The sequence below is a fragment of the Bradyrhizobium sp. USDA 3262 genome (genome assembly GCF_054060035.1).
This window is the reverse complement of the sequence record NZ_JBSSCT010000001.1, coordinates 6,346,334-6,574,597: the sequence shown is the minus strand read 5'-3', so window position 1 is coordinate 6,574,597 and position 228,264 is coordinate 6,346,334. Positions and strand designations below refer to the sequence as shown.

The following is a 228,264-nucleotide window of genomic DNA, read 5'->3' as shown; positions in this document are numbered from 1 at the left end:
ACATCATGAAGACATCGATCGCGCTCGCCACCGCCATGTCGCTTGCGCTCGCCTCGACCGCCTTTGCCGCGCCGCCGACCAAGACCGGAACCACCGCGAAGGGCTCCGTCCTCACCGACGCCAAGGGCATGACGCTCTACACCTTCGACAAGGATTCGGAAGGCAAGTCGGCCTGCAACGGCCCCTGCGCGACGAACTGGCCGATCTTGAAGGCTGACGCCAGCGACAAGGCTGAAGGCGGTTACACCATCATCTCGCGTGACGACGGCTCCAAGCAGTGGGCCTACAAGGGCAAGCCGCTCTATACCTTCGCCAAGGACCAGAAGGCCGGCGACATCACCGGCGACGGCTTCCTCAACGGCGCCTGGCACCTCGCGCAGCCCTGAGCGCTTGCAGGCGGATTGAGCGTAGGGCGGGTTAGCGCAAGCGCAATCCGCCGTCTCTCCGCACGCATACATGCGGCGGGTCACGCGGAGCCTGCCATCGGGCCGCCCTGCGGGCGGACCCGTTGGCTAACCCGCCCTGCGATCCCTGGCTGAAGCGACGATCGCGCCTCACGCCCTGCGCTTCAGCGCCATGCCCATGCTGATCCAGCTCACGCCGGCGCAGATCAGATCGACGCTGAGGAAAATGCCGAGCACGTAGAGGCTCGACACCGGCCAGCGCGCCAGGATCATGGCGCCGAGCACGAGCGTGATCAGGCCGGAGACCGCAACCATTCCCCACGGCGCTTCCGAGTTCATGCCGAAAGCGAGGAAGATGCGGACGATGCCGGAGACCACGAGGGCAACGCCGAGGAACAGCGTCAGCGTCGCCGCGGCGAGCAGCGGGTTCTCGAAGGTGATGAAGCCCGCCACGACATAGAGCGCGCCGAGCAGCAGCCAGAACAGGAATTTGCCCCAGGTCTTGAACTGGAACGCGTTGATGATCTCGGCGACGCCGGCGACGATCATCATGGCGCCGACGAACAGCACGCTGACGACGGTGGCGAAGAAGACGCTGCCGAAGGCGAGCACGCCGGCGATCAGGTAGATCACGCCGAGGGCGACGATCCAGCCCCACTTGGCGCGGAGGTTGGAAAGCCCGGATCCGAGGCTGTGAGGAGGTGTGGCGGGTGAGCTGGACGCAGTGGACATCGTATCGCTCCCGAATACTTGATGAAACCATGCTACCATAGGTCAAGGCACGGACAAGGGCGGGTGCGCAGCTGGCACGAAATGCATGCTGGCACCAAAGGCGCCGCGACACGTTGATTCAATTCGTCCGGCGTGTTGCCGCGCAGCATTCGTCGGTTTGACGACGGCCGGCCCGCATCGGACGATGGACTGTCCGGACCGCAGCGCAAGCGGTCCGGATCGCGCATCCACAGAGGAGGTCGACATGCCTGCCACCCACGATAAGGATCACGTCTACAAAATCCTGGAACTGGTCGGATCATCGGACAAGAGCATCGAGGCGGCGATCGAGAACGCCGTCAGCCGCGCGTCAAAGACGATCCGGGAAATGAAGTGGTTCGAGGTGGTGCAGACGCGGGGCCATATCGAGGACGGCAAGATCCGGCACTACCAGGTGGCGCTGCGGGTCGGCTTTACGCTGGAGTAGGGCGGCCTCGGTTCGTCATTCACGGGTGCGCAATTCGAACGCGAACCTGCGCCCCACTGTGCTGTCATCGCCCGGCTTGACCGGGCGATCCAGTACGCCGCGGCCTCTCGGTTCAAGCACAGCCGTCTCTGGAATACTGGATCACCCGCTTTCGCGGGTGACGACACCGCGCTGTTTGACGTCCTGAATTGCGACGCATCCTCATCGTCGTCCCGGCGAAGGCCGGGACCCATAACCACCGAAGGTGATTATTGCGCGACGCTGGGGCCGCAGCTTTCCTCACCAACTCAACCCTGTGGTTATGGGTCCCGGCCTTCGCCGGGACGACGCACGTGGAAAAAGCGGTGCCGCCAGGCCCCCATCACCGTCGCGACAGCGGCGCGGGGGGCGGCGGGGCGGTGGCGCCGGCGGCGAGCGAGCGCTGCACCATCACGGTGTCGGACCAGCGGCCATAGCGATAGGCGACACCGGGCAAATGCCCGACGCGGGCGAAGCCGAAGCGGTCGTGCAGCGCGAGCGAGGCGGCGTTGTCGCTGTCGATGTAGCCGATCATCTGGCGGAAGCCGGCGGCGGCGCAGGTGTCGATCAACTCCTGGAGCAGCCGGCCGCCCACACGCTGGCCGGTGAAGCGGTGATGCACATAGATCGAATGCTTCACCGTGTAGCGGTAGGCCGGACGCTTGCGGAACAGCACGACATAGGCGTAGCCGACCACCTCGCCGTCACTGATGGCGACGAGATGGGGCAGGCGGGTGTTGCGCAGATTCTTGCGCCGGTCGCGCAGATCGTCGGGCTCCGGCGTGCCGCTGTCGTCGACGCTTTCCTCGACGCCGCGGCGGATATGGTGGCGGTAGATCGACAGCATGGCGTCGACGTCGCTGTCGCGGGACGGGCGGACGGTGATCTTGTGATCATTCTCCATTGTGTTGCGTCCGTTCGCCTATTCGGACACGACATAGGTGTAGAAGCGGACGCGGCCGGAGTCGTCGATCTCCTTGTAGATGCCCTGGACTTCGACCTCGAAGCCAGGGAACGCATTGAAACTCGCCTCGAACATCTTCAGATAATCGATCATCGGCTTGCTGCGTTCCGACAGCCGCTCGCCGGGCACGATGGTGGCGATGCCGGGCGGGTAGACCACGAACGGCGTCGCGGCGACGCGGCCGAAGATCTGGTCGATCGGCAGATAGTCGACATCGTTGCGGATGAGATATTGTGCGGCCTGGCGCGGCGACATCGCGATCTCGGGCAGGTGCTCGGGCAGGAATTGCCTAGCCTGCAGCGTGCTGACGCTGCCGTCGCGGAAGAAGCGGTGCATGTCGCCGCAGAGGTCGCGCAGCCGCACCCCGCTATAGCGTTGCGGGCGGCGGCGGAAGAATTCGGGGATGACGTCCTCGATCAGCGCGTTGTCGTCGTGCAGCTTCTTGAAGGCGACGAGCCCCGACACCAGCGTGCCGGCCTTGCTGGCCTCGACGCCGGGCGTCAGCAGGAACAGCAGGGAGTTGAGGTCGTTTTTCTCGGCGACGATCTGGTTCTCGCGGAGATATTGCGCCACCACCGGCGCGGGGATGCCGTGATCGGCGTAGGCGCCGGTGGCGTGATCGAAGCCCGGCGTCAGCAATGTGAGCTTGTTCGGGTCGGTCATGGCGAAGCCCGCGGTCAGCTCGGGGAAGCCGTGCCAGGTTTCGCCCGGACTGAGCTGCCAGTAGGACGGAGTGGTCGCGAGCTGATCGGTCGAGATGGTCTCCCAGGCGACATTGTGCACGCCGTTCTCGCGCGCGACATCGGGGATCTTCACACGGTCCGGCACGAACGGCTCGAAGAACCAGCGCCGCTCGGCCCGCGTCTCTTTCTCCTCGAACTCGCGCTTCACGGCGCGGATCTTCTTACGCAATTCGATGCCGAGCCGGATCGTGTCGTCCCACAAGACTTCGCCGGAACGGCCCTTCATCATCTGCGCGCCGACATCGAGCGAGGCGAAGATCGGATAGAACGGCGAGGTCGAGGCGTGCTGCATGAAGCTTTCGTTGAAGCGGCGGTGCTCGACCCGGCGCTTCTGGCCCTTGATGTGGCGGTCGCGAATGTGGATCTGCGAGGCCTGCGAGAAGCTCGCGAGCTGCTTGTGGGTGGATTGGGTCGCGATGATGCCGGGGGCCTCGGGGCCGAGATCGGACAGTCCCATGGCGAAGCGGCCGGCATAGATCGGGTGAAATTTCATGAAGCCGGCCCAGGCCTCGTCGAACAGGATATAGTCGCAGAGATGGCCGATCCGCTTGAGGATCATCTCGGCCGAGTGGATGGTGCCGTCATAGGTGCACTGCTCGACCACGGCGACGCGGAACGGACGTTCCTTCTTCCAGGCGTTCTCGTCTTTGACCAGCGGATGCTTGCGGATGTGGTCGCGCAGCGTGCCCTCGTCGAGCAGGTCCCAGCGCATCGGGCCGATCAGGCCCCAGGCGTTGCGCACCGTCGGCACGTAGACCGGGATGCCGCCGCCGATCAAAAGCGCGCCGTGATGCGCGGCCTTGTGATTGTTGCGGTCGAACAGCACGAGGTCGCCGTCGGTAACCAGCGAGCCGAGCGCGACCTTGTTGGAGGTCGAGGTGCCGTTGAGAACGAAATAGGTCTTCTCGGCGCCGAAGATCCGGGCCGCCTCCTTCTGCGCCCGCAGCGCCGGCCCCTCATGGGTGAGGAGGTCGCCGAGGTCGAGCACGGAATTGTCGAGGTCGTCGCGGAACACCGCTTCGCCGAGATGTTCGACGAACACCCGTCCGATCGGGCTGCGGCTGTAGAACACGCCGCCATTATGGCCCGGGCAGGTCCAGAGCTGGTTGCCTTCCTCGGCATAATCGACCAGCGCCCCGAAGAACGGCGTCTTCAGGTTCTCGGCATATTGCTTCAGCCTGGAGATCAGGTTCTTGGCGATGAAGGGCGGGGTCTCCTCGGACAGGAACACGTAGCCGTCGATGAAATCGAGCACCTCGACCGGCAGGTCCTCGAACCGCTTGCGCCGGATCAACAGGATGATCGGGAAGTCGAGGCCGCGCCGACGCATCAGGTTGATCAGTGCCGCGGTCTTTCCTTCAAGGCCCTTCTTGCCCCAATCGACCACCATGCAGCCGATCGCAGCATCGGTCTGCACCGCGATCTCGGCATCTTCCAGCTTGCGGGCGCGAACCACCTCGAAGCCGGAGCGCTCGATCTCGGCGATGATCTGGTTGAAGCGGATGCCCTCGAGGTCGTCGGCCTCGAACACCGGCGCAGCGAACAGGAAGTTGAAGCGTTTGAAATAGTCCATGCGTGTCCCCGAACTGGTCCGGCGCTGACGTGTCGGCACAATTCATGACAGGCAGATGACAATGGGGTGGATCGAGGATCGAATACGTTGTTGGGGACGCAATCCCTCACTGCACGGCGTCAGCCCGTGGATATTCGAGCTGCATGGCGACGAAGTCCGCCGTACCGCGGCCATAGCGTGTCTCGATCCCGGCGAGCGCCCGGTCAAGTGCCAGCGCGGGCGGCGCGGTGCCGACCGCGGGCAGCAGACCATCTGCGGACCAGGCTGGCGCCACGACCTGCGGATAGACGCGCAGGCCGTTGCGGGTCGTCACGACGTCGCCGGTCGCGGCGAAAGTCACGGCATGCGAGCGATAGGTGCGCGACCAGCTGTCGGCGACCAGCGCAAGCGAGACCTCGTCGACGCCGGGAACAAGCGCGAGGCCGAGCTGTTCCCGGTTCCAGAACGCCAGGGTGTTCCGGATCGCGGTCAGCGCAAAGGGGCGGGTGAACTTGAAGGCGTTGCTGTCATGCCGCGCGTCCCAGCCGGGCAGGCCGATCTCGCGCGCGACGGCCTCGGCCCTGGCGCGGCCGGCGATCGCCTCGATCAGGGTCAGCGACATCGGCATCGACGCCGAAATCCCCGTCGTCGTCGCGACGCCGTGGTCGACCACGATGCGGCGGCCGGCGACATAGCGGATCTCGGGATGCTTGTTGCGCCAGTTCTTCAGGTAGAACCAGTGCGTGGTGGCGCGCCTGCCGTCGAGCAGGCCGGTCGAAGCGAGCACCTTGGCGCCGGCGCAGACGGCGACGATCACAGCGCCTTTCTCCGCCTGCAGCCGGATCCATTGCATGACTGTGGGATCGTCGTCGCGGCTCATCGCCGGCACGATGACGTAGTCGGCGCCGTCGGGATGCGCTGCATCGAATGCGGCGATGGTCGCATCAGGCTCGACCTTCAGCACCGGGAACAGCGCGACCGGACCGGGTCCCGTCGCCAGCGTGACGACATCGGCAACATCGGCGCGCTTGAGAATGCCGTAGGGCATCAGATAGTCGGTGGTCTCGGTCATGTCGTTGATGCCGAGGATCGCGATCAGCGGTCGCGCCCGCTTCGGCGGCTTCAGCGCCGCGAGCGTTGCATCCTGCTCGGCCTGGGCGATCGGAGGCGGAAGGCGGAACGCCGATGCGGCGGGCAGGGTGAAGAGCCAGATGCCGCCAATGATTGGAACCAGCGCGGCAACGGCGATGCCGCTCCACGCGAGAAGCCGCCAGGTCATGATGATCGATCTCAACGTATCCGCGTGCGTCGCCCGGCCCGCAAGCTACTCGCCGGTCACGTCGACCAAAACGGCGAAATTCCCGCAAAAACGGACACGCCAACAACGCGGCTCAAATGCGTAGCCCGGATGGGCGACAGCGACATCCGGGGCCGGTCCTTCCCCGCATGTCGCTCCGCTCACGCGGGCTACGCGACGCGCTCAGTAGACGAGGTTCGTACCCGGCGGCTTTTCCAGTGCCGCCGCCAGCGTCCGATACTCCTCGCAGTCGGTGCCACAGATCTCGGCGATCCGTTGCAGATGATACTGCGCCTGGTCGCGGTTTCCCTGTTCGATCTGCCACAGGCCGTAGTAGTTCCACGTCAGGACGTGGTTCGGATCAGCCTTGAGCGCACGTTCGTACCAGACTTGCGATTGCTTGTAGTCGCCGAGCTTGCGATAGGAATAGCCGATCAGGTTCGCGACGTTCGGATGATCGTCGCGGCCGAGTGCGTGCAACTGATCGATCGCGGCGGCGTAGTCGTTGCGTTCGTAGATTGTCGCATAGGCCGCGCGATAGCCGTCGCGGAATGCCGGGTCTTCGAAGCCGGACTGCTTGACGGGTTTCTTGACCTTGTGCGTGGTCTTTCTGTCCTTCTGCTGGGGATAGGACGGCGCGGGAGTGCCGTAGCTCGACCCGTATGGGTCGCCACCACCACCACCGCCGCCGCCTCCGCCAGCCGCGATGGCGGTCTGCGGCGGGAACAGAATGATCGGCGCTGTCAGAAATGCCGCAAGCATCATCGGTGACTTGATCATGGACACCTCCCGATTTGATAAGGACAGCCATCGGCCTGAAGCACTAACTCCCGATCGCGGGAGACATTCCGCGCGTTCTGAGAAATTGTTTGCCGAAGCGGCAATCGCACTGTCTCTTCGGGACGTCGCGCTTTCACGTGCACGCTGGCTGAGTGTTTTGTTGGCGCCGTCGGACATCGGGAGTCGAAACTAACATCGGTGTTAGAATCGCACTCAGATGCTCAATGTCCATCTGGACCCGCGGCAAGGAGAACGATCGACGATGACAACGGACCTCGCCGAGATCTACCGGAACTACATTGCCTGTTTGAATCGCCAGGACTGGCCGCAACTCGGTCGGTTCGTCGACGAGGATGTGTGCCACAACGGCCGGCGGCTCGGATTATCCGGCTATCGCCAGATGCTGGAAGGGGACTTTCGCGACATCCCGGACCTTCGCTTCAACATCATTCTGCTGGTGTCGGATGCGTCTCATGTCGCGAGTCGGCTGACGTTCGATTGTTCGCCGAAGGGGCGATTTCTGGGTCTCGCTATCGACGGCAAGCGCGTCTCCTTCGCCGAGAACGTGTTCTACGAATTCCGCGACGGGAGGATCGTGCAGGTCTGGTCGGTGATCGACAAGGCCGCGATCGAGGCCCAGCTGTAGCGGCGGAGCCTGGATGAGCGCGGCGCCGCTATTTCTGCTCCGGATGCCAGGCGCCGTCCCAATCCGCCGCCGGCGGGTTCTGCTGAAAGGCCGCGACCCGTGCCTTCATGGCGATCGACGGGCCGTCGCCGGGCGCCGCCGCCAACGCCGCGGTGAAGGCTTGCTCGGCGTCATCCCAGCGGCGGTCGCGATAGGCGGCGAGACCGTCCGCGTAACGCTGCCGCAACTCGGTCTGCGCCGGCGTCAGTTCGTCCTTCTTGCCGAGGATTTCGAACACCGCGACCGGCTGGGTCTGCCCCATCACGACGAGACGATCGATCTCGCGGAGCTCGATGGTTGCGGCACAGGCTGCGGCGGTTGCTTCCGAGATCAGGCTGCGGCTGCCGTAGAACTTGTTGGCGCCTTCCAGCCGCGAGGCGAGGTTCACGGTGTCGCCGAGCACGGTGTAGCTCATCATGAACTCGGAGCCGATGCTGCCGACCAGGGCCTCGCCGGTGGCAATCCCGATCCGGATGTCGCAATCGGCCGGGATCACGCGCACGCCGAGCAGTTCGGGCAGATCCTTGCGCAGCTGGTTGACCTGGCCGATCATGTCGATGGCGGCAAGCGCGGCCAGATGGGTCTGCTCGGCTTCCTCGACGAAGGGCGCGCCCCAATAGGCCATGATGGCGTCGCCGATATATTTGTCGATGATGCCGCGATGCGCATGGACCGGCGCCGACATCGTCGACAGATAGAGGTTCATGATCTTGACGAGGCCGCTCGGCGTCACGCCCTCGCTCAGGCTGGTAAAGCCCTTCATGTCGCAGAACATCACCGTCATGACGCGGCGCTGTCCTTCGGTCGCGGCGATCGCCGGCTGTTCGAGCAGGCCCTCGGCGATCCGCGGGTTGATGTAGCGGCCGAACGTCTCGCGGATGCGCTGGTTGTGGCGCAGCGTCTCGATCATGCGGTTGAAGGCGGCCGACAGCTGGCCGATCTCGTCCTGGGTCGTGATGGTGATGGCGCCGTCGAGGCGGCCGGCCTCGACCTCGCGGGTGCTTTCGAGCAGGCGCATCACCGGACGCGTGATGCCGCTGCCGACCAGCATCGCGAACACGAAGCCGAGGATCGCGGCAATGGCGGTCACGACGCCGGAGATGATGATCGCCCGCTGCTGGGCACTCATCACCTTCGCAGCGGCCGAAGCAACCTGCGCCAGCATGTCGGAACGGATGGCCTCGATCCTGGTGTTGAAGTCGTCGCGCAGGGCATCGGCGCGGAGCGTGGTCGCTTTCGCCGCCGCAAATTCCTTGGCGTCGATCTGCTCGAGCAGCGTCTTGTTCTCTGCGTTCAGACGCATCAGGAGGTCGTTGACGGCATTGTCGATGCGGTCGTCGAGGCGTCCGAGCGCGGCGTTGTCGGATGGCGTCGAGGGATCGGCGATGATCGCATCGATCAGCGTGCGCGCCGCGTCGGCCTCGCGCTTGATCAGGGGCTCGATCTCCTCGAAGGCCTTGCGCGCGCTTTCGTAGCCGGAATCTTCGCCCGGCGCCTGCATCTTCGCCATCATCATCCGGCGCATGGCGAGCGAGCGCTCCAGCGCGCGGATGTTGACGCGGGCGAGGTGGCCATAGGCGGGGATGTAGCGGTTGGTGAGCTCGTCGAGGAGATGGCCGACCTGGCCCGCCATCACCATCGACAGCAGCGAGGTGATCACCGCGAGGATGATGAGTCCCGCAGCAATACCGACGATCTTCTGCCTGATCGAGTTCCGAAACATGCCCAGCCCGGCCGCAACTGCAATGAGCGGGTCCGCCCCGCCGTGACGGCCAGACAGCTAATAGAGTTCCGCGGGGCGCGGTGCAAGCGACCGACGCCTGCCATCCCGTCCCAAGGCGGGCGCCGGCGGCTAGCGCAGGCCTTCGTAGACCATCAGGCCGCGCGCGATGGCGAGCTTGCGCAGGGTCCGCGGCACAAACCGCTCCTGGGGATGCAGGTAACGCCACGAGGTCAGCACCAGGTCGTGCAGCCGGATGACGTCGTCCTCGAACGGGGCGAGCAGGCCGGTGAGGCTCGCCGGCATATGGACGCGGGCGGTGAAGGGGAGCAGCAGCAATTCAAGATGCGCCTTGGCGCCGGCCTCGGTCGTGGCGGTGATGCCGGCGATGGCCGGCAGGGTCTCTTCGACGACGCAGGTGATGATGTCTTCGATCTCGCCGCGGCTCTCGTCGGTGAACAGGGCGGAAAAGCTCCGGTTCTTGAGATCGCAGCCGAGCAGGGCGGAGGTGCGGGTGCCGGCGACGCGGAACGGAAAGCGGGTCTCGCCGTCATAGGACAGCACGAAGATGTCGGACAGGAGGTCGCGGACCGCGGACGGCTCGAACTCACTCCTCTCAGGTGCACGTGCGTTGCCGCGCTTCGCATTCCAATACGCGAAGAACGCGCGGCTCGAGCTGTGTTTCATCTAAACCTTGCCCGGCGCCTGTCTCAGCGGGACACATCTGTCCCGGTTTTGCTCAGGCGCCTTCCCTTCTCTGTTGTGCAGGGAAGGCTGTGCAGCGTCCATGCCGTGGCCGCGCTTTGGGCGGCTTATCGGCAGCTTTGTGTTGTTAACGTAAATTTAACTATGTCCTTGGCGCCCGTGGAACCTGTGGGTAGGGTCCGCGCGTTCCCGTTCGTGCTGGCTGCCCCAAGCGCCGGCGCCGTTGGTACACAGGTGGCGTCAAACAGTTTGGTCACCGTGCGGGGAGGGGTGGGGACGTTCTCCCGATCCCTCCGGGGCACGAGAAGACCAGCCGATCAGGGAGGGCGTTCTCAGCGCCCTCCCTTTTCTTTTGTCCCGTCTTTTGTCCCGATTCCGCGCTGCGCGACACCCGGTGTCCGATTTCGGGATTGTGCACTTGCACAGGGGTGCGAAAGCCGCCTATCTCTGATCCACCGCCGCATCGAGGTCGCCGACCCCTTGGACTCCCATCCCGAATCCCCGCTCGCGCCGCCGCCGGAGGCGCCGCGCGAGCCGATCCTGACACTGCCGCCGGCGCTCACCGCCTACATCCTCCTGATCGCGGCGATCCATCTGCGGGTGCTGTTGCCGCCGGAGCTGGAGAACTGGACCATCGACGTCTTCGGCTTCATCCCGAAGCGCTACGATTCGACGCTGCTCGACATCACCTTTCCGGGCGGCGAAGGCGCCAAGGTCTGGACCTTTGTCACCTATTCGCTGCTGCACGCCAACCTCACCCATATCGGCTTCAACGTGCTGTGGCTGCTGCCGTTCGGCAGCGCGCTGGCGCGGCGCTTCGGCGCGCTGCGCTTCTTTGTCTTCATGGCGGTGACGGCGGCCGCCGGCGCGCTCGCGCATCTGTTGACCCATGAGCACGCGATTGCGCCGATGATCGGAGCGTCGGCTTCGGTGTCGGGGACGATGGCGGCGGCGATCCGCTTTGCCTTCGTGAAGGGCAGCTTCCTGTCGTTCAGCCGTGGCGATGCCGAGGCGGCGGCCAAGGTGCCTGCGCTGTCGCTGTGGCGGGCGCTGCGCAACGGACGCGTGCTCGCCTTCCTGGCGATCTGGTTCGGCGTCAACATCCTGTTCGGCGCCACCTCGCTGTCGCTCGGCGGCGAGGGCGCGAGCGTCGCCTGGCAGGCGCATATCGGCGGCTTCCTCGCCGGACTGCTGCTGTTCTCGTTGTTCGATCCCGTGCCGCGCACGCGGGACGATGCTGCAGATGCGTCGTCGGTGGATCAGTCGGGGCGCGTCTGATCGCCGCTTGCGGCCTGGATCGAATTCCTCCATCATCTTTGCGAAGCAGAAACAAAGCGGGCCGACAAATCGAGCCCTGCTACTCACCGCGCCCCGGAACCGAAATCGGCGCGGAACTGTTGATTGAAGACTCTGGCGAACAGGCTCGACCCCGCCCAAGGCGGGGCACGAGCGGATTCAGGGAGGCCGACAATGACGGTACGTTCCATTCTCGATGCAAAAGGCCATCAGGTCATGAGCGTTGCGCCCGGCGCGAAGCTCTCGGCCGCGGTCAAGCTGCTCGGCGAGCGCAAGATCGGCGCGGTGCTTGTGATGGAGCAGAGCCGCATGGAGGGCATCCTGTCGGAGCGCGACATCGTGCGCGTGCTCTCTGAGCGCGGCGCAGGCGCGCTGGACGAACCGGTCAGCGCTGTCATGACCAAGAAAGTCGTGAGCTGCCGCGAGTCCGATACGGTCAGCGGCATCATGGAGATGATGACCACGGGAAAATTCCGCCATCTTCCTGTCGTCGAGGACGGCAAGGTGGTCGGGCTGATCTCGATCGGCGACATCGTCAAGCGGCGCGTGGAGGAATATGAGCGCGAGCAGGAGGCGCTTCGCGACTACATCAAGACCGCCTGAGTGCTACTTCCCGGTGCTGCCCGCGCCGCTCGACGGCGGCACCAGGATGTCGATCGCTTCCTCGATTGCGCTGATGGAGCGTTCGGCGGCGCGTATGCCGTGCGCGATCAGGTCGTCGGCGCGGTGGAAGTCGAACCAGCCGATCTGACCGACCCGCGGCGAGATCAGCATGTCTGGCGGATCGCCGGCAAGGCGTGCGCGGGTGATGCGGTCCTGCATGATGTTGAAGGCGTCGACCATGACGCTCGAGATGCCGGGCCGGCTGGCGCTGCCGAAAAACTCCCGCTTCACCGTACGTTCGGCGGAGAAGAAGCGGCCAAACCGGCGCTTCGGCGGCTCCGGCTCGAGCTCGGCGTCGGCGGTCACCGCGACCGTCACCTCGGGCGCGGCCGACGGGCCGTGATTGTAGATCGTGGTCGAGTGCGCGAATACGTCGCTGGAGAGGTTCGCCGCAATGACGATCTCGGCGCCGAGCGCGCGCGCGGCCGAGACCGGCACCGGATTGACCAGCGCGCCGTCGACCAGCCAGCGGTCGCCGATCAGGACCGGCGCGAAGATGCCGGGCAAGGCGTAGGAGGCGCGCATGGCGTCGACCACGCGGCCCTGGGTCAGCCAGATCTCGTGCCCGGTGCGCACTTCGGTGGCGACGCTGGCGAACTTGACCGTGAGGTCCTCGATCATGACCTGGCCCAGCGCCGCCTCGATCTCGGCGGCCAATTTGGCGCCGCGGATCAGGCCGGAGCCGTTGAGGCGGATGTCGAGGTAGCCGAGCACGCTGCGCGGCTGCAGGCCGCGCGCCCACTGCTCCAGCGTCTCGATATGGCCGGCCGCGTAGGCGCCGCCGACGACGGAGCCGATCGAGGTGCCGACCACCACATTGGGGACGATGCCGTGGGCCAGCAGGGTCTTGATGATGCCGATATGGGCAAAACCGCGCGCGGCGCCGCCGCCGAGCGCAAGCCCGATGACTGGCCGGCGAACCGTACCCAGTCCTACCTTGTCGGGGCCGTCGGAGCTCTTGTGGCCTCGGCCCATCCAGCTGTCCAACACGACAAATCTCCTGCCAGCACGAGACTAGGCCGCGCAGCATGGCTGCGCCAGCGTCGTCCGTCTTCATGGTTATTCCCACAGGCATAATTCATGCCCGGGTGGTCCGCGGTAGGCAGGGAATGTGACTGGACCGCGACGATGGGGCTAACATCGGCTTGATCGCGCGGTTCCAAATGGCGGACGCTGCCCGCCCGGACTGTGACAAAGCCTTGGACGCCGCCTGGATCCCCTTGGACGAAGGCTTGAATTTGCCGCGTTTTCGTTGAAAAGCATGGTGATGACTTCGAGGGGTAACGGCATCGGCGGATGCGGGCGGGGCATGCGGCTCCTACCGCGGTTGACGCTTGCGGCATTTTTGCTGGCCCTGATCCCCGGTTCCGTATCAGCGCAGTTCTTCAGCGACCGGCCGCCGCCGATTCCGCCCGCCTCGGTCCCGGAGGTGCCGTCGGGTCCGGCGCTCAACCTGGCGCCGCCATCGGGCGGCGGTTCAGGGCCCGTTCTGCCCGGCCCGCTGAACCAGCCGACCATCGTCCAGCCCTCGATTGCGACCGTGCCGCCCGTCGTAGCGGCGCCGCCGGCCGGGTCGCCGGCCGCGGGGCAGGCGGTGCTGTCGCTGACGGCGCGGTACGGCAAGGACCTGCCGGTCATCAATGCCGGGCTGGTGTGGCGGGTGTTCGCCGACAAGCCTGACGACAACGGCACCTACAAGCTGGTCCGCGAGGAGCGCGGCGCGACGCCCAACGTAGTGCTGCCGCCCGGCAACTATGTCGTCCATGTCGCGCTCGGCCTCGTCAGCGCGGTGCGCGCCGTCAGCCTGAAGTCGGAGACCGACCGCGAGTCCTTCGTGCTGCCGGCCGGGGGCCTGCGGATCGAGGGCCGGGTCGGCAGCAGCAAGATCCCCGCCAACCAGATTTCGTTCGCGATCTACAAGGGCAGCCAGTTCGACGGTTCGGACCGTGGACCAATGGTGCCGAACGTAGCCGCCGGCGACGTCGCACTGCTGCCCGAGGGCACCTACTACATCGTCTCCAACTATGGCGACGCCAACTCGGTGGTGCGCTCCGACATTCGCGTCGGGGCGGGCAAGCTGACCGACGTCACCGTCACCCATCGCGCCGCTGTCATCACGCTCAAGCTGGTCAGCGAGCGGGGCGGCGAGGCGCTTGCCAACACCGCCTGGTCGGTGATTACGCCGGGCGGCGACGTGATCAAGGAATCGATCGGCGCGTTCCCGCGCGTCGTGCTCTCCGAGGGCGAGTATCGCGCGATCGCCAAGAATGAAGGCAAGGTGTTCGAGCGCCCCTTCAACGTCGTCAACGGCGTCGATGGCGAAGTCGAGGTCGTGGCGCGTTGACGTCCGACCGGCCTGCATTTCATGCAGCTGTCATAGTCCCTAAGGTGAACTAACCATCGCGCGAATTTGAGCCGTCATAATCGCTCGCGGCGATACCGGGCCTGCCTATTTTTACATGGCGTTAAGCCGCGGCATGACTTGGATGCCGTGGGGACTAGTGTTTGCGTGGGGCGTGCCGTGGTCATGGCCAACAAGAAATCAGCAAAGACATCGGCCAAATTCAATTCCGAGATGTTCGCCGACGTACCGGTTCTGCAGCGCAAGTGGCAGGCCGCGGTCCGTCCCGGCGAAAAACTGCCGCACTATGAAGACGTGATGCTCGGCAGTCTCGGCCGGCTCGCGGATCATATCGTGCTGCTGCGGAGCGTCGATGGCATCCTCAGCGTCTCGCACGCCGGCCGCTATGTCCAGACATGGCTGAACGACGAGCGCTGGGACATTCCGCTCAGCGCGCTGCCGCCGGACTGCGCCACCGCGCTGACCGAAGCGGCCGCAAACGCCCGCGAGAACTGCCGGCCCTATCTGGCGTCAGCGCATTGCGTCCGCGACGGGTTGGTGCGGACCTTCGACGTGCTGGCGCTGCCGACGCGGTCGCGCTGGGGCGGTATCCTGGTCGGCGTCTACGTCAACGAGCGCAATGCGCAGTACAATCTGCTCGATACGATTTTCTCGGCCGCCGACGAGGGCGTGCTGTCGCTCGCAGCGATCCGCGATGCGCGCGGCGAGCCGGCCGACTTCCAGATCGTGCATCTCAACCAGGGCGCCGCAAGGCTGCTGATGCAGCCTGCGACCGAATTGCTGTGGCGCCGGCTCAGCGCCGGCGGCAATCCGCTTGCGGCGCCGGCGGTGATGAACCGTCTGCGTGGATTCGTCGGCGGCGGCCCGGGCGGGCAGTTCGAGATCGACAGCGGCGATCGCTGCCTGCGGCTCGGCGTCACGGCGTTCGGCGACATGCTGTCGCTGACCGTCTCCGACGTTACCGCGCTGAAGCAGCGCGAGCTGTCGTTCCGCCTGCTGTTCGAGAACAACCCGATGCCGATGTGGGTGTTCGCCGCCGGCACGATGGAATTCCTCAGCGTCAACGACGCCGCCGTTCAGCACTATGGATACAGCCGGGAAAAGTTTCTCGGCATGACGCTGCGCCAGATCTGGCCGGTGGACGAGTGGAGCGTGCACAGCGCCGCCTTGCGCGAGATCGGCGACGTTTATCAATCGAGCCGCGACTGGCGGCACATCAGAGCCGACGGCAGCGAGATCCATGTGCTGACCTTCGGGCGCAAGGTGGCGTTCGAGGGCCGCGACGGCTATCTGGTCGCGGTGGTCGACATCACCGAGCGCCGCGCCGCCGAAGCGCGGATCGCGCATATGGCGCACCATGACGGGCTCACCAATCTGCCGAACCGCGATTTCTACCAGGAGCGCCTGCGCGAGGCGCTGGAGCGCGGCCGGAGCGGCAACAAGCGCGTCGCGGTGATGTGCATCGACCTCGACCTGTTCAAGAACGTCAACGACTCCTTCGGGCATCCGATGGGCGACCGGCTGCTGAAGCTGGTGGCGGAGCGGCTGCGCGAGGTGGTCCGCGACGACAACGTGGCGGCCCGCCTCGGCGGCGACGAGTTCGCGATCGTGCTTGCGGCCGACGTTTCGCCGAACGAGGCGAGCGCTTTCGCCGAACGGCTGATCGATGCGCTGAGCGCGCCCTACAACATCGACGGGCTCGAGGTCGTGGTCGGCGCCAGCGTCGGCATCGCGCTGTCACCGGGCGACGGCACGACGTCGGAAGAGTTGATGCGCAATGCCGACATGGCGCTGTACCGCGCCAAGTCGGAGGGCGGCGGCGTGCATCACTTCTTCGAACCGGAGATGGATCAGCAGGCGCAGAAGCGCCGCGACATGGAGCGCGATCTGCGCGCGGCGTTCAGCAACGGCGAGTTCGAGCTGTACTACCAGCCGCTGGTCGATATCGCGGCCGACCGCATCTCTGGCTTCGAGTCGCTGCTGCGCTGGCGGCACCCGCAAAAAGGCATGGTCTCGCCCGCGGAGTTCATCCCGGTCGCCGAAGACATCGGCCTGATCGTCGCGCTCGGCGAATGGGTGCTGCGCGAAGCCTGCTCCGAGGCGATCAAGTGGCCCGCCGACGTGAAGGTGGCCGTCAATCTGTCGCCGGTGCAGTTCCGCAGCCGCAATCTGGTCCAGGCCGTGATCTCGGCGCTGGCGCATTCCGGCCTGCCGGCGCGGCGGCTCGAGCTCGAGATCACCGAGTCGGTATTTCTGGCGGAGACCGAGGCCAACCTCGCGATCCTGCATCAGCTGCGCGAACTGGGCGTCAGCATCTCGATGGACGATTTCGGCACCGGCTATTCCTCGCTGAGCTATCTGCGCAGCTTCCCGTTCGACAAGATCAAGATCGACCGCTCCTTCGTGAAGGATCTGGCGCGGCGCTCCGATTGCCTCGCGATCGTGCGCGCGATCTCGGGGCTCGGCCGCAGCCTCAGGATCACCACGACGGCGGAAGGGGTCGAGACGACAGACCAGCTCGACTGGCTGCGCGCCGAAGGTTGCAATGAGGTGCAGGGATTTCTGTTCAGCGCGGCGCGGCCGGCCGGCGAGATCGCGGCGCTGCTGAGCGGTTTTGCGGAGCGTGCGTCGAAGGCGGCGTAGTCGTCATGCCCGGCAATGGCGAGGGCTTTTGTAGCCCGGGTGAGCGAAGCGACACCCGGGACGAGTGTCCCGCATATCGCTCCGCTCATGCGGGCTACAAGGCTATAACCCTAGAACCGCGTCACGATATCCGACAGGGCCGGGCGCGGGCGGTCCTCGCTCGGCCTGGTCGGGGTGCCGATGTGAATGAACCCGACGAGCTTCTCGTCCGGCTTGAGGCCGAGGCCGTCGAGCACGTCGCGGTCGAAGACGAACCAGCCGGTCAGCCAGCAGGCGCCGTAGCCGAGCGCGGTCGCCGCGGTGACGATGTTCATCGCGCTGGCGCCCGCCGACAATTCCTGCTCCCACGGCGGCACCTTCGGGTGCGGCTTGGTGAAGGAGACCACGCCGATCACCAGCGGCGCGTCGGTCAGGCGCTTCTTCTCGACCTCGATGTCGGAGGCCGGCGCCCCGGGATTCTTCCGGGCGAAGACCTTTGCGATCACGTCGCCGGCCCGCGCGCGGGCATCGCCCTCGAACACGATGAAGCGCCAGGGCGCGAGCTTGCCGTGGTCGGGCACGCGCGCGCCGATCGTCAAAATGGTCTCGAGCTCGGCCGCGGACGGGCCCGGGCCGGTCATCTCGCGCGGTTTCATCGAGCGGCGCGTCTTCAGGAGTTCAATGGCATCGGGCACGGAAATGTCCTTCAAGGGGAGTCGTGCCCTCAAGATGGGGGCACGACCAGGCCAACGAAAGCCAGTTTAGACCGATTGTGAAGATCAGGCGACGGTTCGCGCCCGCTTCACGTCGGGCGGCGTCGCCTCATCCACCAGCGCGGCGATCGCCTCATCGGTCGGCATCACGGTCTGCCGCTCGCTGCCGAGGCGGCGGACCGAGACCGAGTGGGTCTCGGCTTCCTTCTTGCCGACGACGAGCAGGGCCGGGATCTTGGCCAGCGAGTGCTCGCGGACCTTGTAGTTGATCTTCTCGTTGCGCAGGTCGATCTCGACCCGGAGCCCGGCGCGGCGCGCAGCGGCCGCCACCACCTTGGCGTACTCGTCGCCTTCGGAGGTGATGGTCGTGACCACGAGCTGGGTCGGCGCCAGCCAGAGCGGGAAGTTGCCGGCATAGTGCTCGATCAGGATGCCGATGAAGCGCTCCATCGAACCGCAGATCGCGCGGTGCACCATGACGGGTGCCTTCTTCGAGCCGTCATGATCGATGTAGAATGCGCCGAACCGCTCCGGCAGGTTGAAGTCGACCTGGGTCGTGCCGCACTGCCAGTCGCGGCCGATGGCGTCGCGCAGCACATACTCGAACTTCGGTCCGTAGAACGCGCCTTCGCCCGGATTGATCTCGGTCCGGATGCGGTTGCTGCCCTTGGCCTTGATCTCCGACAGCACCGTCGCCATCACGCGCTCGGCGTGATCCCACATCTCGTCGGTGCCGACCCGCTTCTCCGGCCGCGTCGAGAGCTTGACGGTGAGCTCGCCGTCGAAGCCGAAATCGGCGTAGGTCGACAGGATCAGGTCGTTGATCTTGAGGCATTCGTCGGCGAGCTGCTGCTCGGTGCAGAACACATGGGCGTCGTCCTGGGTGAAGCCGCGCACCCGCATCAAGCCGTGCATCGCGCCCGACGGCTCGTACCGATGCACGACGCCGAACTCGGCGAGCCGCAACGGCAGGTCGCGGTAGCTCTTCAGCCCGTGTTTGAAGATCTGCACATGGCCCGGGCAATTCATCGGCTTCAGCGCGAACCAGCGCTTGTCCTCGGCCTCGTCGCCGGCGGACTGCGCCGCGAACATGTTCTCGCGGTACCAGTCCCAATGGCCCGAGGTCTCCCACAGCGCCTTGTCGAGGATCTGCGGGGCGTTGACCTCGTTGTAGTCGCCGAGCAGCCGGCGCCGCATATAGGCGATCAGCTGCTGGAAGATGGTCCAGCCCTTGGGGTGCCAGAACACCACGCCGGGGCCTTCCTCCTGGAAGTGGAACAGGTCGAGCTCGCGGCCGAGCTTGCGGTGGTCGCGCTTCTCGGCTTCCTCGATCTGCTTGAGGTAGGCGTCGAGGTCTTCCTGCTTGGCGAATGCCGTGCCGTAGATGCGGGTCAGCATCGGATTGTTGGAATCGCCGCGCCAATACGCGCCCGCCACCTTCATCAGCTTGAAGGCGTTGCCGATCTTGCCGGTCGAGGTCATGTGCGGGCCGCGGCAGAGATCGAACCAGTCGCCCTGGAAGTAGATCTTGATCGGCTCGTTGCCGGGAATGGCGTCGACCAGCTCGACCTTGAAGGCCTCGCCCTTGTCGCGGAACACCTGCTTGGTCTTCTCGCGATCCCAGACTTCCTTGGTGAACGGCTTGTCGCGCGCGACGATCTCGCGCATCCGCTTCTCGATCGCAGCAAAATCTTCCGGGGTGAACGGCTCGTTGCGGAAGAAGTCGTAGTAGAAGCCGTTCTCGATCACCGGGCCGATCGTGACCTGGGTGCCCGGCCACAGCGACTGCACGGCCTCCGCCAGCACATGCGCGGCATCGTGCCGGATCAGTTCCAGCGCGCGCGGATCTTCGCGGCCGATCAGCTCGATCTTGGCGTCGGCCTCGATCGGATCATTGAGGTCGGCAAGCGTGCCGTCGAGCGCCATCGCGACGGTGCGCTTGGCGAGCGAGGGCGAAATGCCTTTGGCGATGTCGAGACCGGTGGTCCCTTTCGGGAAATCGCGCCTCGCTCCGTCAGGGAAGGTGAGGACGATCTTGTTCACGGGTTCTGCGGGTTTGAGGTTAGAGAGGCTGTACTGGAATCCGGATTCGGATTTGGGCGGCGTATCGGCCATGGTGTCTCCTGTAGCTCACTCCTGCGAACGAGCGCAGGTAAGCGGAAAGCAGCGGTATAGCAGGGGATTTGACGCCTGCAATCCGGCAATATCAAGAAAATGGGCCTCCGGCCGCACCGAATCGAGGGAGGCTTGCCTGCACCGGACGCGTTGCGACGCAGCCGATCATCGTCTAACGTCCGGCGTCATTTTTCAGCCATCGCGCGATCCGCAAGGTTCATGTTTTCCCGTCTCCTGTTTTTCCTGGCGTTGCTTCTGATCCCGGGCGTGTTGCGGGCGGAAGAAACACCGGTCCAGAAGGCCGGATTTGCGAAAAAGCTGACCATCTATCTCGCCCATGGGCCAGCGAATGCCTGCGGCGCCGGCTGCGATCGCTGGATTGCGATCGAAGGCGAGATCGATCGGGAAGCCGCGCAGCGGATTCGCACCTTCCTCTTTCCGATCAAGGATCGGCAGCTTCCGATCTACCTCCATTCGCCGGGCGGCAACGTCGAGCAGTCCTATGGGATCGCGCGGTTCCTGCGCGCGCACAAGGCAATCGCCCGGGTCGGCCGTACCATCGTGCCGGCCTGTTCCTCAGGCACGCAGGTCGACGCCGCCTGCCTGAAGATCAAGGCTGCGAAGGGGGAGGTCGAGGCCGAGCTCACCACGCGCAACGCGATGTGCGTCTCGGCCTGCGCCTATCTGTTCCTGGGCGCGACCAGCCGCGAAGTGGCGCCCGACTCGGTGCTCGCGGTGCATAATTCCAAGCTGATGTTCGTCGTCCACGGGCATCCGCCCGCGCAAGTCGTCGCCGACTTCAGGCGGCGCGAGATGGTGAACGCCGACCGCGACCGCAATGTATTCCTCGCGGCGATGGGCATCAGCCACGAGCTCAGCGACCTCATCAAGTCGGTGAAGTTCGAGGACCTGCACGTGCTGACGCGGCCGGAGCTCTATCGATTCGGCATCGATCCGCGGCCGCTGCCGGAAACCCTGTGGGCGGTCGAGAAGGAGACACGGCCCTATGTTCGCAAGATCGTGCAGCAGAAAAGAGCCGACGGCAGCTCGTTCCGCATGATGGAGTGGCGGCTGTTCTGCGAGAGCAAGGATCGCGGGCGGCTGATGTTCGTGCGCGAGTTCGAGGAGGGGGCAGCCGGCAAGAGCACGGTGGCGATGATGGCCGGCGCGACCAGGACCGTCGCATTCGGCCGGTCGGCGCGGTTCGGCAAATATGAGGTCTGGAGCGAGGCGGTGACCTCGGACACCGTCAAGGCGATGCTCGCAGCCCCGCATCTGCAGATCGGCGAAAGCGCGCCGGCAACCGACGGCAAGTCTGATACCAAGCCTGACGGCAAGTCCGGCTTGACGACATTCGATATCGACACCACCGGGCTGGAGCGGGGTTGGACGCAGCTTCTGGCATCATGCCCGGCGGCGACCGCCGGCCCGAAGCCTGCGAGCCCGTTGCCGGCCGCGGTGTCGCCGAGTGTCAGCGCCGTGCCGGCGGCATCGCCGTCGCCATGAGCCCAACAGGCGCGTTCGATCAGGTGTCATGCATTTAGATGCAGTTGCATTGATTTTGGAGTCTGCTAACAACGCGGCGTGAAACGCTTCGCTCCCACCGCATTGATGCTCGGCAATATCGTCACCGGCTGCTCGGTGCTGGCGCCGGCCGGCATGCTGTCGGAACTGTCCGACGGACTCGGCGTCACGATCCACACCGCGGGTCTCCTGATTACCTTCGGCGCGATCGTGCTGTGCGTGGGCTCGCCGGTGACGGCGTGGTTGACCAGCCGGATCGAGCGGCGGGCGCTGCTGACGGCGACGCTGCTGGTGCTGACGCTGACCAATGCAGCCTCCGCTTTCGCGCCGAACTACGACAGCCTCCTGATCATTCGGCTGGTGATGCTCGCGGTCGGCGTGCTCTACACGCCGCAGGCGGCGGGTACCGCGGCACTGATCGTGCCGGTGGAGAAGCGCGGCAGCACGATTGCCTACATCTTCCTCGGCTGGTCGCTTGCCGCCGCGATCGGGCTGCCGCTAATCACCTTCATCGCAAGCCGCTACGGCTTTCGCGTGACCTATGGCGCGATCGCGCTGACAGGGCTTGTGAGCTCCCTGCTGCTGTGGTGGCGGCTGCCCGGCGGATTGCACGGCGCGCCGGTTGACCTCAGAACCTGGGTCGATCTCGGCCGCAATCCGATGGTCATTCTGCTGCTGTCGATCACGACGCTGCAGATGTCCGGCCAATTCGTGGTGTTCACCTTCATGGGGCCGCTGCTCGCCAAACTGACCGGCGCCAATGCGGACGCCGTCGGGATCGTGTTCGCGCTCTACGGCATCTTCGGGTTCGTCGGCATCGTGATCGCAGCGCGCGTGGTGGATTCCTGGGGCGCCTGGAAGACCTCGGTCCTGTTCACCGTGCTGCTGCTCGCAGGTGTTGCCGGCTGGGCGCTGAGCGCCGGCGCCTACGCCTTGATGGCCGCCTCGGTCGCGGTTTGGGGCCTCGGCTTTGCATCGACCAATTCGATGCAGCAGGTACGCCTGGTCGGTGCGGCGCCGGCGCTCGCTTCGGCGTCGGTCTCGCTCAATACCTCGGTGCTGTATATCGGCCAGGCCATCGGCTCCGCGATCGGTGGCCTGCTGTTCGCCCGCGAATGGCTGCACAGCGCGGGCTACGTGGCCACGGCCTTCGTCGCGGCGGCCCTCGCGGTCGTGGTCATCACGCGGCCGCGACGGACAGCCGCCACCGCCGCAGCCGAGTGAACGGTTGGCTTTCACGCTTGTGTTCGCGAGAGCATCCCAAGCAACGATCCGCGTGCGGAACATCAGGGAGCTCGGCTGCGCGTCACCACCTCACGCTTTGGCTGGGCACGATGAACGCCGTCGTGCTCGGCTTGTTGGGATTGTGGGTGAAGTAGCCGTAAGCGGCGACGATCACGACGAGCAAGGCAAGCACCGCCAGCAAGTCGATCTGCCGGGGATCATGACCGTTGTGGCTGATTTTCCAGCGCATTGTTGTTTCCTCCCCAAAGGGGCAACGAAACAATGCGCCAACTATCGCCACAGTTCCGCCGGGCAGCAATGCGCGCCGCGCTTGGACCTGCCGCAGCAACCGATCAATTCTCGTTGACGCCGCGTCAACCGTCGTTGACGCCGCGCCAGCGGCCATAGCGCCAGGGCAAGTACCAGCGCGCCCCAAGCGGCTTCGTCAGCGGGACATTATCGATCCCGGATGTTCCCCAGGGCTGGCAGCGCAGCAGCCGCGCCAGCGTCATCCAGCCGCCGCCCCACAGGCCGAAGCGTTCGATCGCCTCGTCGCCATAGACCGAGCAGGTCGGCAGATGCCGGCAGTTGTAGCCGACCAGCGGCGACAGCGTGTGCCGGTAGATCCAGATCAGGGCGCGGCCGAGGTTGCGCGGCAAGCGGCGCATGGTGCTGGCACAGTCCATGCATCGTGGATGGTGTGTCGTTGAATGGTCTGTCGGCGGCATACGCAAGTATGTACGTAGTCTTGCGGGGGTTCCAAGCCAAGGAACTGTTTTGTTGCAGATATTTACGCCACAGTTCGTTATTATTGCACAGCACCGATGGCGCTGCAGCAAGGGCTCTATGGACGGTCCGGGTCAGCAACGCTACCGTTCCCATAACGCGCCGCTGACAGAATCGTGGCGCATTGCCATGGGGCCATTGCCACCGCTCGCATCACCAAGGGCTTGGGGGAAGGAACCAAATTGAGGCTCGTCAAGTCGCTCTCGTTGCGCAGTTGGGCGCTTACCGGCGCCGTTGCTCTTTGCTTCGCAGCTTCCGGCACCGCCGCCATGGCGGGCGGTTCCGCGCAGGCCAATTCGATCCTCGAAGAGCGCAAGCTGCCGATGAAGTTCAGCTGGATCGCCTGCCAGCCGAATTGCCGTGGCTGGGTGTCCGCGGTCGGCATCATCACGGCCGATAGTCCGAGGGAATTCGACGAGTTCGCGCGCGGCCGCCAGCTCAACGGCGCCACCATCGTGCTCGATTCCAGCGGCGGCTCAGTCAACGACGCGATCGCGCTCGGCCGCCGCTTCCGCGGTCTCGGCGTGCTGACCACGGTCGGCACCAGCGTCGTCAATCAGGTCGCGCAGGGCGGCCGCGCGAGCGTTCTGCCGGATGCCTATTGCGAGTCGATGTGCGTGTTCCTGCTGCTGTCGGGCAAAACGCGCTACGTTCCGCCGGCCGCCCATGTCCGCGTGCATCAGATCTGGATGGGCGATCGCGCCGACGACGCCAAGGCCGCGAGCTACACCGCGCAGGACCTGATGATCGTCGAGCGCGATATCGGCCGTCTTGCCAAATACACCTTCGACATGGGCGGTGCCGGTGATCTGCTTGCGCTCTCGCTCAGCGTGCCGCCGTGGGAAGACCTGCACGAATTGTCGGCGGCCGAATTGCGGCTGACCAATCTCATCACCACGGATGCGGTTGCCGACGTGCTGCCGCGGCAGGACAACAGCAAGGACAACGCAATTCCCGTCGCCGAGGCGAGGCCGAAGAACAACGATCGCTTCGTGAGCAACACGATGGAGGGTGAGGCGCCACAGGCGGCGAGGGCGACCAAGACCGCCGAGGCCGTGGTGCCGACCGGCGGCAGCGCAGCGCCGGCGCCGGCGCCGGTCCAGCCCGCGCAGTAAGCACGGACATTGTCGCGTCGTTCCGGGACGCGTAAGCGGACCCGGAACCTCGAGATTCCGGGTTCGATGCTCCGCATCGCCCCGGAATGACCTAACATGGAATCTTACGCCGGCTGCTTCGCCTTGGCCTCGATCTGGCCGATCGCATCGACCACGGCATCGAAGGTCAGCAGGGTCGAGGCATGGCGGGCCTTGTAGTCGCGCACCGGCTCGAGCAGCGCGATATCGGCCCATTTGCCGCCCTGCGGGGGCTGCCCGTTTTCCTTCAGCATCTTGCGGACCGTCTCGCGCAATTCGCGCAGCTCGTCCGCGGTCGAGCCCACCACCTGGCTCGCCATGATCGAGGAGGAGGCCTGGCCGAGCGCACAGGCCTTCACGTCATGGGCGAAGTCCGTCACCACGGGACCGTCCATCTTGAGGTCGACCTTGACGGTCGAACCGCACAATTTGGAGTGGGCGGTGGCGCTGGCGTCCGGGTCGGCCAGCCGTCCGAGGCGCGGAATATTGCCGGCCAACTCGATGATCCGCTTGTTGTAAATGTCGTTCAGCATGGGGACAGATGCCTTGTTCCGGCCGTGCCGGGCGCTCTTGGCGGCTGGGTTGCACCGTCCTATATATGGACGGCAACGCCGGAAACATAGCCCGGCCATGCAGCCACCGCGGCCCGCCTCCGCCGCGGCGGTGCTACAATAATGGGACTCAGGCGCCCGGCGGTCGAACCATCCGCCCCGTCTGCCCGGTGACACATCCGGACCAAGGTCAAATCCGAGGGCCGGTCGAACGGAGAAGACATGGACGCCTTGATCAAGTCGATTCGCCCCAGCAAGCCGGCCGACGCCAAGCCCGGCGAGCTCGACCCCTCAGAATTCATGACGGCGGCCGTTCGTGCCGATCAGCCGCGCCCGTCGCGGGCAGAGGCGGAGGACGCCGTCAAGACGCTGCTCGCCTATATCGGCGAGAACACCGGCCGCGAGGGTCTGCTCGACACGCCGCGCCGGGTCGTCGAGGCCTATGACGAGCTCTATCAGGGCTACCACCAGTGCCCGGCCGAGGTGCTGAACCGCACCTTCGGCGAGACCGCCGGCTACGACGATTTCGTCCTTGTCCGCGACATCGAGTTCACCTCGCAGTGCGAGCATCACATGATGCCGTTCTACGGCAAGGCGCATATCGCCTATACGCCGGTGGAGCGCGTCGTCGGCCTCTCTAAGCTGGCGCGGCTGACCGACATCTTCGCCCGCCGTCTGCAGACCCAGGAGCATCTCACCGCGCAGGTCGCGGCTGCGATCGACGAGGTGCTGAAGCCGCGCGGCGTTGCAGTGCTGATCGAGGCGGAGCATACCTGCATGTCGGTGCGCGGCGTCGCCAAGCATGGTGCATCGACCTTCACCAGCCGCTTCACCGGCATGTTCCGCGACAATCCGGCGGAGCAGCAGCGTTTCCTGTCCCTGGTGCGAGGACCGAACCGGTAACCTCGCATTTCCTGAGCGAGGTCTTCCGTGTCCGCAGCGACCCACGATCACGACCGCGAGGAGGGGCTGGCCTTCCAGCCCAAATTCGACGCGGCAGGTCTTGTGACCTGCGTCGCGACCGATGCCGCGACCGGCGATGTGCTGATGGTCGCGCACATGAACGATGAAGCCCTGCGCAAGACGATCGCGACCGGCGAAGGCTGGTACTTCAGCCGCTCGCGCAATGCGCTGTGGCGCAAGGGCGAGAGCTCGGGCCAGACCCAGCGCGTGGTCGAGATCCGGATGGATTGCGATCAGGACGCGGTGTGGATCAAGGTCGAGCAGATCGGCGCTGCCTGCCACACCGGACGGCGTTCCTGCTTCTATCGCGCGGTGAAGGACGAGGGCGGTGACATTCGTTTGTCATTCGTCGATGCCGATCGGATGTTCGATCCGGCGCAGGTCTATCGCAAATAGTGCGTTGATCTAAATCAAATGCGATGCGTCGAAGTGATGCACTTCGTTGCCTCCTGTTCGGCCGTGTGCAAGTAATTGCACATCGTCGTCGCGCTGGGGGTGAGTTGTGGCGCATCGTCTGATACCGCTTGTTGGGTTTCTTGCCTGGGTTGTGTTGCCGATCGGTGCAGCGCAATCGCAAACAACCGAGCGCGCACCCGACACGATGGCCGCGCGCGTCCTTGCCTGTGCGCCGTGTCACGGCGCCGAAGGCGAGGGCACCAGCGACGCCTATTTCCCGCGGCTGGCCGGCAAGCCGGCGGGCTATCTCTACAACCAGCTCATCGCATTCAGGGATGGACGGCGGAAATATCCGCCGATGAACTACCTGCTGGAGTTTCAGACCGACGATTACCTGAAGAAGATCGCCGAATATTTCGCCTCGCTCAGGCCGGCCTTTCCGCCGCCGGTCCCGCCGGTTGACAGCAAGGAGATCCTGGCGCGCGGCGAGCAGATCGTGAAGAACGGCGATGCGCAGCACGGCATTCCGCCCTGTTCGGCCTGTCATGGTCAGACGTTGGGCGGCATGGAGCCCGGCATTCCCGGCCTGCTTGGCCTGCGCGCCGCCTATATCAGCGGCCAGCTCGGCGGCTGGCGCTACGGCACGCGGACCGCGTTCGCTCCCGATTGCATGCAGATCGTCGCGAGCCTGCTGACGGAGGACGACGTGAAGGCGGTGGCGGCCTACCTGTCATCGCGTCCGGCGCCGGCGGATCCATCCTTCGCGCCGCGAGGCAGCCTTCCGATGCCGCTCGAATGCGGCAGCGAACCGCATTGAAGGGATCGTGCCGATGTCGCGAACCTTAGCAGGACTGCTTGTCGGACTGATGCTGGCACTGTCGCCCATGGCGGCATCGGCGCAGCAGAAGGCGGCCGATCCGGCCGTCCTCGCCAAGGGCGAGTATCTCGCACGCGCCGGCGATTGCATCGCCTGCCACACCGCGCGCGAGGGCAAGACCTTCGCCGGCGGCCTCCCGATGAAGACGCCATTCGGCACGCTCTACACGTCGAACATCACGCCCGACCCGCAGACCGGGATCGGCACGTGGACGTCGGATCAGTTCTACCAGATGATGCACAATGGCCGCTTCCCCGATGGCGGCCTGGTCTATCCGGCGATGCCGTTCGCCTCCTATACCAAGGTGACGCGCGAGGACAGCGACGCGATCTACGCCTATTTGCGCACGGTGCCGCCGGTCAGGCAGCTCAACAAGCCGCATGACCTGACATTTCCGTTCAACAATCGCTCGCTGATCCTCGGCTGGCGCACGCTGTTCTTCAGGGAAGGCGAGTTCAAGCCTGATCCAACGAAGTCGGCGGAGTGGAATAGGGGTAACTATCTGGTCGAGGGGCTGGGTCATTGCGGGATGTGTCACACCCCGATCAATGCGCTCGGCGGCAGCAAGCAGTCGCAGGCCTTCGAGGGCGGCCTGATCCCGATGCAGAACTGGTACGCGCCGTCGCTGACCTCCAACAAGGAGACGGGGCTCGGCGACTGGACGATCGAGGAGATCGTCGACTATCTGCGCAAGGGCGTGTCCGCCAAGGGCGCCGTGTACGGGCCGATGGCCGAGGTCGTCTACAACAGCCTGCAATATCTCAATGATGATGATGCGCGCGCGATGGCGGTCTACCTGAAGGGCCTTGCGCAGGGCGGTCCTCCGGAAAAGGCGTCGACGTCGCTGCCGTCGGCCGAGAGCAGTCTGCTGCTGTCCTTTGGCAAGTCGATCTATGACCGCGACTGCGCAAGCTGTCATGGCGCGACCGGGCAGGGCATGCCGCCGGATTATCCGCCGCTGGCCGGCAATCAGTCGATCCAGATGGTCTCCGCAGTGAACCCGATCCGGATGGTGCTCAATGGCGGGTATCCGCCGGGCACGTCGGGCAATCCGATGCCCCACGGCATGCCGCCGTTCGCGCAGAAGCTGTCGGATGACGAGGTCGCGGCTGTCGTGACCTACATTCGAACGGCCTGGGGCAATCGCGGCGAGCCGGTGTCGGCGCGGCAGGCCAACGAACTGCGGGCAGCAACGCTGAACTAAAGCATGATCCGGAAAAGTGCGAAGCGGTTTTCCGAAACGATCATGCTCAAACAAAGGAGCTAAAGCGCGATGACTAGTCAATCTCGTCTCGTCGCGCGCTAAGGGGAGCGCGATCATGATCAACTCGTCTTCGCCGCAACCGCCGGCATCGGGCTCGGAAGACGATGATGTCGAGACCATCGTACGGGCCGGTCCGGGTGGCGCGATCGCGGTCGCGGGCATTGCGACGGCCGTCGTGGTCGGATTGTGGTTTGCATTCTATCTGCTGGTCTTCCTGCCGCGGAGCGTTCCCTGATGGCGAGCGAGACTGACCACAGCCTCGGCGAGGCCGTTGCCGCACGGATCGAGCGGCGCTGGGCGACGCTGTCGATCGTCATTGTCGGCGTCCTGGTCGGCATGGCGACCTATATCGGCATCCATCAGGCGACGATGCCGCAGGGCCGGGTCGAAACCGCCGATCCCAAGACGCTGCATCTGTCGGGCGAATTCGTCGAGAGCAATCTCGGCAGCGAAATGCAGGCCGACGGATCGGTCACCGTTCGCGCGATTGGCCAGCAATATTCCTTCACGCCGCAATGCATCGTGGTGCCCGCGGAGACGCCGATCACCTTCCGCGCCACCAGCGCCGATGTCGTCCACGGTTTTCTGATCGAGGGCACCAACATCAACACGATGCTGGTGCCGGGCTACGTCACGGACCTGCCGGTGCGCTTCAAGGCGCCGGGCGATCACGTGATGCCGTGCCAGGAATTCTGCGGCATCGGCCACCAGGGCATGTGGGGCAAGGTCAAGGTGGTCGACAAGGCTGCGTTCCGTGACATGGCGGCAGCGAAGCGGAGGCTGACCTGTGTTGATTAACAAGCGGCTGATCGCGGCGCATTTCTGGCTTGCCTTCATCGTGTTCGGCGTCGCGCTGGTGCTCGGCGCCTGGCAGATGTTCGTGCGCAGCCCGTTGAACGCCTGGCATTTCAATCCCGAGTTCTATTATCGCTCGGTCACCGCCCATGGCTCGGCGATGGGATACGTCTTCCCGACGCTGATCGCGATGGGCTTCGGCTACGCGATCACCGAAGCCTCGCTCGAGAAGGAGCTGGTTGGACGGCGTTGGGCCTGGGTGGGCTTCTTCCTGGTCGCCGTCGGCGCCATTGTCGCGATGATCCCGGTGTCGCTCGGGCTCGCCTCGGTGCTCTACACCTTCTATCCGCCGATGGTCGGCAATCCCTTCTACTACATCGGCGTCGTCATGGTCGTGGTCGGCTCATGGATCTGGGTCGCGCTGATGGTGATCAATTTCGCGATCTGGAAGCGCGAGAACCCGGGCAAGCCGGTGCCGCTTGCGATGTACGCCAATGTCGCGGGCTCATTGCTCTGGGGCTGGACCGCGGTCGGCGCGGCGCTTGAGATCCTGTTCCAGATCCTGCCCGTGGCGCTTGGGCTGAAGTCGACGATCGATGCGGGGCTGGCCCGCGTCTTCTTCTCCTGGACGCTGCACGCCATCGTTTATTTCTGGCTGATCCCGACCTACATCGCCTACTACACGATCTTCCCGCGGGCGATCGGCGGCCGGCTCTTCAGCGATGCGATGGCGCGGATTTCGTTCATCCTGTTCGTCGTGGTGGCGATGCCGATCGGCGTGCATCATCTGTTTGCCGACCCGCAGGTCGGCGCCGGATTCAAGTTCATGCACTCCGTGTTCACCGGCCTCGTCGCGCTGCCGACGTTGCTCACGGTGTTCACGATCTGCGCGTCGGCGGAGATCGCCAGCCGCCTGCGCGGTGGCCGCGGTGCATTCGGCTGGATCGGCGCGCTGCCGTGGTCCAATCCGATCATGCTGGCGACGGCGCTGTCGCTGGTCATGCTCGGCTTCGGAGGCGCCGGCGGTCTGATCAACATGAGCTATCAGCTCGACGCCACCGTGCACAACACGCAGTGGATCACCGGCCATTTCCACCTGATCTTCGGTGGCGCCATCGTCATCATGTATTTTGCCATCGCCTATGATCTGTGGCCGCATCTGACCGATCGGGCGCTGGACAGTTTTGGCCTGATGCGCACGCAGCTCTGGCTATGGTTCATCGGCATGATCGTGACCACCTTCCCGTGGCACTATGTGGGTATTCTCGGCATGCCGCGCCGCATGGCCTATTATGACTATGCCAACCCGGCGATCTCGCCGCAGGCCTTGTCGGTCACGATGTCGGCAATCGGCGGATTCATCCTGTTGCTGTCGGGCCTGCTGTTCCTGCTGGTGCTGATCCGCGGGCAATTCGGCGCGCGAGGCGAGGCGGGTGCGTACCGCTTCGCGGTGCCGCTGCACATGCCGGCGCGGATTCCGGTCGCGCTCAACTCATTCGGCCTGTGGCTCGCATTGATGGTCGGTCTCACCGTGGTGAACTATGGTTTCCCGATTGCGCAGCTAATGGCGCTGAACGAGACCAGCGTGCCCGCGGTCTATGTCGGAGCAGGCCGATGAGCGACCAGCCGCTGTTCTCGCTGCGCAATCCGTGGTTCGGCGCCAGCGTCGGCATCACGGTCGCCATCGCCGTTTTGTCGGCCATCGCAGGCCTGATCTGGTTGCCGCTGGCGCAACCCAATTTGAAGCTTGCCGGCGTCTGGGATGCGATCTGCAGCGCGGCCGGCGTTCCGCGTGCCGCCGTGCAGGAGGCCGGCATCAAGCCGGATTTCAAGACGTCGAACGTCATCATGACGTCGGAGATGCTGACCAAGGTGAATCAGGTCTCGATCGGGCGGGGCGCAACGCTGGCGCAGCGCTGCGCGATCTGCCACGGACCGCAGGGCGTCAGCGACGCCCATTCACCGAACCTCGCCGGGCAATTTGCGGCGGTGACGTACAAGGAGCTGAACGACTTCAAGACCGGCGCGCGGGTCAGCGTGGTGATGAGCCCGTTCGCGGCGGCGATGAGCGATCAGGACATGAAGGACGTCGCGGCCTATTACGCCTATCTGCCGCGGGTGCCTTCGAACAATCTGGATACCGCGCGTCCCGCGCCGGCGGTCGTGGTGACGGGCGCCCCGATGCGCAACATCGCGCCTTGCGGCTCCTGCCACGGCGATGTCGACAACAAGGCGGGAAGCCCCTGGCTCGGCGGCCAGTCGGCGGTCTACATCAAGGCGCAGCTCGAGGCCTTTGCATCCGGGGCGCGCCGCAACGACATCAGTCAGCAGATGCGCAACATCGCGCGCCAGATGACGGCCGAGGAGATCGACCAGGTCGCGCACTACTACGAGGCCCAGCCCTGAGCCATTAACGCGCCATTAACCATAATTGCGGCAGGTTGACGGGACATGGGTGCCGATTGCCTGCACCCGGCAAGGCACCCGGACAGATGGCGGTCGACCTCTTCAATGCGACGGCTTCGGCAGGTGTCGATCCCTCGCGCCTGAAGGTCGCGAGCTCGATCAAGCAGGCGGCCGCGACCACCGGCACGAGCTTCGAATATCTGCTCACGACCGCGAAGATGGAATCCAATTTCAATCCGCGGGCCGGCGCCACGACCTCGTCGGCGCATGGACTTTATCAATTCATCGACCAGACCTGGCTCGGCACCGTCAAGGAGGCCGGAAGCCAGCTCGGCTATGGCCAGTATGCCGACGCCATCAGCAGGAATTCCGACGGCAGCTATTCGGTCGGCGATCCCTCCGCGCGCGCCGCGGTCATGAAGCTGCGCGACGATCCGGACGCGGCGTCCTCGATGGCGGCGGTGCTGACGCAGTCCAACAGCTTCAAGCTGACCGGCAAGCTTGGCCGCCGTCCGACCGATGCCGAACTTTACATGGCCCACTTCATGGGCGTCGGCGGCGCCGGCAAACTGATCTCGAGCGCCGAGGATAGCCCGAGCGCCAATGCGGCCGCGATGTTTCCGAAGGCGGCGGCCGCCAACCAGTCGATCTTCTACGACAAGTCGGGCAACGCGCGCAGCGTCAGCCAGGTCTATTCGGTGTTGACCACGCGCTACGCCGCGGCCGCGAACTCTAAGGACACGCGCACCGCCTTCGCCGCGGCGGGCGGCGACACCATGAGCCCTTACGCGATCGCAAGCGCCGCGCCCACACAAGCGCTGACCATGGATACCGCGTCCTATCTCTCGACGTTCCCGGACTCCCGGTCGGCGACGCCCGTCGCTGCGACCCCGGCCGTCGCATCGGCGCAGCCGGCGCCGACCTTCCGCTCGCTCTACCAGGCCGGCGACCGCTCGGAGCCGATCTCGCCGGCGGTGCAGGAGCTGTGGGGCAATTCCTCCTCGCTGACCGCGTCGGCGACGCCAAAGGTCCGCGCGCCCGGCCGGCTTGACCTGTTCAGCGATCCGAGCGGCACCTACAGCAACGGCTAGCGCGCCCTGCTGCGCGCGCGAAGCCGCACGCCGTTGCCGTCTTAACGAAACGTCAATAATCCCAAACGTTTATGGTGAACCCTTTATTAAGTGTCATGGTTTATTTTTCCTTGTAGTGGCGTCGTATGCCGATGCCGTTTCGTTGCGTAAGCCGGAAGGACCATGATCGTTCGGCAGTTTATTAGTTGGATTATGACCGCTCCAGCAGGTGAGCGAGCAGAGGCGACACGGGCGTTGGCCCGGGCCTGGCTCATCTCGGATCTCACCGAGGACGACAGCATCGCAGCCGAAGGCGCGCTGCTGATGCTGCTCGACGACCCGTCGCCGCTGGTGCGGCAGGCGATGGCCGAGGTGTTCGCGCGCAGCGCGGACGCGCCTGCCGCGATCGTGCAGGCGCTGTCGGCCGACCAGCCGGCGATCGCGCTGCCCGTGCTGGAGCATTCACCGCTCCTGATCGATGCCGACCTCGTCGACATCGTCGCCACCGGCTCCGACGAGATGCAGTGCGCGATCGCGCGCCGCATCAATCTGCCGGCCTCCGTCGCCGCCGCGATTGCCGAGGTCGGCTCGGCCGCGGCCGCGCTCGAGCTGATCGAAAATCCTTACGCCGGCCTCGCGCCGTTCTCCTGGGATCGCATCGTCGAACGCCACGGCCATCTCGCCGCCATCAGGGAATCGATGCTGCAGCTGGAAGACCTGCCGTCGGCGACGCGGCTGGCGCTGGTCGCAAAGCTCTCCGACACGCTGGCGCAGTTCGTCGTCGCGCGAAATTGGCTCGGTGCCGATCGCGCCGACCGCATCGCCGGCGAGGCCAGGGAGCGCTCCACCGTGAACATCGCCGCGCGCGCCTTCGGCGACGACATGCAGAACCTGATCACGCATCTGCGCGCCACCGGGCAATTGACCGCCGGGCTGATCCTGCGCGCGCTGCTGTCAGGCAATCTCGATTTGTTTGGGGCTGCGCTCGCTGAACTGTCCGGACTGCCCTATGGCCGCGTCTCCGCGCTGTTGAACGACCGCGGCGGCAACGGCCTGCAGGCGCTGCTGCGCCGCGCCGGCCTGCCGGAGACCACCTACGCCGCGTTCCGCGTCGCGCTCGAGGCCAGCCACGAGGTCGGCTATGTCGACAGCGGCGACGGCGCGGCGCGGCTGCATCGCCGCATGGTGGAGCGCGTGCTGACGCATTGCGAGACCGATCATTCTGCGGCCGAGCCGCTCCTGATCCTGCTGCGTCGCTTTGCGACCGAATCGGCCCGCGAGGACGCGCGGATGTTCTGCGAGGAGCTCGCCGCGGAAGACGCGATCGCGGTGCTGCCTTACGACGACGATCTCATCGCGGCCTGAGGGCCGCGTTTCCTGCCGATCGATGGATGCTTGAGTGGCTGCGGCAACGCGAGCCGCCGGCCGCGGCACTATTCGCCGGGCACGATGCTCGGCGCGAGGATCGCCTCGAGGTGCTCGGGACGGTCGCGGTTGGCGTGGGTCAGGAATTCATCGGCGATGCCGCGGAGCTGCTTGCTCAGCACGCCGGCGACGACCGCGGTGTCGAGCTTGGTGCGGTTGCGCACGATCGCCTGCACCGCGTTGATGTGATGGGCGATCAGCTGCGGCGGCACGGCGCCAAGATCCGGCGCGTGCTCGATGATGCGGCACAGGCTCTCCGCGGCCGCGGCCGCCGACGGATAGCCGAATGTCGCGGCATCGCCCTTGATGTCATGCGCGGCGCGGAACAACTCCTCGCGCGTCTTTTGGTTGAAGCCCTCGCGCAGCACGGTGGCGTGCGCGGCGGAGAGGCGGTCGGCCTCGATCGTCATCCACTCCTTGAACTCGCCCGACAGCCCGGCGAGCGCCTTTTCGGCGCGGCCGACCGGATCGTCGAGATCGCTCTCGGGGACGCGCAGCAGCATCTTGCGCAGCGGATTGGGCTGCGTGATCACGTGGTGCGTGCCGAAACTCTTGACCTCGATCGTCCCGGGTTTGTCTTTCGCCATGGCGGTATCCTAGATGGCCGAGCGCGCCTTTTCGAGCAGCGACGGCTGTTGCAGCACCTCGACCTCGCCGCTGCCGCGGCGTTCGGGGCCGATATAGGTGTTGGTGGTGTTGCGGCGGCGGTCGGGGCCGAAATAGGTCTTGGTCTTGATGAACGGGCGCGGATTGGCGACCACGTTCATGATGCGCTGGTAGAGGCCCTTGGCCGAGATCGGCTTAGCCAAAAATTCGGTGACGCCGGCATCGCGCGCCACCGTGACGCGGCGCTTCTCGGAATGCCCGGTCAGCATGATGATCGGCGCGTAGGGATTACCCTTGGATTCTGGCTGCCGGATCATCTGCGCAAGCTCGAGCCCGTCGAAGATCGGCATCGACCAGTCGGTGATGACGATGTCGGGCACGTAGTGCGTGTACATCTCGAGCGCGGTGGCGCCGTCCTCGGCCTCATACACCTCGCGCGCGCCGAACGAATGCAAAAGCGTCCGCAGGATGCGGCGCATATGCGGATTGTCGTCGCAAATCAAAAATCGCAGCTTGTTGAAATCGATGCGATACATGGTCCGGCCCTGGATAGGGCATACCGGGCCAATGCGGTATTACCCGACGTTAACCATATCCCGCCCGGGGTTAATGATTGGTTGCCGGGCAAGGGTAGACGCCGTCAGTAGCCGAACTGCTCGCGCAGGATGCGCTCCTCCAGCGAGTGGCCGGGGTCGAACAGCATCCGCATCGCGATCGTCTTGTCGGACAGCACCTCGACCCGGCGGACGTCGCGGACCTCGTCATGGTCGGCGACCGCGGCGACCGGGCGCTTCTCGCCCTCGATCACCTCGATCACCACGAAGGCGGAATTCGGCAGCAGCGCGCCGCGCCAGCGCCGCGGCCGGAACGCGCTGATCGGGGTCAGTGCCAACAGCGCCGCGTTGATCGGCAGGATCGGCCCCTGGGCGGAGAGGTTGTAGGCGGTCGATCCGGCCGGCGTCGCCACCAGGATGCCGTCGGCCATCAGCTCGGGCATCCGCTCGTGCTCGTCGATCAGGATGCGCAGCTTGGCGACCTGGTAGGTCTGCCGGAACAGCGCGACCTCGTTGATGGCATGATGCAGATGCACGGCGCCGTGGATGTCGGTCGCGCGCATCAGCAGCGGATTGATCAGCGACTCCCGGGCGGCGGCAAGCCGGGTGCGCAGATCATGCGTCGAGTATTCGTTCATCAGGAATCCGACGGTGCCGCGATGCATGCCGTAGATCGGCTTGCCGCTGCGCATGTTGGCGTGCAGCGTCTGCAGCATCAAACCGTCGCCGCCGAGCGCGACCACGACGTCGGCATCGGCGGGTGGATGGTTGCCGTACATTTCCGTCAGCTGCTCGAGCGCCGACTGCGCTTCCGCGCTGGCGCTGGCGACGAAGGCGATCTTGTCATACCGCTTGGAGCTGGCCATTCGCTCACGAACTCGTTTGGCACGGAACACGCCGCGCTCGTCTATACATCCCGGGCGGCCTTGTCGAGATGGTCCGGGAACGGACCGCATGCCACGCCGGCGCCGCCAAACTAGCGCAGTTTGCCGCTGGATTGCGTAAATCGGGGCGCAGGGAGTGAACGATATGGCTAACAGTCTTGCGACACGGCTCGCCGCGGCGTTGCTGGTGGCCTGTCTTGCGACCGCGGCGCGGGCCGACGACGAGATCCCGCAGCCATCGCCGTCGCCGAGCGCGCAGGCTCCAAGTGGCCAGAACCCGGCTGGCCAGAACCCGAGCGGCCAGAAGGGGCGGGCAGGACGCGGCGGCGAGGCCGGCTCCGGCGCCAACGCTGCGGCCAGCGGCTCGACCGCCGAGCAGCATCGCCTGCCGCCGGACTCCACGACCAAGCAATCGGTCGCGCTGCCGAACCGCACCCTTAACTTCAGCGCGACCGCGGGTTCGATCCGCGTGTTCGACGACAAGGGCGAGCCGCTCGCCGACATCGCCTATACGTCCTACCAGCTCGACGGCGCCGAGAAGGCGAACCGTCCTGTGACCTTCCTGTTCAACGGTGGTCCGGGCTCCGCGTCGGCCTGGCTGCAATTCGGCAATGTCGGGCCATGGCGGCTGCCGTTCGACGGCGCGGTGTCCTCGGCCGCGCCCGAGCTGCAGGCCAATGCCGACACCTGGCTCGATTTCACCGATCTCGTCTTCATCGATCCGGTCGGCACCGGCTACAGCCGCTTCGTCACCACCTCGGAGGAGGCGCGCAAGCGCTTCTTCACCGTCGACGGCGATGCCAATTCGGTCGCGCTGGTGATCCGCCGCTGGCTGGAGAAATACGACCGGCTGACCTCGCCGAAATATCTCGTCGGCGAAAGCTATGGCGGCATTCGCGGGCCCAAGGTGGTACGCAATCTGCAGATGCAGCAGGGCGTCGGCGTCCGCGGCCTGGTGCTGATCTCGCCGGTGCTCGATTTCCGCGAATATACCGGCTCCAGCCTCCTGCAATATGTCGCAAGCCTGCCGACCATGACCGCGGTCGCGCGACAGACGAAGGGCCCGGTGACGCGCGAGGATCTCGCCGACGTCGAGAGCTACGCGCGCGGCGATTTCCTGCTCGACCTCGTCAAGGGGCAAGCCGACACCGAGGCCACCGCGCGGCTCGCCGACAAGGTCGCGAGCCTGACCGGGATCGATCAGGCGGTGAGCCGCAGGCTCGCCGGCCGCTTCGATATCGGCGAATTCCGCCGCGAGTTCGATCGCAAGAGCGGCAAGGTGACCGGCCGCTACGACGCCTCGGTCGAAGGCTTCGATCCCTATCCGGATTCGAGCTACTTCCGTTTCAACGATCCGTCCGGCGATCCCCTGATGGCGCCGTTGACCAGCGCCGCCGTCGACCTCACCACGCGCAAGCTGAACTGGCGGCCGGACGGCTCCTATCATCTGCTCAGCGAAAGCGTGAACAAGGCCTGGGAGTTCGGTCACGGCATCAGTCCGGCGGAGTCGGTGACGCAGCTTCGCCAGGCGCTGGCGCTCGACCCCAATCTGAAACTCCTGATCGGGCACGGCCTGTTCGATCTCGCCACCCCGTACTTCGCCTCGAAGATCATCCTCGATCAGTTGCCGGCCTTCGCGGGTCCGAGCCGCACCAGGCTCGCGGTCTATCCCGGCGGCCACATGTTCTACTCCCGCGACGGCTCGCGCCAGGCGTTCCGCAAGGAGGTCGAGGCGCTGATGAGGTGAGGGGATGTGGCGGTGTGGATTGCGCCGTCGCTGCAAATACTGTCGTCGTCCTGGCGAAAGCCAGGACCCATAACCACCGGATTCGATTGTGAGCTGGATCGTGGCCCCAGCGTCGCGCAACAAATTCCGTTTGGGGTAATGGGTCCTGGCTTGCGCCAGGACGACATCGATTGTGTGGCACGGCCGACATCCACATTCGTCGTCCCGGCGAAAGTCCGCAGCGGAAGTTGAGAGCGGACCTCGTCGTTCCAACATCGCGCAATGGTTCGCGGCATGTCGGGGTTGGTAGCCGGCCAAGCCGCGGCGCGGCGCGACAATAAATTACGTCCGCTTGCCGCGTGCGCGATCAAGCTCGCGCCGGTTCTTGTTTTGACGCGTTTTCTTCACGCGAACCGGTAGCCACTTCGTTCGAAAACGCTTAGCGCTCGCGGCTCCACGGGAAGAGGGAGGCTGGGAAATCGGCCGCGTAGCGGTGACCGATCGGCGGACGGGGCTCTTCTTGCGGAGGATTCCGGTCAGGCTCGACCACCTTCCTGTAGAGATGCCAGGTCGCATGACCAAGCACCGGCAGAACGACGCAGAGACCGACGAAGAATGGCAGTGAGCCCACGGCCAGCAATACCGCAACGATCAATCCCCACGCGGCCATCTCAATTGGATTCATCATCACGGCCCGTATCGAGGTGCGGATCGCATCGATCGCTGTCGCATGACGGTCGAGCATCAGTGGAAAGGAGACGACGCTGACGCACAGGGCAACCAGGGCGAAAAGGAAGCCGACGCCGCATCCGACGATGATGAGCGACCAGCCTTCGGGCGTCGTCAACACGCGCTTTGCGAAATCAGGGATGCTCGCAGCCGGCGCATAGCCGAACGTCATGATGTAGATCGCGTCCGCGGTGGCGATCCAGACCCCGAACAGAACGAGCAGGAGAACGCCAAGCTCGAACATGGCGCCGAACGACGGCGCGCGCAGCACCTGCATTGCATCCCAGGCTCCTGGCTCCTCTCCGCGTTCGCGTCGTCGGCTCAGTTCGTAGAGGCCTAGTCCGGCGAAAGGACCGATCAGGGCGAAGCCGGCGGCGAGCGGAAACAGCAGGGGCAACACCGAATAGCCAAGCACAAGTCTGAACAGGACAAGTCCGAGCACCGGATACATCACGCACAGGACGATCGCGTGGGTCGGGATGGCCTTGAAGTCTTCCCAGCCGAGGCGCAGCGCGTCGCCCAGGTCGGAAAGGCTGATCTTGCGAACGACGAAGGCGGTAGAGACGCCAAACAATTGCAGCTTGGGTCGTGCGAACACCGTGGTCATGGTTCCGGTCTCCTTGCTTGTGGCCGCAGGGGAACGGAGCGCCATCAACACACGCACATCCGCCTCATGCGCGAAAATCGCGACTGAGTCCGGCAAATCAGATTCAACCAGAAGGAGCTTGCCGGACGACATCTGTCGCAACCGGTCCAGTAAAACTAGTCCGATGCGCGGCAGAAGCAAGGTGGCGAATGCGGCCGGGAGAATTGTGCAGGTGCACAAACGAGGTCTTGCGGTGCACCATGCGATAGGGGAGGGCCGATCAGTGTTCGCGGCATCCAACACGCGCCGGACAAAGGCGGGCATTACTCCTCTATTGACGTCTGGCTCGATGGGTACCATGTTGATGGTTGACGCCCCCAGCTCCGATGAGGTTGCGGCCGTGACGTTGAGTTTTTGTCATGTCCCAGCATCGCGACCGGCAGAATGGGCGAGGCAAAAGCCACGGTGATGGTGAACGTGAGACCATCCCTCTGACGTGAGCTCCGCCCTTTCGTTCGTCTCCGCAGCCTTCGATGGCAAGGAGGAATGAGGGATGGCTGTAGCGATCTTACTGCTCCTGGTTGCCGTCGCCTCGGTGCTGTTTCACCTCTACAGCCCCTGGTGGTGGACCCCGATTGCCTCGAACTGGAGCTATATCGACCACACGATCAACCTGACATTCTGGATCACCGGAGCGGTGTTCTGCGCGGTGATCGTGTTCATGGCTTATTGCGTCATGCGCTTTCACCACACCGAGGGACGGCGCGCCCACTACAATCCCGAGAACAAGAAGCTCGAATGGTGGCTCAGCATCGGCACCGCTATCGGCGTCGTCGCCATGCTGGCGCCCGGCCTCGTCGTCTGGCACCAGTTCGTCACCGTTCCTGACGACGCGACCGACGTCGAGGTCGTTGGACAACAGTGGATGTGGAGTTATCGGCTTCCGGGAAAGGACGGCCGGCTCGGCACGTCAGATGCGCGCCTGATCAGCTCCGACAATCCACTCGGGTTGAATCCCAATGATCCGAACGGGCAGGACGACATCGTCGTGCAAAACGAGGATCTGCATCTGCCGATCGGGAAGCCGGTGAAGGTGCTGCTCCGCTCGATCGACGTCCTGCATGATTTCTACGTGCCCGAGTTCCGGGCGAAGATGGATATGATCCCTGGCTCGGTGACCTACTACTGGCTCACGCCGACCCGGACCGGAATCTTCGACGTCCTCTGCGCGGAGCTTTGCGGTGCCGCGCACGCACAGATGCGCAGCAAGGTCGTCGTGGAAGAAGAGAAGGAATATCACGCGTGGCTGGACAAGCAGCACACGTTCGCCGCCTTGTCCGGCCAGCGCAACGTCGCGAAGGCCGCGTACAAGACTGGCAGCGAATGAACATGCCGACGAGGATTGGCCGGATGTTCGGCCGGATATGAAGTGAACTCGTCGCTGAGCGGAAGACCAAGGAGGGAATTCCGATGGTCGATATCCCGTTTGATCAGGTCGCAGGCATTCCGCCCGCCGAAGTCGCTGAGGTTGAGCTCTATCATCCGCACAGCTGGTGGACGAGGTACGTTTTTTCGCAAGACGCCAAGGTGATCGCCGTCCAGTACTCGATCACGGCGATGTCGATCGGAATGGTTGCGCTGGTGCTGTCGTGGATGATGCGGCTGCAGCTGGGATTTCCCGGCACATTCTCCTTTATCGATGCCAATCAGTACCTTCAGTTCATCACCATGCACGGCATGATCATGGTGATCTACCTGCTCACGGCGCTGTTCCTCGGCGGCTTCGGCAACTACCTCATCCCGCTGATGGTCGGCGCGCGGGACATGGTTTTCCCCTATGTGAACATGCTGAGCTATTGGGTCTACCTGCTCGCGGTGCTGGTGCTGGCCGCGACGTTCTTCGTGCCGGGCGGGCCGACCGGCGCCGGCTGGACGCTTTATCCACCCCAGGCGATTCTCTCCGGTACCCCCGGACAGGACTGGGGCATCGTTCTCATGCTGGCCTCGCTGATCCTGTTCATCATCGGCTTCACGATGGGCGGGCTCAATTACGTGGTAACAGTGTTGCAGGCCCGCACACGCGGCATGACCTTGATGCGCATGCCCCTGACCGTGTGGGGCATCTTCACCGCCACCGTGATGGCGCTGCTGGCGTTCCCGGCGCTGTTCGTGGCCTCGGTGATGCTGCTGCTGGACCGCCTCCTTGGAACCAGCTTCTTCATGCCGACACTGGTCGAGATGGGCCAGCTGACCAAGTATGGCGGCGGCAGCCCGATCCTGTTCCAGCATTTGTTCTGGTTCTTCGGCCACCCCGAGGTCTACATCGTCGCGCTGCCGGCGTTCGGCATCATCTCGGATCTGATCAGTACGCACGCGCGCAAGAACATCTTCGGCTATCGCATGATGGTCTGGGCGATCGTGGCGATCGGGGCGCTGAGCTTCGTCGTGTGGGCGCACCACATGTATGTCAGCGGCATGCACCCGTATTTCGGGTTCTTCTTCGCCACCACGACGCTCATCATCGCGGTCCCGACCGCGATCAAGGTCTACAACTGGGTGCTGACCCTTTGGCGCGGCGACATCCATCTCACGGTGCCGATGCTGTTTGCGCTCGGCTTCATCGTCACCTTCGTCAATGGCGGCCTGACCGGGCTGTTCCTCGGCAACGTTGTCGTCGACGTTCCGCTGTCCGATACGATGTTCGTTGTTGCCCACTTCCACATGGTGATGGGGATTGCGCCGATCATGGCCGTGTTCGGCGGGATCTATCACTGGTATCCGAAGGTCACCGGACGGATGCTCAATGGTGCGCTCGGACGCTTCCACTTCTGGGTGACGTTCGTCGGGGCCTATGCGGTGTTCTTCCCGATGCACTATCTCGGCCTGCTCGGGATGCCGCGCCGCTATCACGACATCGGCGAGACATCCTTCGTCCCGGCATCCGCCCATGACCTCAACGCGTTCATGAGCGTCGCGGCGTTGATTGTCGGCTTCGCCCAGCTCGTCTTCCTGTTCAATCTGGTCTGGAGCCTGTTCAAGGGAAAAGAGGCGGGCGGCAATCCCTGGGGTGCCACCTCGCTGGAATGGCAGACGCCGGAGACCCCGCCGGGGCACGGCAACTGGGGCAAGGAGCTCCCCGTCGTGTATCGCTGGGCCTATGATTACAGCGTGCCCGGTGCCGCCAGGGACTTCATCCCGCAGAATGAACCGCCGGCCAAGGTGCTGGCCCAGGGGGCCCATCCGTGAGTGCCATCGTCCTGTTCATTGCTACGATTGCAGCGATCGCGGGATGGTGGCTCTCGCAGCAACGGCTGGCCGCCAAGCCGTGGCTGGAGCAGGGCATTGCCGTCGATCTTCGCGGCGATCGCGGCTCTTCGGTGCCGGCGGCGAAAATCGGCCTCGGTGTTTTTCTCGCGGTGGTCGGCTCGCTGTTCGCGCTCCTGATCAGCGCCTACTCGATGCGCACCACCATGGTGGACTGGCGCGAGCTGCCGCTGCCGAGGCTGGTGTGGTTCAACACCGGCGTCCTCGTCATCAGCAGCGTGGCGCTGCAATGGGCGCTGATGGCCGCGCGCCACGACGACCATGAAGGCTTGATCGCGGGCCTGTTGGTCGGCGCTGCATCGGCCGTGATGTTCCTGATCGGGCAGCTCGTGGTGTGGCAGCAGCTCAACAGCGCCGGCTATGTCATGGCGTCGAATCCGGCCAATTCCTTCTTCTATCTGATCACCGCGCTCCACGGGCTGCACGTGACCGGCGGCCTGGTGGCGCTCGGCAGGGCGACCGTAAAACTGTGGCGCGGCGCGCCGATGACGCAGATGCGCCTGAGCGTCGAGCTTTGTACCATCTACTGGCATTTCCTGTTGCTGGTCTGGCTGGTGCTGCTCGGTCTGCTGACGGGCTGGACCGACAATTTCGTCGACATCTGTCGCCAGTTGCTCACCTAGCGAGGGCAGGAAGCGATGACAGAAACCACACTCGCAACCCCCAAGGCGCTGCCCGGGACGATACCCGGATTGCGCGGCATCGCCGCCGACTGGGCCTCGGACCAGCGCGCGTTCAAGAACGTGTCCTGGGGGAAGGCCATGATGTGGATCTTCCTTCTGAGCGACACCTTCATCTTCAGCTGCTTCCTGCTGTCGTACATGACGGCGCGAATGTCGACGACAGTGCCGTGGCCCAATCCCAGCGAAGTCTTCGCGCTCAATATCGGCGGCCAGCACATCCCGCTCATCCTGATTGCGATCATGACCTTCGTCCTGATCAGCAGCAGCGGGACGATGGCGATGGCCGTCAACTTCGGCTACCGCCGGGATCGCGTCAAAACGGCAGCCTTGATGCTGGTCACCGCGGCATTTGGCGCGACGTTCGTCGGAATGCAGGCTTTCGAATGGACCAAGCTGATCATGGAGGGCGTGCGCCCCTGGGGCAACCCGTGGGGCGCACCGCAATTTGGCGCTTCCTTCTTCATGATTACCGGCTTCCACGGCACCCACGTGACCATCGGTGTGATCTTCCTGATCGCCATCGCGCGAAAGGTTTGGCGGGGAGACTTCGACGTCGAGCGGCGCGGCTTTTTCACGAGCCGCAAGGGCTACTACGAGATCGTCGAAATCATGGGCCTGTACTGGCATTTCGTCGATCTGGTCTGGGTGTTCATCTTTGCCTTCTTTTATCTCTGGTGAGGTCGCGCATGACAGAAGCAGCGGTACATGTGGAAGGGCAGGCGGCACAGCATGCGCTACACACCTATGTGCATGGTGCGGTGACATCGGGCGCCGCGCATGCAGAGGGCCAGCAGCACCCGATCAAGCTCTATCTGGTGGTCTGGGGATGGCTGTTCGTGCTCAGCACCTGCTCCTATCTCGTCGACTATTTTGGTATCCATGGCCACCTGCGGTGGTCGCTGATCCTGCTGTTCATGGTGCTGAAGGCCGGCCTGATCGTCGCAGTGTTCATGCACATGGCCTGGGAGCGGTTGGCGTTGGCCTACGCCATCCTGCTGCCGCCAGTGCTGGTGCTGGTGTTTGTAGGGATCATGGTGTTCGAATCCGACTATACGCATCTGCTTCGGGTCATGTTCTTCGCGCCGGCAAGCTAGAAATGCGACGGCCATGACCACATGGGTCATGCTGGACGAGGCAGGGCATCCCGAAGGCGGAGGCCTCGCCACATCTTCCGGCACCCTGCGAAGAGGGCCTTCAACCGATGGCTTTTCGAACTGACGAGGAATTAATCTCGTGCAAATCAATCGTTCAATTCGTCGCCGGAGCTATGCCAACATCGGAGACTACGTCGCACTGACGAAACCGCGCGTGATGTCGCTGGTCGTCTTTACCGCACTGGTCGGTCTCATGGTCGCACCGGGCGGCATCGATCCCTTCACCGGGCTCGCTGCTCTTCTTTGCATCGCTGCGGGCGCCGGCGCCGCAGCTGCGCTCAATATGTGGTACGACGCCGACATCGATGCGATGATGGCACGTACCGCCATCCGTCCAATTCCCAGCGGCCGCGTATCGCGCCCGGAAGCATTGGTCTTCGGATTGATGCTCGGCTCGTGCGCGGTTCTCGCCCTCGGCACCTTGCTGAACATGGCCGCTGCTGCGCTGCTGGCTTTCACGATCTTCTTCTACGTCGTCGTCTACACGATGTGGCTTAAGCGCCGAACCCCGCAGAATATCGTCATTGGCGGTGCCGCCGGAGCGCTCCCTCCGGTGATCGGCTGGGTCGCGGTCACAGGATATGTCGGGCTCGAGCCGCTCATCCTGTTTCTGATCATCTTCCTTTGGACGCCACCCCACTTCTGGGCACTGTCGCTCAATCTTGCTGGAGAGTATGCCCGCGCCGGCGTGCCGATGTTGCCGGTCGTGGCCGGCAGGACCGAAACAAAGCGCCAGATTCTTCTCTACAGCGTGCTTCTGGTTTCGACCTCGCTGCTGCCTTGTGCACTGGGGTTTGCGGGAGCCGCCTACGGCGCGGCTGCAGCGACGCTGGGAGCGATCATGATTTTTCTCGCATGGCAGGTACGCCGGAGCCACGACAAGGAAAGGCGGCCCGCTCGTCGCCTGTTCGTGTTTTCGATGCTCTATCTGGTCCTGCTTTTCGGGGTGCTGCTGATGAATGCTGCACCCTATGCTCAGTCCCACTGACTGGGCGCATTCGAATCGACAGCCGCCTTGCCTCGTCGGGAAACTCAGCGATTGAATTTCGCGGGGCATCCGCCGGGGACGGCCCTAGCGCTCGTCTCGCATATATGGACTTCGCCGGGAGACGAGTCTCAGGTCTTGATCGGCCGACATCGTCTGGAGCCCGTGCATATGTGGCACGCTCGCCGGGTTGCCCAGCAGGATCCAGGCGATGGCGCCCGTGGCCAGCATGCCGCCGCAAATAACCAAAAGGTCCCGCCTCATCGCGCGTCCTCCGTATGCGGCCATTTCCAAGCATAAATCAGGCCAATCCATTCAGGCGCGGACAGGTGCGGCGCACAGGATAGCGTTGGACAAGTAGGACAGGCTCGCCCTAAGCTTCGCCCATTGCAGCAACCAGGCGCGGTTCAAGAATGGACTGGTCCTACTATCTGGGGGGCACTGCTATTGTCCTGCTTCTTCTTGCCTATCGGCTGCATGGCGGGCTGTTTAGGAAGAATTCACTGCGGGACGAGAGACTAAATCGACTGATTGATGAACGCATTGGACGCATGGACCTGAAGCGACGCAACGATTGAATCGCCCTGAAGCGGCACCTCGAAGGCCAACCAGCGCCACTTTCCGGAATCAATCCCTACGGCGACGGCAGAGCTGTCTCCGGAGCGTACCATCTCGGCAGATGATACTTTTTATGATTTGAAAAGAGCTATTTGAGCAATCGAATGAAAGTCTGGGTCTATACCGACACAAGCAAGCCCGTTGGCGAGCCGGAGCATCTGAAGGTCTTCGCGACCAATGACGCGGCGCAGTCGTGGTTCAAGCGGAACGTCCCGCAGGGCGTCGCATTTGCCTACGAGATTATTCTGGGGCCGCGTTACCTAGCCAAGACGCTCCTCGTGCTGTCTGTCCTGCTTCTTGGCATCGCCGATCTCTACACCACCAACACGATCCTGAATCTCGGCCTCGGCGAGTTGAACCCGTTCATGCATGTCGCTCAGACATGGCTCGGCCCCTGGTGGCTGATCCCGAAGCTCGGTTTGACCTATTTCATGATGTGGCTGCTGTGGCGCAGCAACAACCCTTACAATATCGCGATAGTGGTGGCGTTTTGCTCCACGCCCGTACTCAATAATCTTCTCATCATAGCAGGCACGAACTAACCTCAATTCACGTTTCGACCGTGAACCGGAGGATCGATCTGGCTCACCCATACGTCTCCACGATGAAGTCGATCAGCGCGCGGAGCTTCGGCGTCATCTTGCGGTGCTTCGGCCACAGGATCTGACGCGCGCGGGTCTGCGTCGTGTAGTTCGGCAGCAGGACCTGCAGCCGTCCCGCGGCGATATCGTCGGCCAGCAACTCGTCGCGCATCAGCACGATGCCGGCGCCGGCAAGCGCCGCATAGCGGATGCCGAACGCGCTGTTGATGAAGAGGCGGCTCGCGACATCGACATGCACTTCGCCCTCCGGCCCGGAGAAGGTCCATCGCTGTCCGTCCGACCAGCCGGGGTAGCGCAGGCACTCGTGGTGGGCGAGATCCGCCGGATGGGTCGGCGTGCCGCGTTCGGCGAGATAGCTCGGCGCGGCGCAAACCACGCCGGTATAGGGCGACAGCGAGCGCGACATCATGGTGGAGTCGGTCAGCGTGCCGACCCGGATCGCCGCGTCCAGCCCTTCCTCGAGCAGGTCGACCATCCTGTCGCTGAGGATGAGGTCGACCGAGACGTCCGGATATCTCTTCATGAAGCGGACCAGCGCGGGCGCCAGGCTGTACGACCCGAAGGCGACCGAGGTCGCCACGCGCAGCTTGCCGCGCGGTGCGCTCAGGGCCTCCTCGACCAGCGCATCGCCGGCCTCGGCCTGTTCCAGCAACTGCCTGCAGTGATCGAGATAGCTGCGGCCGAGCTCGGTGAGGCCCTGCCGCCGGGTCGACCGGTTGATCAATTGCGAGCCGAGCCGGTCCTCGAGAAAACGGATATGCTTGCCGATCATGGTCGGCGACATCCGCAGCTCCTTGGCCGCCGCGGTGAAGGAGCCGAGATCGGCGACGCGGGCGAACACGGACATGCTGGTCAGTCGATCCATGATTATAAACCAATAGTTATTTCACTGCAGATCAAAGCGCCGCTTATAGCGCGCTGGAATTGTATTTATTACCATAAGTGAGCAATCGGCGCGATGATGCGTGCGATTGCTTTGGAATGTGGCCGGTCGCGCCCGGAGGGGCGCGGACCGCGCGGGGCCTCGAACCAGGACAGGAGTGTCAGGATGCCTTTCCAGATCACGATCAATGGGACCAGTCATCAGGTCGATGCCGATGGCGACACGCCGCTGCTCTGGGTGCTGCGCGACGTGCTCGGCATGACTGGCACCAAGTTCGGCTGCGGCATGGCGCTGTGCGGCGCCTGCACGGTGCATCTCGATGACAGCGCGGTGCGCTCCTGCATCACGACGATCGACAGCATCGGCGACTCCAAGATCACGACCATCGAGGCGGTCGGCAAAACGCCGGCGGGCAAGAAGATCCAGGACGCCTGGCTCGCGCACGAGGTGCCGCAATGCGGCTACTGCCAGTCCGGGCAGATCATGTCGGCTTCCGCGCTGCTCGCGGGCAAGCCGAAGCCGACGGATGCCGATATCGACGACGCGATGTCGGGCAACATCTGCCGCTGCGGCACCTATGTCCGCATTCGCGAAGCGATCAAGCAAGCCGCACAGTCGGGAGGTTGAGCCATGACGCTGATCGACAATTTGTCCGAGCGCGCCGCCGATCTGTCGCGGCGCAACTTCCTCCGCGCCGGCGCGATCGCGGGCGGCGGTCTGCTGCTCAGCGTGAGCCTGCCGTTCGCGAGCCGCGAGAGCGAGGCGGCCGCCTCCGATGGCTTCGCGCCGAATGCCTTCGTCCGGATTGGTAGCGACGGCAAGGTCGTGCTGACCATGCCCTATGTCGAGATGGGGCAGGGCACCTATACCTCGATCCCGATGCTGATCGCCGAGGAGCTCGAGATCGGCCTGACGCAGGTCCGGCTCGAGCACGCGCCGCCGAGCGACAAGCTCTACGCCAACCCGCTGCTCGGCGTGCAGGCCACCGGCAATTCGAACGCGATGCGCGGCGCCTGGCAGCCGATGCGGAAAGCCGGCGCCACCGCGAAAGCGATGCTGGTCGCAGCCGCGGCGAAGCGCTGGAACGTCGAGCCGGGGACATGCCGCGCCGAGAACGGCGAGGTGCATCACGCGGCCTCCGGGCGCAAGCTGGGCTACGGCGAACTGGCGACTGACGCGGCGCAGATGCCGGTGCCGGAGAATGTCACGCTGAAGAGGCCGTCCGAGTTCAAGTTGATCGGCACGCCGGCCAAGCGGCTCGATACGCCCTCCAAGATCAACGGCACGGCGGTCTACGGCATCGACGCACGGCCGCCCGGGGTGAAGGTCGCGACCCTGGCGCAGTCGCCGGTGTTCGGCGGGCGGGTGAAGCGCGTCGATGATGCGGCTGCAAAAGCCGTCAAGGGCGTGCGACAGATCGTGACGCTCGACGACGCCGTCGCGGTGGTGGCCGACCACATGGGGGCGGCGAAGAAGGGTCTGGCGGCGCTCACGATCGAGTGGGACGAGGGGGCTCACGCCAAGCTCGCCACGTCAGATATCGCACGCGAGCTCGAAGCTGCCACCACCAAGCCGGGCACGGTCGCGCAAAATATCGGCGACGCCGACAAGGCCATGGCGGGCGCAGCGACGAAAGTCGAGGCGACCTATCAGCTGCCGTTCCTCGCCCATGCGACGATGGAGCCGATGAACTGCACCGTGCATGTGCGCCCTGATGGCTGCGAGATCTGGGTCGGCAGCCAGGCGCTCTCGCGCGCGCAGGCGGTGGCCGCGAAGGTGCTGAACATGCCGCCCGAGAAGGTGGTGGTGCACAATCATCTGCTCGGCGGCGGCTTCGGCCGCAGGCTCGAGGTCGATGGCGTCATTCGCGCGGTGCAGATCGCCAAGCAGGTCGATGCGCCGGTCAAGCTGGTGTGGACCCGCGAGGAGGACATCCAGCACGACATGTACCGGCCCTACTGGTGCGACCGGATTTCGGTCGGCCTCGATGCATCCGGCAAGCCGGTCGCCTGGAACAACCGCTTTGCCGGCTCGTCGGTGCTGGCGCGATGGGCGCCGCCGGCGTTCCGCAACGGGCTCGACCCCGACACGACCGAGGGCGCGATCGATCTCGTCTACGACATTCCGAACTTCCACGTCGAATATGTCCGGGTCGAGCCGCCGGGCATTCCGACCGCGTTCTGGCGCAGCGTCGGGCCCTCGCACAACGTGTTCGTCACCGAAAGCGTGATCGACGAGCTGGCGGCGGCGGCGAAGCAGGATCCGGTCGACTACCGCCGCGCGCTGCTCGGCAAGTCGCCGCGCGCCAAGGCGGCACTCGAGCTCGCGGCGGCCAAGGCCGGCTGGGGCGGCAAGCTGCCGGCCGGGCGCGGACGCGGCGTATCGCTGCAATTCGTGTTCGGCAGCTACCTCGCCCAGGTCGCCGAGGTCGAGGTCGCCAGGGATGGCTCGGTCCGCGTCCACCGCGTCGTCTGCGCGATGGATTGCGGCACCGTGGTCAATCCCGACACGGTGCAGGCGCAGCTGCAGAGCGGCATCAATTTCGGCGTCACGGCGGCGCTCTACGGCGAGATCACGCTGAAAAACGGCCGCGTCGAGCAGAGTAATTTCGACAGCTACCAGATGCTGCGCATCGATCAGGCCCCGGCGATCGAGGTCCACATCGTCCCGAGCACCGAGCCGCCCGGCGGCATGGGCGAGACCGGAACATCGGGCATCGTGCCGGCGATCAGCAACGCGATCTTCGCGGCGACCGGCAAGCGGCTGCGCAAAATGCCGGTCGATCCGGCGACCTTGAAGCAAACGTGACCGGTTGAACGCCCGCACCGCCATCCTCTTCGCTGGGGCGGTGTCTGCGGCTCGCACGGGCACCGCGTTCTCACGGCGCGGTGCATCCGAGCCTCGCTCAATTCTGCCGCCCCTAGCAGGGGCGGCTCCACGGCGGCATCGAAAATTGTTCGTAGCCTGACCGATCAGGGTGTAACCAAACTGGCCGCGTAAGCGAACCAGTAGGTACAGGCGCTGCATGACGACCGCGGAGAACGAGCTCAAGCCACTGATGCTTGCCAGCCAGGATGGCGATGCAGCGGCCCATCGGGCATTGCTGGAGCGCCTGAGTCGGCATTTGCGTGCCTATTACAAGAGCCAGCTTGCCAGAACCGGACGCGGCGCGGCGGAGGCGGAGGACCTGGTGCAGGAGGCTGTACTGGCGATTCACCTCCAGCGGCACACCTACGATCCGGCACAGCCATTGACACCCTGGGTGCACGCGGTCGCGCGCTACAAGCTGATCGATTTCCTGCGCCGAACACGGGCGTCGCGCGCCGACGTGCCGATCGACGAGGCCGACGACATCACGGCGCATGACGATCACGTCGGCGCCGAGAGCAGCTTTGACGTCAGGCGATTGCTCAAGCAGTTGCCGGCGAACATGCAGTGCGCGATCGCGGCCGTAAAGCTCGATGGATTGAGCGTCGTAGAGGCGGCGCAGCGGTGCGGCATGTCGGAATCCGGTGTGAAGGTCAGCATCCATCGCGGGCTCAAAGCTCTGGCCGCGTTGATCGCTCGGAGAACGGAACTATGAAGACGGATGAACTCATCACCGCGCTCAGTATGAATGTCGAGCCGGTCGATCGCCGGCTGGTCAGCCGCAGTGTCGCTATCGCGCTCGGGCTGGGGCTGGTTGCCGCGCTTGGCCTCGTGTTTGCTGGGCTTGGTGTCCGCGCCGACCTGACCACGCCTCGCGCCGTGACCTTTCTGTTCCTGAAGCTTGCATTCGCGCTCGGCACCATGGGTGCGGCGTCGGTCTATCTGACCCGGCTGGCGCGTCCGGGAGGTGAGCGAACAATTTCCCTTGGACTTGCTGCACTACCGTTCGCGGCGATCATGCTGCTCGCCGCGATCAGCCTTGGACAGGCGCCCAGCTCCCACTGGGACAGGATGGTCATGGGAGACCAATGGCTCGAATGCCTGATTTCCATTCCGGTGATCGCGATCGTGCCGTTTGCCGTGGTCATCTGGGCCGTCAGAAAGGCGGCGCCGACCAATCTGGTGCGGGCAGGGGCCTTCGGCGGCCTCGTCGCAGGTGGCGTGAGCGCGGTCGCCTACGCACTCCATTGTACCGATGATTCGCTGCCCTTTGTCGCGCTGTGGTACGGCGGCACGATCGTACTGTGCACACTCGCGGGTGCGGTATTGGGACCGCGGCTGCTGCGTTGGTGAAAGGGGAGATCGGACCTTTCACGTCGGCGTGAGCCTGTAACCGGGGGAATATCGGCTCCGAACTCATGATCAGAAGCGCAAATGAATGCACTTCAGAAAAATGATGGAGCCGGGTTATGTCGATCAACAAGATCATTCTTGCTTTCTCGTTCCTGGTGCCGGTTGTTGTGGCATCGGCGGCTGCGCAAGCGGGCGCGACGATCTCCGACACGCGGTATTTGCCCAATGAGGCCAGGGGAACAACGCCAGCGGTCGCCGCCCAACGCAACCCGATGTCTGCATTCGGTTATGATCAGGAAGCGGCGCGCTTGCAGCCTATGAACGTTCCGGACACGGCTGGAACGCGGTGGCGCTATCACGGCGGGCCGAAGTCTCAATAGGCGGCGCGATACACGGGGTGTCAGGCCGGGATGAACGGTTAACCACCTAACCTCTCCCTGGTGCACTTGTGAACAGGGTGACCTTTCCAGCACCCGTCCTTTGTGAGACTGTCACACCATGAATGTTCGCCAATTGTTCAGATTGCTGCTCGCCGTCCTCGTGACGGCAGGCCTGACAATTGCGCCGCTGGCTACGCCTGCGGCGGCCGGATCTTTGTTGACCGGTATGAGCCAGATGGCGGACACGTCGGACATGGCGGCCGATATGCCGTGCTGCCCCGACAAGCAGAAGAGCAATGACTGCCGGGATTGTCCGCTGGTTGCGATTTGCATGCTGAAGGTCCTGCACACGGGACCGTCGGCCCTCGGCCTCGCGATGAGGCCGGTGACGCAGCTGCAATTGCATCCGCATGACGATCTGGTTGCCGACGGCCTGGTCCGTCCGCCTCCCGACCATCCTCCTCGACATTTGGTCTGACTGGCGCTGCAAAGCGCCGGTTGCTGCCACGCGGCCTTTGGACGCGTGGACGTTTCATGCCGCGCAAGCGGCAGATCAGATCCAATCGAGGAATGAGATCATGAAGTTGTTCAACACATCGCGTGCCGTAGGGGCCGCGCTCATCGGCCTGTCGCTGACAGGCACCGCCAACGTCGCGCGCGCCGACATCAGGGACTACGAATTCCAACTCGTCGACCAGACCGTGCAGGCCGGTCCGGACAAGGTTGTCATGGTCCGGCTGATGAACAAGAAGACCGGCAAGGCGGTGCCTGACGCCGTGATCTTCGCGACGCGGCTCGACATGGCCCCGGACGGCATGCAGGAGATGGCCACCAAGGTCACGCCGATGCCGGGCACCGAGCCCGGCACCTACCGGTTCAAGGCGACCTTCGGCATGGCCGGGCGCTGGCAGCTGTCGCTCGGAGCGAAGGTGCAGGGCGAGACCGGTACGGTCGAGAGCAAGCTCGTCGTCACGGCGGGAAAATGAACCGGCTCGCTCTAGCCGGCGCTGCCGCTGCGATCCTTGCAGCGGCAGGCGTCGCAAGTATCGGTCGCGGCCTGCCGCCGTGGCCGGGCGCAAATCTCACTGCCCCCGCCGCGCAAGCGGCGGAAGCCGGCGCGCCGATCTATTTTCGCGATCCGGACGGCAAGCCGTTCTACTCACTGACGCCGAAGAAGACGGCTGACGGCCGCGACTACCGGCCCGTCGCCGCCGGTGCCGATATCAGCTTCGACGAGCCGGAATCGCCAGCGACGATGGCTGCGCCTGCCGCGAAGGGCGAGCGCAAGGTCAAATATTATCGCAATCCGATGGGACTTCCCGACACCTCGCCGGTGCCGAAGAAGGACTCCATGGGGATGGATTACATCGCCGTCTATGACGGCGATGACAGCGACGACGGTTCGATCACGCTGTCGCCCGGCAGGATCCAGCGCAGCGGCGTCAAGTCCGAGCCCGCGCAGATGCGCCGCATCCGCACGCTGGTCCGTGCGCCCGGCACGATCCAGCTCGACGAGCGTCGCGTCTCCGTCATCGCGATGCGGGCCGAGAGCTATGTGCAGAAAGTCGCCGACGTCACGACCGGCAGCCGCGTAACGAAGGGCCAGCCGTTGATGGAGATCTACAGCCCGGCAATATCGTCCGCTGCGGCCGAATATGTCGCGACCATCACGTCGAAGGCGACCGCGGGTATCGAGCCCTACGGGCGCGGCTCCAAGCAGCGGCTGACCAATCTCGACGTTCCCGAACCCGTCATCGCCGAGATGGAAAAGAGCCGGACGGTTCCGATCGCGATCCAGTGGCTGTCGCCGCGCGACGGCATCGTGCTGCAGCGCGCCGCCATCGAGGGCATGCGCGCCCAACCCGGCGACGTGCTGTTTCGGATTGCCGACGTCTCTGTCGTGTGGGCATTGGTCGACGTTGCCGAGCGCGATCTCGGCAATATCGTGGTCGGGCAGAACGTGACCGTGCGGGCGCGCAGCTATCCCGGCCGCAGTTTCGTCGGCCGGATCAGCGTGATCTATCCGCAGGTCAACAAGGAGACGCGCACCGCGCGGGTGCGGATCGAATTGCAGAATGCCGACCTCGCACTGCTGCCGGACATGTATGTCGACGCCGAGGTCGACACCGGCGGCGCGGCGCCGGTACTTACGGTAGCTGATAATTCCATCCTCGACACCGGCAGCCGCCAGAGCGTGCTGATCGACCGCGGCAACGGGCGGTTCGAGCCGCGCGAGGTCAAGCTCGGGCGGCGCGGCGAGGGTTATGTCGAAATCCGCGGCGGCATCGGCGAGGGCGACGCGGTCGTCACCTCCGCGACGTTTCTGATCGATGCCGAAAGCAACCTGAAGGCGGCGATCAAGGGCTTTGCCGAGGCCGGCGCTGCGCAGGCGAGCGAGGGCGACAAGACGGGGGACCGGCGATGATTGCCCGTGTCATCGCCTGGTCGGCGCGCAACCTGCTGCTGGTGCTGTTCGGCACCGGCTTTGCGGCGGCCGCGGGCCTCTACGCGCTGCTGCATCTGCCGCTCGATGCGATCCCCGATCTCTCCGACACCCAGGTCATCGTCTACACCGAATATCCCGGCCAGGCGCCGCAGGTGATCGAGGACCAGGTCACCTATCCCCTGACCACGGCGATGCTGACGGTGCCGAAGTCGAAGGTCGTGCGCGGCTTCTCGTTCTTCGGCGTGTCCTTCGTCTATGTCATCTTCGAGGACGGCACGGACATCTACTGGGCGCGCTCGCGCGTGCTCGAATTCCTCAACGGCGCGGCGTCGCGGTTGCCTGCCGGTGTGTCGCCGACCATCGGGCCCGACGCGACCGGGGTTGGCTGGGTCTACCAGTATGCCGTGATGTCGAAAGAGCTGAACCTTGCGGACACCCGCACGATCCAGGACTGGAACCTGAAATTCGCGCTTGCGCGGGCGGAAGGCGTGGCGGAGGTCGCGAGCGTCGGCGGCTTCGTCAAGCAGTACAACGTGATCCTCGATCCGCAGCGGATGCGCGACCGCGGCATCACCATGCAGCGGATGCGCGATGCGATCCGCGCCAGCAATGCCGACGTCGGCGGCCGCACGGTCGAGCTCTCCGAGTTCGAATATGTCATCCGCGGCAAGGGCTATCTCAGGGATATCAACGATCTCGGCAACATCGTGCTGAAGACCGACAGCGGCACGCCGGTGCTGCTGCGCGACGTCGCCCGCGTCGAGCTCGGCCCCGACGAGCGGCGCGGCATCGCTGAACTGAACGGCGAGGGCGAGGTCGCGAGCGGCATCGTGCTGCAACGCTTCGGCGTCAACGCGCTCGACGTGATCGAAAACGTCAAGAAACGTTTCAGGGAGATCGCGACCAGCCTGCCGAAATCGGTCGAGATCGTGCCGGTCTATGACCGCTCCAATTTGATCTATGCGGCAATCGACACGCTGAAGCGCACACTGTTCGAGGAGAGTGTCGTCGTTGCGCTGGTGTGCATCGTGTTCCTGCTGCATGTCCGCAGCGCGCTGGTCGCGATCCTGATGCTGCCGGTCGGCGTCTTGATGGCATTCGGCGCGATGAAGCTGCTCGGCATCGGCTCCAACATCATGAGCCTCGGCGGCATCGCGATCGCGATCGGCGCCATGATCGATGCGGCGATCGTGATGATCGAGAACGCGCACAAGCATCTGGAGCGCGCCGAGCCCGGCCGGTCGCGGGTCGCGATCCTGATCGAGGCCGCGGCGGAGGTGGGGCCGGCGCTGTTCTTCAGCCTGCTGATCATCACCGTGTCCTTCATGCCGATCTTCACGCTGGAATCGCAGGAGGGGCGGCTGTTCTCGCCGCTCGCGTTCACCAAGACGTTCGCGATGGCGGCGGCGGCGCTGTTGTCGGTGACGCTGGTGCCGGCGCTGATGGTGATCTTCGTCCGCGGCAGGATCGTCCCCGAGCACAGAAATCCGATCAATCGTTTCCTGATCTGGATCTACCGTCCGGTCATCAACGGCGTGTTGCGGGCGAAGACGCTGGTGATCCTGCTCGCGCTCGGTGCCGTCGCCGTCTCGATCTGGCCGGCCCGGCAGCTCGGCACCGAGTTCATGCCCGACCTCAACGAGGGCACGCTGCTCTATATGCCGACCACGCTGCCGGGGATTTCGGTGACCAAGGCGGCCGAGCTGCTGCAGATGCAGGACCGCATCATCCGCAGCTTTCCGGAAGTCGTTTCGGTCTACGGCAAGGCCGGCCGCGCCGCGACCGCGACCGATCCGGCGCCGTCGGAGATGTTCGAGACCATCATCAATCTGAAGCCGAAACCGCAATGGCGCGCCGGCCTCACGCTCGACCGCCTGATCGCCGAGATGGACAAGGCGCTGCAATTCCCCGGCGTCTCCAACGCCTGGACCATGCCGATCAAGGCGCGCATCGACATGCTCTCGACCGGGATCCGGACGCCGGTCGGCGTCAAGGTGATCGGTCCCGATCTTGCCGTGATCGACAAGCTCGCCCGCCAGGTCGAGCAGGTGGTGCGGGGCGTGCCCGGCACCTCGTCGGCCTATGCCGAGCGCAGCCTCGGCGGCTACTATCTCGAGATCACGCCGAAGCGTGAGGCCTTGTCGCGCTACGGGATCGCGGTGCAGGACGTGCAGGACACCATCGCGGCCGCGCTCGGCGGCCAGAGCGTGACCACGACGGTCGAGGGACGCCAGCGCTTCACCGTCAACATGCGCTATCCACGCGATTTGCGCGACAATCCGGGCGCGATCGCCAGCGACATCCTGGTGCCGATGCCGGCGGGCGGTGCGGTGCCGCTCGGCGAGGTCGCCGACATCGCGCCGGCGCGCGGGCCGACCACGATCCGGACCGAGAACGGGCAGCTCGCGACCTACATCTATGTCGATATCCGCGATCGCGATCTTGGCGGCTATGTCGCGGACGCGCAGCGCGCGGTGCAGGCCGGCGTGCAGTTTCCGCCCGGAACCTACGTGGTCTGGAGCGGGCAGTACGAATATCTCGAACGCGCCGTCGCGCGGCTCAGGATCGTGGTGCCGGTGACGCTGTCGATCATCTTCCTGCTGCTCTACCTCAATTTCCGCTCGGTGGCGGAGACGATGATCGTGATGCTGTCGCTGCCGTTCGCGCTGGTCGGCGGCTTCTGGCTGATGTGGGCGCTCGGCTTCAACCTGTCGGTTGCGGTCGCGGTCGGCTTCATCGCGCTCGCCGGCGTTGCCGCCGAGACCGGCGTCGTGATGCTGATGTATCTGAACCAGGCGCTGGGCGAGATCACCGCGCGCCGCGCTGCGGAGGGACGCACGATCGATCGTGACGATCTCCATCGCGCGATCATCGCGGGCGCGGTCGAGCGCGTCCGGCCGAAGATGATGACGGTGGTCGCCATCATGGCCGGGCTGCTGCCGATCATGTGGAGCACCGGCACCGGCTCGGAGATCATGCAGCGCATCGCGGTGCCCATGATCGGTGGCATGATCTCGTCGACGCTGCTGACGCTGATCGTGATTCCCGCGATCTTCGCCGTCGTGAAGGGCATCAAAATCAAGGCGAGAGTGTCGGCGCGCGAAGTTGCTTCCTGTGCCGCGCGCCAAGCGGCAAAGATGTGATGGAAACATGACGCCTGTTGGTGGTTTCAAATCGGATTGAATGATACCCCAAGGGGGTATATAGCTGATGGCGGTTCGCGGCTGGCTGATTTGCGGCATGCCTAGCGGGTAATCGGAGATGCGAGGCGGGTGTTGGTGCGACTGAACAGGCGAGGGCGAGTGCGGGCGGGATGTTCCATCATCCTGGCCTATCTGTTTTGCGTGCTCGCGCCGTCCTTCGCACTTGCATTCGGGGCACCGTTTCCGTGTCTGACCGATGAGGTGCAGCCGGCTGCCGCGGCGCATGCTCACGCGGCGTCGATGCAGATGGCGCATGCCGAAGGCGTCGCGCACGATCATGCCGCCCACGATCATGGCGGCATGCACATGCATCGCGCGGCCGGTGCCGCCGAACCGGATGCCAAGCACAGCCACGACGGCAAGAATGCGCCGGGGCCGTGCTGCGCGCTGATGTGCGTATCGGCGCTGCCGGCCGATCTTCCATTCGTCGCTGCTCCCTTGCACCCGATCGCCACGCGTCTTTCAGAGGCTCGTCAGAGCCTGCGGAGCGAGGCGCCTACGCGCCTCTATCGTCCCCCCATCGCCTGATCGTTCGCTGACATCGTGGCTGCGCCGCGCGCTCGCGTGCGCATGCCTGTGATTCATTGCTGATCGGGACAGATCCATGTATTCGCATCTCGGGGCGAGGCTCGCCGCCGTGGCCACCAGGCTTGGCCGGCGCGCGCCATCGATATTCCTGTCGCGGATGGCCGCCGCCATCCTCGCATCTGCGCCGCTCGCCGGCTGCATGGCCGACGGCCGGCCGGTTGCCGTCGCAAGCGATCCTTCGAACCCGGCGGCGGGGACGGCCGCTGTCGGCTACCGCTCGACGATCGCGCCCTATAGCAGCTTGCGTCCGTCGACGCCGCAGCCCTGGCGCGAGCGCAATGACGGCGTGACGCCGCCGGCCAGTTCGAAGTCGGATCGGTAGGAGGGCGCCATGCGATATCTGGCCATCGCGCCGATCCTGCTGCTGACATCCGCGCTCGCGGGATGCGCGTCATTCTCGCCCGACAGCGGCATGGGCGTCGTCTCCGAGGTGACCGAGCAGGCGATCGGCAAGGACGTCGCCTTCGTTCGCAGCGGAGACGGGGCCGCCACCGTCGACACCGCGGTGAAGCGGCTGCTCGCGCACAATTTGACCGCGGATGCCGCCGTGCAGGTTGCGCTCTTGAACAACAAGGGGCTGCAGGCCGCCTATAACGAACTGGCGCTGGCGGAGACCGATTACGTCGCCGACAGCCTGCCGCCGAACCCGACCTTCTCGGTCTCGCGGATCACCGGAAACGGCGCCAGCGAGGTCGAGCGGCAGGTGGTCGGCGACATCCTCGCGCTCGCGACCCTTCCGGCCCGCTCCGAGATCGCGCGCGAGCGCTTCCGCCAGGCGCAGCTCAAGGCCGCGCTCGCCACCTTGCGGCTCGCTGCCGAGGTGCGGCGCACCTATGTCGCAACGGTGGCGGCGAACGAGACGGTCGCGCTGCTGACGGATGCGAAGGCAACCGCGGAGTCGACCGCGCAACTCGCAAAAAAGCTCGGCGAGACCGGCGGTATGAACAAGCTCGACCAGGCCCGCGAGCAGGTGTTCTACGCCGAGATCACCGCCGACCTCGCCAGCGCGCGGCAGAATGCGGCGAGTTCGCGCGAGCGGCTGGCGCGGCTGCTCGGATTGTGGGACGGCGACCTCGGCTTCCGGATCCCGGGCGAGTTGCCATTGCTGCCGAAGCGGCCATTGGAACAGCCGTCGATCGAGATCGCCGCGGTCGGTCACCGCGTCGACCTGCAGATCGCGCGGATGGAAATCGTGGCGCTCGCCAAGGCGCTCGATCTCACCGAGGCGACGCGCTTCGTCACGCTGCTCGACGTCGCCGGCATCGACAAGCGGACGCACGATCCCGAAGCCCCGCCCTTCAGGGAGCGCGGCTTCGACGTCCAGTTCCAGATTCCGATCTTCGACGGCGGCGAGGTGCGCGTGCGCCAGGCGGCGGAGATCTACCGCCAGGCGATGAACCGCCTGACCGAGAAGGCGATCAACGTCCGCTCCGAGGCGCGCGACGCCTACCGCGTCTACCGCTCCACCTACGACATCGCGCGCCATTACCAGCGCGAGGTGCTGCCGCTGCGGCAGATCATCACCGAGGAGATGCAGCTGCGCTTCTCCAGCATGCAGGTCGACGTGTTCGCGCTGCTGACCGAAGCGCGGCAGCGGCTCGCCTCGCTGCGCGCGGCGATCGACACCAAGCGCGACTTCCTTCTGGCGCAATCCGAACTGCAGACCGCGATCAACGGCGGCGGCTCGGCCGGCGCAGCATCGACACCGTCTTCCATCGCCTCGGCCGCGCAGCCCGCGGCTGGCGGCGGTCATTGAATGGAGCAGCACATGTTTTCGCGACGAGGATTTCTGGGCAGCGCGGCGCTGGTCACGGCAAGCGCGGTCAGCGGCCGCGTCCAGGCCGCCGCCATTCCCGAAGCGCCGACCATGGACAAGGCGGTGATGCAGCCGCCGCTGCATCCCGCCAGCGGGCCGGACTACCGGCCGGTGGTCACGCTCAACGGCTGGTCGCTGCCGTGGCGGATGAACGGCGACTGGAAGGAATTCCATCTCGTCGCCGAGCCCGTGGTGCGCGAATTCGCCGACGGCATGAAGGCCAATCTCTGGGGCTATAACGGCCAGGCGCCGGGGCCGACCATCGAGGCGGTCGAGGGCGACAAGGTCCGCATCTTCGTCACCAACAGACTGCCGGAGCACACCACGGTGCACTGGCACGGCATGATCGTGCCGTCAGGCATGGACGGCGTCGGCGGGCTCAACCAGCCGCACATCAAGCCCGGCAAGACCTTCGTCTACGAGTTCGAGACGAAGCATAGCGGGACCTTCATGTACCACCCGCATTCCGACGAGATGGTGCAGATGGCGATGGGCATGATGGGCATGTTCATCGTGCACCCGCGCGATCCGGCGTTCCGTCCCGTCGACCGCGACTTCGTCTTCATCATGAGCAGCTACCTCATCGACCCCGGCACCTATCTGCCGAAGGTCAACGAGATGACCGACTTCAACATGTGGACCTGGAACGGCCGCGTCTATCCCGGCATCGATCCGATGCCGATCCGGCTCGGCGACAGGATCCGCGTGCGGATCGGAAACCTGACCATGACCAACCATCCGATCCATGTGCACGGGCACAATTTCGCGGTGACCTGTACCGACGGCGGCTGGGTGCCCGACAGCGCGCAGTATCCGGAGACCACGACCGACGTGCCGGTCGGCGCGGTCAGGGCGTTCGACATGCTCGCCGACAATCCGGGCGACTGGGCGTTCCACTGCCACAAGTCGCACCACACCATGAACGCGATGGGCCACGACGTCAGAAACTTCATCGGCGTGTCGCGCCAGGATCTGGCGAAGGCGGTCGGCAAGCTCGCGCCCGACGCCATGGTGATGGGATCGACCGGCATGGCGATGGGCAACATGGAGATGCCCGCGCCCGACAACACGCTGCCGATGATGACCGGCACCGGACAATTCGGGCCGATCGAGATGGGCGGCATGTTCACTGTCATGAAGATCCGCGAGGGGCTCGGCCGCGACGATTACGCCGACCCCGGACCGTACAAATATCCGCCGGGCACGGTTGCCTACGAGGTCGAGGCGCCCGCCGCCGAGCCCGCGCGCCAACCGCCGGCGGCGCCGGGGCGAAAAGCCAAGCCATCGATGAAGGGAATGAAGATGTAGCGGACCCAGCTCACTCACCAACGACAAGCATCAAACACAGAATGGAGAATCCAGTGAAGCAACTCACCAGCATCGGCGTCGCGCTGATCGCGCTGTCGGTAACCGCCGCGCCGTCGCGCGGCCACGAGAAGCACGGCCACGAATCCTATTCCGCCGGCGAGCCCGGCGATCCGAGCAAGCCCTCGCGCACGGTCGAGGTCGAGATGAAGGAGATGGAGTTCACGCCGTTCCGCATCGAGGTCAAGCGCGGCGAGCAGATTCGCTTCGTGATCCGCAATGCCGGCACCGAGGATCATGAATTCCTGCTCGCGACCACCGAAGAGAATTTGAAGCATGCCGAAGTGATGAAGAAGCATCCGCATATGGAGCATGACGATCCGAACGGCGTTCGCCTCGCACCGAAGAAGAGGGCGGAGATCGTCTGGAAGTTCACCAAGGCCGGAACGTTTGAATATTCCTGCCTGATTCCGGATCACCGCGACTACGGGATGACCGGCCGCGTCATCGTGAAATGAAGCTAGCTACAAGAAAAAGGACGACAACCATGAACAGGATCATCCGGATTGCGGGCGCGGCCTCGCTTGCGCTGGCGTTGACATTGAGTGCGCCTTGGGGCGCTGTTTTCGCGCAGGGCGCTGATATCGATGGCGAGGTCAAGAAGATCGACGAGGGTGCCGGGAAGATCACGCTCAAGCACGGCCCGGCCAAGAGCCTTGGCATGGACGAGCCGATGACGATGGTCTACCGGGTCAGGGATCCGGCGCTGCTGAAGCAAGTCAAGGTCGGCGACAAGGTCCGATTCGAGGCCAAGGAGGGCGACGGCGGCTACACCGTCACCGCGATCCAGAAGGCGAAGTGAGGCGACGGCCCGCATCAACAGGTTGGGCTGTCGGCTGAACCCAGCCGGCAGCCTTGAAACCGCGACGCATGATCGCCAGAGCTGTTCCAGACGGATCGGCTTGAATGGGTTGCGTGGCTGGCCTTATCCTGTCGTCTGGAAGGACGAGCAATGAACGATTGCTGCGAGCAGAAGACGACCGAATGCTGTGCACCACCGCCGCTGACGCTGCCGGTCAAGGCTCGCGTGCGGGCAGGGGACCGCGATCGCGCGGCCGATTCGTGCGGCTGCTCAGGCGGCGTTCCGGTCTTTGACGGTCTCGATCCGCGCTACAAGCGCGTGCTCTGGACGGTCATCGGCATCAATGGCGCGATGTTCCTGACCGAAATGATCGCGGGTCAGCTTGCCGGATCGCAGGCGCTCAAGGCCGATGCGCTCGACTTCCTTGCCGATACGGTCACCTATGGACTGAGCCTTGCGGTGATCGGCGCCAGCCTGCGTGTGCGCGCCTCCGCCGCGCTGCTGAAGGGCGCGTCGCTGAGCTTGATGGCGCTGTGGGTATTCGGCTCGACCGTTTACCAGACGTTCGTGCTCGGCGTACCGAAAGCCGAGGTGATGGGCGCCATCGGCACGTTGGCACTCGCGGCCAATCTAGGCTCGGTTCTGCTTCTGCTGCCGTACAAGGACGGCGACGCCAATGTCCGCTCGGTCTGGCTCTGCTCGCGCAACGACGCGATCGGAAACCTCATCGTGATGGCGGCCGCTCTCGGCGTGTGGGGATCGGTCTCCGCCTGGCCTGATCTTGCCGTCGCCGCCGTGATGGCGATGATATTCCTCACCTCGTCGGTGCAAATCCTGCGGCAGGCATGGGCCGAATATCGCGAGGCGGCGCTACGCAGCCCGTCAGCGGCACATGGCTGATGAAGCCGCGAGCGCGACAGGCTGCGGCAGGGCAGAAATTTGCCGCGCATTTACCTTAAATGATGGCTCCGGGGGAACGTCCGTGGCAGCGGCGCGTTGCTGTGCATCATTCGAGTGCAGAAGGCCCCCTCCATGACGATCAACGCGGCAATACTGATGGCGGCATTGGTGCTGTCGGGAACCGTGTTGGCGCAGAGCTCCGGCCCTTCGGCCGGCTCGGCGGGGGCCGGGCAGGCCGCCAACGTGACCACCACCGGTCAGGCGCTGAACAGCGCCAAGAAGACCGGCGACAGCGGGCCGCCGGTGGAGAAGGCTGCGCGTCCGGCAAAGCCGGATGCCGGCGCTGCGGGCAACACGGTGGGGGCGAGCCGCCCGCCAAAGCCCGATCGTCGCCTCGAGCATTATCCGTAATCACCCTCGTAATCCTGGGGACGTCACCGGGTCCGGGCCGGTTCGGGCGCCGTCAGTCATGATACCGTCATGCCGCATCGGCTAGCCAAGGCATTTGGCTGAAACGCGGTGGACAGGTTCATGGCGGGGAAGAACCGGGCCCAATTCCCGGGAATGGATCGGCAGACCGCCGGAGTGCTTCTTGTCCTTGCCGTGGCGCAAGTGTTCGGCTGGGGGACCCTCGGCCTGCCGGCGATCGCCGGTAACCGGATTGCGGCTGATCTCCACATCTCGCTCCCGATGGTGTTTGCCGGCACGTCGACCCTGTACGTGACGATGGGCCTGTGCGGGCCGCTGCTGGCGGAACCGTTCCGGCGCGTTGGCGCGCGGCGCGTCATGATGATCGGCAGCGTGATTGCCGCGCTCGGTTTCGTCGTGCTGGCCTGCGCACATCAGGCCGCGCTCTATTTCGTCGCGTGGGCAGTCCTCGGTATTGCCGGAAGCGCGGCGCTGAGCACGGCCGCCTACATCATGCTGAACGAGGTGGCCGGGCGGAACGCCAAGGGGGCGATCGGCGCGCTGATGCTGGTCACCGGACTTTCCAGCAGCATCTTCTGGCCAACAACCGCGTTCCTCACCGGCGCCATCGGCTGGCGCAGCACCTGCTTGCTCTATGCCGCGGCGATGGTCCTTGTTTGCCTGCCGCTCTACAGCTTCGGGCTGCCGCGCCGTCTGGCCAACGCGGCCGAACCAGCATTGCCACCGGACCGGTCGGCCGCGCCGCCGCCGGCCCGAAGCACGTTCTTTCTGGTGGTCGCAGCAATCGCGCTCAATGCCTTCGTCAGCTTCGGGTTCAGCGCGGTGCTGGTCGAACTGTTGAAGGCGCAGGGGTTGTCGGCACCCGAGGCGGTCGCGTTCGGTTCCATGCTCGGAATCGTGCAGGTGTCGGCACGTGCGATCGACTTCATGGGCGGCGGCCGCTGGGACGGCATCACCACGGGGCTCGTCGCCGGCACGCTGCTGCCGGTCGCGATGCTGATCCTGATCGTCGGCCACGGCAGCCATCTGGCGATTGCGGCTTTCATCCTGATCTATGGCCTCGGCAGCGGCGCGCTTGCGGTCGCACGCGCGACGATTCCGCTGGTGTTCTACGACAGGAGCGCGTTCGCCAAGGCGACGTCGCATATCGCCTTGCCGCTCAACCTGATCTCGGCGGTGGCGCCGCCGGTCCTGGCCGGTCTGCTGACGCGGTTCGGCAGCAACGCCGTGCTCGAGCTGGCGCTCACCTGCTCGATCGGTGCGCTGGTGATGCTCACCATGCTCGGTCGCCGAAGGCGCGTCGTCGGGATCGGCGCGACGTCGTGAAACGCAGCGCCTTTTCGGTCATGGCGCATGTGCCCGGCACACTTCTTGCCTTTGAATCTCTTGCCACCGAGCGCGATACAGCGATCGCAAGCGCGCGCTCAAAGCATGACGCGAGAGGTTGCCATGACCCAACGGCGTATCGGCTTCGTCGGCTTCGGCGAGGCCGCGCAATGCTTCGCGGCGCATCTCGCAGGCAGGCAGGAATCCGCACCGCTGGTGTTTTGCGAGGGCAAGACCCATCGTCCGCCATATTCGGAAGCGTTCCGGAGCATCGCGTCCGCCCGCGGCGTTGAGCTGGTGGACAGCCTGTCCGCGTTGATGGCGCGCGCCGACATCGTATTCTCCGCGGTCGTGGTCACAACGGCCGTGCCGGTCGGGCAGGCCATCGCCGGCCTGGTTCGGCCTGGGATGCTGGTGGTCGACGTCAACGCCTCCACGCCCAGGGCCAAGCGCTTGGTGGGCGATGCGGTGACAGCGAACGGTGGTGGCTTCGTCGATGCCAACCTGATGGGCGCGGTCAGCATCTACGGTGCGGCGGTGCCGCTGTACTGCTCCGGCGACGGCGCCGCGCGCTTCGCCGAGCTGTTTGCGCCGTTGGGCTTCACGATCGAGCTCGCCGGCCTAGAGGCCGGCACGGCGGCGGCGGTGAAGATGCTGCGCAGCGTGGTGACCAAGGGCATGGAGGCGCTGATCGTGGAGGCGCTGACCGCCGCCTCGCTCGCGGGGGTGCGCAGCGAAGCGCTGCGTGGCATTTGCGAACCGATGGACGCGACGCGCTACAGCAAATTCGTCGACATGTGCGTGCGCACCGATGTGCTGCACGCCGAGCGCCGCGCCGTCGAGATGGATGGTGTCGCCGAGGGGCTGCGCGAGATCGGCCTGCAACCGATCATGACGGAAGCGACCGCCGCACGGCTCAGGACATCGGCGCGGCTCGGCCTGCGCGATGATTTCGCGGCGCGCCAGGCCTACAGCGCCGACGACGTGCTCGATGCGTATGCTGCGAGAATGGCTGATCTCGCTCGCGATTTGTAAATTCGTGGGATGGGTAGAGCGAAGCGAAACCCATCGACTTCGTGCCACGGTGACAGACGATGGGTTTCGCAGCGCTCTACCCATCCTACGGGCTCACCCGTTCCAGACCAAACGTAGGGCGCCGGCGCTCTTTGTCAGCCTGGCTTTCGTCCAGCGGTTCGCCTTCGCCGCCTTGAGGGCAACGAGCTCAGTCATTGAATCTCCAAAGAAAAAGCAGCCCGAAGGCGGCCTGGGTTGGTCTATTATGGGTTGCAGTAGGTTGAGCCGGGGTGGTAGCACCACCCCCGCAGGGCTCAATGAACAAACACTCCTACCGTCCAGACATCGATGGACTTCGCGCGATCGCGATCGGCACCGTGGTGCTTTACCACGCGTTTCCAACCGCGCTTCCGGGCGGATTCATCGGCGTCGATGTCTTCTTCGTCATTTCCGGGTTCCTCATCTCCGGCATCGTGTTCTCCGAGATGGAGGCCTATCGGTTCTCGTTCCTGCGCTTCTACATCCGCAGGATCTGTCGAATTTTCCCCGCGCTCGCACTGGTCCTGATCGCGACCTGCGCCGTCGGCTGGCTGTGGCTACTGCCTGCGGAGTGGCTACGCCTTGGCCAGGAAGTGCGCGGCGGCGCATTCTTCTTCGCCAACTTCGTCTTTCTCGGTCAGGCCGGTTACTTCGACCAGGCTTCGATCCAAAAGCCCCTGCTGCATCTCTGGTCGCTTGCCATCGAAGAGCAGTTCTATCTGGCGTGGCCGATTACGGTCCTGCTGGTCTATCGAAGCCGCTTCGCGCTCGGCGCCTTGATCTGGGTCGCGCTGATCGCGTCTCTTGCTCTGAATCTTGCCAGCGTCGCCACTGAGCCGGTGAAGACGTTCTATATGCCGACCACGCGAGCATGGGAGCTCTTGGTCGGATGTCTTCTCGCCTATCGCGCCATGTCGTCGGAGACCGCCACCGCACGACTGTTCACCGCCGTTGAGGGGGTCTTTTCGCCGAATCTGCGCGCGCTCTGTGGCCTTGCCCTCATCGCCGTCGCCGCAACTCAATTTGACAGTCACCAGCTATTTCCCGGCTGGCGCGCCATCTTTCCGACAGTCGGCGCCGCGCTCCTGATTTCAGCCGGGCCATCCGCGTTCATCAACCGATCCCTGTTGGCAAATCCGGTCGCGGTGTTCGTCGGCTTGATCAGTTATCCCCTCTATCTCTGGCATTGGCCGATATTGTCGCTCGCGGCCATCTATCGAGGCGCCGCTCCCGGTACTGCCGAGACCTGGGCGCTGATTGTTGCCGCGGTCGTCTGCGCGACTGCAACCTACTATCTGATCGAGCGACCAATTCGATTTGGAACGTCCCACACCAAGCGCTCGGCAGCAGTTGGTCTGGCGACACTGTGCGTCGCTATAGGTGTCGCCGGACAACTGATCGCGTCAGACCACTTCACCTCAAATGCCCAGAGGTATGGCCTCGATCGCATCATCAACGCCGCAAGCGAATGGTCCTATCCAACCGACGACCTTGAAGCCTTGGGGTGGAAGGGGTTCGTACTGCGAAAATACAAACCCTCCAATGGCCCGCACTCGGTGCTGTTCTTCGGGGATAGCAATATGGAGATGTACTGGCCTCGGGTGCAGTTCCTTGCGTCGCAGGATCGCCTCAACGGGGACAGCGTTTACTTCTTCACTTACGGCGGCTGTCCGCCCATTCCTGACCTGACGGATGTCCAGCATCCCTATTGCGCCGGCTTCGTCGATGCAGCCAAAGCCGCGATTCGCGACAAGGACATCAAGACCGTCGTGCTCGGCGCGCATTGGTGGGGCTACCTCAACTCCGCTTCGCCGTATCGATACAAAGATCAGAACGCATCAAAACCCGATGGCCGCACCGGCGCTATCAACGCGTTGGCGGCGATGGCAAAAGAGTTCACCCAGGAAGGGCGAACCGTCTATGCCATCATGAACATCCCTCTCTCCGGGTTGATGAGCCCGCCGAGCATGATCCGACGCAAGCTGACCTCCTTCGAGATCGTCCCCAGCCCAATCGAACTCACAACCCAACGCGAGGGCCTGAGCCTGACAGAAACACTACGCGCCGCGCTCGAAGCTGCCGGCGTGAAGATCATCGACCCCATTCCTAGCCTTTGTGACAGGGAAAGCTGCCCGACCCTGACGCCGGCCGGCGATCCGATCTATCGAGACGCCATGCACCTTCGGCCGACATTTGTACGATCTAGCGCCTCCTACGTCGACCAGGCCCTGCAATAGAGCGAAGCGAAACTCATCGACTTCGCGCCACGGTGACAGACGATGGGTTTCGCTGCGCTCTACCCATCCTACAGCACAGCAAAAAGCCGGCGCAGTCGTCGCGACCACGCCGGCTCGATGCAGGAAGCGGTTGCCTCAGTAAACCAGGCCGGTGCCCGGGGGCTTCTCCAGCGCCGCGGCGAGCGAGCGATATTCGTCGCTGTTGGTGCCGGCGAGCTGCGCGATGCGGTTCAGGTGGTATTGCGCCTGATCGCGGTTGCCTTGTTCGACCTGCCAGAGGCCGTAATACTGCCAGGTGCGCACATGGGCAGGGTCGGCCTTCAGCGCGCGCTCGTACCAGATCTGCGAGACCTTGTAGTCGCCGAGCTTGCGATAGGAGTAGCCGATCAGGTTGGCGACGTCGGCGCGATCATCCTGGCCGAGCGCCTTCAGCTGCTCGATCGCGGCGGTGTAGTCGTGCTTGTCGTAGATCGTGGTGTAGGCGGCGCGATAGCTGGCCAGGAACTTCTGATCGTCGATCGCGGAGCTCTTGTCCTTCTTCGCCTTCTTGCCCTTGCTGCTGCCGCTGTCGGAAGCCGGCGGCGAGGGATTGTCGCTGCCCGCGGCATAGGCCGAGATGACTGGCCCGGAGGCGAGCGTCATCGAGAGCACTGCGAGGCCCAAAAACTTCGTCTTCCTGCTCATTCCTGGTTGCTCCTGATCGTTCCTGATCGTGCTCGGTAATCCTACACCGAAGCCTGATGACTTGAACACCCAGGGGTGCAGAACATTCCCGGCCGATCCCACGATTGCGTGATCCTGCTTTTCCGGCGGTGGAGGAGAACATGACAGAGATGTCATTCACATGAATGAAGTCCGTCAGGGTCCTTCAGAACCGGTTCAGCGCGCGGTCCCTAAGGTCACATGCATTGATCGGTGAGGCCGACCATCCGGCCGGAAACCTCTCGATCCCGACGAGGAGGACCATCATGCTGAAGACGATTTCCGCCGCGCTGCTCGCCATGTCCGTGATCGCAGCGCCCGCGCTCGCCGCCGAGACCGGCAAGGCCGCAACGCCCGCGCCGGCGACCACGACCGCCCCCGCGACCAAGGCCGCCCCCGTCATCAAGAGCGAGCAGCTGCCGTCGAAGGTGCGCAACGCCAACGCCAAGATGCACCACAAGCACTATCGCCATCATCGCCACCACAAGCACATGGGCATGCTGAAGGTGAAGTCGCCGAAGCATGCGACCACGCACGTCCGTGCGAAGGTCGCGACCAAGCACGTCGCGCCGGCCAAACGCGGCTGACCCAAGCGCGGTTGAATCTGATCCGAGGGGCGTAGTTTCGATCCACATTGCCCCGCTGCGCCTTTTGGATGCAGAACCGGCCCGTCCGTCCATTGCTTCCCCAATGGCGACGGGCCGGAGTGCGTCCGGCTCCGGTTGTGAACCCGGGCGAAGAATAACCGACTTGCGAATTCCCTTCGGCCGCCCGGCAGTTTATGAGACGCCTCCGGGGACTCAGGGAACAGCGTCGTTTGCGGATTTCATCACAACTGGCAGCCATCCTGCTGCTCTCGCTTCCGCTCGCCGGCTGCCTCACCAGCGACGACGGCGGCGGGCCGACCACCTTCACCGATGACCGGGGCGTCGCCAACCAGCCGTTCCCGGACCGCTACCGCGACCAGATCCTCGCCTTCATGCGGACCTACCTGAACAATCCGGTCGGGGTCCGCGAGGCTGCTATCGCCGAGCCGGCGCAGCGCACGATCGGCGGCCGGCTGCGCTACGTCGTGTGCCTGCGCTACAGCGCGAAGGATACCGACGGCAATTACCGGCCGGCCCGCGAGCGCGGTGTCCTGTTTGTCGACGGCCGGCTCGACCGCATCCTCGACAACCCCGCCGAGCCCTGCGCCGGCGCGTCCTACGCGGCATTTCCGGAACTGGAAAAGATGTCGCGCTAGGGCATGATCCGGAAAAGTGTGAAGCGGGTTTCCGAAAAGATCATGCCCGAACAAGAGGCAGAAGCGTGATCTGATCGCGCTTCTGCGCGGCGGCTTGTCGCAACCCTGATCGAAACGTTAGCGAACTCCGATCACTTTTCGGGGAGCGTTGAACTTCAACTTAGCCGTCTGCGACTTACATGGAGCCGAGATGCGGTTGCTTAACCGGTGAAAAATCTCGCTGTGCCAAGGAACAAACGGGCGTTGTTGCGACCCTGTCACAGCTCGGAAACATCACGGGTCCGGCATTGCCCCAAAGCAACCTAATTGAGGTCACGTTGTTTGGCTTAACAGCGCAGCGTTAGTAACGGGGACCAGAAATGAAGAAGTTTTTGTTCGGCACGGTCGCGCTGGCCGCTCTCGCGAGCCCGGCGTTTGGGGCTGACATGCCGGCCCGCACCTATACCAAGGCACCGCCGCCCTATACCGCCCCCGCAGTCGTCTACAACTGGACCGGTTTCTATATCGGCGGCCATGTCGGCGGCGCGTTCACCGACGGCAACAACCTGATGGGCAGCGACGCGCGCTTCATGGGTGGCGTGCAGGGCGGCTTCGACTATCAGTTCGCCCCGAACTGGGTGATGGGCGCCGAGGCGCAGTATTCCTGGCTGCCCAGCTCCTCGAACAATGGCGTGCTGCTCCCGGGCGGAACGCTGGTGACCGGCAACACCGACCAGCTCGGTTCGGTGACCGGCCGCCTCGGCTACACCTGGGGTCCGGCGCTGCTCTACGCCAAGGGCGGTTATGCCTGGCGCGACAACAACAACATCACCGCGTCGGTCGGCGGCGTGCCGGCGTCCTTCACCACCGATGGCGGCCACAAGGACGGCTATACGGTGGGCGCGGGCCTCGAATACATGTTCGCCCCGAACTGGTCGGCGAAGGCCGAATACCAGTACTACAATTTCGGCAAGACCAACTTCACCAGCGGCCCGGCCGACCTCGTCGGCACGAGCTTCCGGAACGACGAACATACCGTCAAGCTCGGGGTCAACTACCGCTTCGGCTGGGGTGGCCCGGTCGGCTCCCGCTACTGATCGCGGCTTCATCGCATCAATGAAAAGGCCGGCCTTCGGGGCGGCCTTTTTGTTTGTCTGACGCTGTCTCATTCAGCTGATGTTCACGCCTGATCGTGCAATGCAAAAAATAATTCCTGCATTGCACGGAACTTTCATCGTGCTGCGCTATTATGCGATCGCCGGGCTGGTGGACAAACGAACATGCGTAGTTTTGCGTTAGGGCTGATCCTCTCTGCGGTCTCCGTGCCGTGCCTTGCCCAGACTATCCTCAAATCCGAACCCTTGGCGCTCGCGCCTTATGAAGTCGTGTTCGTGCAGGACACGTCCTGCTCGGCTGGCAAGGTGCTCAAGGTGACCGGCGCGATCCGGGGTCTGCACCGGCGGAAGATTTGCGTTTCGCTCGCCGCCGAACAGGCCTCGCTGGCGACGGCAACCCCATAGGGGCGGGGCGACCGCACCCATTGCATCCCCGGTCCGCCGCTGCGCGCCGGCCAACCCAACGTCTGGTTAGTTCAACCGCGGCTCCAGTCGCGCCTCGCGATCGGCATCGGCCTTGTTCTTGGCCGGATCCTCGTTCGGGTCGAGCTGACACGGCCGGATCTCGTAGTCGTTATCCAGCACCGGGCGGGGCGCGGACTTCTCCTCCTCGGAGACGGCATCCACCACCAGGCCTGATTTCCTGGCCAGCGTCCAGACATCCGCCTCGGTCGGGTAGGCCTTGCTCAGCTTGGCGTCCTGATAAAACAGCGCGTACGGCATTCGTCGTTCCCCAAACAATCGACAACGCCAGCACCCGTTTTGGGTTTCAGGCAATATCGCTGTTCCGGTCACGGAACCGTGAGCGAGCATCCGCGGCAAGCATCTGAAAATATGAGTCATTTCGGCCCTTTCGCGCAGGGGCCCTGAGTCCTTAACGGGTGGTAAATCCTCGAAAAAAGATTCCCGGGACTCTCCGGATAGAATCGCCGGATGCTCCGGTCCATGAGAGCTATCCACCAGCCCCCTTACGAACGCGTGCAGCTCGCCCTTGCGGTTGCGCTGCTCGCGGCCTGCGCCGCGAACGTGGCGCTGGTCTGGTCCTGGCTCTAGATTTCCCGGCTCTCGCCAAAATCTGGATGTGGCGGCCACGCGAAAACGCCGGGGCCGCGCGGCGCCGCCGGCGATTGACGACACCTGCATTCCTCCCATCATTGCCGGCAGGAGAAGCGCCCGCTGCGCCCTGCGCGGACGGGCCGCGATCGGGGGAGCTGATATGATCGAAGCGCTGAAGGAACGGGTCAACGGCGACGCTGGCCTGGTGCGGCGCGGCCGCTACCTCACCACGACATTCCTGCTCGAGATCGGCGCGGCCGCCTGGCTGATCGCGATCCATGAGGGCCGGATCGTCGCGGTGACGAAGGGCCCGTTCGTGATGCCCTCGTCGTCGTTCGCGCTGCGCACCTCGGAGGCGGAGTGGGAGCGGTTCTGCGAGAAGCGGCCGCCGCCGGGCTCGAACGACCTGATGGCGCTGATCAAGCGCCGCGTGCTGAAGGCCGAGGGCGAACTGCAGATCTTCATGGCGAACCTGCGCTACTTCAAGGAGGCGCTCGGCAAGCTGCGCCGCGAGGGAGTGGCCGCATGAGCGCAAAATTCGAACCGATCGTCGGCCGCTACATGCATTTGGAGCTGTTCGGCCGGGCCCACCGCGTCTATGTCGAGGAGGCGGGCGAGGGCACGCCGCTGCTCTGCCTGCACACCGCGGGCGCGGACGGGCGGCAATATCGCGGCCTGATGAACGATGCGCGCGTCACGCGCAACCACCGCGTCATCGCCTTCGACATGCCCTGGCACGGCAAGTCGTCACCGCCGCGGGGCTGGCACGACGAGGAATACCAGCTCACCTCAGCGCAATACACGACCATGATCCTGGCGGTGATGGACGCGCTCGGCCTCGACAGGCCGATCGTGATCGGCTGCTCGATCGGCGGCCGGATCGCGCTGCATCTCGCGCTCGAGCATCCCGAACGTTTCCGCGCCATCATCGGCCTGCAGGCCGGCGCGCATGTCGATCCCTATTACGACCTGAATTTCCTGCACCGGCCGGACGTGCATGGCGGCGAGGTCGCCGCCGCTATCGTCTCGGGCCTCGTCGGCCCCGACGCGCCCGACAAGGAGCGGTGGGAGACGCTGTGGCACTACATGCAAGGCGGGCCCGGCGTGTTCAAGGGCGACCTCTATTTCTACAAGGTCGACGGCGACATCCGCGCCCGCGTCGCCGAGATCGACACGAGACGTTGCCCGCTGTTCCTGCTGTCGGGCGAGTACGACTATTCCTGCACCCCGGAAGAGACGCTGGCGGTTGCGAACAGCATTGCCGGAGCCGAGGCCACCATCATGAAAGGCCTCGGCCATTTCCCGATGAGCGAGAATCCGGGCGAGTTTCTCAAGCACCTGCTGCCGGTGCTGGAGAAGATCGGCGGCCGCTAGCGCACGCCCAGCGTTGCTTTGGTCCTCGACCTCGGGCGGCGCGGTATGACAGACTGCGCATCCGCACGATTGGGCGTGAACCGGTTGCGCAGGAGGTCCCCCATGCTTCCGAAGGCTGAAGCGACCTATTTCGCGATTGCCGATATCTCCGGCTATACGAATTTCCTCGCGGCGGTCGAGCTCGACCATGCGCAGGACATCATCGCCGATTTCATGGATACGGTGGTGAAAGCGCTGCGCCCGCCATTCCGCCTCGCCAAGTTCGAAGGCGACGCCGCGTTCGTCTACACCACCGCCGAAGCAATCGACGGCTCGCTGCTGCAGGACGCGATCGAGGGCGCCTATTTCAAATTCCGGCGGCGCCTGCGCAACGTGCGCCAGGCCTCGACTTGCGAGTGTCAGGCCTGCATCGCGATGGGCGATCTCGATTTCAAGTTCGTTATCCATCATGGCGAGATGGTGAAGCAGAAGATGGGCGGGAGAGAGGAGCTTGCCGGGCGCGACGTCATTCTGGTCCACCGGCTGCTCAAGAACACGATTGGCGAGAAGATCGGCGGGCGCGCATATGCGCTCTACAGCGACGCGGCCATCCGCGCGATGGGCATCGATCCGGTCGCGCAGGGTCTCATCGCGCATCACGAAACCATCGACGTCATCGGCGACGTGACGCTGTGGGTGCGCGATCTCGAGGCGGCGTGGCGGCAGGAAGACGCGCAAACCCGGATGCAGGTGACGCGTGACGATGCCTACGCCATGCTGGAATTCGACATCGCCGCGCCGCGGCAGACGGTGTGGGAGTTTTTCACCGTGCCCGGGCAATGGCAGAAATGGTGGGACGCCGACGCCATCGTCGAGGATTCCGGCAAGGGACGACGCGGTCCCGGCACGAAGAACCACTGTATGCACGGCAACCATACCGTCATTGAGGAGATGCTCGATTGGCGCCCGACCGATTATTTCACGGTGGGCATCACGCTTCCGATTCCCGGCGCGCCGCGGATCGTAATGACTCGCGCCGTTCTGGACGGTCCAAACGGAATGACGCATCTGGAGCTGCGGGTCGCCAAACCTAAGCCAAAGGATCGAGAGTTCGTCGACGGCGCCGCAGCCAAATACACCGAACGCATGACCAAGGCGATCGCCGGCTTGCGATCCATGCTGGAGGGGAAGCAGCCTGCCCTCGACGCAGTGGAAGAGCCGACGCTGGCGCGATCGGGCGGGCGCTTCCTGACCGAACCGGTGAAATCGGGGGAGCGCGGCTGAAGCCCAACGGACCCGGACCGATCCGGCGAAAAGGGGGCCCGTTTACTTGCCCGAGCGCGGCAGCTCGTTGATCGCGGCGCGGACCTTGGCCATGGTCGTGGTGCAGTATTCCTCGCGCTCCTTCAGGAAGCGCTGCTGCTGGGCGCGGAAATTGGCAACCCGCTCCCGCACCTCGGATCCGAAGTCGCCGGTGATGTCGAGCCTGGCAAATTGCGGCGGCTGCGCCGGTTGAGGCGGGACTTCGACGACCGTCACCGCCAAAGGCGACGGAGCGGGGGGCAGGCCCTCGAGCACGGTCGGCACCGGAAGCGGAGGCGGCACGACCGCAGCCCGCACCTCGGCCGCAGGCTTGACGCTGAACGTGGCGATCGCCTCGGCCAAGGCCTGTTCAGCGGCGGTTGGCAACGCGGCGACGGGTGCAGGTGTAGCAACAGGTGGTGGCGCGGCGGTCGGCTTTGCGGCAGGCGGCCCCGCCGTCTGCGGGGCAGGCGCCGGCGGCTCGGCGTCGGGCAGCTTGCCCTTCACCGACTGTACGAAGGCCATTGTCTGAGCGATCAGGAGATCGCGTTCCTTCATCCACTTCATGGCGCACCTTGAGCGCGCGGATTCCAGCAAAGCAACCGCGCGGAATCAAGCGCTCGCCATCATGATGGTTGACGAAGACGCCTGTTTGGTAGGCGCGGTGACATAATTGTGACAGGCCGCGCGGTCGTGGACGGTCAGCGCTGACGGGGATTGGTGTTCGGCACGAACGGGGTACCGACGATTCGGACCGGGGGCTGACCGCCCGCCGCCGCTTGATTCGCGGCCGGCCGAGGCGCGGGGTTCGCCGGCGCGGGTGCCGGATCGAGCAGGGCGACGAGGCCGGCCGCGGCCACGCTGAGCAGCGTGAACGTGCCCAGAAGCAGCAGATTGCGGTCGGATTCGCGGACCCTCATGCGAGGAAAATCGCGTGAGAGGGCATAACGTTCCGAACAAATCCTCAGGGCGTTGTCGAGCTGATTTGGCCTCACCTTAAGAGCGAGCATCAGGAGAGGACGAACCGGTGAGCCGGCCGGAACGGGATGGGGTTCAGTCTAGTGGGGCCGCTACCGCAGCGGGTACCTGTACCTGCTCGATGCTGCGCGCCTCGATCAGGTCGGCGTAGCGGCCATATTCCTCGGCCATTTCGAGCAGCTTCTCGCGCACCGCGGCGTCGGTCACCTGCCGGGCCAGCCGTCGCGCCTGATCGGATTGGAAGCGGTAATGTGCTGTGTCGGACATGGTGGCGGCTCCTCACATATCTGTAAGGGCCACCCGGCAAAGGTTCATCAAGGTGTCATTGCAGCGTCGGTGGGCGATCCGCCGGCGGAGCCGACGCGGCGGGCCCCGTCTTGTCCTCGCGGACCTCGACTTCGAACCAGCCCATCTCCTTCAGCTCGCGTGCCTTCTTCTCGGCCGCGTCTTCGCTGTCGCGCTTCAGCACGATTTGGCTGGTGCCATCTCGGGCAAGGATCAAATAGGTCATTGGCAGAGTCCCACCCCGCATTCTGCATACCCCGTTTGGGGCCGCAAGAACAGAAGCAAGGCGAGGGATGGGTGATCCTACGGGAAGGATCCCACGATTCCTGCCAGGGAGGTGTCGCGGCGGCTGTCCGGACCGGCCCTGCGGTGGCAGCGCCGGTTCGGAAAGGGCGAACTGCCTCAGCGCTTCACCACCACGTCGATGTGGCGGTTTCTGTCGTCCCACCGATGCGCCTTAGCGTTGGGTGCAGACGAAGCGAGTGCCGTTCTTCGTCGTGCCGGTGGCCCGGCTGCCCTTCTTCGCGACGGGATAGTTGTTGCCGTTCGGGAAGCCGGTGAGATGGATGTAGGCGCTATCGCCGCCATCATACGACCCCGAGATCAGACCCGGGGCGGAGCAGGTCCAGCCTGCGGCGCTTGCCGGGATGCAGCCGATGGCAAGGAAAGCGAGGGCGAGTGCGATTTTCATGTCCCCCTCAGGGCTCATCGATAGCCCGCGCTGAAGTTATGGTCGCGAATGCCGATCGCCTTGGCCTGTGCTGCGGACACCCGATCCCGACACTGGATGTACCTCAGGACCTGCGCGTCGGTGCCCGCGGAGTGAGCGCGCCACATATCGAGAGTAAAGCCGTTCTTGGCCATACAGGCCTGGGAGTGAGGGCTGTCATTGCGCTCCCTGGCGCTCGCCGGAGCGGCGGCCAACGTGGACAGGACAATCGCTGTGCAGAAAACAATCTTCATTTTGAAATTCCCAAAGATGAAAGTGCGGGAACAATAGCCAGCGGGAACAAAATCACAAGTAGTCGTCGCGTGGGTACTCAACGCTCGCTAGGGCTTCATGCAAGACATTGCGAAGCGCGGAGGTCGTTGCATTGGCTAGCGCTGAGCGCGATCGACGATGCGGCACTCCCGACAACCGGAATACTACGGCTCGCTCTGTACATTCTCGCTCTGTACATTGTGGGCAATCAGGCGAAGCGCTTTGATTGAATCGCGACGACGTGTTCGAATCGCAGTCGGGAACGACGCACGGCGCAAGCCGCGCATATCTGGATGGAGGACGCGATGCCCAGGCACTTCGGTTTGAAGGCAGCATCGGCCGCAGGACGGTCGGCGTTCACGGGATCATCGAGGGATTTGCAGCAGCGGACTGCTTCGGCGTCGGCATCGAAGAAGCATGCTCCGGACAGCTCCGCAGCGTCGAAGCGCGCTTCCCCATGCGCGGAACTGCCGTATTCGCCTGCGAGCTGGCGGGGCTGCCGTGGGCGGCGGTCGATCTCGGCGGACTGAAGCTGGGTCGCAGCGGCCAGGATGGCGAAAATCCAAGCCAATTGGTGCCGGCTGAGGGGATTGAACCCCCGACCTTCAGTTTACAAAACCGTTTAGTATCCAACTAAATCAATAACTTAGCCGTTTCGTGTTGCAGTGGCGTTGCAACTAGTCGTCCGTGAAGATCGGCTAAGCGATTGAGGCAGAATCGCATTTGCTGGTGTGGACTGTTTTTGGATTGCAAGGTTTTGATGTTTCGAGCCTCGGAACCTTGCAATTTCATTTTCAGGATTCAGTCGAATCGCCAGTCATGATTCCGTGGTCGCGTCGGAGGTGACGATGCGACCGAAGAAGCAAAGGACGACGGGATCTGGCGATCTGTTCCGGGCCAGGCTGGACCAGATCATCAACATGAAGCACGAGCTGGTTCAGCTCGCCGGCAAGGTCGATTGGGACTGGATCGACGGCGAGATCGCGCCGCTCTACAGCGAGAACGGTCGGCCGGGGATCGCGACCCGCTTCGTGATCGGGCTGCTGCTGCTCAAGCAGATTTACGGCCTGTCCGATGAGGGGGTGTGCGAGCGCTGGGTCCACGACCCGTATTTCCAGTACTTCACCGGCGAAGAGTTCTTTCAGCACGCGTTTCCGCACGAGCGCTCGGACCTGAGCCACTGGCGCAAGCGGCTCGGCGACAAGCTGGAGCTGTTGCTGGCCGAGAGCCTGCGGGTGGCGCACGAGGCCGGCGCGTTACGCAGCCAGGACCTCAAGCGGGTCACGGTCGATACCACCGTGCAGCCGAAGGCCATCGCCTTCCCGACCGATGCCAAGCTGCTGCACGCGGCGATCAGGGGGCTCAACCGCCTGGCGAGGAAGCACGGGGTCAGGCTGCGGCAGTCCTATCTTCGCATTGCCAAGACCGCGGCCATGATGGCGGGACGCTACGCCCATGCCAAGCAATTCAAGCGGCATCAGCGGCAGTTGCGTATCCTGCGCAGCCGGCTGGGCCGGATCATCCGCGATATCCGCCGCAAGATCGAAGGTCAGGCCGTGCTCGAGAACGCGTTCGCCCTCCCGCTCGGCCGGGCCTCGCAGATCCGCTCGCAGCAGCAGCGCCAGCGCGGCTGGAAGCTCTATTCCTTCCACGCCCCGGAGGTGGAGTGCATCGGCAAGGGCAAAGCAGCCGCGCCTTACGAGTTCGGTGTCAAAGCCTCCATCGTCACCAACAACCGCCGTGCTCCCGGTGGCCTGTTCGTGCTGCACGCCAGGGCGCTGCCCGATAACCCCTACGACGGTCATACCTTGCGCGACGTCATCGACCGCACCGAGACACTCACCGGCTGCGCGATCGAGCGGGCCTATGCCGACAAGGGATATCGCGGCCACGACGCACAGAACCCGCGCCGTGTCTTCATCTCCGGCCAGAAGCGCGGGGTCTTCGGTATCATCAGGCGCGAGCTGCGCCGCCGCTCCGCCATCGAACCCATCATCGGACACCTGAAGACCGATGGTCACCTCGGCCGCTGCTACCTCAAAGGCCGCGCCGGAGACGCCGCCAACGTCATCCTCTCAGCCGTCGGCCACAACTTCCGCCGCATCCTCGCCTGGCTGAGGGGTCTTTGGCGCCTCTTCCTGGCCACCCTCATCGCAGCCATCAGCGACCGTTCACCGCTGCAATCGGCTTCTTAACGGACGACCAACTAGCTCCCGAGCAATCGGGCCTGGATATCTTCTGCCGCACGCTGATCGGCATCGCTGTCCTTGAACATGTGGCCGTAGCGATCGAATGTCATCTGAATGGTCGAGTGTCCCATCAGTTTTTGGATTCGCTTGGGGTTCATTCCCTGCTCGATCCAAAGCGAGGCGCAGGCGTGGCGGAGCGCGTGCATGCCGTACTTGGCCACCGAAGCCACCTTGGGCCGGCCGTCCTCGCCAAGCGCTGGCTTATCGCCTTCCATGACGGGCTCAACCACGGTCACACCCGCCGCGACCTGTAGGGGCTCGAAACCCCTCGACATCAGGTTGCTATGGGATTCGACGCCGCCGGCCCCAGTGGGGAACACTAAGCCAAGATCGCCTTTGGGGCACACCAGTTTCCATTCGCGCAGTCCGTTGAGCACGATCGGCGGCATTGGCACCGACCGATAGGCGGCCTTGGACTTTAACCGGCCAATCTTGTGGAACACGTCGGCGCGCTGGTTCACGTTGATTTCGCGGGCCTCGAAATCAACGTCCTGCCATCGGAGGCCACGAAGCTCGGATGCGCGCAGTCCGCAGAATATGGCGACCAGGATGAGGGGGCGCAGGCGTCCCGATGCGGTCGAGATGATGGCCTGCAGCTCAGCCTTGGCCGGAATGACGGGACGGGGGTCGTCACGGTCGGGCAGGTCCAGATCCAGTCCAGCAGTCGGGTCGAAGGACGACAGTCCCCGGCGCTGAGCCTCACGGAATATGGAGCCAAGAGACCGCACAGCGCGCCGGATCATTTCCGACGATCGGCCTTCTTCGCGCAAGCGATCCGCGAATGCGCTGATTGCCGGGGCAGGCAGCTCGGCCAGCTTCTTTGCACCGATGAACGGCGCTATGTGCAGGTACAAGTGCTCTTCATAGCCCTTGATGGTGCCGGCCTCGAGGTTCTTTTCCCGGCACCGTTTCAGCCAGAGCGCGCCGGCATCGTTCACGGTGGGAGAGGCGCTGGTCGGGGTGTGTAGGCCGCGCACCAGGTCGTGGCGCGTTTCTGTGAGCCACGCCTCAGCGTCGCCCTTGCGCTCGAAAAGCTTTGCTCGACGCTTGCCGCCGCCGTCGACGTAGGACGCCTGCCAGCGGATCAGACCGGAGGGAAGTTTGCGCTTGCGGACTGTGGCCATGACCACCCCTTGGGAAAATCCATCAACCAATAAAAAATGTTTGACACGGCCGCGAACGCTTGTAAAGTGCAAAGTGCGCATTACGTACTTTTATGGTGATCATGGACCTCTACAGCTTGGCCGACCTTACCCGCATCACGGGCGCCAAACGTCGCTCCATACAGTTATGGGCCGACGCGGGGGTCATTTTCGCCGAAGAGCAGACCGACAGAGCAGGGACTGGCACGCACCGGAAGTTCTCCAGGGACGAGGCAATCATCGCGTGTCTCATTCATCCGTTCGCAGCTCGCCAAATTGCCATCGGCGAACTGATTGCGATTTCGAAGTCGGTTCGTCAGGGCTTTCTGAAAACGAGCGGTCTCAAAAAGATGATTGAGGACGCCATCCGCGGCGACGATGCTTGGTGTCTGATGTATGAAAGTTGGGACGGCGGCAACCGGACTACGCTCTTCAAGGGCGTTCCCGAATTTGGCGGACTTCGCAAACCAGGTGGTTTTTCAGTGCTCATCTGCCTTGCGAACTACCTGACTGAACTGGACAGCTAATTTTTTTGTCGTGATAAGTGCGTAAAACGTATTTGGTCAAAACAGGAGATCGAATGACCACAGATCTGGCAGACGACTTGCTCGAAGGAATGAAGGCCATCAGCCGGTTCACCGGGAGGCCCGAGCGGAGGCTCTACTATCTCGCCGAAAACAACCTGCTGCCCGGTGTCTTCAAAGAGGGCGCGCGATGGATCGGGCTAAAGAGCGTGATCCGAGAGCGATATCTCAGCGCCGCAAAGGGAGAGTCTTGATCGATGATCCCAATTCGAAACCCCATGGCGGCTAGACCGGAGCGGCTGATTGCCCGCGTGGCCAAATCAGGTCGCGAAGAATTCCGGATCTCACTGAAGGGCTACAGCGACGGCGAAACGAAGGCCGAGATCCGAATTTTCGAACGCCGCCGCGACCACGATTGGGAAGAAACTCCGCGACACATCGTCATCGGTCGCGATTATCTCCTCGGTGTGGTCGAAGGACTGCTGGAGGCTAGCGCGCTCCTGAAATCGGAGGCCGCATAGTTCTATGGCGAGCAAAGAAAAGGGCCGCCAAGAGGGCGACCCGATTCCGAATGATGGTGTCTGGCGAGACACTGCGGAATCTAAAGCACCTCTTCCCAAACTTCAAGCTTCATGCCTGATGCGTCGAGCTGCGGTGTCGGCAGCTATGGCTTCAATCCTTGTGCATCATCTACACGGCGAGGTGGTGCGATGAAGGGCGGAAGAGCATCCCGCGACAAGGGCAACCGCGCCGAACGCGCGATTGTCCGCTTTTTCCAAGAGCGCGGCTTTGCTGCCGAACGCGTCCCGCTGAGCGGCGCTGCTGGCGGCTCCTATCTTGGCGACCTGACGATTCCGGTTCTGAATGTCGATCGAGTTGCTGAGGTGAAGTGCCGCGCTAACGGTTTTCGCGAACTCTACAAGTGGCTCGAGGCCAGGGACCTCCTGATTGTCCGGGCTGACCGGAAAGAGCCTTTGGTAGTTCTGCCGCTGAAGCTGGCGGCTGAGATCGCCGGAAAGGCAGGTGGTCATGAATAGCCATCGCCTTATGGTCTCCGATCCGGCAATCCGGAAACAGCTCCAGCTCGCCGGTCTGCGCTTCATGTACAGCCGGGCGCGGTGGCTCGCCAGCGAGGCGCGCTTTATCGGCGTTCAGCTAAAGAGCGGCCGAATTACTTCAACGCAGGCCGACGCTAGGCTCGAGGAGCTGGGCGCATTGGATCTCGTCTACCCTGAGCTGATGGGTGCCGAATGAGGCATGCAAACCAGTTCGACTGCCCCATCCCGGAGGTAAGCAGGCACGATCCGATGCCGCACACCTATCCCAGCGGTGCCGCATCAGCTCCACGCGATGAGAAGACGGGACGCGGCTTTGAGTTTCAGCTCATCGAGAATTTCTCCGCGGGGCCGGCCGCAAAGCCATGGCTGATAAAAAACATCATTGCGAAGGGCGAAACCTCGGCATGGATTGCGCCACCGGGCGGAATGAAGTCAGCGCTACTTGCGGAGCTGTCCATCTGTGTTGCGCGCGGGGTTGATTGGCATGGCTACAGGGCTAAACGCGCGGGAAGCGTTCTTTATTTCGCGCTTGAGCGAGCCGATCTAGTTCGGCGCCGGCTTAGGGCTCATGTTGAGCGTCTGGGCTTGGAGGATGCACTGCTAAACATCGCAGTAGTCCCAAGCTTGGTTGATCTTATGAACCCGGCGATCGTCAAAAAGGTGAGTGAGACGCTTGAGCGCGCAGGCCACTGCTTTGGCGGCGGGGCGCCAGATTTAGTCGTCTTTGACACCTTCGCAAAGGCAATCGCGGCCGGGGGAGGCGATGAGGATAAGGCCCAGCATCAGGGCCGCGTATTCACCCACCTTGCAATGATCCGCGAGGAGGCGATGAAACTCGGCGCCGGTGGTCCGCACTTCGCCATCGTCGGTCATACCGGCAAGGACGAAAGCCGCGGCGCCAGAGGCTCCAATGCCTTCCGTGGCGACGTTGACATTGAGGTCGCTATTTCCGGCGAGACGATCAAAACGGCCACTGTTACCAAGGCCAACGACATGCCTGAAGGCCCGCTGTTTTCGTTTACATCAGAGATCCACGAATTCGGCAGGGACGAGGATGGTGACCCGATCACAGTCAACATCATCAGCACCGAGCACGTCGTGTCCGAGGCGCAATCTCGGCGCATCAAATGGGGCAAGGGTCTCCGGCTGGTCCGCGATGCCATCAACGCAGCCGTCCTCGAAGCCGGCAGAGATCATCATGTTGGTGGCACCGGACCCGTGGTGAAGGCAACGACCGTGCAGGCCGCCAGAGCCGCCCATGGCCAACGCTACGTCAGCACAGGCGACGGAGACCGCAGCGAAGCAGAGCGCAAGGCGTGGACGAGAAGCTTCAAGCAGGCCCGTGATCTCAACCTTGTTGGTGGCGAAGTCGCTAACGGCGACGAACTGATCTGGCTCCTATCATGACTGGGACAAACGGGACATCGGGACACCCCTATAGGGTGGTGTCCCTGTCCGTCCCGTTGTGGTGTCCGGGACAATGTCCATAAATGTCCCGTCCTGTCCCGAATGTCCGGATTGATTGATGCTAACCAACCAAAGCCAAAAGCAACCGCTGCCCGCGACGCATGTTTGCTGTCGTCGCTACGCTAGTTTCTCTGCCAGTCTAATCTGAGCAGCAGATATTGCATCTGTTGGTCCCGAATTCGCGCCGTCATCTCAATGGCTTGCAGAGCGTGTTGCGCCCGTGTTGCGTCGATTGTAGACGTTTGTAATCGCGGCTGTTGAAACGCTACAGAATATCGCGGTAGATTCACTGCATCGGCTCAGTCCGATGTGCCCATGGCCGCGCAAGCGGAGCGGGCTTTCCACGGATGTACTGGAAAGTCACGCTGCCCATGGGCGTCACACGCTCCCAACGTTGCCAGATCTGTCGTCACCCCGAGCGGTGGCGCATTGAACTATTGCGCGCTGGCGGCGCCTCCCTCGACAGTTTGGCCGACAAGTTCAGCGTCGATCGCGATGCGATCTGGCGCCATTGGTCCAAGCACGTCTCGGACGAAACGAAGGCGACCTACCTGGTTGGTCCGGCACAGTTAGCCGAGCTGGCGGAGAAGGCGGCCAGCGAGGGTGACAGTGTCCTCGACCACCTCCGCATGGTCCGCACGGTGCTGTCCGGCCAGTTGGCGGCGATGAACGAGGCGGGCGACGGCAGAGGCGTTGCTTACGTTGCCGGCCGGTTGACGGCGGTACTCGAGACGATCGCCCGCGTCACTGGCGAGCTGGGCTCGATGGCCCAAAGCATCAACATCACCAACAACGTCGCGGTTCTGGCCGAGCACCCGGCTTTCCTGCGCATGCAGGCGACCATGCTCAAGGCCCTTGCGCCGTTCCCTGATGCGCGTGCGTCGGTGGTGGCAGCACTTCGCGGCCTGGACGCAGAGGACTCACCAGCGGGCCTGCCAAGCCCGTCTGTGAGTCGGGTAATCGAGCATGCAGCCTAGCCTCGCGACACGACTGGCGGACGCGCTGGCCGATGGCGGCTGGCGTGCCAAGGCGCGTCCTAACCAGCTTCCTCCGGAGGGCGATTGGCTCGGCTGGCTGCTCATGGCCGGCCGTGGCTTCGGCAAGACGTTTACCGGCGCCGGGTGGGTCAGCGAATTGGTCGAAACGGGCGTCGCCGGCCGAATTGCCTTGGTGGCCCCCACGGCTGCCGACGCTCGCGACACCATGGTGGAGGGACAGAGCGGTTTGCTCCGGCTGGCGCCGTCCTGGAATAGGCCGATCTATGAGCCTTCCAAGCGTCGATTGACCTGGCCGAACGGCGCCACTGCAACAACGTTCTCAAGCGAGGAGGCCGACCGTCTCCGCGGTCCGGAGCACGATGCCGCGTGGGCGGATGAGTTGGCGGCCTGGACGGATGCTCAAGCATCGTGGGATATGCTGATGTTCGGGCTTCGGCTCGGCAAGCATCCTCGTTGGCTTGTGACGACCACACCGAAGCCGGGCAAGCCCCTCAAGGAATTGCTGGCCCGCGAAGGAAAAGACGTCGTAGTCACGCGAGGCTCGACGCTTGATAACGCCGCAAACCTTCCGCCGAGCTTTCTAAAGGCGATCCAGGATAGATACGGCGGCACCCGCCTGGGCCGCCAGGAAATCAACGCTGAGCTGCTCGAGGATGTGCAGGGCGCCTTGTGGACCCGCGACATGCTGGAGAAGGCGCGGTTCACGGGCAGCATCCCGGATCTCAAGCGCGTGGTCGTCGCGATCGACCCATCCGGTACCGGCGGACAGGATGATGGCGGGGACGCTGTCGGCATTGTCGTTGCCGGCGTCGGCCGGGACGGACTGGGCTATGTTTTGGCTGACCGCACCATTAAGGAGTCCCCTGCTGTGTGGGGGGCCCGCGCCGTAGCTGCCTACCATGAATTCAGGGCTGATCGCATCGTTGCTGAACGAAACTTCGGTGGCGCGATGGTTCAGCATGTGATCCGCACCGTCAATCCCAGCGTGCCTTACCGCGAGGTGACCGCGTCGCGCGGCAAGATCCAGCGCGCCGAGCCGATCGCTGCGCTCTATGAGCAGAACAAGGTGCGTCACGTTGGCAATTTCACCGAGCTTGAAGACCAACTCGCCGCGATGACATCCGAGGGATTTCTCGGTGACGGCTCGCCCGACCGCGCTGATGCTCTGGTGTGGGCTTTGACTGAGCTGATGACCAAGCCGCAGGCGGCCTGCGGCTCGCAGATGGTTTATCGCAGAGTCAGCTACGCGGATTCATCCGGCCGCGAGCAAACCAGCAAATTCGATGGACTAATCACCGAAGGCTCATTGGCCGGCGGCTTTGCAACACGACGATAAGGAGAGGAGGCGAAATGAGTTCGATTGGTGAGCAATTCGGCGTCAAAGGTCGGCGCAAGATCTTGCAGGCGGACGTTCCCGGACGGCCGAACCATGCCATCCATTTTTGGGAAATCAAATCGAAGCCGGGATCGACGGTCGAGCGGCTCGAGAAGGCGTACCTGAACACGTTGGCCGCCATTGATCTTGCCGAGAGCATTGGCAAGCAGATCGCGGCTGACGCTCGGTATACCGAAGCTGGCAGGCAGGATCAGCACCGCAATCATCTCCTGCATCGGGCTGTGCCGGTGTTTCACCAGGGCCGCCGCGCGATCTCCAAGGCCAAGCAGGAATTGGACGAGATGCGCGGGCGTCTCCAGCTTCCGAAGGTCGATCCGACCGACGCAGCCGGGGCGATTTCGCGGATGGAAATTAGGACATGGCTCCGCAGCCTGCCTCAAGGTGAGCGCGACAAGATCACGCGTGGGGAGAATATCGATCCCAATATCCGTACCGCGATCATTGATGCGCCGGCCGTTATGACCGGAGTCTCCGATTCTCATCTGAGCCTGCTGAAGGAGAAGGTGCTGCGGGAGGCGCACGGCTCTTTGATCGACGATATCGCCGAACTGGAGACCGCGATCAACGTCGCGAGTTCTGCGGTGGAGGCCGGTCGCGACAGCGCGCGTATCGACACTGGCCTGTCGCCGCAGGAGTTCAACGAAGCTGCTGCGCTGATCGAAGCAAGGGAGCAAGTGCCCTGGCTGAGAAAAGGCAAGGTGGTTGATCTCGAGCGCGGTGTGATGCGGGAGCCGACCGAAGACGAGCTCGCCAACGGCATCGAGGCGTCAAACCTCGAAGAATTCAACCGCCTCAAGGCGGCATGAGGACGGCTGATGAACGAAGATGTGAGCGCGACTGGACCCGGCACGAGGCTGGACTTCCCTGGTGGCGATAGCTTGATTGGCTATCGGTTGCTCGGCTTCAGAAGGAAGGGTGCGCGCACCGCGCCGACCGGCAACCAGGCATCAGAGCCCAACCTACTCAGCGCCGTGGCTGCCGGCGCGTTTAGCGATCTCTCCAGCCGCATTCTGCGCAAATCAACATAATCACGAAAGGACATGAAATGAAGACCGCACTTCCTCCCGGAACAGATCAGCGAGCAGCAACGGACGCGCTCGCCAACGCCACGGAAGCAACCGTGAAGGCCCTGGCCGCTCAACAGACCGCGCCGCGGCCGGCGGGCACGAAGGCGGACGTCACCGTCGAACTGCCGGCAAAGAATCTTCGATCGTCTGGCGCGGCCTAATCCCACCGCACCAACGAAAACCGGGCCCCAGTGGGATGCTGGGGCCCGGTGCCCGTATCAGGAAAGATTTAGCAAATGCCCACTCTCGATAACTGCATCAATTCAATCTACGAGCCCGGAAACATCGGCTCAAGCAGCGGCGAGCCGCCGACGACTATTCGAGTCGGAACGATCTACACGCCCGGTAACTATGACCCGAATGCGGTCACGTACTCCCACGACTTCTCGAAATTCTACAACAGCCTGGTTCATCACCACAGGGTTCGATAATGAGCGGCGCAGCAACCACGAAGCCATATAAAGACGGAAACGCTGGCTCCTTCAGCGGCCGAGAATGGGACGAGAGCGGGACTGGGACCGGGCCGTTCTCTGCAATGCCGGTGCTGAGCGACGGAGCTGGTGGGACACTTGCAAAGGCGGAGGACGCGCCAGCGGCGTCCGGCGACCCCGGTCTGGTTATCTTGGGCGTCCGGCGCGACACCGCAGCGTCGAGCTCGGGGACGGACGGTGATTATTCAACGTTCAATTTCGACTCGAGCGGGAAGCTTTGGGTTCATGCTGATGCGACCGTAACCGGCGGAATCGGCGGCGATACCGCCAATGATGCTGTTGATAGCGGCAACCCCGTTAAGGTTGGATCGAAGGCGATAGCCGGGCTGTCTACCGCAACACTCGTGTCGGCGGCTGATCGCGTTGAGAATTATGCTGGGCTTGATGGCGCCCAGATCACCCGCCCGCATTGTGGGCTAGAAGACATCGTCAGCGGAAACGCGGCTGATACTTCAGGCAATTCCACGTCATGCATATCGGCGCAGGGATCGGGCATCAAAACCTATCTGACGTCGGTCATCCTTTGCAACACGTCAGCCACGGCCATCACGGTCGATATCAAGGATGGCTCGACTGTGAAGGTCTCGCTCCCTGTCCCGGCCGGAGGAGGGTGCATTTTCAATCCTCCGGTGCCTATCCCAGGCACCGCCAACACGGCCTGGAATTTCGACGGTTCGGCTGCGGCAACGACCGTGACCTGTTCGATGGTTGGCTTTAAGTCAAAGGTCTGAGATGGCTCTTCAATCGCTTCCCGGCGCTAGGAATTTGCTTGGCCCTCTGCCGTATCTTGTGCCGTCGTCTGGTTTCAATGCCAACTTTATGACGGGCAATGGGAATGAAACTTACATCATCGGACGAATGCGGACGTCAGACGGCAATTCGCATACGATCGATACCACGGGTTCGTCAGCGATCGGCTGGCGCAATATCGGCGTGGTATTCTCTAGCGGCACGACGGTCCTCAATGTCGGTCTTGCCGCGGTAGATACGACGAACGGCTCTCCGGGTCGCCCGGTAAACAGTGCCGGCGCGACGACGTTCGACGTTAAATGTGCTCACACGACGGCGACCACTACGCCGGGTAATAACGCTTGGGTCACGAGCGTTCCGACGACAGGATCAAAGACGATCGCAGACGGCGATCTTGTCGCATTTGCGGTACAATACTCGGCGCTTGGTGGATCTGACTTCTGCCAGGTCGCGTATGGTCGCGCTGCGAGCAACAACAGCGTCCTATTCCCGTTTGTGGGCACGTACCAAGGATCGTTTTCCGGTGTTCAGGGCAGCGTCCCTGGGATCATCGTCGTGTTCAACGACGGTGCAATCGGCTATTTCGATGCCAGTGACGTCGTGTCGGTCTACAACAACCAGAACTGGAACAACACGTCCGGCACCAAAGAGTACGGGCAGCTGTATCAAATGCCGTTCCCGATGAAGGTGTGCGGCATGTACGCCTATATGTCAGGCAGCGGCGATCTCAATTTCAATTTATATAGCGACCCGTTCGGAACGCCTGTCGCCCAGGTCTCTCACGCCTACACGAACAAGATTTCGGTGACGACCGGCAACCCGGCGTGGATCTATGATTATTTCCCGACGCCGTACGCGGTCTCAGCGAACCAGCCGATCGGCGCCGTCATCCAACCGAGCGCGTCCACGAACGTGCAGCTATATTACAAGACGATCGCCAATGCCGCGCATCGCGCAGCCGACCCCTGGGGAACGAGCGGATACGGCATCAGCAGATCGTCCGGAGCATTCGCGAACACGAATTCAAGCCTCGACCACTACTATGTCGGATTGCTCGTCAGCGCATTTGACGACGCAACCGGAGGCGGCGGCGGCGGCGGATCAGGCGGCGGCTACGTGATCGGCTCCTAAAGACAACAGCAAGCGTCTCGACCACAGCGCGACGATCACCCACGTATTTCATTTCTCATCTTGGGTTGCTTGGGCAGTACGGAGACGATTCTCCATTCGTTATACTCGTAGAGCCCAGCCCAGTGGTGAACAAGCTTTCCGCATTGCCGGCATGCGAACGTCCCCGACGTATTGGTCTCGGTTGCGCTGCGTTCCTGGCTCGCTGAATAGACGATGCCGCAGCCGATACAGGTGAAATGAACGGTGACGAGAGGCGCCATAATGCCCTTGGCCTTCCTCTTGTTAACTTCATTGCGGAGTTCGCGCACACTCCAGCCATTTTGTTCGGCCAGACTGAGAAGAGCGCCCGGATCGGGCGTCCCAGCTGCTACTCTATGGTGTGTCCAGCTTAGATTTTCGGATCGATCCGAAAATTCAAATTTTTCTGAGACCCATTTGGCGTCCGCTAGAGACTGACGCAAGCGGGACGCGGCGCGTCAACGGCAAGGGCGAGCCTCTTTCGATTGCCGACCTCGTTGAGGAATGCCACAGCTTGCAACTGCATCGGCCCGCAACCCGGCGAAACCAAGTGCCCATGTGCACTGACGCGGGAGTTGGAGATGGGCCGGCGGATGATCGAGGAAGGCGTGAGAACTGGCCGCCAGTGGATTTATTGGGACAGGGGTTACAACCGCAGGGTCTTTGCAACGTTCTCTCAACAACCGAGCCCAGTCAGCGTTCCTAAGGACGTCCTGAATCGCCCTTTAGGCGCCCGGCTGTCCTACGAGTTGGTACGTAAAGGTATCTTACCTAGGGACAAGGCCCTAGCTTGACCGACTTCTTGGGTCGGAGCTGACATTGAAGCGCTACCTCTCGTGGGATTGCGGGCGGCTTCGCACTCGCGATCAACACCGAGGGCAGCGAGTGGGTGCTGGGCGAGCTGGCGTCTATTGAAAATGGCGTTCGCCGATTTGCTCGGAAAGAGATTAACTAGAGCGGCCATGAAAAAGGCCGCAGGCATTGCACCTGCGGCCTGTTTGTCCGGGAAAATTGTCTGTCAGTGCAATGACAATACTCCAGCCCCGGTAAGCTCAGGATCCCAGAACTCGTTGGTTGGTTGGAGTCCTTATCTCTGTTCCAGGCAACGGAACATTGCGGGCGTTGCACGGCCGCTACACAGCCTTTGGCCCGCCTGCCGGGTAGGTGGAACCCGCGCCCCTCCGGCAACTCGATTGGTCCTCAAACTGCCGGTGCCAATTCGGCATAATCACTCGCTAGTGAAGACGCTCGACGGGAAGCAGAGAGGGGTCACCTCGGTTCGGGGGTCATTCAGTGTCGCAGGATCATTCCGGTATTTTTCGACGGCGCGCCTCAGTCTGCGCTTCCTTTCAGTCCGACTGCACGAGGAGATACCGGGAAATGTGCTTCGGACAGTATCCAGATCGGTACCGGGCGCTAGCTTCTCTTCATTCAAAGCGTACCACCATATTTGGAAGACTTGAACGGGAAGCGGAAGCCTCCCCGTCACCGCATAATAATCCCACCATCCGACAAACAGCGCAGCATCATTCTTTGTGTCGTCGAAAGCAGCCAAGGTGTCGGCGTCGTCGCGCGGCTCTCCGCCTCTATCTTCCATGTGCTTGAACGCATTCCAATATTGGCGCTGTAAACGACGCAATTTTCCGATATCCAAATCCGGCACTGTTTCCAGCATGTGAGTGGAAAGTGTCGGAATGGCCGCGAAAGACGCTATTTTGTCGATTAACTCTCCGCCTCCGCACGCTAAGCATTGCACAGCGATGGGATCGCGGTCCCTGATGAAAAGATCGAGAGCGGTGCCGAGTTGATGTCGCGCAACGTCTAATTTCGTAAGCCTAGCCATCGAGCCCCCTCAATCGTTGTTCGCTATCTCTCATCCCTTAGTGAATGGCACTGCGCGCGCCCGACCCTGTCATGCCAGTTCGGCACGATGTGCACAGCGCCAGCCGCGCCACAGCCACACGCATGCTGACCTTCCCAGGGGTGTGGAAAGCGTCGCGGGCGGCGAGCGTCTTTCCTTTAGTCGAATAGTTCGGTGTGAGTACCGGTTCGCGCTAGCTGAAGTTCATCTCCATCATTGCGATAGATAAGAACCCAGTCGCCCTGAACGTGGCAGCCGCGGTAATTTTGCCACGGCCCCTTAAGAGGATGATCGTCATCGATGGGGGAGAGCGTCTGCCCATTGCGAAGTTTGTCGATCATGTTTTCAAGTTTATGCATGCGAAATCCGCGCTTTTTGCAAGCGCGGAGATCCTTCTTGAATTGGCCGGTGATTCGGAGTGGCTTCATGCACTCCGATACTTGAACGAACTAATCTAGTTCGTCAAAAAGTTGACTGGTGGGGCCGTGTACAACCTCACCGCCGCCGCGTTCTAGCTCTTCAAGGGCGGCAACCGTCGTGGCGTTGGGAACGCAAACGTCGAAGGGAAGCCCCTTCCGAAACGCCACCTGTCGGTAAAACAGGCCGATGGCATCAGACGCACTTATCCCGATGGCAGCAAAAATGCTTTCTGCCTTCGCCTTAACGACGGGTTCGATACGAGCGTTGATTGTTGCTGTCTTGGCCATAAGTCACCTCTCCAGGTGCGGCGGTACGATCACGGTGTTTGTGTCGCACGATCTCTTTTGTGGTGTGTTCAATGTAATCACGAACGCAGTACACGTGCAACACGTTCCGATGAAAGGACGAAGATTTAATTAACGGGCGATTCAAGCATATAAATCAATTGCTTATCGTTGACGGCTCTGTACGTACGGGGCCACATCGGCCCCATTCTGGCGACTGCGAGGCGACCGGTGTGTGAGGATTGCCACACAAGGGCACCGGGAAGCTAGCGCCTGGGATTCATCCGGGTGACGGCGCTGGATGGCATCTCCTGCGGCCTCGTCGATCTCCATGGCGCGGTAGAGCGTGATGTGGCGCTCGTCATCATCCTCGTTGCCCCAGCGTGAGAGCTGTGACGTGTCGACGCCGGTCAGGCCCGACACCGCGTGCTGTCCGCCGGCCTTCTGGACGGCAAGCTTCACAAGCCGCTTGGCTTCCTTCTTAAAATGCTCAACTGACATGGCAATTTCCGTCCCTGCAATTGACGTGACGGGGATTCGCTGAAGTAGTTCTTTGCTGGTCATTGAAAGGGGTAACTTCGATGACCCGCAAAACATGAGGTGAAGTCATGTCATTACGATCCGACAATCATTCTACCACAAAACTGTCTTCGCTGCTCCGCGACCCCTTCGTCGCCGCCGCCTTCAAGGCCGCTGAGGATGAAGGCACGGTCGAGGTATACGTCGGCCGCGACAAAGACGGCGCGCTCGTCTCGGCATTCCGTCCGCGCACCCTCGACGGCGGCGCCAGTCGCGTCGCGCCTCATGGACGCGGCACAGCGCAGGCGCATTCACCTACTGAGCTGGAAGCCGTCCGCCAAACTCCTCACATAGCGCCCGGCCGCTATATTCCGACAGGCTTCCAGAATCTGGCCATCATACCTGTTCATGTGGGACGATCGTATTCCGTCGCTGTAAATGAACCCCTGTCTTCCGCTGTAGCCACCGTACCCGTTCTTTGCGTTTACAAAACCGCAGACAACGGTGTCCATGCCATTCTGAAGAGCGACGAGGTCAGAGAACTGAGCCGAGTCCGGATCTTTAAGAATATCGCGCGTCGCGGATTGCGCGCGTGTGAGCACGTCATTGTCCGGCTTCGATTGCACGATAACGGGCGGTTGAGTTGCTGGTTGTGCCTGTACGACGGCAGGCGGCTGTCGAGGTTCTGGTTGTGATTGTGCTGCGACAGACTTCGGCGCAGCGGCCTGCGCCGCCATGACTTCTGGTCTTGGCGCATCGGCCACAAGGGTGCGCTGCGAAGTCCACGTGCGGACAATGAAACCAAGTAACGACACACAAATGAGGCCCAGCACCACAACAATGATTTGCTCGAACCGGCTCATTTTAGGCCCCAGCCCTTGGCCACTCGGATAACTGAGCGACGGCCGCAAAAGGCAATAAGCACAGAATGGCTGTTTTGATCCGCTCGCATCATCTCCCCCAACGCTGGTAGATTTCCGCAACCAAAGGTGGAGGGCAAGGCGGGGTTTCTACGGGGTCACTTCTTCAGAAACCCTTGCTTCCGAAGGTGTTCGGCCAGCAGCTTCTCAACATAAGAGGCGACTGATCGGCTGTCAGCCTCCGCGGCCTTCTCGACAGCGATCTTTACCTCGTCAGTGACACGCACTGATATTGCTGATGTTTTTGGCATAAAGAGTGCAGTTGTGTGCAATTGACATTCATTGCGATGGGTGTAGTATGCACTCAGTTGCACACAAATGCAACGGCCCGCCGAAGTGCTGTAACACCACGACGGGCCTCACTCGAGCCGATGAGGTTGATTCATGGCCCAAGCTACCCAACAGTCTACCACAAAACCGCTTTCTTCGCTCTTCCGCGACCCTGTGCTGCGCGCCGCCTTCGAGGCCGCCGAGCGTGACGGAATGACCCCTTCGCTGGTCGAGTCCGACCACCCGCGCCTGCTGAACGGCGGCGCGGCGGAGGTGATCCCGGAGACCGGCCGGCGTGTTCTGACAATGGCGGAGGTCTGAGATGGCAACTCCGTCATTCACAAGCACGAAGCGTGACCCCTTGGGCGAACTGATCATGGAAGCCTTCAACAACGTGATCCAGCGCGAGCTGGCGGAGGAGGATGCGGTTCGCGACGAGATCAAGCAGCGCGGCACCTATTGGGCCGCATCTGAAATTTGGAAGCTGCGCCGTCAGGTCGCGTCGCTTCGTCGTGCGGCAAAGGAAAGGGATGAGCAATGAAGACACCCAGCAAAAACGCCCCAGAGCTTCACAGGCGCGCCGTTCTGGCCGGCCTTGCCGCAGCGGCCCCGGCCGCCGCACTCGCATCGGTGCCCGCCTTGTCCGCATCGGCGGCGCCGCTGGGCCCGTCTGATGCAAGCCCCGAGTTGCGCGATACCGCCTGCGCCTTAGACGAGGCCCACGAACGCCTGAAAGCAGCAAAGGCCCGCTTCGCTGCCGATGACCTCAAGATGTCAGACTGGCGGGAGAAAAATCCAGAGCCGCTAAGCAAGCGGGGCCGCAAGAGGTGGGCGCGCAAGTGGCGCGAACATCAGGAGGCTATAGCGGGCGAAAGCTGGCGAGCCCAACTGGACGCGGAAAGGGATTTTCGGGCCGCTCAGACGGCGGTTGCGGGGGTCCGGCCACGGGATATGCGCGAACTGGCGCTGAAGGCCTGCCTCTCGGGCGTATATGACCCAGTGCCACTGGCCGGCTATCTTGGTGGTGCCGGGGTAATCGGATTCTCCGTAGCCTTCGACCTGGTCGGTCTTATGAACCCGGTGGTGGCGTCATGATCGCCAACAACAACACCATTGACGACTGCGATGCCATCATTGACCACGCCACACTGCTGTGTGTGCTTACGACCGCCCCAGACGCAGAGACCTGCTTAAACCAGATGAATCGCCTGATGTGGGTCATCATCGAGCACGCGGCGGCGATCAAGGAGCGCGAAGTTGAGAACCACGTACCAAGTCTGCCGCCTAGGCCGAAATTGTCGGTAGTGCACCGGCCAGAACCGCGCGATCGGACCTGAGCGAGGTCCCAAGAAAAGACGCCGCCGGTCTCAGAAATATGTGCCCGGCGGCGTTCATTCCAAAACCTGGGCCCTGAAAATTCCCAAGCGCGAGCAAACGTCAATGCCTGCGCCCGGGTTGCTATTTCAGCGGGCTTCCCGGTTCAAGGCCGGACGCGAGACGGTAGGAACCTTTCGTGTTTTTCCGCCTAAAGCGATTCGGGGGCGGCTTTTCGTTTGTGGAGGTGAAAGATGATAAGGCCTGTCCGTCGCTGGTCCGCTGAAGAAATCGAAAAGCTAAAAGCTATGGCGGGCAAACTACCTGCCGGCAAAATTGCCGAGCAATTGGGCCGCGGCCCTATGTCGGTTGCACTGAAGGCGCACCAGCTCAAAGTCTCTTTGCGAACGCGCGGCGACAGTTCTTCGACCAAACCCCGGTAGCGGTGGCCTCCGCGGGAACAAGTGGCGATGTCGGGGAGTCGTCATATGCTCCCGGACAGGTGGCGCCCTCGACCGGGAGTTAGTGGTGGCCCCGGCGCGCCCGCGCTGGGGTCGCTTTTGATTGGGGCCCAATTTCAGAACAAACGCTAAACTGCCGTGTTGCGCCCGTGTTGCACGGAGTGATTTGTAGGCGTCGGTAATGCGTTGATTTTGCTGGTATCGGTTGGCGACGACCTGCAACACGAAAACGGCTAGTAGAACGAAATTGAAACGGTCTAAGCTTTTGATTTTTTGTGGTAAATCGTGGTGCCGGCTGAGGGGATTGAACCCCCGACCTTCAGTTTACAAAACTGCTGCTCTACCGCTGAGCTAAGCCGGCGAATTGGGAATGATTTGCGCGCTCGCATAGCAGACTTGGCGCGCCAGAGCCAGAACCAAGGCCAGCACCGCCAAGGCCAGAGCCCGAAGGCCGGAACGTGCGCGCCCCGGATTCCATCATTCGGCGCGCATCGGCCCGGCAGCAAAAGGCGGCCCGCAGGCCGCCCTTTGCGCCGTCGGCCTGTCAGCTGAGCTACTGGCAGGGATGCTGGCGGCCGTCGCTGCCGCGGAACCAGGTGCCGGGGGTGCAGACAAAGCCGTTCTGCCGGGCATATTCGGCGCCGCCGATCGGGGCGCGGGCATAGTCGGGGCCGCCGAACGGGGCGGTGGCGACCGCAGCCGCTGTGCCGACCGCGCCGCCGACGACGCCACCGGCCACGCGGGCCGCGGCGTCGACGGGCGCGAACGGGCCGGGGTCATAGCGGTTGTAGCTGCCCTGCCAGTCGCGGTCCCGCCGATCGATGCGCTGGTGATAGGCGGTGCGGGTGCCTGGTGCCATCGCCTGGCATCGGGCGTCCGGCCAGGCATTCGAGCAGCGCGCGGCGGTGCCGATCGTCTGTTGCGCCATCGCCGGGCTCGCCAGTGCCGAGGCGAGCAGGGCTGCTGCGCCGAGGATTCTGAAGTGTGTCATGCAAGGCCTCCTCTCGTCGTGGTGAACGGCTAATTTCGCTGTGCAGCGCTCGTTCCGTCGTGGCCTTGCCCTGCGTTCAAACCAGTGTGAAGTTCCGCAGGCCCGTGCGCATGATGCGTTCCGGAGCATGCTGCCTTGGACGAGAATTGCGTGTACAGCGGTGAGCGAACTGGTGTCGGTGCCGACGCGGGGGATTGATGTTCGGAATCTTGAGTCTTGGCTTTCTGCTCGGCATGCAGCATGCGCTGGAGCCGGATCATATCGCGGCGGTATCGAGCATCGCGGCCCGCCGGACCCATGTCGGTGACATCGTCAAGCACGGGCTGACCTGGGGGCTTGGCCACACGCTCACTTTGTTCATCTTTGCCGGCGCCGCGATATTGCTCGGGCGCGCGATCCCGGAAACGGTCGCACAGCCGATCGAGACCGCGGTCGGCATCATGCTGGTCGGCCTCGGCGCGCATGTGTGGTGGCGGCTGTGGCGCGACCGCGTGCACTTCCACACCCATTCGCATGGCGACGGCACCACGCACTTCCACGCCCACAGCCATGCGGGTGAAGCCGCGGCGCGTGCGTCCACCGTGGCGCATGCGTCCACCGTGGCGCGTGCGTCCACCGTGCCGCACGTCCGCGCCGCGCACTGCCATGCGCACGGCTTCCGCTGGCGCACGCTCCTGGTCGGCCTGATGCACGGCATGGCCGGCTCGGCGGCGCTGTTGGTGCTGACGGTGTCGCAGGCCCCAAGTCCAGTGATCGGGCTCGGCTATGTCGCGCTGTTCGGCATCGGCTCGATGATCGGCATGGGCGTGCTGTCCAGCGTGATCGCGGTGCCGCTCGCAGCCTCGGCGCGCTGGCTGACCTGGGCCAATCGCGGCCTGCAAATGGCGGTCGGCGCGGTCACGATCGCGATCGGCGTCCACTCGATCGTCGAGAACGCCTTCACCTGACGGGCAGGCGGCTCCTTGTTTGAGCGTGAAAACCGCTTCGCACTTTTCCGGATCATGCTCCCGGGGCGCCCGTTAACGATTTCTGATTCCGCACGGCCGCATTGACCGGATGCCGATGCTTACGCGTTAGGCTTACCGGCAGTTTGGCCGGCGTCCTTAACCCTTCCGCCAAGCCGTTGGATTAGGTTGCGGGTGAAACAATTCGGGACGCTGGGTGAACATGCGCGCAAGTCTTGCGCTGGCGATATTGGCTGCGATGAGCTCGACGGCGCTGGCCGGCGGCGGCTTCGACATTGTCGTGCCGGTGCGGCCCGGCGTGCCGATCATCATTAACGGCGTCGACGCCTCCTACGCCGTGGTCGAAAGCGCGATGGGGCTCGCCCGCAACGAGTCGATGGTGCCGACCGTCTATGGCGGCCGCCCGATCGATCCCCAGCCGAATGTCGGCCACTATTATCCGAGCCTCGGCCGCATGCCGGGTTACGGCCGCCTCGAGATCGAGCCGCCGGCCAACCGCCGCCTGCCCAAGCCGGCCGAGAGCTATCATCAATCGTGGGGCGCGGAATCGGCTCCGCTGCCGGCACAGTCCAACGTGCCGGTCGATCCGCCGCCGGTGATCTACGCGCCGGAGTTCAACGGGCCGCGGCCGCTGCCGCGCCCGTTCCCGCGGCCACCGCGACCCCGAGGATTCTGAAATCGACTGCCCGAAATCAAGAGCCCCGCGAAACGGGGGTCCTGAATAGCCATCAAGAGCTACGCGACGAACAGAGAGACCTACAGGAGAGAGTAATGCGTCAAATGATCAAAGGACTGATTGCGGCGGTGGCCGTCATGCTGAGCGCGCCCGCAATGGCGTGCGGTTTCAACCCTTGCGGCTATTCCGCGCCCGTCGTGAATTACGGCTGCGGTGGTTGCGGTGGCTACGGCTACGGCTACGGCTACGGTTACGGCGCCGTCGAACGTCTGCCCGACCCGGATGCCGCTTATCCCAGCGCGGCGCAGCAGTACTATTACGTCAACCAGGGACCGACCTACACCGGTCCGGGCAACTGGGCACCGCGCCCGTACTACCGCGAAGGCTACGGCCGCCCGTATTACGGCTATCGCCGCTATGGCTACCGTCACTACGGCTACCGCCATCACTACGGCTACCGTTCGCACTACGGCTATCGCTACGGCCGCTACGGCCATCCGGTCCTGCGCCGGTACTACTGATCCGGCGATCGATCGAAGACATCAACGCCCGTTCGCGTCACGCGAGCGGGCGTTTGTCGTTCACATCAGCCCAAGCCGGGTGGCGCCGATATAGAGCGCGAGCACACAGGCGTTCGACACGTTGAGGCTCTTGATCTCGCCGGGCATGTCGAGGCGGGCGACGAGGCGGCAGGTCTCGCGCGTCAATTGCCGCAAGCCCTTGCCTTCGGCGCCGAGCACCAGCGCGAGCGGCGCTTGCAGCGCGGCCTTGCCGAGATCCTCGGTGCCCTCGCTGTCGAGGCCAACGGTCTGGAAGCCGCGCTCGTTCAACTCGTTCAGCGCGCGCGCCAGGTTCTGCACGGTGACAACAGGCACGAGCTCGAGCGCGCCGGAGGCGGACTTCGCCAGCACGCCGGTCGCCTCCGGGCTGTGACGGGCGGTGGTGACGATCGCCTTCACAGCGAACGCCGCGGCCGAGCGCAAGATGGCGCCGACATTGTGCGGATCGGTGATCTGGTCGAGCACCAGCACGATGCCCTCCAGCGCCAGCGTGTCGATGCCGGGCGAGGGCAGGGGATCGGCCTCCGCCAGGAGGCCCTGATGCACCGCATCGGGGGTGAGGCGCCGGTCGATGTCGCCGGGCCGGACGATCTCGGGCGCGACGCGGGTCGCGATGTTTTCGTCGGCGAGGCGCTTGGCCGCGTTCTCGGTGAGGTAGAGCTTGCGGATATGGCGGTCGGGGTTGGCAAGCGCGGCCGACACCGTGTGCCAGCCATAGAGAATCACCGGCCCGTCGGAACCGGATTCGCGATCCCGCCAGGCCGGCGGGCGGCCGAATTTCGGCGCTTTTTGGAAGGGTTTACCGCCCTTGCCTCGGAAATTGGGTTTGCGGTCGCGATCGCTCATGTGAGGCTTGTGTCACGGCTTCTGAATATTGGCAATTTTACACAGCGTTTTCGAGCGAAGTGGGGTCCGGTTCGCGGGAAGAAAACGCGACAAAACAAGAATCTAGCCGCAAGACTCACGACTTTGGAACAGAGATCGCCCGAGCCTGCAAAAGTATCCCAAATAGGCCGCTGGCTTGGTTGACTTTGGGGACCGCCTTCCCCCATAAACGCGCCCGACCGCGCACCCGCTTCGGGGCGGCCGGTTATCAGCGTCATTTCGATGACCCGGTCCGCCGCCACTCGCGCGGCCGGTCTGATGCTGTTGGACGGGGGAGTGTCCCGAGTGGCAAAGGGAGCTGACTGTAAATCAGCCGCCTCATGGCTTCGCAGGTTCGAGTCCTGCCTCCCCCACCAATCAAATCAAACACTTACATGGCTTGCCTTCCACGTCATCCCGATCGCCTCGAATGGTGGAAGGATGGTGGAAGGATTGGGAGCCTGTAGTAGCGGGAACCCGGTAGCCGGGGACTAGCGGCGTTCGTGCCCAAGGGTCTGGCCGGAACGTTTCCCGCTGTTCACGGCTTAAGGGACTAGCCAGCGCGGCGCGCGGTCCCTGATGGTTCATCCGCCAGCCCCGGAGATCAGGGACCGCGCACTTCGCCGCGCGGCCACCTTCCGCCCGCAATTCTCCCGGCTTGAATATCGCGGACAACCAAGATCGAGCCACCATCCGGCCCGAGCGAGGCCATGAAGGCGAACAACGGTCGTGATGCCAGCAGCGGCGAGGCAGCGCGGTCCCGGCCATGAACCCTCAGCCAGTCCCGGACGGGACCGCGCCCTCGTATCGCCCAAATCAGTCATCGTACCACGCACTGGCCCGCGTGTTTCTTTGCGTCGTTCAAGAGGCTGAAACGGCGGTGGCGGCATGAGTATGTTTCTTGTTTTCGGACATGCCTTCAGCGCGTCCATTGAGCCGAAGATCGCGCATCTTCTGCACGATCGCGAGGCCTTTAAGAAGGCATTCGCGGCTGGGTTTGAGGAGGCGGCTGCTGCCGGATTCGATGCCGTGGATAAATTGCCGGTCGTGCTTGATGACGCGCTAATCAGAACAACCTTCCAAGTGCTGGTAGATAAGTTCAATCGATCAAACGACACAGCGGAGCGGCGTAAAATCGTCGCCGAAATACTGAAGTTGGCGGAGTCGGCAAAATGATCACAACCGCCGACATCGAATTGCGCGCCCTCGTGATGCCCGAATCTGAATCGCTGATGGAGTAGCCGGAAACTCACACTTTCGGCATGGCTTGACGGCCCGGCCGACCCCAGACTACCCCAAGGTCGGGCCGCCTTTTTTCTAATTTTCAGCAGGAATATTACAATATTACAGCGCATTGGAGCGCACGAATTCGCCCGTAGGGTTTCCACCGATCACATCCCATCTCAGAGCTAACGTTTTGCTGTGGAGCGACCGCCCAACAATGCTGACGCGGATCGGCGTCATGCGAGCATTGAACAAGCACGAGCCGGTGCCAACAGTCGCATCGAAAGCGGGCTGGGACGAGAAGGCCCGTAGTATCACGGCCCACTTCCACACGCGCCGCGAGTTGCGCTAGCATCACAACCCACGCGAGCCGACGAGGAGGGGCGCGAGTGTCGAGTGAGATGAAGGAGATCGTACAGCTTACCCTAAGAGGCGGTGAGAGTCGCAGAGCAAGGCTGGTACGTCGCCTCCGCCGTGTAGAAGGGTGGCGCAGAGCGCGTTTTCAACGCCTCTTGGATGGACATGATCGAGAACGAGCCATCAGGGCCGCGCGGCTCTATCTTGAAGTCGGCACCCGTCGCATGGCCGTTGAGCGCGAACTGATCTCGTGAAGCATGATGAGTGATATTCCGGAGATTTTTAACCCAACTACTTGGGATTGGTTGTCGATATGGAAGGCTGCCATTGGAGCCGGGCTTGGGACGGCGACAGTTCAAGGAGGCGTTGCTCTTTATCGGGACCGAACGCAGAAGAATGAGAAGGCCGCTTACCTTGCCTTGCGCCTAGCGGTTCTATTTGAGGGCTATGCTTCCAAATGCTGCGATTTTTACTTCGACAATTTGAACGCAGTAGAGCCTCCGGATGAACCTTACCCAGCTTGGCGGACCGATTTGCCCGAAATGCCCGACCTTCCAGACGATACCGAGGCTTGGCGTGCGATGGACAAGAAGCTGCTGGCCAGATGTTTGGAGTTTCCCAATCGAGTTCGCGCAAGCCAGAACGCTATCGAGTCGTGCGCTGAGTACACAATGGACTATCTCGGAGTGACTCTTTATGAACAAGCGTCGGCCCGTGGCGTCGAAGCCTACGAGATCGCGGTGTCGCTGCGATCGATCTACAAGCTTGGTCAGGCTGAACCCGTGTTCGACTACTACAGCGTACTTCAAAAGGTTCTGATTGCGTCTAGGCAAGAGCGCGAAGAATGCGAGAGGTCTCAAGCGGAATGGCTACAAGAGCTTTCAGCGAGAGAGAGAAGCTTCCCAGATTGAAGGATGATTTCCACACCCCGACCACAGGTATCTCATAGGGCTGCCCAGCCCCAACTGATTGATAGTTTGCCGAGTGCACGCCGCCGCGCTTTGATAGTCAGCATGGGTAGCAGATCACGAGAGACCATCTACGGCGCGTCGGTCAGGGCGGCAGCGGAGCGGGCGACCGAGTCGCGAAAGGTAGCCGACCGGCTCGCCTGCGAAGCTTGGAACGCTCGCATGCGCGCCTTTCAGGGACCTGCCCAGCCGTCGCCAGCGCTGGGCGACGCCATCAACGCAGGCTACATCTACCTTGAGGTGAAGTGCTTGGGCTGTGAGACTCACCAGACCGTAGCGCTCGATATTGTGCGCCGACCCAAGACGACGCCGGTCCACGAGTTGGAGCGATACATGCGCTGCAAAGATTGCTCAGATGTCCGGGGCTACCCGTACAAGCGCAGCCATCTTGTCGCGCTGCGTCCGACCAAGATTTCAGCCAGCAATCCGGCCTCCACGTGTTGGCCGGGAGAACGATAATGTGCCAAGGCCAATTTGGGGGTAGACCATGGCCAAGATTAAATCTGCAAACGACATCAGATCGGACATCGAGCGCCTGCGAAGACGCAAGACCGAGATTGAGTCCCTCGATCCATCATCTTTGACCAAGTACGATTCCAGAGTCGATGCGCTGCAGGCGTCGCTCGATGAGGCGTACTACAAGACATTTGGCGGGGTGAATGATCGATACAATAGATATCGACGCACCATATATTGGGCGCAGGATATTCCCTCGTTCGGCGGGGGAACCAGTGAGGCCGAATATCGAACAGACGTTGTAAGGGGAAAGAACGAAACCCTCACAATGCTGGACGCTGCCCTAGCGATGCTGAACGAAGAGTTGCTGGACACAAGCCCCGATGGTTCGCCTGCACCACAAGGCGAGACTGCCAGTGGAATCGTGTTCATCGGTCATGGTCGCTCGCCACTGTGGCGTGAACTAAAAGACTTCTTGGAAACACGACTGACACTGAAGGTCGTGGAATTCAACAGTGTGCCAACAGCTGGCGTCGCGACAGCCGAACGCCTAACCGAAATGTTGCAAAGCGCATCGTTTGCCTTCCTTTTGATGACCGCAGAGGATGCGCAGCCCGATGGAAAAACTCGCGCCCGCGAGAATGTCGTTCATGAAGTGGGACTGTTCCAAGGGAGGCTCGGCTTCAAGAGAGCGATAATATTGCTCGAAGACGGATGCGAGGAGTTCTCAAACATCCATGGCCTTGGTCAAATTCGATTCCCCAAAAATGCTATCAGTTCCAAATTTGAAGAAATCCGTCTTGTGTTGGAACGTGAAAAGATCACCTCAAGCTAGACGAGCCTCAACGATTGGGATCGCAACGCTATCCTGAGGCAGACATGTGCAATCTCTATTCGATCACGACGAACCAAGCCGCGATCCTCAACCTGTTCCGCGTGGTCAATCGCTACGTCGGCAATCTAGCTCCGATGCCGGGAGTGTTTCCCGACTACCCCGCGCCCGTGATCCGAAATGCCGCCGATGAGCGCGAGATGATCATGATGCGCTGGGGTATGCCGCCACCGCCGCGCACAGGCGGACCACCGGTCACCAACATCCGCAACACCTCATCACCGCACTGGCGCGGCTGGCTCAAGCCCGAGAGCCGATGCCTAGTGCCATTCAACAGCTTCGCTGAATACGCGCCGGAGCCCAACCCGGAGACCAAGAAGAAGGACGTGGTGTGGTTTGCGCTCAGCGACGACCGACCGCTCACGGCCTTCGCGGGCATCTGGACCGAATACAAGGGCGACCGGGGTACCAAGTCCAAGCCAATCCCCGGACCGCATCTAGTCTACGGCTTCCTGACAACCGCGCCTAATGCGGTGGTCGAGCCGATCCATCCCAAGGCTATGCCGGTGATCTTGACGACCGAAGAAGAGCGCGACGTGTGGATGCGTGCGCGTTGGGACGAGGCAAAGGCATTACAGCGACCATTGCCCGACGAAGTGTTAGAGATCGTTGCTCGCGGAGCAGACAAAGAGGATCTGGCGGTGGTGTGAATCAACGCGAACAACGATTCGTCTATGCCGCATCCACATCAGTTCTCGAAGTACGCAATGCTTTCCCTATAGCGCGGCGAATGTTCTGCATCGCATCGCCAAAATTGTCCGCTGCCATACTAAGACTTTCGGGAGACGAGGCAGTTTCGAGAGCCTTTTGGTCCCATTCCTTGTTTAGCTGCTTCGCTAGGGCATAAACCACGGTGCGACCCACCCTCAAAATCATCGAGTCTTGGGCATGTTGCTGGACGAGCGTCCGCATCGTATCGAGATCGCTAGTCCCCGCATATTCAGCTTCCAGCTGCGCTCGCATTTCGCCGATGGCGGGATATTGCATGTTGACGAAAAGCTGTCCGGCTTCCATCACATAACGCGCTGCCCGACCCTTGAGTCCTTTTTCGTCGATCTCTTCATCCGTGTTCAGCGGGATGATCTCAGGCGCACGTTCGAGATTCTTGAACATTTCGGCGCGCTTCGCCCCGGTCGGGATGACTGAGAGATCGGTTGGCCTTGCCTTCTGTCCCGGCCCCCCGTTTCCGCTGTTCACGCCGGGCACAGCATCAATCGCTGGGCCGACGCCTTGAGAAACGTTTGTTCCTCCCTGTGGCGTAACTTTCGGGGAGACTCGCCGAACACGCAGCTGATTAAGAAGCCGTTGCAGTTCATCTCGTATCTGATCGCTGGTTCGACTGTCTGGAGCGAATGAATGGATCACTTCAATGAGCCACGGCGGTCGATTGTCGCGCACGAGGTCGGCGAAGTCACTCGCCTGAAGGCGCGATTGATCACCGGCAGCATACTGCAAAAACTGACGGTAAGCCTCTGAGACTACCGAAAAGGATTCAGGTAGTTCGATGTGAACTGAGATGTGCTTTGCGCCGAACGGTATGCCGAATATTGGTGCGTCGAACGTCCACTGCCGTCCCTTTTTCAAGTCATACATCTCGTCGCGATATACGACCGCACAAGTGCTAACGGCAGATGCAATCGCGCCGCTAATAGACTTATTGTGTCCTGTTCCGTTGTACTGGGCGTCATACAAATAGTGGATTTTGATTCCACCCGCGACCGACACTGTCTCGTAACGCTCAAAGTACCGCAACCGGGCGGGGATAGTTTCAAACTGGCGGTTGCCATCCAGCTTGTTAGTGCCTTTCAAAAGAGTGACCTTGACCCCATCTGGCAATCGATAAAAGCGATGATAGAGGTAGGTGGCCAGCCATTGAGCATCCTGTTCTGGATCGCCATTGTAGGGATTTTTCACCGTGTCCTGCTCGATCTCGTTGCCTAACAAGACGACTTCAGTCCAGTCCTCATCCAGGGATCGCCCATCCTGCAGAGCAATTTCTGTAACGTCTAACACTTCGATGAACGTGTCGGTCTCAGGATCGTAGCGGCGCAAGCGGCCATACACGTCATCTCGCTTACAAAGGATCACTTCGTGTACGCGGCCATTCTTGCAGGATCGATAACGCATCCCCCTTTGATTGGATGGTAAAGACGCAACCTTTGCGCCCATACCAAAATTCCCCGTAAGACTTTTCTGCTTACCGAGGGAGGACGCGATGTTGCAAATCTTGAGCAACTCATGATCGTCCATTCCGGGTCCTGTGTTCCAAATCGCTAATTTGTCCACGCCGTCCATCGGAAGCGCGCTGATTTCTACGAAGCGCCTTGTTTCTGGAGCGTGCCGCGCGGCTTCTAGCGCGTTCATCATCAGTTCACGGACCATCATCAACTTGGGACAACGCTCTATAAGGGTTGCCACCAAAAAATCTTCGTCCGCGACTTGCAGCGCGGTAACGGCGCTCGTGCTCATGTAATGATTGCCCCTTAAAGTTTAAATCCACCGCCAGACTTGCCGCGAGGTGATTCAAATCGCGCTTCCACGCCGGCAATGGCATCCTTCAAGGCGCGGATGATCTTGCGGACTTCGGCATCTTCAAAATCGTAGATTTGCCGGTTCGATAAATTTCCGATGCGCAAAATTGTCTCGATGGCCTTGTTCGTCCGCGCCTCGGCCAAACTTCGAAACTTTTCCCGCTTTCCGGTTGTCGGATCACGTCGCCGTTTTCTTACGATTGCATCCACGGCATATTCTCCAAATATTTGCTTGTACAGTACGTACCGCCTGTCAGAATATTCGTCAACTATTCGCCGAATATTTGATGCTTTTCTGCAGGATATTGATGCAAAATGCGACTTGCCCAGCGACGCAAAGCATTGATTTAACGGGCTTTTAATCGGCGGCTGTCCCCCGTGGATATGTGGAAAGGCGGCTTCAGCCGGTCATGTCTGGCTCCCTAATTGAGGCCGCCGCGCCGCTGTAGGGTCCGGCAGGTCGATTATTTTGGCCTGATCAGCGCGTAGGGCGTGCCGTAATTCACGAATGGCAATTTCGCATTCTGCCAGTTTGACGCCGATGTGATGGTCGTCAGCTGACCGTCGATCATTCGCCGCCCGCAATGTCCGTCTTTCAAACCCACCTGATCTCGATCCGCGTTCGTGCCCGCGCGCAAGCAGGCCATGTGGGACCGCGTGGCGAGAAGCTGCCTTCTCAACAGCCGTCGTCGCTATGCGCTGTCCCTGCGGCGCGGCGTTTGATAGCCACCGTCCGGCCGAAAGCCAGATTCACACCCCTCACATCTATGCTGCGCAAAGGCGCGATGGAATTCGACGATGAAGATGAGGGAAGACCGCCGTGGGCGGCCACGGAGAAGGCCGCGCCAGGATGATCCCAAGTGCCGCAGCTAAAGGGCGGTTCGGCCGATCCGAGGAACGCTGACTGAACTTGATTGTTAGGAGGCATTATGACGCCTCCCGTCACCGTTCATTTCACCTGTATTGGCTGCGGCATCGTCTATGCAGCGATCCAGGAACGCAGCGCAACCGAGACCAATACGTCCGGGACGTTCGAATGCCGGCAATGCGGAAAGCTTGTTCATCACTGGGCCGGGCTCTACGACTATAACGAATGGAGAATCGCCTCCGTACTGCCCAAGCAACCCAAGATGAGAAATGAAATACGTGGGTGATCGCCCCTACTCCGACCCCGAGAAAGCCGCACGCAGGATCATGGAGCACGCCCGAGCGTTCGAGCCGGTGCAGGACGGCAGGATCTACATCGAGAAGATCAACTACCCAATGATCTATCAGGACAAGGCGACGCCAGCTGAATACTGGGCCGGCTTGCAGTACGCCAAGGATCAGGGCTGGCTCGAGTACCACGAGAGCGGGACGTTCGTGAGGATGCTGCAGCCGGGCAAAGAACTGCTTCCCTGATGCCAGCGTCTACCGGACGAGGATCAGTCGGCCGCTTAGGCATGCACGGCAACCCTATTGGACCTTTAGTTGCTTGCCGCGATGACCAACTAACATCATGATGGGCGCGGGCGGCGCCTCTCTCGCAGCGTCGCACAAGGCCCCAGCACCGGCCTCTAGGCCCCCAGGGTGCTGGGGCCGCTTTTTGCGATCGTCCGAGCGCCAAGGACACCGGAACTTTTCTCCTTTTCGGGATTTTTGCTGTTTTTGGGGCAGAAATCGTTAGCGTTGGAGAGAGGAGCCATGAAGCGACGACGCCGGGTCAAACAGGTTTTCCCACTTGAAGAGCGCCTTTCCAGAGAAGCCCAAGAGCTTCGCCGACGGGCGAAGAAACTTCCCCCCGGTCGAGAGCGTGAGATATTGTTGAGGAAGGCGCGGGAGGAAGAGATTACCGCGCATTTGACGGAATGGCTGATGTCAGCCGGCCCACGGGTCCCCATCTAGGAGGGGTCACCATGCAGGCGAACTACCATCACCTCGACGGCATTGAGATCGCCTTTGTCTCCGGGGCGGCGGCGTCATTTGTGGCGCTCGTCGCCCTTTTGGTTTGGCCGCTGATGTGAGCAGGCAATGATGTCAGCGACCGAAAACGGCCCCAGCGCGGTCAAGCGCGCCGAGGCCGAGTTGCCATGATTACCTTCACGCCAAAACTTGCACTCGGCCGGTTAGTTCCTATTTTTTGGCGTCCTGCTGGCGCAAACGGCCGAGCTTCGACGAAGCAATCGATCGCACTGTTCGCCTGACAAGAAGCGGCCCCAGCGACCGTGGAAGCTGGGGCCAGTGTGTCTGGGCGTTTCAGTGCCGGTAGCGGTACGGCACCGAACCGGGCGATCAATGCCAGCGTAACCGCTTCGTTCCTACGCAGTCCGCTGAAAAAATACCGCCGTCCTGAGCAGTGGAAAGGCCGATATCCGTTGTATATTTTTTTTCTTGGATGTTCTTGACACCGCCAAATCGCGTTCTAATTCCATTTGCGCGCGGGTCATCCGTTAAGGAGGGCCGGCGCCCTGGACGCCCAATCGGGTCCAGGCAAACGGGCACCGGTCGTGTCCGGTGCTTCTCATACCCATCTTGCTCTTTGGAGGATTTGGCTATGCGCACATACGACTTCTCTCCCCTGTTCCGGTCGACAATTGGATTCGATCGCCTCTTCGACCTGGCCGAAACGGCCCAGCGAGCCACCGAAGACAACTACCCGCCCTACAATATCGAACGACTTTCGGATGACCGCTACCAGATCGCGCTCGCGGTCGCCGGCTTCGCGCCGGACGAGATCTCCGTTACCGCCGAGCAGAACGTCCTGACGATCGAAGGCAACAAGGTCGAAAAAGCTGACCGGGATTACCTCTATCAAGGCATCTCGACTCGCCGATTCAGACGGCAATTTAGCCTGGCCGACCATGTTCTGGTGAAGGATGCCGCGTTTGACAACGGTCTACTCAAGATCGAGCTGGCGCGCGAAATTCCGGAAGCCATGAAGCCGCGGCGGATCGCGATCAACTCGCAGCCGAGCCGGCCGCGACAGCTTGAGTCCGCTGCAGCCTGACAGCCGCGAAGCCGCGTCCGGATCTGCCGCACGCGGCTTCAATCATTCATTCTCGTCTTTGAACGGAGGCAAACATGCGGCCGACGACCGCGAACGTGATTTCCGTGTATGTTTCTGACCGCAAAGAGGCGCGGTTTAGTCATCCCCGAGATGTCCTGGCTGATCTGTCCCTGACCACGGAAGAAAAACGCGCTCTCTTGGCGTCATGGGCGTCTGACGCTGCCGCGGTTCCGTGCCGTCCCGGCTTACGGGCACCACGGGATCTACGATCACCGGTCAGGCTCGAGGCTATTCTCGACGCCCTATGCCGTCTCGACAGCGATCCTCATCATCCGCCGGGAGGTAGACCCCGTCGTCTTCGCTCAACCGCGCGTCCGCTCGCCGCTTAGGAGGGTGACATGAACGACATCAACCTTCCGAAACACATTGTGGACAGGATCGAAGCCCGCTGGGGCGCCCGGCAGGTCTCGACAAAAGAAAAGCGCGAGGTCATCGACCGCCAGCTCGAACAGCTTCGGGCGCATCGCAACAACATCCAGCGGTATCGATGGCTACTCAGCACACAGCTGAGCGACCTTGAGCGCAACTTCATCGAACGACGTCTGTCCGAGGAATCGTCGGCGATGGAAAATCTGGCCGCTGACATTCCCCCTCTCGTCCATGAACGGCCACCACCTGGCACTGCCGGTCGATCGGAAGGTGCCCTACCATGAGCACGACGCAATTTCTGATACGTGGAAGCCAGAAGGTAATCAGTCACTATCTGTCTTTGTTGGACACAGCCGAATCGGAACAGGAGCGGGAGACGTTCGCGAAAAGGATCGAAGAAGAGAAGCGCAACCTGGAACGGCTGCAGGCTGATCTCGCTCGGTCAGCCCAAGCGGCCTGATCAGTTACCGTTCAAGGCAACGTGGGCGGCAAGGCTTAGACGGCATGAGAACGCCAATATCGGTGAAGGACCTGGAGTTGATCGCGCTGCGCGAAATTCGCTGTTTTCCCGGCGGTGAATATGTGTGCCATGTGGAAGTTATTCCATCGAACGCTGACTGGAGACTTCATGCGACGGTCAGGGACGGCGCCGATCTCAACCGAATCCAGCACGCCGCGGGAGCCACGACGTTTAGATTGAAGCATCGGTATCAACTAAGAACCGATTGGTGACGACTTCAACTGCGAGGGGCAGCAAAGGCCCCCTCACTCCACTCTGAAGAAAGCGGCCCCAGCATCCGGATCATGCTGGGGCCAAGCCAAATCGCCGAGCCGCTGTCCACCGAGAAGCAGCGGTCGTTGTTCTAGGGCTGAAACAACACGAAATGAAAATCGCGCGCCCTGTTACCAGATCATCCCAACAACGTCCGGTCCCGGAAATAACTCGTGTGAATCTCGGAGAGACAAATTGCCGCTTTTTCCTGTCCAAAGCGACTGTCCCAATGAAAATGAACGCGACTGTGCCCCGGGTCTTCGGGGGCAAGAGCCGGGGCACGTTCCACTCGTCCATGCCGCTCTGCCGTGGGCGGCACACTGCTAACGACGCTGCGAAGGTGTCGTTCCTAATGACTTTTTCATCGCCGACCCGAGCCGCCGCTCAACCCGCTTCCGGCTGGTGCCGACCTTCTTGACGGCCTTCTGCACCGATGCGGCCGACTTGCCGGTCTTCTTCGCTTCATAGCTCACCTCGTAGTCCTGACCGCCGGCGACGCGCGCCCGGTCCTGCTTGCGACCGCGCGCGGTCTGCTTCTTCACCTTCTTTGCCATCGCGGCCTCCCTGTTGATGTTGGCCAACTCTGGTTATGATCGACCGTTCCATTTGCGGAGCTGTCGCGGAACGATTGCGATTGCGCCAGTTTGAATCAGCTCTTTGTTTGTGGAGTGGCGTTGTGGCGTTTCAGCGTAGGAAGCCCGAGGCGATCGGGACCAAGGCGATCTTTCCCGGCTTCATCACGCCGGCCCTGGCATCGCCGATCGATAAAGTGCCGCGCGGCCCACGCTGGATTCATGAGATCAAGTTCGACGGCTACCGGGTGCAGACACACCTCGCGCATGAAGAGGTGAAGATCTACACCCGGCGCGGCAACGACTGGACCAGGCGCTTCAAGAAGGTGGCCCAAGACGCCCGGCATATTTCCGCGTCATCAGCCATCATCGATGGCGAGATCGTCGTTCCCTCGGCAGACGGCACGACTGACTTCTCCGTCTTGCAGAACGAGCTGCGGGGCAAGTCGACCATGATCGTGATGGTGGCCTTCGACCTGTTGTACCTCAATGGTCGTGATCTCCGGAAGCTGCCGCTGGTCGAGCGCAAGGCAGTGCTCAAAAAGTTGATCGCCGGCACCGCCATCCAGTTCAGCGAGAGCTTCGAGGTGGACGGCCCCAAGATGTTCACCCATGCCTGCAAGCTCGGCTATGAGGGCGTCGTATCGAAGGTCGCCGACAGCGTATATCCGACTGGCACTCGCAGCCGGGACTGGGTCAAGAAAACCTGCGCCCAGCGCGAGACGTTGACCATCGCCGGCTTTGCATTGGACGACAACGAATGGGACGGAATTTACGTCGGCCGGCGCAAGGGCAACGAGCTGATCTACGCCGGCAAGGTCGACCACGGCTTCGACAAGGCCTCGGCTGCCGATCTCCGCAAACGCCTGACGCCGCTGATCCGCAAGACGCAGCCCTACACCAAACGCATTGCACACAAGGCGATCTGGGTTGAGCCGAAGGTGATGGCCGAAATAGAGTATCGCGCCAAATCCGCCGAGGGCAAGGTGAGGCACCCGTTCTTTCGCGGTGTCAGGGAGGACCTATGACCCCGCCGCGCTGCAGCTGCTGCGATGATACCCGCTGGGTCTGCGAGGCGCATCCGGACCAGCCATACGAGGGACCCCATGCCTGCATGTGTGGCTGCACGGCCGGGATGCCGTGCCCGGTCTGTTGCAAGCCCGACGGTCGCGGCGTTCTGCCGCCCGTGCCAGATGGCTTTGAGCCGGACCACGGATAAAGGCAAAGCGCGCCGTGCCCGCCCAAGCAGAAAGGTGTGGACGCGGGTTGCCGATCTCCTCGGAGTTTAACCCGGCGAATAGAAGATGGGCGTATCAACCCGCGTCCTTCCTGGCGCAAGCATCGCCGGAAACCTTTATATGTTGCGCTCTATCAACGCGACTACATCGTTGCCTGTCATCACGCTGCGAGCGAGTAGAGCTTTGACGAGGGCTCGGAATGATCGATTGTGCTGGCGAATGATCGACTCCGCCTCAATCTCCGCTGCTCGAATGAGCAACGAGATCGCGTTGCTATTCGATGCGAGGTGCTCGGCGTAGCGCAACGCTTTCCACTTGTCGGATCCGCGCAATCCCCGGCCTTCACCGAGGTAGAGCTGCTCACCGATGCTACCCGCGACGAGCACGATGATGCGAGAGAAGTCGCTGCGCTCGCTATCATCGGTAACGCCACCGATGACACTACCATTTATCATCCGGTCACCTTCGAGGCGACCGACGATGGTGACGTGATCGATCTGCAGACCGCAAGCAAAGCGGGTGACTGCGTGCGCAGCTTCGTGGCAGGCGACGCGCTGTTGCTCGCGCCAGAGGTCGGTTCGAGAGTGCAGCATCACCGGCCACGCATGCGGTCGATCATGCGAGCGCGAACCAACATTCTAGTCCGCGCTGCCATACGTGCGAGTGCTGCGCGCTTGGCAGCGGCAAGCGAGTAGTCGCCGCAACTACGGAATACTGCTTCCGAGTCTGCGGGTACGGCGACGAGCGATACCTCATAGAGCATCCACCGGACGGCCTCGAATGTCAGATTTGCGTCGAGCGGGACGCGATCGGTCTCTGGATCGAGCACCGATCCATCCTCGTCGGTGATCAACCATTTGCTCACGGTGTAGCCCACACTCACTGAGCTGATTTCGCCTCGACCGACCATCCCGAATGCGGCGTCACCTGATGGTGTTCTATTGAAGCGGATGCGGCCAAGCAGCGTCTTGCCCTCGAACCACACTCGCGTCAGTCGGCCAAGGCTTGCAGTAATCGAGCCATGGCTATGGCTATCCAAGACCGAGATACCGCCGCTGTCGAGACGACTCAAATCAATTGCAGCGGGTGAGATGCGCAGCCTTTCTACGCCGTATGCGCGCTGTACTGCAGAGCCCATTGAGAGCACGGCATCAATTGTGCGCTCGGATTTGTTGAGGCTGCGCGGTTCGCCCGGTACCGTGCTCGATCGTCGCTTCTCAGTAGAGAAGCGACGAAGGTCCGTTGGCGCAATAAATTTGCTCATCAGATGCCACCGTGTACGACGTAGCTCTTGCCGTGGCTGTCGTGAACACCAGCATCAGCGGCGACGCGATCACTGCCGAAGATCGGCGTAGCGTTTTGCAAAGACGGATCATCAAGGCGGACGTTCACCTTCGCACCGGGTACCGTAGCTGTGGCGCTATGCATGCGCACCAGCGCGCGGCACTGCGGGTCGGCGAAGTCCAGACCGTAGCCAAGCTCGATCGCGCGGGCGGCGATGGCGACCGGGAGTGCGCCTTGCGAATACCTGCCGCAGACACAAGCCCTGTCATCCTCGCGCCATTCGATCGGAGCGAGCGCGAGCACGGTACGACGCTCGATGACCGGCGCGACTGTAGTCGGAGCGACGGGCTCATGCTCGACGGGCATACTGGGCGCGATCCGGCCAGCACGGAGGCCGTCGATCAGGTAGGCAAGCTCAGCCGCAGTGTGCTCTACGCTGAGCGCGAGATCGCGGGAGATCGATTGCGCGAAGCCGGAAATCTCCGCAGCGGCGAAAGAGACGTCCGCGATCTTCTCAGCGGGACCGATCAGCGAGCGCATTGCATCAACCGCAGCGAGCGCGGCGGACTGGTAGTCGCTCAGGTCCTTCTCGTGCATCGCCGCAGTCTTCTCGGCGAGTTCGGCACGAACAATCGCGTCATGTTCTGCACGCTTTTCGGCGAGTGCCGCTTCGTACCTTTTGATGACGGCGACGAGCGTCTTTGTCGTCAGCTCGGCTTGCGTCAGACGATGATGCGCGGCCTCGATCTTGTCGGCGCTTGCTCGCTCGAAAACGGCGCGTTCAGCCTCTTCGGAGGCGGCGAGGGCAGCGCCCTTGGCGTCGTTGAGTTCGCCGCGCAGTGCGTCAAGACGATCTTCGATGTTCGCGAGTTCTTTGATCAGAGCCTTCAAGGTCTGACCGCTTTTCTTCGGGAAGAATGAAAGTCCCATAGGAGTCCTCGTTTCAGCAGGTGAAGCCCCGTTGCACGTTGGCAACGAGGCGTAGGTTTTTGGGGTTCTGGATGATTGGGGAAATGTTTGGGGCCGGGAGCGCGGTTCGCTCCGGGCGACGGGAAGGACTATTAGCACGGTTTCGGAGGCGGGTGCCGTAGCTCGTCCAGCTCGTCCGGTTCAGAGCGGTTCAGCGACTAGTTGCCCGTCGCGTTCGATCAGCCGCAAGCCCTTCCTTGCCGCCGCCTTGCGGACTGCAGTCCAGAAACTCGCTGGCTCAACGTAGAGCCGGTCGCCCTCCGACTGACACGATGTGATCTCGCCTTCCTGCGCTAATTCGTACGCTCTGGATTTGCTGATCACGCCGGGCGGGACTTGTGCCAGAAGCATAGGAACTGGCATCATGCCGTCCATGGGGCGGCTGGCATTGCCGAGATCGTTGACGGTCTGAGCAAGTCGTGCTGACGCAAGCTCGGCTTCAAGGCGGACGATCTTGGCGCGCATTGGTTCAAGAAGGGCTTCGGCGATCCTCGCGCGGTCGCGCCAGCCGTCTCGCTCTTCCTCCGACTTCCACCATCGCGCCTCAGCTTCCTGCAAGGCAAGTTCCAGTTGACGGTTCTGCAAACGCAGATTGTTGAGCGCGGTAAGGATGTCGCTCACGTCGTCAACCTCGCTTGGCGAGATTGCGTGGGAGCTTCCGGATATTGCGCTTGAGCGCCTTCACAGCCCTGACGACGCGATTTCCTGCGTAGCAGGGCGGGAGCTGGGAGACTACAGGATCGAGCGCTTCGCTCAGCGCGGTTGAGAATGGCCATCTCAGGCTGGGAGAAGTTCCGTCATCATGCGCGGTCGTCGAGGTCTTAAACATTTTCCGTTATCCGTCTTTGCATTGAAGTGTGATTGGCGAATTGAGAGGCATGGAACTGTTGGCCCTATCGATTTCCCACACGTTGGGATATGCCGAGCTGGCGCGTGACCCGTTCCGGCACCCTCCCTATGGAAGAACCTTTTGCGTATTACAGCGCACCATCTGAGCCTTCATTAGCTGGCGAGGATCAGCAGCGCGGGCTGGTGGTACGTTAGATCGGGGGGAAGGGCAGAGCCACGCGCTTACGTGCTCCTCATGTGGGAGCGCTTCTCTATGGGAATTGGTGCTTTGGCTTAGTGCTGATGGTGCTGCGGGTCTTGCCGACCAACGCTGTCAGATGCCGGTTTCCTGACTCAGCGCGAGTTCTGGTGCGTTTGTTCTGACGGTGGCTGCCAGTGCTGCCGACTAGCTGCGGGCTCACCAACAGCCTTGCTGCGCGATCCATTTGCGAATGGGATGGTGCTCGCCTGCAGCTCGCAACCACCGTGCGCTCAGCGTGACGCGCCAGCGAAACCTGCCATCCGGACCACGCGATGCCGCCTTGTATGCGGCGACATATCCGGCATCCCTCAGCCAGCGCAGTCCCCATGCTGGGGGATTGCATACGGCTTGCAGTGCGGTGACCGGAACGACTACCTCGTTGGTCCCCAACTCGGCGTGCTCAGCAATCGCGCTGGCAACGTCCAGCATTACGCGGTTCATCATCGGATCGAGTAAGGTGACCTTCAACAGCGCCTGCCGGTATAGGCGGCGACTGATCTCGGCGGCCATGGCATGGGTCAAGTCAGCGGTCTCAATGGCGACCGCCTGACGAACCGGGCGGGTTATGCGATCACGCAGATGCGGCGTCATTTGGCTTTCTCGTTGTCACAACATCCGTCCATCCATGTTTCAGCGCCATCGTCGCCAGTGCTGCGCGATATAGCGCCTGCTCCTTGGCGTGACATAGGGCTGCGATCTCCACGGAGATCGACGGATATGGGCCGGTCTGAGCCTTGGTCTTGGCTTCGGCAAAGCTGATGATCTTGGTCACGCTACTTCCTCGTTTTGATTGTTGGTCAGTTGCTCGAATGCTTCCCGCTCTTCGCGACGGCCTTTAGTCGCGATGGTATCCCAGTCGATCGGCGGCCTATCTATATATGGATCGATGACAGGTTCGTCATCGGTAGAGGACGACACAGGTTGGGATGACACGTATGGTTGTGACGACACGATCTTGATGGAAGCGCCGACAGGCGCGCTTCCGCTGATCTCTGGTTCTGTTGATACAGGACTATCCTCAGACTCAGTGTTTGAGAGAGAGCTAACGCTCTCAACACAAGGACTGGTCTTATGGTTATGTACTTCCTCTAAACTATGTACCGTTTCTAAAGACGTTTCTTTATTGGTGTCAGCAGCGACACCAAGCTCGGTGTCAACGTTGACACTAAGGGTGTCTTTCTCGTCTGAGCCTGCATCTCTTAGTGTCACCGTTGACAACAAGCTCATGATCTAACTCGGTGTCACTGTTGACACCAAGCGGGAACGTGTAACGACTCTTTTTGCCTCCGGTGCCGTGCTCCGCGACTACAAAACCTGCGTCATAAAGCTCGGGAAGATGACGCAGGACCGTGCTCTTCGAGACGTTGGCTGCCTTGGCGATCTCGTCGATCGCCTTGCAGAGGTCGCCATCGGTGACCGGCCACATCATCATCAGCATGGCGATGCCGATGTAGCGCGCGGTGATGTCGATCGATGACGACTCGATAGCGCGGATTGCGCGGTCGCGCGACTTGAAGTCGTTGACGATAGAAAGCTCTTGCGCTTCGCGGCGCGTTGGATTACGTGCATTCATGGTTGAATACGTTGTGTTGTTGATGATTGAGAAAGCCGCCCTCTGAACCGGGGCGGCTTTTTCTTTGGGTACCAAAACATCGGCTCCGTGGAGGAAGCCGGTGGTTTGGTGATGTGTGTGATTGATCCGGTTGGGTAGTCTGCGGGGTCTAAGCCCCATGCTGGCGTCGATCTCTCGACCTTCCTCAGCTCCTTGCCGAGTTCGCGCCGTCTACGACCTTGATCGTTAGGGCACCGCACAAGTGTCGTCGCCACCGGATCGGGCTGACTTGTGTTTCGCGGATTAAGCTTCGTTAGAAGGCCGTCGCGAGCGGGCCACTGTTTTTCCCAGCGGCGAGCGATCGACTAGCACGCGGACCCCATGTCAAGCGATCCTTCTTTCTGGTTTCCTAATCAAACATCGAAGATGCAGGAACACCGTCCAGCGTAGTGTTTCGCGCGATCCGTCGATCGTAGTCGTTTATGAGTCAAGTAGTCCTTGACGGGTACAGCATGCGAGCGCGCGTGCGGGCGGAGGTCTGGGGCATGGGGAAAAACCCGCAGTGAGTCCTCGCGGCGATGTTTCGACTCGCGCAGCGATCCCGGAAGCGCCAAGTCGTAGGGCAGCGAGGGCGCGGGAGCCTTCGCGTTAGAGATGAAAGAGGAAATGAGAAATGACGACAGATACAGTGGTGCGGCTGTTCACCGGCAAGAGTCCGGAACAGCTCGCGAAGATGAAGACTGAACCCAATGATGCGATGACCAAGGCAGCACAGAAGAAAGCCAAGGCTCTGGCATCTGCTAACGATCTCGATGCGCTTGCCGAGATGGCCGATCAGGACACCGTGAGCGAGCAGGCTCGCGAAGAGCGGAGGGCAGCCACGGCCAAGCTGGCTACCATTCACAGCAGGGCCAAGAGGACCGCTGCAGGAAAGTGTGCTGATGATGTTCGGTTCCATATTGGCCGGTTGATCGACGATATCGAGGAACTGTTCAAGGTCGGCTTCTACGACGAATGCGGATGCGACGGCGGCTGCAATTGTGAGCCGAAGGATTTGACCGATCAACAGATCGCAGAGTTCGCGGCTACGTTCTGGAAAACGATACGGTCAGATGTTTATCGCAGGAAAACTGCAACCCGGCGAGATCGTTATTATGAAGCAACTCGTCAAGGCTCTGTATGATGCAATACCGGATTGGGCGACTGGCGAGAAGTAACAAGGGATAGCGGCGCGGGCATCTTTAACGGCCTGTGCGGGTCGGAATAAGGTGCCACCGGTCCTGCGTCGCTTGTCATTCCTAGCCGGTAGTACCATCGCACACTTAGGCTGACCGGGTGAGGAAGCCCGGTCAGCGCATCTACCCTGACTGCGCGATAAAGGGAATTCGTACAGAGCGCGCAAACAAAAAGCCCGGCAGAGTCACCGATCGCATGGGCGAGTCTGGCTAGGCTGCCGCTGCGCAGGCATCCTGAGCGGTCACGGCGGCCATGAGGTAGGTTTCCCATTTCGTGATGGCGTCGAGCTTCTGCTGAACGTACTGAGCGTTATTGTAGACTCTATCCATATCCTTCTTACCGTGGTTGAGGATCGCCTCAGATACCTCGTGGCGAACGTCGATGTGCTCGGCCATCGCGGTCTTGCCGGTGCGGCGAAGGTCGTGGAAAATCCAATGCTCGTCGAACTGGACTACTTCGTCAATCTTCTCTTTCAGGTGTGTCCAGTTCCCAAATCCGGCATCCTTCTTGCCGAATACGTAGTCGCGGCCTTCGAGCTTGCGACTACTGATGATCTCCTTTGCCAGCGGTGCCAGCGGGATGACGTGCTTTGCGAGCGACTTGTTTTTGGCGCGGGCGCGCGTCCATGTGACGCGATCGTTAGCGATCTCGGCGACCCGCAGGTTGCCGATCTGGTCGGCACGCTGCATCGTCAGCATAAGCAGCCGAACCACGTCGCGCTCGTCCTGCGAGAATTGGTCGCCGTCGAGCGAAAGCCAGAGCTTGCGAAGCTCGGCGGGGCTCAGCTCACGGTCGCGACTAGTCTCGGGTGCCTTGTTGGTCTTTTCGGCCGGATTGTTCTCGCACATGCCCTCGCCAATTGCCCAATTGAAGAAAGCGGAGAGGGCGGAGCGGGAGCGGTTGCGCGTGGTGCTTCCGCGCTCTTGCTCGATCGTCGCCAGTTCCTCGGACACGTCCGAGCGGGTGATCTCGGTGAGCGCCTTACCGTGAAGCCGCTTGAAATGGACCTTCAAGGCCCGCTCGTTGTCCTCATAGTATTTCGCGGCCCATCCTGCCTTCTTGGCTTTGAGGTATGCCTCGATCAGAGGCAGGATGGACTGGGATATGCGGCGCTCTTCCTCAAGCCGGGCGGCTTTGGGGTTTTTGCCGGTTTGGGCGAGGCCAAGGATATGTCGGGCTTTCTCGCGGGCGGCTTCGAGATCGAGGACGGCGATACGGCCGATCGTCTCCCGGCCTTGCCGGGAACCAATCTGCCACTGCGCAATGTATGAGCTGGCACCGCTTGCCCGGAGGCGGACGCCGAAGCCGGGCATGAGATCGTCCCAGAGCAAGACCTCGGTCTTACCCTCGGGGGCCTTGAGCTTCCGCATGGCCGTCGTGCTGGTGAACTTCACAGGTGCTGTTTCCAATTGGTGGAAGGACGGTGGAAGGTGGAAGGCTTCCAATCAGTCACATTCACTTTCAAACAAACAGCCAACATATTGGGAATTCACCAGTGATTTTACAAGGTTACGCTCCCTCAGTTGCAACCAGTTACAACCACTTTCCATGCGAAACTTTGACTGTAAATCAGCCGCCTCATGGCTTCGCAGGTTCGAGTCCTGCCTCCCCCACCAATCAAATCAATCACTTATATCGCTTGCCTTCCACGTCCTCCTTATCGCCTCGAATGGTGGAGGGATTGGGGGTCTGTAGGGGGGGCCCGTCAGGGAGCCGCTGAGCGGCCATCGCTCCTCGGCGTGATCCGGACGATCGCACAGGGAAGCCCGGTAGCCGGGGACGAGGCGGCGTTCGTGATGCTCCGGGTCTGGCCGGAACGTTTCCCGCTGTTCACGGCTTATGGAATAGTCAGCGCGGCGCGCGGTCCCTGATGGTTCATCCGCCAGCCCCGGAGATCAGGGACCGCGTTACTGCGCTGAGGCGAGAGCACATGACGGGTTTGTCCAATGACCGAAGCGACATTGTTCATGTTGGGCGTGGCGGGTTTGGCTCTGTGGTCCGCTATCGTTGCCGTGTTTGAGATCAAAGCGGCATGGGGGCGAAGCCAGCTACGACGGCGAGCCCGTGATCAAGGCCGCACCGAGATAACCCTCTAAAGCTTGCGGGGAGACGGCGACGTTGCCATCGGCTGAATATCATCTGCGACAAGCCGAGATTGCATCTCGGATGGCCCTTGTCGAACCGGATTTTCACAGGGCAGTGCATCTGCACCTTCTCGCCTTGGAGCACTACGACAAGGCTGAAGAGACTAGAGCCAAAGAACCAGTTCTCAAACCGGCGACCTCCCAGTAGCGACAGTACGAGCTTGTCAGAATTGGTGTGCAGCCATCCATGCTGCGCCGACTACGCCGGGTTGAGGCGTGGCGCAGAGCGCGCTTTCAACGCCTCCTGGATGGGCCGGATCGAGAGCTAAAAGCACCGGGATAATACGGGAAGCCGCGATATTTCTTTTCGAGTAGCGGTAGTGCGCCGAATAGCAGCCGATCGCGATCACATCTCAAGCCGGGCGGCCTTTGGGTTCTTGCCGGGTTGGGGATATGCCGGGCTTTCTCGCCGGCGGCTTCGAGATCGAGGACAGCGATCCGGCCGATGGTTTCCCGGCCCTGCCGGGTGCCGATCTGCCACTGTGCAACATGGGAGCTGGCACCGTTTGCCCGCAGGCGGACGCCGAAGCCCGGCATCAGATCGTCCCAGATGAAAACCTCGGTCTTACCCTCGGGCGCCTGCGTCTTCACCCTATCCGCGCAAACATCTCCGGCCGCCGCCGGCGTTCCATTGCTCGGCTCGAGAGTGCAATGGTAGATTGCGCCATTTCATGATTGAGCCGTTTCAGACGACATGAAGAAAATTTTGCACTGGGACGTTTCTGCAGGAGATGACCCGGCGCTGATGGTTGCCTGCGTCATCTTGCTTGGCGTCTCGATCCTGGTTTCGATACCGGCATTTTTCGGTGGTGGCGGCCAGGCCGGAATCGATTTTTCATGTTTCTGGGGCGCGGGCGCGATGGCGCTCGAAGGCCATGCGGCGGCGGCCTACGATTGGGAGCAGCTGCATCAGCAACTTGTTCTCCGGGTGCAATCCCTCAATCACGCTCCGTATCCTTACGATCAGGTGCCGGTTCCGTTCTTTTATCCGCCGGTGTTTTTCCTGGTTCTGGCGCCGCTGGCGCTGCTGCCGTTTCCGGTTGCGTTCTGGGTCTGGAGCGCGGCAAAGCTGTCTTGCTGGCTGCTTGTCGCTCATGCCATCCGGCCACGCTTCGGCGCGCTGCTGCTGGCACTCGTTGCTCCGCCTGTATTCTATGACTTCATTTCCGGCCAAAGCGCACTGCTCGCCGCATCGTTGCTCGGCGGCATCCTGCTGACATTGGACAGGCGTCCGCTTCTCAGTGGAATCCTGATCGCGCTGCTGATCTTCAAACCTCAATATGGCGTTCTGCTTCCCTTCGTGTTGATCGCCACCGGGCGTTGGCGCGTCGTCATCACCGCCGCCCTGGTGATTCCGGTGCTGCTGCTGCTCGCCGGACTGATCTTCGGTTGGGATACCTTCGATGGATTCCGCGCGGCCGCCACCTTCGCCACGACGCAATTTCACCTCAGTGGCGCGCTGCCGTGGTACAAGCTGCAGAGTATCTATGGGCTCTTGCGAGACGCCGGCCTTGGCTACGGTTTGGCGATGGCGTTCCACGTCGCCATCGCATCGGTGGTTGCGATCGGGGTGCTGATCCTGTGGCGCGGCCATGTCAGCTTCGCCGTAAAGGCCGCAAGCCTGCTGGCGGCAACGCCGCTGATTTCTCCTTACTTCGCGATCTACGATATGCCGATCCTGGTGGTCGCGCTGCTCTTTCTCATGAACGCCACCGCGGGCCGCCTCGCGTCGCGTTCGGGTCGAAGCGCCTTCCGGATCGCGGTCAGCGTCGTCTTCGTATTGGGATACGCTTTCCCGTTCGTGCGCACGCCTCTCGGCCCCATGATGTGCGCAACCGTGATCGCGCTGATCTGGACGAGATACCGGCAAGAGGCCGGCGAGACAGCTCCAGGCGAGGAGTTGCGAAAATCTGCGACCGTCGGAGGCTAAAGCATGATCCGGAAAAGTGCGAAGCGGTTTTCCCCCGTGACAAACGCGGGACGCGGTTGCGCGGAGATCATGCACAAACAAAGAGCTAAGGCGCGATGAGGATTCAACCCGATCTCATCGCGCTTGAGTGTCCTGATCGCGAACAGTCTGCGAAGATCGTCAGGATCAACTGTCCTGGTGCGCCGGCGGTGTTGCCGTGCCGGGTACAGGCTCCGCGCCAACCGGGTGCCTGGTGCCCGACGGATCGTCGCGCTTGAGCATCGAGGCCCAGGCGACGAACGGATAGGCCAAAAGCGTCAGGTAGCTCGTGGGCATCGGATGATCGACGCCGAATGCCGTCGGCTTCCGTCCTTCCGGAAGATAGAGGCTGCCGAACAGCACATCGTAGAACGAGAACAGCCCGGCGTAGTTCTTGTCCCTGGCTTCCCGCTCGCTGCTGTGGTGCCAGTGATGAAACTCCGGCGACACCAGGACATGGCGTAGCGGGCCGTAGCCCAGGCGTACGTTGGCGTGCGCGAGCCAGGACTGCCAGTAGTAGATCGCAAGATAGGTTCCGATCGCCTCAACGGAGAAACCGAGCGCGAACAGCGGAAACAGCGAACCCACCTTCATGAAGGTCACGTCTAGCGGGTGCTGGTGGATCGCGGCGAGCCAGTCCAGATCCTCGACGGCGTGATGAACGGCATGGATGCGCCACATGGCGGGCACGACGTGCAGGATACGGTGGGTCCAGTAGATGCCGAGGTCCCCGATCACGATCGCGATCGGCGCCTGAGCCCAATACGGGAGATCGCTGACCGCCTGCCTGACTGCCGAGGGCAGGATCGATTGATTGACCAGCGTCGCCACCGCGATGATCGCGGTCACGCCGACGAACACCAGCCAGCCGTTGAGAAACAGGAAGGCCATATCGGTCGACAGACCACGCCTGAAGATCTTCTGCTGCCTCGCCGCAAAGAGTTGCTCGAACGGCACGAAGATCAAGGGCGCCAGCAAAAGCTGGTATTGTTCCAATAACGCGCGCATTCAAATGGCCACGTGAAATGGCGACAGCCTACCACCTCGGTCCCCGATGGCGTCAATCGGAAACGAAACCCGAGTTGTGGGAGCGTTAATCAGCATCCCCGTGCCGCTACGGGGATCACGGGTGTCCGGGCGCCGGAGCGGGCCAAATCCAGCCCGTCACTCCATCCTTGCGAACATCTCCACCAGTGTCTCGCGCAGCCAGCGTTGCGCGGGAACGGTGTCGTTGCGCTGGTGCCAGAACAGGCTGACGATGCGCGGCGGCGCCGGCAGCGGCACCGGCATGGCGTGCAGATGGGGCGCGTGGCGGGACTGCGCGCTGAGATCGCGCGGCAGCACGGCGATCAGGTCGGACTGGCGGACGATCTCGTAGGCGGCGTTGTAGTGGTTGACGGTCGCGACCAGATTGCGCGACAGCCCGCGCGAGGCGAGAAACTGGTCGTAGGTCGGCAGCGTCTTGCCGGCGAGGCTGACATCGACATGCTTGGCGGCAAGGAAGCTCCGGGTGTTGAGCCGCTTCTGCCTGGCCAGCGGATGGTCGCGCCGCATCATGCAGGCATATTCGACGGTCCACAGCGAGCGTGAGCGGATCACCGCCGGCGGCTGCTGCGCCTCGTTGACATAGACGCTGAGCACGCAATCGACCCGGTTGTCCTCGAGCCGGTCGCCGATCTCCAGGATGGTGTTGGGCACGGTGTGGATGCGCGCGGACGGCGCCACTTCGCTGAAGCGGTTGAGCAGCCGCGGCATCACCAGCGAGGCAACGTAGTCGGACATCGACAGGATGAATTCGGCCTGGGTCTGTCGCGGATCGAAGGCGTCCTCGTCGAGCGCGTGGCGGACATGTTCCAGGGCATCGCCGATCGGCTGCCACAGCGCCACGGCGCGCTGCGTCGGGCGGATCCCGCTCGCGGTGCGCACGAACAGGGGATCGCCGAGCGCGTCGCGCAGCCGCGCGAGCGCGTTGCTGACCGCGGGCTGCGTCATGGTCAGCGCGCTGGCGGCGCGCGTGACGCTGCCCTCGGTCATCAGCGCCTCGAAGACTTTCAGCAGGTTGAGGTCGAGCGTGCGAAAGGACACGGGCAATATTCACAATGGTGATGTGCTAGATAACAATTATAAATTATTCGGATAATATTGGTTTGTCTATCATTCCCCGGCTGACCCCGTGGCGCGTGCCGACCGCGGGGCGAGGGGGGACTTTCATGTCGATGATCTCGGCGCGCATCGAGCGCCTGCCGTTCGCGCGGTTCCATGTGCACCTGCTGCTGATGGGCGGCCTCGGCTATCTGTTCGACGCGATGGATGCCGCGGTGCTGGCGTTCATCCTGCCGGTGCTGCGCACCGCCTGGGGGCTAACCAATGTCGAGACCGGCGTGCTCGGCAGCAGCACTTTCGTCGGCTATCTGTTCGGCGCGCTGCTCGCGGGGATGCTGGGCGACCTGATCGGCCGCCGCGCGGTGATGATGTCGGCGCTCGCGCTCTACAGCGCGGCCTCGCTGGTCAGCGCGGCGGTGGATAGCTGGCCGGCGTTCTTTGCCGCCCGCGTCGTCGCCGGCATGGGCACCGGCGCGGAGAGCGCGATCATCGCGCCGTACCTCGCGGAGTTCGTGGCGCGGCGTTACCGCGGCGCCTTCACCGGCGCGCTGGCGGGCTTCTTCTCGTTCGGCTTCGTCGCCGCCGCCTTGCTCGGCTATTTCATCGTGCCCGCCTACGAGAACGGCTGGCGCATCGTGCTCGTCATCACCGCCATACCGGTCGTGATGCTGCTGTGGTGGCGCCGGTCGCTGCCGGAATCGCCGCGCTGGCTGGAAAGCCGCGGCAGGGCGAAGGAGGCCGAAGCGGTGCTCGACAGGATCGAGGCCGGCTTCGCGCGCGAGGGCCGCGTGCTGCCGTCGCCCGTCGCCGAGCCGGCCGCACCCGCCGCATCGTCGGGAACGCTGTTGAGCAATTTTGCCGCGCTGCTCGCCGGCCGGCAGGCGCGCATCACCACCATGACCTGGATCATGTGGCTGTCGATCACCTTCAGCTACTATTCCTTCTTCGTCTGGATTCCCGGCCTCTTGGTGCAGAACGGCATGAGCATCACCAAGAGTTTTGGCTATTCGCTCGCGATGTATTGCGCGCAGGTGCCGGGCTATTTCACCGCCGCCTTCTTCAATGAGCGGATCGGACGGCAGGCGACGATTGCGACCTATATGCTGCTCGGCGGCGTCAGCGCGCTCGGGCTCGCCTTTGCCGCAAGCGACGGGCAGATCATGGCGGCCGGCCTGCTGCTGTCGTTCTTCATGAACGGCACCTATGCCGGCGTCTATGCCTACACGGCCGAAGTGTTTCCGACGGCGATCAGGACCACGGGGGCAGGCCTTGCGTCCGCCATCGGCCGCATCGGCGCGATCATTGCACCGATCCTGGTCGGCTACCTCTATCCGAATTTCGGCTTTGCCGGCGTGTTCGGCGTTACGACGTCGGTGCTCCTGATCGGCGCGCTGACCGTCGTGCTGATGGGCGTGCCGACGCGCGGCCGGTCGCTGGAAGACATTGCAAGCAAGGCTGCGTGATCACGCAGGCCAGGAGACGATCATGTCCACTATCCTCTTCAAGAATGCCGCGCTGCTCGATCCGCTGCGGCCCGATCTGCTCGAAGGCCACCACGTGCTGGTCGAGGATCGCCTGATCAAGGAGGTGTCCGACCGGCCGATCGAGACCTCAGCCGATCGCGTCATCGACCTCAAGGGCAAGACCCTGATGCCCGGCCTGATCGACCTGCATGTGCATGCGGTTGCCGTCGAACTCGACCTGTCGCAGCAGGCGCGGATGGCCAACGTGCTGGTGACGCTGCGGTCGACCATGCTGCTGCGTGGCATGCTGAAGCGTGGCTTCACCACCGTTCGCGATGCCGGCGGCGCCGGCTACGCGCTGAAGCAGGCGATCGACACCGGTCTCACCGACGGTCCCAGGCTATTCGTCTCCGGCCGCGCGCTCAGCCAGACCGGCGGTCACGGCGACGGGCGCGCCCGCTCGGACTATCTGGCCGATCCGACCTGTTCCTGCTGCGTGCGGGTCGGCGCGATCGCACGCGTCGTCGACGGCGTCGATGCGGTGCGCAAGGCGGTGCGCGAGGAGCTGCAGATGGGCGCCGACCAAATTAAGATCATGGCGTCCGGCGGCGTCGCCTCGCCGACCGATCCGATCGGCGCTTACGGCTATTCCGAGGACGAGATCCGCGCCATCGTCGCCGAGGCGAAGGCGCGTCACACCTATGTGCTGGCGCACGCCTACACGGCGGAGGCGATCGAGCGGGCAATACGCTGCGGCGTGCGCACCATCGAGCACGGCAATCTGATCGACCTTCCGACCGCGCGGCTGATGGCCGAGCAGGGCGCCTATGTGGTGCCGACGCTGGTCACCTACGAAGCATTGGCAAACGAGGGCGCGAAATACGGCCTGCCTGCGGCGAGCGTTGCCAAGATCGCCGACGTGCGCGACGCTGGGCTGCGCTCGCTCGCGATCTACCGCGAGGCCGGCGTGAAAATGGGGTTCGGCACCGACCTGCTCGGGCCGTCGCAGCGGCTGCAGAGCGACGAGTTCCGGATCCGGGCCGAGCTGCTCGGCCCGCAGGCAGTAATCGCCAGCGCGACCATCATCGGCGCCGAGGTGCTCGGCATGGAAGGCAAGCTCGGCCGCATCGCGCCGGGGGCCTTCGCCGATCTCTTGGTGGTCGAGGACAACCCGCTGCGCGACGTGGGTTGCCTGCTCGGCCAGGGCGAGCAGATCCCGCTGGTGATGAAGGCCGGCAAGGCCGAGGTGGACAGGCTGGGCGGGTAGGCTGAAGCGATACGATTTCTGAATAATGGAAGCGTACTGCTGATTTGCCCGACGAGTCAAGTTGCCGTGTCCGCCGGCTACTTTGCATGGGGTTGTTTTCGATATTTTGGCAGTGCGTCTGTCCTCACCACACTACGCGGAGGCCCGCAGTACCCTTGTAGCTGTGATTGTCGCCGGCATCCTGCAGGCTGGCGCGATAGGTCGCTTCGCCGAACACTGTGTAGCGGCCGCCCGCCCAGCTGTAGCTGCCGCCGCCGCCGATCGAGCCCCAGAGCCGGTCGTTGGCGCTGGCGAAGCCGCTGCCCGCGACGTCGACGTTGGTGCCGTCGAGGAATTCGTAGTGCAGATTGCCGATCGCGTAGAGGTCGGAGCGGGCGCCGTCGCTCCAGCTCTTCCGGTGATTGAGCGACAGCCCGACGCGGCCGAGCAGGCTGTCGGCATTGCCGAGCGAGACCAGCGCGCCGAAGCGGTCGGTGAAGCCGTCGAAATCGACCTTCGAATAGGCGAGCTGCGCCTGCGGCGTCAGCGAGAAGCCGTTGCCGACATTGACGCGCTTGCCGCCCTCGACGCTGAAGGCATAACCGAGGCCTTGATTGCCGTGGGTCATGCTGCCGACGAGGTCGGAGGTGAGATCGCCGCGGTAGAACATGGTCTGCATCTGGCCGTCGATGTAGACGCCGTTGTCGCCGTACCAGGTGGCGGTGGCGCCGACGCCGGTGCCCTCGGCGCGGATGCGGCCGTTGCCGAAGAACGAGTTCACGTAAGCCGTGGTCAGGCCGTATTGCAGCGTCAGACCGACGATCAGGCGGCCGTAATTGTTCTCGAGCGCGAGGCCGTCGAGCCCGGCCTGCGCCTTGAAGTCATCGCTGTTCAGGGTCGAGCCGGTGGTGTTCGACGGCCGCAGGCTGGTTTGACCGCCCTCGATGCGGCCCCAGAACGCCGACTGCGTCCATGAACTGTCGGCCTGCGCCGCCGGCGTGACGCCCATCCGCGCCATCGCCTCGCTCGGGCCGCCGTTGCCGCCCCAGTAGCGGTTGCCGACGCGCTCCTGCAGCGAGGGCAGCGCGTTCATGCCGAGCAGCACCTGGGCGTAGTTCTCGTAGAGCGGCACGCCGGGCTGGTACAGCGGGCCCGCGGGCTTGGCCGGTGCGGCCGGATCACCAGGCGGATTGACCAGGCTGGAGCGCAGATACCAGTCGCCATCAGATGGCGTCGCGATGCCGTTCTTCTGCAGCGTATAGGCATAGGCGCCGGCGACGATCGCCTGCTGGCCTTGCAGCGAGTAATTGCCCGCCAGCGTGAATGTGCCGTTGGAGGCGCCGGTGATGTCGATCAGCTTGATGCCGTCGCCGGTCTGCGCGCCGCCGCCGCCGGCATTGTTGATCCTCACGGTCGAGCTGCCCGACGTGCTCGCCGCGACAAGGCGGTCGGTCGCCGAGCCGTCGCCGCCGAGCACGGTGTTGAACAGCAGTGAGCCGCCATTGCCGGCATAATTGCCGGCGACCGTCAGCGTCGTGCCGGGCGTGGTGCCGAATTGCAGCGTGCCGGCATTGCTGAAGCCGCCGATGGTCTGGTTGAAGCCGTTGAGGTCGATCGTGGTGCCGGCGCCGGCGGTGACGGCAGACGCCGCGCTGAAGGCATTGACCGCGCCGGCGCGCAGCGTGCCGCCGTTCACCGTGGTCGCGCCGCTGTAGCTGTTGGTGCCGGACAGTGTCTCGGTGCCGCCGGCAAGCGTCAGCCCGCCGGTGCCGCCGATCGCGCCCGCGAAAGTGTCGCTGCCATTGGTGATGGTCAGCGTCTTGGCGCCGAGCGCGACATTGCCGCTACCGGCGAGACTCTGGATGCTGGTGCCGGCGCTCGCGAGGCCGGAGATGTCGAACGCGGCGTTCGCCACCACGCGGGAATTGCTGATCGATCCGGCGCCCGTCAGCGCCAGCGTGCCCGCGGAGATCGTAGTCACACCGCTATAGCTATTGGCGCCGGACAGCGTTTCGATGCCGCCCGCGAGCGTCAGTCCGCCGCTGCCGCCGATCACGCCTGCGAAGGTGTCGTTCGCGGCCGTGATGGTCAGCGTCTTGGCGCCGAGATCGACGCCGCCGGTGCCCGACAGCCGCTGGATGCTGGTGCCCGCGCCGGAGAGGCCGGCGATGCTGAACGTGCCGTCCGCAATCACCTGGCTGGAGGCGGCGATGTCGCCGGCGCCGGTCAGCGCCAGCGTGCCGCCCGCGATCGTGGTCGCGCCGGTGTAGGCCTGGACGCCGGACAGCGCCTGTGTGCCGCCGGTGAGCTGCAATCCGCCGGTGCCGCTGATCGTTCCGGCAAAGCTGTCGTGCGCATTGGTGAGGATCAGGTCCTTGGAGCTCAGCGTGACGGCGCCGGCGCTGCTGCCGGCAAGACTCTGGATGTGCGCGTTGGCGTCCGACATGAGCGACAGATCGAGGATTGCGTCATCGACAACGCGGTTTGAGGTGGCGAGGGCATTGCCGGAGCCGGCGGTACCAGACAGCCGAAACGTGCCTTGTTGGATCACCGTGTCGCCGGTGTAGCTGTTGCCCACGCCAGTGAAGCTGAAGATCCCGACGCCGGTCTTGGTCAATCCGCCGACGCCTCTGAAGCCATTCGCCTGGAGGACGGTGAACCCATTGCTGTCGATGGTCAGTCCGCCCGCGGCGATGTTGTTCTGGGCGGCCGTTCCGCTGGAGACGGTGGGGGTATTGATGGCCGCACGGAAAGTGGCGTTGTCAAAATTGACCCGGGCGCCCGCGTTGCCAACGGTAATGCCGAAGCCGTGATTCTCCAGCGTGGCGTTGCTGATGTTGAGGGTGGCCGTGCCGGTGCCGGCCGGGCTGCCGACGATGACCCTGCTTGTGACGGAGACGGTCGCGCCGTCCAAGATGTTGAGCACGCTTGTGGCGCCAGCGAACAGGGAGATCGTGCTGCCGTTCCACCGGGAGCCGGCCCCCGTCACGGTGACGGTGGCGGTACCACCTACGACATCACCGATAAAAACGCTGCTGCCTGTCAGCGTGGCGCCGTTTTGAATGGTGAGGTTGGTCGTTCCTCCCGCCAGGTCGCGAACATTGACCGTGAAGGCCGTACCGGTCGCCCCAGGGCTCACGCCGAGGACGACGTTTGAACCGGGCACGATGTTCACCGCGCCGCCCGCAACCGGCGCCGCGCCGCCGCTCCAGTTCGAGCCCACCGTCCAGTCGTTATTGGTGGCGCCGGTCCAGGTCTGCGCCGCGGCCGAGCCGGGCATCAGCGCCGAGAGCGCGGCCACCGAGGCGCTCATCAGCAGCAGGCGGTGGAAGTGCGCACGCGTGCGGGATTGCGATGCGGTTAGGCGTGGATTGGGTGGATTGTCACCAACGTGTCGTGCAATTGTCGCAGCCCCGATGCATTCGCGCATGGTGCTCAGCCCCTTGTTCTTGCCGCTGCCCGGCAGGTTGCATTCCGGCAAACCTTCGCCGGCAGCGGATGGGCGGCACGGTATGTGACTCACTGTGAGCAAACAAATGAAGCTTGGTGTTCCCCAAGCGAAACAGGAAGCAGTGTGCCCGCGATGCAACGTCCGCGCGATCCGATTAATCGATGGGTAACCAGTTGAGTGCGTGCCGGGCGCTATAGCGTGCGGAAGCGGATGTGAAGGTTGCCGGGCAGGCCGGCATGGCACGCCCTGGCCGCACCGCGCGCCCGATCACGTTATCGCTGGCGGCGTTGACGTTGCCGGGCAGAAGCACGACATATCGCGTGCCGATCCCACCCGCCGCTCCGGAGCAAGCCATGAACGCCCCCAACATCGAGTCCGTCACGCCGCAATCGGGCGGCGACGTGGTGGCCTGGCTGACTAACGAGACCCGCGACGAGCGCTTCATCGACAATATCTTCGCCGAGCTGTGCATCAGGCTCCAGCAAACGGGTATTCCCCTCAAGCGGGCGACGATGAATCTCCTGATCCAGCATCCGCAATGGCTCGGTGCCCGGATCATCTGGGGCGACGGCAAGCGCGAGGCCGAGATCACGCGGGTCGACTACGAGGTCAGGGAGCGCTCGGAATATATCGGCAGCCCGGTCTACGAAATCCACCAGGGCGCCGGCGAAGTGCGCGAGCGGCTCGAACGGGCGCCTGGCCGCACGCACGCGCTCTATGACGAGATGCGCGCGCAAGGCCTGACCGACTATGTGGCGTGGCCGCTGCTGCATACGCTCAGCAAGCGGCATGTCGTGACGTTCGCGACCGACCGGTCCGGCGGTTTCGATGACGCTGACATCGCCGAGCTGCGCAAGGTGCTGCCGGTGCTGGCGCTGGTCAGCGAAATCCGGATGAAGAACCGTCTGGCGCGGACGCTGCTCGAGACCTATGTCGGCACCCATGCCGGCGAGATGATCCTGGCGGGTGCGACGCGGCGGGGCAGCGGAACCACGGTCCGCGCCGCGATCATGATCTGCGATCTCAGGGATTTCACCCGGATCTCCGACTCCTGGCCGCGCGATGACGTCATCGATCTCCTCAACGACTATTTCGACGCGATGTCGGAGCCGATCGCGCGGCACGGCGGGGAAATCCTGAAATTCATCGGCGACGGCCTGCTTGCGATTTTCCCGCTCAGCGATCCCAGGGCCTGCGCCAACCTGCTGCACGCCGTGTCCGAGGCGCGGCAGGCGATGGCGGCGCTGAGCGAAAAGAACAGCATGATGGGCCGGGCGCCGATGAATTACGGCATCGGCGTCCATGTCGGCGACGTCATGTACGGCAATATCGGATCGCGCAGCCGGCTCGACTTCACGGTGATCGGCCCCGCGGTGAACATGGCCTCGCGGCTCGAGGCTCTGACCAAGCAATTGGGACGAAACGTGCTGCTGTCGCGCGCCTTCGCCGATCTGGTCGAGCACGATTTCGCGCTCGAGCATGTCGGCGAGCATTCTGTGCGCGGTTTCAGCGAGCCGATCGAGCTGTTTGCGTATCGCGGCTGAGGCTCGATGGCCGAAAGCGGCGTGACGCGCGGCGCACGCACCGGCCGAGACGGCCCAATGCCCAAAAGGCTCCTGCCGTTATGGAGATTGGCCGGACAGTTTCAGCGCCGGCGCGCGCAACAATTGCTGCTCGGCATAGTTTGCCAGACGATCGTACTCTTCGGCGATCTTCAGAAGGTTCGCGCGTGAGTCTTGGTATCTGAACGAATCCGCCTTGGCACGTGTCTTGGCGGCTCGATCCCGCCAATAGGCGGGGTTGTTCATGACGTGCTCGGCCATAGCGCTTCCGGGCGAAGTTTATTTAAGCTGGATTCACACGCGTTATTTTCCGGAACGCCGGATCGCGCGCATCATTGCGGCGCTGGGCAGGCTTTTTCATTAAGGAAAATTTTTTGAAGGCCCAGAGGGTCCGCCTGATTATCGGAGCCGGCGGTTCGGCGCGAGCATGGGAATAGGGACGGCCCCGGCAACGCGAGAGGCTGGGGCCGTTTTCCCTTGGTGCCGGGAATTCAGATCGAGGTGATCTTCTGCGCCGGCGCCGCCTGCTCGACGAAGCCCTTGGCGAGGGCGTGATAGACGCCTTCCTTGCAGATCAGGCGCGAGCTCGCATGCGCAATCAGCGCCGCGGCCATCAAGGGCACGACCATCGCGTGATTGTCGGTCATCTCGGTGACGATCACGAAGGCGGTGATCGGTGCCTGAACCACGCCGGCGAAATAGGAGACCATGCCGAGCAGCATGATGGCCGGCAGCGGCGCGCCGTGAAACAGCGGCGCGATGTTGGAGCCGAGCCCGGCACCGACCGCGAGCGAGGGCGCGAAGATGCCGCCCGGCATGCCGCTGATTGACGCGAACGTGGTCGCCAGGAATTTCCAGACGCTGAAGCTCGCCGGCAATAGTGCTCCGGCTTCGAGCGCGGATTTGACCTGCTGATATCCCGTGCCATAGATCGCGCCGTCGGACGCAATCCCACAAATCGCAGCCGCAAATCCGCACATTGCGGCAAAGCCGACTGGATAACGCTTGATCGCGCGTCCGACCGGATTGGCAAATCCGCGTGCCATTGCGATCAGGATGCGACTGAACAGGCCGCCCGCAAGACCTCCGGCAACGCCGCAGAGCGGGACCGCGAGCCAGTCGGTGCCGTTGCGCAGGGCCGTCGCGCTGGTGCCGAAATACGTATAGTTGCCCATCAGCGCGAGCGAGGTCAGGCCGGCAGCGATCACCGCGCCGATGATCAGGCTGCTGGTTCTCGTCTCGAAGGCACGGCTCATTTCCTCGATGCCGAACACGATCCCGGCCAGCGGGGTGTTGAAGGCGGCCGCGACACCTGCGGCCGCGCCGGCAAGGATCAGGCCGGGTTGGCGCCGCGGCGAGAAGCGGCCGAGCGCAAACATGATCGAGGCGCCGATCTGCACCGTCGGTCCCTCGCGCCCGACCGACGCGCCACACAACAGGCCGAACAGGGTCAGCAGAATCTTGCCGGCCGCAACGCGCAGCGAAACCAGGCTTTCGCGTGCGGTCTGGTCGGTCAGATGGCGTGCAGCGATCGCCTGCGGAATCCCGCTGCCTTGCGCGTTCTGAAAGAAGCGGTTGGTCAGAAACACCGACAGCGCAAACCCGGCCGGCGTCAGCACCAGCGAGGCATAACGGAAATGGGATACCACTGCGCCAAAGGCGATCTGCGCCAGATCCGCGAGTTGTGCGAGCGCGACGGCCGCCGCACCGACCGCAATGCCGCCCAGCAAGAACAGGGCCCGGCGCTGCCAGCGCGCGGAGACCAGTCTGAACAGCCGCCTCTGGCGGTTGGAGGGGAAGGTCATCCTGACGAATTCTTAGCTCATGTCGTGGTCCGATACGAAGCGGATCGCGTCATTCCTAGCACGCGTCGGTGGTGTACGAAGCTCAAGAAATCAGCACCGTGTGCGGGCGCAGTCGCCAAACTCCAAGGCCGAAATGCGCGATACCGGCTGTGGGCCAGCTCTTAGGTGATCTTCAGGAGGTTCGCGCGTCAGTTTTGGTGTCTGAACGACTCCGCTTTGGCGCGTCCTTTCCCGCGGTGACGTATGATCGAGGGACGCGGAAAACTGGCACAAACTGCACTTTGCGCGGCTTTCGCCGCGGCGTATTTTGGCCGTCCCATTGAAGGGCGCGTGTCATGTCCGAAGTGATTGTTCGAGCGGGCATCGTCGTATTGGGACTTTGCCCAATCGCAATGGTTGCCGTTGCTCTGTTCATTTGATGGATGCTCACCTGGCCCGACCGCGCTACCCGGGCCGGTAGATGGCCCCAGCGCCTGCCCTCCCAGGCCCCCATAGGTTGCTGGGGCCGCTCAACAAGGAGGCCGCCGGTTGGCGGCCTCATTCTGCCTGATACTGAGTTGGGGTGGACAAATTCACCGGGATTGAAGCCGCCCGCTTGATACGGGCACTGAATCGAAAAGGGCCGTCGCATCGGCGGCCCTTTTCTGCCGGTCATAATAGGTCTGTAAAAACTCAGTCGTGAAAAAATGCTCTGCAAAGAACGGTAACGCCGGCAGGGTTGGTATTACGTCCGTCCTATCTTTCCAGAAATCCGGATCAGTACGGTGTTCCTGCGGTGGAACTGGTGGCCTGCGCGAGAGCCGAAAAAAAGCCCTGCGTGCACTGCGATGCGGGCGCGGACGATCGTGCGTCTATCTCCGGCGCCGCTGCTTTCTCGGAAACAGCCGGTCGCGGATGTAGCGGGAGGTCGGCGTCAGGCGAAGGCCCCGCGGCTTCTGCCACGCGGCGCGGTCGATCTCCTTCTTGTCGCCGATCGCCAGTCGGCCCTTGGCGTTCTTGGCGATGAAGATCGCGTCGCTCATCCTGCGGCCGGAACGCTTGTTCCTGGCCGTCACTTCCTTCCACAGGCTGAGCCTGCCGAGCTTGAGCTTCGGCAGCTCCTCCTTGATTTCGCGCTTGATGCAATCCTTCCCCGTCTCGCGCGCGCGCCTGCGCCCGCCGGGGAACATCCACAGCCCGTCAGATCGGCGTCTAACCAGAAGAACCTTGCCGCGCTTCGCGGCTACCAGCTTGGAGGACTTGGGCATTGGAGTACTTGGGCATTTGCTGCGCAATGATCGAAATAGAATCGACCCATTTTAACTTGTCTATTTGTGTAGACAAGTTCGATGCCACATTGTTCCACAGTCGTGTGTCGGCTGTTTGTCTCTGACGGCTGCGATCCTCGCTGTATGCGGTCGCCCATGGCTTCCTTGATCTCGCTTGATATCCGGTACCTCACGTTGAATTCGTGAAAGCTGTTACGGCCGGTGACCGGAACTCACCCGGTTACGTCGTGATAACGATACCCATGACGGACGACTTCACCGCTTGACTCGATGTTCTTGTTTTGTTCTAATTGCCTCCACCGGGAATTGGAGGACGCCATGGACAACCGCATCAGCGAAATTCGCAGGCAGATCAGGGCGCTGCGCGTCAGCATGCTCGAGGCCGAAGCCATCATGCGCCAGCAGATCAACCGCGATGAGGACTGCGCCTTCGTCGCCGGGGACCTCTTGAAGATGCGGCTGGTCATGAGCCGCCTGGTCGAGGAGCGGGAGGTGCTGGGCGACCGCGATCCGATCATCGTGCATGCGAGCGTTGCACCGCGCCGTCGTGCCGCGACGCCAGCCTTCATTCGCCCGGCGAAGCGAGAGCTGGCCGCCGGCGAAGCGCGTGCATGACGGCGCGCTCGGGATGCGGCGGCTGCGCGCCGAGCTGCAAGACGTGATGTGCCGGAGGAAAGATGAGAGAGCCGCTTCGGTATTTCCACGACAGCGATGATCACGCGCCCTGGATCAAGGCGCTGGCCGAGGTCCGGCACATGGCGACGCGGGAAGGCTGGTGCTTTCACCACGTGCAGGCGATCATCGTGGCGATCGACCAGTATGCCGAGGCCGCGCTCGGCAATCGCGAGTTCTTCCTCAACCGGCCGCAGACCGTCGGCCCGGTGAGAAGAGGCGACGTGCCCTAACACGCTGATCGGCAGGCATACGCGTTCGACGTCGCGGCAGCTCAACGCGCTGTCCGCGGCGGCGAAAGGCCTTGCTCAGGAAATGCCGGCTATTTGGTGTAGCCTTGACTGCTGCAGTACCACCAGGATTCGGCCGGCGATGCGCCATGCTCGATCACGTATTTCCGGCAGGCTTCGTAACTGACCGCATAGCGCTTTCCGCACGGTACCGCAGAGATGCCGAAATTGCTCGAGGAGCATGTGGATGCGGCGTGGCCCGTCGATATCGACAGGAAGCCGATCACGGGCAGGACCGCTAGAAGTGACAGGGTCTTCATCATAGCCATCGCCTCCCAAGTTGGAGGACAGCGGGGCCGCCGTCCCCGCGGAGAGCCTACTACATCGAGCGCTGTTCACCACCGGATTTCGCTGATCTCACGCGCGATCTGCATCGTCGCGCATCGTCACGCACGCCGTGTTCGTCGTCATATCCGGCGCATGACGCCTTTCGGGCGCAGGGGCCAAATGTCCCGGCCTGCCTGAGGCGGCCGGGATGGCCAATCCGCTGCCGGCGACATATCGTGACGGTCCGCGGCCGAATCTGAGGCGGATCGTTCATCGCCGGGTCATGTCAATCCGGCCATCGTCAGCGCCGCGCCCGCGAGGGGCGGCGGCACATTTGCGAAGGAGTTTCGGATGATCAGGGGCTGGCAGGTTGCGACGTCGGCGCTCGCCATCGTCGTGATGGTTGCAACGCTCGGGGCTGAGGCGAACGCGGCGCAGTGCGGCAACGGGCCCGGCGGGTTCGAAGCCTGGAAGCAGCAGTTCTCGGGCGAGGCGAGCGCCAAGGGCATCGGCGCCACCGCCGTCGCCGCGCTGATGCAGACCCATTATGCCAGTGCGACGATTGCCGCGGATCGCGGCCAGCGCAGCTTCGGCCTGTCGCTCGAGCAGTTCATGGCTAAGCGCGGATCTGCGACCATCGTGGCGCGCGGCCGATCGCTGAAGCAGTCGCAGGCGGCGCTGTTCGCCTCGATCCAGCAGCGCTATGGCGTGCCGCCGGGACCGTTGATCGCGATCTGGGGCATGGAGAGCGGCTTTGGCAGCCAGCGCGGCAACCAGAACATGCTGTCCTCGATCGCAACGCTTGCCTATGACTGCCGCCGTCCGGAGTTCTTCACCGACCAGCTCTATGCGGCGCTGAAGCTCGTCGACCGCGGCACGTTGTCCGGGAGCACGCGCGGCTCGATGCATGGCGAGATCGGCCAGACCCAGTTCATGCCGAAGAACGTCCTCGCCTACGGCACCGGCAATCTCGACGTCGCGGCCAACGCGCTGAGCTCGACGGCGAACTTCCTGCGCGCCCATGGCTGGCGCGCCGGCGCCGGCTATCAGCCCGGGGAACCCAACTTCGCTGCGATCGAGGCGTGGAACGCGGCAGGCGTCTACCAGAAGGCGATCGCCATCATGGGGCGGCAGATCGACGGCCAATGAGCGCAGGCGCGAGTTCCTTCATCGCCTGTTAACGCAACGATGCCCAGATCGTGCGCTGTGAAACGGGAGCAGATGGAAACCGGCTCCATGCTCAAGAACGGCACCTACGCGGCGTGGTTTCGAACGTCGCTTGCGGACGGCACCGGCATCGTGCACGTCGCCGATGGCAGGCTGTGGGGCAGCGACGCGGTCATGCTCTACAGCGGCACCTATGAGGTCGACGGCGAGCGCTTCTCCGCCGTGCTCACCACGCAGCGGCATTCCAGGGACGGCACGACCGTGTTCGGCACCGACGACCTCGTGGTGCGGCTCGAGGGCATCTGGACCGGCGCGATCGCGACCTGTACGGGCAGGGCGGACGCCGTGCCCGATCTTGCCTTCGAGGTGACGCTGATTCCGAGCCAGGAGGTGGCGCCCAAGCCGTCGCCGGATCTGCCGCTGCCGAAGTTCGACCCGAGCAAGCTTCCGAAGCTGCCGAAACGCTCCAGCCGCTAAGGCATGATCCGGAAAAGCGCGAAGCGGCTTTCCCGCGCGACAAAAGACGTTTGCGCGGGGACCATGCGCTACGCGTCGCGCGGGCCCGCGGTCTCCGGAAACGGCGCGCCCGGGATGTAGAGCTTCAGCGCGCGGATCTCGTAGACCGCCGACGGGTTGACGCTGCGCAGGTCGCGCGCCGCGGCGATCGCCTCCGCTTCATCGGCGCAATCGATCACGTAGAAGCCGAGCAATTGCTCCTTGGTCTCGGAGAACGGCCCGTCGATCACCATGCCGTGGCCGGGCCCACGCAGCGTGCTGGCGTTGCGGGTATCGCCGAGCCGCGCAGCCGGGCCGAGCTTGCCCTTCAGCCGTTGATGGACCTCGCGCAGACCCGTCATCACGGCAGCGTCCTCCTCGGCGTTCCACGACTTGACCTCGGCTTCGACGTGATAGGCCAGGATGGCATAAAGCATCTGATGTGCTCCTTTTTCTGATGCGACAGGCCCAAGGACGTCTCGCGGCGATCCGAGCCGACATTTCATCTGTAGCGGATCGGACGGTTTCTGTGCTGCGACAAGGTATCCCGGCGGCCGGCATGGCGGCGGCGAATCGCGCAAGCCAAAACAGCAAAAAGGCGCGGCGGATGAGCTTCCGCCGCGCCCCCGATTTTGATGTCTCGCTGGTCCAGGGCTGAGAGCGCCCCGATGCCAGGCTGATTACTCAGGTCCTAGCGGGCGATCCCAGCGAGGTGACAGCGCTTGAGACAAGACACTAGATCACCTCCTTTCTTTGTTGATGGGACTTCGAATATAGGTGCCGAATCCGCCGCTGTTAAGGCCGCCTCCGGCCCGTCCGCGCCGGGAAACCGGCCGGATTGCGCCGAAATGGTTTCTTTTACGGAGAATCAGAACGCACGCCGGGGCAGTTGAGGCCGCCGCCCGGCCGTGTTAGGTGAACGCGAGATGCGGGTGTAGCTCAATGGTAGAGCAGCAGCCTTCCAAGCTGAATACGAGGGTTCGATTCCCTTCACCCGCTCCAATGATTCCCCCTGATGCTGCAAGGTCCTCTAAAAGCGTCTGGGCGGCCGTAGCTTCATCCGGATGCATCGGTTGCGGGTCGAACTCTGCCGCGAAGCGTTTGATGTCTGCTGCGGATCTGAACCGCAGCCCCGCGCGCAAGCTTGCAGCGATGTCTTGATCTCCCCCGGTCAGCGCTGCATCTGCAAATTCATCATCGCATCGTGCGCCATCATATTCTCGTTCAAGTTGGCGATGCGCTGGTCGTCAAACAACTCCCGCGGTCGCCCTTGCAAGACGCCATTCGAATGAACTGGATCGCCTCAGGCCCAGCGAACAAGCGTTGCTTTTTCGAACGTCAGGTCAATTCAGCATGTAATCCCGTCAGAAAGGACGACCGTAGTTTCCCGGGATACGGAACTATTCTCGCGACCAGGTAACCCATTGGCGCGGTGCCATTAATGGTTAAGAACGCGCATCCTCCCCGGCTCTAGACGGATGCGCAAATTTTCGGCATGTTTGAACCAATTTTTAGCTCGGGAGCTTCTGCCGGACCTAGGGGTAGTGCAGGCAGAGACTTCGACAAAGCCAACGACTTTAAGAACAAGAGAATTTTTCAACGCGTGCGGAATGCAGGGCCGCACCGGAAGTGGACAGGTTAGTGCGTTCGGAGTCTTTCACAGCAAGGCAGACCGGCACATCGCGGAAGTTGCAATTTCTTGCCGGTCAAAATGCTCGCCTCATTTCCTTGAACGAGCGTTCATAGCACGGTGAATTGATTTTCGACTGCAATCACACCTGCTCTGTGTCCGCAGAGTTTGAGGAGTGTGTATTGGGTCGCGTCAGCTTCATTCGGAAGGCCGAGTTTGAATCGCGCCCTCTGGGATTCCTGAATTCTTGTTTCTTTAGCGGCGAGCCGGAGGGCTGCCGATCGCTTCTGATCGGCCGGCCAGTTTCGAGCCCGTCTTGGACAAATGTTGCGCCGAGGGCGAAGGCGCTGCCGGTGATTGCGCGGCACGCTTTGTTTGATGTGCCCTGCGACGGCGCCAGCTCATTGTCACCCTGTCAATCGACGCCTGCAAAGTTCGAAACCGTTACGGCATCTGGTTCATAAAATACCTGAATTCATACTCACGCGCGAATTTTGGACCACGACATTTTGGAGCATCATCAATGGCAAGCGCCAGTGGCACCACCATCCTCACGGGCACTTCCGGCAGCGACAATCTAGTCGGCGGCTCCGGCGATGACGCGCTGTCCGGCGGCGCCGGCAATGATCGTCTCAATGGTGGCTCCGGAGATGACATCCTTAACGGCGGCAGCGGCTTTGACACCGTTCTTGGCGGATCGGGGACGGATACCCTGATCTACAAGGGTTTTGAGAATCAGTACGTCTTGGGTGGGACCTACTCCGTCACGAGTGCCGGCTTTTCATTGAGCGGCGGGACTGTCTGGTCGGGAACGGATCAGACGGTCCTCGGTACGGTTTCCAATCAGACCGTGGTCGCAGGCAATGCATTCCAAGGCTATGACTCCTATGACGGGGGTAATGGCGCGGTGCAGCTCGGCAAAGCCGGGTCTACGCCGGATATCGACACTCTGCAGATTTGGCTGAGTCCGACCCAGTTGAACGACGCCGCCATCTCGGCAGAGATTGCGTATGTCAGGAACGTTTGGCTTCCGCAGCACATCAGCGCGCAAACTGGACAGGCCGACAGCTCGACCTATACCTTCAAGACGCTCGATCTCAAGATTACAGGCATCGAACAGATTGTCGTGCTTAATGCCGAAGGCACGACAAGGGTCGATCTGAGTGCGTCCACCCAGCTTGAAGGGCCGACGGCGAGCTATGTGTTCACAGCGACCCTGGATCATGCGTCCCAGGGAGTGACCACGATCACCACCGACAAGGGCGTGATCACGATTGCCGACGGCCAGACCACGGGCACGCTGACGATCGCCGCGGGGAATGGCGAGGACGTCTACAAGGATGCTTCGTCGCTGACGGCGACAATCACCGGGACGTCGGGCGGCAGTTTAGAGAACCTGGTGGTCGGCGCGACGACAGCGACGGCCCATGTCAACGACACCATCACGGATACCACGGTCAATCTGAGCGCGTCGACGCAGCTGGAAGGTGCTGCTGCCAACTACGTGTTCACGGCGACGCTGTCGAATGCCTCCCAGGGAACGACCACGATCACGACCGACAAGGGCGTGATCACGATTGCCGACGGACAGACCACGGGCACGCTGACCATTGCCGCGGGCAATGGCGAGGATGTCTACAAAGACGCCAGCAGCCTGACGGCTGCGATCACGGGAACGTCGGGCGGCAACTTCGAGCATTTGGTGGTCGGCACCGGGCTGGCGACGGCGCAGGTCAACGACACCATCACTGATGCCTCCGTCAATCTGAGCGCGTCGACGGTGCTGGAGGGCGCGGCAGCAAACTACGTGTTCACGGCAACGCTGTCGAATGCATCGCAGGGCGTGACCACGATCACAACCGACAAGGGCGTGATCACGATTGCCGACGGCCAGACCACGGGCACGCTGACGGTTGCCGCGGGCAACGGCGAGGACGTCTACAAGGATGCATCGTCGCTGACCGCCAACATCACGGGAACCTCGGGCGGCAATTTCGAACACCTTGTGGTCGGCACCGGCACGGCGACGGCACAGGTCAACGACACGACTACGGATGCCACGGTCAATCTGACTGCGTCGACGCAGCTTGAGGGGCCGGCGTCGAGTTACGTGTTCACGGCAACGCTGTCGAATGCATCGCAGGGCGTGACCACGATCACGACCGATCAGGGTGTGATCACGATTGCCGACGGGCAGACTACGGGCACGCTGACGGTTGCCTCGGGCAATGGCGAGGATGTCTACAAAGACGCCAGCAGCCTGACGGCTACGATCACGGGATCGTCGGGCGGCAACTTCGAGCATTTGGTGGTCGGCACCGGGACGGCGACGGCGCAGGTCAACGACACGACTACGGATGCCACGGTTAATCTGACTGCGTCGACGCAGCTTGAGGGGCCGGCGTCGAGCTACGTGTTCACGGCGACGCTGTCGAATGCCTCGCAAGGCGTGACCACGATCACAACCGACGAGGGCGTGATCACGATTGCCGACGGCCAGACCACGGGCACGCTGACGATTGCCTCGGGCAACGGCGAGGATGTCTACAAAGACGCCAGCAGCCTGACGGCTACCATCACGGGAACGTCGGGCGGCAATTTCGAGCATTTGGTGGTCGGCACCGGGGCGGCGACGGCGCAGGTCAACGACACCATCACTGATGCCACGGTCAATCTGAGCGCGTCGACGCAGCTTGAGGGGCCGGCGTCGAGCTACGTGTTCACGGCGACGCTGTCGAACGCCTCGCAGGGCGTGACCACGATCACGACCGACCAGGGCGTGATCACGATTGCCGACGGCCAGACCACGGGCACGCTGACGATTGCCGCGGGCAATGGCGAGGACGTTTACAACGACGCCAAGAGTCTGACCGCAACGATCACGGGAACCTCGGGCGGTAATTTTGAGCACCTGGTGGTCGGCACCGGCGCGGCGACGGCACAGGTCAACGATACGACTACCGATGCCACCGTCAATCTGACTGCGTCGACGCAGCTTGAGGGGCCGGCATCGAGCTACGTGTTCACGGCGACGCTGTCGAATGCCTCGCAGGGCGTGACCACGATCACGACCGACCAGGGCGTGATCACGATTGCCGACGGCCAGACCACGGGCACGCTGACGATTGCCTCGGGCAATGGCGAGGACGTTTACAACGACGCCACGAGTCTGACCGCAACGATCACGGGAACCTCGGGCGGTAATTTCGAGCACCTGGTGGTCGGCGCCGGCACGGCGACGGCACAGGTCAACGATACGACTACCGATGCTACCGTCAATCTGACTGCGTCGACGCAGCTTGAGGGGCCGGCGTCGAGCTACGTGTTCACGGCAACGCTGTCGAATGCATCGCAGGGCGTGACCACGATCACGACCGACAACGGCGTGATCACGATTGCCGACGGCCAGACCACGGGCACGCTGACGATTGCTGCGGGCAACGGCGAGGACGTCTACAAGGATGCCAGCCAGCTGACTGCGACGATTACCGGAACCTCGGGCGGCAATTTTGAGCACCTGGTGGTCGGCACCGGGACGGCGACCGCCCATGTCGACGACACCGTCACCGATGCCACGGTCAACCTGACCGCCTCGACGGTGCTGGAGGGCGCGGTCGCGAACTACACCTTCACCGCGACGCTGTCGAACGCCTCGGAAGGCGTCACCACGGTGCACACCGACCAGGGCGACATTACGATCGCGAACGGCCAGACCACCGGAACGCTGGTGATCGCCTCGGGCAATGGCGAGGACGTCTACAACGACGCCAGCAGCCTGACGGCCAACATCACCGGGACCGAGGGCGGTAACTTCGAGAATTTGGTGGTCGGGACCGGTTCGGCGACGGCGCAAGTCGACGACACCGTCACCGATGCCACGGTGAACCTGAGCGCTTCGACGGTGCTGGAGGGGGCGGTCGCGAACTACACCTTCACGGCGACGCTGTCGAACGCATCGGAGGGCGTCACCACGGTGCATACCGACCAGGGCGATATCACCATCGCCAACGGCCAGACCACCGGGACGCTGGTGATCGCCTCGGGCAATGGCGACGACGTCTACAACGACGCCACGAGTCTGACCGCGACCATCACGGGAACCGAGGGCGGCAACTTCGAGAACCTGGTGGTCGGGACCGCGACGGCGACGGCGCATGTCGACGACACCGTCACCGATGCCACGGTGAACCTCAGCGCCTCCACCGTGCTGGAGGGCGCCGTTGCGAACTACACCTTCACCGCGACGCTGTCGAACGCCTCGGAAGGCGTTACCACGGTGCACACCGACCAGGGCGACATTACGATCGCGAACGGCCAGACCACCGGAACGCTGGTGATCGCCTCGGGCAATGGCGAGGACGTCTACAACGACGCCAGCCAGCTGACCGCCAACATCACGGGAACCGAGGGCGGCAACTTCGAGCATCTGGTGGTCGGGACGGCGACGGCGACGGCGCATGTCGACGACACCGTCACCGATGCGACGGTCAACCTCAGCGCCTCGACGGTGCTGGAGGGTGCGGTCGCGAACTACACCTTCACGGCGACGCTGTCGAACGCCTCGGAGGGCATCACCACGGTGCACACCGACCAGGGCGACATTACGATCGCGAACGGCCAGACCACCGGAACGCTGGTGATCGCCTCGGGCAATGGCGAGGACGTCTACAACGACGCCAGCCAGCTGATCGCCAACATCACCGGGACCGAGGGCGGCAATTTTGAGCACTTGGTAGTCGGCACTGGGGCAGCGACGGCTCAGGTCAACGACACCATCACGGACGCGACGGTCAACCTGAGTGCCTCGACGGTGCTGGAAGGAGCAGTCGCCAACTACACCTTCACGGCGACGCTGTCGAACGCCTCGGAAGGCGTTACCACGGTGCACACCGACCAGGGCGACATTACGATCGCGAACGGCCAGACCACCGGAACGCTGGTGATCGCCTCGGGCAATGGCGAGGACGTCTACAACGATGCCAGCCAGCTGATCGCCAACATCACCGGGACCGAGGGCGGCAACTTCGAGAACCTCGTCGTCGGCACCGGATCTGCGACGGCGCATGTCGACGACACCATTACGGACGCGACGGTCAACCTGACTGCCTCGACGGTGTTCGAGGGCGCGGTCGCCAACTACACGTTCACGGCAACGCTGTCGAACGCCTCGGAGGGCATCACCACGGTGCATACCGACCAGGGCGACATCAGTATTGCCAACGGTCAGACCACCGGAACGCTGGTGATCGCTTCGGGCAATGGCGAGGACGTCTACAACGACGCCAGCCAGCTGATCGCCAACATCACCGGCACCGAGGGCGGCAACTTCGAGCATCTGGTGGTCGGGACTGCGACGGCGACGGCGCATGTCGACGACACCGTCACCGATGCGACGGTCAACCTCAGCGCCTCGACGCAGAACGAGGGGGCGTCGGCGCAGTACGTGTTCACGGCGACGCTGTCGAACGCTTCGGAAGGTATTACCACGATCCACACCGATCGTGGCGACATCACGATTGCGGACGGCCAGACGGTCGGCGCGCTGGCTCTCGACGCCAACAACGGCGAGGATGTCTACAAGGACGCCAGCACCCTGATCGCCAACATCACCGGGACCGAGGGCGGCAACTTCGAGAACCTCGTCGTCGGCACCGGATCTGCGACGGCGCAGGTCAATGACACCATCACCGACGCGACGGTCAACCTGACCGCCTCGACGGTGTTCGAGGGCGCCGTCGCCAACTACACCTTCACGGCGACGCTGTCGAACGCCTCGGAAGGCGTTACCACGGTGCACACCGACCAGGGCGACATTACGATCGCGAACGGCCAGACCACCGGAACGCTGGTGATCGCCTCGGGCAATGGCGAGGACGTCTACAACGACGCCAGCCAGCTGACCGCCAACATCACGGGAACCGAGGGCGGCAACTTCGAGCATCTGGTGGTCGGGACGGCGACGGCGACGGCGCATGTCGACGACACCGTCACCGATGCGACGGTCAACCTCAGCGCCTCGACGGTGCTGGAGGGTGCGGTCGCGAACTACACGTTCACGGCGACGCTGTCGAACGCCTCGGAAGGCGTTACCACGGTGCATACCGACCAGGGCGACATTACGATCGCGAACGGTCAGACCACCGGAACGCTGGTGATCGCCTCGGGCAATGGCGAGGACGTCTACAACGACGCCAGCCAGCTGATCGCCAACATCACCGGGACCGAGGGCGGCAATTTTGAGCACTTGGTAGTCGGCACTGGGGCAGCGACGGCTCAGGTCAACGACACCATCACGGACGCGACGGTCAACCTGAGTGCCTCGACGGTGCTGGAAGGAGCAGTCGCGAACTACACCTTCACGGCGACGCTGTCGAACGCCTCGGAGGGCATCACCACGGTGCACACCGACCAGGGCGACATTACGATCGCGAACGGCCAGACCACCGGAACGCTGGTGATCGCCTCGGGCAATGGCGAGGACGTCTATCAGGATGCATCGTCACGGACAGCCAACATCACCGGCACCGAGGGCGGCAACTTCGAGAACCTGGTGGTGGGGACCGGGGCGGCGACGGCCCATGTCAATGACACCGTCACGGATGCGGCAGTCAACCTCTCCACGTCGAACGTGACCGACCATGATCCAACCATCACGTTCACGGCGACGCTGTCGAACGCCTCGCAAGGCGTCACCACGGTGCATACCGATCAGGGCGACATCACCATCGCCAACGGCCAGACCACGGGCACACTGGTCGTTAGCACCCCCAACTCGTCGAGTTTGACCGCGACGATCACGGGGACCGAAGGCGGAAACTTCGAGCATCTGGTGGTCGGAGCCGGGACAGCCACTGCGCAAATTATCGACACGACACCGCCGACCGTTGCGGTCGACATCGTCGCCACGTCGCTGAGCGACGGCACGCCGAGCTCGAACGTGACCTTCACCTTCAGCGAGGCGCCGGGCGCCAGCTTCACGGCCGCCGACATTGCGACGACCAACGGCACGATCAGCGGCCTGACTCAGGACGATACCACGCATTACCATGCCACCTTCACGGCAACCGATGGCGTCTCTGCCGCCGGATCGGTGTCGGTGACGGCGGGCAGCTACACCGACGCCGCCGGCAATCTCGGTGGTGCCGGGTCTGACACGGTCGCCATCGATCGGCTCAACCCGACCGTTGCAGTCGACATCGTCGCCACGTCGCTGAGCGACGGCACGCCGAGCTCGAACGTGACCTTCACCTTCAGCGAGGCGCCGGGCGCCAGCTTCACGGCCGCCGACATTGCGACGACCAACGGCACGATCAGCGGCCTGACTCAGGACGATACCACGCATTACCATGCCACCTTCACGGCAACCGATGGCGTCTCTGCCGCCGGATCGGTGTCGGTGACGGCGGGCAGCTACACCGACGCCGCCGGCAATCTCGGTGGTGCCGGGTCTGACACGGTCGCCATCGATCGGCTCAACCCGACCGTTGCAGTCGACATCGTCGCCACGTCCTTGAGCGATGGCACGCCGAGCTCGAACGTGACTTTCACCTTCAGCGAGGCGCCGGGGGCCAGCTTCACGGCCGCCGACATTGCGACGACCAATGGCACGATCAGCGGCCTGACCCAGGACGATACCACGCATTACCATGCGACCTTCACCGCAACCGACGGCGTCTCTGCTCCGGGATCGGTGTCGGTGACGGCGGGCAGCTACACCGACGCGGCCGGCAATCTCGGCGGCGCCGGGTCTGACACTGTGTCCATCGATCGGCTCAACCCGACCGTTACGGTCGACATCGTCGCCACGTCGTTGAGCGATGGCACGCCGAGCTCGAACGTGACCTTCACCTTCAGCGAGGCGCCGGGTGCGAGCTTCACGGCCGCCGACATTACGACGACCAATGGCACGATCAGCGGCCTGATCCAGGACGATACCACGCACTACCATGCCACCTTCACGGCAACCGATGGCGTTGCCGCAACTGGATCGGTGTCGGTGACTGCGGGCAGCTACACCGACGCCGCCGGCAATCTCGGCGGCGCGGGATCTGACACCGTCTCCATCGACCGCCAGGAACCGACTTTCACGAGTTGGTCCTACGTAACGTCGGGCGGTTCGAACAAGCGCATCGTCGTAACCGGGATCGACGATCCAAATGCCACTTTCAGGATTTTCGACAACACGCAAAATCGAGACTTGACGTGGCAGTCGATCACCAAGAATGGCACGACTTGGACCTTCAACAGTATCGACAATGGAGCGACCATTCAAAACGACTCCATAACGGTGACGATAACCGATGCTGTGGGAAATTCGTCCTCCCAGACTCATAAGGCACCGGCGGGCGTCGCGGGAGAACCCATCAACCTAGGTTTGGCCGATCCCACCGGAAACCACGGCGAGGTGTCCCTCACCATAGCGGGGGCTCCATCCGATTGGACCATCAGCGGAGGAACACACAATTCAGACGGTTCGTGGACGGTGGTGACCAATGACGTCGGTTCGCTGACCGTAACAACGCCGTCGTCCTACGCCGGCGCGCTGGTGCTCAATGTCACGGAGACCTGGATAAATGCCGACGGCAGCACCGGAAGAGCAACCGTTCTCGACAACGTCGAAGCTTACGCACCGGGCAATCCGATTTTTGCCATCTCCGGCGATGATAATCTCACCGCCTCGGGCGGCCACGATCTGCTCGTGTTCTCGCAGCCGATCGGACACGATGTCGTCTACAGCTTCGATCTGATGTACGACAAGATTGACTTGATCGGCTACGCCGAGTTCACGGCGTTCGCCGATATCCAGGCGCATACAGCAAATAACGCGGCGGGAAATGCCGTGATCACGCTGGGTGATGGTCAAACAATCACATTGGACGGTATCGACGCCGGCTCGCTCTCGGCCGACGACTTCGTATTCGATCAGACACCCGTGGTCGAGAACTCTGTCACGATGACCATCAGCGATGGCGCAATCCTGCCGTTGTCCGGCATCATCCACAATACAGGAACAATTTCGCTGAGTTCGACCGGCAGTGAGACCGACCTGCGGCTCATCGAGCACGGCATATCGCTTGAAGGCGGCGGTCAAATGCTGTTGTCCGACAACATCGGAAATGTCGTCAGCGGTGCGGTTTCCGATGTGACGCTGACGAACGTCGACAATACGATTTCCGGCGCCGGTCAGCTCGGCGCGGGCACGATGACGCTGATCAACCAAAGTACGATCGTCGCGACCGGGGCCAATGCGCTGGAGATCGATACCGGAGAGAACGCGGTCATCAATTCCGGTACCCTGGAGGCGACCGGCCCCGGCGGTTTGGTGATCGACAGCGCGGTCACCAACTCCGGTCTGCTCTGGGCTAACGGCGGCAATATCATTGCCAATCACGATGTCAGCGGGGGCGCGGCGCAGATTAGTGGCACCGCAACGCTCGAACTGCGCAACATGGCATCAACCGACGTAAAGTTTGACTTTGATGCCATCGGAACGCTGAAGCTCGATCATTCCGTCAATTTCACGGGGTCCATCGTCGGTCTAAACGCGGACGATCAACTCGACCTGGCCGATATTCTGTCAGGTGCAGGAACGACGGCCAGTTATGCCGCAAATGCGGCGGGCGACGGGGGAATGCTCAGCATAAGCGATGGTGCCCACACAGCTCATATCGCTCTCCTGGGACAGTACTCAACGGGCGCTTTCGAAGTCGGAGCAGATGGTGCCGGCGGAACTCTGATCAGGTATCTCGATCCACACGCGTTGCTGTAAGACATTGCCGGCGAGGCTGCTTGCGCTCTCAATCTCTTGTTGAACGTTCAGTAAAGTAGCGTACTAAACATACCGGCTGTGGCTAACCTTCCGGCTTTCCTGTTGTCGGGACGGGCCGAATTGCGTCGGCCGGACCAGATCGGCAAGCGTGGTCCGCCACATCCGCTGCAAATCCCGGACATTTTGTTGCATTGCAAACGTCGGCGCTTGCCCGTGCGAGCGTCGCGAATATTTTCGCCGGGGTCGCGAGAACCGGCTTGACGGCTCAAAAATTTTAGTACTACGTTTAGTAATACAAAAAACTAAACATCGCGCATCGAGCGCCGATGTGCAGGAGGAGCCCAAGCCAATGCCGGAGCCGTCTCCGGCAACGGTCCGTCTCGTCCTTCACTCGTCGCTCCTCAAACTCGGTTTCAGGGTCTTGGCGTCGCTCCGGCAGAGCGCGCCGAGCGGGTTGGATGCTTCAACGAGAGAGGAAACGGATATGCGAACATTCAATTGGCTGAGAAGCTCGGCGGCCACCACGGTTCTCGGGGCGGCGCTGCTGGGGATATTTGGCGGAGGCGAAGCTGCGGCCCAGGGTAAGCAGCTCACGCTGTGCTGGGCGGCATGGGATCCGGCCAACGCGCTGGTCGAACTCGGCAAGGATTTCACCAAGCAATCCGGCATCGAGATGAAGTACGAGTTTGTCCCCTGGACGAGCTACGCGGATCGCTTCCTCAACGAGCTCAACTCCCACGGCAAGCTCTGCGACCTGATCATCGGCGACAGCCAGTGGATCGGCGGCGCCGCCGAGAACAAGTGGTACGTCAAGCTCAACGACTTCTTCGCCAAGGAGAAGATCTCGATGGACGACTTCGTCCCGGCGACCGTCGTCGGCTACTCGCAGTGGCCGAAGAACACGCCGAACTACTGGGCGCTGCCGGCGATGGCCGACGCCGTGGGTTGGACCTACCGCAAGGACTGGTTCTCGCGGCCCGACATTCAGTCGGCTTTCAAGGCCAAGTACGGTCGTGATCTGGCACCGCCGAAAACCTATGACGAGTTGAAGCAGATCGCGGAGTTCTTCCAGGGCCGCGAGATCGACGGCAAGAAGGTCTATGGCGCCTACATCTTCACCGAGCGCGGCTCCGAAGGCATCACGATGGGCGTGACCAACGTGCTCTACAATTACGGCTTCAGCTACGACAATCCGAAGAAGCCGTACCAGATGCAGGGCATCGTCAATTCCGCCGAGGCGGCCAAGGGGCTCGAGTTCTACAAGGAGCTCTACAAGTGCTGCACCGCGCCGGGCATGACCAACGCCTACATGCAGGAAGGGCTCGATGCCTTCAAGTCGGGCCAGGTGGCGATGCAGATGAACTGGTTCGCCTTCTTCCCCGGCCTCTACAAGGATCCGAATGTCGGCGGCGACAAGATCGGCTTCTTCGTCAATCCGGCCGGCCCGAACGGGCACTTCACCCAACTCGGCGGACAGGGCATCTCGGTGGTTGCGACCTCCGACCGCAAGGACGACGCGCTCGCCTATATCAAGTGGTTCGCGCAGCCCGCCGTGCAGCAGAAATGGTGGCAGATCGGCGGCTACTCGGCGCTCAAGGCGGTGGTTGACGCGCCGGACTTCCCGAAGAGCGCGGCGTTCGCGCCGCAATTCCTGGAGTCGATGGGCATCGTCAAGGACTTCTGGGCCGAGCCGTCCTACGCCCAGCTGCTGCTTGATATGCAGAAGCGGGTGCATGACTACGTCGTCGCCGACAAGGGCACGGCGCAGCAGGCGCTCGATCTCCTGGTCAAGGACTGGACCAAGGTGTTCAAGGAACAGGGCAAGGAAGTCGCCTCCTCACAATAGGCCGAACTCCGCGTCCCAAACTGAACTGGCTTCCCCGAGGTCAGCCTCGGGGAAGCCGAACCAGCCCAGCCGATGGACAAGATGACGACGATCCTGCAACCCGACCATGCTACGATCCCCGGCGTGAGCGAACCCGCCAAATCGCGCGCCGCGCGCCGCGTCCATGGTCTGTCCGACCGGACCATCGCGTGGCTGTTCGTCGCGCCGACGATTGCGCTGCTGCTCGCGATCAACATCTTTCCGCTGGTCTGGATGATCCGGCTGTCCTTCACCAGCCTCAACCTCAGCATGTCCTATCTGCCGCTGCGGTTTGTCGGGCTCGACAATTTCAGCGACATACTGAACGACGAGGACGTCTGGTTCCGGCTCCAGACCACGGCGCAATTCGTGATCTGCTCGGTCGCCCTGCAGGTCGTGGTCGGCTTTGGACTCGCGCTTCTGATCAACCGTCAATTCCGCGGCCACAGTTTCTGGACCACGATCATCCTGCTGCCGATGATGCTGTCGCCGGCGGTTGTCGGCAATTTCTGGACGCTGCTGCTGCAGCCGCAGATCGGCCCGTTCAACTATCTGATCAGCTTGTTCACCGGTGTGCCGCCGAGCTCTTTCAGCATGACAGGGCAGGTCGCGCTCGCGCCATGGACCATCGTGCTCGTCGACACCTGGATGTGGGCGCCATACGTGATGCTGATCTGTCTCGCCGGGCTGCGCTCGATCCCGGATTATATCTACGAGGCGGCTGAAGTCGATCGTGCCTCGGCCTGGCGGCAGTTCTGGTCGATCACGCTGCCGATGACGGTGCCGTTCCTGATGCTGGCGGTACTGTTTCGCGCGATCGAGAACTTCAAGATGTTCGACATGGTCAACCTGCTGACCTCGGGAGGGCCGGGGTCGACCACCGAGCTCGTGTCGATCACACTCAAGCGCGCGGCATTCGAGAAGTGGCGGACCGGCTATTCCTCCGCGCTCGCCATCATTCTGTTCGTGACCGTGTTCGGTGCCGCCAACATCTACGTCAAAGCGCTCAACAAGGTGAAGCAACGATGACCGCTGCCGTCGCCAAATCCGTCCTGGCCAGATCCAGCGCGCACTCGATCGTCGAGGCCTCGCCGCGCACCAAGGCATTCGCTGGTGCTCTCGTCATCCTCTATGCGTTGATCACGATCCTGCCGCTAGCCTGGATCGTTGCCACCGCCTTCAAGTCGCAAAGCGATGCCATCGCCTATCCGCCCAAGGTGATCTTCGAGCCGACGCTCGAAGGTTATGTCAACCTGTTCACGGTGCGCACCCGCCAGACACCTGATTTCATCGCCAAGTTGCCGCCGCCGGAGACCTGGTATGACAAGCTCGTCCGCAAGCATGACATGGTCATTGCCGGACCGTCCAAAGTCGTCCCGCGCTTCGTCAACTCGCTGATCATCGGGTTCGGTTCGACCTTCCTCGCCGTCTTCCTCGGTACGCTCGCGGCCTACGCCTTCTCGCGCTTCCGCATTCCGCTGGCCGACGATCTCCTGTTCTTCATTCTCTCGACGCGGATGATGCCGCCGGTCGCGGTCGCGATCCCGATCTATCTGATGTACCGGCAGCTCAACCTGACCGACACCAGGCTCGGAATGATCCTGCTCTATACCGCCGTGAACGTCTCGCTCGCGGTCTGGCTGCTCAAGGGGTTCATCGACGAGATCCCGCGCGAGTACGAGGAGGCGGCCCTCGTCGACGGCTACACGCGACTGCAGGCGCTGCGCAAGGTGGTGCTGCCGCAGGCCGTCACCGGGATTGCGGCGACCGCGATCTTCTGCCTGATCTTCTCCTGGAACGAATACGCCTTCGCGGTTCTGCTGACCAGCGGCGAGGCGCAGACCATGCCGCCCTTCATCCCTTTCATCATCGGTGAGGGCGGGCAGGACTGGCCCGCGGTTGCCGCCGCGACCACACTGTTCGTCGTCCCGATCGTCATGTTCACCGTGCTGCTCCGCAAGCATCTGCTGCGCGGCATCACCTTCGGAGCGGTGCGCAAATGAGCGGTTCTGTTGTTGCCAAGGGGACCAAGAGGACAGTGCATCGCTTGTTCAGCCGCGGGCGTTGGGAGGCCGTTGCGATGATCCTGATCGGAGGCGGCATCTTCATGCTGGTGCAGCCTTTCTCGATCGATCTGTACAGCTATTCATTCGTGACGATTCTCGCCGGCACGGTCGGCTTCGTCGTCGTCAGCCACTTTCCGGAATAGGGCCATGGCTCAGATCCGCATCGAAGATCTTCGCAAGTCGTTCGATCAGTTCACCGCGGTGGAAGGGTCGAGCTTCACCATCGACGACGGCACCTTCTTCGCGTTGCTCGGTCCCTCCGGCTGCGGCAAGACCACCACTCTGCGCATGATTGCCGGCCTCGAGCTGCCGACCGAGGGCAAGATCCTGCTCGACGGGGAGGACGTCACGTTCCACCGTGCCGCCGCCCGTGACATCGCGTTCGTGTTCCAGCTGTTCGCGCTCTATCCGCATATGAATGTCGGGCAGAACATCGGCTTCCCGCTGAAGTGCCAGGGCATGGCGCGGCCCGAGATTCGTGAGCGGGTGCAGGAGACCGCGCGGATGCTGCGGATCGAGCATCTGCTGTCGAGCAAGACATCAAAGCTCTCCGGCGGCGACCGCCAGCGCGTCGCGCTCGGGCGTGCCATGGTGCGGCGCCCGAAAGCCTTCCTGATGGACGAGCCGCTGGGCGCGCTCGACGCCGAGTTTCGTCATCTGATGTGCGGCGAGCTGCGCGACCTGCACGATCGCATCAAGGCGACCACGGTCTATGTCACCCACGACCAGCTCGAGGCGATGTCGATGGCCGACCAGATCGCGATCATGAACAAGGGGGGGGTGGAACAGATCGGTACGCCGCAGGAGGTTTACGACCGGCCCGCCAGCATGTTCGTCGCGGACTTCATCGGCTCGCCGCCGATGAACTTCCTGCGCTTCGAGAGCGGCCTGCGATCTGGTGACCGGGCGATCAATTTCCACGACGCCAGGCTCGCGGTGCCCGAGATCCGCGAGGACCGCGCCAGCGCTGCGCTGGCGCTCGGGGTTCGCCCGGAGCATATTCGATTCACCGACGCCGGATCCGTTCGTGGCGAGGTGTTCGGCGCGGAATATCTCGGCACGACGCAGATCGTCACCATCGACACGGCGTATGGGCGGCTCGCGGCGCGGCTGCCGTCGAGCGCCTCGGTGCGAATCGGAGAGACGGTCGGCCTCGAATTCAACTCCGTTCGGCTCTCACTGTTCGATGCTGGCAGCGGCCTTGCAATCAGGACTGCCGGCGAGGAGGGCGTGCGCCATGGTTGACGTCAGCTTGCGCAATATCAGCAAGCGCTTCGGCGCAGTGGAGGCGGTACGCGACCTTTCGCTGACGGTGAACGACGGCGAATTCCTCGTCCTGCTCGGGCCGAGCGGTGCCGGCAAGACCACGACGCTGCGACTGATTACCGGGCTCGAGAGCCCCGACGCCGGTTCGGTCATGATCGGGGGGCGCGACGTGACGTTTGAGCCGCCGGGTGCACGGGACATCGCATTCGTGTTCCAGCAATATTCGCTGTATCCGCATTTGTCGGTCTATGACAACCTCGCGTTCCCGCTGCGCTCTCCGGCGCGGCGCGTGCCGGAGCCGCTGATCCGCAGGCGTGTCGAGCAGACCGCGGAGCTCCTGCATATCGCCAGCAAGCTGAATAATCGCGCCACCCGCCTGTCGGGAGGTGAGATGCAGCGGGTCGCGATCGGCCGCGCGCTGGTGCGCGATCCCTCGATCTATCTGATGGACGAGCCGCTGTCGTCGCTGGATGCAAAGCTTCGCGCCGAGCTTCGCCTCGAGCTGAAGCGGATCCAGCTCGAGCTCGGCGCGACCATCTTGTATGTGACCCACGATCAGGTCGAAGCCATGACGATGGCATCGAGGATCGGCGTGATCAAGGACGGCCGGCTGCTTCAGCTCGGCACGCCGAGGGAGATCTACGAAAATCCATCCAGCAGCTATGTCGCGTCGCGGCTCGGGACGCCCCAGATCAATTTCCTGCCCGCACGGCTGCTGTCCGATGTGGCGATACCGCCGGAAACCGAGACGGTCGGCATCCGCACCGAGCACCTCCAGATCGCCGCGCGCAACGGCGGGCGGATGGTCGGCCGGGTGCATCGCGTCGAGCATCTCGGCGAGCAGAATCACGTCCACCTCGACTATAAGGGCGAAACACTGGTGACGCTGGCGGATCCGCATCAGCCGCTGCGGGCCGGCCAGGAGGTTGAATTGCAACTGGTGCGGCCGCTGTGTTTCGACCGTGCGGGGCAACGTATCGGCGCGATGGTTCAATAGAGGAGCGAGAGGTTCAGATAGATGTCTGTGCAACCCGAGACATTCAAGTCGCTGCTCAAGGCGGCCGCCGAGCAGGTCATCGCCAGCGCGCCGGAGCTCACGAGTCTGGATCAGGCGATCGGCGACGGCGACCACGGGACCAACATGAAACGCGGCTTCGAGGCCGTGCTCGGCAAGCTCGATGCCATCTCGGCGCAGCCGCTCAACGAGGCATTCAAGACGATCGGCAAGACCCTGGTCATGACGGTTGGCGGCGCCTCCGGCCCGCTCTATGGCAGCTTCTTTCTCGCCGCGGGCGAGGCGCTGTCGCAAGACAAGCATTTGCCTGATGATCTCGCCGACGTGTTCGGCAGCGGAGTGGACGCGGTGAGCGCGCGCGGCCGCTCGCAGGCCGGCGAGAAGACGATGCTCGACGTGCTCGTGCCGGTGCTGGAGACACTGAAGGCCGGCGCCGGCCAACCCGATCTGATTGCGCGGGTGCGCACCACCGCGGCTGAAGCGGTCGAGCGCACGGTGCCGATGCAAGCCACCAAGGGCCGGGCGTCGTTCCTCGGCGCGCGCAGCGTCGGTCATGTCGATCCCGGGGCACGATCGAGTTGCGTTCTGCTGCAGGCTGTATGCACTGGCCTGGAGGCGCGGCAATGACCGACACCGTAGGGATCGTGATCGTCTCGCATTCCCGGGATATCGCCAAGGGAACCGCAGACATGGTCCGGCAAATGGTCGGCAGCGAGGTCAAGGTCGCCTTCTGCGGCGGCAATCCCGACGGTGGTCTCGGCACCAGCGTGCCGTTGATCATCGACGCCATCAACGACGCCTGGTCGTCAAAAGGCGTTGCTGTGCTTGTCGACCTCGGCGGCGCCGAGACGAACAGCGAAATGGCGGTCGAGATGTTGGAGCCGGCGCGGCGTGACCTCGTTGTCGTCTGCAACGCGCCGATCGTCGAGGGCGCCGTCATGGCGGCGACCGAAGCTGCGGGCGGCAGCTCGTTGGCCGAGGTCAGGGCCGTGGCCGAGGAACTCTCTGCCGACTGAGGCGGCGGCGAAGCGATGATGGATGACGAGCATGCTTGATAAAGCGGACGAACAGATCTTCACCGGCAATGTGCGGTTGGTGCACGCGGTTGGCATGCACGCGCGCCCCGCGGTCAAGCTGACCAAGCTCGCCAAGAAATTCCAGGCTCAGATCTCGGTGCGGGTCGCGGGCGCGCCTGAATGGATCAATGCCAAGAGCGTGGCCAAGATCATGGCAATGCGCGCGGCACACGGCAGCACGATCGAGATCAAGGCCTCCGGCAGCGATGCCGAGGCTGCGGTCGCGGCGTTGGTCGATCTGATCGCAAGCGATTTCCCGGACGGAGCACCATAGCATGCAGGGCGGCGCTGCAGGGCTGGCCTACCGCGGCAGGACCGCCTCGATCGGCTTTGCCCATGGTCCGTTCGTCCGTGTCGACGCGGGCGCGGCCGGCGAGCGTGTGGCCGGCACACTGGTCGAGGAAGCGCTGGCCTTGCGCAATGCGATCGACGTCGCGAGTGGCCAGATCGCGGATCTTGCCGCCAGCGCCGGCGGCGAAGCCGCGCAGATTCTCGAATTCCAGGTTGCGCTGCTGGAGGATGAGGATTTGATCGAGGCGATCTTCGCGTCGATCGGCGAGGGACGTCCAGCCGATATCGCATGGCGTTCGACGCTCGACGCGCACATCGCCGACTACAATTCCGCACCGGACGACTATCTGAAAGCGCGTTCCTCCGATCTTGCGGATTTGCGCGACCGCGTGGTCCACATTCTGCGTGGCGACCAGGGGCAGCCGCTGAAGATCCCGAGTGGGGGCGTGGTCTGCGCCGACGATTTGCCGCCATCGCGATTCCTCGAGATTGACTGGTCCGGCGGCGGTGGCCTGGCGCTGTTGCGCGGAAGCCCGACCAGCCATGTCGCGATGCTGGCGCGGGCGCGCGGCATCCCGATGGTGGTGCAGCTCGGTTCCATTCCGGACATCGGCACCACGGCGCTGCTCGACGGCGAAGGCGCGACGCTGGAGCTCGATCCCAACGCCGAACAGGTCCGCACTTTCGAGAAGCGGCGCGACAGCCATCTCAAGAGCAGAGCATCCGCGCGCGCGATCCTGCGGCGGCCGACAGCCTCCTGGCGCGGCGAGCGGATCAAGCTCTTCATCAACATCCAGCGCGTCGAGGATCTCGAGCATGCCGACGCGCAATATGCCGACGGCATCGGCCTGATGCGGACTGAATTCCTGCTCGCCGGCCGGAGCGTGCCGGACGAGGAGACCCAATTCCAGGCCTATGACGCGGTGTTGCGCTGGGCCGGCCAGCGGCCCGTCACCATCCGCACGTTTGACGCGGGAGGTGACAAGCCGGTGCCGGGCTTCACGATGGACGGCGAAACCAATCCGTTCCTCGGGGTGCGCGGTCTGCGCCTGTGCCTCGCCCGGCCTGAGATTTTTGCCGTCCAGCTCCGCGCGCTGGCACGCGCGGCGGTGCGTGGCAATCTCAAGGTCATGTTCCCGATGGTCACCTCGGCGGATGAGCTCGAGGCGGGACGGAAGCTGTTCGCCGATATCGTGCAGCGCTTGCAGGCGGACGGCATTGCCGCAATGCTTCCCGAGCTGGGAATCATGGTCGAAGTCCCGGCGGCGGCCCTCGCGGTATCTAGCTTCAAGGCCGCCTTCTTCTCGATCGGCTCGAACGATCTCGCGCAATATGTCCTGGCCTGCGATCGTTCCAACGGAGCTCTCGCCCCCTTGATGGACCCTCTGCATCCCGCAGTGCTCGAACTGATCGCGCGGACCGCGGAGCACGGCCGCCGCGCCGGCATCAGTGTCAGCCTGTGCGGCGACATGGCCGGTGATCCGCGCTGCCTGCCCGCATTGCTGAATTGCGGACTGCGCGAATTGTCCGTGAACCCCTCGGCGCTGGCGCAGATCAAGCACACCATCGACCGGCTGAGCAGCGGAGGCAGCGTTGGCTGACACGGCGGCCGATGAAGCGCCCGAAGCCGGCGCGGTTGCGGTCTACAAGCGCATCTTCAAGGAGGTGCTCGAGAGCCGCCCGTCCGGCATGCGGCTGCGGCTCGCCCATGCCATGGGAAAGAACCGCAGCTTCGTCAGCCAGATCAGCAACCCGGCCTATCCGGTGCCGATCCCGGTGCAACATCTCAACACGATCTTCGATGTCTGCCACTTCCCGCCACAGGCGAAGAGCGCCTTCCTTCGCGCCTATGCGCGCGCACATCCGCGCCGCGTCGGCCGGCTGAGCGAAGGCTCGCATGAGCGGACGCTGACGCTCCATCTGCCGGATCTCGGCAGCGCCAAGCGCAATGCCGAGCTCGACACGCTGCTGCAGGAGTTCACACGGCGCCTGATTGGCATCATGCGGGAAAAAATAGGCGAAAACGCCGAACGAACGAGGCGGGAGGACACCATGAAGAAGTTCATCAATGCGGTCGACAACGTGCTCGGCGAAAGCCTCGACGGTTTCGCGGCCGCGCACGCCGATCTGGTCGTGCTGGGCGCCGAGCGCAAATTCGTTCGCCGCCGCGAGCTGAACGGCAAGAAGGTCGCGCTGGTCTCGGGCGGCGGCAGCGGGCACGAGCCGCTGCATGCGGGCTTCGTCGGCTACGGCATGCTGGATGCCGCATGTCCCGGTCAGGTGTTCACTTCGCCGACGCCGGACCAGATCGTCGAAGCCGCACAGGCGGTCGCGGGCGATGCCGGCGTCCTGTTCATCGTCAAGAATTACGCCGGCGACCGCATGAATTTCGAGATGGCGGCCGAGATCGCCGAGGGCCGCACCGCCACCATCGTGACCGATGACGATGTCGCGGTCGAGAAGTCGACCTACAGCATCGGACGGCGCGGCGTGGCCGGCACGTTGATTGTCGAGAAGATCGTCGGCGCCGCCGCTGAGAGAGGCGCCGATCTCGCCTCCTGCGTGGCGCTCGGCGAGCGCATCAACGCACAGACGCGCTCGATGGGCGTTGCGCTGACCAGCTGCACCGTCCCGGCTGCGGGCACGCCGACATTTGCACTTGGTGAAGACGAGATGGAGATGGGGGTCGGCATTCATGGCGAGCCGGGCCGCCGCCGCGTCAAGCTCGCGCAGGCCGATGCCATCGCCGCCGAGATGATCACCGCGATCGCCGATGATCTTGGCGCGCGCGCCGGTACCGAGGCGCTGCTTCTCGTCAACGGCTTCGGCGGCACGCCGACGATCGAGCTCTATCTGATGTACAACGCGGCGCGCCGGATGCTCGAGGAGCGGGGCCTGCGCATCGCCCGTTCGCTGGTCGGCAACTACGTCACGTCGCTGGACATGGCGGGCTGCTCGCTCACCGTGAGCCTGCTCGACAGCGAGTCCACAGCGCTCTGGGATCATCCCGTGCGCACGGCCGCATTGAAATGGTGACCACCGCGTTGAGCGGCCGCTGATTTTCAGATTGCGCCCTGACCGACGATGGGGCCGGGGTCTCAGGCATGCACCGGAAGTCGGCCGGTTCATCCTCCCTGAAACTTGCCGTGTCCTTCGGGCACGGCATCTTTTTGTGTGGAGCAGCAGGATCTCCGACGATCGATGGTCGTGAGTGCCAAGTGATTCCTCAACGCGTGGTGAGGGCGCCCGTTCACCACTCACGCCTTGGCAGCAACGTAGCCGTAATAATTCATAAGGAAGTCCCCAATTGAGAGAGGCTTCTGGGCGCCACCCTTGCCCGGATGCGGGATCGCGTAGTCTCCCTTGCCCCATGTGAAGATCGTTGTCGTCACGTTTCCGTTCGACACTTGTATCCTGTCACGCAAGACGACCCAGTGCCGCGTCAACACGGAGCCTTCGTTCGACTGGTCGTCGTATTCGATCATGTTGGCGCTTATGAACAGGCATACGCGATATCCACCGGCAAGCAGGGCGTTGGCTTCGTTGACGCTGTCGAGGCCTTTGCTGAATTTCAGATTGGTCTCCTCGCGCACGTCCTGGTATCCGGCCTTGCGGAACCATTGCTCCATTTCGCTCGGCAAGGTGATCCCCGCGGCATCGCTTATTCTGCCGGTGTCGTCAAAATCGAGGAACCAGTTTTCGGAATCGCGAATGGAGGCGCAAGTCAGCCAATCGACGTGGTCCAGCGAGTAGGGCGGCGTGTAGTTCTTCACGTCCTTTCCCGGCTTGATCAGCAGGCGGCCGAGGTTCGCCTGCCCCTTCTGGTACAGGTCGATGGCGAACCGCGCATATTGTCCCGGCTTGTCGGATGCGTAGCTGAACATCAGCGCGGAAGGGCCGCACATGCTCGCCTGATCCTGATCGATGAGGCTCGGCTTCGCAATTCGCCTGAGAATGCCTATCCCGACGCGGTGCGGGTCGAGCTTCGGAAAGAATGTGGTCCTCGTGTTCTTGAGGAAATCGCAGACCATCTCGGCGGCGAGCTTCTTTTGATCCGAGCTGAGGTCGTACGGACCAACCCCGAGCCACTTCTTCTTTTCGTCGCCGACGAAGAGCGTGATGAGCTTCTTCGAGGTCGGAGAAAGCGTTCTGGAGGTGTTTGCAATGGTGGTCAGGTCGTCCAGCTCGAATGCGGTGACCATGCCGTCCGCGACGGTCGCCCTGATGATATCGACCACTTCCGCGTAATCCAGCCTGGAATCGCCGAGCAAACCCTTGCGAAGTGCGGCATCGACGGATGGCGTCGTGATCCCATCCCATTGACCCTTGGGAGGAGGAGGCTTGGCGGCTGCCTTGGTCGCGAGGTCGACGAGCCGAGTGAATGTTGGTCCGCCGGGCCGTATATAGCCGTCCGGCGTGCCCGGGAAGTTCTTTTGCTGGAAATACAGAATCGAGTTGTAGAGGCTGTCGCTGGCGTGACCCGTCACGACCATTTGCGGTTTGAGCGTGGTCTCGGCACCGCCGTCGGAAATGGCGATCTTGTTGAGCAGCGAGATGACCAGCTCCTGGTCCTGCTTCCAGTTCTGGCAGCTGCGACCCGTCGCGGCAAACCGACCGACTTTGTCTTTCAATTGCGGCATGATTAATCACCAGCAATATGGTCGTTTTCAGTGGCGTATTGCGGGTTCAACTATCGCGTTGGTGGTCGGCTGAAGCGTCCAGGCAAGCTTGTCGATGAATTCGTACTCAAACAGCGCCTGCGGGTCGGTTCCGAAATAATATCCATACTGATGCAGAATCTTGGAGCCCTTGGCGACCATCTCGCGCTTCCATTTCAGGTCTTTGGCAGAGCTGAACTGAAATCCGATCACCACCGCATAGTTTTCGTACGCTTCGGCAACTTGCAGAATGGTCGCGCGCGTCAGGATGCCGGCTGGATCTTCCAGGCCTTGAACTCTGAACGCGGTGATGCGGTTCATCAGATTTGATGCAACCTCCTCCTCGGACCAACCCATGACGCCCGCTGCAACGCCCTTTGCAAATCCCTCCTTGATGAACTTGACTTGAATGTTCTTGAGTGCCTCTCTGGCCGCGACCTTGTCAGCCACCATAAGGACCAGATCGGGGATCATCGCAGCGATGTTCTCGGCCTTAAGAGCCTCCTTTAACCCGGCCTTGAAGCCGGCCTTGGCCGCGCTCCACAATCCTTCGCCCGCAACAGAGCCTGCCGGCGGCGGCGGGACCTCTGGCGGTGTCGGCGATGCGCTTCGCCACGCTTGCAAGGCACATGGGCAGAACGGCCGGCTGACCTCACCACAGTGAGATCCATCGAAGGGCATGAGGTTGCCACTACCTGGTCCCAGAAATGCGATCGTCAGCGCGCGCCTTTCGGCTTGGAGCCAAGCAGATCGTGCGTCCCACTGACGCTTAACGTTCCCGAGCACTCGAATCCCCCGAAAATGCCGCAGGAGCCGGTGACGGTGACGCGCAAGTCCTTGCGTTGATACAGGTCGACCGAAACGCCAAATCGCGAAAAATCATTGGCGCTGTTCGGCAGGATCAGGTCGATGTGATCGATCGCCCAGCGCGGCAGATGGGGATTGCTCTTCCAGAACAGTTCATTGACGGCGTGGTGCCCGAAATTCGGTCCGACCGTGAGGGCGCCGTCCGCGCCCTCGAACACGAAGCCCGTCTCGTCGATATGAACATTGACCCGGTCGGGCGCTACCGCGAAATGCAGCGACGTGATGTCTTGCGGCTGCGGGTCCTTGCCGAACTGCGCACTATAGTCGTCGCTCCATTGCCCTCGACCGCGCCCCAGCCCGAAGCCGTGCCGGCCCGGAAGGTCTCGCGTAGAGAGCGGCCGGTCGGATAGCTTTGGGCGCCAGATCTCCCGGAATCCCTTGCCGATTGTGGCTGCCATCGACAGGTCGAGGGCCCAATGCGACGGCTTCTCCGGGCTTTTGCCTTCGGCGAACGCGTCGAATCCGTCCGACGTCTTGGCAACGCGCAGCGTCTTGATCAGGTCTTCCCAGTCCTTGGGCAGGAACGTGACGCCGTCGAGCGTGCTCGTCGCGGCCGCGACGCCATACTTCTCCAATTGGCGTCGGATATAGGCCTTCTCGTCATAGAGGCGGACATTGGGATTCGGCCCCGCGAAATATTTCGACAGATCGATCTGTGGCCGGAGCATGGTCAGCCGCGCCGCGATCTTCCGGTAAGTGTCGGTCGTGGTCGGGTTGGTGGTCGTCACGGGTCCGCCCTCCGAGTCAAAGCCAGTCTCCGATTTGTCTGGTCCGGGCGGGGCCGGGTTCAACTGAACCTCCCAACCGGAAACGCCGACCACCATTCGTGGAGCAGTGTCAACAGCAAGGACGATCCGATGTCACTTCGGAGCAGGGTGCTAGACGTACTCAATGGCCCGGCGGTCGCGCGTATTCGCTTCCGGTTTCCGATCCGTGGCAGCCACGTGACTATTGCACCGCAAACGTTCCATCACGTCGCTCGCGCGATCCGGTTGGGACAGGTCAGCGTCAGAGTTCCGACCGACCTCGCGGCAAATGTTGCGGCACAATATAACGACGTCGCGCGAACCCGAGCGGACGGTACGGTCGTCGCGGCGAATACGTTGGAGGTCGTGTCGGCGACGGGGCGAATGGACGAGGCCTATATCGTCCACGAGGCCTTGCATGCGGCTTACGATCTGCTGCGGACCGGCCTTGACGGTAATGCGGAGGAGGCGTCCGCTTATGTCTGCACGGCGCTCTACTGCCGCATGACAGGCCTACCGCGGCCCCGCTGGGCGAACGGCCCGATCTACGCCAATGCCGCGGAGGTCGCCCGAACGCTGCTGTCGCAATATCAGAAGGGTGATCCCGGCATTCCCTGGGTCGGCGAGCATGAATGGCGGATGCTGCGCGCCGGTGTCGGCCTAAGTGCGGTCTATGCCAGCGGACCTGGCGGCATTCTCACCGGATGGCTGCTCGGCCAACAATACACCCACGACGGCTGATGGGACGCGGGGCGTCCGCTCCCACAAACTGGCTGCCGGCCCGGCTCCCTGCCGCCACTTCCTTACCGAGGTCGACGCCGTCGAAAGCCTCAGGCAACCAGCAAACCCAGTTTGCCGACCGTCGCCAGCGAACGGTCAACGCTCTGTCGGGTTGACAGCAGCAACGGCTCGGCCGGCTGCCCGGCATCGTCCATTTGCTTGACCTGGACGGTTGGTCCGAAGGTTTCAGTCATTTCGGCCGTGATTTGCTCGATCGTCCGGGAGCCGTCGAGCAACTGCAGGAAATGGCGCGTCCTGTCGTCCTCCAACTGCACGGTCTGGTGAAGCAGATTGGTGACCAGCGGGCCGCTCTGCGCTTGTCTGCGGGCGAGCAGGCTGGCCTGCGGGCAGTCCGTGATTTCCTTCACGAGAAAGGGCCGTGATTTCAGAAAGGAGACCTCGCCGCTGCAGGCCAGGATATAGAGCGCTTCCGTCAATATCCGCTGGTCATCGCCGGTTTGCCGGCCCTCCAGCAGCGTCCGCGCGCCATCGAGCAGTTCGGTGAATGAAAGCGCGCGCGGCCAGGCCCGGCCGAGACAAAGATGTGCGGCCTTCAGGAGCGGATTGGTCACCGTGATCCGGCTGCCGTCCTGATTTTCAAACTCCATCTCGGAATCGTCAGTCAGGCAGGCGTCGGGGCGACGTGGGCTGGTGGTGCTCAGCAGATAGAAGGCGGTGATGAAGTCGAGATCGACCTGGCGGTCAAGGGAGATACCCTCGTGGCAGAGCAACGTACGCCGAAACCCGTTGCCGTCGATGAAGTCCTGGTACTGATCGCGCGCCATGAACTCGCTTTCGGGAAAGCGCTGCAGCGTGGCGCGGACCTCTTCGGTGTAGCCGGCAAGATAGCGCCGTGAGAAATCGGCGTCGCTCAGATATTGCAGGCCATGTCGGCCGGCATCTTCGACGACTTCGTGCAAAAGGAAGGCCGTCGCGCCCTGATCGAGGTCGTCGTGAAAGAGCAACTCGTCCGGAGCGTTGAGCACGCGGGTGCACTGATCGCGCATGACTGTACCGTGCACCGAGTTGGACTTCGATCCTTCGCTGAGAAATTTAACGATGGCGCGAGCTTGTCCGACTTTTTCCTTCATCCCGGTGATACGCCGGGTGTGGTACCGCATCATGTCGCGGACCATGTCGCGAAGATGCGAGAACGGATGCGCGTTATAACTGACGTAGCACAGCCCCTGTGGCGCCAAATTCCGCTTGAAGATAGACATCATCTTCTCGCGCACGACCGGTGGTACCCATGAATACACGCCATGGGCGATGATGTAGTCGAACTGTCCGAAGGCAGCGTCGACATCCATGATGTCGCAATGCAGAAGCCTGATGTTGCTCAAGCCCAATGCGGCGATGTTTCGCTGTCCGCGTTCGATCGTCACGCCGCTCAGGTCGATACCGATGAACTCGCTGTCTGGATATTGAAAAGCCATCGGCAACAGATTGCCGCCAACGCCGCAGCCAAGCTCCAGGACCCGGCAGCGCTCGACCGGAGCCGGCTGCATGCCATAGACCGAAGCGATCGTCGCCAGATGGTTCGGGTGCGTGAGCCCGTAGACATGCCCGGGATAATACACCTCGTCGTATGCTGTGGTACCGGCGGTCGGCTGGCGGTGCTCGGTCTGGATGTTCATCGCAGTCAGTTCCACGAATATGCAAACTTGTCGTTCACGATCGAGACGCGCGTCTGCTTGACCTCCTCCTTGGCGAGAGACTTGCTCAAGAATTCGCGCGACAGTTCGGGCAGCAGCGTGTTGGTGATGATGTTATCGATCATCCGCCCGCCGGAGTCCGGATCGTTGCAACGGGATACGATGTGCTCGACGACTGCATCGTCGTAGCCGAAGGCAGCCTTGTGGTTATCGCGGAGGCGCTGTCCGATCCGGTCGAGCTGCAATCTGACGATGCCGGCAAGCATCTCGTCAGAAAGCGGAAAGTAGGGGATCGAGACAATGCGCCCAAGCAACGCGGCGGGGAACACCTTCAGCAACTCCGGCCGCAGCAGCCTGGCGAGTTCTTCCGGCTCGTTGCGATACTTGGGATCGCGCGCCAGGCTCATGATGAGATCGGTGCCGACGTTTGTGGTCAGAATGATCAGTGTGTTCTTGAAATCGATTCGCCGACCGTTGCCGTCTTCCATGACTCCCTTGTCGAACACCTGAAAGAAGATCTCATGGACGTCGGGATGGGCCTTCTCCACCTCGTCGAGCAGGATGACGCTGTAAGGCTTGCGCCGGACCGCTTCGGTGAGCCGACCGCCCTCACCATAGCCGACGTATCCCGGAGGTGCGCCCTTCAAGGTCGAGACCGTATGGGCCTCCTGGAACTCCGACATGTTGATCGTGATCATGTTCTGCTCGCCGCCATAAAGGGTTTCGGCAAGCGCGAGGGCAGTTTCCGTCTTGCCCACGCCGGACGGTCCGGCCAGCATGAAAACGCCAATCGGCTTGGACGGGTTGTCCAACTTGGCGCGGCTGGTCTCGATTCTCTTGGCAATCATCGTCAGCCCGTGGGACTGGCCAACCACGCGGCGATTGAGAATCTCGGGCAGCTTCAGAACGGTTTCGATTTCGTCACGCATCATTCTGCCGGTCGGGATGCCGGTCCAGTCGGACACGACAGAGGCGACCGACTGCTGGTCGACATGGGCATAGATCATCCGCTTCTCCGGATTGATGCCCTCCAATGTCTCGAACTTGCCGCGCAACTCGACGCGTTTGGTGGCTCGATCTTCGTCTGCGTTCTCGGAGAGGATTTCGCGAATGCTGCGGATGTCCTTGACGAGCTCCTGTTCCTTGGCCCAGTCGGCCTCGAGGCCGGTCAGCTTGTTCTTCAACGCCGCTATGTCGCCGTCGATCGCGGTGATGCGCTCGCTGTTCTCGTCCCCGAGATCGCCGTCGCTGACCAGCGCCGATCGCTCGGCCTCGCGTGCCGCTATGGCGACGCGAGCGTCCTCGATCAGGGCCGGCGTCGCGCTTTGACTGATGGCGACCCGCGCCGAGGCCGTGTCCAGCAGGCTGACCGCCTTGTCCGGCAGCTGCCGAGACGGAATGTAGCGATGCGAGAGGTTGACCGCGGTCACGATCGCGGCGTCCGAAATGCGAACCCCGTGGTGCTTCTCCATCGGACCGAGGAGACCGCGCAGCATGATGCAGCAGGTCTCGACATCCGGCTCATCGACCTGGATCGGCTGGAAGCGTCGTGTGAGGGCCGGATCCTTTTCGATGTATTGGCGATATTCTGCCCAGGTGGTGGCGGCGATGGTACGCAGCGTGCCGCGGGCGAGGGGAGGCTTGAGGAGATTGGCTGCGTCACCGGTGCCGGCTGCGCCACCTGCTCCGATCAGCGTGTGAGCCTCGTCGATGAACAGGATAATCGGGGTAGGCGAGTTCTGTACCTCGTCGATCACCGAGCGCAGGCGCTGCTCGAATTCGCCCTTCATCGAGGCGCCGGCCTGCATCAGGCCGATATCGAGCGCGCAGAGCCTGACGTTGCGCAGCGGCGGCGGCACCTCGCCGGCGGCAATACGCTGGGCAAATCCCTCGACAACGGCGGTCTTGCCGACGCCGGCTTCGCCGGTGAGGATCGGATTGTTTTGCCGCCGGCGCATCAGCACGTCGATCAGTTGGCGGATCTCGTCGTCCCGACCAAGGATCGGGTCCATCTGGCCCGACCGGGCCTTTGCCGTGAGATCCTGGGAAAACCGGTCGAGCGGTGTCGTCCCCTTGGGATTCGCGCGGTCCGCACCATCGGTGCCGGCACCGGCCAATCCGGAGCCGTCCATCGGACGCATGGTCTCTTCCTCGGAGCCTGCCCAGATGGCGCGGTGCTCCGCGGCCAATGCGTCGACGTTTATCTTGGCGAATTCCTGCGAGATATTGTTGAGCGCACGACGGATCTCGTTCGATTTCAATCCGGCGACCAGGAGATGTCCGGTGCGGATCTGAGTCTCGCCGAAGAACAGCGTGGCATAGTGCCAGCCACGGTCGAGAATATCGATCACCGAATTGGCGACGCCCGGCATGTCGGTTTCGTTCTTGCGAAAACCGTTGATGACGCCTGCGAGGTCCGACAGCAGCCGCGCGCGGTCGAGCTTGTAGTGATCCACCGACAGGCTGAGGTCGGTCCGCTCCTGTTGCAGGATGTGAAACAGCCAGTGCGCAAGCTCCACGTTACGGTTGCTGGCGCTCTTGGCGTGGCGTAGGGCCTGTATGAAGGCATCGTATCCGGCCCGGTTCAGTTTGCCAGTTACGGCCTCAAGGCTGATGTCGGTCACGATGGCGCCTCCTGCTCAATCCCTGGACGATGCCGGGGTCGTCGCGGAAATCGGCTCGAATTCCCATGATGTTAGGACAATCCGAGCGATGCTTAGGTTCAAACCGGCGGCGTACCTGTCGCAGCGCTGCGCCGGGCTCTCAGACGCTCGGCAAGGTGAAAGCGTGCATCGCGCCGGTACTCCTCGGTCGAGGCCCAGTTCGGCGAAACCCAGCTGGTCCATCCAAGGCGTCCGCTCTGCCCCAGCTTCATCGGGACAACCGCTCCCGCCGGAATGGCAAGTTCCACCTCCCACTCGAGTTCGTCGCCGATGTAGAAGTAGACGGCGTCAGCCAGGGGCTCGGACAGGTTCGGCGCTTCGGTGGGCAGGAACTGCTCGTATTGAGCAAAATCCTTCACGAACACGCGAACCCTGATCTTGTCTTCGACACTGAACACACGCGAGCCTAGGAGTGCGTCGTGACCGAGCCTGGCGTGCGTCCCGCCGAGCCGGCTGCAATGGCTTGGGTCGAACGGGAGCCAGGTGCCAACGAACTCGTCGATCTCGACCCTGACATCGAACAGCCCTTGCAGCAGCCGCGCCAGTCGTGATGCGGATTTCGCTCTCGGTGAAACCAGCCCGGCGAAGCTCAGCTTCGCCATGTCAGGCACGGTATCCCGATTGGCAAAAATATCGGAGCCGAGGCCGGCGAAGGAGCCGACATAGGCAATGAAGCGGTCGTCGGATGGGCGATCATGCTGGGCGATCGGCCGTGCGTCTGCCCAGGCTCGAAAGAACAATTGCAGAAAGCGTCCATTCAGCAGATCGAGAAAACGGGGGAAAGCGTCGTCCCGCATCAACTGCCAGCCGACGCTCTCATCGGTGGTGGCCAGCGGCAGCGCGCCCTGCGGTCCGAGCAGCCCGAGGAATTTGACCAGAATTCTGAGCCTGCCATCACGATCGTCGACCGAGCTCAGATTGGAGGCGGGAAATTCCAGATAGGGGGTTTGACCGAGGTCGACAAACTCCTCGCGACGCGCTGCACTGTCGCCGATCCGCGGCCGATCCGGATTGCATCGCTCGAGCTGGCGGAGCGTCTGAAAGAAATCGAACCGCCAGGGCTCGGCCTTCATCTGGTCGATCAGCGTCACAGCGGCCTCCGGGTGCCCATGCGGGCCGGCCAACGCATGATCTCGCCGCGCTCCGGAGTCGAGATGACGGTCTGGGTGAAGGTGTTGAAGCCTGAATAGTCGGCGAAGAAGCGTTCCAGCACAGCCCCGAGCAGGAACACGCCGCTGCCCTCGAAAGCCTTCTCGTCGAGCGTGACCGTGATCTCCAGGCCGCGCGCCGCGCCACTGCCGGTACGCTCACGCACCCGCCGCACCACGGGCCTGCTCTCGACGCTGCGCACGCCACGAATCTTTCGCTCCGTCGCATCGTCGAACTGGTCGGCGAACAATGACAGCATCTCCCGCAGTGCTCCGGCGTTCTTGCCGCCGCTGCGTTCCACGAGGCCGAGATAGTTCAAACTCAGCATGTTGATCAGGCGCCAGCTGACGACGCCGCTATTGGCGATTTCGCTGCGGCTGCGCAACTGCGCCACCACCGGCTCGCGTGGTCGGGTGGGGCCGGCGATGCACATCAGCTCGAGCGAGGTGTCGTCGAGCAGGCGAAAGTCGGCTCCGCCCTGGCCGACCGGAAGATGTTCCGTGAGATGCCGGTTCGAGCACAGCGCCCGGACGCTCAGCTCGGCGGCGGATCCGTCGCCGCTCGGGTCGCCGGGCTCGAGCAGCGAGAGGAACATGTCCGTCCCGGTATAGTCCGAGGCCGCGCCATAGGTCTTCTCTTCGACGGTGCGCCGCCGCGGCAGCCGACGAACCGTATAATAAAGTCCCTCGACCGATCCGGCCGTCCGGTCGACGGCGGCGGAGTACAACGGACGTACGCGGCGCTTGTCCTTTTCCGCCGGAAAGTGCGCGTAGACCTCCAGTACCTGGTGCGGTTCGTATTCGAGATAGCGGCTTCGGTCGGGCACCACGTGGTATTCGTAGGTATTCGACTTGATCGGGATGCGATCGCTGGTCTTCTCGAACAGGTTGATCGCCGGGGCGGTGTAGAGACTGAACGTATCCGCCCGGACCGAGGCGGCGAGACGCGAGTTGTGCTCATCGAACGCGAAGACGATATCGATGGATTTGCTGCGTAACCGCGGCATCACAGCGCGAAGCTGCGTCAGATTGACGCCAAGGAACTTGCGCGGAAACACGAAATATTCCCGCAACAACTCCGAGCCGCGAAAGACCCGGTTGTCGTTCGGAAACAGGGATTCGTTCTCGCTGAAGCCGACCTGCTGCACACAGTCGTTCGGAGCCCGGATGACGACCGGATCGCCGAAATCGTCGAGATAGCGAAAATAGAGCCCGACGCAGTTCGATGTCAGTTGTTCGTAAAGTGCGATGGCATCCGACTCGGCGCCGGTTAGATAAATGGGCAGTTCGCTGGTGCGGCAGCCGGCGAACCAGGTCTCCGGTTTGTTGCGGGTCTCCGCGTCCGCCGGCTCCTCGTCGAGCCGCGCGGCGGTACGGTGCGTCAAGGAGAGCCTGAGTCCGGCGATGACCTCTCCGCCGACTGGAATCCCGAGGGCCTGCAACGCGCCCGCGGTCGCAAAATACTCGGCGCCGGTGACGTCAAAGGGCCAAAGCACGATATCGCGGCAAAGCCGGAACCGGCAGGCGAGGCTCCGTTCCCTTTCGCGATAGCTCGCGTCGAAATAGGCGCCCCGCGCAATCTTCTTGCCGTCGCGCAGCGCCGGATCGGCGTAGGTTGGTTGAACCTTGACCAGCATGGCAGACGGAGTCGGCGCGAGATAGTTCGGAACCAACTGCTCAAGCAGGTTCGCCGTGAATTCCGGAAACTCGTGCTTGAGCTTGAGCTGAACACGAGCGGCGAGAAATGCAGCGCCCTCCAGCAGGCCTGAGATCATCGGATCCGAGCGGTCGCGGACCAGACCGCCGAGGCGCTCGGCGATGCCAGGATACTCCTCGGCAAAACCCTCCGCGTGCTCGTACAGCAGCGACAGTTCACGATTGTAAAAGTCGAGGAACTCGCGGTTCATGCTATAATCGGTTGATCTGTATATCGCCGCTGTCGAGGTCGACGTCTGCGACGAATTCCACGGGCACGTTGAGCGGTTCGCATTTCAGGTCGGAATGCACGACGAAGCGCAGCTTGAGCTGCTCGGCGCCCACGGAGGTGTCGCGCCGCACCCGGATGGACTTGCGATCGAGTCTCGGCTCGTAGGTCGTCAGCGACATGCGCAGGGCATCGCTGAGCTCCTCGTCGGTGACTTCGTCGATCGAACGGTTTGCGATATCGGGGAATCCATAGTTCAGGATCGAGGTGCGGACGCAGCCGCGACCCGTCAGGTCAAGCGTCGATTCGAGGGCAATGGTGTTGAGGAGAGTTTCGACGTCCTGCGAAACCTCGCGCCTTAGCAGCGTCTCCGAGATCGGGAACCGACCAGCGCTGCGCCGTCCCGCTATCACTCGCTCACCGAACTGATCGCGCAGTTCGAGTGGTTTGCGCGCATCGCGCGCGTCATAAGCCGCACGAAAGGCCAGCATCAATGGCGGAGAGAGCCGGTCCTTCCTTGGCGTAACAGTCATTGACAGTCCCCGTACAGCCGGCGCCGATTGCCGCTATGGGCAACTGGCGCCGGGCAGGAAGCCTGCGATCAGGCCCATTCCTTGTTGGCCGCAACGTCCCATCCGAACACCGGAGACGCGCCGGCGCCGCCTTTTTCGGTCTGGGTCTTGTAGGTCATTTTGACCTTCTGGAAGTTCAGGCTGACGTTTTCGGTGAGGCGATCCTCGCCGTGCGATCCGCCCGTCGAGACGCTGGAAACCAGAACGTGCTTCATCTCGATCTTGAGATATTCGAGCGGATGTTCACCGGCCTTGCGTACCGTGAGGATGGCGCTGTCGATGTGCTTTCCATTGGCGCAGACCTTGAAAAGCTCGGGTGTCGCCTTGTCCACGAAGTGGGTGAAGTGGAGGTCTTGAACGGCGACCTTGCCGGCGCCGCCGCCTGATCCGCTGTGGAACGTGCCGCTTTGGCTTTCGCCAAACGACCAGCTTAAAATGTCGATTTCCTCCTTGTGTTTGTCGTCGAGCGACTCGCCCTTGATCGGATCGAGTTTCAAAAAGATGTCGACAGCCATAGCATAGCCCTTTCAAAATGCTCTGATGATAGACGGTTGCGATAGCGCGGCGTCAGGAGCTCGGGCCTGGCAGGCGCGAAACGAGACTGAGACCGACGTCCATCGCTTCCAATTGAAAGTGTGGACGGAGAAAGAAGCGCGCGTTGTAATATCCCGGGTTCTCCTCGTTTGCTATGACCTCAACCTTCGCAGCGGCCAGCGGCTTGCGCGCTTTCTGAGCTTCTGACGACAAGGCCGGATTGGCATCAACGTATTCGTTGATCCAGGTCTGCAGCCAGACCGTCAGCTCATCCTTTTCCTTCATGGATCCGATCTTGTCGCGAACCATGCACTTCAGATAATGCGCAAAGCGGGATACTGCGAACATGTAGGGCAGACGTGACGACAGGTTGTCGGACGCGGTTGCATCCACGCCCTTGTCGCCGAAATACTTCTTCGGCTTATAGAGCGACTGGGCGCCGATGAAGGCGGCCTTGTCGGTGTTCTTGCGATGGATCAGCGGGATGAGTCCCGCCTTTGCAAGCTCGTGCTCGCGACGATCGCTGATGGCGATCTCGGTGGGGCATTTCAGGTCGACGCCACCGTCGTCGGTCGGGAACGTATGCGTCGGCAGGTTGATGACCTCGCCGCCGGACTGGACGCCGCGGATGCGCGTGCACCAGCCGAACTCCTTGAAGGCGCGGTTGATGTTGACTGCCATCGCATAGGCTGCGTTGATCCAGCCGTATTTGTCACCAGTGTGCCCGTCCGTCTCCTCCTCGAAGGCGAACTCTTCCACCGGCTCCGATTTGGCGCCGTAGGGGAGGCGTCCCAGCGCGCGCGGCATGCACAGGCCGAGATAGCGCGAGTCGTCCTGATCGCGCAGTCCCTTCCATGCGGCGTATTCCGGCGTGTCGAACACCTTGCCAATGTCGCGAGGGTTGGACAGTTCGGTCCACGAGTCCATTCCCATCAGCGTAGGCTCGGCGCCGCTGAAGAAGGGGGCGTGGGCGGCGCCGGCGATCTTGCTGAGATCGCGGAGCAACTGCACGTCGGTGGGAAGGTGGCTGAAATAATAGTCGCCGATCAGGCAGCCGAACGGCTCGCCGCCGAGCTGGCCGAATTCGTACTCGTAGATCTGCTTGAAGAGCGGGCTCTGGTCCCAGCGCGCATCGGGATAAAGCCGCAGGTTCCGATACAGCTCGTTCTTGGAGACGTTCATCACCCGGATCTTGAGGTTGGCGTCGGTCTCGGAGTTGAAGACGAGGTAGTGGAGGCCGCGCCAGGCACTTTCGATCGCCTGGAATTCGGGCGCGTGCAGGATCTCGTTCATCTGCGCGGTCAGCTTCTGATCGATCCGCGCGATCATCTCCTCGATGGTGTCGAGTACGTCCGACTTGATGACGCTCGTGTCCTTGAGCGCCTCCTGAACGAGCGTGGACACCGCATTCTCGACTTCGGTTGCCGCGCGTTCGGTGCGCGGCTTGAAGCTTTGCTTCAGCAGGGCGGCAAACTCGTCGGCCTCGACGGTCCCGACCTTGGTGGTGGTCTCTTTATGGATTGCTTCTTTTGCCATGGTCCCCATTCCTTCCTTAGCTGTTGGTGTCGGCTTCGGTGGACTGGCTGGTCGCGCGCTCGCGCAGCGCGGCCATCAGTTGAGGATCGGCGAGGAGCTTCTTCAGCTGGTCCTCGGCGCCCACCTTGCCATCCATGTAGCGCAGCAGGTTGGCGAGCTGTTCGCGCGCTTCGAGCAGCTTGGCCGTCGCCGGCACCTGGCGGGCCACCGCCACCGGCGTGAAGTCGGAGATCTTGTTGAAGCGCAGGTTGACGGAGATCTTTTCGTCAGACCCGTCGCTGAGACGATTGGCGACGCGCGCCGTCACGCCGGGCTGGATCGCCGCCATGCGGTTGTCGAAATTGTCCATGTCGAACTCAAGGAACTTGCGCTCCTCGACCTTCGTCTTTTCGACGCCGGGGTTGTTGCCGGAAAGATCGGATAGGACACCCATGACGAACGGCAGCTCGATCAGCCGCTCGGCGTCGTAGGGATCTTCGTAAGTGATGTGCACGCGCGGTGCGCGGTTTCGGCGAATGAATTTTTGACCGCTGTCGGTTGCCATTGGGTTGCCCTCTTCACAAAAAAATCTCTGCGGAAGCCGACTTGCGCGACGCAGGCAGGGGAAGTGCCTCGGTCTTTCGTCGGCGGAGCTTCCTTCCGTTCAGTTAGTCCCGTCGAACGGAAGGCGGGTTCAATTCGATTTATCGATCGCCTTCAGAGCGCCCTCGGGCAGCACTTCGTTCAGCAGGCTGAGGAAGTCTCGCTGTGCGAGTTCGCGTGCGCGATCGACCAGGAACGGGATCGGGCTGGACGGCTCTGCTGCCCGGAAGAAAGACGCGACCTTGCTCAGCAAGTCCAACGCCTGCGCTCTGTTTTCTGCCGCAAAAACAGCATCTTGAGCCTCGTTTTCGGCCGCGGATGGGAGCGAGGTGGCGAATTCCGCCATGCGTTCGATCGGCAGGTCGAAGACCTTGTCGCGACCGATATTGATGGCGGCGGTCTCCACGTGGGCCGGCATCAGCATCCGCATCACTTCGATAAACGATTTGCCAACCATGTCCTGCGCCTGCCGCACCAGCAACAGCGCCGGGCTCGACGGTTCCTTCCGAGCGAAATAGTCGGCGGCCGCCGCCAGCGCCGCGGATGCCTGTCCGGGTGAGGTCACCGCGCCGGCGATTTCGATCGGAAGCTGCGGGCCGTCTTGAGTAGACGCATCCGGGGATGGGGCAGTTGCAGCCGGATCGCGTGCGGTGACCAGAGTCGCGAGCCAGCCGGCCATGCCATTCGCGACACCCGCCAGCCTGTCGAGACTGATGGGTTGCCCCGAGTTCAACTTTTCGTGCCAAACCGATTTGATGCCGGCGATCTCGGCAGCGACCGCCGAACAGCGGGCGCTCACCGCCTTGAGGGTGTCGAGATCGGTCTCGCCGACGATGCGCTCGATGGTTCCGAGATCCGGCATGTCGACATCGGCATCGGCGGCGGGAATTTCGCCCTTGGCAATCTGATAGGCACGGTAGTTGAGGCTGCCGTGCCTTCGATTTTCGATCAGGGGGAGGAATTGGAGCGGGTTGATCACCGTCGGAAACACGTCGATCGCCTCGATGGTGACGGCCCGAAAAGCATAGTCGCCGTCTTCGCCCCTTGGGTGAACCGCTTCCCATTGTTCGCGGAGCAGCAGGGTGGTTGCCCTCAGGCAGTCGAGGAAGCCATCGAGATCGCGGTTCAGGATGGAAAACTTGGCGAGCAGCATGGTCAGCCGCAGATCGCGGGTGCGAGCCAACAGGGGCTGCGCAGCGGCGAACTGGCCGGCAATATCGATGGCCTTCGGGTCGAACCGTCCGCGCTCTCCGTTCGCATTTACGACCTCGAAATACGACATCGGCAGCAACGATTCCGCAGCTGCGAAGAAATTCAGGTACTGGACGTCGCCGGCCGCATCGAGGTCAGGCCCGCAGGGATTGTCCGGGTCGATGGGCTGGGTCAGGGATACGACGTCGAGCATGCAAAGAGGATCCGTCTGCGGGGCCCTGGTCCCTCCACCAGGTCCGTGACATCTGGCGGATCACGCGGGGGATCATGATCCGATTGACTGTTAGGTCAGATCAACGCCGGCCTCGGTTCATTCCCGGCATGATGGCGGTTTCCCGTGAACCAGCAAGCGCTTGGAACCGACTACATGAGTGCCGCAGCGGTTTCCTCGGGCGGGTGCTTTGCCGCGTCAGGTGAGGGCGACGCCGGGCGGACTTGTCGGCCATCGCACCGATGGCCGGCTCGGATTTCGGTTGTTCGTGCTTGACCGCCCGATGCGCCGGTTGCGCAGCTGGTGCGGTCAACGAGGGAGTTTAACGCCCACATGGGCCAGCTTACCCAGGATACCCGCCTCTGCGAGCTCAAGACCCCCCTTGGCAAGGACGTTCTGGTTTTTGCCCGGTTCGAGGCCGCCGAAGGTCTGAGTGAACTGTTCGAATATCGCATCGAGTGTCTCAGCGAGGAGGCCGATCTCGACTTTGATCGGGCCATTGGCAAGCAGTGCACTCTCACCATCAAATTGCACGAGAAGGAACGCGAGTTCAGCGGCATTCTCACGGAAGCCCAGTGGCTGGGGGTGAAGAACGACTATTTCAGTTACCGGATCGTGCTGAAGCCCTGGTTGTGGCTGCTGTCGCGGACCACCGATTGCCGGATCTTTCAGGACAAGAAGGCGCCCGATATCATCAAGGAGGTCTTCAACGAGCGCGGCTTCACGGACTATGAGTCCAAGCTTACCGAAGAGGGCTCATGTCCGAAGCTCGAATACTGCGTTCAATATCGCGAGACCGATCTGGATTTCGTGTGTCGGTTGATGGAGCAGCACGGGATCTACTACTTCTTCAAGCATGAAGGCGGCAAGCATACGCTGGTGCTGGCTGACTCCAAGTCCTCGCATAACCCCATCAACGGTCTCGCGAAGATCCCCTACATCCCGCTCACCGGCTCCGACCGTCGCGGCGAGCAGCATATTTATGAATGGGCCTCCGAGCGCCGGTTTCGCACCGGGAAGATCGAGCTCAACGATTACAATTACCAGAAGCCCAACTCGCAGATGATCAGCGACGCCAAGGGCTCCGAGCACTACACACGATCCGAGATGGAGTTCTACGACTATCCCGGCAAGTTCAAGGAGAAGTCCGACGGCGAGCGATACGCGAAAATCCAGCTCCAGGCCGAGCAGGCGATGGATCGGCGCCGCCGGGGCAACGGCGACGCCGTTAATCTGTTTCCCGGCGGACTAACCAAGCTCGAGAAGCACTCGAAAGACTCGCAGAACGTCGAATATCTCGTGGTACGAGCCGCTCATTCGTTTTCCATCGAATCCTATCGCACTGGCGGCCCCGGCGACGCCGGACAGCACGTCTACTTCGGCAGCTACGAATTTCTGCCAAGCGATCGGCCGTTTCGATCTCCCATGACGACGCCGAAGCCGAGGATCAACGGCATTCAGACAGCCAAGGTGGTGACCAAGGACGACAATTCGAGCGAGGAAATCGACGTCGAGTCGCTGGGCGAAATCTATGTTCGCTTTTTCTGGGATCGGAAGAAGAAGCGCTCGTGCCGGTTGCGCGTGGCGCAAGTCTGGTCCGGCAAGCGCTGGGGCGGTCAGATCATCCCGCGCGTCGGGCAGGAGGTGGTCGTGGAATTCCTGGAAGGGGATCCCGACCGGCCCTTGGTGATAGGGACCGTCTACAACGATGAATACAAGCTGCCTTACGACCTGCCGTCCAAGAAGACGATTGCGGGTCTGAAGTCCGACTCGACCAAGGGAGGCGGCGGTTACAACGAATGGAACTTCGAGGACAAGAAGGGGTCCGAGAAGATCACCGTGCACGCCGAGAAGGACTACGATGTCACGGTCCGCGACACCGAGACCAGGACCATTGGCGAGGCCGCGTTCGGCGGCGATACCCGCAAGACCACGCTCAAGAACGGCAACGACAAGCTTGATATCCAATTGGGCGGTCAGCACATCAAGCTGGCGCTGGATCAGTCCGTCGATGCGGGCCTGAGCATCACCCTCTCGGCCAACGTCAATATCACCCTGCAGGTTGGTCCAAGCCAGATCATCCTGTCTCCAGCCGGCATCGTCATCAACGCGCCGACCATCACCATGACCGCGCAGGCCGCCATGGCGCTCGCGGCCGGCGGCCCGTTGGTTGCCCACGGCACGCCAACCATTGTCGGCTGACAGCCATGAATCAGGTTCGGTTCAGCACAGTCCACGATCTGTTTGAAGCCTATCCGCTGGCCCGCTACGACGTCGGCAAAGCCGCTCCGGACAAGTTGTCGTTGGATTTCCTGCAGGAGGCGGCCGATGCTGGCAACTGGCACCAGGCTGTATCCTTCTGCGCGTATCTGCTCCCCAGGCGCGTGGCCGTCGCCTGGGGCTGTCGCTCGTTGCGGCAGATGTTCGACCATTTCGACGGCAATGAAGGCAGGTCGCTCAATTTTGCCGAGACCTGGGTCCGGCAACCGGACGAGCAATCGCGCAACAAGGCTTTGGCGGTCGGCAATGCCAACGATCCCGAGCAGCCGGCGACCTGGCTGGCGCTGGCGGCGGGTTGGTCTGGCGGAAGCGTGGTTCCCGCGGAATTTGCACCGGTCGAAGCCAAGCCGGATCAGACGGCGCGAGCGGTTCGCGCAGCCCTTTTGATCGGCCTCTGTCGGCTTACCCGTGAGTCCAGGGACCGGATAATGACGGCCTGCCTGGAGGATGGTATTCAATTGGCACGCGGCGAACCGCGCCCTCCACGCTGACGAGACGATGTGATGGTGCTTCGCTTTAACATCGAGAACGAGCCGAACCTTCCAGACGGCGGCCCTGTGTCATTTACCGTCACAGGAAGGCGCTCGGTCGACATTGGCCGGGACCGCCATCTCGACTGGACATTGCCCGATCCGGCACGGATGATTTCGGGGAAGCATTGCGAGATCCATTATCGCGACGGCGGCTACTGGTTGCACGACGTCTCGACCAACGGCACCTTTCTCAATGGTGCCGACCAGCGCATACGGGGAGCGCATCGGCTGCGTAACGGCGATCGGCTCGTCATCGGCCACTATGTGATTGGCGTTTCGCTGGACCTGGATGAGCCTGCCGAGGGCACGCCGAGCCATGGCGCGCAGCAGCAAGCTCCGCTCGCTCAGCAGCACGCCGATTACCAGGAACTGTGGGCTCCCGGTCGCGACGTGCCGCCGCCAATCGACCCGCAGCAGCTGCGAAAGCCGCGCGAGGCCGCGCGGCCCGTCAATCCGGAATTCCTGGACTGGGCAGCGAGCGTTCCGCCGGCGGGCGTCGATCCTGTCCGGCATTCGCCACAGATGCCTCAGCGCGAGCCGCCGCTGCACGACGACATGAGCTGGGCAGCGGGTCCGGTTGCCACGCCAAAACCGCCGGTCGATGTGCTGCAAGCGATGCCGACGCCGCGCCGACCGTCGGTATGGGCCGACGACGAAGCGGCTGTCCCGCCACCGCCGGCTCCCTCACCGGCAGGGCATGTGGGAGCGCCGCGGCCGCAACTGGCCGAGCCGGCACCGGCCACGGCCGCGTCGATCGGCAATCCCGAGTTTGCGCGCCTGGTCGCACGTGCTGCCGGACTGCCGGACGGTTTCTTTGCCGACAAGACCGAAGCCGAACTCGCGGAACAGCTTGGCGTCATGCTGCGCATGACCGTGGAAAACCTGATGGCCCTGCTGCAGGCGCGGACCCAGGCCAAGCAGCTGACGCGCAGCACCAGCCAAACCACCATCCAGGCCATCGAGAACAATCCGCTGAAATTCTCGCCGACCGCGGAAGACGCGATGCGTATCCTGTTCGGGCCGCCGACGCGCAGTTACCTCGATGCGCCGCATGCCTTCGCCCAGGGCTTCAAGGACCTCAAATCCCATCAATTGAAGACCTATGCGGCAATGCAGCATGCCGTCCGGGGATTGATCGCCAGTATCGATCCGACGCTGATGGCGCGCGAGCTCGAGCTTCAGCGCGGCGCAAGGTCCTTGTTTGGCTCGAACAAGAGCAAGCTCTGGGATGAATTTTTGACGCGCTGGAACGCGCATCTCGGTCGCGACGAGAGCGCGCCGATCGATACCTTCATGCTGCATTTCTCCGAATATTACGACCGCGCAGACAAGCCGGGGTCAAAGTGAACTGTCGGTGACGATGCAGTCGCCGATCATTGCCGAGTGGATGTAGGAATGTCCTGGTACAGCAAAGTTTTCTGGTCGGAAGGTCTGTTCCTGCGGCCGCATCACCTGCAGCAGAACGATCGCTATCTCGAGCATCTGCTGGAAAAGCGCGTTCGCTACACGACACCGTACCCCTGGGGCTTTGCCCAGCTCGAGATCGATAACGATCTTACCCAGCAGAGCAAGTTCGCCGTGCGCAGTGCGACCGGCGTCATGCCGGACGGCACGCCGTTCGATATTCCTGCCGACAGTCCGATCCCGGAAGCCATCGAAGTGCCGGATTCGGCCGCAGGCCAGATCGTCTGGCTGATGATGCCGGTCGCGGCGCCCAATACGCGGGAGGTGGATGAGGATCGCACCGACAGCGCAAGTCGCTACGTTCGGACTGCCGAAACGTTTATCGATTCAACCTCGGCGCTGCGCATCGAAGAAGAGATCGACATCGTCTATCCGCGGCTCTCGTTCGAGCTGCGCAAGACGAGCAAGCCGGGATACATGGGTCTCGGCATCGCTCGTATCCTCGAAGTGCGCGACAAGAATATCCTGTTCGACGACAAGTTTGTGCCGCCGATGCTGGTCTGCGCTGCGCATCCGGTTGTCGATGGCTGGCTCAATCGAATCATTGGCTGGGTTGAGACCAAGCTCGACGAGTTGGCGCGCTACGCGGTCGATCCTTCGTCCGGCGGCGGCTTGCAGAGCGTCGATTATCTCGTGCTGCAGGTGCTCAACCGGACCATTCCCGTGCTGACTCATTTCAAGCGGTCCGGCAGCGTACATCCCGAGCGGCTGTACGAGGAACTGCTGCGGTTTGCCGGCGAGCTTGCGACCTTCGCGACCACCGAACGGCGCGCACGGGACTACCCGGCATATGATCACGACAACCTCGAATACGTCTTCACGCCCCTGGTGCGCGACATCCAGGATTTCCTGAGCGCGCGGCTGGGCAGGCGGGCGATCCGTCTGGAGATCATCGAACGCGCCCAGAACGCATTTGTATCGCCGATCCGCGATCGCGCGCTGTTCCGGAATGCGACCTTGGTGCTGGAGGTCGCCGCGCGGCGGCCCCTCGTGGAGATTCAGAATGAATTCCCGCACCTGTTCAAGGTCGGGCCCAACACAAAAATGACCGAGATCGTGCACGCAAACCTGCCGGGTTTGACCCTGGTGCATCTGCCCACGCCGCCACCGCACATTCGAGCCATCACAGACCACGTCTATTTTTATCTCGATCGCAAGTCGCCGCTATGGCCCGAGTTCAGCACGGCGGCCTCGATCGGGATGCATTTTTCCGGCGACTGGCCGGAGCTTGAGTTGTACCTTTGGGCCATCCTGGAAGAGCGGCCATGACCGACAGGGACAAGCCGGTTAATCCTTTCGGTCGGGGTGAGCGGACCATCATCCGTCCGAACCCCGGCGGGAAGATGCCGCCGGCTCCGGCTCCTCAACCTCCGGCAGGCGAGGGACCTGCCAGCCGTCCAGGGTACTCGCCATCGCCCATGGCTACGCCGGGTGGCCCTTCGCCACCGCCTTCATTCTCTCCCACACCGCAGGGCGCAAGCTACGCGGCCCCGCCGACCAGTCAGCCGTCAGAGGAATGGATTTCGACACCGGCGCCGGCTCAGGCGCCGCAACCGATCCTGCCGCCCGGACCGCCCTTGCGTGTCGACGATCTGGTTGCGCCAAACGCCAATCCGGTGATGCGCGCCGGCGGCCCTTTGCTGCAGTTGCTTGGCCGGCTGCGCGTCGCGCTGATGCGGGCGTCATTCGCGAGCCTGATGGAGCAGGTCGCCGACGCCATCAAGTTCTTCGAGAAGGATATCCGCTCGGCGGGTATTTCCGAGCACCAGGCCAATACCGCGAAGTATATCCTGTGCGCGACCGCCGACGATATTGTGCAACACATACCGACAGACGATCGACACGTCTGGGCCCAATACTCGATGCTCAGCCGGTTCTTCGGCGAGCGCGTGGGCGGCGTACGCTTCTTCGAGATTCTCGACCATTTGAAGACTGATCCGCTGGTCAACTATCCGGTGCTCGAGCTTCAGCACGCCTGCCTTGCGCTCGGATTCCAGGGTATCCACCGGACGTCGCCGGGCGGGCTTGCGAACCTCCAGGTGATCCAGCGCAACCTCTATGAAACGCTACGCCGGGTTCGACCCAAGCCGACCAATGATTTGTCGCCGCACTGGCGGGGCCGGGCCTTGGCCGGTCGGCGGAAGCACTTGCGTATTCCGGTTTGGCTGGTGGCGGCCGTGGTCGCCGCGCTGCTGACGGGATCCTATTTCGTTCTGCGAACGTTGCTGGCTGGCCGTGCAGAGAATGCTGCGCAAGTCGCGCTGACACTGCATCCCGGCGATCCAATCGAGCTCAAGCGCCGCGTCGTTGCGCCGCCGCCACCACCGCCTCCGCCGCCACCGCCGGACCGCATCACCCAGCTGCAGCGCATTCGCAACGCGCTTGCGCAGGAGAAGACGGCGTGCGCCATGACGGCGGATCAGACGGCGAGCTTCATCGTGATCAGGGTGTGCGATCTCGCATTGTTTGCCTCTGGCCAGGCAACCATCCTGGATGGTTTCAAGCCGATCGCGGCCCGCGTCGCGGCGACGCTCGACAAGGAGCCCGGCCGAATCCGGGTGGTTGGCCATACCGACAGCTCGCCGATCCGCACCGTGCGTTTCCCCTCGAATTTCGAATTGTCGGTCGAGCGCGCCAAGGCGGTTGCCGCCGCGCTGAAGCCCGGCCTGGCCGATGGTTCGCGCGTCGATGTCGACGGCAAGGGATCGGATTCACCGATTGCCAGCAATTCGACTCCGGAGGGCCGCGCCAAGAACCGTCGGGTCGAAATCTTCATCGAACGTAGCGAATAGGCGGACGCCAGAGGCTCACGCGATAAGCGACAGGTACCGGTAAATATGCTCGCTAAGGACATACTACGCATCGTTCTCTATGGAGTCGGGCTCAGCTCGCTTGGGGCCGTGATCTACCTTGCCGGTCCCTTCGTTGCTTTCGGCGACTGGCATCCGCTGGAAAATCACATCGTCCGCCAGATCGCGATCCTGCTGCTCGGCGCCGCGGCAGCAGGCGTCACCGGTCTTCATTTCTTCAAGCGACGCAAGAATGCCAAAGAGATCGCCGACGGCGTCAGCGGCGCGGACCAGGCTGTCAGCGACGAGCCGGTGCTCAAGGAGCGCATGAAGGATGCGCTCGCAACGCTCAAGACCGCGAGCGGCAACAAGTCCGGTTATCTCTACGATCTACCCTGGTACGTCATCATCGGTCCGCCCGGTGCGGGAAAGACCACCGCGCTGGTCAATTCGGGGCTCAAGTTTCCGCTCGCGCGCGGGGCGACGCCGGCGGCGATCGCCGGGGTCGGCGGGACTCGCTACTGTGATTGGTGGTTTACCGAGGAAGCGGTGCTGATCGATACCGCCGGTCGCTACACAACCCAGGATTCAAACAGCAAGGCCGACAAGGAAAGCTGGCTGTCCTTTCTGGACATCCTGAAAAAAAATCGGTCGCGCCAGCCGATCAACGGCGTTCTCGTCGCGATCAGTCTGGAGGACGTGCTGACACTGCCGAAGCAGGAACTCGCGCTTCATGCCGATGCCATCCGGATGCGGCTCCTCGAGCTGCATCAAAGGCTGAAGGTGAGCTTCCCGGTCTACGCGCTGTTCACCAAGGCCGATCTCGTCGCCGGTTTCACTGAATATTTCGCCTATCTCGGCGAGGCCGGCCGGCGCCAGGTCTGGGGGGCCACTTTCCAGACCGCCGACAAGACCCAGAATCTGGTGGGGCAGGTCCCGGTCGAGTTCGATCGCCTGCTGGAACGTCTGAGCGAGGAAACGCTCGATCGTCTGCAGGACGAGCCGACGCCGCAGCACCGGGTGCAGTTGTTCGGCTTCCCGGCGCAGATGGCGCGGCTCAAGCCGCAGATCCACGATTTCCTCAACCAGATTTTTGAGCCGACGCGGTATCACGTGAACGCCAATCTGCGTGGGTTCTATTTCACGTCGGGTACCCAGCAGGGTACGCCGATCGATCAATTGATCGGATCGTTGGCGCGGACGTTCGGCGCGGAGGAAGTCGGGGCCGGATCATACTCCGGAACCGGCAAGAGCTATTTTCTCGCCGATTTGATTTCGAAGGTCATCATCGGCGAGGCCGACTGGGTCTCGACCGACCGTGCTGCGGTGCGTCGCGCCCTGATCCTCAAGACTGCCGCGCTGTCGGTGATAGGTTTGGTGGCGATCGGGCTGATCGGCGCGTGGCTGACCAGCTACAAGCGCAACTCCGAGCTGATCGAGCAGAGCTTGCAGGCGGACAACGAGTATGCAACCGCAGGTGCGCCGCTCATCAAGCAAACGCTGATCGCCGATCATGATCTCGACAAGGTGCTGCCGCTGCTCTATCGGCTGCGGAACGCTCCGGCCGGCTATGCCTCACGGAATGAGCCGGTAGCACTTTCGGCGCGCTACGGACTCAGTCAGCACGCGCGCCTGTTGTCGCCTGCGAAGGCGGCCTATCACACCGCGCTTGAACGCATGTTCAGGCCTCGCTTGCTGTACCGCCTGGAAGAGCAGCTCAATGCGCGCATCAACGAGCCTGCCTTCGTCTATGAGGCGCTCAAGGTCTACCTGATGCTCGGCGGCCTGCAATCCCCCGACCGCGAGCTCATCCGTTCCTGGATGCAGCGCGACTGGGCGGACAACCTCTATCCTGGCGCGACCAACGCGGAGGGGCGGCGTCTGCTGGATGAAAATCTCGTTGCCATGTTCGACCTCGAAACCGAGCAGCCGCCGCTGGTCGAGCTCGACGGACGGCTGATCAAGCAGGCCCAGAATTCGTTGGCGCGCCTCAGCGTCTCGCAACGTGCCTACGAGTTCCTGAAGTCGGAGGCTCGTGGATCGACCGCCGGCGACTGGATCGCCAGCCGCCGGGGCGGTCCGGACGTGGCAGTCGTCTTCGAAACCACGACTGGGCAGCCCTTGGACAACGTGCGGGTGCCCGAGTTCTTCACCTACAACGGCTTCAATCAGAAGTTCATCGCTCGACTGCCCGGATTGTCGGAGCGCATGAAGCGCGAGCGCTGGGTCTTGGGTGACGCCGGCCAGCAATCGGCAATCGACCAGCAGTATGACAATCTGGCCGGCGATCTGCTCAGCATCTACTCCAATGAGTTCGTGACGACGTGGCGGACTGCGCTCGGCAGTCTGCGTCTGAAGAAATTGCTCGCGGACAAGCCGAAATACGAGGTGCTGAGGGCGCTTTCGGCGCCGACCTCGCCGATGCGGCAAATCCTGGAGTCGGTGCGCGACGAGACGATGCTGACCAAGGAACGCCCGAAGCCGGCGAGCGGCGGCACGCCGGCCGCGCCGCCGGCGGCGACCACGCCAGCGCTGTTCAACAATGCCCAGGACGGTACGCCTGGTGCGGCGATCGAGTCGCAGTTCAAACCCTACCATGCAGTCCTTGAAGGGGAGAGCACCCGCCGGCCGATCGACTCGACGATCGCAAACCTGAACGACATCGCGCAGAATCTGACGCTGATGGTCGAGAATCCACAACTGACGGCGCAAGCAACGGCGGGGCTTCAGACCCAGGTTGCAGCGCTGCGCAACAATGCCTCGCGTATGCCGCCACCATTTTCCGATATGCTGCGGGCCGCGGCCGCGGAGTTCGAAGGCAGCATCGCCGCCTCCACCGCCGGTCAGATTCTGCAGTCGTTGCGCGATCAGGTCACGCCGGTCTGTCAGCAGACGGTGACCAACCGCTACCCGTTCGTACGGAGCAGTGGTCAGGAAGTCCCACTCGCGGATTTCGCCAAGCTGTTCAGCCCGAACGGCATCATGGACAAGTTCTTCACTCAATTCCTGGCGCCTTATGCGGATACTTCGCGATCCGAATGGGTCTGGCGGAAGGAGAGTCCCGTCGGCCGATCGTTCTCGCCCGACACATTGAAGCAGTTCCAGAACGCCGCCTATATCCGCGATGCCTTTTTCCAGACTGGCGGCGGTGTGCCGGCGGTGTCCTTTGCGATCCGGCCACCGGCTGCGGCCGGACCGGGCATCACAGTCAAGACCGAGATCGGCGGCACGACGATCACGAGCCCAACCACACCAGGACCAGCCGCAGCTCCCTCCATGTTTGGCGCGCCGCAACCCGCTCCTCCGCCGCCGCCGCCGCAGAGCAATTCACCGACCACGGTGCTCTGGCCCGGCCCATCGCCGCGGACGGCAATTTCGGTCAGCAACGAGACCGGCTCGCCGTCCGTACTCGAGCGCATCGGTCCCTGGTCATTGTTCCGAATGCTGGAGGCCGGCTCGCTGGTCGCCAAGGCGGAATCCGCCAGCGCAACTTTCATTGTTGCCGGACGTGAGCTCAATTATCAGATTTCGACCGGATCGTTGCGCAATCCGCTAAACCTGTCAGTGCTCCGCGAGTTTCGTTGCCCGACCGGAATATGACCATGCGATGCGGCTTATTCGGCAAGATCGGCGCGAAGCGTGATTTCATCGCGATCGCGACGCCGCGCAGCTTCCTGGAAGTCTGGGAGCCGTGGGTGCAAGCTGCCATCTCCGCGAGCCGCCATCAACTCGGCGCCGCCTGGCAGGAAGCATTCTTGACCGCGCCGATTTGGCGATTCTGGCTTGGCGCCGCGATCTGCGGCACCACCGTCGCAGGAGCGATCATGCCGTCGCTTGACGGCGTGGGGCGATACTATCCGTTGACGCTGCATGCGATGCCGGATGGTGACGACGCGCTGCCGCCGCCGCACATCGATCCGCAAAACGGGTGGTATGGGCAAGTGGAGACGTTCCTGCTCTCGACCCTGGACCGGGCTGCGACGTTCGAGCAGATCTCCGATGCACTGGATCGTCTCGCGCTTCCACGTCTGCGGACGCCGGGGACTGATGGACCACCGATCGTGTCGCTGAGCGACGCGACGCTGGGAATGGTTTCGACGGTCGATGGGTTTGCCGAGTCGTTCGAAGCGCTCTGCGACGCGAGCTCCCAAGTCTATGCCGCGGCTAGTTTCTGGTGGACCGCCGGGGGCGAGGGGTTCTCGCCGATCGCACTCTGTTGCCGCGGATTGCCGGATCCGTTTCACTATTCCACGTTGCTGACCGGCGACGTTGGCCGCGAAGTATCCGGGACGGGATGACGCGCGATGGTACATGTCCCATCCTTGTTCGATGTCGGTAGCGTCACTCACGCCGGACGGGTGCGGGCGCGGAACGAGGATTCATACCTGGTAAGAACCGACGTCGGCCTGTGGGCCGTCGCCGACGGTATGGGCGGTCACGAGGCAGGCGATCTTGCCAGCCGTATCGTGGTGGAGTCGCTTGATTCCATCGGCGCGCCGGACTCCGCGGCGGACCTGTTGGCGCAATGCGAGACGCGTCTGTTCAGCGCCAACCAGCAAATCCTGGCACTCAGCCATGCAAGGCAGGGTGCCATTGTCGGGACCACCACGGCAGTCCTGCTCGTACGTGACGGCCATTATGCCTGCATCTGGGCGGGTGACAGTCGGGTGTACCTGATCAACCGTCACGGCATCACACAGGTGTCGCACGATCATAGCGAGTTGGAGGAACTGATCGCTGATGGCGCGCTATCACGCGAAGAGGTCCAGGACTGGCCGAGCAATGCCATCACCCGGGCCGTTGGTGTCGTCGCCGACCCCGAGCTCGAGGTGGTGACCGGTCCGGCCGAACCGGAAGACATCTTCGTGATTTGCAGTGACGGCCTGACCCGACACGTGCGGGACGACGAGATCGAACAGCACGCGGCCACTCGCCTTGCCCAGACAGCCTGCGACGACATGCTCGCGCTCGCGCTTGAGCGCGGCGGGCTCGACAACGTCACGATCGTGATCGTGCGATTGCTCGCGCCACGATCCTCAGAGCCCACGAGGGCGCCGCTCGATCAGGAGCCGCGACCATGAGCGCGAACGATCCGTTTCGGCCATCCTACCGCGGTGTGCCGGCCGGCACCCGGCTCAACGGCATTTACGAGATCGAAACGATGATCGGGGCGGGCGGCATGGGGGAGGTCTACCGATGCCGCGAGATCCAGACCGGATCGCCGGTTGCGGTCAAGATGTTGCTCCCCGACATGGTCGACAACGAGGCGGCGCTTGCGCTGTTCCGGCGGGAGGCAGCGGCACTCCACAATCTTCCGCATGAAGCAATCGTTCGCTACTTCCTGTTCACGGTCGAACCCGCACTGCAGCGCCCGTATCTGGCGATGGAGTTTGTGAACGGACGCTCGCTGTCGAACATGCTCGACGATGGGCCGCTGACCTTCGAAGCGCTGATCAAGTTGATGCAGCGGGTCGCATCGGGCCTGCAGGCCGCTCACGAGCATGGCATTATCCATCGCGATGTCTCCCCCGACAACATCATCGTGCCGCTCGACGATGTAAGGCGGGCGAAGATCATCGACTTTGGGATCGCCCGGTCAACGCAGATGGGCGACAAGACCATCATCGGTTCCGGCTTCGCCGGCAAGGACAACTACGCGTCGCCCGAACAGGTCGGCTTGTACGGCAACGATGTCACCGCGAAGTCCGATGTCTACAGCTTTGGTCTCGTCCTGTTCCATGCCTTGACCGGACAAAAGCTCGATATGGGCGGGAGCCAGTTTCAACTGGTCGAGAAGCGTCGGCGTGTGCCCGATCTCGGCGCAGTGGACATGCGCATCAGGCCGCTTCTGGAGAGGATGCTGCAGCCGGACCCGGCCTTGCGACCGACCATGGCGGAGGTCGCCAACTGGACGCCGGCGGGTTCGGCGCAGCCGTCCGCAGCACCGCTCTACGGCTTCGATCCGTTGGCGAAGTCGCAGGCTGGTATGTCTGCGCCGCAGGAGCGGGCGCCATCAACCACGCGGAACTCCCGCCGCATCTGGCTCGGCGCCTGCGTCGCGGCGCTGCTGCTTCTGCTGGGCGGCGGTGGGTACACATTCTATAAATTTGTCTGGAGGACATCGGGCTTGGCGGCTTTGCCGCCACCTCCGAAACTTGCCGGGAGGTCCACGCCGCCTAGCGAGCCTGTTCCGCCACCGCCAGCACGTCAGGAGCCGGTGAAGCTGCCGTCTCAGCCGACGTTGACGCCGTCTCCGTCCCCCGACGGGCCGGGTCGAGCCGAGCGCATCCGCAAATATGTCGCCCAATATGCGGGCGGCGACTGCTTCTTCATCCTGCCTGTTGCGGTGAGCTCAAGCGCAGCCGTCATTGAAGGCTTCGGCGCTTCGACCGCCCCGTTCGATACCTTCGACAAAGCGTTTCGAAAGGAGCAGGGATTTGAGGCTTCGGTCGGCGTCAGGCAGGTGAATCAGGCACAATGTCCGGCCGTCAAATTCCTCAGTCAGGTCGGAAGCGATCAAGCGCGTGCGCCGCGCATCAACCTGTCGGCGACAGAGCTGAAGGCCGGCGAGACCCTCAATGGGACCGTCGAGAATTTTGCCAACCGGGTGGTGGAACTGCTCATGGTCTCGGATCGCGGCGAGGTGCGCAGCCTGTCCTACCTCCTGAAGCCGGGCGTCGACTCGCTTTCCTTTGCCCTGCCGATGGAGCGTACGACCGGTCCGCAACTCCTGTTGGCCGTCGCAGCCCCGCGGGTTCTGGATTCATTGCGCCAGCCGCGACCGATGGCTGCCGACACATTCTTCCTCCAGGCGACGAGCGAAGCTCAACGCGGCAACGTCACCATCACCGCGGCTGGACGCTATGTGATGCTCACCAATTGAGCCGCTGTTCAGAACTTGCCGATCATCAAGATCTTCAGGTCGGCATCCGGCTTGAAGTCGCTCGCCGTGAATTGACGTGCATTGTCGGCGGATGAGGGCTTGAGCCGACCAGGACAAAAGCTGACCAGGCGGTCGTCGCCGCCGGGATCGACCGTCAACGTGAAGGACCGGATTGGACCCGCCCAGTTCGCACCCGTCTTGAGCACGTAGGAAATGCGCCGCTCCTGAAGCTTTGCGGTATTGGCCTGGCTGTCACCTGTGCGCTTGTCCAATTCGGCAAGGAACGCATCCGAAACGCAATAGTCTTTCCTGTACCGCTCGACTTCCGGACCTAGCGCTGCACTGCGACGCAGACCTGAGCGCAGGACCGTGTCAGGGCTGGAGCCGACGCTCGGGCGATATTGATGTTCGACGATGACGGTACGCGCTGGCGGAAAAACTTGCTCGCGAACAGCCGAAGTCTTGGTTACCCAGCCGGGCGTGTATTGCTGGCGACCGTTGTCGCTCATGCCCGCAGGCATCAGAAGGCCATCATCGATCAGCTTCGTGCGGGTTGTCGCCGGCAGGTCGGCCACCCGGATCTCCCGATCACCAAGCGGCAGCAGGGACAGCTTGAACTGACGGAGAAGGGCGGTGACATCCTTGCTGCCGACCATGGCGCGCTGATCGATGGCCAGCGGCACCGCGTTGCCGTCGATCCTGGTCTCGAACGCGACGAAGTTGACTGGATCGCTCGATGGAAGGGCAATGTTCTCGGCTTCGGACAAATCGATGTCGGGCAGCGGAAAGGCGACGGTGAGCGCAACCGGCTTGCTCGTCTGGTTGACGAATTGGTAGCGAACGGTGACCCTGTCCAGCCCGATATGAAGCTCCTCGCTCGCCATGGCCACGTCCTTGGTGCGGACGAATTGCAGCCCGCCGATGGACAATTCGGCCGCGGAATCATTTGCCCGCGCAGGCCAGCCGGTTGCGGCCAACAGGGCGATCATCAAGGCTCGCAACCTCAACGACAGCCCGCTTAACGCTCCATTTGCCATGCCGGCCTCCATGCGGCGCCGCAGCGTCTGTCCGTGTGGGTCAATCGATCGCCTGGTAGAGGTCGCCCCATTCCGGCTTCCAGACGCCATCGGGGTCGCAAACCACGACCGCGAGCTTCATGTCATTGGCGAGACGGATTGCGCCGCGAAAGGCATCCTGGGCCGGCATATGGGCGCTGACCTGGTCGCTGTTCAGGCGTCCCCCGCTTGCGGCGGCCGGCAACACGATTGACCCGGAGGCGCCGGCATTGTCGCGCTTCAAAACCAGAGTAATCGCGTCTGGCTGGATTTCGCTGACTTGCTCAAATCTGTTTCTGGCCATGATTTTGCACTGCAAGCTGAAGGAGTTCGGACTATCACCGTCCAGTGAAAGAGTTGAACGGGATCGGGGTTGCTCGCCACTAATTGACGCTGCACTCGCGCAGTCTTGGATTAGGCAGTCTTGGATTAGTCGGACTGACGCCGCATTCGGTTCGGTTACATTGAGGCGGATATGCTTCGTCGATCTAGCTGGATCTGGCTCTCTATCGTCGGCGCGGTCATGGCTGCCACTGGGGCCAGGGCCGACGATGCGGTCGTGCGAAGCTTTGCCGGCGGTTCGGCTGCATCCATGGTCGGGATCGTCCCGGCCGGCCAGGACGTTGAACTCGGGGGCCCGCAAGCGCTCAGCGCCGACGGACAGGGAAACTTGTTTGTGCTCGATCAAATCAATGGCCGCATTCTGCAGTTCGACCCCAAACAATCGAATACGGCTCCCGACATCCTGAAGATGCCTGGCGATGTGCAGCCCACCGACCTCGTCGTCCATAACGACGACATCATGGTTTGGGACGGCGGCGTGCGGATGCTGAAGGCGGCACCAGGACAGTCCACACGCGGGTTGGGCGGAGACGAGATCCAGCTGGAGGAAGTCTCATCCCGCGGAACCGACGACCAAGTCGCCATTTCGGCCTTCGCACAGATGGGCTCGCAGGCGCTGAGCAGCCCGACCGACTTGCTGGATCAGAATACGCGCGCGGCCATCGTCAGGACGACGCGACAGCCCGACCGGCAGTATATCGCCTCGCGCAGCAAGGGATCGGTGATCGCCGATATCATTCCCGACAAGGGCAATGCCGGCGTTCGGGTCGAAATCCAGACCATGGTATCCAACGAGACCATCGGTCAGCTCGGCCTGCGCGTCCGCAACCAGCTCGGCACCGTTGAGTTTCTCGAGATCGACAACAGCGACCGCTTCTACGTGCTGGCCGAGGACATTCCTCCGTCCGGCAAAAATGCCTCCACCTTCGTCGCACGCTATGCCGCGAACGGACGCCTTGAGGGCATCTACGAGCTGCCGCTGGAGAACACGCCCGTGACCCGGCGGTTCGTCACCGTTTCGGGCGATGGCGACGTCTATTTTCTGCGCACCAAGCCGGATGGTGTCGAGGTGGTCGGTGTCGGCTTCCGCCCCCTGGGGAAGGTATCCGTTATTGACGTCAGGCCGTCGCGCACGGCGGCCGCGCCGGCGGCGCGGCCGGATATCAAGTTCAATGCGACCGCCGCCGTGCGGCCGTCCAATCGTCAGCAGGCGATCGAGACCGCCTTCGCCTTTGAGGGCATTCAGTGGAAGCTGACACCGGCGAACTACGGTAGCGATCCCGACAGCCAATGCTCCGGTTTCAGCCGTATTCGCCGGCCGTGGTACCTGCAGGGCAAGGTAAACCAGGAAGTGCGGGGCGTGCCCTATTGCTGGGGGTGCCACGGTTCGCTCGCGAACTTCCGGCAGCGGATCGACAGCGGGACGCTGGCGGGCAATGTCTGCACCCGCAACGAGCCACGGCCGGATGTGGCCGGCGTCGACTGCTCGGCATTCGTCAGCGCCACGTGGGGACTTTCCGTCCACTACACGACCGCCGCCATCCCCGCGATCGCCGCACCCGTGACCAACCCCTGGGACCTCAAGCCTGGCGACGCCCTGAACAAGCCGGGTTCCCACGTGATGTTGTTCCTGCGGTTCACGCCCGATCGCAAGGCTGAGGTCATGGAATCCTCGACGGGTGGCTGCAACGGTCGGGTCTGCCGCAACGTCTATCCGCTCGCAAGCCTGCTCGCGCGCGGTTACGTTCCGGTCCGCTTTCGGGCGTTCGCAGACGATCAGACGACCGTTTCCGCGAACGCCTATCAGGAGACCGAGGCGCCGACAGGCCGCAAGACGGCGAATAAACGGCGCTGAACCTGAGGTCTTGCCAAGGCTACAGATGAACATGGATCACCGCCGGCGCGCTGGTTTCCAGAGGTCCAGACGGCATTTCTGCTGCTCTGCCTTACCGGTGCGGCTCCAGGGCGGACCTGCTTGATATCGAGGTGGATCGCGATGCGAAAGCTCAAGGGCTTTGATCGAAGGACCGGTTGGCTGTGTGCCGCCATCCTGCTCGCTGCGTTGATTGGCCTGCCACTCCAGCGCGCGCATGCGGCCGGTGAGCTGTCTATAAGCAATCCCGACGGTGCGGCTCTCCGGGCGCTCGTCATCGGGATCGACGACTACCAGCATGTACGCAAATTGAAGGGCGCGGTCGCCGACGCCAATGACATCGTGTCCAGCCTGAGGACCATGGGCGTCAGCGATGTGGTCGAGCTGACCAATGCACAGGCCGACAGGGCAAGCGTGCTGCGCGAGATCAGCTCACTGGTGGAGCGGACCAAGAGCAACGATCTCGTCTTCCTGTCGATCGCAGGTCACGGCACGCAGGAGCCGGAGCGGATCAAGGGCTCGGAACCGGACGGAATGGAGAACGTGTTCCTGCTGCCCGAATTCGCGACCACGCCGGCAGGATCTGTCGAGCGCATTCTGGGAAGCGAATTCAATCATTTCATCCGGCAGTTCGAATTGCGCGGCGCAAGGGTGATCTTCGTCGCGGATACCTGCCATGGCGGCGGAATGGTACGCGATATCGATCCGCGTGCGGCCGAGATGAGCTTTCGACAGGTGCCGCGCTACACGCTGCTGGTCGATGAATTGAAGCCGGTGTCGAGCAGCGACGACCCGAAGTCCGAACTCGATCTCGACCACACCGCGTTCATCGCCGCGGTCGATCGTCACACTAAGGCTCCGGAAGTGCGGATTCCCGGGATCGATGGCCTGCGTGGCGCTCTGAGTTATGCCGTTGCGCGGGCCATGGAGGGCAACGCGGACATCAATCATGATGGCAAGGTGACCTTGAAGGAGCTTTTCAGCAATGTTCGGCAGGTGGTCTATCAACTGTCCGACCAACGCCAGAACATCGTGACGGTATCGTCGCCGGCCCAGATGCCGGAAACCGAGGTCGCCTTCGAATTGACGCGCGGCGTGGTGCTGATCCAGGGGACGGCCGCGAGAGCTGCCTCCGGCCAGGTTGCTAACGTCGCGTCCGCCGAGAAACAATCTCCTGCGTCGCCGGCCGTTACGGCTAAGTCGGAAACTGCTCCAACCAGTGCCGCTGCGAGCGCCCCGGCCGCGCCCAGTGCCGCGCTGCCGCCGTTCCGCCTCACCACGCCGATCCGTTTGGCGGCGCTTGACGGCAAGATGAACTATTTCACCAGTCTCAAGCCGCAGGACGCCAGCGTGCAGGCAGTTCAACCGACTGATAATCCCGACCTGATCTGGGACCCCGTGTCTCATGACGTGATCGCCTGGGGCGACGTGGTCGCCTATGGCGTTGACGTTGGCGGTTTGACGACAGTGGTCAACCGAACCGCGGCAATTCGGGAGCTTAAGCGCATGGCGACGCGATCGCCGCAGCTGATGCGTATTTGGCCGGATGATCGACAGCAGCGCAGCGGCCAGACCGTCGAGGTCGAATTGTCCGACGTCGGTTCGCGGGCTGTGCTGCTGTTCAACGTGTCCGGTGATGGAACCATCCAAATGCTGTATCCGGTGGGTTCCGATGCCGCGCTGGCTCGATCGGCAAATCTGCGGCTGCCTCTCCGGGTGGGCGAGCCGTTCGGCGCCGAGCAGATCGTCGCGGTGACCTCGCAGCAGCGGATGGTTGATCTGGAGACGGTCCTGATGCAGCTCAACCGGCGCCGTGCCTCGGGGCAGGTGATCAAGAGTCTGGAGCGCTATCTGCCGGCGGACGCGCGGATCGCGTCAATCGGCTTTTTCAGCGTTCCCTGACAAAGCTGTGACAGCGGGTCATGTCGCCAGCGAAACTGGTTTCCCGGAAGCAATCAGGGTTCGCGATCGTGCTGTTGCTGGCGGGAAGCGGCGTCGCGTTAGCGGCGCCGCCGCCATCGGCCTCTCCATCGGGAGGTGCGACAAACGTTCCATTGCTCTGGCGCGTACAGGCCTCGCGCGGCGCGGCAAATGCTGCCGGCGTGGCGCTTGAGATCCTGCCGGGTCCAACGGTCAACATTGGCGGCAAGGTGTCATTCGGCGTAACCGCCAGGAAGCCCGGCTATCTGATGCTGGTGGATGTGGATGCGGAAGGGCGGATGTCCCAGATCTTCCCGACTGCCGAGCTATTGGCGCAGTCGGTCGGACCCGACATGAATCTTGTGAAGCCCGGCGTCCAATTCATTGTTCCGACCCCAGCGGCACAGCAGCGTGGATTTGAATATGTCGTCGCGCCGCCGGCCGGGTCCGCCGTGATCGTTGCGATCCTGAGCGAGCGACGTGTGCAATTGCTGGATTTGCCGGACGTTCAGCGCAAGCTTCAGGGGCCGGCCGACACGTTGAGCTATCTGTCGGATTGGACCAGTCAGCTGCGGATACCGGACAGCGGCGGCGGAAGACTGCTGCCGAACAATTGGTCGTTCGACATCAAATCATACTCCATCAAGTAGGTGAGCGATTGCGTTGCTACGGCTACCCGGGCGGTTGAGGAGACCGTCCGGCGCGATCATGTAATATTCTTGTGGCCGAGGCTGCTGTCCGGCGTCTTGCGTGCAGGGCCCCGCGGTTTGGCTCCGTTGCCCCGGCATGACCGATTGCGGAGGAGACGGCGGCCCGACCTCGAGCGCGCCGCCGTGCATGCTGTCCTAGTTGCAGACCTCGACATTGCCGGTACCGCCGCCGGGACCTCCGCCGCCACGGTAATCGAGATGACACCCGCGACGGACCGGGCGGCATAGATAAGCATCGCACACGATCTGGCCGCTGCCACCCGAGGGTCTGGCCGTCGCCTGCCGTCGGGGAACGTCGGCTTGCGGCTCGGGCCTCTCGCGGACCGGACGATCGGCACGCGACGGCCGCTCATCCGTGTTGCGCTTCGCCACCGGCTTTTTCCCGCGCCGCTTCTCGCATTCGTTGTCCTCGTTCAGGAACGAGCCTTCGGCGCAGGTGATCTTGCGGCACTGGTCGCCGTCGGCTTTGTAGCCGTGTTCGCAGATCAGCGGGCAAACCCGGGCTGGCTTCAGCTTGATCGCATCGAGCACATCGAGGCTTGCAAGCTTGACGTCAAATTTGGTTCCGGCGTGCCGGTTGAACAGGGTCAGGGAGCGACGCGAGGCCGCGTTCCACTCACCGTCGATGGAGCCCGTGAAACAGCCAACCCGGCTCAATTCGCTCTGCACCGATTTGGCAAGATCCTCCTGCGGCGACGCCGTGTTCAAGGCGGCAACCTTCGCGCCCTCGCTATTCTGCGATGGGGTCGCGGTTGCAATATTATCCGGCCTGGCGCTGTCGGGCGCGGGTCCGTTCGCGGAAAGCATGGCGACCGTTGAGGTTTGGGATGCGGTTCGCTTGCGTTCAGCCTCAGCAGCTTGGTCCTGCGCTGCCTGCTTTGTTCTTTCTGCCGCGATCCGGGCATCCTCCGCAGCCTTGAAATCTGCGGCCGCCTTTTCCTGCTCCGCTCGCTGGGCACCTTCGGACGCAAGCCGAGCCTTCTGCTGCTCCGCTTCCTGCGCTTTCCGGGTCGCGGTGACGCGCGCGTCCTCCGCGTCGATCTGATTGAGCTGAAGCTTGGCCAGGTTTGCGTAATAGCCGTCGGGGTGCTGGGCGAGGAACGCGCTCATAGCGGCCTTGTTACCCAGTTGCAGGGCCAATTCGTAGTCGCGACGAATTTCCGACGAGGCGCTAGCCGGCGGCGGCGCCGGCTCCTCTGCCTTTGGCACGAGCGCAACGTCCTCACCGCCCAGCGATCCGTAAACGTAGGGCTCCTGTCGATTACCCGTGGCTTGCAGGACATCATCGCGGACGAAGCCGAAAGCCCTGCGCAGGTCGAGTCCAGGCTTTGCGATATATTTCACCAGTGCCGTCGCGTAGGGACTGTTCGTGCTGTTGCCGTCGAGCGCGGTCAGTCCGGCCTTGGCCGCAAACGCGATCAGCGTATTGGATACGGCGGGCTCTACCCGGGCGAGCCCGCGGCTGATCGCGCGCGAAGCGACGGTTCGTTTCATCGTGTCGGCGAATGGATTGTTGCGACAGGCGTCAACGATCACGACGCGGAGCTGTTTCGCGGGCTCGATAGCCAGCAGGACGCGATCGAGCGAGAAGGCCTCGTCATAGATATCAGTGTCGCGCTCAAGCCTGGCATCCGTCGGAATCAGATAATTCGTCCCGTCGATCTCGATTCCGTGACCTGCATAGTAGACGATGGCGATGTCTGCATCGCGAGCTTGGTCGGCGAAATCCCTCAGTGCCCGCCGCATGTCGCTCGAGGTTAGGTTCAGCCGGGACTCCACCAAATCGAACCCGGCGCCCTTCAAGGTCGCGGCGATTGCGGTGGCATCATTGGCAGGATTTGGAAGCAATGGCGCATTTTGATAGTTCGAATTTCCGACCACCAAAGCCACTCGCTTCGTTGCCCAGGCTGGCTGAGACGCCAGGAGAACTGAAGCAGCAAGAACAACAAGAACTCGGAGGAGCGTGTAGCGCATGGCGAACGTCCAAAATCGGCTCAAAACAACGGCAGCTTTATCGAAGGTGGCCGCGCGCAAACTCCACTGCGTCAAGCGTTACGAGCGCCGGCATGCCTCCGTACAGTAACAATCCTGAGTCCAATCCATTCCTGATGTTGTCGCTTGGGGAAGCGAGAATGTTCAAGGATACACCGAAGCGTGTAGGGCCGGTGGCGGACGGCCGAACAAATGTCAGTTGACCTGTAAGATATTGAAATATCTGATTTTTATCTTTGGCGCCGGAATGGCTGGCAGTGCCGCCATCCGGGTGGCTTCGCCAAGCGGAGTTCCATCTCTCGATAGTGATCTCGGAATTGACCCGCATGCTCAAGCGTTGCTCGCGCGGATCGTCAGGGTGTGGCGGCCGCGTCGTTAGTCTCGGTGGCGTCGACAAGGTTCAGCCGGCTCGTTTCGGCTGTTTGTCGCGCCGCGGGCCTCTTCCATAGGAGCGCGAACTGCGTCTATCTGGAAGCAACGCCGATCCGCTCGAGCTGAGACGTGCGAGTCCCGAAAGAATCGAAATCTGCGTCCTCGGGATCCGGACGTCGACGCGTGGACCCCCACCGCAGGTGTCGTGGAAATCTCTAGCGTTGGAGACGCACATGTCAATTCCGCTGAAAATCTACGTCACGCCATTTGCCGAGAAAGGTGTCGCCGAGCCTCAAAAATGGAGTGGCGAGGCCGCCAAGAAGGCACTGGATGTGGTCAATAAGATCTGGGCGAAGGCCAAGATCGCGTTCGTGATCAATGATTACGTGGAAGATAAACCGCTCGATATGGCGAAGAGCGCGCGCAACAATGACCAGCGCGTGCTGGATGTTCTCAGTCTCCGGCATGCTCCCGACAACGCGGTCCACATTTATCTCGTCAACCCGATTGTCAATCTCTCGGCCGGTGGCAGCTCATACCTTCATAGCGATCCCGAGCCGGCAAGCTTTGTCCAATGGTATGGCAATGACTTTGCCAACGGACGCGCGTGGGCCCATGAACTTGGGCATTTGATGAGTCTCGACCACGTCGACGTAGATTACGCCGATGAGAAGCAGGCCGCCCTGCGCAGCAACTTGATGACGAAGGGATTGAGCGTGGCAAGCGATTTGACCGGTCAGCAGATCAGCACGGCCAAGAGTTCAAAACTGGTGAAGCGATTTGGCGGCTGACCTCGGAACCTGCTGCCGGCGCCTTCCATGGACGGATTACCGCCGGCCCGATCGCTCGTTCGCCCACCGACCGCCGGAGAGACGCCATGCCCAGGATCGACCTTGCAAACGTGCCGGAACGCAAGGGGACCGGCTATCCGGCGGAGTTCGCCGCGCCGTGCGCCGAGCGGGTGCGGCAGCGTCTCGGTGATGCCGGCGGGCTCGCCGACTTCGGCGTCAACCTGATCCGGCTGCCGCCCGGCAACTGGTCGAGCCAGCGCCACTGGCATTCGGATGAGGACGAGTTCGTCTATGTGCTCGCGGGCGAAGTGGTGCTGGTGGAAGACGGCGGCGAGACGGTGCTGCGGGCCGGCGATTGCGCGGCATTTCCGAAAAACTCCGGCAACGGGCATCATCTGATCAACAGGTCGCAGATGACGGCGACCTATCTCGAGGTCGGTTCGCGCTCGCGCGCCGACGTCATCACCTGCTCCGACATCGACATGATGAGCCCGAGCTCCGACGGCCGCTTCCTGCACAAGGACGGCACGCCGTACGAATAGCCCACCTGCCGCGCCGCGCCCGAAATCGGGCGTTGCGGATTGGCCGGCGAAGGACCAATGTTCCGGCGAGGAGCTTTGGTCGCGTCGATGGCGGAATGGTATTTCATCTGGGTCGACGGTCCGCGCGGACCCGAGCCGCAGAAATGGTCGTCGGACGGGCTGTGGGGCCAGCTTTCGCGTCAGGACGTGATCGTGCGTTTTCCCCTGAGCGATCGCGAGGCCGAATTGTCGCTCGACCAGCTCGCAAGGCTGCACCCGGTGCCGCAGTGAGCTGCGCCGCAGTTTTCCGTCGACGTTCGATCCGCCGGGTTGAACGTCAGACCGAAAGATCGAAGCCGGGCGTCTCGATTTCGGTCAGGAATGAGGCGACGAACATCTTGCCCAGCACGTGCTTGGCCGCCGGCGTGCCGGCCTTGAGCAAGCCGGCGCGTGTAGCCTCTGCGAGCTCGGCAAGCGTCGGTGCTGCGAGGCTCGTGTCGGGTGTGGCGCGCGGCGCCGTCGCGGATGCGCTGAGCAGCACGCCGGCATAGTAGAGCCGGGTGAGCGCGCGGACATGTGCGAGCCGTGCGCGCAGCGCCTCGTCGAGCGGGCGGCCGAGCCAGGCACGATGCAGGATGTTTTCCAGCTCCGGCGTGCGCGCCAGGCTGTCGCCGACAATCGCAAGGTCGACCAGCGGATCGGTGCGATAGGCGGATTCCCAGTCGATCATCCAGAGCCTGTTGCCGTCGAACAGGATGTTGGCGGGGAGCGAGTCGTTGTGGCTCGACACCGAGTTGGCCTCGTCCCAGGCATAGGCCGCGCGGATCCGCGCGAGATGCGCGTTGCAGCGCTCAAGCACGCCGGGCGCGAACAGGCCGGTGCGGCCGACATGGGCCCAGAGCCGGGCCACGATGTCGGGGTAGCGCACGAAAGCGGGAAAGGTCGGCGTCGCCTGCAGGCGCGCCAGCAATTCGCCGAGCGCCTTCGCCAGCGCCGGCAGGCCGCCGGGATAGCGGCCGAGCGGCTGCCGCTGCACAAAATCCATCACCGCGATGCGCGAGGCCTCGTCGACATAATGGAGTCGCGGCGCGATGCCGGCCTCGGCCGCGATCCTGAGCGACACATACTGAAACGGATTGCGCAGCGGGCTCGGCATTCCTTCGATTCGGAGCAAATAATTCTCGCCGCCTGCATGGATCCGGAACAATTGCGCCGACGTTGCGCCGCCCGAGACGGATGTGACGGCGTCGATCGCCGCGGTGCCGATCACCTGACGCAGTGCGGCATGCGCCGCGTCGCGCTCTATCGGCGGAAGTTTATCGAGAGCACTCATGCGCAAGAAGTTAGCATGGCCGCCATGCGTGCCGAAATCGCATTGATCAGCGTTCGCGATCTATTGCTGGCAGCGCACGACGAAGCGTGAAACAATGCTGCAAAAATCATGTTGGGAGAGAACTTGATGTCGTTCGAGCGGGGGTTGCATTGCGCCGTTGCGTGCCGATCATGGATCGCGTTGCCATTATTCTGCCTGATCAGCACGTTCGGAGTGGTGCATAACGCCGCCGCGAACGAGTCCTTGCAGATTGTGGACGCGCGCGTGCCGGCGGTCGACAAAGCGGGCGGGGACCTTCCGTTGACGATGACGATCAAGAACGAGGCCGACAGCGCCGATGCGCTGCTTCGTGTCCGCTGCCCGGTTGCGAATTTTTCCGAGCGTCATACTGTGGATCGCGGCGAGGGCGCACCAGCGATGCGCTCGATATCCAATATACCAGTGCCGGCAAAGGCAATGCTCGAGCTGAAGCGTGACGGTTATCACGTCATGCTTCTGCAGATGCGTCAGGCGCTCACGCCGGGCGAGACCTTCAAATGCGCGATCGTTTTTCAGAAAGCAGGCACCATCGAGACGGAGGTACAGGTCCAGAAGTGACCTAACACAAGTGACTCAAGAAGGCGGCGGGTGGTGCACAGCCACGCGCCGGGACTCAAGGCTTCTCGCGTGACCGCCCGTGTGTGACGGGCGGTTCGATCAATGAAGAATGCTAGATCCGGAGGAAATGAACTCATGACAAGGTTGAATTGGGTAAAGTCGCATATGCTCGCCGCGGCAGTAGCATCCGCAGCGACCTTCGCGGGCTCTTTGGCGCTCGCCGACGATGTCAATCAGGACCGTTTGCTCAATGCTGACAAGGAAGCAGGCAACTGGCTGCACCACCACAAGAACTATTCGGCGACGCGCTTCTCGTCGCTGGCCGATATCAACAAGGACAACGTCAAGAACCTGAAGGTCGCCTGGACCATGCATCTCGGCGGCGTCGAGGGCGGCGGAATCTGGTCGCATGGCGGCCTGGAGGGAACGCCGATCGTCGAGAACGGCTTCATGTACGTCACCGACGGCTGGGGTTCGGTCTACAAGATCGATGCGCATGGCGGTAAAGGCGTGCTGCTCTGGAAGATGGACCCGAAGACCGACCATGACTGGGCCGGCGCGGTCGCCTGCTGCGGCGTCGACAACCGCGGCGTCGCATTGTGGGGCAATCTCGTCGTCTCGCACACGCTCGACGGCCGCCTGATCGCGACCAACAAGGAGACCGGGCAGGTCGCCTGGCAGCGCCAGGTCGCCGATCCCGACAAGGGCGAGGTGATCACCGGCGCACCGCTGATCGTCAAGGACATGGCGATCACCGGCGTGGCCGGCGCCGAATACGGCATTCGCGGCTGGATCGCCGCGACCGACCTGAAGAGCCAGAAGGAAGTGTGGCGCACCCACACCATCCCGGGCAAGGACGAGGCGGGTCACGAGACCTGGAAGGACGACAAGGACGCCAAGGCGAGCGGCGGCGGATCGACCTGGGTCACCGGCAGCTTCGACCCCTCGACCAACACCATCGTCTGGGGCGTCGGCAATCCCGGACCGGACTGGGACAACGAGTATCGGCCCGGCGACAACCTCTACACCGACTCCTCGCTTGGTCTCGATGCCGACACCGGCAAGATCAAGTGGCACTACCAGCACACGCCGAACGATCCCTACGACTATGACAGCGTGGCGGAGAACGTGCTGGTCGACGTCCCCGGTCCGAACAACACGACGCAGAAGCTCGCGCTCGAGGCCGACCGCAACGGCTTTGCCTATGCGATCGACCGCAACAGCGGCAAGTTCATCTGGGGTCTGCCGTTCGTCAAGAAGGTGACTTGGACCAAGGGTCTCGACCCCGAATCCGGCAAGCCGGTGGAGTATGATCCGAAGCAGGGCGTGCAGCGCTACAACGCGGCGGTGACGCCAAGCCGGACCAACAAGGTGACGGACATCTGCCCCGGCAACATGGGCGGCAAGAACTGGCCGCCGACCGCGTATAATCCGAACCTGAAGCTCTGGTACATCCCGGTGATCGAGAGCTGCAACCGGATCACGGTCGAGGAGACGACGCCGGACAAGTTGAAGAAGCGCGAGTTCTTCACGGGCGGCGGACCGAGCCAGCCGGTCAAGATCACCGGCAGCGTCACCGCGATCGACGTCACCACCGGCAAGGTGGCAGGGAAGGCGGAGACCGAATTCCCGAACCTCGGCGGCATTCTGGCAACGCCCGACCTCGTGTTCTCCGGACAGCCGTCCGGCGAGGTGATCGCCTATGACGCGAAATCGCTGCAGCAGCTCTGGCAGTTCAACACCGGCGGCGGCGTCAACGCGCCCCCGATGACGTTCTCGGTGGACGGCAAGCAGTATGTCGCGATTCTGGTCGGCCTCGGCGGTGCCTGGGACAAGTGGTTCATCGATGCCACGCCCGAGTTGAAGCGGATGCAGCCGGGCTCGATGCTCTACGTGTTCGCCCTTTGACGTCGCAGCGCGGGAGGCCTCTCATCGAGGCCTCCCGCGTCGATTTGGCCGAGAAAGACAAGAAAAAAGACAAGAAACAAGACAAATGAAAAAAAATTGGCTGATTGGCGCGTGGCTCGGCTGCGCGCTGGTGATCGGATTCATCGGTACCGCGCAGGCGCAGTCGGCGAGCGATCCGACCGATGCGGGCAAGGCGGTGTTCAAGCGCGGCAATTGCGTCGGCTGCCACAAATGGCATGGCAATGGCGGCGGCGGCTATGGTGGCGACGCGCTGTCGCTGCGCAAGACCGAGCTGACCCGCGAGCAGATCATCGAGACCGTGACGTGCGGCCGGCCGGGCACCGGCATGCCGTTCTTCGTGCGCGGCTCCTACGACACCACGAAATGCTACGAGATGACCCGGCAGGACGTCGCGGACCGCATGCCGCCCGAGGCGAATGTGTTCCTGCGGCCGAACGAGATCGAGGCCGTCGCCGATTACGTGCTCGCCCGTGTCAAGCGCAAAGGCGAGCCGACCTACGATGAATGCATCGCGTTCTTCGGCGATGGCTCGCGGGTCTGCAACATCTACAAGGAGGCCGGCCACGCCGCCGCGCCGTCCGACCAGAGCGAGAAGGCAAAGCCATGAGCAAGCAAAGATCGGCAATCCGTGGCTTGGTCTTCGCTGTCACCGTCACGGCAGCGGTGCCGGCGATGGCGACCGCGGGAGACCTGCGCGACATCAGCGTCGGAATGGCGATCAGCAGCGTGCCGGACGCGGGCTACATTAATCTGACCTGCGTCGGAGAGAAGACCCACAGATTGGCTGATTGGGCGCAGTGGCAGGCTTGCCAGGCCGGACCGGACCAGCTGCGCGGCATCCGCTTCGAGTATGATCGCGAGAGCGGGCGGGAAGGCACCATGGTCGGCGGCCATCCCGCGATCCTCACCGTCATGATCGACAAGGACGCCAAGATCGCGGCGCTCATGATCGAGACCGATCCGAAGGCGCGGCTCTATCTGCGCAAGAAGGCGTTCCTGCTCGGCCTACAGGCGAGATCGCGCTATGGCGAGGACGGTTGGACCTGTTCGAAGGCACAGCCGGGCGCCGACAAGCAGGAGGTCGGCGGCGTATTTGTCGACGAGAAATGCACCAAGACCACCGACGGCCGCACGGTCGAGATCGAGCGTCATCTCTACCGCGAGCCGAACAAGGAGCTCAAGGACATGACCGACGAGACCCGGATCACGATCCGGCGCGCCGGGTCCTGAGCTGCGAACTGAAATAGCCAAATTTCAGTTGCTTAACTGATCTAAAATGACTCTCTTTCTTTTCGTCATGGCCGGGCTTGTCCCGGCCATCCACGTCTTTTCTTGCGCGATTGCAGCGAAGACGTGGATGCCCGGCTCAAGGCCGGGCATGACGGAGCTAGTCTAATGCCGCGCCAGCAGCACGACGACGATCAGGGCCAGGATGGCGCACAGCACCTTCCAGAAGGTGACGGGATCGCGGTCGTGCAGCGATTTGCGGGTGGTGACGGCGGGTCCTGCCCAGGTCGCGCCGTTTTCCAGTTCGTGTGCGAACTCGATGGCGTCGCCGAAGCGTTGTGCCGGGTCGACGCTGAGCGCCTTGCCGATCACCGCGTCGAGCCAGGCCGGCAGGTCCGGCCGGTAGCGCGACAGCGGCGCCGGCTTGCCGAAGCGCGGCCGCGAGAACGGCTCGATCTCGCCGAACGGATAGTTCGCCGTGAACATGCGGTAGACCGTGACGCCGAGCGCGAACAGGTCGGAGGCCTCGTCGCCGGCCTTGCCGCCGAACAGTTCCGGCGCCATGTAGCTCGCGGTGCCCGGAATGTCCTCGGCGGGAAAATCCTCGAGCAGCGGCACCCGCGCGACGCCGAGATCGACAAGGCGCAACCCGCCGTCCTTCAGCAGGATCACGTTGTCGGGCTTGATGTCGCGATGGATGATGCCGGCGCGGTGCAGCGCGGTGACCGCGCGCACCAGCTTGGTTGCGATCGCGATGCCCTCGGCGAGCGACAGCCGCGGCGCGCGGCCAAGCCGCTGCTCCAGCGTTTCACCCTCGTAGAGCGGCATCGCCGAATAGAGCCTGGTCTGCCGCTCCGCCGGCACCTCGATGATTTCGCCGATCCAGAGACTGCGCACGCGCGCGGCGACCCAGGCCTCGCGCACGAAGGCGAGGCGGTAGGAGCCTTCGCTCGCGACCCGTGGATGTGGAAACTTCAGCACCACTTCGCGGCCGGCGCGCTTGTCAGTCGCCTTGAACAGGCGGCTGTAGCGCCCGTCGGACAAGACGTCGCCGAGGCTGAAATCGTCGATCGTATCGCCGGTCACCGGCAGATCGAGGATCGGCAGCGTCGCGATCGCGTGCGTAAGATCGTCGCGGTCCGCCGGCGGCAGGTCGACGACGTCGAGCACCAGCGCGGTCGTGTTGTCGCTGCTGCCGGCCCCGAGGGCGGCATCGACGATGCTGCGCGCTGATTCGTCGGGCGGCGTGCGTTCCTCCAGCAATTGCTGGAGGCGCAAATCGCCGAGCGCGCCGTGAACCCCGTCGCTGCAGATCAGGAGACGGTCGTGTTGCCGGAGCCCGAGGGACGTGTAGTCGAAGCGGGCGAACTCCTCGAAACCGATGGCGCGGCTCAGCATGTGGGCGAGGTCCCCGCGGCCGGCGATATGGTCCTGCGTCAGGCGTTCCAGCCGGCCGTCGCTCAGGCGATAGGCACGGGTGTCGCCGATATGGATCACATGACATTGCCGCCGCGACAGGATGATCGAGGAGAACGCGCAGGCCATGCCGCTGCGCCCAGCATCGACGCGGCCCTGGCCGTAGATCCAGCTGTTGGCGGCTTCCAGCGCCCGCGCGGCGCGGCGACGGACGCCGAGCGTCTCGGGCAGCGAATAATAGGCGTCGATGAAGCTGCGGACCGCGACCTCCGCGGCCTCGCGTCCGCCCTTGTGGCCGCCGACGCCGTCGGCGACCGCGGCGACGACGTCGCGATGGACCGAGCCCGGCTGGCCGAGGCAGGCCGCGACATAATCCTCATTGGCGGCGCGCTTGCCGGTCTCGCTGGCGAAGCCGACGCGCACCCCCAAGTCCCGTTGCGAACCGTTCGCCACGTCCGAGCCCCGTCACATTGCGGAGCGGAGTCCTCAGACGCGCGCTCCCGACACCGCGCCCCAGGTGGTGCGCCAGCGGACCTTGACCATGGCAAGTCCGATGAAGCCAAGCAACGCCAGCCCGCCGAAGAACAGGAAGCCCGCCCCGAATCCGCCGGTCATGCCCTTGGCGAAGCCGAGCGTCTGGGCAAGGAAGAAGCCGCCGACGCCGCCGGCGCAGCCGACCAGCCCGGTCATCAGGCCGATCTCGTGACGGAAGCGCAGCGGGATCAGCTGGAATACCGCGCCGTTGCCCATGCCGAGCGCCAGCACGCCGATCGAGAACAGCAGCACCGAGATCCAGGCGATGCGCGGCAGTTCGGTCAACGCCCAGCCGGCCTGCGTCGGCGCGGTCGGGCCCTCCGGCATGAAGGCGATGACAAGATAGGCGGCGACCACGACGCCGAACAGGATCGACAGCGAACGAATGCCGCCGATCCGGTCGGCGATCATGCCGCCGACGGGACGGAACCCCGAGCCGAACGCGACGATCAGCGCGACCAGCATGCCGGCCGCGACGCCGGAGACATGATACTGCACGGTGAAATAGAGCGGCAGCGCGTTGGCGAGGCCGACGAAGCCGCCGAAGGTGATGAAGTAGAAGAACATGAACCAGCGGCTGTCGGAATCCTTCAGCAGCGCGCCGTAAGCCTGCAGCGAGACCTTCTTGCGCTCGCCCGGCGCGTCCTTGGCTGCGAACGCGTAATAGGCGAGCACCATCAGCATCGGAATCAAGAGGCAGCCGAACACGGCCTGCCAGCCCCAATGCTCGGCAATGGTCGGTGCAAGCAGCGTGTCGAGCACGACGCCCATATTGCCGGCGCCGGCGATGCCCATCACCACGCCCTGATATTGCGGCGGATACCAGCGGCTCGCCTGGGGCAGGGCGACGGCAAACGAGGCGCCGCCGACGCCGAGCGCCAGCCCGAACAGTTCGATGGCGAGCTTGCTGGTGAGCCCGAAATGCCACACCGCCGCGGTCGCGGCGATCACGACGAGCTGGGCGATGATGCCGGTGCGCTTGGCGCCGATGATGTCGGCGAGAATGCCCATCGGCACGCGCAGCAGCGCGCCGGCGAGCACGGGAATGGCGACCAAGGTGAACTTCTCGTTCACCGCCAAATTCATGTCGCGCGCGATGTAGACGATCAGCGGTCCGAGCGCGACCCACGCCATGAAACTGATGTCGAAGTACAGGAACGCGGCAAGCAGTGTCGGCCAGTGACCTGCCTTCTTGAACTCGGCTAGCTTCATCGCAAGCATCTCGCGTTGATGCGGCGGAGGCAGCCGCACAAAGCGCGGCCGTCTCAAGCGCAGACAAATGGAATGTGGGTGAATGCTGAGTGCGCTCGTCGTTGAGACGCACTCCGTCAACAGCTGTGGTCAGCAATTACCGTGCCATCGATCGGGTTGCGCCGCTTTGCCGTGCAGTCGCAAGATGTTGCCGCGCAATCGCGAACAGCGTTCCGCGGCCGCACGTGGCGTGGCTTGCGGCAAGTGCCGCCGCGCAAACGCGCACGCTGGTGCTTTTTTGTGCGATGCGCCAAGCCCGCGCGATCGCGCATCAAATGCGACTTCGCGATCGCCACCGCGGCCGGCGATGCTGTGATGCACAAGAGATCATCGGCGTGGCTAAAATTTCGGCCGGCTGTCGGCGCCGCGGGCGACCCGGCGGATTTTGGTCGGCCGGAAACCTGTTGATTTTGCAACCGGATTCGCCCGCCACGAGTTGGCACGCGTTTTGAATAACAATCAATAACGGAACATCGGTCGTCATCGAAGACGGTCTGCGCCCGCGGCTGGGCTTCCTACAACTCCAAACCTTTATCGGTGCCCATCAACGACGCACGCCGCGTCGCTGCGCAGCGCCGTCGGAATTGAAAGGCAGACCATGCTCGACAAAGTGACCAAGCAGAAGCTCGTGGTGATCGGCAACGGGATGGCCGGCATCCGGACGGTCGAGGCGCTGCTGGAGCGCGCGCCCGATCTCTACGACATCACGGTGTTCGGCTCCGAGCCCTACGGCAATTACAACCGCATCCTGCTGTCGCCGGTGCTCGCCGGCGAGAAGACCGTCGACGACATCATGCTCAACACCGTCGACTGGTACGAGGACAACAACATCACGCTGCGCAAGGGCGAGACGGTCACCATGATCGATCGCCGGACCTGCGAAGTCGTCACCGAGGCCGGCGAGCGGGTGCCCTATGACCGCCTCTTGATCGCGACGGGCTCAAACCCGATCATGCTGCCGCTGCCGGGCAAGGACCTGCCGGGCGTGATCGGCTTCCGCGACATCTATGACGTCGATCGCATGATCAAGGCCTCGACCGACTATCGCAACGCGGTCGTGATCGGCGGCGGCCTGTTGGGCCTCGAGGCCGCCAACGGGCTGATGAAGCGCGGCATGAACGTCACGGTCGTGCATCTGCTCGACACGCTGATGGAGCGTCAGCTCGATCCGGTGGCCGGCGGGCTCCTGCGCAAGTCGCTGGAAGAGCGCGGCATGGTGTTCAAGATGCCGGCGCAGACCCAGGCGATCCTGGGCGAGGACCGCGTCACCGGCGTGCGCTTCGGCGACGGCACCGAGCTGCCGGCCGATCTCGTGGTGATGGCGGTCGGCATCCGCCCGAATTTCGAGCTCGCCAAGAAGGCCGGACTCTATTGCGAGCGCGGCATCGTCGTCTCCGACACCATGCAGACCTATGACGGCCGCATCTACGCGGTCGGCGAGTGCGTGCAGCACCGCCGCCAGACCTACGGTCTCGTCGCGCCGCTGTTCGACCAGGCCAAGGTCTGCGCCAACCACCTCGCGATGAAGGGTTTCGCCACCTATGACGGCTCGGTCACCTCGACCAAGCTGAAGGTCACCGGCATCGACCTGTTCTCGGCCGGCGACTTCGCGCCGGGGCCGGACAAGGAGGAGATTGTGCTGCAGGACGCCAACCGTGGCGTCTACAAGCGCATCATCCTGAAGGACAAGAAGATCGTCGGCGCCGTGCTCTATGGCGACACCATCGACGGCCCCTGGTACTTCCAGCATCTGCGTGACGGCACCGACGTCTCGCATATGCGCGAGCGCCTGGTGTTCGGCGCCGCCAATCTCGGCGATGGCGGCGTCAGCGGCCAGAGCTCGGTTGCCGCGATGAGCGACGAGACCGAAATCTGCGGCTGCAACGGCGTCTGCAAGGGTGCCATCGTCAAGGCGATCAGCGAGAAGAAGCTGTTCACGCTCGACGACGTCCGCGCCCATACCAAGGCGTCGTCGTCCTGCGGTTCCTGCACCGGCCTTGTCGAGCAGGTGCTGGCGTTCACGCTCGGCGGCGACTATTCGGCGGCGCCGAAGGTCAAGCCGCTGTGCAAATGCACCGATCACAGCCACGACGACGTCCGCCGCGTCATCGTCGAGCAGCAGCTCAAGACCATTCCCGCGGTCATGCGCTTCATGGAGTGGAAGACCCTGAATGGCTGCCACTCCTGCCGTCCGGCGCTGAATTACTATCTGCTCGCGACCTGGCCTGGTGAATATCGTGACGATCAGCAGTCGCGCTTCATCAACGAGCGCGTCCACGCCAACATCCAGAAGGACGGCACCTATTCGGTGGTGCCGCGGATGTGGGGCGGCGTCACGACGCCGAGCGAGCTGCGCGCGATCGCCGACGTCGCCGAGAAGTTCAGCATCCCGACGGTGAAGGTCACCGGCGGCCAGCGCATCGACCTGCTCGGCGTCAAGAAGGAGGACCTGCCTGCGGTGTGGGCCGACCTCAACGATGCCGGCATGGTCTCGGGCCACGCCTACGCCAAGGGCCTGCGCACGGTGAAGACCTGCGTCGGCTCCGAATGGTGCCGCTTCGGCACCCAGGATTCCACCGGCCTCGGCGTCAAGCTCGAGAAGTTCATGTGGGGATCGTGGACGCCGGCCAAGGTCAAGCTCGGCGTCTCCGGCTGCCCGCGCAACTGCGCGGAAGCGACCTGCAAGGACGTCGGCGTGGTCTGCGTCGATTCCGGTTACGAGATCCATTTCGCCGGCGCCGCCGGACTGCACATCAAGGGCACCGAGTTCCTGACCAAGGTCGAGACCGAGGATGAATGCCTCGAGGTGATCGTGGCGCTGACCCAGCTCTACCGCGAGGAGGGCTGGTATCTCGAGCGCATGTACAAATGGTGCGACCGCGTCGGTCTCGAGCAGATCAGGAAGCGCGTGGTCGACGACGTTGCGAACCGCAAGGCGCTGTTCGCCCGCTTTGCCTATTCGCAGCAGTTCGCGCAGACCGATCCGTGGGCTGAGCGTGCCAGCCGCGGCGTCGACCGCAACGAGTTCGCGCCTCTCGCCGAATTGGAGCTCGCATGACCCAGTGGATCGAAATCGGCGCATTGACCGACATTCCGCGGCTCGGCTCGCGCGTGGTGCGCACGCCGGGCGGCAACATCGCGGTGTTCCGGACCGAGAGCGACGAGGTGTTCGCGCTCGACGACCGCTGCCCGCACAAGGGCGGGCCGCTGTCGCAGGGCATCGTGCACAACAAGCGCGTGACTTGTCCGCTGCATAACTTCGTCATCGAGCTGGCGAGCGGGCAGGCGGTCGCGCCCGACGAAGGCTGCACCCATACCCATCCGGCCAAGGTCGAGAACGGCGTTGTCTGGCTGTCGGTGCGGCAGGCGGCTGCGGTGAGCTGAGCGGTCAGGCAATGTCCGTCAAGACCACGTGTCCCTATTGCGGTGTCGGCTGTGGCGTCATCGCGTCGAAGGACGCGGCGGGTGCCGTCACCGTCGAGGGCGACAGGCAGCACCCGGCCAATTTCGGCCGGCTCTGCAGCAAGGGCTCGGCGCTCGCCGAGACCATCGATCTCGACGGGCGTCTGCTCGAACCGATGGTGGACGGCGCGCCGGCGGCATGGGACGACGCCCTCGATCGCGTCGCCGATGGCTTTGATCGCATTATTCGTGAGCACGGCCCGGACGCGGTCGCGTTCTATGTCTCCGGCCAGCTGCTGACCGAGGACTATTACGTCATCAACAAGCTCGCCAAGGGCTTCGTCGGCACCGCCAATATCGACACCAATTCGCGGCTGTGCATGGCCTCCAGCGTCGCCGGGCACAAGCGCGCCTTCGGCAGCGACACCGTGCCGGGCTGCTATGAGGACCTCGAGCAGGCGGACTTGCTGGTGCTGGTCGGCTCCAACGCCGCCTGGTGCCATCCGATCCTGCACCAGCGCATGCTGGCGGCGAAGGAGAAGAACCCGGCCTGCAAGATCGTGGTGATCGATCCGCGCCGCACCGCGACCTGCGAGGGCGCCGATCTGCATCTGCCGCTGCGCTCGGGCAGCGACTCCGTGCTGTTCAACGGGCTGTTCGCCTTCCTTGCCGGCAGCAACGCGGTCGACCGCGGCTTTGTCGGCAATTGCACGACGGGTGTCGTCGACGCGCTCAAGCAGGTCGGCGGCCAGACCGTGGCGCAGACCGCGGCGACCTGCGGCCTGACCGAAGGCGCGGTCGGGCTGTTCTTCGACTGGTTCACCCGGACCGAGCGCGTCGTCACGCTGTATTCGCAAGGCATCAACCAGTCGTCGAGCGGCGTCGACAAGGTCAACGCCATCATCAATTGTCATCTCCTGACTGGGCGCATCGGCCGTCCCGGCATGGGGCCGTTCTCGCTGACCGGCCAGCCCAACGCGATGGGCGGCCGCGAGGTCGGCGGGCTCGCCAACCAGCTCGCCGCGCATATGGAGATCGACAACCCCGCGCACCGCGCGCTGGTGCAGCGGTTCTGGCGCGCGCCGGTGATCGCGGAGAAGGCCGGGCTGAAAGCGGTCGACATGTTCGACGCGATCGCCGACGGCCGCATCAAGGCGGTGTGGATCATCTCGACCAATCCGGTGGTAAGCCTGCCGGATGCCGATCGCGCGCGCGCCGCGCTCGACGCCTGCGAGCTCGTCGTGGTGACGGATTGCATGCGCGACACCGATACCACGCGCCATGCCGACGTGCTGTTGCCGGCGCTGGCGTGGGGCGAGAAGGACGGCACCGTCACCAATTCCGAGCGCCGGATCTCGCGGCAGCGGCCGTTTCTCGCAGTACCAGGCGAGGCGCGCGCCGACTGGCGCATCATCTGCGACGTCGCCGCCCGGATGGGATATTCCGGCTTCGATTACGCTTCGGCCGCCGAAGTGTTCCGCGAGCACGCCGAACTGTCGGGCTTCGAGAACAGAGGCCGGCGCGATTTCGACATTTCGGCGCTGGCGACGCTGGACGATGACGCCTATGACGCGCTGGCGCCAGTGCAGTGGCCGGTGACGTCAGACCATCCGGCCGGCACGCCAAGGATGTTCGAGAGCCAGCAATTCTTCACACCAGACCGCAAGGCGCGCTTCGTGCCGGTGGCGCCGCGCGCGGCGCGCAACGCGACCAGCCGCGACTTTCCGCTGGTGCTCAACACCGGCCGCGTGCGCGATCAGTGGCACACCATGACCCGGACCGGCAAAACCGGACGATTGATGGCGCACGTCTTCGAGCCCTATGCCGAGTTCCACCCCGAGGATGCGCGGCAGGCCGGGCTGCAAAACGAAGGGCTGGTGCGGCTGACCAGCAGCTGGGGCGAGATGATCGCGCGCGTCGTGGTCAGCGCCGACCAGCGCCGCGGCTGCGTGTTCGTGCCGATGCACTGGAACGCGGAGTTCGCCGGCGAGGGCCGCGTCAACGCGCTGGTCAATCCGGCAACAGATCCGCTGTCCGGCCAGCCGGAGTCCAAGCACACGCCGGTCAGGGCCGATCCTTACGCGCCGAAATGGCACGCCTTCATCCTGAGCCGCGACGCGATCAGGCGTCCGGCCAGCGGCTATTGGGTTTACGGCAAGGCCGGCGATTGCACGCGGCTCGAACTTGCGCTCGATACCCGCCCGGAGAGCTGGCGCGACTGGGCGCGGGCGCAGCTCGGCCTCGAAGGTGTCGAGATCGAATGGATCGCCTATCGCGATCCGGCCGCGGGCCGCTTCCGCTACGCGGCGGTGCGCGACGGCCGGCTCGAGGGCTGTGTGTTCATCGCGCCCGATCACACGCTGCCGTCGCGGGCCTGGCTGACCGGGCTGTTCGCCGAACAGCAATTGTCGGCCAATGCGCGGATGGCGCTGCTCGCCGGACGGCCGTTCGGCGCGGGCGAGGATGTCGGCCCGATCGTCTGCTCCTGCTTCAGCGTCGGACGGCACCAGATCACCGCCGAGATCAAAAAGGGCGCCGACAGCGTCGATGCGATCGGCCGCTGCCTGAAGGCCGGCACCAATTGCGGCGGCTGCAAGCCCGAGATCGGCAAGCTGATCGGCGCCACCGCGCAGCCGCGGCAGGCGATCGCGTCGTAAGTCGCTACGCATCGCCGCCGCGCCAGGGTCCAACCGAGACATGCGTGGTTCAAGATTGTTGCGGCGCAAATTGACCTTGAGCCCTATTTCTACGGCCGCAATTTCCTGATGTGATCTTCAATATTGCGAGCCAATTTGCTTTGACCCCAGCCCAGGGGGCGCCGTGTCGATCACCATTGTGTCGTGAGCAAAGCTATCGAACAGGAAGGAGATTACATGCCTTCTCGCCGTCATTTTCTGACCGGCACCGTCGCGACCGGCGTCGCGCTGTCAATGCAACGCGCCACGGCAGCAGTCGCGCCGCAAAAACGAGTGATCGTCGATTCGCAGGTTCACCTGTGGCCGGCGAGCACCCCGGAAAGACCCTGGCTCCCCGGTGCCAAACCGCAGCTTCCGGAGCCCTTCACCATCGAGCGAATCATTCCACTGATGGACGAGGCTGGCGTCGACCGCGTCATCATCGTTCCGCCAGTGTCGCTTGAAGGTGAGCGCATCGATTATGCCCAAGAGGCAGTCAGACGGTATCCGGGCCGCTTCGCCATCATGGCGCGTGTCGCCCTCGACAAGCCCGACCGCGCGGCACGGCTGGCGACTTGGCGCGACCAGCCCGGCGTACTGGGCGTGAGGTTGAACTTCGGCCCCGGCGAAGCGGCGTGGCTGACAGACGGGACCGCGGACTGGTTCTGGCCGGCGGCGGAGAAGGCCCGCCTGCCTGTGATGTTTCTCACCGAGGGCCAGACGTCGCTGTTCGCTCGCATCGCCGAGCGGCATCCGCAACTTACGCTCATCATCGATCACATGGGCGTCGGCGCGGGCCTGCGCCCACGTCCCGGCTCATCGAAAAACAACATGGTGCCGGAAGCTATCGTCCAGGCGGCCGCGCTCGCAAAATATGCGAATGTATCGGTGAAGCTGTCGTCGGTCCCGCTGATTTCGACTGAGCCGTATCCATTCCGTGACGTGACCCCGCATATCCAGCGCCTGTTCGACGCCTACGGCCCGGAGCGCTGCCACTGGGGAACCGATATAACCAATTCATTCGCCCGGGCCACTTACCGGCAGCGCGTGACGCAATTCACGCAGGAGCTTCCGTTCCTCAGCGAAAGCGACAAGGACTGGATCATGGGCCGCGCAATCCTGGCGCGGCTTCGCTGGACGTCGTCCTAGCAGCCGCGGCAGATGCTCTTCAGCTTGCTGTTGAGCAGGCGGTCCTCCTCATCCGAAGCTGCCTTGGTGTAGGGGTCGTTGCCGTGGCGCTTGTCGTCGGCAAAACCGCCGGCGCCAGTGGCGCCGCCCACGTGCATCCCATGCATCGCGTGCCCGCCGTGGCCGTGGCCGCCGCGCGCATCCACCGCCGGCATAGCGGCCGCAAGCAGCGTCAGCAGCAGCCCGACCGTCGTGATCGTCCGCATGTTTTCCTCCTCGTCGCGGCAAAATACCGCTGACGCTGAGGCAAATCGGTGTCGGCCATCTTCACAATTTCGCGTGGCGACAATCGGAGCAGGGGCCGGCCGGTTCCGGCCAAATATCGCTGGTCGCGCCGCACATAGGCCGCCCGGGGATGGCTTCATGCCGACAATGCAGTGCTCACCACACCAAAATGGTGTATCGGCAGGCTTGAGCGCGCGCGGGCAGCGGCCGGGCGCGACACAATCAAGATATCGCAAGATTTTGGAGGAACGTTCATGTCGGCTCTGCCACTCTCGGGCATCAAGATTCTCGACCTGACGCGGGTGCTCGCGGGCCCGCTGTCGGCCCAGATGCTGGCGGATCTCGGCGCCGAGGTGATCAAGATCGAGCGGCCCGGCGGCGGCGACGACGCCCGTGCCTTCGGCCCGCCCTATCTCGCCGACCCCGAAGGCAAGCAGAACAACAACAACTCGTTCTATCTCTGCGCCAACCGCAACAAGAAGTCGGTCACCGTCAACATCGCCAAGCCGGAAGGGCAGGCGATCATCCGCGAGCTCGCCAAGACGGCCGACGTGATGATGGAGAACTACAAGGTCGGCGACCTCAAGCGCTACGGCCTCGACTACGAGACCATCAAGCAGCTCAACCCCGGCATCATCTATTGCTCGGTCACAGGTTTCGGCCAGACCGGACCTTACGCGCCGCGCGCCGGCTATGACGCGATCCTGCAGGCGATGGGCGGGCTGATGAGCGTCACCGGCCATATCGACGGCGAGCCCGGCGAGGGCCCGATGAAGGTCGGCCCTTCGATCGTCGACTACATGACCGGCATGAACACCTCGATCGGCATCCTCTCGGCGCTCTACCATCGCGATGCCAACAACGGGGAAGGGCAGCATATCGACGTCTGCCTGTTCGACACGGTGATCGCATCGCTGTCGCACTGGCTGCAGATCTACCTCGTCAATGGCAAGACCCCGCCGCGCCGCGGCACCTGGGGCAATGGCGGCATGCCGGCCGGCGTGTTCCGCTGCACCGACGGCGAGCTGATGCTGGTGGTCGGCAATGACGGCCAGTTCCAGCGCACCTGCGCCGTGCTCGGCGAGCCCGAGCTCGCGAGCGACAAGCGCTTCGTCAAGAACAACGACCGCGTCGTGCACGGCAAGGAGATCATGGCGATCTTCGCCGGGCTGTTCCTGAAGCATCCGGTGGCCTACTGGCTGGAGAAACTCGAGGAGGCCGGCGTGCCGTCCGGCCCGATCAACAATTTCGAGCAGGTGTTCAGCGATCCGCACGTGCAGTCGCGCGGCATGCGGGTGAAGGTCGACCATCCCTTCGAGCCGAACCTGTCGCTGATCCGCAACGCGCTGACCTTCTCGGGCACGCCGATCACCGAATACCGCGCCCCGCCGCTGTTAGGGGCCGACACCAAGGAGGTCCTGGCGACCATCGGTTATGACGACGCCAAGGTCGAGGGCCTCAAGGCGCAGGGGATATTGTAGGCGCTGACTTCGAGGCCGCGGGCCACCGTTCCGTCATCCTGAGGAGCGGCCACCTGGCCGCGTCTCGAAGGATGAACGGCCCGGCTGGTGGCCGTCGATCCTTCGAGACGGCCGCTGCGCGGCCTCCTCAGGATGACGGTTAGACAGTGAAGCCCCGTGCGACAACACTTCGACCGGTATCGAAGCATCATTGACATCCGCCCGCTATCTTGGCGCCATCGATCCCTCATCGAAGGTGCCAATCATGAAACGGGAAGTGGTCCGCGTCGAGCCGATCTCGAGCTGGCTTGAGCGCTGGAAGGCGCCGGCATCGCCGGTCACCCGCGCCGGCAACATGGTGTTCGTCTCCGGCCTGCCGCCGTTCGATCCCGCGACCGGCGAGTTCGCCGCCGGCGCGTCGATGGAGCGGCAAAGCGAGCTGGTCATGGAGCAGCTCAAGCAATGCCTCGAGGCGGCCGGCGCCACGCTCGACAATGTGATGAAGTGCAACGTGTTCTGCACCTCGGCAAAGCACTTCACAACCTTCAATGCAGTCTATGCAAGGTACTTCCCGCACCAGCCGCCGGCGCGGATCTTCGTCTGCATCCCGGAATGGACCGGGCCGTTTGACGTCGAGATCGACTGCATCGCGATGGTGTAGGGCGCGCCGACGGAGTCTCGCATCGCGCAATAGGCTTCGCGTCACCTCGCCCCGCGTGCGGGGAGAGGTCGGATCGCATCGTGAGATGCGATCCGGGTGAGGGGGAGTCTCCGCGAGTTCGGCTGCAACCGTCTGTGCGGAGCGGCCCCCCACCCGAACCCTCTCCCCGCAAGAGCGGGGCGAGGGGGCGCAGTCTCATCGCCGGCGTTATCCGGCCTGGCTTCGTCGCGTGCGTCTCACAGATCCTGGCGCGTCAGCCGACCGTGCATCGCGACCGGCCGCGCGGCCGGTCTGCTCGGCACGTCGCCCATCGTCAGCGCCATCACCGAGACCGTGACCACGCGATCGATGATGGCGCGGACGTCGTCGAGGTCGCATTTGCCTTCCGACAGCCGCAGCAGGCGTTCCTTCTCGCGGATGGTGTGATGCGCCATCGCGAGCGCGAAGTGCAGGCCCCAATAGAGCTCGGTGTCGCTGCTGGCCGGCATCGCGCGGCGCATCGCGGCGGCGAATTTGCGCAAGTGATCGACTTCGCGATTCTTGATGCGGCGGATCGGCGGCACGGATTCGATCGAGGCGCGGATCATGAAGCGCGCCGCGGTCGAGCCCTCGCGATCCGGCCCGAGGCAGCCGCGCAAGGTGGGGCCGACGAGGGCGCGCATGATGTCCTCGATCGCGGCGCGGCCGCCGCCTTTTTCCTCCGCCGCGCGCAGTTCGTTGAGGCGCTCGCGGTTGGTCTGGATGCTGCGGGTGACGAACAGCTCCGCGATCAATTCGTCCTTGGAGCCGAAATGATAGTTCACCGCCGCGAGGTTGACGTTCGCCTCCGCGACGATGTCGCGCAGCGTGACGTCGCCGAAGCCGCGGTCGGCATAGAGCCGCTCGGCGGCGGCGAGAATGGCGGATCGGGTCTGGTCGCTGGCCATGGCTGGGAGCCTTTCCGTTATTCCGCGGTACGCCGGGGAATGACGAAGACGACAGGGAGTTGCATTTCAAACATTTGTATGAAACTATCGTTTGAAGAGCCGGAAATGTCAATCCGCTGATCGCGGGCGGTCATCTGGCACACCACCGCCGCCCTTCCGCGAACGCCCTTGCGAGCCGCGGAGGCGGGGACAACAATGTCGACAAATGGCTACGGCCCAGGTCATCCGCCCAGGTCAGCGGCCCAAGTCTAGGAAACGAGGAGCGTCCCATGGATTTCACGATGTCGCCCAAGCAGAAGGAATGGCTGGAGCGCGTTCAGGCTTTCATGAAAACGCATGTTCGCCCCGCCGTGCCGATCTACGACAAGCAGGACGCCGAAGGCCCGCGCTGGAAGGTGATCCCGATCCTCGAGGATCTGAAGAAGAAGGCGAAGGCCGAAGGCCTCTGGAACATGTTCATGCCGCCGTCCTCGCATGAGGACGATGAATTCCATGGCGCGGGATTGACCAATCTCGAATACGCGCTGCTGTCGGAAGAGATGGGCCGCATCTCCTGGGCGTCCGAAGTGTTCAACTGCTCCGCCCCCGATACCGGCAACATGGAAGTGTTCATCCGCTACGGCACCAAGGAGCAGAAGCGCAAATGGCTGCGCCCGCTGATGGACGGCGAGATCCGCTCCGCCTTCCTGATGACCGAGCCGGCGGTCGCTTCCTCCGACGCCACCAACATCGAGACCCGCATCGAGAAGGACGGCGATCACTACGTCATCAACGGCCGCAAATGGTGGTCGTCGGGCGTCGGCGATCCCCGCTGCAAGATCGCGATCCTGATGGGCAAGACCGATTTCAACGCCGCCAAGCATCAGCAGCAGTCGCAGATCCTGGTGCCGCTCGACACCCCCGGCATCAAGGTCGAGAAGATGCTGCCGGTGTTCGGCTTCGACGACGCGCCGCACGGCCACGCCCAGGTGCTGCTCGAGAACGTGCGCGTGCCGAAGGAAAACATCCTGCTTGGCGAAGGCCGCGGCTTCGAGATCGCGCAGGGCCGACTCGGTCCGGGCCGCATCCATCACTGCATGCGCACCATCGGCCAGGCCGAGGAGGCGCTGGAGAAGATGGTGAAGCGGCTCGCCTCGCGCACCGCGTTTGGCAAGAAGATCATCGAGCACTCGGTCTGGGAGCAGCGCATCGGCGAGGCCCGCGCCGACATCGAGATGAACCGTCTGCTCTGTCTCAAGGCCGCCGACATGATGGACAAGGTCGGCAACAAGACCGCGCAGGCCGAGATCGCGATGATCAAGGTCGCGGCTCCCAACATGGCGCTGAAGATCATCGACCAGGCGATCCAGGCCTATGGCGGCGGCGGTGTCTCCGACGAAGCAGGCCTCGCCCGCGCCTATGCCCACATCCGCACGCTCCGTCTCGCCGACGGTCCGGACGAGGTGCACAATCGCGCCATTGCCAGACTTGAACTTCGGAAGTATGCAAACACGTCGCACTGAGCATGATGCGGAACGCATGGCGTTCGCGCGCACATCGTGCTCAGAATGAAAAAGAGAGATCAGGCTGGCGTGCCAGCCTGATTGAGGGAGCGCCCCGACGCGCTCCTTGAAAAATCGAGTTGAGGGAGCGTCATCGTGGCGGACGGCGTCAGGAAAGACGAAGAATTTTCCGGCACAAGGGAAGTCGAGGAGCGCCATCGTATCAACGAGGCCAGTCTCGACGCCTGGATGAGGGAACACGTCGAGGGTTATCAGGGCCCGCTCACGGTCCTGCAGTTCAAGGGTGGCCAATCCAACCCGACCTACAAGCTCGAGACCCCCGGCCGCAACTACGTGATGCGGCGCAAGCCGTTCGGTAAATTGTTGCCGTCGGCGCATGCGGTCGATCGTGAGTTCCGCGTGATCGCGGCGCTCGGCAAGCAGAATTTCCCGGTCGCGAAAGCCTACGCGCTGTGCACCGACGACGCGGTGATCGGCTCGGCCTTCTACATCATGTCGATGGAGGAGGGGCGGGTGTTCTGGGATCCGACGCTACCGACCCAGGAGCCCGACGCGCGCCGCAAGATCTTCGCCAGCAAGATCGAGACGCTGGCCAAGCTTCATCTGTTCAATCCCGAGGCGATCGGCCTCGGCGATTTCGGCAAGCCCGGCAATTATTTTGCGCGACAGGTCGATCGCTGGACCAAGCAGTACCGCGCCTCCGAAACGCAGCACATTCCCGAGTTCGAGAAGCTCGCCGAGTGGCTGCCGAAAACCGTTCCGGAGCAGAAGCGCGTCTCGATCGTGCATGGCGACTATCGCCTCGACAACATGATCTTCCACGCCACCGAGCCGCGGGTGCAGGCGGTGCTCGACTGGGAATTGTCGACGCTCGGCGATCCCATGGCCGACTTCACCTATCTGCTGATGCAGTGGACCATGCCGGGCCTCGTCAATGCCGACCTCAAGGCATTGAACATTCCGAGCCAGGATGAGGCAGCGCAGATCTACTGCGACGTGACCGGCATCCCGGTGCCCGACCTGAACTGGTATTTCTCCTACAATCTGTTCCGCCTCGCCGGCATCACGCAGGGCATTGCGGGGCGGGTCCGCGACGGCACCGCGTCGAATGCCAAGGCCCTCGAGTCGGCCAAGCGCACCGTGCCGCTGTCGCAGGCGTCATGGGAATACGCGCAGAAGGCCGGCGCAACCTGATCCAGGAACGCGGCGCGATCCCGCAGGGTTCGCGCCGCTTTGCTTTCACCTCGCCCCGCTTTGCGGGGAGAGGTCGGAACGCATGCAGCGAAGCGAAATGCGATCCGGGTGAGGGGGACTCTCCGCGAGTTCATTTGTCACCGGGGTTGCCGAGATAGCCCCTCACCCCAACCCTCTAAGAGCGAGCTGCGCTCGTCTCGACCCCGCAAGAGCGGGGCGAGGGAGCAAGATCGCGCCGCTGCTGCAAGGTGCGGCATGTTTCCGCATTGTAGCCATCTGTGACTTGAGTTCGCGCCGCCGCTTTGGCAAGTCAGTCCGGTCAACGCCCGCCCTGGTCCTGATCGGACATTTTCATTTTGACCCTCTCCTCGAACCTTCGCGGCAGCCTGTTCATGGCTGCGGCCATGGCCAGCTTCACGGTCAACGACACCATCACCAAGGCGGTGTCGGCGGAGCTCAACATCGGCGAGATCCTGCTCGTCCGCGGCCTGGTCGCGATGGTGCTGGTCGCGGCGCTCGCCTGGTACCGCGACGCGTTGCGCAGTTTTGGCGCGCTACTGATCTGGCCGGTCGGACTGCGCGTCCTTGGCGAGATCGGCGGCACGCTGACCTATCTCTCCGCGATCTCGCAGATCCCGCTCGCCAACGCCTCGGCGATCTTCCAGGCGCTGCCGCTGGTGATTACGCTCGGCGCCGCGCTGGTGTTCGGCGAGCCGGTCGGCTGGCGGCGATGGCTCGCAATCGCCGCCGGCTTCATCGGCGTCCTCGTCATCGTTCGGCCCGGCGCGGAAGGCTTTAGCCAGGCTGCGCTCTTGGCGCTGGCGTCGGTCGGATTCTGCGCGGTGCGCGATCTCGCCACCCGCCGCATCCCGAAGCACTTGCCGACCGTCTTCATCACGCTGCTCACCACCGTGACCGTGACGACGGCGGGGGCTGTCGTCCTGGTCCCGCTCGGCGGCTGGCGGCCGCCGTCCGGCAATGCGCTCGGTCTGCTCACCTTCGCCGCGGTGCTGATCCTGATCGGTTACCAGTGCATCATCGTGTCGCTGCGCACAGGCGACATCTCGGCGGTGGCGCCGTTCCGCTACACCGCGCTGCCATGGGCGATGCTGACAGGCTATCTCGCTTTCGGCCACAAGCCCGACGGTCCAATGCTCGCCGGCGCCGCGATCATCGTCGCCTCGGGCCTCTATGCCTTCTACCGCGAGCGCAAGCGCGACAAGCTCCGCCCGGCCGCGACCGGGCCGGGCCTGCCGCCGGATGGTTTGTGAGGCATCCGTGATCCGTAGGATGGGTGGAGCGCAGCGATACCCATCATGGCGCCGCGGATACGAGGTGATGGGTTTCGCTTCGCTCTACCCATCCTACGCAATCATTTGCAAATCACTTCGCGCAATGTGCGATCAGCCGCGCGACGAATGCGCCGCAGGCCTCGAGCTGCGACATCTCGACGAATTCATCCGGCGTATGCGCCTGTGCGATCGAGCCGGGGCCGACCACGACGGAGGGCACATCCGCCATGCTGACGAACAGGCTGGCCTCGGTGCCGAAGGCGACCTTGGCGTGGTCGTTGCGGCCGGCAAATTGCTTGGCGAGCGTGACGATCGCAGCGTCCGCCGCGGTGTCGAGCGCGGGGTAGTCGAGGATTTCCTCGAAGTCGATGCCGCATTCGGGGTGCCGCTTGCGCATCGCCGGCTCGATCTCGGCCTTCGCCCAGGCGATGATCGCATCGGTCACTTCTCTCGACTCGGTGATGCCGATGCCGCGGCATTCGAATTCCACCACGCAACTGTCGGGCACGATATTCAGCGCGGCGCCGCCATGCACGATGCTGGTGAGCAGCGTCGAGTGCGGGACATCGTAGAGGCTGCCTTGTTCGGCATCCGCGGCCAGCAACGCGGCGCGGCGGCGGATTTCGGTGATGAGGTCGGCGGCATATTCGATGGCGTTGACGCCGTCGGGCGCGATCGAGGAGTGGCGGGCGAGCCCGCGGAACGTGGCGCGCACGCCGTGCTTGCCCTTGTGCCCGACGATCACCTGCATCTGGGTCGGCTCGCCGACGAAGCAGCCAAGCGGCTTGATCGGCTTGCGCGCGACCTCGCGCAGCATCGGCCGCACGCCGACGCAACCGATCTCCTCGTCATAGGAGATGGCAAGATTGATCGGCGTCTTCAGATCGGCCGCGAGCATCTCGGGAACCATCGCGAGGCAGACGGCGACAAAGCCTTTCATGTCGGTGGTGCCGCGGCCGTACAGCCGGCCATTGCGCTCGACGAGCTCGAACGGGTTGTGGCTCCAATCCTGTCCCACAACCGGCACGACATCGGTATGCCCCGACAGCACCAGCCCGGCCTTGTCCTCGGGGCCGACCGTGACCCACAACGAGGACTTCTGCCCGGTCTCATCGACGATGCGTTGCCCCGTGAGGCCAAGCGAGGCGAGGTAACGCTCGATGTAATCGATCAGAGGCAGATTGCTGCGGTCGCTGACGGTGTCGAACGCGACGAGGTCGGCCAAAAGCTTGCGGATGCGGTCGGGACGTTGATTTTGCATTGCCTGTTCGTTTGCGAGGGACTGTGCGAGGAATGACGAGTGTGCGGGCGATCCTGCCAGCGAAGTATAACAGCTGGTTGGCCTGCCGAGGCCAAGCAATATTCGGACCGTTGCCGGCGGTTATTGCAAGGCACTGGCCATGAGGCAGCGCAAGGTTGGGTAGAGCGCAGCGAAACCGATCGACTTTGATCGGCGCGGAAGCATGGTGGGTTTCGCTGCGCTCTCCCATCCACATATTCGGTGTCGTCCCTGCGAGGGCAGGGACCCATAACCACAAATGCTGATTGTTGAACGATGCTGCGACAACGAGTCCCGTTCTCAACACGCGCCGCGGCGTATGGATCCCTGCTTTCGCAGGGACGACAGTTGTGAATGTGGCGCCGTTGTCGCGTCACACGGACTGGCAGGCCCAGCGAACGGAGAGCGCCCTTGCTAGATCGGCTTGCCCGTATACGGCATCGACGCCGTCAGGCCGCCGTCGACCGGGATGGCCTGGCCGTTGACGTAGGACGCTTCATCGCTCGCCAAAAACAATCCCATCGCGGCGAGTTCGTGCGGCTGGCCGGCGCGCTTGAGCGGATTGAGCTGGCCGATCTTGTCCTGGGTGCCGCGCTCCTTGGCGCGATCGAACACGGGCTTGGTCATGCCGGTCTCGATCAGGCCTGGGCACACCGCATTGATGCGCACGCCGGTGCCGGAGAGCGAGTAGGCGGTGGTCTGCACCAGGCTGATGACGCCGGCCTTGCTCGCACCATAGGGATGTCCGCTGGCACCTGACTTCAGGCCCGCGACGGAAGCGGTGCAGACGATCGAGCCAAAGCCCTGCTTGGTCATGTGCGGGATCGAATGCTTGATCGCGAGGAACGGGCCGATCAGATTGACGCGCAGCACTTCCTGCCAATGTTCGACGGTCTGGTCGGCGAGCGGGACGAGACCGCCGCTGACGCCGGCATTGGCCCAGATCGCATCGAGCTTGCCGTACTTCGAAACCGCCTTCTCGATGAAGGCCTTCACGTCGCTCTCCGAGCCGGCATCGGCGGTGACGGCCTCGACGGTGCCGCCGGCGTCGCGCACCAGCTTGGCGGTCTCGTTCACGCCCTCGGTGCGATCGACCGCGATCAGCTTGGCGCCTTCTCTGGTGAACAGCAGCGAGGCGGCGCGGCCGATGCCGCTGCCAGCGCCGGTGATGATGACGGATTTACCTTCGAGGCGGCCCATGATTTTCTCCCTGTTCACATGATCCCCGACGCGTCTGCCGCACGACGGAATTCAAACAAAATTTCAAACGTCCGAAGCACTTGAGGCGATGTGCGGCGTGACGTACAGCGAGACGGGACACTATTGAAGGGCTCATCCGATGTCCAATCCAGACAAGCCTGACGTGAAGGTGACGCGGTGGTGGTGGGTTCGCCACGCGCCGGTGCGCAGCGACGGCGGCAACATCTACGGGCAAGAGGATATCGACTGCGACACCGGCGACACCGAAGTGTTCGAGGCGGTCGCCAAGATGTTGCCGCGCGATGCGATCTGGTATTCGAGCAATTTGAAACGCACACACAAGACCGCCGACGCGATCTGGGCTGCCGGGTTTCCAAAGCCGGAAAGCATGACGCAGGAACGCGACTTCGCCGAGCAGCATCTCGGCCAATGGCAGGGTATGAACCGCGCCGCGTTTCTCGCCAGCCGTCCTCCGGGCACGGCCTGGTTCGCCGATGTCAACGAGCCCGCGCCCGGCGGCGAGAGCTACATGGATCTCTATACCCGCGTCTGCCGCACCATTGTGCGGATCACCGCCGCGGAAGCGGGCAGGAATATCATCGCCGTCGGCCATGGCGGCGTGATCAAGGCCGCGGTCGGGCTGGCGCTCGGCGGCCAGCCGGACCGCGGATTGTCCTTCGACATCGACAACGTCTCGGTGACGCGGCTCGATCACATCGCGAGCGCCGGCCTGTCGACCTGGCGGCTGCCGATGGTGAACCAACAGCCGTGGATTGCCGATCCGCGCCACGCCGCGATGCATCAGCCGTCCGGACCTGAAGTCAGGCCGGCGAGCAAGCTTGCGTGATCGTCATTCCGGGATGGTCCGAAGGACCAGACCCGGAATCTCGAGATTCCGGGTTCGACGCTGGTGCGTCGCCCCGGAATGACGCTAAGACGAACACTTAACATCAGGGAGAGAAAAATGACCTTGTTCGACATGAAGGGAAAAGTCGCCGTCATCACCGGCTCGACGCGCGGCATCGGGCGCGCGATCGCCGAGCGGATGGCCGAGCACGGCGCCAAGGTCGTGATCTCCTCGCGCAAGGCCGACGTCTGCGAGCAGGTGGCGAAGGAGATCAACGACAGCTACGGCAAGGGCACCGCGGTTGCGATCGCGGCGAACATCTCGTCGAAGGAAAACCTGCAGAACCTGGTCGACGAGAGCAACCGCGCCTTCGGCAAGATCGACGTGCTGGTCTGCAACGCGGCGTCCAATCCTTATTACGGTCCGCTCGCCGGCATCTCCGACGATCAGTTCCGCAAGATTCTCGACAACAACATCGTCGCCAACAACTGGCTGATCTCGATGGTGGTGCCGCAGATGATCGAGCGCAAGGACGGCTCGATCATCATCGTGTCCTCGATCGGCGGCCTGAAGGGCTCTACCATCCTCGGCGCCTACGCGATCTCCAAGGCCGCCGACATGCAGCTCGCGCGCAACCTCGCCTGCGAATACGGCAAGCACAATATCCGCGTGAACTGCATCGCGCCCGGCCTGATCAAGACCGACTTTGCGAAGGCGCTGTGGGACAATCCGGACAATCTGAAGGCCTCGACCGCACGCTCGCCGCTGCTGCGGATCGGCGTGCCGGACGAGATCGCGGGCGCCGCCGTGATGATGGGCTCGCGGGCCGGCGACTTCATGACCGGCCAGACCATCGTGATCGACGGCGGCGCGACGATCAGCTGACGCGTGTTGGTGCGCAAAGCGCGCCATATTCAATCTGTCATCACCCGCGAAAGCGGGTGATCCAGTATTCCAGAGGCAGTGATTATTGAGCCGATGGGCCGCGGCGTACTGGGTCGCCCGGACAAGCCGGGCGATGACAGTCTTGGATGAGGAGGGAGGCGCCTCACTCCACCGCCGCGTACACCCCGTTGCGCACCAGCGAGCGGGTATATTCGCGCTGGCCCGGGCCCTGCATCATGAAGACCGCGATCAGGTCTTCGCTCGGATCGATCCAGAAGAACGTGCCGGCCATGCCGCTCCAGAAATACTGGCCGACCGAGCCGGAGAACGGCGCGATGCCCTGCTGCATGCGCACGGCGAAGCCGAGGCCGAAACTGTGGCCGGGCGACACCAGCGTGCCCTGGATCTTGACGCCGGCGCCGAGGTGATCGGAGGCCATGAATTCGAGCGTCTTGCGGCCGATGATCCTGGTGCCGTCGAGCGAGCCGCCACCCAGCAGCATCTGCGCGAAGCGGGCATAGTCCATCGTGGTCGAGACCAATCCGCCGCCGCCGGATTCCATCGCCGGCTTCTCCAGCATGTTGAACAGCTGCACCTTCTCGTTGGTCCAGGGATCGTTGGCAAACGCCTCGGCGAGGCGGCCGGCATTGGCCTCCGGAGTATGGAAGGCGGTCTCGGTCATCTGCAGCGGATTGAGGATGCGCTCGGTGAGGAACGCGCCGAGCGTCTTGCCGCTGACGACCTCGATGATGCGGCCGAGGATGTCGGTGGAGCGGCTGTAGTTCCATTCGGCGCCGGGCTGGCAGACCAGCGGCATGCCGGCGAGCATGGTGGCATGCTCGGCATTGGTGATCTTGCGGCTGCGCAGCCGCGACTGCTGGTAGAGCTGCTGCACCGGGCCGTTGCCGGTGTGGTCATAAGTAAGCCCAGACGTGTGGCGGAGCAGGTCCTGGATCGTCATTTGCCGCTTCGCCGCGACCAGCTCGAGCTTGCCGTTGTTCTCGACGCCGACCTTGGTCTCGGCGAATTCGGGAATGAATTTCGCAACCGGGTCGTTGAGCAGGAAGTGGCCGTCCTCCAGCAGCTGCATGATGCCGACCGAGACGATCGGCTTGGTCATCGAGAAGATGCGGAAGATCGTGTCATGGGTCATCGGCGCCGAGGCGGTCGGGCTTTGCCGGCCGATCGCGTCGAACCAGCCGATCTGGCCGCGCCGCGCCACCAGCACCGTCACGCCGGGCACGGTTCCCTTGTCGACCTCGCGGCGGAAGGTGTCGGACATCGCCTGCAGCCGCGCGCTCGACAGCCCGATCGATTCGGGCTTGGCGAGGGGGAGGGACGGGGTGGTCGGGCTGGCGGCGTGCTTGGTGGCGGTTTGGGCGTTCATAGTCTCTCCCTGGTTCTTGATTCTTGCGGCGAGGTGCCGACGCGGGGTGATCGCCGAAGTCTGGCGCAGAAGTTTTGCAATGAAC

217 protein-coding genes, 3 tRNA genes and 1 pseudogene are annotated in these 228,264 nt (G+C 63.2%); 144 read left to right on the top strand and 77 right to left on the bottom strand.

Annotated features, from left to right (window positions below; all coding sequences use genetic code 11):
• Positions 1–5: 5 nt before the first annotated feature.
• Positions 6–386, top strand: a complete 381-nt coding sequence (locus ACVWYP_RS31025) for a COG4315 family predicted lipoprotein (protein WP_304495961.1) — start codon at positions 6–8, stop codon at positions 384–386.
• 168 nt (positions 387–554) lie between these two features.
• Here the strand turns inward: ACVWYP_RS31025 and ACVWYP_RS31020 are convergent, their stop codons facing one another.
• A complete protein-coding gene (locus ACVWYP_RS31020; protein WP_038383264.1) occupies positions 555–1,136 on the bottom strand; it encodes an HdeD family acid-resistance protein in 582 nt (193 codons plus the stop codon).
• 244 nt (positions 1,137–1,380) lie between these two features.
• Between ACVWYP_RS31020 and ACVWYP_RS31015 the strand changes: the two genes are divergently transcribed.
• Positions 1,381–1,602: a dodecin gene (locus tag ACVWYP_RS31015; protein ID WP_026192947.1), complete on the top strand. Its 222-nt coding sequence runs from the start codon at positions 1,381–1,383 to the stop codon at positions 1,600–1,602.
• Positions 1,603–1,963: 361 nt separating this feature from the next.
• Here ACVWYP_RS31015 and ACVWYP_RS31010 read toward each other — a convergent pair whose 3' ends face one another.
• The 4 genes from ACVWYP_RS31010 to ACVWYP_RS30995 all read right to left on the bottom strand — a co-directional run bounded on the left by ACVWYP_RS31010 (position 1,964) and on the right by ACVWYP_RS30995 (position 6,956).
• Entirely contained in the window at positions 1,964–2,524 is a 561-nt protein-coding gene (locus ACVWYP_RS31010) for a GNAT family N-acetyltransferase (RefSeq protein ID WP_304495960.1), read from the bottom strand.
• Positions 2,525–2,542: 18 nt separating this feature from the next.
• Positions 2,543–4,900 carry an Orn/Lys/Arg family decarboxylase gene (locus tag ACVWYP_RS31005; protein ID WP_304495959.1) on the bottom strand — a complete coding sequence of 786 codons (2,358 nt, stop codon included), beginning with the start codon at positions 4,898–4,900 and terminating at the stop codon, positions 2,543–2,545.
• A gap of 106 nt (positions 4,901–5,006) precedes the next feature.
• Positions 5,007–6,158 (bottom strand): DJ-1/PfpI family protein, encoded by a 1,152-nt coding sequence (locus tag ACVWYP_RS31000; RefSeq protein WP_304495958.1) that lies wholly within the window; start codon positions 6,156–6,158, stop codon positions 5,007–5,009.
• Positions 6,159–6,359: 201 nt separating this feature from the next.
• On the bottom strand, positions 6,360–6,956 hold the full coding sequence (locus ACVWYP_RS30995) for a tetratricopeptide repeat protein (protein ID WP_304495957.1): 597 nt from the start codon (positions 6,954–6,956) through the stop codon (positions 6,360–6,362).
• Positions 6,957–7,218: 262 nt separating this feature from the next.
• On the opposite strand from ACVWYP_RS30995, the gene ACVWYP_RS30990 reads away from it, so the two are divergent.
• Positions 7,219–7,602: an ester cyclase gene (locus ACVWYP_RS30990; RefSeq protein ID WP_304495956.1), complete on the top strand. Its 384-nt coding sequence runs from the start codon at positions 7,219–7,221 to the stop codon at positions 7,600–7,602.
• A gap of 28 nt (positions 7,603–7,630) precedes the next feature.
• Here the strand turns inward: ACVWYP_RS30990 and ACVWYP_RS30985 are convergent, their stop codons facing one another.
• Both ACVWYP_RS30985 and ACVWYP_RS30980 read right to left on the bottom strand, forming a co-directional pair.
• Positions 7,631–9,364 carry an adenylate/guanylate cyclase domain-containing protein gene (locus ACVWYP_RS30985; RefSeq protein ID WP_035632256.1) on the bottom strand — a complete coding sequence of 578 codons (1,734 nt, stop codon included), beginning with the start codon at positions 9,362–9,364 and terminating at the stop codon, positions 7,631–7,633.
• Positions 9,365–9,493: 129 nt separating this feature from the next.
• Positions 9,494–10,048, bottom strand: a complete 555-nt coding sequence (locus ACVWYP_RS30980; RefSeq protein WP_304495955.1) for a PAS domain-containing protein — start codon at positions 10,046–10,048, stop codon at positions 9,494–9,496.
• Between the two features lie 498 nt (positions 10,049–10,546).
• Here ACVWYP_RS30980 and ACVWYP_RS30975 point away from each other — a divergent pair, with 498 nt between their 5' ends.
• Both ACVWYP_RS30975 and ACVWYP_RS30970 read left to right on the top strand, forming a co-directional pair.
• Positions 10,547–11,344 (top strand): rhomboid family intramembrane serine protease, encoded by a 798-nt coding sequence (locus ACVWYP_RS30975; RefSeq protein WP_168856741.1) that lies wholly within the window; start codon positions 10,547–10,549, stop codon positions 11,342–11,344.
• A gap of 192 nt (positions 11,345–11,536) precedes the next feature.
• Positions 11,537–11,965, top strand: coding sequence for a CBS domain-containing protein (locus tag ACVWYP_RS30970; protein WP_028336151.1), 429 nt, complete (start codon positions 11,537–11,539; stop codon positions 11,963–11,965).
• Between the two features lie 3 nt (positions 11,966–11,968).
• On the opposite strand, the gene ACVWYP_RS30965 is transcribed toward ACVWYP_RS30970, so the two are convergent.
• Entirely contained in the window at positions 11,969–13,015 is a 1,047-nt protein-coding gene (locus ACVWYP_RS30965; protein WP_028342694.1) for a patatin-like phospholipase family protein, read from the bottom strand.
• 277 nt (positions 13,016–13,292) lie between these two features.
• Between ACVWYP_RS30965 and ACVWYP_RS30960 the strand changes: the two genes are divergently transcribed.
• Positions 13,293–14,369 carry a hypothetical protein gene (locus tag ACVWYP_RS30960; protein ID WP_304495954.1) on the top strand — a complete coding sequence of 359 codons (1,077 nt, stop codon included), beginning with the start codon at positions 13,293–13,295 and terminating at the stop codon, positions 14,367–14,369.
• Positions 14,370–14,552: 183 nt separating this feature from the next.
• Entirely contained in the window at positions 14,553–17,030 is a 2,478-nt protein-coding gene (locus ACVWYP_RS30955) for a putative bifunctional diguanylate cyclase/phosphodiesterase (protein ID WP_304495953.1), read from the top strand.
• 110 nt (positions 17,031–17,140) lie between these two features.
• On the opposite strand, the gene ACVWYP_RS30950 is transcribed toward ACVWYP_RS30955, so the two are convergent.
• Positions 17,141–17,704, bottom strand: coding sequence for a nitroreductase family protein (locus ACVWYP_RS30950; RefSeq protein WP_304495952.1), 564 nt, complete (start codon positions 17,702–17,704; stop codon positions 17,141–17,143).
• An 84-nt stretch (positions 17,705–17,788) separates the two neighbouring features.
• Entirely contained in the window at positions 17,789–19,837 is a 2,049-nt protein-coding gene (thrS, locus tag ACVWYP_RS30945) for a threonine--tRNA ligase (RefSeq protein ID WP_304495951.1), read from the bottom strand.
• A gap of 219 nt (positions 19,838–20,056) precedes the next feature.
• Here thrS and ACVWYP_RS30940 point away from each other — a divergent pair, with 219 nt between their 5' ends.
• Complete coding sequence (locus ACVWYP_RS30940; protein ID WP_304495950.1) at positions 20,057–21,343, top strand: hypothetical protein; 1,287 nt, start codon at positions 20,057–20,059, stop codon at positions 21,341–21,343.
• A 105-nt stretch (positions 21,344–21,448) separates the two neighbouring features.
• Positions 21,449–22,585 carry an MFS transporter gene (locus ACVWYP_RS30935; RefSeq protein WP_304500330.1) on the top strand — a complete coding sequence of 379 codons (1,137 nt, stop codon included), beginning with the start codon at positions 21,449–21,451 and terminating at the stop codon, positions 22,583–22,585.
• An 82-nt stretch (positions 22,586–22,667) separates the two neighbouring features.
• Here the strand turns inward: ACVWYP_RS30935 and ACVWYP_RS30930 are convergent, their stop codons facing one another.
• Positions 22,668–22,835, bottom strand: coding sequence for a hypothetical protein (locus tag ACVWYP_RS30930; protein ID WP_016843922.1), 168 nt, complete (start codon positions 22,833–22,835; stop codon positions 22,668–22,670).
• A 124-nt stretch (positions 22,836–22,959) separates the two neighbouring features.
• On the bottom strand, positions 22,960–23,271 hold the full coding sequence (yidD, locus tag ACVWYP_RS30925; RefSeq protein ID WP_304495949.1) for a membrane protein insertion efficiency factor YidD: 312 nt from the start codon (positions 23,269–23,271) through the stop codon (positions 22,960–22,962).
• Between the two features lie 369 nt (positions 23,272–23,640).
• Between yidD and ACVWYP_RS30920 the strand changes: the two genes are divergently transcribed.
• Complete coding sequence (locus tag ACVWYP_RS30920; protein ID WP_304495948.1) at positions 23,641–24,486, top strand: COG3904 family protein; 846 nt, start codon at positions 23,641–23,643, stop codon at positions 24,484–24,486.
• 104 nt (positions 24,487–24,590) lie between these two features.
• Here the strand turns inward: ACVWYP_RS30920 and ACVWYP_RS30915 are convergent, their stop codons facing one another.
• Positions 24,591–25,037: an iron-sulfur cluster assembly scaffold protein gene (locus ACVWYP_RS30915; RefSeq protein WP_028342685.1), complete on the bottom strand. Its 447-nt coding sequence runs from the start codon at positions 25,035–25,037 to the stop codon at positions 24,591–24,593.
• A 240-nt stretch (positions 25,038–25,277) separates the two neighbouring features.
• Between ACVWYP_RS30915 and folE the strand changes: the two genes are divergently transcribed.
• The 10 genes from folE to ACVWYP_RS30865 all read left to right on the top strand — a co-directional run bounded on the left by folE (position 25,278) and on the right by ACVWYP_RS30865 (position 34,191).
• Positions 25,278–25,958: a GTP cyclohydrolase I FolE gene (gene folE, locus ACVWYP_RS30910; RefSeq protein WP_028336162.1), complete on the top strand. Its 681-nt coding sequence runs from the start codon at positions 25,278–25,280 to the stop codon at positions 25,956–25,958.
• 27 nt (positions 25,959–25,985) lie between these two features.
• Positions 25,986–26,414, top strand: a complete 429-nt coding sequence (gene hisI / locus ACVWYP_RS30905) for a phosphoribosyl-AMP cyclohydrolase (RefSeq protein WP_028342684.1) — start codon at positions 25,986–25,988, stop codon at positions 26,412–26,414.
• A 205-nt stretch (positions 26,415–26,619) separates the two neighbouring features.
• The gene (locus tag ACVWYP_RS30900; RefSeq protein ID WP_369525528.1) at positions 26,620–27,231 is read left to right on the top strand and encodes a c-type cytochrome; all 612 of its coding nucleotides are present in this window, start codon (positions 26,620–26,622) and stop codon (positions 27,229–27,231) included.
• A 13-nt stretch (positions 27,232–27,244) separates the two neighbouring features.
• Positions 27,245–28,495: a c-type cytochrome gene (locus ACVWYP_RS30895; RefSeq protein WP_439711100.1), complete on the top strand. Its 1,251-nt coding sequence runs from the start codon at positions 27,245–27,247 to the stop codon at positions 28,493–28,495.
• Positions 28,496–28,610: 115 nt separating this feature from the next.
• Positions 28,611–28,790, top strand: coding sequence for a hypothetical protein (locus ACVWYP_RS30890; RefSeq protein WP_069275718.1), 180 nt, complete (start codon positions 28,611–28,613; stop codon positions 28,788–28,790).
• Positions 28,790–29,353, top strand: coding sequence for a cupredoxin domain-containing protein (locus tag ACVWYP_RS30885; protein WP_225644891.1), 564 nt, complete (start codon positions 28,790–28,792; stop codon positions 29,351–29,353). The genes ACVWYP_RS30890 and ACVWYP_RS30885 overlap by 1 nt, the downstream gene beginning before the upstream one ends.
• A complete protein-coding gene (locus ACVWYP_RS30880) occupies positions 29,343–30,968 on the top strand; it encodes a b(o/a)3-type cytochrome-c oxidase subunit 1 (RefSeq protein WP_304495946.1) in 1,626 nt (541 codons plus the stop codon). The genes ACVWYP_RS30885 and ACVWYP_RS30880 overlap by 11 nt, the downstream gene beginning before the upstream one ends.
• The gene (locus tag ACVWYP_RS30875; protein WP_304495945.1) at positions 30,965–31,756 is read left to right on the top strand and encodes a c-type cytochrome; all 792 of its coding nucleotides are present in this window, start codon (positions 30,965–30,967) and stop codon (positions 31,754–31,756) included. The genes ACVWYP_RS30880 and ACVWYP_RS30875 overlap by 4 nt, the downstream gene beginning before the upstream one ends.
• 86 nt (positions 31,757–31,842) lie before the next feature.
• Complete coding sequence (locus ACVWYP_RS30870; protein ID WP_304495944.1) at positions 31,843–32,847, top strand: transglycosylase SLT domain-containing protein; 1,005 nt, start codon at positions 31,843–31,845, stop codon at positions 32,845–32,847.
• 162 nt (positions 32,848–33,009) lie between these two features.
• On the top strand, positions 33,010–34,191 hold the full coding sequence (locus tag ACVWYP_RS30865) for a DUF2336 domain-containing protein (RefSeq protein ID WP_304495943.1): 1,182 nt from the start codon (positions 33,010–33,012) through the stop codon (positions 34,189–34,191).
• A 68-nt stretch (positions 34,192–34,259) separates the two neighbouring features.
• Here the strand turns inward: ACVWYP_RS30865 and ACVWYP_RS30860 are convergent, their stop codons facing one another.
• From ACVWYP_RS30860 to ACVWYP_RS30850, 3 genes are all read right to left on the bottom strand, one after another.
• Positions 34,260–34,838 (bottom strand): Hpt domain-containing protein, encoded by a 579-nt coding sequence (locus tag ACVWYP_RS30860; RefSeq protein WP_038383237.1) that lies wholly within the window; start codon positions 34,836–34,838, stop codon positions 34,260–34,262.
• A 9-nt stretch (positions 34,839–34,847) separates the two neighbouring features.
• Positions 34,848–35,393: a response regulator gene (locus tag ACVWYP_RS30855; protein ID WP_028336173.1), complete on the bottom strand. Its 546-nt coding sequence runs from the start codon at positions 35,391–35,393 to the stop codon at positions 34,848–34,850.
• A 104-nt stretch (positions 35,394–35,497) separates the two neighbouring features.
• Complete coding sequence (locus ACVWYP_RS30850) at positions 35,498–36,277, bottom strand: NAD kinase (protein WP_016843906.1); 780 nt, start codon at positions 36,275–36,277, stop codon at positions 35,498–35,500.
• Positions 36,278–36,440: 163 nt separating this feature from the next.
• Between ACVWYP_RS30850 and ACVWYP_RS30845 the strand changes: the two genes are divergently transcribed.
• Positions 36,441–38,042 (top strand): S10 family peptidase, encoded by a 1,602-nt coding sequence (locus ACVWYP_RS30845; RefSeq protein WP_304495942.1) that lies wholly within the window; start codon positions 36,441–36,443, stop codon positions 38,040–38,042.
• A gap of 418 nt (positions 38,043–38,460) precedes the next feature.
• Here the strand turns inward: ACVWYP_RS30845 and ACVWYP_RS30840 are convergent, their stop codons facing one another.
• A complete protein-coding gene (locus ACVWYP_RS30840; protein ID WP_028342674.1) occupies positions 38,461–39,357 on the bottom strand; it encodes a DUF2189 domain-containing protein in 897 nt (298 codons plus the stop codon).
• 532 nt (positions 39,358–39,889) lie between these two features.
• On the opposite strand from ACVWYP_RS30840, the gene ACVWYP_RS30835 reads away from it, so the two are divergent.
• The 7 genes from ACVWYP_RS30835 (at position 39,890) to ACVWYP_RS30805 (ending at position 46,642) form a co-directional block, all read left to right on the top strand.
• Positions 39,890–40,723 (top strand): cytochrome c oxidase subunit II, encoded by an 834-nt coding sequence (locus tag ACVWYP_RS30835; RefSeq protein WP_304495941.1) that lies wholly within the window; start codon positions 39,890–39,892, stop codon positions 40,721–40,723.
• Between the two features lie 83 nt (positions 40,724–40,806).
• The gene (gene ctaD, locus ACVWYP_RS30830; RefSeq protein ID WP_304495940.1) at positions 40,807–42,582 is read left to right on the top strand and encodes a cytochrome c oxidase subunit I; all 1,776 of its coding nucleotides are present in this window, start codon (positions 40,807–40,809) and stop codon (positions 42,580–42,582) included.
• Positions 42,579–43,283 carry a cytochrome c oxidase subunit 3 gene (locus tag ACVWYP_RS30825; protein WP_304495939.1) on the top strand — a complete coding sequence of 235 codons (705 nt, stop codon included), beginning with the start codon at positions 42,579–42,581 and terminating at the stop codon, positions 43,281–43,283. Before ctaD ends, ACVWYP_RS30825 begins: the two co-directional genes overlap by 4 nt.
• 15 nt (positions 43,284–43,298) lie before the next feature.
• The gene (locus ACVWYP_RS30820) at positions 43,299–44,021 is read left to right on the top strand and encodes a heme-copper oxidase subunit III family protein (RefSeq protein WP_028342670.1); all 723 of its coding nucleotides are present in this window, start codon (positions 43,299–43,301) and stop codon (positions 44,019–44,021) included.
• Between the two features lie 8 nt (positions 44,022–44,029).
• Entirely contained in the window at positions 44,030–44,437 is a 408-nt protein-coding gene (locus tag ACVWYP_RS30815; protein WP_304495938.1) for a cytochrome C oxidase subunit IV family protein, read from the top strand.
• Positions 44,438–44,576: 139 nt separating this feature from the next.
• Positions 44,577–45,485, top strand: a complete 909-nt coding sequence (locus tag ACVWYP_RS30810) for a heme o synthase (protein ID WP_304495937.1) — start codon at positions 44,577–44,579, stop codon at positions 45,483–45,485.
• Positions 45,486–46,204: 719 nt separating this feature from the next.
• The gene (locus ACVWYP_RS30805) at positions 46,205–46,642 is read left to right on the top strand and encodes a DUF5658 family protein (protein ID WP_304495936.1); all 438 of its coding nucleotides are present in this window, start codon (positions 46,205–46,207) and stop codon (positions 46,640–46,642) included.
• Between the two features lie 43 nt (positions 46,643–46,685).
• On the opposite strand, the gene ACVWYP_RS30800 is transcribed toward ACVWYP_RS30805, so the two are convergent.
• Positions 46,686–47,567: a LysR substrate-binding domain-containing protein gene (locus ACVWYP_RS30800; RefSeq protein WP_304495935.1), complete on the bottom strand. Its 882-nt coding sequence runs from the start codon at positions 47,565–47,567 to the stop codon at positions 46,686–46,688.
• Between the two features lie 183 nt (positions 47,568–47,750).
• Between ACVWYP_RS30800 and ACVWYP_RS30795 the strand changes: the two genes are divergently transcribed.
• The 20 genes from ACVWYP_RS30795 to ACVWYP_RS30700 all read left to right on the top strand — a co-directional run bounded on the left by ACVWYP_RS30795 (position 47,751) and on the right by ACVWYP_RS30700 (position 68,351).
• Positions 47,751–48,212 (top strand): (2Fe-2S)-binding protein, encoded by a 462-nt coding sequence (locus ACVWYP_RS30795; RefSeq protein WP_304495934.1) that lies wholly within the window; start codon positions 47,751–47,753, stop codon positions 48,210–48,212.
• 3 nt (positions 48,213–48,215) lie between these two features.
• Positions 48,216–50,393 (top strand): xanthine dehydrogenase family protein molybdopterin-binding subunit, encoded by a 2,178-nt coding sequence (locus ACVWYP_RS30790; protein ID WP_304495933.1) that lies wholly within the window; start codon positions 48,216–48,218, stop codon positions 50,391–50,393.
• Between the two features lie 217 nt (positions 50,394–50,610).
• A complete protein-coding gene (locus tag ACVWYP_RS30785; RefSeq protein ID WP_304495932.1) occupies positions 50,611–51,168 on the top strand; it encodes a sigma-70 family RNA polymerase sigma factor in 558 nt (185 codons plus the stop codon).
• The gene (locus tag ACVWYP_RS30780) at positions 51,165–51,806 is read left to right on the top strand and encodes a DUF1109 domain-containing protein (RefSeq protein WP_304495931.1); all 642 of its coding nucleotides are present in this window, start codon (positions 51,165–51,167) and stop codon (positions 51,804–51,806) included. Before ACVWYP_RS30785 ends, ACVWYP_RS30780 begins: the two co-directional genes overlap by 4 nt.
• Before the next feature lie 116 nt (positions 51,807–51,922).
• Complete coding sequence (locus tag ACVWYP_RS30775) at positions 51,923–52,186, top strand: hypothetical protein (RefSeq protein WP_304495930.1); 264 nt, start codon at positions 51,923–51,925, stop codon at positions 52,184–52,186.
• A 118-nt stretch (positions 52,187–52,304) separates the two neighbouring features.
• On the top strand, positions 52,305–52,664 hold the full coding sequence (locus ACVWYP_RS30770) for a hypothetical protein (protein WP_304495929.1): 360 nt from the start codon (positions 52,305–52,307) through the stop codon (positions 52,662–52,664).
• Between the two features lie 100 nt (positions 52,665–52,764).
• Positions 52,765–53,172, top strand: coding sequence for a FixH family protein (locus ACVWYP_RS30765; RefSeq protein WP_304495928.1), 408 nt, complete (start codon positions 52,765–52,767; stop codon positions 53,170–53,172).
• Positions 53,169–54,611, top strand: a complete 1,443-nt coding sequence (locus ACVWYP_RS30760; RefSeq protein ID WP_304495927.1) for an efflux RND transporter periplasmic adaptor subunit — start codon at positions 53,169–53,171, stop codon at positions 54,609–54,611. Before ACVWYP_RS30765 ends, ACVWYP_RS30760 begins: the two co-directional genes overlap by 4 nt.
• Complete coding sequence (locus tag ACVWYP_RS30755; protein ID WP_304495926.1) at positions 54,608–57,775, top strand: efflux RND transporter permease subunit; 3,168 nt, start codon at positions 54,608–54,610, stop codon at positions 57,773–57,775. Before ACVWYP_RS30760 ends, ACVWYP_RS30755 begins: the two co-directional genes overlap by 4 nt.
• A gap of 129 nt (positions 57,776–57,904) precedes the next feature.
• On the top strand, positions 57,905–58,363 hold the full coding sequence (locus ACVWYP_RS30750; RefSeq protein WP_456684251.1) for a hypothetical protein: 459 nt from the start codon (positions 57,905–57,907) through the stop codon (positions 58,361–58,363).
• A 76-nt stretch (positions 58,364–58,439) separates the two neighbouring features.
• The gene (locus tag ACVWYP_RS30745; protein WP_304495924.1) at positions 58,440–58,745 is read left to right on the top strand and encodes a chalcone isomerase family protein; all 306 of its coding nucleotides are present in this window, start codon (positions 58,440–58,442) and stop codon (positions 58,743–58,745) included.
• A 9-nt stretch (positions 58,746–58,754) separates the two neighbouring features.
• Positions 58,755–60,179, top strand: coding sequence for a TolC family protein (locus tag ACVWYP_RS30740; protein WP_304495923.1), 1,425 nt, complete (start codon positions 58,755–58,757; stop codon positions 60,177–60,179).
• 12 nt (positions 60,180–60,191) lie between these two features.
• The gene (locus ACVWYP_RS30735; protein ID WP_304495922.1) at positions 60,192–61,547 is read left to right on the top strand and encodes a multicopper oxidase family protein; all 1,356 of its coding nucleotides are present in this window, start codon (positions 60,192–60,194) and stop codon (positions 61,545–61,547) included.
• Positions 61,548–61,588: 41 nt separating this feature from the next.
• A complete protein-coding gene (locus ACVWYP_RS30730) occupies positions 61,589–62,062 on the top strand; it encodes a cupredoxin domain-containing protein (protein ID WP_304495921.1) in 474 nt (157 codons plus the stop codon).
• 29 nt (positions 62,063–62,091) lie between these two features.
• Positions 62,092–62,406: a copper-binding protein gene (locus ACVWYP_RS30725; RefSeq protein WP_304495920.1), complete on the top strand. Its 315-nt coding sequence runs from the start codon at positions 62,092–62,094 to the stop codon at positions 62,404–62,406.
• A gap of 150 nt (positions 62,407–62,556) precedes the next feature.
• Positions 62,557–63,306, top strand: coding sequence for a cation transporter (locus ACVWYP_RS30720; RefSeq protein WP_304495919.1), 750 nt, complete (start codon positions 62,557–62,559; stop codon positions 63,304–63,306).
• A gap of 132 nt (positions 63,307–63,438) precedes the next feature.
• Positions 63,439–63,717 carry a hypothetical protein gene (locus ACVWYP_RS30715; protein ID WP_137479897.1) on the top strand — a complete coding sequence of 93 codons (279 nt, stop codon included), beginning with the start codon at positions 63,439–63,441 and terminating at the stop codon, positions 63,715–63,717.
• A gap of 120 nt (positions 63,718–63,837) precedes the next feature.
• A complete protein-coding gene (locus ACVWYP_RS30710) occupies positions 63,838–65,061 on the top strand; it encodes an MFS transporter (RefSeq protein WP_304495918.1) in 1,224 nt (407 codons plus the stop codon).
• Positions 65,062–65,184: 123 nt separating this feature from the next.
• Positions 65,185–66,096, top strand: a complete 912-nt coding sequence (locus tag ACVWYP_RS30705) for an NAD(P)-dependent oxidoreductase (protein WP_304495917.1) — start codon at positions 65,185–65,187, stop codon at positions 66,094–66,096.
• A gap of 296 nt (positions 66,097–66,392) precedes the next feature.
• Complete coding sequence (locus ACVWYP_RS30700) at positions 66,393–68,351, top strand: acyltransferase family protein (RefSeq protein ID WP_304495916.1); 1,959 nt, start codon at positions 66,393–66,395, stop codon at positions 68,349–68,351.
• A 135-nt stretch (positions 68,352–68,486) separates the two neighbouring features.
• Here ACVWYP_RS30700 and ACVWYP_RS30695 read toward each other — a convergent pair whose 3' ends face one another.
• Positions 68,487–69,035 carry a tetratricopeptide repeat protein gene (locus ACVWYP_RS30695; RefSeq protein WP_304495915.1) on the bottom strand — a complete coding sequence of 183 codons (549 nt, stop codon included), beginning with the start codon at positions 69,033–69,035 and terminating at the stop codon, positions 68,487–68,489.
• A 284-nt stretch (positions 69,036–69,319) separates the two neighbouring features.
• Here ACVWYP_RS30695 and ACVWYP_RS30690 point away from each other — a divergent pair, with 284 nt between their 5' ends.
• The 4 genes from ACVWYP_RS30690 (at position 69,320) to ACVWYP_RS30675 (ending at position 71,795) form a co-directional block, all read left to right on the top strand.
• Positions 69,320–69,640 (top strand): His-rich protein BRANT, encoded by a 321-nt coding sequence (locus tag ACVWYP_RS30690; protein WP_038383214.1) that lies wholly within the window; start codon positions 69,320–69,322, stop codon positions 69,638–69,640.
• 230 nt (positions 69,641–69,870) lie between these two features.
• Positions 69,871–70,296: a hypothetical protein gene (locus ACVWYP_RS30685; protein WP_304495914.1), complete on the top strand. Its 426-nt coding sequence runs from the start codon at positions 69,871–69,873 to the stop codon at positions 70,294–70,296.
• A 359-nt stretch (positions 70,297–70,655) separates the two neighbouring features.
• Positions 70,656–71,372 carry an outer membrane protein gene (locus ACVWYP_RS30680; protein ID WP_304495913.1) on the top strand — a complete coding sequence of 239 codons (717 nt, stop codon included), beginning with the start codon at positions 70,656–70,658 and terminating at the stop codon, positions 71,370–71,372.
• A gap of 183 nt (positions 71,373–71,555) precedes the next feature.
• Positions 71,556–71,795 carry a hypothetical protein gene (locus ACVWYP_RS30675; protein WP_304495912.1) on the top strand — a complete coding sequence of 80 codons (240 nt, stop codon included), beginning with the start codon at positions 71,556–71,558 and terminating at the stop codon, positions 71,793–71,795.
• A gap of 66 nt (positions 71,796–71,861) precedes the next feature.
• On the opposite strand, the gene ACVWYP_RS30670 is transcribed toward ACVWYP_RS30675, so the two are convergent.
• Complete coding sequence (locus ACVWYP_RS30670; protein WP_028342643.1) at positions 71,862–72,113, bottom strand: hypothetical protein; 252 nt, start codon at positions 72,111–72,113, stop codon at positions 71,862–71,864.
• A 493-nt stretch (positions 72,114–72,606) separates the two neighbouring features.
• On the opposite strand from ACVWYP_RS30670, the gene ACVWYP_RS30665 reads away from it, so the two are divergent.
• The 3 genes from ACVWYP_RS30665 to ACVWYP_RS30655 all read left to right on the top strand — a co-directional run bounded on the left by ACVWYP_RS30665 (position 72,607) and on the right by ACVWYP_RS30655 (position 75,083).
• Entirely contained in the window at positions 72,607–72,975 is a 369-nt protein-coding gene (locus ACVWYP_RS30665; RefSeq protein ID WP_304495911.1) for a hypothetical protein, read from the top strand.
• Entirely contained in the window at positions 72,972–73,820 is an 849-nt protein-coding gene (locus tag ACVWYP_RS30660; RefSeq protein ID WP_304495910.1) for an alpha/beta fold hydrolase, read from the top strand. Before ACVWYP_RS30665 ends, ACVWYP_RS30660 begins: the two co-directional genes overlap by 4 nt.
• A gap of 102 nt (positions 73,821–73,922) precedes the next feature.
• Positions 73,923–75,083, top strand: a complete 1,161-nt coding sequence (locus ACVWYP_RS30655; protein WP_304495909.1) for a DUF2652 domain-containing protein — start codon at positions 73,923–73,925, stop codon at positions 75,081–75,083.
• Positions 75,084–75,125: 42 nt separating this feature from the next.
• Here the strand turns inward: ACVWYP_RS30655 and ACVWYP_RS30650 are convergent, their stop codons facing one another.
• The 6 genes from ACVWYP_RS30650 to ACVWYP_RS30625 form a co-directional block, all read right to left on the bottom strand.
• Positions 75,126–75,668 (bottom strand): hypothetical protein, encoded by a 543-nt coding sequence (locus ACVWYP_RS30650; protein ID WP_028342639.1) that lies wholly within the window; start codon positions 75,666–75,668, stop codon positions 75,126–75,128.
• 134 nt (positions 75,669–75,802) lie between these two features.
• Complete coding sequence (locus ACVWYP_RS30645; protein WP_028342638.1) at positions 75,803–76,021, bottom strand: hypothetical protein; 219 nt, start codon at positions 76,019–76,021, stop codon at positions 75,803–75,805.
• Between the two features lie 133 nt (positions 76,022–76,154).
• Complete coding sequence (locus ACVWYP_RS30640; RefSeq protein ID WP_456684250.1) at positions 76,155–76,346, bottom strand: hypothetical protein; 192 nt, start codon at positions 76,344–76,346, stop codon at positions 76,155–76,157.
• Positions 76,347–76,401: 55 nt separating this feature from the next.
• Entirely contained in the window at positions 76,402–76,590 is a 189-nt protein-coding gene (locus ACVWYP_RS30635) for a hypothetical protein (protein WP_304495908.1), read from the bottom strand.
• A 231-nt stretch (positions 76,591–76,821) separates the two neighbouring features.
• Positions 76,822–77,055, bottom strand: coding sequence for a hypothetical protein (locus ACVWYP_RS30630; RefSeq protein WP_212058313.1), 234 nt, complete (start codon positions 77,053–77,055; stop codon positions 76,822–76,824).
• A gap of 14 nt (positions 77,056–77,069) precedes the next feature.
• Positions 77,070–77,327, bottom strand: coding sequence for a hypothetical protein (locus ACVWYP_RS30625; protein WP_304495907.1), 258 nt, complete (start codon positions 77,325–77,327; stop codon positions 77,070–77,072).
• Between the two features lie 245 nt (positions 77,328–77,572).
• Here ACVWYP_RS30625 and ACVWYP_RS30620 point away from each other — a divergent pair, with 245 nt between their 5' ends.
• Positions 77,573–77,983, top strand: a complete 411-nt coding sequence (locus tag ACVWYP_RS30620; protein WP_456684249.1) for a hypothetical protein — start codon at positions 77,573–77,575, stop codon at positions 77,981–77,983.
• 211 nt (positions 77,984–78,194) lie between these two features.
• Positions 78,195–79,541, top strand: a complete 1,347-nt coding sequence (locus ACVWYP_RS30615) for an IS5 family transposase (protein WP_026191834.1) — start codon at positions 78,195–78,197, stop codon at positions 79,539–79,541.
• A gap of 11 nt (positions 79,542–79,552) precedes the next feature.
• Here ACVWYP_RS30615 and ACVWYP_RS30610 read toward each other — a convergent pair whose 3' ends face one another.
• Complete coding sequence (locus ACVWYP_RS30610) at positions 79,553–80,719, bottom strand: tyrosine-type recombinase/integrase (protein WP_038380539.1); 1,167 nt, start codon at positions 80,717–80,719, stop codon at positions 79,553–79,555.
• 101 nt (positions 80,720–80,820) lie between these two features.
• Here ACVWYP_RS30610 and ACVWYP_RS30605 point away from each other — a divergent pair, with 101 nt between their 5' ends.
• The 13 genes from ACVWYP_RS30605 to ACVWYP_RS30545 all read left to right on the top strand — a co-directional run bounded on the left by ACVWYP_RS30605 (position 80,821) and on the right by ACVWYP_RS30545 (position 89,619).
• The gene (locus ACVWYP_RS30605) at positions 80,821–81,264 is read left to right on the top strand and encodes a MerR family transcriptional regulator (RefSeq protein ID WP_157790979.1); all 444 of its coding nucleotides are present in this window, start codon (positions 80,821–80,823) and stop codon (positions 81,262–81,264) included.
• Between the two features lie 53 nt (positions 81,265–81,317).
• A complete protein-coding gene (locus ACVWYP_RS30600) occupies positions 81,318–81,515 on the top strand; it encodes a hypothetical protein (RefSeq protein ID WP_038380537.1) in 198 nt (65 codons plus the stop codon).
• A 3-nt stretch (positions 81,516–81,518) separates the two neighbouring features.
• On the top strand, positions 81,519–81,782 hold the full coding sequence (locus tag ACVWYP_RS30595) for a hypothetical protein (protein WP_157790978.1): 264 nt from the start codon (positions 81,519–81,521) through the stop codon (positions 81,780–81,782).
• A gap of 189 nt (positions 81,783–81,971) precedes the next feature.
• A complete protein-coding gene (locus tag ACVWYP_RS30590; RefSeq protein WP_080586273.1) occupies positions 81,972–82,298 on the top strand; it encodes a hypothetical protein in 327 nt (108 codons plus the stop codon).
• A complete protein-coding gene (locus tag ACVWYP_RS30585) occupies positions 82,291–82,515 on the top strand; it encodes a hypothetical protein (RefSeq protein ID WP_038380534.1) in 225 nt (74 codons plus the stop codon). Before ACVWYP_RS30590 ends, ACVWYP_RS30585 begins: the two co-directional genes overlap by 8 nt.
• 53 nt (positions 82,516–82,568) lie before the next feature.
• Entirely contained in the window at positions 82,569–83,726 is a 1,158-nt protein-coding gene (locus ACVWYP_RS30580; RefSeq protein ID WP_157790977.1) for an AAA family ATPase, read from the top strand.
• A gap of 407 nt (positions 83,727–84,133) precedes the next feature.
• Positions 84,134–84,763, top strand: a complete 630-nt coding sequence (locus ACVWYP_RS30575) for a hypothetical protein (RefSeq protein ID WP_038380533.1) — start codon at positions 84,134–84,136, stop codon at positions 84,761–84,763.
• Positions 84,753–86,120: a DNA-packaging protein gene (locus ACVWYP_RS30570; protein ID WP_456684248.1), complete on the top strand. Its 1,368-nt coding sequence runs from the start codon at positions 84,753–84,755 to the stop codon at positions 86,118–86,120. Before ACVWYP_RS30575 ends, ACVWYP_RS30570 begins: the two co-directional genes overlap by 11 nt.
• Before the next feature lie 14 nt (positions 86,121–86,134).
• Positions 86,135–86,986: a hypothetical protein gene (locus tag ACVWYP_RS30565; RefSeq protein ID WP_456684247.1), complete on the top strand. Its 852-nt coding sequence runs from the start codon at positions 86,135–86,137 to the stop codon at positions 86,984–86,986.
• Positions 86,987–86,995: 9 nt separating this feature from the next.
• Positions 86,996–87,208 (top strand): hypothetical protein, encoded by a 213-nt coding sequence (locus ACVWYP_RS30560; protein WP_304495470.1) that lies wholly within the window; start codon positions 86,996–86,998, stop codon positions 87,206–87,208.
• Between the two features lie 17 nt (positions 87,209–87,225).
• A complete protein-coding gene (locus ACVWYP_RS30555; RefSeq protein WP_456684246.1) occupies positions 87,226–87,408 on the top strand; it encodes a hypothetical protein in 183 nt (60 codons plus the stop codon).
• A 269-nt stretch (positions 87,409–87,677) separates the two neighbouring features.
• Entirely contained in the window at positions 87,678–88,469 is a 792-nt protein-coding gene (locus ACVWYP_RS30550) for a hypothetical protein (RefSeq protein WP_456684245.1), read from the top strand.
• 1 nt (position 88,470) lies between these two features.
• A complete protein-coding gene (locus ACVWYP_RS30545; RefSeq protein ID WP_456684244.1) occupies positions 88,471–89,619 on the top strand; it encodes a hypothetical protein in 1,149 nt (382 codons plus the stop codon).
• Between the two features lie 1,246 nt (positions 89,620–90,865).
• On the opposite strand, the gene ACVWYP_RS30540 is transcribed toward ACVWYP_RS30545, so the two are convergent.
• The 4 genes from ACVWYP_RS30540 to ACVWYP_RS30525 form a co-directional block, all read right to left on the bottom strand.
• Entirely contained in the window at positions 90,866–91,480 is a 615-nt protein-coding gene (locus ACVWYP_RS30540; RefSeq protein ID WP_456684243.1) for a hypothetical protein, read from the bottom strand.
• Between the two features lie 176 nt (positions 91,481–91,656).
• Complete coding sequence (locus ACVWYP_RS30535) at positions 91,657–91,926, bottom strand: type II toxin-antitoxin system YafQ family toxin (protein ID WP_456684242.1); 270 nt, start codon at positions 91,924–91,926, stop codon at positions 91,657–91,659.
• Positions 91,927–91,947: 21 nt separating this feature from the next.
• Positions 91,948–92,205 carry a type II toxin-antitoxin system RelB/DinJ family antitoxin gene (locus tag ACVWYP_RS30530; RefSeq protein ID WP_456684241.1) on the bottom strand — a complete coding sequence of 86 codons (258 nt, stop codon included), beginning with the start codon at positions 92,203–92,205 and terminating at the stop codon, positions 91,948–91,950.
• A 162-nt stretch (positions 92,206–92,367) separates the two neighbouring features.
• Positions 92,368–92,766 (bottom strand): hypothetical protein, encoded by a 399-nt coding sequence (locus tag ACVWYP_RS30525; protein ID WP_456684240.1) that lies wholly within the window; start codon positions 92,764–92,766, stop codon positions 92,368–92,370.
• Between the two features lie 44 nt (positions 92,767–92,810).
• On the opposite strand from ACVWYP_RS30525, the gene ACVWYP_RS30520 reads away from it, so the two are divergent.
• The 5 genes from ACVWYP_RS30520 to ACVWYP_RS30500 all read left to right on the top strand — a co-directional run bounded on the left by ACVWYP_RS30520 (position 92,811) and on the right by ACVWYP_RS30500 (position 95,248).
• Complete coding sequence (locus ACVWYP_RS30520; protein ID WP_456684239.1) at positions 92,811–93,416, top strand: hypothetical protein; 606 nt, start codon at positions 92,811–92,813, stop codon at positions 93,414–93,416.
• Positions 93,417–94,025: 609 nt separating this feature from the next.
• The gene (locus ACVWYP_RS30515) at positions 94,026–94,232 is read left to right on the top strand and encodes a hypothetical protein (protein ID WP_456684238.1); all 207 of its coding nucleotides are present in this window, start codon (positions 94,026–94,028) and stop codon (positions 94,230–94,232) included.
• 40 nt (positions 94,233–94,272) lie between these two features.
• Positions 94,273–94,452, top strand: a complete 180-nt coding sequence (locus ACVWYP_RS30510) for a hypothetical protein (protein ID WP_264641571.1) — start codon at positions 94,273–94,275, stop codon at positions 94,450–94,452.
• Positions 94,449–95,006, top strand: a complete 558-nt coding sequence (locus ACVWYP_RS30505; protein ID WP_456684237.1) for a hypothetical protein — start codon at positions 94,449–94,451, stop codon at positions 95,004–95,006. Before ACVWYP_RS30510 ends, ACVWYP_RS30505 begins: the two co-directional genes overlap by 4 nt.
• A complete protein-coding gene (locus tag ACVWYP_RS30500; RefSeq protein ID WP_456684236.1) occupies positions 95,003–95,248 on the top strand; it encodes a hypothetical protein in 246 nt (81 codons plus the stop codon). The genes ACVWYP_RS30505 and ACVWYP_RS30500 overlap by 4 nt, the downstream gene beginning before the upstream one ends.
• A gap of 724 nt (positions 95,249–95,972) precedes the next feature.
• On the opposite strand, the gene ACVWYP_RS30495 is transcribed toward ACVWYP_RS30500, so the two are convergent.
• Both ACVWYP_RS30495 and ACVWYP_RS30490 read right to left on the bottom strand, forming a co-directional pair.
• Positions 95,973–96,047: transfer RNA gene (locus ACVWYP_RS30495), tRNA-Thr, on the bottom strand.
• A 192-nt stretch (positions 96,048–96,239) separates the two neighbouring features.
• On the bottom strand, positions 96,240–96,677 hold the full coding sequence (locus ACVWYP_RS30490; RefSeq protein WP_304495905.1) for a hypothetical protein: 438 nt from the start codon (positions 96,675–96,677) through the stop codon (positions 96,240–96,242).
• Between the two features lie 197 nt (positions 96,678–96,874).
• On the opposite strand from ACVWYP_RS30490, the gene ACVWYP_RS30485 reads away from it, so the two are divergent.
• From ACVWYP_RS30485 to ACVWYP_RS30475, 3 genes are all read left to right on the top strand, one after another.
• Positions 96,875–97,624, top strand: coding sequence for a sulfite exporter TauE/SafE family protein (locus ACVWYP_RS30485; protein WP_304495904.1), 750 nt, complete (start codon positions 96,875–96,877; stop codon positions 97,622–97,624).
• A 220-nt stretch (positions 97,625–97,844) separates the two neighbouring features.
• Entirely contained in the window at positions 97,845–98,318 is a 474-nt protein-coding gene (locus ACVWYP_RS30480) for a hypothetical protein (protein WP_057019618.1), read from the top strand.
• Between the two features lie 95 nt (positions 98,319–98,413).
• A complete protein-coding gene (locus ACVWYP_RS30475) occupies positions 98,414–98,839 on the top strand; it encodes a hypothetical protein (RefSeq protein ID WP_210262718.1) in 426 nt (141 codons plus the stop codon).
• A gap of 60 nt (positions 98,840–98,899) precedes the next feature.
• Here the strand turns inward: ACVWYP_RS30475 and rlmB are convergent, their stop codons facing one another.
• Positions 98,900–99,724, bottom strand: coding sequence for a 23S rRNA (guanosine(2251)-2'-O)-methyltransferase RlmB (rlmB, locus tag ACVWYP_RS30470; protein ID WP_304495903.1), 825 nt, complete (start codon positions 99,722–99,724; stop codon positions 98,900–98,902).
• A 309-nt stretch (positions 99,725–100,033) separates the two neighbouring features.
• Between rlmB and ACVWYP_RS30465 the strand changes: the two genes are divergently transcribed.
• The 6 genes from ACVWYP_RS30465 to ACVWYP_RS30440 all read left to right on the top strand — a co-directional run bounded on the left by ACVWYP_RS30465 (position 100,034) and on the right by ACVWYP_RS30440 (position 104,289).
• Positions 100,034–100,119 (top strand) — tRNA-Tyr (locus tag ACVWYP_RS30465).
• A 511-nt stretch (positions 100,120–100,630) separates the two neighbouring features.
• Entirely contained in the window at positions 100,631–100,918 is a 288-nt protein-coding gene (locus tag ACVWYP_RS30460; protein ID WP_018272260.1) for a hypothetical protein, read from the top strand.
• Between the two features lie 662 nt (positions 100,919–101,580).
• A complete protein-coding gene (locus tag ACVWYP_RS30455) occupies positions 101,581–102,234 on the top strand; it encodes a hypothetical protein (protein ID WP_304495902.1) in 654 nt (217 codons plus the stop codon).
• A 102-nt stretch (positions 102,235–102,336) separates the two neighbouring features.
• Positions 102,337–102,750, top strand: coding sequence for a hypothetical protein (locus tag ACVWYP_RS30450; protein WP_304495901.1), 414 nt, complete (start codon positions 102,337–102,339; stop codon positions 102,748–102,750).
• Between the two features lie 28 nt (positions 102,751–102,778).
• Positions 102,779–103,582, top strand: a complete 804-nt coding sequence (locus tag ACVWYP_RS30445) for a nucleotide-binding protein (protein WP_304495900.1) — start codon at positions 102,779–102,781, stop codon at positions 103,580–103,582.
• A gap of 44 nt (positions 103,583–103,626) precedes the next feature.
• The gene (locus ACVWYP_RS30440) at positions 103,627–104,289 is read left to right on the top strand and encodes an SOS response-associated peptidase (RefSeq protein ID WP_304495899.1); all 663 of its coding nucleotides are present in this window, start codon (positions 103,627–103,629) and stop codon (positions 104,287–104,289) included.
• 22 nt (positions 104,290–104,311) lie between these two features.
• Here the strand turns inward: ACVWYP_RS30440 and ACVWYP_RS30435 are convergent, their stop codons facing one another.
• Complete coding sequence (locus tag ACVWYP_RS30435) at positions 104,312–106,108, bottom strand: ATP-binding protein (RefSeq protein WP_304495898.1); 1,797 nt, start codon at positions 106,106–106,108, stop codon at positions 104,312–104,314.
• 14 nt (positions 106,109–106,122) lie between these two features.
• Positions 106,123–106,380, bottom strand: coding sequence for a hypothetical protein (locus ACVWYP_RS30430; protein ID WP_304495897.1), 258 nt, complete (start codon positions 106,378–106,380; stop codon positions 106,123–106,125).
• A gap of 719 nt (positions 106,381–107,099) precedes the next feature.
• Here ACVWYP_RS30430 and ACVWYP_RS30425 point away from each other — a divergent pair.
• From ACVWYP_RS30425 to ACVWYP_RS30405, 5 genes are all read left to right on the top strand, one after another.
• The gene (locus ACVWYP_RS30425; RefSeq protein WP_304495896.1) at positions 107,100–107,324 is read left to right on the top strand and encodes a hypothetical protein; all 225 of its coding nucleotides are present in this window, start codon (positions 107,100–107,102) and stop codon (positions 107,322–107,324) included.
• A complete protein-coding gene (locus ACVWYP_RS30420; RefSeq protein WP_304495895.1) occupies positions 107,308–107,571 on the top strand; it encodes a hypothetical protein in 264 nt (87 codons plus the stop codon). The genes ACVWYP_RS30425 and ACVWYP_RS30420 overlap by 17 nt, the downstream gene beginning before the upstream one ends.
• Positions 107,572–108,703: 1,132 nt before the next feature.
• Positions 108,704–109,156 (top strand): Hsp20 family protein, encoded by a 453-nt coding sequence (locus tag ACVWYP_RS30415; protein ID WP_304495893.1) that lies wholly within the window; start codon positions 108,704–108,706, stop codon positions 109,154–109,156.
• A 398-nt stretch (positions 109,157–109,554) separates the two neighbouring features.
• Entirely contained in the window at positions 109,555–109,869 is a 315-nt protein-coding gene (locus ACVWYP_RS30410; RefSeq protein WP_304495892.1) for a hypothetical protein, read from the top strand.
• On the top strand, positions 109,866–110,045 hold the full coding sequence (locus ACVWYP_RS30405) for a hypothetical protein (RefSeq protein WP_304495891.1): 180 nt from the start codon (positions 109,866–109,868) through the stop codon (positions 110,043–110,045). The genes ACVWYP_RS30410 and ACVWYP_RS30405 overlap by 4 nt, the downstream gene beginning before the upstream one ends.
• Before the next feature lie 635 nt (positions 110,046–110,680).
• Here ACVWYP_RS30405 and ACVWYP_RS30400 read toward each other — a convergent pair.
• Complete coding sequence (locus tag ACVWYP_RS30400; protein WP_304495890.1) at positions 110,681–110,911, bottom strand: DUF3606 domain-containing protein; 231 nt, start codon at positions 110,909–110,911, stop codon at positions 110,681–110,683.
• Positions 110,912–111,033: 122 nt separating this feature from the next.
• Between ACVWYP_RS30400 and ligD the strand changes: the two genes are divergently transcribed.
• The gene (gene ligD / locus ACVWYP_RS30395) at positions 111,034–111,957 is read left to right on the top strand and encodes a non-homologous end-joining DNA ligase (protein WP_304495889.1); all 924 of its coding nucleotides are present in this window, start codon (positions 111,034–111,036) and stop codon (positions 111,955–111,957) included.
• 326 nt (positions 111,958–112,283) lie between these two features.
• Here ligD and ACVWYP_RS30390 read toward each other — a convergent pair whose 3' ends face one another.
• The 7 genes from ACVWYP_RS30390 to ACVWYP_RS30360 form a co-directional block, all read right to left on the bottom strand.
• A complete protein-coding gene (locus tag ACVWYP_RS30390) occupies positions 112,284–112,763 on the bottom strand; it encodes a M41 family metallopeptidase (RefSeq protein ID WP_304495888.1) in 480 nt (159 codons plus the stop codon).
• Positions 112,760–113,431 (bottom strand): HK97 family phage prohead protease, encoded by a 672-nt coding sequence (locus ACVWYP_RS30385; RefSeq protein WP_304495887.1) that lies wholly within the window; start codon positions 113,429–113,431, stop codon positions 112,760–112,762. Before ACVWYP_RS30385 ends, ACVWYP_RS30390 begins: the two co-directional genes overlap by 4 nt.
• Positions 113,431–114,381 carry a hypothetical protein gene (locus ACVWYP_RS30380; protein ID WP_304495886.1) on the bottom strand — a complete coding sequence of 317 codons (951 nt, stop codon included), beginning with the start codon at positions 114,379–114,381 and terminating at the stop codon, positions 113,431–113,433. Before ACVWYP_RS30380 ends, ACVWYP_RS30385 begins: the two co-directional genes overlap by 1 nt.
• Before the next feature lie 180 nt (positions 114,382–114,561).
• Positions 114,562–115,041 (bottom strand): hypothetical protein, encoded by a 480-nt coding sequence (locus ACVWYP_RS30375; protein ID WP_304495885.1) that lies wholly within the window; start codon positions 115,039–115,041, stop codon positions 114,562–114,564.
• A 625-nt stretch (positions 115,042–115,666) separates the two neighbouring features.
• Positions 115,667–116,101 (bottom strand): hypothetical protein, encoded by a 435-nt coding sequence (locus ACVWYP_RS30370; RefSeq protein ID WP_304495884.1) that lies wholly within the window; start codon positions 116,099–116,101, stop codon positions 115,667–115,669.
• Positions 116,082–116,282 carry a hypothetical protein gene (locus ACVWYP_RS30365; RefSeq protein ID WP_304495883.1) on the bottom strand — a complete coding sequence of 67 codons (201 nt, stop codon included), beginning with the start codon at positions 116,280–116,282 and terminating at the stop codon, positions 116,082–116,084. The genes ACVWYP_RS30370 and ACVWYP_RS30365 overlap by 20 nt, the downstream gene beginning before the upstream one ends.
• 393 nt (positions 116,283–116,675) lie before the next feature.
• On the bottom strand, positions 116,676–117,158 hold the full coding sequence (locus tag ACVWYP_RS30360) for a winged helix-turn-helix domain-containing protein (RefSeq protein ID WP_304495882.1): 483 nt from the start codon (positions 117,156–117,158) through the stop codon (positions 116,676–116,678).
• A gap of 577 nt (positions 117,159–117,735) precedes the next feature.
• On the opposite strand from ACVWYP_RS30360, the gene ACVWYP_RS30355 reads away from it, so the two are divergent.
• A complete protein-coding gene (locus tag ACVWYP_RS30355) occupies positions 117,736–118,245 on the top strand; it encodes a hypothetical protein (protein WP_304495881.1) in 510 nt (169 codons plus the stop codon).
• Between the two features lie 262 nt (positions 118,246–118,507).
• Here the strand turns inward: ACVWYP_RS30355 and ACVWYP_RS30350 are convergent, their stop codons facing one another.
• Positions 118,508–119,692, bottom strand: coding sequence for a tyrosine-type recombinase/integrase (locus tag ACVWYP_RS30350; protein ID WP_304495880.1), 1,185 nt, complete (start codon positions 119,690–119,692; stop codon positions 118,508–118,510).
• Between the two features lie 1,143 nt (positions 119,693–120,835).
• On the opposite strand from ACVWYP_RS30350, the gene ACVWYP_RS30345 reads away from it, so the two are divergent.
• A complete protein-coding gene (locus tag ACVWYP_RS30345) occupies positions 120,836–121,117 on the top strand; it encodes a hypothetical protein (protein ID WP_304495879.1) in 282 nt (93 codons plus the stop codon).
• Positions 121,118–121,136: 19 nt separating this feature from the next.
• A complete protein-coding gene (locus ACVWYP_RS30340) occupies positions 121,137–122,372 on the top strand; it encodes a glycosyltransferase family 87 protein (protein ID WP_304495878.1) in 1,236 nt (411 codons plus the stop codon).
• Between the two features lie 165 nt (positions 122,373–122,537).
• Here ACVWYP_RS30340 and ACVWYP_RS30335 read toward each other — a convergent pair whose 3' ends face one another.
• Positions 122,538–123,398 (bottom strand): sterol desaturase family protein, encoded by an 861-nt coding sequence (locus ACVWYP_RS30335; protein WP_304495877.1) that lies wholly within the window; start codon positions 123,396–123,398, stop codon positions 122,538–122,540.
• Between the two features lie 156 nt (positions 123,399–123,554).
• Entirely contained in the window at positions 123,555–124,481 is a 927-nt protein-coding gene (locus ACVWYP_RS30330; protein WP_304495876.1) for a LysR family transcriptional regulator, read from the bottom strand.
• Between the two features lie 119 nt (positions 124,482–124,600).
• Between ACVWYP_RS30330 and ACVWYP_RS30325 the strand changes: the two genes are divergently transcribed.
• Positions 124,601–125,956, top strand: a complete 1,356-nt coding sequence (locus ACVWYP_RS30325) for an MFS transporter (RefSeq protein ID WP_304495875.1) — start codon at positions 124,601–124,603, stop codon at positions 125,954–125,956.
• A 22-nt stretch (positions 125,957–125,978) separates the two neighbouring features.
• The gene (locus ACVWYP_RS30320; protein ID WP_304495874.1) at positions 125,979–127,223 is read left to right on the top strand and encodes a metal-dependent hydrolase family protein; all 1,245 of its coding nucleotides are present in this window, start codon (positions 125,979–125,981) and stop codon (positions 127,221–127,223) included.
• A gap of 124 nt (positions 127,224–127,347) precedes the next feature.
• On the opposite strand, the gene ACVWYP_RS30315 is transcribed toward ACVWYP_RS30320, so the two are convergent.
• A complete protein-coding gene (locus ACVWYP_RS30315; RefSeq protein ID WP_304495873.1) occupies positions 127,348–130,503 on the bottom strand; it encodes an autotransporter outer membrane beta-barrel domain-containing protein in 3,156 nt (1,051 codons plus the stop codon).
• Between the two features lie 503 nt (positions 130,504–131,006).
• Between ACVWYP_RS30315 and ACVWYP_RS30310 the strand changes: the two genes are divergently transcribed.
• A complete protein-coding gene (locus ACVWYP_RS30310; protein ID WP_304495872.1) occupies positions 131,007–132,197 on the top strand; it encodes an adenylate/guanylate cyclase domain-containing protein in 1,191 nt (396 codons plus the stop codon).
• 78 nt (positions 132,198–132,275) lie between these two features.
• Here the strand turns inward: ACVWYP_RS30310 and ACVWYP_RS30305 are convergent, their stop codons facing one another.
• The 3 genes from ACVWYP_RS30305 to ACVWYP_RS30295 form a co-directional block, all read right to left on the bottom strand.
• Positions 132,276–132,476, bottom strand: coding sequence for a hypothetical protein (locus tag ACVWYP_RS30305; protein ID WP_304495871.1), 201 nt, complete (start codon positions 132,474–132,476; stop codon positions 132,276–132,278).
• 230 nt (positions 132,477–132,706) lie between these two features.
• Positions 132,707–134,020, bottom strand: a complete 1,314-nt coding sequence (locus ACVWYP_RS30300; protein WP_304495870.1) for a chloride channel protein — start codon at positions 134,018–134,020, stop codon at positions 132,707–132,709.
• Between the two features lie 851 nt (positions 134,021–134,871).
• Complete coding sequence (locus ACVWYP_RS30295; RefSeq protein ID WP_028339396.1) at positions 134,872–135,267, bottom strand: NUDIX hydrolase; 396 nt, start codon at positions 135,265–135,267, stop codon at positions 134,872–134,874.
• A 339-nt stretch (positions 135,268–135,606) separates the two neighbouring features.
• Between ACVWYP_RS30295 and ACVWYP_RS30290 the strand changes: the two genes are divergently transcribed.
• Complete coding sequence (locus ACVWYP_RS30290) at positions 135,607–135,903, top strand: hypothetical protein (RefSeq protein WP_028339395.1); 297 nt, start codon at positions 135,607–135,609, stop codon at positions 135,901–135,903.
• Positions 135,904–135,965: 62 nt separating this feature from the next.
• Positions 135,966–136,193, top strand: a complete 228-nt coding sequence (locus tag ACVWYP_RS30285; protein WP_016843397.1) for a hypothetical protein — start codon at positions 135,966–135,968, stop codon at positions 136,191–136,193.
• Between the two features lie 89 nt (positions 136,194–136,282).
• Here the strand turns inward: ACVWYP_RS30285 and ACVWYP_RS30280 are convergent, their stop codons facing one another.
• Positions 136,283–136,513 (bottom strand): hypothetical protein, encoded by a 231-nt coding sequence (locus ACVWYP_RS30280; protein ID WP_304495869.1) that lies wholly within the window; start codon positions 136,511–136,513, stop codon positions 136,283–136,285.
• 355 nt (positions 136,514–136,868) lie between these two features.
• Here ACVWYP_RS30280 and ACVWYP_RS30275 point away from each other — a divergent pair, with 355 nt between their 5' ends.
• Both ACVWYP_RS30275 and ACVWYP_RS30270 read left to right on the top strand, forming a co-directional pair.
• On the top strand, positions 136,869–137,666 hold the full coding sequence (locus ACVWYP_RS30275; protein WP_304495868.1) for a lytic murein transglycosylase: 798 nt from the start codon (positions 136,869–136,871) through the stop codon (positions 137,664–137,666).
• A gap of 72 nt (positions 137,667–137,738) precedes the next feature.
• Positions 137,739–138,161, top strand: coding sequence for a hypothetical protein (locus ACVWYP_RS30270; protein WP_304495867.1), 423 nt, complete (start codon positions 137,739–137,741; stop codon positions 138,159–138,161).
• A gap of 68 nt (positions 138,162–138,229) precedes the next feature.
• On the opposite strand, the gene ACVWYP_RS30265 is transcribed toward ACVWYP_RS30270, so the two are convergent.
• Positions 138,230–138,616 (bottom strand): YciI family protein, encoded by a 387-nt coding sequence (locus tag ACVWYP_RS30265; RefSeq protein ID WP_028335390.1) that lies wholly within the window; start codon positions 138,614–138,616, stop codon positions 138,230–138,232.
• 491 nt (positions 138,617–139,107) lie between these two features.
• Between ACVWYP_RS30265 and ACVWYP_RS30260 the strand changes: the two genes are divergently transcribed.
• A tRNA-Gly gene (locus tag ACVWYP_RS30260) sits at positions 139,108–139,181 on the top strand.
• 8 nt (positions 139,182–139,189) lie between these two features.
• Here the strand turns inward: ACVWYP_RS30260 and ACVWYP_RS30255 are convergent.
• Positions 139,190–139,333, bottom strand: a pseudogene (locus ACVWYP_RS30255) (dehydratase); the annotation flags it as partial.
• A gap of 999 nt (positions 139,334–140,332) precedes the next feature.
• Here ACVWYP_RS30255 and ACVWYP_RS30250 point away from each other — a divergent pair.
• The 12 genes from ACVWYP_RS30250 to dhaK all read left to right on the top strand — a co-directional run bounded on the left by ACVWYP_RS30250 (position 140,333) and on the right by dhaK (position 160,192).
• Positions 140,333–149,578, top strand: coding sequence for an immunoglobulin-like domain-containing protein (locus ACVWYP_RS30250; protein ID WP_456684235.1), 9,246 nt, complete (start codon positions 140,333–140,335; stop codon positions 149,576–149,578).
• A 484-nt stretch (positions 149,579–150,062) separates the two neighbouring features.
• Complete coding sequence (locus tag ACVWYP_RS30245) at positions 150,063–151,424, top strand: ABC transporter substrate-binding protein (RefSeq protein WP_304495865.1); 1,362 nt, start codon at positions 150,063–150,065, stop codon at positions 151,422–151,424.
• Positions 151,425–151,496: 72 nt separating this feature from the next.
• Positions 151,497–152,471 (top strand): carbohydrate ABC transporter permease, encoded by a 975-nt coding sequence (locus tag ACVWYP_RS30240; RefSeq protein ID WP_155258372.1) that lies wholly within the window; start codon positions 151,497–151,499, stop codon positions 152,469–152,471.
• A complete protein-coding gene (locus ACVWYP_RS30235) occupies positions 152,468–153,445 on the top strand; it encodes a carbohydrate ABC transporter permease (protein WP_304495864.1) in 978 nt (325 codons plus the stop codon). Before ACVWYP_RS30240 ends, ACVWYP_RS30235 begins: the two co-directional genes overlap by 4 nt.
• A complete protein-coding gene (locus ACVWYP_RS30230) occupies positions 153,442–153,651 on the top strand; it encodes a hypothetical protein (protein WP_304495863.1) in 210 nt (69 codons plus the stop codon). The genes ACVWYP_RS30235 and ACVWYP_RS30230 overlap by 4 nt, the downstream gene beginning before the upstream one ends.
• A gap of 4 nt (positions 153,652–153,655) precedes the next feature.
• Positions 153,656–154,753 carry an ABC transporter ATP-binding protein gene (locus ACVWYP_RS30225; protein WP_304495862.1) on the top strand — a complete coding sequence of 366 codons (1,098 nt, stop codon included), beginning with the start codon at positions 153,656–153,658 and terminating at the stop codon, positions 154,751–154,753.
• Positions 154,746–155,771: an ABC transporter ATP-binding protein gene (locus ACVWYP_RS30220; RefSeq protein ID WP_304495861.1), complete on the top strand. Its 1,026-nt coding sequence runs from the start codon at positions 154,746–154,748 to the stop codon at positions 155,769–155,771. Before ACVWYP_RS30225 ends, ACVWYP_RS30220 begins: the two co-directional genes overlap by 8 nt.
• A 21-nt stretch (positions 155,772–155,792) precedes the next feature.
• Positions 155,793–156,416 carry a dihydroxyacetone kinase subunit DhaL gene (gene dhaL / locus ACVWYP_RS30215; RefSeq protein ID WP_304495860.1) on the top strand — a complete coding sequence of 208 codons (624 nt, stop codon included), beginning with the start codon at positions 155,793–155,795 and terminating at the stop codon, positions 156,414–156,416.
• On the top strand, positions 156,413–156,805 hold the full coding sequence (gene dhaM / locus ACVWYP_RS30210) for a dihydroxyacetone kinase phosphoryl donor subunit DhaM (RefSeq protein ID WP_304495859.1): 393 nt from the start codon (positions 156,413–156,415) through the stop codon (positions 156,803–156,805). Before dhaL ends, dhaM begins: the two co-directional genes overlap by 4 nt.
• Before the next feature lie 31 nt (positions 156,806–156,836).
• Positions 156,837–157,139 carry an HPr family phosphocarrier protein gene (locus ACVWYP_RS30205; RefSeq protein WP_063607060.1) on the top strand — a complete coding sequence of 101 codons (303 nt, stop codon included), beginning with the start codon at positions 156,837–156,839 and terminating at the stop codon, positions 157,137–157,139.
• 1 nt (position 157,140) lies between these two features.
• Positions 157,141–158,757: a phosphoenolpyruvate--protein phosphotransferase gene (gene ptsP, locus ACVWYP_RS30200; protein WP_304495858.1), complete on the top strand. Its 1,617-nt coding sequence runs from the start codon at positions 157,141–157,143 to the stop codon at positions 158,755–158,757.
• A gap of 451 nt (positions 158,758–159,208) precedes the next feature.
• Positions 159,209–160,192, top strand: a complete 984-nt coding sequence (gene dhaK, locus ACVWYP_RS30195; protein ID WP_304495857.1) for a dihydroxyacetone kinase subunit DhaK — start codon at positions 159,209–159,211, stop codon at positions 160,190–160,192.
• A gap of 221 nt (positions 160,193–160,413) precedes the next feature.
• Here the strand turns inward: dhaK and ACVWYP_RS30190 are convergent, their stop codons facing one another.
• From ACVWYP_RS30190 to ACVWYP_RS30180, 3 genes are all read right to left on the bottom strand, one after another.
• Positions 160,414–161,649: a hypothetical protein gene (locus ACVWYP_RS30190; protein ID WP_304495856.1), complete on the bottom strand. Its 1,236-nt coding sequence runs from the start codon at positions 161,647–161,649 to the stop codon at positions 160,414–160,416.
• Positions 161,650–161,823: 174 nt separating this feature from the next.
• Positions 161,824–162,495, bottom strand: coding sequence for a hypothetical protein (locus tag ACVWYP_RS30185; protein WP_304495855.1), 672 nt, complete (start codon positions 162,493–162,495; stop codon positions 161,824–161,826).
• 35 nt (positions 162,496–162,530) lie between these two features.
• Positions 162,531–163,409: a hypothetical protein gene (locus tag ACVWYP_RS30180; protein WP_304495854.1), complete on the bottom strand. Its 879-nt coding sequence runs from the start codon at positions 163,407–163,409 to the stop codon at positions 162,531–162,533.
• A 402-nt stretch (positions 163,410–163,811) separates the two neighbouring features.
• Between ACVWYP_RS30180 and ACVWYP_RS30175 the strand changes: the two genes are divergently transcribed.
• Positions 163,812–164,168: a hypothetical protein gene (locus ACVWYP_RS30175; protein ID WP_304495853.1), complete on the top strand. Its 357-nt coding sequence runs from the start codon at positions 163,812–163,814 to the stop codon at positions 164,166–164,168.
• 89 nt (positions 164,169–164,257) lie between these two features.
• On the opposite strand, the gene ACVWYP_RS30170 is transcribed toward ACVWYP_RS30175, so the two are convergent.
• The 9 genes from ACVWYP_RS30170 to ACVWYP_RS30130 all read right to left on the bottom strand — a co-directional run bounded on the left by ACVWYP_RS30170 (position 164,258) and on the right by ACVWYP_RS30130 (position 176,226).
• Positions 164,258–165,844 (bottom strand): class I SAM-dependent methyltransferase, encoded by a 1,587-nt coding sequence (locus ACVWYP_RS30170; RefSeq protein WP_304495852.1) that lies wholly within the window; start codon positions 165,842–165,844, stop codon positions 164,258–164,260.
• A gap of 5 nt (positions 165,845–165,849) precedes the next feature.
• Positions 165,850–168,486, bottom strand: coding sequence for a type VI secretion system ATPase TssH (tssH, locus tag ACVWYP_RS30165; protein ID WP_304495851.1), 2,637 nt, complete (start codon positions 168,484–168,486; stop codon positions 165,850–165,852).
• Positions 168,487–168,584: 98 nt separating this feature from the next.
• Positions 168,585–169,649: a type VI secretion system baseplate subunit TssG gene (gene tssG / locus ACVWYP_RS30160; protein ID WP_304495850.1), complete on the bottom strand. Its 1,065-nt coding sequence runs from the start codon at positions 169,647–169,649 to the stop codon at positions 168,585–168,587.
• Positions 169,613–171,580: a type VI secretion system baseplate subunit TssF gene (gene tssF / locus ACVWYP_RS30155; protein ID WP_304495849.1), complete on the bottom strand. Its 1,968-nt coding sequence runs from the start codon at positions 171,578–171,580 to the stop codon at positions 169,613–169,615. Before tssF ends, tssG begins: the two co-directional genes overlap by 37 nt.
• Position 171,581: 1 nt before the next feature.
• Positions 171,582–172,130 carry a type VI secretion system baseplate subunit TssE gene (tssE, locus tag ACVWYP_RS30150; RefSeq protein ID WP_304495848.1) on the bottom strand — a complete coding sequence of 183 codons (549 nt, stop codon included), beginning with the start codon at positions 172,128–172,130 and terminating at the stop codon, positions 171,582–171,584.
• A gap of 68 nt (positions 172,131–172,198) precedes the next feature.
• Positions 172,199–172,684, bottom strand: a complete 486-nt coding sequence (locus tag ACVWYP_RS30145; protein ID WP_028339372.1) for an Hcp family type VI secretion system effector — start codon at positions 172,682–172,684, stop codon at positions 172,199–172,201.
• Positions 172,685–172,736: 52 nt separating this feature from the next.
• The gene (gene tssC, locus ACVWYP_RS30140; RefSeq protein ID WP_018272201.1) at positions 172,737–174,239 is read right to left on the bottom strand and encodes a type VI secretion system contractile sheath large subunit; all 1,503 of its coding nucleotides are present in this window, start codon (positions 174,237–174,239) and stop codon (positions 172,737–172,739) included.
• A gap of 16 nt (positions 174,240–174,255) precedes the next feature.
• A complete protein-coding gene (tssB, locus tag ACVWYP_RS30135; protein ID WP_304495846.1) occupies positions 174,256–174,783 on the bottom strand; it encodes a type VI secretion system contractile sheath small subunit in 528 nt (175 codons plus the stop codon).
• A 129-nt stretch (positions 174,784–174,912) separates the two neighbouring features.
• The gene (locus tag ACVWYP_RS30130; protein ID WP_304495845.1) at positions 174,913–176,226 is read right to left on the bottom strand and encodes a type VI secretion system protein TssA; all 1,314 of its coding nucleotides are present in this window, start codon (positions 176,224–176,226) and stop codon (positions 174,913–174,915) included.
• Between the two features lie 351 nt (positions 176,227–176,577).
• Between ACVWYP_RS30130 and ACVWYP_RS30125 the strand changes: the two genes are divergently transcribed.
• From ACVWYP_RS30125 to ACVWYP_RS30085, 9 genes are all read left to right on the top strand, one after another.
• Positions 176,578–178,446, top strand: a complete 1,869-nt coding sequence (locus tag ACVWYP_RS30125; protein WP_304495844.1) for a type VI secretion system Vgr family protein — start codon at positions 176,578–176,580, stop codon at positions 178,444–178,446.
• 5 nt (positions 178,447–178,451) lie between these two features.
• Positions 178,452–179,015, top strand: coding sequence for a DUF6931 family protein (locus ACVWYP_RS30120; protein WP_016843428.1), 564 nt, complete (start codon positions 178,452–178,454; stop codon positions 179,013–179,015).
• Between the two features lie 12 nt (positions 179,016–179,027).
• Complete coding sequence (tagH, locus tag ACVWYP_RS30115) at positions 179,028–180,404, top strand: type VI secretion system-associated FHA domain protein TagH (protein ID WP_304495843.1); 1,377 nt, start codon at positions 179,028–179,030, stop codon at positions 180,402–180,404.
• 48 nt (positions 180,405–180,452) lie between these two features.
• Positions 180,453–181,790 carry a type VI secretion system baseplate subunit TssK gene (gene tssK / locus ACVWYP_RS30110; RefSeq protein ID WP_028339365.1) on the top strand — a complete coding sequence of 446 codons (1,338 nt, stop codon included), beginning with the start codon at positions 180,453–180,455 and terminating at the stop codon, positions 181,788–181,790.
• A gap of 308 nt (positions 181,791–182,098) precedes the next feature.
• Positions 182,099–183,313, top strand: a complete 1,215-nt coding sequence (tssL, locus tag ACVWYP_RS30105; RefSeq protein WP_304495842.1) for a type VI secretion system protein TssL, long form — start codon at positions 182,099–182,101, stop codon at positions 183,311–183,313.
• A gap of 45 nt (positions 183,314–183,358) precedes the next feature.
• A complete protein-coding gene (tssM, locus tag ACVWYP_RS30100; RefSeq protein ID WP_304495841.1) occupies positions 183,359–186,910 on the top strand; it encodes a type VI secretion system membrane subunit TssM in 3,552 nt (1,183 codons plus the stop codon).
• Positions 186,907–187,608: a type VI secretion system-associated protein TagF gene (gene tagF, locus ACVWYP_RS30095; RefSeq protein ID WP_369525586.1), complete on the top strand. Its 702-nt coding sequence runs from the start codon at positions 186,907–186,909 to the stop codon at positions 187,606–187,608. The genes tssM and tagF overlap by 4 nt, the downstream gene beginning before the upstream one ends.
• Before the next feature lie 6 nt (positions 187,609–187,614).
• Positions 187,615–188,391, top strand: coding sequence for a PP2C family protein-serine/threonine phosphatase (locus ACVWYP_RS30090; protein WP_304495839.1), 777 nt, complete (start codon positions 187,615–187,617; stop codon positions 188,389–188,391).
• A complete protein-coding gene (locus ACVWYP_RS30085; protein ID WP_304495838.1) occupies positions 188,388–190,193 on the top strand; it encodes a serine/threonine-protein kinase in 1,806 nt (601 codons plus the stop codon). Before ACVWYP_RS30090 ends, ACVWYP_RS30085 begins: the two co-directional genes overlap by 4 nt.
• Before the next feature lie 8 nt (positions 190,194–190,201).
• Here the strand turns inward: ACVWYP_RS30085 and ACVWYP_RS30080 are convergent, their stop codons facing one another.
• Positions 190,202–191,230 (bottom strand): DUF4424 domain-containing protein, encoded by a 1,029-nt coding sequence (locus tag ACVWYP_RS30080; protein WP_304495837.1) that lies wholly within the window; start codon positions 191,228–191,230, stop codon positions 190,202–190,204.
• A 40-nt stretch (positions 191,231–191,270) separates the two neighbouring features.
• A complete protein-coding gene (locus ACVWYP_RS30075) occupies positions 191,271–191,552 on the bottom strand; it encodes a hypothetical protein (protein WP_304495836.1) in 282 nt (93 codons plus the stop codon).
• 171 nt (positions 191,553–191,723) lie between these two features.
• On the opposite strand from ACVWYP_RS30075, the gene ACVWYP_RS30070 reads away from it, so the two are divergent.
• From ACVWYP_RS30070 to ACVWYP_RS30060, 3 genes are all read left to right on the top strand, one after another.
• Positions 191,724–193,445 carry an NHL repeat-containing protein gene (locus ACVWYP_RS30070; protein WP_304495835.1) on the top strand — a complete coding sequence of 574 codons (1,722 nt, stop codon included), beginning with the start codon at positions 191,724–191,726 and terminating at the stop codon, positions 193,443–193,445.
• 141 nt (positions 193,446–193,586) lie between these two features.
• Positions 193,587–195,365, top strand: coding sequence for a caspase family protein (locus ACVWYP_RS30065; protein ID WP_304495834.1), 1,779 nt, complete (start codon positions 193,587–193,589; stop codon positions 195,363–195,365).
• A 20-nt stretch (positions 195,366–195,385) separates the two neighbouring features.
• Positions 195,386–196,033, top strand: coding sequence for a DUF4384 domain-containing protein (locus tag ACVWYP_RS30060; RefSeq protein ID WP_028339355.1), 648 nt, complete (start codon positions 195,386–195,388; stop codon positions 196,031–196,033).
• A gap of 195 nt (positions 196,034–196,228) precedes the next feature.
• Here ACVWYP_RS30060 and ACVWYP_RS30055 read toward each other — a convergent pair whose 3' ends face one another.
• Positions 196,229–198,067, bottom strand: a complete 1,839-nt coding sequence (locus ACVWYP_RS30055; RefSeq protein ID WP_028339354.1) for a caspase family protein — start codon at positions 198,065–198,067, stop codon at positions 196,229–196,231.
• Between the two features lie 623 nt (positions 198,068–198,690).
• Between ACVWYP_RS30055 and ACVWYP_RS30050 the strand changes: the two genes are divergently transcribed.
• From ACVWYP_RS30050 to ACVWYP_RS30040, 3 genes are all read left to right on the top strand, one after another.
• Complete coding sequence (locus ACVWYP_RS30050; protein ID WP_304495833.1) at positions 198,691–199,248, top strand: zinc metalloprotease; 558 nt, start codon at positions 198,691–198,693, stop codon at positions 199,246–199,248.
• 86 nt (positions 199,249–199,334) lie between these two features.
• Entirely contained in the window at positions 199,335–199,790 is a 456-nt protein-coding gene (locus ACVWYP_RS30045) for a cupin domain-containing protein (RefSeq protein WP_304495832.1), read from the top strand.
• An 87-nt stretch (positions 199,791–199,877) separates the two neighbouring features.
• Entirely contained in the window at positions 199,878–200,060 is a 183-nt protein-coding gene (locus tag ACVWYP_RS30040) for a hypothetical protein (protein ID WP_245288656.1), read from the top strand.
• A gap of 46 nt (positions 200,061–200,106) precedes the next feature.
• On the opposite strand, the gene ACVWYP_RS30035 is transcribed toward ACVWYP_RS30040, so the two are convergent.
• Positions 200,107–201,102: a phosphotransferase gene (locus tag ACVWYP_RS30035; RefSeq protein WP_259242612.1), complete on the bottom strand. Its 996-nt coding sequence runs from the start codon at positions 201,100–201,102 to the stop codon at positions 200,107–200,109.
• Positions 201,103–201,228: 126 nt separating this feature from the next.
• Between ACVWYP_RS30035 and ACVWYP_RS30030 the strand changes: the two genes are divergently transcribed.
• The 4 genes from ACVWYP_RS30030 (at position 201,229) to ACVWYP_RS30015 (ending at position 204,858) form a co-directional block, all read left to right on the top strand.
• Positions 201,229–201,699, top strand: a complete 471-nt coding sequence (locus ACVWYP_RS30030; protein WP_080583245.1) for a copper chaperone PCu(A)C — start codon at positions 201,229–201,231, stop codon at positions 201,697–201,699.
• Between the two features lie 135 nt (positions 201,700–201,834).
• Positions 201,835–203,607 (top strand): PQQ-dependent dehydrogenase, methanol/ethanol family, encoded by a 1,773-nt coding sequence (locus tag ACVWYP_RS30025; protein ID WP_245288655.1) that lies wholly within the window; start codon positions 201,835–201,837, stop codon positions 203,605–203,607.
• A gap of 85 nt (positions 203,608–203,692) precedes the next feature.
• Entirely contained in the window at positions 203,693–204,235 is a 543-nt protein-coding gene (locus tag ACVWYP_RS30020; RefSeq protein ID WP_304495831.1) for a c-type cytochrome, read from the top strand.
• On the top strand, positions 204,232–204,858 hold the full coding sequence (locus ACVWYP_RS30015) for a hypothetical protein (protein WP_304495830.1): 627 nt from the start codon (positions 204,232–204,234) through the stop codon (positions 204,856–204,858). Before ACVWYP_RS30020 ends, ACVWYP_RS30015 begins: the two co-directional genes overlap by 4 nt.
• Positions 204,859–205,020: 162 nt before the next feature.
• Here the strand turns inward: ACVWYP_RS30015 and ACVWYP_RS30010 are convergent, their stop codons facing one another.
• A complete protein-coding gene (locus tag ACVWYP_RS30010) occupies positions 205,021–206,694 on the bottom strand; it encodes a bifunctional protein-serine/threonine kinase/phosphatase (RefSeq protein ID WP_304495829.1) in 1,674 nt (557 codons plus the stop codon).
• Between the two features lie 63 nt (positions 206,695–206,757).
• Positions 206,758–208,017, bottom strand: coding sequence for an MFS transporter (locus ACVWYP_RS30005; RefSeq protein ID WP_304495828.1), 1,260 nt, complete (start codon positions 208,015–208,017; stop codon positions 206,758–206,760).
• 637 nt (positions 208,018–208,654) lie between these two features.
• Between ACVWYP_RS30005 and nirB the strand changes: the two genes are divergently transcribed.
• From nirB to ACVWYP_RS29985, 4 genes are all read left to right on the top strand, one after another.
• On the top strand, positions 208,655–211,114 hold the full coding sequence (gene nirB / locus ACVWYP_RS30000) for a nitrite reductase large subunit NirB (protein ID WP_028339344.1): 2,460 nt from the start codon (positions 208,655–208,657) through the stop codon (positions 211,112–211,114).
• Positions 211,111–211,440, top strand: coding sequence for a nitrite reductase small subunit NirD (nirD, locus tag ACVWYP_RS29995; protein ID WP_028335429.1), 330 nt, complete (start codon positions 211,111–211,113; stop codon positions 211,438–211,440). Before nirB ends, nirD begins: the two co-directional genes overlap by 4 nt.
• Before the next feature lie 11 nt (positions 211,441–211,451).
• Entirely contained in the window at positions 211,452–214,115 is a 2,664-nt protein-coding gene (locus ACVWYP_RS29990) for a nitrate reductase (RefSeq protein ID WP_304495827.1), read from the top strand.
• Between the two features lie 216 nt (positions 214,116–214,331).
• The gene (locus tag ACVWYP_RS29985) at positions 214,332–215,282 is read left to right on the top strand and encodes an amidohydrolase family protein (protein ID WP_304495826.1); all 951 of its coding nucleotides are present in this window, start codon (positions 214,332–214,334) and stop codon (positions 215,280–215,282) included.
• On the opposite strand, the gene ACVWYP_RS29980 is transcribed toward ACVWYP_RS29985, so the two are convergent.
• Positions 215,279–215,527, bottom strand: coding sequence for a hypothetical protein (locus tag ACVWYP_RS29980; RefSeq protein WP_304495825.1), 249 nt, complete (start codon positions 215,525–215,527; stop codon positions 215,279–215,281). The genes ACVWYP_RS29985 and ACVWYP_RS29980 overlap by 4 nt on opposite strands.
• Before the next feature lie 273 nt (positions 215,528–215,800).
• On the opposite strand from ACVWYP_RS29980, the gene ACVWYP_RS29975 reads away from it, so the two are divergent.
• The gene (locus ACVWYP_RS29975) at positions 215,801–217,027 is read left to right on the top strand and encodes a CaiB/BaiF CoA transferase family protein (protein ID WP_304495824.1); all 1,227 of its coding nucleotides are present in this window, start codon (positions 215,801–215,803) and stop codon (positions 217,025–217,027) included.
• A gap of 244 nt (positions 217,028–217,271) precedes the next feature.
• Positions 217,272–217,667, top strand: coding sequence for a RidA family protein (locus ACVWYP_RS29970; RefSeq protein WP_028339340.1), 396 nt, complete (start codon positions 217,272–217,274; stop codon positions 217,665–217,667).
• 236 nt (positions 217,668–217,903) lie between these two features.
• Here the strand turns inward: ACVWYP_RS29970 and ACVWYP_RS29965 are convergent, their stop codons facing one another.
• Complete coding sequence (locus ACVWYP_RS29965) at positions 217,904–218,593, bottom strand: TetR/AcrR family transcriptional regulator (RefSeq protein WP_137479802.1); 690 nt, start codon at positions 218,591–218,593, stop codon at positions 217,904–217,906.
• A gap of 269 nt (positions 218,594–218,862) precedes the next feature.
• Between ACVWYP_RS29965 and ACVWYP_RS29960 the strand changes: the two genes are divergently transcribed.
• The 3 genes from ACVWYP_RS29960 to ACVWYP_RS29950 all read left to right on the top strand — a co-directional run bounded on the left by ACVWYP_RS29960 (position 218,863) and on the right by ACVWYP_RS29950 (position 222,560).
• A complete protein-coding gene (locus ACVWYP_RS29960; protein WP_304495823.1) occupies positions 218,863–220,095 on the top strand; it encodes an acyl-CoA dehydrogenase family protein in 1,233 nt (410 codons plus the stop codon).
• Between the two features lie 135 nt (positions 220,096–220,230).
• Positions 220,231–221,289: a phosphotransferase family protein gene (locus ACVWYP_RS29955; protein ID WP_018272167.1), complete on the top strand. Its 1,059-nt coding sequence runs from the start codon at positions 220,231–220,233 to the stop codon at positions 221,287–221,289.
• 356 nt (positions 221,290–221,645) lie between these two features.
• Entirely contained in the window at positions 221,646–222,560 is a 915-nt protein-coding gene (locus ACVWYP_RS29950; protein WP_028339337.1) for a DMT family transporter, read from the top strand.
• 112 nt (positions 222,561–222,672) lie between these two features.
• Here ACVWYP_RS29950 and argE read toward each other — a convergent pair whose 3' ends face one another.
• Both argE and ACVWYP_RS29940 read right to left on the bottom strand, forming a co-directional pair.
• Positions 222,673–223,842, bottom strand: coding sequence for an acetylornithine deacetylase (argE, locus tag ACVWYP_RS29945; RefSeq protein ID WP_304495822.1), 1,170 nt, complete (start codon positions 223,840–223,842; stop codon positions 222,673–222,675).
• A 432-nt stretch (positions 223,843–224,274) separates the two neighbouring features.
• A complete protein-coding gene (locus tag ACVWYP_RS29940; protein ID WP_304495821.1) occupies positions 224,275–225,060 on the bottom strand; it encodes an SDR family NAD(P)-dependent oxidoreductase in 786 nt (261 codons plus the stop codon).
• 139 nt (positions 225,061–225,199) lie between these two features.
• Here ACVWYP_RS29940 and ACVWYP_RS29935 point away from each other — a divergent pair, with 139 nt between their 5' ends.
• A complete protein-coding gene (locus ACVWYP_RS29935; protein WP_304495820.1) occupies positions 225,200–225,907 on the top strand; it encodes a histidine phosphatase family protein in 708 nt (235 codons plus the stop codon).
• Positions 225,908–226,024: 117 nt separating this feature from the next.
• Entirely contained in the window at positions 226,025–226,792 is a 768-nt protein-coding gene (locus tag ACVWYP_RS29930; protein ID WP_026192903.1) for an SDR family NAD(P)-dependent oxidoreductase, read from the top strand.
• A 163-nt stretch (positions 226,793–226,955) separates the two neighbouring features.
• Here the strand turns inward: ACVWYP_RS29930 and ACVWYP_RS29925 are convergent, their stop codons facing one another.
• A complete protein-coding gene (locus tag ACVWYP_RS29925; protein ID WP_304495819.1) occupies positions 226,956–228,179 on the bottom strand; it encodes a serine hydrolase domain-containing protein in 1,224 nt (407 codons plus the stop codon).
• Positions 228,180–228,264 lie beyond the last annotated feature (85 nt).

Coding starts and splice junctions, on each gene's coding strand:
- ACVWYP_RS29940 (WP_304495821.1), bottom strand. CDS start 225,060: ATGGGCCGCCTCGAAGGTAAATCCGTCATCATCACCGGCGCTGGCAGC.
- ACVWYP_RS30670 (WP_028342643.1), bottom strand. CDS start 72,113: ATGCCGTACGCGCTGTTTTATCAGGACGCCAAGCTGAGCAAGGCCTAC.
- ACVWYP_RS30980 (WP_304495955.1), bottom strand. CDS start 10,048: ATGAAACACAGCTCGAGCCGCGCGTTCTTCGCGTATTGGAATGCGAAG.
- ctaD (WP_304495940.1), top strand. CDS start 40,807: ATGGTCGATATCCCGTTTGATCAGGTCGCAGGCATTCCGCCCGCCGAA.
- ACVWYP_RS30120 (WP_016843428.1), top strand. CDS start 178,452: ATGAATCAGGTTCGGTTCAGCACAGTCCACGATCTGTTTGAAGCCTAT.
- ACVWYP_RS30325 (WP_304495875.1), top strand. CDS start 124,601: ATGTCGATGATCTCGGCGCGCATCGAGCGCCTGCCGTTCGCGCGGTTC.
- tagF (WP_369525586.1), top strand. CDS start 186,907: ATGACCATGCGATGCGGCTTATTCGGCAAGATCGGCGCGAAGCGTGAT.
- ACVWYP_RS30405 (WP_304495891.1), top strand. CDS start 109,866: ATGAGCACGACGCAATTTCTGATACGTGGAAGCCAGAAGGTAATCAGT.
- ACVWYP_RS30230 (WP_304495863.1), top strand. CDS start 153,442: ATGAGCGGTTCTGTTGTTGCCAAGGGGACCAAGAGGACAGTGCATCGC.
- ACVWYP_RS30735 (WP_304495922.1), top strand. CDS start 60,192: ATGTTTTCGCGACGAGGATTTCTGGGCAGCGCGGCGCTGGTCACGGCA.
- nirD (WP_028335429.1), top strand. CDS start 211,111: ATGACCCAGTGGATCGAAATCGGCGCATTGACCGACATTCCGCGGCTC.
- ACVWYP_RS30765 (WP_304495928.1), top strand. CDS start 52,765: ATGAAGTTGTTCAACACATCGCGTGCCGTAGGGGCCGCGCTCATCGGC.
- ACVWYP_RS30805 (WP_304495936.1), top strand. CDS start 46,205: ATGAAAGTCTGGGTCTATACCGACACAAGCAAGCCCGTTGGCGAGCCG.
- ACVWYP_RS30730 (WP_304495921.1), top strand. CDS start 61,589: ATGGAGAATCCAGTGAAGCAACTCACCAGCATCGGCGTCGCGCTGATC.
- ACVWYP_RS29965 (WP_137479802.1), bottom strand. CDS start 218,593: ATGGCCAGCGACCAGACCCGATCCGCCATTCTCGCCGCCGCCGAGCGG.
- ACVWYP_RS30570 (WP_456684248.1), top strand. CDS start 84,753: ATGCAGCCTAGCCTCGCGACACGACTGGCGGACGCGCTGGCCGATGGC.
- ACVWYP_RS30320 (WP_304495874.1), top strand. CDS start 125,979: ATGTCCACTATCCTCTTCAAGAATGCCGCGCTGCTCGATCCGCTGCGG.
- ACVWYP_RS30515 (WP_456684238.1), top strand. CDS start 94,026: ATGGCCCAAGCTACCCAACAGTCTACCACAAAACCGCTTTCTTCGCTC.
- tssC (WP_018272201.1), bottom strand. CDS start 174,239: ATGGCAAAAGAAGCAATCCATAAAGAGACCACCACCAAGGTCGGGACC.
- ACVWYP_RS30630 (WP_212058313.1), bottom strand. CDS start 77,055: ATGAAAATCGCACTCGCCCTCGCTTTCCTTGCCATCGGCTGCATCCCG.
- ACVWYP_RS30745 (WP_304495924.1), top strand. CDS start 58,440: ATGTATTCGCATCTCGGGGCGAGGCTCGCCGCCGTGGCCACCAGGCTT.
- ACVWYP_RS30540 (WP_456684243.1), bottom strand. CDS start 91,480: ATGGCTAGGCTTACGAAATTAGACGTTGCGCGACATCAACTCGGCACC.
- ACVWYP_RS30935 (WP_304500330.1), top strand. CDS start 21,449: ATGCTCGGCAATATCGTCACCGGCTGCTCGGTGCTGGCGCCGGCCGGC.
- ACVWYP_RS30485 (WP_304495904.1), top strand. CDS start 96,875: ATGTTCGGAATCTTGAGTCTTGGCTTTCTGCTCGGCATGCAGCATGCG.
- ACVWYP_RS30645 (WP_028342638.1), bottom strand. CDS start 76,021: ATGAGGGTCCGCGAATCCGACCGCAATCTGCTGCTTCTGGGCACGTTC.
- ACVWYP_RS30665 (WP_304495911.1), top strand. CDS start 72,607: ATGATCGAAGCGCTGAAGGAACGGGTCAACGGCGACGCTGGCCTGGTG.
- ACVWYP_RS30895 (WP_439711100.1), top strand. CDS start 27,245: ATGTCGCGAACCTTAGCAGGACTGCTTGTCGGACTGATGCTGGCACTG.
- yidD (WP_304495949.1), bottom strand. CDS start 23,271: ATGGACTGTGCCAGCACCATGCGCCGCTTGCCGCGCAACCTCGGCCGC.
- ACVWYP_RS30265 (WP_028335390.1), bottom strand. CDS start 138,616: ATGCTTTATGCCATCCTGGCCTATCACGTCGAAGCCGAGGTCAAGTCG.
- ACVWYP_RS30425 (WP_304495896.1), top strand. CDS start 107,100: ATGACGCCTCCCGTCACCGTTCATTTCACCTGTATTGGCTGCGGCATC.
- ACVWYP_RS30955 (WP_304495953.1), top strand. CDS start 14,553: ATGGCCAACAAGAAATCAGCAAAGACATCGGCCAAATTCAATTCCGAG.
- ACVWYP_RS30270 (WP_304495867.1), top strand. CDS start 137,739: ATGGAAACCGGCTCCATGCTCAAGAACGGCACCTACGCGGCGTGGTTT.
- ACVWYP_RS29925 (WP_304495819.1), bottom strand. CDS start 228,179: ATGAACGCCCAAACCGCCACCAAGCACGCCGCCAGCCCGACCACCCCG.
- ACVWYP_RS30560 (WP_304495470.1), top strand. CDS start 86,996: ATGAACGAAGATGTGAGCGCGACTGGACCCGGCACGAGGCTGGACTTC.
- ACVWYP_RS31015 (WP_026192947.1), top strand. CDS start 1,381: ATGCCTGCCACCCACGATAAGGATCACGTCTACAAAATCCTGGAACTG.
- ACVWYP_RS30075 (WP_304495836.1), bottom strand. CDS start 191,552: ATGGCCAGAAACAGATTTGAGCAAGTCAGCGAAATCCAGCCAGACGCG.
- ACVWYP_RS30865 (WP_304495943.1), top strand. CDS start 33,010: ATGATCGTTCGGCAGTTTATTAGTTGGATTATGACCGCTCCAGCAGGT.
- ACVWYP_RS30295 (WP_028339396.1), bottom strand. CDS start 135,267: ATGCCCAAGTCCTCCAAGCTGGTAGCCGCGAAGCGCGGCAAGGTTCTT.
- ACVWYP_RS30915 (WP_028342685.1), bottom strand. CDS start 25,037: ATGCTGAACGACATTTACAACAAGCGGATCATCGAGTTGGCCGGCAAT.
- ACVWYP_RS31000 (WP_304495958.1), bottom strand. CDS start 6,158: ATGACCTGGCGGCTTCTCGCGTGGAGCGGCATCGCCGTTGCCGCGCTG.
- ACVWYP_RS30795 (WP_304495934.1), top strand. CDS start 47,751: ATGCCTTTCCAGATCACGATCAATGGGACCAGTCATCAGGTCGATGCC.
- ptsP (WP_304495858.1), top strand. CDS start 157,141: ATGCAGGGCGGCGCTGCAGGGCTGGCCTACCGCGGCAGGACCGCCTCG.
- ACVWYP_RS30650 (WP_028342639.1), bottom strand. CDS start 75,668: ATGAAGTGGATGAAGGAACGCGATCTCCTGATCGCTCAGACAATGGCC.
- dhaM (WP_304495859.1), top strand. CDS start 156,413: ATGACCGACACCGTAGGGATCGTGATCGTCTCGCATTCCCGGGATATC.
- ACVWYP_RS30340 (WP_304495878.1), top strand. CDS start 121,137: ATGAAGAAAATTTTGCACTGGGACGTTTCTGCAGGAGATGACCCGGCG.
- ACVWYP_RS30415 (WP_304495893.1), top strand. CDS start 108,704: ATGCGCACATACGACTTCTCTCCCCTGTTCCGGTCGACAATTGGATTC.
- ACVWYP_RS30815 (WP_304495938.1), top strand. CDS start 44,030: ATGACAGAAGCAGCGGTACATGTGGAAGGGCAGGCGGCACAGCATGCG.
- ACVWYP_RS30700 (WP_304495916.1), top strand. CDS start 66,393: ATGAACAAACACTCCTACCGTCCAGACATCGATGGACTTCGCGCGATC.
- ACVWYP_RS30840 (WP_028342674.1), bottom strand. CDS start 39,357: ATGACCACGGTGTTCGCACGACCCAAGCTGCAATTGTTTGGCGTCTCT.
- ACVWYP_RS30280 (WP_304495869.1), bottom strand. CDS start 136,513: ATGATGAAGACCCTGTCACTTCTAGCGGTCCTGCCCGTGATCGGCTTC.
- ACVWYP_RS30025 (WP_245288655.1), top strand. CDS start 201,835: ATGACAAGGTTGAATTGGGTAAAGTCGCATATGCTCGCCGCGGCAGTA.
- ACVWYP_RS30545 (WP_456684244.1), top strand. CDS start 88,471: ATGGCTCTTCAATCGCTTCCCGGCGCTAGGAATTTGCTTGGCCCTCTG.
- ACVWYP_RS30505 (WP_456684237.1), top strand. CDS start 94,449: ATGAAGACACCCAGCAAAAACGCCCCAGAGCTTCACAGGCGCGCCGTT.
- ACVWYP_RS30125 (WP_304495844.1), top strand. CDS start 176,578: ATGGGCCAGCTTACCCAGGATACCCGCCTCTGCGAGCTCAAGACCCCC.
- ACVWYP_RS30185 (WP_304495855.1), bottom strand. CDS start 162,495: ATGCCCTTCGATGGATCTCACTGTGGTGAGGTCAGCCGGCCGTTCTGC.
- ACVWYP_RS31005 (WP_304495959.1), bottom strand. CDS start 4,900: ATGGACTATTTCAAACGCTTCAACTTCCTGTTCGCTGCGCCGGTGTTC.
- ACVWYP_RS30845 (WP_304495942.1), top strand. CDS start 36,441: ATGGCTAACAGTCTTGCGACACGGCTCGCCGCGGCGTTGCTGGTGGCC.
- ACVWYP_RS30660 (WP_304495910.1), top strand. CDS start 72,972: ATGAGCGCAAAATTCGAACCGATCGTCGGCCGCTACATGCATTTGGAG.
- ACVWYP_RS30385 (WP_304495887.1), bottom strand. CDS start 113,431: ATGAGCAAATTTATTGCGCCAACGGACCTTCGTCGCTTCTCTACTGAG.
- ACVWYP_RS30960 (WP_304495954.1), top strand. CDS start 13,293: ATGACTTCGAGGGGTAACGGCATCGGCGGATGCGGGCGGGGCATGCGG.
- dhaL (WP_304495860.1), top strand. CDS start 155,793: ATGTCTGTGCAACCCGAGACATTCAAGTCGCTGCTCAAGGCGGCCGCC.
- tssK (WP_028339365.1), top strand. CDS start 180,453: ATGTCCTGGTACAGCAAAGTTTTCTGGTCGGAAGGTCTGTTCCTGCGG.
- ACVWYP_RS30760 (WP_304495927.1), top strand. CDS start 53,169: ATGAACCGGCTCGCTCTAGCCGGCGCTGCCGCTGCGATCCTTGCAGCG.
- ACVWYP_RS30900 (WP_369525528.1), top strand. CDS start 26,620: ATGGCCGCGCGCGTCCTTGCCTGTGCGCCGTGTCACGGCGCCGAAGGC.
- ACVWYP_RS30045 (WP_304495832.1), top strand. CDS start 199,335: ATGCCCAGGATCGACCTTGCAAACGTGCCGGAACGCAAGGGGACCGGC.
- ACVWYP_RS30085 (WP_304495838.1), top strand. CDS start 188,388: ATGAGCGCGAACGATCCGTTTCGGCCATCCTACCGCGGTGTGCCGGCC.
- ACVWYP_RS30860 (WP_038383237.1), bottom strand. CDS start 34,838: ATGGCGAAAGACAAACCCGGGACGATCGAGGTCAAGAGTTTCGGCACG.
- ACVWYP_RS30475 (WP_210262718.1), top strand. CDS start 98,414: ATGCGTCAAATGATCAAAGGACTGATTGCGGCGGTGGCCGTCATGCTG.
- ACVWYP_RS30550 (WP_456684245.1), top strand. CDS start 87,678: ATGAGCGGCGCAGCAACCACGAAGCCATATAAAGACGGAAACGCTGGC.
- ACVWYP_RS30300 (WP_304495870.1), bottom strand. CDS start 134,020: ATGACCTTCCCCTCCAACCGCCAGAGGCGGCTGTTCAGACTGGTCTCC.
- ACVWYP_RS30800 (WP_304495935.1), bottom strand. CDS start 47,567: ATGGATCGACTGACCAGCATGTCCGTGTTCGCCCGCGTCGCCGATCTC.
- ACVWYP_RS30170 (WP_304495852.1), bottom strand. CDS start 165,844: ATGAACATCCAGACCGAGCACCGCCAGCCGACCGCCGGTACCACAGCA.
- ACVWYP_RS30605 (WP_157790979.1), top strand. CDS start 80,821: ATGGACCTCTACAGCTTGGCCGACCTTACCCGCATCACGGGCGCCAAA.
- ACVWYP_RS30060 (WP_028339355.1), top strand. CDS start 195,386: ATGTCGCCAGCGAAACTGGTTTCCCGGAAGCAATCAGGGTTCGCGATC.
- ACVWYP_RS30345 (WP_304495879.1), top strand. CDS start 120,836: ATGCCGGGCTTTCTCGCCGGCGGCTTCGAGATCGAGGACAGCGATCCG.
- ACVWYP_RS30885 (WP_225644891.1), top strand. CDS start 28,790: ATGGCGAGCGAGACTGACCACAGCCTCGGCGAGGCCGTTGCCGCACGG.
- ACVWYP_RS30655 (WP_304495909.1), top strand. CDS start 73,923: ATGCTTCCGAAGGCTGAAGCGACCTATTTCGCGATTGCCGATATCTCC.
- ACVWYP_RS30820 (WP_028342670.1), top strand. CDS start 43,299: ATGACAGAAACCACACTCGCAACCCCCAAGGCGCTGCCCGGGACGATA.
- ACVWYP_RS30410 (WP_304495892.1), top strand. CDS start 109,555: ATGAACGACATCAACCTTCCGAAACACATTGTGGACAGGATCGAAGCC.
- tssB (WP_304495846.1), bottom strand. CDS start 174,783: ATGGCAACCGACAGCGGTCAAAAATTCATTCGCCGAAACCGCGCACCG.
- tagH (WP_304495843.1), top strand. CDS start 179,028: ATGGTGCTTCGCTTTAACATCGAGAACGAGCCGAACCTTCCAGACGGC.
- ACVWYP_RS29960 (WP_304495823.1), top strand. CDS start 218,863: ATGGATTTCACGATGTCGCCCAAGCAGAAGGAATGGCTGGAGCGCGTT.
- ACVWYP_RS30145 (WP_028339372.1), bottom strand. CDS start 172,684: ATGGCTGTCGACATCTTTTTGAAACTCGATCCGATCAAGGGCGAGTCG.
- ACVWYP_RS30970 (WP_028336151.1), top strand. CDS start 11,537: ATGACGGTACGTTCCATTCTCGATGCAAAAGGCCATCAGGTCATGAGC.
- ACVWYP_RS31010 (WP_304495960.1), bottom strand. CDS start 2,524: ATGGAGAATGATCACAAGATCACCGTCCGCCCGTCCCGCGACAGCGAC.
- ACVWYP_RS30480 (WP_057019618.1), top strand. CDS start 97,845: ATGCGCGCAAGTCTTGCGCTGGCGATATTGGCTGCGATGAGCTCGACG.
- ACVWYP_RS30420 (WP_304495895.1), top strand. CDS start 107,308: ATGAAATACGTGGGTGATCGCCCCTACTCCGACCCCGAGAAAGCCGCA.
- ACVWYP_RS30225 (WP_304495862.1), top strand. CDS start 153,656: ATGGCTCAGATCCGCATCGAAGATCTTCGCAAGTCGTTCGATCAGTTC.
- ACVWYP_RS30525 (WP_456684240.1), bottom strand. CDS start 92,766: ATGACCAGCAAAGAACTACTTCAGCGAATCCCCGTCACGTCAATTGCA.
- ACVWYP_RS30585 (WP_038380534.1), top strand. CDS start 82,291: ATGAATAGCCATCGCCTTATGGTCTCCGATCCGGCAATCCGGAAACAG.
- ACVWYP_RS30995 (WP_304495957.1), bottom strand. CDS start 6,956: ATGATCAAGTCACCGATGATGCTTGCGGCATTTCTGACAGCGCCGATC.
- ACVWYP_RS30285 (WP_016843397.1), top strand. CDS start 135,966: ATGAGAGAGCCGCTTCGGTATTTCCACGACAGCGATGATCACGCGCCC.
- ACVWYP_RS30710 (WP_304495918.1), top strand. CDS start 63,838: ATGGCGGGGAAGAACCGGGCCCAATTCCCGGGAATGGATCGGCAGACC.
- ACVWYP_RS30005 (WP_304495828.1), bottom strand. CDS start 208,017: ATGAAGCTAGCCGAGTTCAAGAAGGCAGGTCACTGGCCGACACTGCTT.
- ACVWYP_RS30990 (WP_304495956.1), top strand. CDS start 7,219: ATGACAACGGACCTCGCCGAGATCTACCGGAACTACATTGCCTGTTTG.
- ACVWYP_RS30305 (WP_304495871.1), bottom strand. CDS start 132,476: ATGGCCGAGCACGTCATGAACAACCCCGCCTATTGGCGGGATCGAGCC.
- ACVWYP_RS30625 (WP_304495907.1), bottom strand. CDS start 77,327: ATGAAGATTGTTTTCTGCACAGCGATTGTCCTGTCCACGTTGGCCGCC.
- ACVWYP_RS30790 (WP_304495933.1), top strand. CDS start 48,216: ATGACGCTGATCGACAATTTGTCCGAGCGCGCCGCCGATCTGTCGCGG.
- ACVWYP_RS30335 (WP_304495877.1), bottom strand. CDS start 123,398: ATGCGCGCGTTATTGGAACAATACCAGCTTTTGCTGGCGCCCTTGATC.
- ACVWYP_RS30055 (WP_028339354.1), bottom strand. CDS start 198,067: ATGCGCTACACGCTCCTCCGAGTTCTTGTTGTTCTTGCTGCTTCAGTT.
- ACVWYP_RS30490 (WP_304495905.1), bottom strand. CDS start 96,677: ATGACACACTTCAGAATCCTCGGCGCAGCAGCCCTGCTCGCCTCGGCA.
- ACVWYP_RS30500 (WP_456684236.1), top strand. CDS start 95,003: ATGATCGCCAACAACAACACCATTGACGACTGCGATGCCATCATTGAC.
- ACVWYP_RS30455 (WP_304495902.1), top strand. CDS start 101,581: ATGATGAGTGATATTCCGGAGATTTTTAACCCAACTACTTGGGATTGG.
- ACVWYP_RS30460 (WP_018272260.1), top strand. CDS start 100,631: ATGAGTATGTTTCTTGTTTTCGGACATGCCTTCAGCGCGTCCATTGAG.
- ACVWYP_RS30190 (WP_304495856.1), bottom strand. CDS start 161,649: ATGGTCGTGACGGGTCACGCCAGCGACAGCCTCTACAACTCGATTCTG.
- ACVWYP_RS30640 (WP_456684250.1), bottom strand. CDS start 76,346: ATGTCCGACACAGCACATTACCGCTTCCAATCCGATCAGGCGCGACGG.
- ACVWYP_RS30595 (WP_157790978.1), top strand. CDS start 81,519: ATGATCCCAATTCGAAACCCCATGGCGGCTAGACCGGAGCGGCTGATT.
- ACVWYP_RS30635 (WP_304495908.1), bottom strand. CDS start 76,590: ATGACCTATTTGATCCTTGCCCGAGATGGCACCAGCCAAATCGTGCTG.
- ACVWYP_RS30370 (WP_304495884.1), bottom strand. CDS start 116,101: ATGACGCCGCATCTGCGTGATCGCATAACCCGCCCGGTTCGTCAGGCG.
- ACVWYP_RS30530 (WP_456684241.1), bottom strand. CDS start 92,205: ATGGCCAAGACAGCAACAATCAACGCTCGTATCGAACCCGTCGTTAAG.
- ACVWYP_RS30205 (WP_063607060.1), top strand. CDS start 156,837: ATGCTTGATAAAGCGGACGAACAGATCTTCACCGGCAATGTGCGGTTG.
- ACVWYP_RS30720 (WP_304495919.1), top strand. CDS start 62,557: ATGAACGATTGCTGCGAGCAGAAGACGACCGAATGCTGTGCACCACCG.
- ACVWYP_RS30035 (WP_259242612.1), bottom strand. CDS start 201,102: ATGAGTGCTCTCGATAAACTTCCGCCGATAGAGCGCGACGCGGCGCAT.
- ACVWYP_RS30175 (WP_304495853.1), top strand. CDS start 163,812: ATGGACGAGGCCTATATCGTCCACGAGGCCTTGCATGCGGCTTACGAT.
- ACVWYP_RS30875 (WP_304495945.1), top strand. CDS start 30,965: ATGAGCGACCAGCCGCTGTTCTCGCTGCGCAATCCGTGGTTCGGCGCC.
- ACVWYP_RS30080 (WP_304495837.1), bottom strand. CDS start 191,230: ATGGCAAATGGAGCGTTAAGCGGGCTGTCGTTGAGGTTGCGAGCCTTG.
- ACVWYP_RS30590 (WP_080586273.1), top strand. CDS start 81,972: ATGAAGGGCGGAAGAGCATCCCGCGACAAGGGCAACCGCGCCGAACGC.
- ACVWYP_RS30130 (WP_304495845.1), bottom strand. CDS start 176,226: ATGCTCGACGTCGTATCCCTGACCCAGCCCATCGACCCGGACAATCCC.
- ACVWYP_RS30985 (WP_035632256.1), bottom strand. CDS start 9,364: ATGTTTCGGAACTCGATCAGGCAGAAGATCGTCGGTATTGCTGCGGGA.
- ACVWYP_RS30435 (WP_304495898.1), bottom strand. CDS start 106,108: ATGAGCACGAGCGCCGTTACCGCGCTGCAAGTCGCGGACGAAGATTTT.
- ACVWYP_RS30785 (WP_304495932.1), top strand. CDS start 50,611: ATGACGACCGCGGAGAACGAGCTCAAGCCACTGATGCTTGCCAGCCAG.
- ACVWYP_RS30615 (WP_026191834.1), top strand. CDS start 78,195: ATGCGACCGAAGAAGCAAAGGACGACGGGATCTGGCGATCTGTTCCGG.
- tssE (WP_304495848.1), bottom strand. CDS start 172,130: ATGACTGTTACGCCAAGGAAGGACCGGCTCTCTCCGCCATTGATGCTG.
- ACVWYP_RS29980 (WP_304495825.1), bottom strand. CDS start 215,527: ATGCGGACGATCACGACGGTCGGGCTGCTGCTGACGCTGCTTGCGGCC.
- folE (WP_028336162.1), top strand. CDS start 25,278: ATGGACGCCTTGATCAAGTCGATTCGCCCCAGCAAGCCGGCCGACGCC.
- tssF (WP_304495849.1), bottom strand. CDS start 171,580: ATGAACCGCGAGTTCCTCGACTTTTACAATCGTGAACTGTCGCTGCTG.
- ACVWYP_RS30610 (WP_038380539.1), bottom strand. CDS start 80,719: ATGGCCACAGTCCGCAAGCGCAAACTTCCCTCCGGTCTGATCCGCTGG.
- ACVWYP_RS30275 (WP_304495868.1), top strand. CDS start 136,869: ATGATCAGGGGCTGGCAGGTTGCGACGTCGGCGCTCGCCATCGTCGTG.
- ACVWYP_RS30565 (WP_456684247.1), top strand. CDS start 86,135: ATGAGTTCGATTGGTGAGCAATTCGGCGTCAAAGGTCGGCGCAAGATC.
- ACVWYP_RS30090 (WP_304495839.1), top strand. CDS start 187,615: ATGGTACATGTCCCATCCTTGTTCGATGTCGGTAGCGTCACTCACGCC.
- ACVWYP_RS30600 (WP_038380537.1), top strand. CDS start 81,318: ATGACCACAGATCTGGCAGACGACTTGCTCGAAGGAATGAAGGCCATC.
- ACVWYP_RS30680 (WP_304495913.1), top strand. CDS start 70,656: ATGAAGAAGTTTTTGTTCGGCACGGTCGCGCTGGCCGCTCTCGCGAGC.
- ACVWYP_RS30070 (WP_304495835.1), top strand. CDS start 191,724: ATGCTTCGTCGATCTAGCTGGATCTGGCTCTCTATCGTCGGCGCGGTC.
- ACVWYP_RS30930 (WP_016843922.1), bottom strand. CDS start 22,835: ATGCGCTGGAAAATCAGCCACAACGGTCATGATCCCCGGCAGATCGAC.
- ACVWYP_RS30580 (WP_157790977.1), top strand. CDS start 82,569: ATGCCGCACACCTATCCCAGCGGTGCCGCATCAGCTCCACGCGATGAG.
- ACVWYP_RS30220 (WP_304495861.1), top strand. CDS start 154,746: ATGGTTGACGTCAGCTTGCGCAATATCAGCAAGCGCTTCGGCGCAGTG.
- ACVWYP_RS30835 (WP_304495941.1), top strand. CDS start 39,890: ATGGCTGTAGCGATCTTACTGCTCCTGGTTGCCGTCGCCTCGGTGCTG.
- ACVWYP_RS30575 (WP_038380533.1), top strand. CDS start 84,134: ATGTACTGGAAAGTCACGCTGCCCATGGGCGTCACACGCTCCCAACGT.
- argE (WP_304495822.1), bottom strand. CDS start 223,842: ATGCAAAATCAACGTCCCGACCGCATCCGCAAGCTTTTGGCCGACCTC.
- ACVWYP_RS30780 (WP_304495931.1), top strand. CDS start 51,165: ATGAAGACGGATGAACTCATCACCGCGCTCAGTATGAATGTCGAGCCG.
- ACVWYP_RS30235 (WP_304495864.1), top strand. CDS start 152,468: ATGACCGCTGCCGTCGCCAAATCCGTCCTGGCCAGATCCAGCGCGCAC.
- ACVWYP_RS30015 (WP_304495830.1), top strand. CDS start 204,232: ATGAGCAAGCAAAGATCGGCAATCCGTGGCTTGGTCTTCGCTGTCACC.
- thrS (WP_304495951.1), bottom strand. CDS start 19,837: ATGGCCGATACGCCGCCCAAATCCGAATCCGGATTCCAGTACAGCCTC.
- ACVWYP_RS30030 (WP_080583245.1), top strand. CDS start 201,229: ATGTCGTTCGAGCGGGGGTTGCATTGCGCCGTTGCGTGCCGATCATGG.
- ACVWYP_RS30850 (WP_016843906.1), bottom strand. CDS start 36,277: ATGGCCAGCTCCAAGCGGTATGACAAGATCGCCTTCGTCGCCAGCGCC.
- ACVWYP_RS29990 (WP_304495827.1), top strand. CDS start 211,452: ATGTCCGTCAAGACCACGTGTCCCTATTGCGGTGTCGGCTGTGGCGTC.
- ACVWYP_RS29975 (WP_304495824.1), top strand. CDS start 215,801: ATGTCGGCTCTGCCACTCTCGGGCATCAAGATTCTCGACCTGACGCGG.
- ACVWYP_RS30290 (WP_028339395.1), top strand. CDS start 135,607: ATGGACAACCGCATCAGCGAAATTCGCAGGCAGATCAGGGCGCTGCGC.
- ACVWYP_RS30065 (WP_304495834.1), top strand. CDS start 193,587: ATGCGAAAGCTCAAGGGCTTTGATCGAAGGACCGGTTGGCTGTGTGCC.
- ACVWYP_RS30770 (WP_304495929.1), top strand. CDS start 52,305: ATGAATGTTCGCCAATTGTTCAGATTGCTGCTCGCCGTCCTCGTGACG.
- ACVWYP_RS29935 (WP_304495820.1), top strand. CDS start 225,200: ATGTCCAATCCAGACAAGCCTGACGTGAAGGTGACGCGGTGGTGGTGG.
- ACVWYP_RS30870 (WP_304495944.1), top strand. CDS start 31,843: ATGGCGGTCGACCTCTTCAATGCGACGGCTTCGGCAGGTGTCGATCCC.
- ACVWYP_RS30245 (WP_304495865.1), top strand. CDS start 150,063: ATGCGAACATTCAATTGGCTGAGAAGCTCGGCGGCCACCACGGTTCTC.
- dhaK (WP_304495857.1), top strand. CDS start 159,209: ATGAAGAAGTTCATCAATGCGGTCGACAACGTGCTCGGCGAAAGCCTC.
- ACVWYP_RS30855 (WP_028336173.1), bottom strand. CDS start 35,393: ATGTATCGCATCGATTTCAACAAGCTGCGATTTTTGATTTGCGACGAC.
- ACVWYP_RS30250 (WP_456684235.1), top strand. CDS start 140,333: ATGGCAAGCGCCAGTGGCACCACCATCCTCACGGGCACTTCCGGCAGC.
- ACVWYP_RS30520 (WP_456684239.1), top strand. CDS start 92,811: ATGTCATTACGATCCGACAATCATTCTACCACAAAACTGTCTTCGCTG.
- ACVWYP_RS31025 (WP_304495961.1), top strand. CDS start 6: ATGAAGACATCGATCGCGCTCGCCACCGCCATGTCGCTTGCGCTCGCC.
- ACVWYP_RS30535 (WP_456684242.1), bottom strand. CDS start 91,926: ATGAAGCCACTCCGAATCACCGGCCAATTCAAGAAGGATCTCCGCGCT.
- ACVWYP_RS30380 (WP_304495886.1), bottom strand. CDS start 114,381: ATGGGACTTTCATTCTTCCCGAAGAAAAGCGGTCAGACCTTGAAGGCT.
- ACVWYP_RS31020 (WP_038383264.1), bottom strand. CDS start 1,136: ATGTCCACTGCGTCCAGCTCACCCGCCACACCTCCTCACAGCCTCGGA.
- ACVWYP_RS30310 (WP_304495872.1), top strand. CDS start 131,007: ATGAACGCCCCCAACATCGAGTCCGTCACGCCGCAATCGGGCGGCGAC.
- ACVWYP_RS30890 (WP_069275718.1), top strand. CDS start 28,611: ATGATCAACTCGTCTTCGCCGCAACCGCCGGCATCGGGCTCGGAAGAC.
- ACVWYP_RS30450 (WP_304495901.1), top strand. CDS start 102,337: ATGGGTAGCAGATCACGAGAGACCATCTACGGCGCGTCGGTCAGGGCG.
- ACVWYP_RS30440 (WP_304495899.1), top strand. CDS start 103,627: ATGTGCAATCTCTATTCGATCACGACGAACCAAGCCGCGATCCTCAAC.
- ACVWYP_RS30050 (WP_304495833.1), top strand. CDS start 198,691: ATGTCAATTCCGCTGAAAATCTACGTCACGCCATTTGCCGAGAAAGGT.
- ACVWYP_RS30240 (WP_155258372.1), top strand. CDS start 151,497: ATGGACAAGATGACGACGATCCTGCAACCCGACCATGCTACGATCCCC.
- nirB (WP_028339344.1), top strand. CDS start 208,655: ATGCTCGACAAAGTGACCAAGCAGAAGCTCGTGGTGATCGGCAACGGG.
- ACVWYP_RS29970 (WP_028339340.1), top strand. CDS start 217,272: ATGAAACGGGAAGTGGTCCGCGTCGAGCCGATCTCGAGCTGGCTTGAG.
- ACVWYP_RS30020 (WP_304495831.1), top strand. CDS start 203,693: ATGAAAAAAAATTGGCTGATTGGCGCGTGGCTCGGCTGCGCGCTGGTG.
- ACVWYP_RS30355 (WP_304495881.1), top strand. CDS start 117,736: ATGACGACAGATACAGTGGTGCGGCTGTTCACCGGCAAGAGTCCGGAA.
- ACVWYP_RS29985 (WP_304495826.1), top strand. CDS start 214,332: ATGCCTTCTCGCCGTCATTTTCTGACCGGCACCGTCGCGACCGGCGTC.
- ACVWYP_RS30705 (WP_304495917.1), top strand. CDS start 65,185: ATGACCCAACGGCGTATCGGCTTCGTCGGCTTCGGCGAGGCCGCGCAA.
- rlmB (WP_304495903.1), bottom strand. CDS start 99,724: ATGAGCGATCGCGACCGCAAACCCAATTTCCGAGGCAAGGGCGGTAAA.
- ACVWYP_RS30725 (WP_304495920.1), top strand. CDS start 62,092: ATGAACAGGATCATCCGGATTGCGGGCGCGGCCTCGCTTGCGCTGGCG.
- ACVWYP_RS30755 (WP_304495926.1), top strand. CDS start 54,608: ATGATTGCCCGTGTCATCGCCTGGTCGGCGCGCAACCTGCTGCTGGTG.
- ACVWYP_RS30920 (WP_304495948.1), top strand. CDS start 23,641: ATGGCGGGCGGTTCCGCGCAGGCCAATTCGATCCTCGAAGAGCGCAAG.
- ACVWYP_RS30555 (WP_456684246.1), top strand. CDS start 87,226: ATGAAGACCGCACTTCCTCCCGGAACAGATCAGCGAGCAGCAACGGAC.
- ACVWYP_RS30940 (WP_304495950.1), top strand. CDS start 20,057: ATGTTTTCCCGTCTCCTGTTTTTCCTGGCGTTGCTTCTGATCCCGGGC.
- ACVWYP_RS29930 (WP_026192903.1), top strand. CDS start 226,025: ATGACCTTGTTCGACATGAAGGGAAAAGTCGCCGTCATCACCGGCTCG.
- tssM (WP_304495841.1), top strand. CDS start 183,359: ATGCTCGCTAAGGACATACTACGCATCGTTCTCTATGGAGTCGGGCTC.
- ACVWYP_RS30740 (WP_304495923.1), top strand. CDS start 58,755: ATGCGATATCTGGCCATCGCGCCGATCCTGCTGCTGACATCCGCGCTC.
- ACVWYP_RS30445 (WP_304495900.1), top strand. CDS start 102,779: ATGGCCAAGATTAAATCTGCAAACGACATCAGATCGGACATCGAGCGC.
- ACVWYP_RS30675 (WP_304495912.1), top strand. CDS start 71,556: ATGCGTAGTTTTGCGTTAGGGCTGATCCTCTCTGCGGTCTCCGTGCCG.
- ACVWYP_RS30715 (WP_137479897.1), top strand. CDS start 63,439: ATGACGATCAACGCGGCAATACTGATGGCGGCATTGGTGCTGTCGGGA.
- ACVWYP_RS30400 (WP_304495890.1), bottom strand. CDS start 110,911: ATGGCAAAGAAGGTGAAGAAGCAGACCGCGCGCGGTCGCAAGCAGGAC.
- ACVWYP_RS30040 (WP_245288656.1), top strand. CDS start 199,878: ATGGCGGAATGGTATTTCATCTGGGTCGACGGTCCGCGCGGACCCGAG.
- ACVWYP_RS30695 (WP_304495915.1), bottom strand. CDS start 69,035: ATGAGCAGGAAGACGAAGTTTTTGGGCCTCGCAGTGCTCTCGATGACG.
- ACVWYP_RS30690 (WP_038383214.1), top strand. CDS start 69,320: ATGCTGAAGACGATTTCCGCCGCGCTGCTCGCCATGTCCGTGATCGCA.
- ACVWYP_RS30775 (WP_304495930.1), top strand. CDS start 51,923: ATGTCGATCAACAAGATCATTCTTGCTTTCTCGTTCCTGGTGCCGGTT.